The sequence below is a fragment of the Nonomuraea fastidiosa genome, from assembly GCF_042751225.1.
In the GTDB taxonomy this organism is placed as follows: domain Bacteria; phylum Actinomycetota; class Actinomycetes; order Streptosporangiales; family Streptosporangiaceae; genus Nonomuraea; species Nonomuraea fastidiosa.
Genome location: NZ_CP170570.1, coordinates 8,673,296 through 8,898,340, shown reverse-complemented (window position 1 = coordinate 8,898,340; position 225,045 = coordinate 8,673,296). Strand labels below are relative to the sequence as shown.

Below are 225,045 nucleotides of genomic sequence, written 5' to 3'. Positions count from 1 at the left end.
ACTGGATGGGCGTGGCCAAGGCCGGGCTCGAGTCCTGCAACCGCTACCTCGCCCGCGACCTCGGCAAGCACAACATCCGCGTCAACCTCGTGGCGGCCGGGCCGCTGCGCACGATGGCGGCCAAGTCGATCCCCGGCTTCAAGGAGTTCGAGGACAGCTGGCCGGAGAAGGCGCCGCTCGGCTGGGACCTCGCCGACACCACGCCCACCGCGCGGGCGTGCGTGGCGCTGCTGTCCGACTGGTTCCCGGCGACGACCGGCGAGATCGTGCACGTCGACGGCGGCGTCCACGCCATCGGCGGCTGACCGCCCCTGCCACCGTCCGAACCCCTGGCCCGCCCGTCGGGCCGGGGGTTCGCACGTTTCAGGGCCGGGGTTCGCACGTTTCAGGGCCGCGCGGGGCGACCCGAGCCGGGCGGCGGCAGGCGGTCCCAGGGACAGGCGGAGGCGGCGCAGGGCCCGCGCCAGAGCGGCGTGAGGACGCTGCGGGGCACTTGGTGGACGCGGCGGCCGGCTGCGCGAGCACGCTCCGGCCCGGCTGGGCGCGGCCCGCTGGAGCGGCCGTTCACGCGAAGCGACCGGGGCGGGCTGGGGCCCAGGGGTGACCGTGCGAGGGGACGTTCAGGCGAGGCGGTGGCGGCCGTTTCCGGCGCGGGCCGGCTCGAAGGGGATCGACTCCGTGGACTCGCCCTGGTGCCGCCGCTGCTGAACGATCCGCGTGGCCAGCACCGCAGACCCGAGCAGCGCGATGGTCAGCACCGTGCCGATCACGTCGGAGGCCGGCGGGCTGGGCCGCACCACCCGGCGGTCCTGCATCGGCACGGCCAGCTCGTGCGAGAACGGGTTGGGCCAGAGCAGATCGACCCGGGGCTCCTCGGCGTGCGCGGTCTTCTTCTGCGCCACCGGCCGCTGCGTGTCAGGACGCTGCTGGGTCCTGGACGGCTCCGGCCTGGAGGGAAGGGGCTGGGGGAGGGCGGTGGCGGTGGCGGAGATGAGGCCGTCCGGGGGCTCGGGGGTGGGGGAGGGGACCGATGAGATGTCGGGCCGCGGGGTGAGCCGGTCGACGCTGCCGCGGTCGGAGCAGGACGGCGCCGTCAGGCAGTCGTCATCGCCGCCCTCGGGCGGGCCGGCCGTCTCCGGCGTGTCCGGCCTGCGGGACGGCGGTCCGTCCTCATCCTCGTCCTCGTCGGTGGCCGCCTTCGGCCGCCCCGTGGGCAGCACCTCGCCCACGCGCCCGAGCACCTCGTCGGTGGTCTTGTCGAGCCCTTCCGTCACCTTGCGGGTCGTGCCGCCCGTCAGTGTGTCGACCGTGCCGGTGACCGCCTGGACGACGTCGCACAGCGTGTTGGTCACCCCCGAGAGCAGGCCACCGTCGCGCGTGCAGTCCTGGGCGGTGGCCGATGCGGCGGGAGCCCCCACCGGGACGGCCACCAGCGCCACCGCGAGAACTCCAGCCGAGATCGCGGTTCTGGTCCCCATCCGTCCCCTCCTGCGTCGCTTCCGGGAGAAATCTTGCTGGACATCAGGCGGAAGACGCAGGCTTTTGGCGGCCGAAGTTGCGTTTCGGTATCGACTAGTGATACGCGAGGGAGGCTTACGTTCCTCCCGGCGGTGACGGCGCGCCGTCCTAGTCGATCGACGACACGTCATCGAGTGCCTCTCGGATCTCTATCGGCAGCACGACGTCCTCGGCGGGCAGGATGCCTTTGAGCTGCGCATGCGTACGGGCGCCGACGATGGCCGAGGCGACGCCGGGCTGGTCGCGCACCCACGACAGGGCCACGGCCAGCGGCGACACGCCGAGGCCGTCGGCCGCGGTCATGACGGACTCGACGACCCGCCGGCAGCGCTCGTCCAGATAGGGGCGGACGAAGTCCGCGAAGTGGGGTGTCGCGGCCCGCGAGTCGGCGGGGATGCCGGTGCGGTATTTGCCGGTCAGCACCCCGCGGCCGAGCGGCGACCAGGCCAGCACGCCGACGCCGAGGTGGGCGGCGGCGGGCAGCAGCTCCCGCTCGGGCTCGCGGGCCAGCAGCGAGTACTCGGTCTGCGCGGCGGTGATCGGGATGCGGCCGGGCACCATCTTCTGGGTGACGGCCGCGGCGGCGAGCTGCCAGCCGGTGTAGTCGCAGACGCCGGCGTAGACGGCGCGGCCGGAGGAGACGATCGCGTCGAGCGCGGCCAGGGTCTCCTCCAGCGGCACCTCATCGTCATAGGTGTGCAACTGCCACAGATCGACGTAATCGAGCCCAAGGCGGTTGAGCGACTCGTCGACGGCGGCGATGAGATGGCGCCTGGAGGCGTCGCGCGGGCGGCGGCCCTGCGGCGTCACCACGGCCTTGGTGGAGATCACCAGCTCCGAGCGCGGCACCGTGTCGCGCAGCATCCGGCCGAGCAGCCGCTCGGAGTCGCCGCCGGTATAGACGTCGGCCGTGTCGACGAGGTTACCACCCGCGTCGAGGAACGTGCGGAGCTGGGCCGCGGCCTCGTCCGCGTCGGTGTCACGCCCCCAGGTCATCGTGCCGAGCCCCAACCGGGACACCGACAGGCCGCTGTGGCCGACATAGCGCTGCTCCATGATCCCGCCAGGTTACCGTTCAGGCCGATGAAACGTCGTGATCGACGCCTGCGACACTTGCTGGATGACCACGTTGCTTCTGGTCCGGCACGGGCTGACGGACCTCACGGGGCCGGTGCTGGCCTGCCGCACCCCAGGGGTGCATCTGAGCGAGGCGGGCAGGGCGCAGGCCGCCGCGCTCGCCGGGCGCGTCGCGGGCGTCAGGCTCGACGCCATTGTCTCCAGCCCGCTCGAGCGCTGCTTGGAAACGGCGGAAGCCGTCGCAGAAGGTCGCGGACTCGAGGTGACCGTCGATGAGCGGTTCATCGAGTGCGGCTACGGGGATTGGACGGGCCGGCCGCTCAAAGAGCTGGCCGAGGAGCCGTTGTGGCCGGTCGTGCAGGCGCATCCGAGCGCGGCGACGTTCCCCGGCGGGGAAGCGGTGGCGGACATGCAGCATCGCGCCGTCGCCGCGGTCCGGAACTGGAATGAACGTCTCGGGGAGAAGGCTATATACCTCGTGTGCAGTCACGGCGATGTGATCAAGTCCATCGTGGCCGACGCGCTGGGGCTCCACCTCGATAACTTTCAGCGGATAACAGCCGATCCGGCCGCCGTCACCGTCATTCGCTATGCCCCCTTGCGTCCCTTTGTCCACAGGATTAACGATATGGGGGAATTGAAGCTGTCCGAGGATTCGGAGGAGAAAGACGGGGGAGAAAACATCACCGGGAGCGATGCCGCCGTCGGCGGCGGGTCCGGAACCACGTAAGGTCAGGCTATGCCGGTCTTCGACTACGACCCACCGGAGAGGTTCGTCGCCGGTGCCCTGGGGCGGCCGGGCGCGCGGGTCTTCTTCCTGCAGGCCAGGGCCGAGGGCAGACTGACCACGGTGGCACTGGAGAAACTGCAGGTGGCGGCGCTGGCGGGCAGGCTCGACGAGCTGCTCGACGAGGTCCTGCGGCTCAGCGGCGGCACCGCCCAGGTGCCCGCGCTCGCGCCCGCCGACCTGGCCGACGACGGTCCTCTCGACACGCCGGTCGCGGAGGACTTCCGCGTCGGCACCATGGCGCTGACCTGGGATGCGGAGAAGTCACAGGTGGTGATCGAGGCGCAGGAGGTCATCGACGAAGACGATCTCGACAAGTCCGAGCCCTCGGTGCTGCGCGTGCGCATCAGCGCCGGGGCCGCGCGGGCCTTCACCCAGCGAGCGCTCCAGATCGTCGCGGCGGGCCGTCCCCCGTGCCCGCTGTGCGGCCAGCCCCTCGACGCCACGGGGCACGTATGCGTCCGACTCAACGGCTACCGCGGGGGTGAGGCGGCTTCATGACCGCTCCCGAGAGCGAACCGGCCGTCAAGTCCGCCCCGCCGCCCCCGGTGCATGACGAGGAAGCCCTCACGCTGCTGCGCGAAGGGACGCTGGAGGTCGCGGGCCGCCTCGTCGAGGCGACCAACATGACGCTCTACTGCTCGGTCAGGCTGGGCGACCGCCAGGCCGCCTGCGTCTACAAGCCCGTACGCGGCGAGCGCCCCCTGTGGGACTTCCCCGACGGCACCCTCGCCGCCCGCGAGGTCGCCGCCTTCGAGGTCTCCCAGGCCACCGGCTGGCGCATCGTGCCGCCCACGGTCTACCGCGACGGGCCCTTCGGCCCCGGCATGTGCCAGCTGTGGATCGACACCGAGCGCGAGATCGACCTCATGCGGCTGGTCAAGAGCCGCAACCCGGTCGTACGCCGGATGGCGGTCTTCGACGCGGTGGTCAACAACGCCGACCGCAAGGGCGGCCACCTGCTGCCGCTGCCCACCGGGCACGTCTACGGGGTCGACCACGGCGTGTGCTTCTCCGTCGAGGACAAGCTCCGCACGGTCCTGTGGCAGTGGCGGGGCAAGCCGCTCTCCCGCGAGGCGGTGGCGGTGCTGGCCAAGCTCGAACGCGACATCGAGTCAGGCCCGCTCGGCCGCCGGCTGCGCGAGCTGCTGTCGCTGGCCGAGGTCGAGGCCACCTGGCAGCGGGTGCGGCGGCTGCTCGACACCGGCGTGCACCCCTACCCGTCGGAGGGCTGGCCCGCAATACCCTGGCCCCCGATCTAGGGCGATCCTCGCCGGTTTATTACTCTTTGCCCATGTGCACGCTGATCGTGAGGACCGGCCGGGAGCTGACGCTCATGGGCGTCAGGGACGAGTTCGCCGACCGGCCCTGGGAGGGGCCCGGCGAGCACTGGCCCGACTATCCCGGAGTGATCGGCGGGCGCGACCTCAAGGCGGGCGGCACCTGGCTGGCCGTCAACCCGGCGGCCCGCCGTGCCGCCGCCCTGCTCAACGGGCACGGCAAGCCCGCCGATGAGACCACCAAGGTCTCGCGGGGCGACCTCGCGCTGCGCGCGGCGTACACGGGGGAGGGGCCCGGCGCCTGGCCTGAGCCGCTACGACCCCTTCCACCTCGTGCTCGCCGACCTCGGCCAGGTGCGGATGTGGAGCTGGAACGGCGAGCGGCTCACCACCTCACCGCTGCCCGCGGGCACCAGCATGGTCGTCAACTCCGGCCTCGACCCGGAAAGCGAGCGGGTGGCCGCGTACCTGCCGCGCTTCCGCGCCGCCGAGGACTGGAGCGAGTTCACCGCCGAGCCGCCGTCCGACGACCGCGGCGCGCTCATCATCAGGCACGAGCTGCCGGACGGCCGCGTCTTCGCCTCCCTGTCGGTGATGCGGGTCTCCATCGCGCCTGAGGGTGTGACGTACGACTTCACCGACCTGACCGCCGATCAGGACAGATAGGCTCAAAGGCATGAGATCGTGGTCTGCCCAGAACGTTCCAAAACTCCCAGGTAACAGCATTCCGCTGAGTCTCTACGACACGTCGGCCAGGCAGGTGCGGCAGACCGATCCAGGGCCGACGGCCAGGATGTACGTCTGCGGCATCACCCCGTACGACGCCACCCACCTCGGCCACGCCAACACCTACCTCGCCTTCGACCTCGTCGGCCGCATGTGGCGCGACGCCGGCCACGAGGTCCACTACACCCAGAACGCCACCGACGTGGACGATCCGCTGCTGGAGCGGGCCGAGCAGACCGGCGTCGACTGGCAGGAGCTGGCCGAGCGGGAGATCCAGCTGTTCCGCGGCGACATGGAGGCGCTGCGCATCCTGCCGCCCCGCGAGTACGTCGGCGTCACCGAGATCATCGACCGCGTGGCCGACCTGATCATCCGGCTGTCGGCCAAGGGCGTCACCTACACCCTCGACGGCGACGTCTACTTCAGCGTCGCCGACGCCCCCAAGTTCGGCCAGGTGTCCGGCTACGACGAGCAGCAGATGCTGACCCTGTTCGCCGAGCGCGGCGGCGACCCCGACCGCCCCGGCAAGCGCCACCCGCTCGACTGGCTGATGTGGCGGGCCGAGCGCCCCGGAGAGCCGGCCTGGGACTCGCCGCTCGGCCGCGGCAGGCCCGGCTGGCACATCGAATGCACCACGATCGCCCTCGACAACCTGGGAGCCGGATACGACGTCGCCGGCGGCGGATCGGACTTGATCTTCCCGCACCACGAGTGCGGCGCCTCCGAGGGGCACGCGGCCACCGGCGAGTGGCCGTTCGCCAAGTTCTACACCCACGCCGGCATGGTGGGTCTCGACGGCGAGAAGATGTCGAAGTCGAGGGGCAACCTCGTCTTCGTCTCCAAGCTGCGGCAGACCCACGACCCGATGGCGATCAGGCTCGTCCTGCTCGCCCACCACTACCGCACCGACTGGGAGTACACACCGGACCAGATCGAGGCGGCCGAGCGGCGGCTGGCCCGCTGGCGCTCCGCCGTCGCGCTGCCCGGCGGCCCCCCGGTCGGCGACCTGCTGGCCACGGTCCGCAAGCGGCTCGCCGCGGACCTCGACGCGCCCGGCGCGCTGGCCGCCATCGACGCCTGGGCCGACGACGCGCTCGCCCGCCCCGGCTCCGACCCCTCCGCCCCCGCCCTCGTCAAGGACCTCACCGACGCCCTGCTCGGCGTCGCACTCTGACGAACCCGCACCGCCCGGGCCACCCCGGCCCGGGCTTCCGCGATCTCCCACACCGGACATCGCCGCCCGATCCAGGTGCCGTCTTCAGGTCGGGCAGTGGACTGGGGATCCTTGATGAAGAGGGTCAGACCCGGACGCGTTGTGTGCCCGGTCTTCCCCTCGGACGGCCGGGCACGAGCGTGTCAGACCTGGACGCGTTCGAGCCGGGTGATCGCGGCCAGCTCCGCGGAGAACCACTCGATCGTGCGGCGCAGCCCCTCCTCGGCCGGCACCTGAGCCCGCCAGCCCAGCCGCTCCCGGGCGAGCGTGGTGTCGGGCCTGCGCACCTTCGGGTCGTCGGCGGGCCGGTCGATGAAGCGGATCTCCGACGACGACCCGGTCAGCTTCTTGATCAGGGTGGCCAGTTCCAGCATGGTCAGCTCGTCGGGGTTGCCGATGTTGACCGGCCCGGCGAAGTCACTGGCGGCCATGGCCAGGATGCCCGAGACCGTGTCGTCCACGTAGCAGATGGAGCGGGTCTGCGAGCCGTCGCCGGTGACCGTGATCGGCTCGCCGGTCAGCGCCTGCCGGATGAACGTCGGGATCGCCCGCCCGTCGAACGGCCGCATGCGGGGCCCGTAGGTGTTGAAGATCCGCACGATGCCGGTGTTCGTCCCGCGCGCGTGACGGTAGGCGGTGGTCAGCGACTCGGCGAAGCGCTTGGCCTCGTCGTACACGCTGCGCGGGCCCACCGGGTTGACGTTGCCCCAGTACGTCTCCTTCTGCGGATGCTCCAGCGGGTCGCCGTACACCTCGCTGGTGGAGGCCAGGATGAACCGGGAGCCCTTCTCCCTGGCCAGGCCGAGCGCGTGCAGCGTGCCGACGCTCCCCACCCGCAGGGTCTCGATGGGGTAGCGCAGGTAGTCGGCGGGCGAGGCGGCCGAGGCGAAGTGCAGGACGAGGTCGAGCCGGTCGGGCACGTGCACGTACCCGGTCAGGTCGCACTCGATGAGCCGGAACTCCGGCCGCTCCAGCAGGTGCTCGACGTTGCGCGGCCCGCCGGTCAGGAAGCTGTCCATGCAGATGACGTCGGCGCCTTCGTCCAGCAGCCGTTCGCACAGGTACGAGCCCAGGAACCCCGCGCCCCCCGTGACCAGAGCCCTCATGACGTTACCTCCATGGCCGCTTCGACGACTTCGGACACCTCGATTTCGAGCAGGCCGGGGTCCGGCCGCTCGCCGTGCGGGTCGCCGTGGTGCCCGGTCCACAGCGCGATGTGCCGCCAGCCCGGCGGCGGGCCCCACAGCATGGGGGAGACGGGGCCGAACAGCACCACCGACGGCACGCAGAACGCCGTCGCCAGATGGGCGACGCCGGTGTCGCCGCACACCACCAGCCGGGCCCGGCTGACCAGGTCGATCAGGTCGGCCAGGCGGGTGCGCCCGGCCAGCATGCGTTCGGGCGGCAGCCCCGCGAGCTCGGCGACGCGGGTGGCGATCGGCACCTCGGCCGCGTTGCCGGTGACGACGACGTCGTCCAGCGCGGCCGCCACCTCGGCGAACCGCTCGGGCGGCCAGCGCCGCGCCGGGTAGGCGGCGCCGGGATGCACGATCGCCGGCCCCGTACGGTCGGAGATGCCCAAAGTCAGGTCCGCCGGGTCGGCCGGGATGCCGTACCACTCCAGCAGCCCGCACCAGCGCCGCACCTCGTGCACGCCGTCCTGCCATTCGGGACCGGCACCGAAGCCGAGCAGCCGCCCCGGGCGGGTGCGCCGCAGCGCCTCGGTGCTCTGCGGGCCCTTGCCGTGCAGGTTGACCGCGACGTCCGGCCGCTCGAACGGCACCGGTCCCGGCCCCGCCACGTCCACCTGGTCGTCCACCGCGCCGATGAGCGGCAGCAGCGCGCCGAGCGCCCGCGGCGCCGCCAGCGTGATGCGGTGATCGGGGAACGCCTGGCGCAGCGCCCGCAGCGCGGGCACGGCCGTGAGCAGGTCGCCCAGGCCGAGCCCGCGCAGCGCCACCAGCTCTAGGGCCATGACGTCTCCGTGGACGGGCAGACGACGAGCTCTCTCACCTCGCATCCGGCCGGCTGCCGCAGCGCGAACACGATGGCCTGGGCGACGTCCGCCGGGTCGTTCAGCCCGGCCTCCGGCCCCGGCTTGTACTGCTCGGGACGGCCGTCGAAGAAGCTCGTCCGCATGCCGCCGGGGATGAGCAGGGTCACCCCCACCTCCCCGCGCAGCTCGATCGCCAGCGCCCGGGTGAAGCCGACGACGCCGAACTTCGACGCCGAGTAGGCGGAGGCGTCGCTGAGCGGCCGCAGGCCCAGCGTGGACGCGCAGGTGACCACCGTGCCCCTGGTGTGCTTCAGGTACGGCAGCGCCGCCCGCACCACCGAGGCGGTCCCCAGCAGGTTGACCTTGATGACCCGCTCCCAGTCGTCGGCGGGCACGTCCTCCAGCCGCCCGCAGGCGTCGATGCCCGCGGCGGTGACGACGCCGTCGAGGCCGCCCGCCCGCTCGGCCAGCTCGCGCACCGCGCGCTCGGCCTCGCCCCGGTCGGCCAGGTCCGCGATCACGTGCTCGAAGCGCTGGCCGGGCGCGCGTACGTCGATGACGAGCGCCTTCCAGCCCTCCTTCTCCACCGCCTCGGCGGTGGCCAGGCCGAGCCCGGACGCGCCCCCCGTAATGAGAATGTTCACTGGATCTCCCTGATCAGATTGGTTGTGGACCGCCCCGGCAGCGTGCTCAGCACGACGATCTCCGCGCCGAGCCTGCCGAGGACCTCGGATTCGGGCAGCGTCTCCCCCTCGTAGTCGCCGCCCTTCACCCACACGTCGGGCCTGAGCAGCTCGATGGCGGCCGCCGGGGTGTCCTCGTCGAACACCAGCACGGCGTCCACACAGCCCAGGGCCCGCAGCACCTCCACCCGGTCGCGCACGTCCACGATGGGCCTGGACGGGCCCTTGAGCCGGCGCACCGAATCGTCGGAGTTGACGCAGACGACGAGCGCGTCGCCGAGCGCCCGAGCCCGCCGCAGCAGGCTCACGTGGCCCGCGTGCAGCAGGTCGAAGCAGCCGCCGGTGGCGATCAGCCGTCCGCCCTGGGCGCGGACCAGCGCGGCCACCTCCAGCGCGGTGCGCGGCCGGTCGCCGAGCCGCTGCTCCTGCACCTTCACCGAGGCGGCGCCGCCGCGCTCGACGAAGCGAGACGCCTCGCCGACGCCCACCGTGATCGCCTCCTCGGCGTCCGCGCCGTCACGCATGGCCAGCGCCGCCGCCCCCGCCAGCCGGTCGCCGGCGCCGCACGCGTCCTGGCCGCCCGCCCGCACCGGCGGCGGCACCGTGACCAGCGGGCCGCCCGCCACGGCCAGCGCGGCGCCGCGCTCACCGGTGGTGACCGCCACCGCCTCGGCGCGCAGCGCCCGCACCAGCCGGCGGGCCGCCTGATCGGGCCCCTGATAGCCGGACGGGCACATCAGCCGCGCCTCGGCCTCACTCGGCGTCAGCAGCGCGCAGCCCGGCATCGGCTGCTCGCCGCGCGGATGCGGGTCCCACACCACCGGTACGGAGACCTCGCGCAGCAGCTCGCGGGCCATCCTGGCGACGCCCCTGCCGTAGTCGGACACCAGCACCGCGCCCGCCCGCAGGACCGCCTGCGCCGCCTCCTCGGTGGGGGAGAACCGGGCCGTGCCGTCGCCGGTGTCCAGCCTGACGAGCGTCTGGCCGCGCGACCTGATCCGGGTCTTGCGCACGGTGCCGCCGCGCAGCGGCAGCCGCAGCAGGTCGAGCTCCTCCGACAGCAGCCCGCACAGGCGGCGGCCGTCCTCGTCGTCGCCGACCGCCGTGACCAGCACCACGTCGGCGCCGTCGCGGGCGGCCAGCAGCGCCGCCAGCCCCGCGCCGCCCGGCCTGGCCCGCTCCGACGAGACGTCCACCACGGGGACCGGGGCGTCCGGGCAGAGCCGGTCGGCCACGCCCTCGACGTCCACGTCGAGCAGCGTGTCGCCGATGACGACCAGCGGCCCCGCCTTCACAGCGTCTCCTCCAGCGCCCCCTCAAGGGCGTCCTCGAGCGCGTCGCACAGCAGGTGGATCAGCGCCAGGTGCACCTCCTGCACGGTGGCCGTCTCACCCGGTACGGCGACCGCCTCATCGCACAGCTCGCCCAGCGCGTTCGGCCCCGGCCCCGTCAGCGCCCAGGCCGTCACCCCGCACTCGCGCGCCGCCGCCGCGGCGGCCAGCACGTTCGGGCTGCCGCCGCTGGTCGACAGGCACACCAGCACGTCGCCGGGGCGTCCGTGGGCGCGCACCTGGCGGGCGTAGACCTGCTCGGCGCCGAAGTCGTTCGCGATCGCCGTCACCGAGGAGCCGTCGGCGTGCAGCGGGATCGCCGCGTACGGCCGCCGATCGTCCCTGAACCTGCCGACCAGCTCGGCCGTCAGATGCTGGGCCTCCGCCGCCGACCCGCCGTTGCCGCAGGCCAGCAGCCGGCCGCCGGACGACAGCACGCCGGCCAGCCGCCCGCCCCACGACCGGACGGCGGCCGCCTGGTCATCGAGCTTCTCCAGGGCGTTCCAGAGCTTTTCCAGATGAGCATCCATGATCAACCCCCCAGGGCGGCCAGCCGGCCGACCTTGCCGTCGATGACCTGCGCGTACACGGCCTCGGTGAGCTCGGCGACGCGCGGCCAGCCGTAGCGCTCGCGGGCCCGCCTGGCGCCGGCCGCGCCGATCTCCGCGCGCCGCCGCGGGTCGCCCAGCACGTCCTTGAGCGCTCTGGCCAGGGCGCGCGGCCTGCGCGGCGGCACCAGCACGCCGCAGCCCGCCACCGTGTCGAGGTGGCCGCCGACCGCCGAGGCCACGACGGGCACCCCGCACGCCATCGCCTCGACCGGCACCATGCCGAACGGCTCGTACCAGGGCACGGTCACCACGACGTCGGCCGCCCGCATCAGCGCGGGCACGTGCCGCCTGGGCACGCTGCCGATGACGTGGACGCGGTGGCCCATGCCGTAGCCCTCGGCCAGCTTCCTGAGCCGGATCGCCTCCTCGTCCTCCCGCCCGCCGCCGGCGATCACCAGCTCCGCGCCGGGAAGCTGGCGCATCGCCCTGATCAGGGTGTCCACGCCCTTGCGCGGCACCATGCGGCCGATGCTCAGCACCATCGGCCCGTCCGTACGCGGTGCCACCGGCCCGTCCGGGCGGAACTCCGCCAGGTCCACCCCGCACGGGACGACCGAGATGCGCTGCCGGGGAACGCCCATCGCGAGCAGCTCGCCCACCTCGTCGCTGCAGGTGGCGAGCACCGCGTCGGCGCGCTTGCCGATCTCCCGCTCGGTGTCGATGCGGTGCGCGGGGCTGGTGTCGGCCTCGCCCTGCCAGCGCCGCTTGACCGTGCCGAGCGCGTGGAAGGTCTGCACCACCGGGATCCCGCCGGCCGCCTCCAGCGCCGCCTGCCCGCTCATCCAGAAGTGCGCGTGCGCCACGTCGGGCGGGTGTGCGGCCCAGCGCTCGGCCAGCCGTTCGGCGAACTCCGGCATGTACGGGGGCAGCTCGTCCTTGGGCACGGGGGCCGGGGGACCCGCGGTGACGTACTCGACCGTGACGCCCGGCGCCAGGCGCACGGACGCGGGCTGCGACTCGCAGGAGCGCCGCGTGTGAACGGCGACCGTGTGCCCGCGCTCGGCGAGCGCGACGGCCAGCGCGGCGACGTAGACGTTCTGGCCGCCGGAGTCGACCCCGCCGACCGCCGCCAGCGGGTCCGCGTGCTCCGAGATGAGATCGACCTTCACTGCGTCAGCTCCCTCACTGCCTTGACCACCTGCTCACTCGTCACCTGCGACAGGCACGGGTGCCCGGACACCGGGCAGACGCGCGCCCTGCTCCCCGGCAGGGCGCGTGCTGGTCGCCCAGCACCACCGTGGGCACGCCGTACGGGGCCCACCGCTCCAGCGGCACCACGGGGGCGAACAGGCTCACGACCGGCGTGCCGACGGCGGCGGCCAGGTGCGCGGGGCCCGTGTTGCCCGCCACCAGCACGCCGGCGCCCTCGATGACGGCGGCGAGCTCGGCGAACGTGGTGGCGCCGCCCAGGTCGGCCGCGACGCCGCCGGCCACGTAGGCGGTGAGATCGCGTTCGGTGCCGGTCACGACGACGCGGTGCCCGTCCTCGGCCAGCTCCCGCACCGTCTCCCGGTGCCGGTCCGCCGGCCAGGTGCGGGCGGGCGCCGAGGTGCCTGGGTGCACGACGACGTACGAGCCGGGGCCGAGCGCGCGCCCGAACGTCCGGCGGACGTCCGGCAGCGGCAGGCGGACCGCGAGCCCGCCCTCGTCGCCCGGCGGCAGCTCGAACCCGGCCGCCCGCGCGAGCGCGAGCATCCGCTCCGCCTCCGGCACGTCCACGCTCTCGTCCACCACGTGCCGCACGTCGAGCAGCGAGCCCGGATAGTCGTTGCTGATCGCGCTGATCCGCGCCACCCCGGCCAGCCTGAGCAGCAGCGCCAGCGGCAGCGCCGACTGGTGGAACGAGGTGAGCAGCACCGCCTCGTCGACCCCGCGCACCAGGCCGATCAGCTCCTCGGCCCCGGCCCTGGAGGCGGGCGGCGGCGTGTGGTCGATCCACGGGGCGTGCCAGGTCACCACCCGGTCCACGCCCGGCAGCAGCTCGGCCGCCGCCCTGCCGTTCGGTCCCGACAGGAAGACGACCTCGGCGGCCCGCGTGCGCACCGCGCGCACGGCGGGACCGGCGAGCAGCACGTCGCCGGCGTCGTCGAGCCGCGCCACCAGCACGCGCCCCCGGTCTGCAGCAGCCGTCATCGCCGCACGCTCCATTCCCCGCGCAACCGGTGCGCGCAGGCGACCGGCGGGATCAGCACGCTGGTGACGGCCATCCGCAGCACCTCGTCCGGCGTGCGCGGGCCCGGGGCGATGCGCCGCCAGGCGAACTGCGCCGTCAGCGCCGCCCAGACCGCGCCCGCCGCCAGCGCCGCCGTCCTCTGGCGGCCCGTCGCGAGCAGCGCGGCCGCCAGGCCCGCGGCCGTCGTGGCGGCGTGCAGCCGCAGCCGTCCTGGCGCGCCGCCGATGGCCGCCCGCCAGCCGGGACCGTGCAGGCGCCGCATGAGCGCGTCGTCGGCGTTGCCCCGCTGGTGGCGCACGCTCGCCCAGAAGCCGTCGTCGCGGACCGGATGCACGGTCACCCGCTCGCCCTTGACCAGCCGGTGCCCGGCCCGCGTCACCCGCAGCGCCAGGTCGGCGTCCTCCCGGTAGGCGCGCGGGAACCGCTCGTCGAAACCGCCGAGCGCCTGCAGCACCTCGCGCCGGTAGGCCATGTCGGCCGTCACCCAGAGCGCGCCCGCCAGCCCGGCGGTGTGCCGCTCGGCGTCGGTGGGCCTGCGCCCCTCCGGCCTGGGCACCCGGATCCTGCCCTGGCTGCCCGCCACCTCGGGCGGCAGGTCCACCAGGTCCTTCCAGACGGCCTGCGCCCACCCGGGGGCGGGGACCACGTCGTCGTCGAGGAAGACCACCCAGGGCGTGTCGGCGGCCCGCCAGCCGGCGTTGCGCGCCGCCGCGGGACCGCGCCCGCCCGAGCGCACCAACCGTACGTGCGGAGGCATGCGCAGCGCCGCCAGCGAGGCGGGATGGCCCCGGCGGTCGTCCACCACGATCACCGGCACGTCCGGGCCCACGGCGGCCAGCGTGTCGTGCAGCGTCGGCCGCCCGACGGTGGGGATCACCACGGTGATCATGAGGCGAACACCTCCCGCCGCCGCACCAGGTAAGGACCCAGCGCCAGCACGTCCACCGGCGCCGAGCCGAAGCACTCCAGCGCGTCACGCGGGTCGTCCACCATGGGACGCCCCGCCGTGTTGAGGCTCGTATTGACCACCACCGGCAGCCCCGTGCGCGCCTCGAACTCGCTCAGCACCCGCGCCATCAGCGGCTGACGCTCCGGCGAGACGGTCTGGATGCGGGCGGTGCCGTCCACGTGCACCACCGCGGGGATGCGCGGCGCCCAGTCCGGGTGCACGTCGTGCACGAACAGCATGTACGGCGACGGCACCGGCCCCCGCGCGAAGATCTCCCGCGCTCGCGACTCCAGCACCATCGGCGCGACCGGCCGGAACTGCTCGCGCCCCTTGACGTCGTTGAGCCGCTCGGTGTTACGCGGATTGCCGGGGTGGGCCAGCAGCGACCGGTGGCCCAGCGCCCGCGGCCCGTACTCGGCGCGGCCCTGGAACCAGGCCACGATCCGGTCGGCGGCCAGCTCCGCCGCCACCGCCGCCGCCAGGTCGGCGGGCCGCGTGTACGGCACGCGCGCCACGTCCAGCCACGCGCCCAGCTCCTCGTCGGTGAAACCGCGGCCGAGCGCCGGGCAGGTCATCGGCGCGGCCGGCTCGCCGTACACCTGCGCCAGGTGCAGCGCCCCGCCCAGCGCGGTGCCGGAGTCGCCGGCGGCCGGCTGCACCCACACCTCGTCGAACGGCCCCTCGTCCAGCAGCCGCGTGTTGGCCACGCAGTTCAGCGCCACCCCGCCGGCCAGTGCCAGCCGCCGCTCCCCGGTGCGCTCGTGCAGCCAGCGCGCCAGCTCCAGCAGCACCTCCTCCAGCCGGGCCTGCACGCTGGCGGCCAGGTCGGCGTGGTCGGAGGTCCACGGTGCGCCCTTCTTCAGCGCCTTGGCGTAGACGTTCCAGTCGACCGGCTCGACGCGGAACCCGCCGTCGCCGGTGGTGTAGATCACCTCGCGCAGCGCCTCCAGGTGGCGGGGACTGCCGTAGGAGGCCATCGCCATCACCTTGTACTCGTCGCTGGAGCGCAGGAAGCCGAGATGCTGGGTGACGTCCTCGTACATCAGGCCGAGCGAGTGCGGCAGCTCCTGGGCGGCGAGGATCTCCAGCTCGCCGCCCCGGTAGCGGCCCGCCAGGTGGGAGACGTTCTCGCCGCGCCCGTCGCACACCAGCACCGCGCAGTCGCGCCACGGCGAGGCCAGCCCGGCCGATGCCGCGTGCGCCACGTGGTGCGGCACGTAGGTGACCTGCCCGGGGTCGAGCCCCGGCAGCGCCGTGGCGAGGAAGGCGGGGGCGCGCACCGCGTACCGGGTGCGCAGGTCCTCCCAGTCGCCCTCAGGCCGCTGGAGCACCAGCGACGGGTCGTAGGAGTAGGCGACGGCGTCGATATCCTCCGGCGCGAGCCCCGCCTCGCTCAGGCACCAGGCGGCCGCCAGCTCGGGCAGCTCCCAGGCGGAGAAGGCCAAGGGCCGCTTGCCGTGTTTGCGCCGGTGAAGCGTTCCTCTTCGGCCGCGGCCACGATCCTGCCGTCGGCCACGAGCGCCGCGGCCGGGTCGTGGAAGATCGCGTTGATGCCGAGAAATCTCATGCTTCCTCCCCCTGGGGATGTCGAGAACCGCTACCGAGAGAAGCGGCTCTCAAACCTGACGCAACCGCGAGCGCCTTCGTGAGCTGCGAAAACGCCTGCGGCCACCTGGGGTTGCTCACGCTGCGTAGTTGTTTGTCCCGGCAGGCCACGGGTAGCTGCCGCTCACGCGCGACGGAGGTGGATGGTGTTCGAAAAGCGGCGTCCCGGGGCCGTGCTCTTCGACCGGGACGGAACCTTGATCAAGGACGTGCCCTACAACGGCGACCCCGCCCTCGTCGAGCCCATGCCGGGCGCGGTCGAGGCGCTGTGCCGGCTGCAGACGCGCCGACGTGCCGGTGGCCGTGGTCACCAACCAGTCGGGCGTGGCCAAGGGCCTGCTGTCGCCGGACGACATGGACCAGGTGAACGCCAGGGTGGAGGAACTGCTCGGCCCGTTCGACGCATGGGCGATCTGCGTGCACGGCGACGCCGACGGCTGCACCTGCCGCAAACCGGCGCCCGGCCTGGTCATCAGGGCCGCGGCCGTGCTCGACGTCAGCCCCCGCGACTGCGTCGTGGTGGGCGACATCGGCCGCGACATGGAGGCCGCGAGGGCGGCCGGCGCGCGGGGCATCCTCGTGCCCACGGAACAGACACGTCAGGAGGAGATCGACCAGGCCCCCGAGGTCGCCGGCGACCTGACCGACGTCGTCGAGCGCGTGCTGAACGGCGCCGACGACCCGGTGCCCGCCGTCTCGGCGCCCTGGGCCCGCGCGATGGGCTGGAGCCGCTGGTGAGGATCCTGCTCTGGCACGTGCACGGATCCTGGACCAGCGCGTTCATCAGGGGGCCGCACGACTATCTGCTGCCGCTCGTTCCCGGCCGCGGACCCGACGGCCGGGGGCGGGCGGCCACCTACGACTGGCCGGACAGCGCCCGCGAGGTGCCCTGGGACCGCCTGCGCGACGAGCCCGTGGACGTCATCGTCTACCAGCGCCCGCACGAGATCGACCTGGCCCGCGAATGGCTCGGGCCGCGCGCCTCCCGCCTGCCCGCCGTGTACGTCGAGCACAACACGCCCGCGGGCGACGTGCCCCGCACCCGCCACCCGCTGGCCGGGCAGAGCGGCATCACGCTCGTGCACGTCACCCACTTCAACGAGCTGTACTGGGACAACGGCCGCGCCCCCACCCGCGTCATCGAGCACGGCGTCCCCGACCCCGGCCACCTCTACAGCGGCGAACTCGCCAGGGCCGGCGTCGTCGTCAACGAGCCCGTGCGCCGCACCCGCGTCGCCGGCACCGACCTGCTGCCCCGCTTCGCCGAACGGGTGCCGCTCGACGTGTTCGGCATGAAGGTGGACGGCCTGCCGTACGGCACGTACGAGGACCTGCCTCAGCACGCCATGCACGCCGAGCTGGCCAGAAGGCGCGTCTACCTGCACCCGTACCGGTGGACCTCGCTCGGCCTGGCCCTCATCGAGGCCATGACGCTCGGCATGCCCGTCGTCGCGCTCGCCGCCACCGAGGCGATCGAGGCGGTGCCGCCCGAGGCCGGCGTGCTGTCGACCAAGGTGCACGTGCTGGCCGACGCGCTGGCGGAGTTCGCCGCCGACCCCGAGCGCGCGAGCCAGGCCGGCAAGGCCGCCAGGGCCGCCGCGCTGGCCCGCTACGGGCTGAGCCGCTTCCTCGCCGACTGGGACCTGCTGCTCGACCAGGTATGACGCCTCGCGCCATGGGTAGGCGCGGACAGCATGATGATGCTCGACTGGACACGCAGGGCCGCCTGCCTGGACCTCGACCCCGAGCTGTTCTTCCCGATCTCGATGGAGGGGCCGAGCCAGTCGCAGGCGGACAGGGCCAAGCAGGTGTGCGCAGGATGCCCTGTGCGCGAGCCGTGTTTGGAATACGCGCTGAGCACCAGGCAGGCGCACGGGGTGTGGGGCGGCACCGACCCCGGGCAGCGGCGCGAGCTCAGCCTGGCAGGGCCGCGCGGAAACGCTCCCGCTCGGCCTCTTCGAGGTGGTCGCTGAACAGCACGCCGTCGAGGTGGTCGGTCTCGTGCTGGAGCACCCGCGCCAGCGTGCCGAGCGCCCTGACGGTCACCGGTTTGCCGAACATGTCACGGCCACGCGCGGTGACCATGTAGGAACGTTCCAGTGGCCACCACACGCCGGGCGCCGACAGGCACGCCTCGTCGGCCGTCACCCGCCGCTCCGACAGCTCCAGCCGCGGATTGACCAGGTGGCCCGACTTGCCGTCGTAGTCGTAGACCACCACCCGCACCGGCTCGCCCAGCTGCGGAGCCGCCAGGCCGGCGCGCCCAGGGCCCGCCCGCAACGTCGCCGTGAGCGACTTCACCAGCCGGCGCAGCTCCCGATCGAAATCCCGGACCGGCTCCGCGACCGTGCGCAGCACCGGATCGCCGAACATGCGAATGGGCAGGACCGACACCCGTGACTCCCCGATAGGCGGCCATATCACGGACAACGTTTCCCCCGCCCGCGCCGGGCCAATCCAGCGGGCGCGGCCTTGTAGCACAGCGGTAACAGAAGAGACCCGTGGGCGAAACCACCCGAAAGCAGTATCGGAGGGTGATCTCACTTGCGTCACAAGCACCTGTGATGCCTGGCCGGGTGCTCGGGGTCCGGCCAGGCGTCCCCGACTACCTGGAGGTGCACGCATGAGCGCGCTTTCCCTGGAGGCCGGAACCTCCCCGGAGACGGCCCCCGACGCGCTGGCGGGCTTCACCGTCGGCGTGACCGCGACCAGGCGGCGCGAGGAGTTCGGCGCCCTCCTGGAACGCCGCGGCGCCCGCGTGGTCAGCGCCCCCGCCATCCGCCTCGTCCCCCTCGCCGAGGACGCCGACCTGCTCGCCGCCACCCGGCAGAGCCTGGAGGCGCCGCTCGACGACGTGGTCGTCACCACCGGCGTCGGCTTCCGCGGCTGGATGGCCGCCGCCGAGGGCTGGGGCCTGTCCACCGAGCTGAGCGAGCACCTGTCACGGGCCCGCCTGCTCACCCGCGGACCCAAGGCCAGGGGAGCGGTGCGCGCCGCCGGGCTCAACGACCACTGGACGCCCTCCACCGAGTCGTGCAAAGAGGTCAAGGAGTACCTCCTCGCCCAGGACCTGCGCGGCCGGCGCATCGCCGTCCAGCAGCACGGCGAGCCGCTGCGCGACTTCGTGGCCGACCTGCGCGCCGCCGGCGCCGAGGTGATCGAGATACCGGTCTACCGGTGGCTGCCGTACCGCGACATCTCGCCGCTGCGCCGCCTCATCAGCCAGACCGTCTCCGGCGCGATCGACGCGGTCGCCTTCACCAGCGCGCCCGCCGTGCACGCCATGCTGAACACCGCCCGCGCGGACGGCCTGGAAGAGGCGCTGCTCGCCGCGTTCGGCGGCTCCGTCGTGGCCGCCTGCGTCGGGCCGGTCACCGCCGACCCGCTGACCTCGCGCGGCGTGCCCACACTCCAGCCCGACCGCTCCAGGCTCGGCGCGCTCGCCCGCGCCCTGGCCAGGCACCTGCCGGAACACGGCGTCACCCGGGTCACCGCCGGTGGACACCGCCTGGAGATCCGCGGCCACGCCGTGGTCGTGGACGGCGAGCTGCGTCCGCTGCCGCCGGCGCCGATGGCCGTGCTCAAGCGCCTGGCCGACAAGCCGGGCCACGTGGTGTCGCGGGCCGACCTGCGTACGGTGCTGCCGGGCAGCGTCGCCCGCGACTCGGCCGAGCACGCAGTGGAGATGGCCATCACCCGGCTGCGCCGAGCCCTCGGCCCGAGCGGCATCGTCGAGACCGTCGTCAAACGCGGCTACCGGCTCGCCTGCCTGTACGAGGACGGCCTTTGAGCCTCCTCGCACCACCGACCGTCACATCAGCCCACACCGAGGAGTTTCCGCATGCCCGGGCCCGTTCCCGCAGGAGCCGGCCGATGACCCCCACCCTCGTCCTGGCCGCGCACGGCACCCGCAGCCAGGCCGGTCAGCGCACGCTCGCCGCGCTGGCCGAGACGGTCAGGGCCGCGCGGCCGGGAGGCCGGGTCGAGCTCAGCTACCTGGAGCTGGCCTCGCCGCTGCTCCGGGAGGTCCTGCCCGCCGTACGCGGCCCGGTGGTCGTCGTCCCGCTGCTGCTGGCCGGCGGCTACCACGCGCACATCGACCTGCCCCAGGTCGTGGCCGAGCACCGGCCCGACGCGATCGTGGCCGGCTGGCTGGGGCCGCACCGGCTGCTGACCTCGGCGCTGGCGCGCAAGCTGGCACGGGCGGGCCTGCGCGCCACGGACGCGGTGCTGCTCGGCGCGGCGGGATCGTCCGACCCGTCGGCGCTGGCCGACGTGCGCGCGGCGGCGCACCAGCTCGCCGTGCGGCTGGCCAGGCCGGTGACCGTCGCGTTCGCATCGGCGGGCGCGCCGTCGCTGGATGAGGCCATGGAACGGCTCGGCGCGACCCCGGCGTCCCGGGTGGCGATCGCCTCGTACGTGCTGGCCCCCGGCTTCTTCCACGACCGGCTGGTCGCGGCGGCCGCGGGCCGGACCGCGGTGGTCAGCGAGCCCCTGGGCGCCGACCCCGACGTGGCGGCCCTCATCTGGCGCCGCTTCGACGAGGCCCTGCGCCGCCCGGCCGCCCGGCCGCGCACCCTCCGCAGGGCATGACGCACCGCACAGGGGGAGGGGCCTGCCGCGATCAGGCGTGACGCCGGCGGCAGCGGGGGATCAGGCCGCGCCGGGCATCGGACGCCGCGGATCGGGCGGTGCCGGGAGCCGCCGCCGGGCTCGGCCGCCGATGGCCGGGTGCCAGGGATCAGGCGGGGTCGAGGCGCAGTTCGCGGACGATCTCGCGGGCGCTCGCGTCCCGTGACGGCGCGTCGTCGCAGCCGACGAACATCTCGATGAAGGCCCGGTGGAAGCAGCCCGCGACCATCAGGCGTGCGCTGGCCTCCGGGTCGGCGTCGGCCCTGACCCGGCCCAGCCGCTGTTCGTCCGCCAGATAGCCGGCCAGCGGTGCGATCTCGGTGCGCGGCCCGAGCCCCGCCTCCTTGATGGCCCGGCGGAAGCGTACGGTGACGTCGGGGGAGGTGAAGGCGGGCAGCGCCGCGCCCTGGACATCGATGTAGTAGTCGATGCCCGCACGCGCGACCGGGTGGAGGTTGTCCGACACGGACCCCTTCCCTGCGCGGTGCGTCAGGTTGTGCAGGATGCTCAGCCAGAGCGGGAGCCGGTCCTGGAGCAGCGCCAGGAAGTAATCCACCGAGCCGCCGGCACGGTCCTCCCTGAGCGAGACGGCCATCTCGAGGACGCGCCGCCTGGTGTCCTGACTCCTATGCTGCGGGTCTACGTGGGATGTCGCCATGGCATGCCTAACGTGCGCGGTCGGTGGATGTAGGCATCACGTGCGAAGCCGGACGGTCTCCGTCCGGCGTGAATCTGGAGTCCCGGCCTGTCGGGATCTGGTGAACCCCGATTATTACTCGAAACCGCGAAAAATTGGCGGATTTAATACGTCAGGGTTAGCTGTCCGTGTCGCGATCTCTACGTCGCAGGTAGCGCTCGAACTCGGCCGCGATCGCATCGCCGCTGGCCTCGGGCAGCTCCGCGGCGTCCTTGCGCTCCTCCAGCTCCTTGACGTATTCGGCGACCTCGCTGTCCTGCGCGGCCAGCTCGTCCACGCCGCGCTCCCACGCCCTGGCCTCCTCGTCGAGGTCGCCGAGCGGCATGGGGATGTCGAGGACGTCCTCGAGACGGCGCAGCAGCGCCAGCGTCGCCTTCGGGTTGGGCGGCTGCGCGACGTAGTGGGGCACCGACGCCCACAGCGAGATCGCATCGAGCCCGGCCCTGCCGAACGCGTGCTGCAGCACGCCCACGATGCCGGTCGGGCCCTCGTAGCGGCTCAGCTCCAGGCCGGTCGAGCGGGCCAGCCCCTCGCTGGTCGCGCCGCCGAGAATCGGCACGGGGCGGGTGTGCGGGGAGTCGTTGAGCAGGGCGCCGAGCATGACCGCCAGCTCGATGCCCAGCTCACGGCAGACGTAGATGATGTCGTCGCAGAACGAGCGCCAGCGCATGTTGGGCTCGATGCCGCGCAGCAGCACGACGTCGCGCTCGACGCCCGGCGGCCTGGCGCGCAGCAGCCGCGTCGTGGGCCACACGATGGACTGCGTGAGCCCGTCGCTCATCTCCACCACGGGCCTGGTCACCTGGAAGTCGTAGTAGTCGTCCGGGTCGAGCGCGACCAGCGGCTCGGCCTTCCAGGCGGACTCGAGATGGGCGATCACGCCGCTGGAAGCCTCACCCGCGTCGTTCCAGCCCTCGAACGCGGCAATGAGCACCGGGTCGACGAGCTCGGGGAGCCCTTCGAGCTCTATCACGTGTCGCCTCCACTCTCCTTCGTCCCGCTAAGCCTATGCCGTGAGGAGGCATCGCCGTCACCGATCTCCCCCCGAATGCCGCGCTGCCCCGTTCGCCCACGTGACGGCCGGGTGGCGGGCGTGTGCCGGGTCCGGCGGCGCCACGGGCCGGATCGGCACGCGCAACCCCAGGTCGAAGGCCCTTCCGCCGGGCGCGGGACGCTCGCGCGCGGCCCGCGTGCGGCCTCGCGCGCGGGCGTGCGGAGCGCGCGGGCGGGCGCCGCACGTTCGCGACCCGCGAACTCGACGGGCGCACCCCATCCCCATTCACCCGAAATCGGGAATAAAACCGAGCGCATCGCAAACACCCCGAAAACCCCGAGTTCAGGCCGCTTACGACGCGCGGAAACGGCGCACGACCGGCGCTCGAGGCGCACCCGATAAGCTGAACCTCATGAGCATCTCCCCGTCCTTTCGAGAAGTGTTGTCCCAGCGCGTCATCGTGGCTGACGGGGCTATGGGCACGATGCTCCAGGCGCAGGACCCCACGCTCGACGACTTCCATGGTCACGAGGGCTGCAACGAGGTGCTCAACGTCACCCGGCCCGACATCGTGCGCGGCGTCCACGACGCCTACTTCGCCGTCGGTGTCGACTGCGTCGAGACCAACACCTTCGGCGCCAACCTCGCCGCGCTCGGCGAATACGACATCGCCGACCGCGTCTACGAGCTCTCCGAGGCCGGCGCCCGCATCGCCCGCGAGGCCGCCGACCACTGGTCCACGCCCGACCAGCCGCGTTTCGTGCTCGGCTCCATGGGCCCAGGCACCAAGCTGCCGACGCTCGGCCACCTGCCGTACGCGAGCCTGCGCGACGCCTACCGCGACAACGCCGCCGGCCTGATCGCGGGCGGCGCCGACGCGCTGATCATCGAGACCTGCCAGGACCTGCTCCAGGTCAAGGCCGCCGTCGTCGGCGCCAAGCGGGCCATCGAGGCGGCGGGCCGCGACATCCCGATCATCGCCCAGGTCACCATCGAGACCAACGGCGCCATGCTGCTCGGCTCCGAGATCGGCGCGGCGCTCACCGCCATCGAGCCGCTCGGCGTCGACGTCGTGGGCCTCAACTGCGCGACCGGTCCCGCCGAGATGAGCGAGCACCTGCGCTACCTCGCCCGCCACTCGCGGCTCAAGCTGTCCTGCATGCCCAACGCCGGCCTGCCCGTGCTGACCGCCGACGGCGCCCACTACCCGCTGACGGCGCAGGAGCTGGCCGACGCCCACGACTCCTTCACCCGCGACTACGGCCTGTCCCTGGTCGGCGGCTGCTGCGGCACCACGCCCGAGCACCTGCGCCAGGTGGTCGAGAAGGTGCGCGGCAGGCAGCCCGTCGCCCGCCGCCCCCGCCCCGAGCCGGGCGCCTCCTCGCTCTACCAGACCGTCCCGTTCCGGCAGGACACCTCCTACCTCGCCATCGGCGAGCGCTGCAACACCAACGGCTCCAAGGCGTTCCGCGAGGCCATGCTGGAGGGCCGCTGGGACGACTGCGTCGAGATGGCGCGCGAGCAGGCGCGCGGCGGCGCCCACATGCTCGACCTGTGCGTCGACTACGTCGGCCGCGACGGCGTCGCCGACATGAAGGAGCTCGCCTTCCGCTTCGCCACCGCCTCCACACTGCCGATCATGCTCGACTCCACCGAGCCGGCGGTGCTGCAGGCCGGCCTGGAGATGCTGGGCGGGCGCGCCGCCGTCAACTCCGTCAACTACGAGGACGGCGACGGCCCCGACTCCCGCTTCCAGAAGATCATGCGCCTGGTGCGCGAGCACGGCGCCGCCGTGGTCGCCCTCACCATCGACGAGGAGGGCCAGGCCCGCACCGCCGAGCACAAGCTGCGCGTGGCCACCCGGCTGATCGAAGACCTCACCACCAACTGGGGCATGCGGGTCGAAGACGTCATCGTCGACTGCCTGACCTTCCCCATCGCCACCGGCCAGGAGGAGACCAGGCGCGACGGCCTGGAGACCATCGAGGCGATCCGCGAGCTCAAACGCCGCTACCCCGGCGTGCAGACCACGCTCGGCGTCTCCAACATCAGCTTCGGCCTCAACCCGGCCGCCCGCATGGTGCTCAACTCGGTGTTCCTCAACGAGTGCGTCAACGCGGGCCTCGACTCGGCCATCGTCCACGCCTCGAAGATCCTGCCGATGGCGCGCATCCCCGACGAGCAGCGCCAGGTCGCGCTCGACATGGTCTACGACCGCCGCCGCGAGGGCTACGACCCGCTGCAGCGGTTCATGGAGCTGTTCGAGGGCGTCGACGCCGCCGCCATGCGCGCGGGCAAGGCCGAGGAGCTGGCCGCGCTGCCGCTGTGGGAGCGGCTCAAGCGCCGCATCATCGACGGCGAGCGCAAGGGACTGGAGGCCGACCTCGACGACGCGCTCGGCCAGCGGCCCGCCCTGGAGATCATCAACGACGTGCTGCTCGACGGCATGAAGACGGTCGGCGACCTGTTCGGCTCCGGGCAGATGCAGCTGCCGTTCGTGCTCCAGTCGGCCGAGGTGATGAAGGCCGCCGTCGCCTACCTCGAGCCTCACATGGACCGCGTCGAGGGCGAGACCAAGGGCCGCATCGTGCTCGCCACCGTCAAGGGCGACGTGCACGACATCGGCAAGAACCTCGTCGACATCATCCTGTCCAACAACGGCTACCACGTGGTCAACCTCGGCATCAAACAGCCGGTCTCGGCCATCCTCGAGGCCGCCGACGAGCACAAGGCCGACGTCATCGGCATGTCCGGCCTGCTGGTCAAGTCGACGGTCATCATGAAGGAGAACCTGGAGGAGATGAACTCCAGGGGCCTCGCCCAGCGCTACCCCGTGCTGCTCGGCGGCGCCGCCCTGACCCGCGCCTACGTCGAGCAGGACCTCGCCGAGCTGTTCGAGGGCGAGGTGCGCTACGCCCGCGACGCGTTCGAGGGGCTGCGGCTGATGGACGCGTTCATGGCGGTCAAGCGCGGCGAGGAGGGCGCGACGCTGCCGCCGCTGCGCGAGCGGCGCGTCAAGACCGGCGCCACGCTCGTCCGCACGCCCGTCGAGGAGCTGCCGGCCCGCTCCGACGTCGCCACCGACAACCGGGTGCCGAAGGCGCCCTTCCACGGCGACCGCGTCGTTAAGGGCATCTCGCTGGCCGACTACGCCGCCTTCCTCGACGAGCGCGCCCTGTTCCTCGGCCAGTGGGGGCTCAAGCCCACCAGGGGCGGCGAAGGGCCCGGCTACGAGGAGCTGGTCGAGACCGAGGGCCGGCCGCGGCTGCGCATGTGGCTCGACCGCATCCAGACCGAGGGGCTGCTGGAGGCGGCCGTCGTCTACGGCTACTTCCCGTGCGTCTCCGAGGGCGACTCGCTGATCATCCTCGACGAGTCCGGCGGCGAGCGCACCCGCTTCACGTTCCCGCGCCAGCGCCGCGACCGCCACCTGTGCCTGTCCGACTTCTTCCGCCCCAAGGACAGCGGCGAGACCGACGTCGTCGGCTTCCAGGTCGTCACCATGGGCGCGAAGATCAGCCAGGCCACGGCCGAGCTGTTCGCCAAAGACGCCTACCGCGACTACCTCGAGCTGCACGGCCTGTCGGTGCAGCTCACCGAGGCGCTGGCCGAATACTGGCACGCCCGGGTGCGCGCCGAGCTCGGCATCGGCGGCGACGAGTCGCTCGACGACATGCTCAAGGTCAACATCCAGGGCTGCCGCTACTCGTTCGGCTACCCGGCCTGCCCGAACCTGGAGGACCAGAAGCAGCTGTTCGAGCTGCTCGGCCCCGAGCGCATCGGCGTGACGCTGTCGGAGGAGTTCCAGCTCCACCCCGAGCAGGCCACCTCGGCGCTCGTCGCCCACCACCCTGAGGCGAAATACTTCAACGTCTGACCGCCCGGTCCCGCCCCGCGCCGGCATCGGGCGGTTCGCCGTGCGCGCAGGGCGGCAGGTCAGCGACGTCACGGCACGAACCGCCAACCGATCGGGGAGCGATACATGGACGCCGTCTTCTTCGACATGGACGGCCTGCTGGTGGACAGCGAACGCGTCTGGCTGGAGGTCGAGACCGGGGTGATGGCCAGGCTCGGCGCCGCCTGGACGCCCGAGCACCAGGCCAACCTGGTGGGCGGCTCCATGGAGCGCACCGTCGACTACATGCTGGCCGTCTCGGGCGCCGACGTGCCGCCGGAGAGCATCCGCGCGTGGATGACCGACGGCATGGTGGCCAGGCTCCAGGACGGCGTCCCCGTCATGCCCGGCGCCTCCGAGCTGCTCGACGCGCTGCGCGACGAGGGCGTGCCGGTGGGACTGGTCACCTCGTCGGTCCGGCCGATCGCCGACGCCGTGCTCAAGAGCGTCGGCAGGGAACGCTTCGACCTCGTCGTGACCGCCGACGACGTCACCCGTACCAAGCCGGACCCCGAGCCCTACCTGACGGCGGCCCGGCGGCTCGGCGTCGAGCCGGCGCGCTGCGTCGTGCTGGAGGACTCGCCCAACGGCGTGGCCGCGGCCACGGCCGCCGGCTGCGCCGTGGTGGCCGTGCCGAGCCTGGTGCCCGTCGAGGAGGCCCCCGGGCGGCTCGTCGTGCCGTCCCTGACCCGCGTCGGGGTCGCGGACCTCAGGGCACTTCTGGGGTCATAGGGACGTTCCCCTAGGGGAGAAGTGGTTCTCGCGGAGGAGGCGGGAACGCCTCCGCGTGCCAGGATGGAAAGCACGAGCCACGGACTAGGGGACGTCTGACATGGAGACCTTCAACGCGATCGCCTGGCTGCCGCTGTGCGCAGGAGCGACCATCGCCGGGCTGGTGCTGGCCTTCCTGGCGTTCCGCCGCAGAGGCGCGGCCGCCGGCCTGCGCGTGACGGCGTGGGCGCTGCTGCCGATGGCCGCCTACCTCACCGACGCGTTGCAGTCCCTGTGGACGATCGGCACCACCGCGGTGCGCTTCGTGACCGGCCTGGTGTTCAACCCCTCGGTGTGGGCGGGCGTGGCGCTGGCCGGGCTGTCGGCGGTGCTGTTCGTGGTGTCGGGCGTGATGCGCGGCAGGAAGCTGGCAGGGGCCCGCAAGAAGCAGGGCGGCGAGTCTCCGCAGGCAGGAGCCGCCGCGACGGCCACGCGGCCCGCCCAGCAGGCCACCGCGGCCGCCAAGCCGCAGCCCGCCGTGAGCCCCAAGAAGACGAGCTCCGCCGACGACGACTTCTCCGACATCGAGGAGCTGCTGAAGCGGCGCGGAATCAGCTGAAGCCGGCGCGCCGCGCGGCTATGTCACGGTTCCGAGACTTAACCGGAACGCGCTCTAGACATTCGGTTCAAGATCGATACGAATGAGTTTCGCAACAATCACAGATTAGCCACATCGCGTCTGGAGGGACTAGTCAGCGCAGCTCAGGCCATAGATTCTGCCTCCTGAGGTCGCGTCATGCGGTCTGTAGTTCACTACGCAGAGACTGCGTCGTCTTGTCAGCAGGGGGCATTACGGAATGACCGCACCGCTTGACGTTCCCGGTTCCACAGCCGAGGCGAACCCGGAGGCTGTGCTCACCGGAGCGGGCAAGTCCATCCAGGGCCGTTCTCTCACCCGGATCGCCTGGATGCGGCTGCGCCGTGACAAGGTCGCGCTCGGCGGCGGCATCGTCGTCATCCTGCTGATCCTTGTCGCGATCTTCCAAGGGCCGATCATCAGCGCGTTCGGCCACCCGCCCCTGGAGTTCCACCAGGACCAGATCGACCCCAACACGCTCCTGCCCAAGGGCGCGTTCGGCGGCATGAGCAGCGAATACCTGCTCGGCGTCGAGCCGGTCAACGGCCGCGACATCTTCAGCCGCATCGTCGCAGGCGCCTGGATCTCGCTGCTCATCGGCTTCCTCGCCACCATGCTGTCGGTGATCATCGGCACCACGCTCGGCGTCATCGCCGGATACTTCGGCGGCTGGGTCGACCAGATCATCGGCCGTCTCATGGACGTCTTCCTCGCCTTCCCGCTGCTGGTCTTCGCCATCGCGCTGGCCGGCGTCATCCCCGACAAGGGATTCGGACTGGAGGGCAACGGGCTGCGCATCGCCATGCTGATCTTCATCATCGGCTTCTTCAGCTGGCCCAGCATCGGCCGCATCGTCCGCGGCCAGACGCTGTCACTGCGCGAGCGGGAGTTCGTCGACGCGGCCAAGAGCCTCGGCGCGCGCCACGGCTACATCCTCTTCCGCGAGGTGCTGCCGAACCTGATGGCGCCCATCCTGGTCTACGCGACCCTGCTCATCCCGACCAACATCCTCTTCGAGGCCGCGCTGTCGTTCCTGGGCGTCGGCATCAACCCGCCCACCCCGACGTGGGGTGGCATGCTCTCCGAGGCGGTCCGCTTCTACACACTGCCCCACTTCGTGCTCTTCCCGGGGCTGGCGATCTTCATTACGGTCTTGGCGTTCAACCTGTTCGGCGACGGGCTGCGGGACGCCTTCGACCCTCGGGCGCACTGAGTTCCGCCAACGCTTCATCCCCCGCATCTCACTCACCAAGGGGTTAGTCAATGAGAAGGAAACACGCACTGGCCGGAGCCGCGACAGCGGCCGCCCTGGTGCTCTCCGCCTGCGGCGGCGGAGGTGGCAACGCCTCCCAGCCCGCCCAGTCGGCCTCTGGCGGTGCCGCGCAACCCGCGTTCAACGCCGCTCTGACCCAGGTCTACAACCCGTCCACCAAGAAGGGCGGGACGCTCAAGGCGGCCCACTCATCCGACTGGGACAGCCTCGACCCGGGCGACACCTACTACGGCTACTCGTTCAACTTCGGCCGCTTCTACTGGCGGACGCTGACGACGTACAAGCCGGGCCCCGGCCCCGAGGGCAACACCGTCGTCCCCGACCTGGCCGAAGGGCTCGGCCAGCCCAGCGACGACGGCAAGACCTGGACGTACAAGCTCAGGAGCGGGCTGAAGTTCGAGGACGGCACGCCGATCACCGCCAAGGACGTGGCCTACGCGGTGGCGCGCTCCTTCGACAAGGAGACCTTCCCGCACGGCCCCTCCTACCTCAACGAGCTGCTCGACTGGCCGAAGGACTTCAAGGGCGTCTACAAGACCCCCGACGTCGACTACAGCTCCGCCGTCGAGGCGCCCGACGACACCACGGTCGTCTTCCACCTGAAGAAGCCGTTCGCGTCGATGGACTACATCGTCCAGATGCCGATGACGGCTCCGGTGCCGAAGGACAAGGACACGGGCGCCAAGTACAAGGAGCACGTGATCTCCTCGGGCCCGTACAAGTTCGAGACCAACGAGATCGGCAAGCGCTTCACCCTGGTCCGCAACGACCAGTGGGACCCGGCGACCGACCCGATCAGGCCCGCCCTGCCGGACCGCATCGAGGTGCAGCTCAACGTCAACGCCGACGACCTGGACAACCAGCTCATCGCCGGTGACATCCACCTCGACATCCCCGGCACCGGCCTGCAGCCCGCCGCGCTCGGCAAGGTGCTGCCGGACCCGCAGCTCAAGGCCCGTACGGACAACCCGACGATCCCCAGGCTCTGGTACGTCTCGGTCATCCCCGACACGGCGCCGCTCGACAACGTCGAGTGCCGCAAGGCCGTCATGTTCGCCGCCGACCGCGTCGCCAACCAGACCGCCTACGGCGGCCCGCTCGCCGGTGGCGACATCGCCACCAACGTGATGCCGCCGCCCATCGTCGGCCAGGAGAAGTTCGACCTGTACGCCAGCCCCGACAACAAGGGCGACGTCGAGAAGGCCAAGCAGGCCCTCGCCGCCTGCGGCCAGCCGAACGGCTTCTCCACCACCATGACGTACCGCTCGGACCGCCCGCGTGAGAAGGCGCTCGCCGAGGCCATGCAGCAGGCCCTGGCCCGGGTCGGCATCAAGCTCACCCTCAAGGGCTTCCCGGCCTCCAGCTACTTCTCCGACTACGCAGGCAACGTCGACTACGTCAAGAAGAACGGCATCGGCCTGGCCACCCACGGCTGGGGTGCCGACTGGCCCGACGGCTACGGCTTCATGCAGGCGATCGTCGACAGCCGCACCATTCGCAAGGCCGGCAACTATAACCTCAGCGTCAAGAACGAGGAGGTCGACAAGCTGATCGACCAGGCCTCCGCGGAGCTGGACGCGACCGCCCGCGGCAAGCTGTGGGTCGAGGTGGACAAGAAGGTCATGGAGGACGCGTCCATCCTGCCCGTGGTGTGGGCCAAGTCCCTGCTCCTGCGCGGTGAAGGCGTGACGAACATCGCCTACAACGAAGGCCAGAGCATGTACGACTACATCTTGCTCGGCGTCGAGTGACCAGGCGAGGTTCGGGGATCTAACGAAGGCAGGTGAAGGCAGGAGTGGCCCGCCCGCCAGCGCGGGCGGGCCACTCGGCCGGTAGCGGTGGTCACATACATCATCAGGCGTCTGATCGGCGCGATCGCCATGCTCATCCTGATCAGCATGGTCACGTTCGGCATCTTCTTCGTCGTGCCGCAGTGGGCCGGGGCGACACCCGAGGCCCTCGCGTCGCGGTACGTCGGGCGGGCGGCCACGCCGGAGACCGTCCACCTGGTGGCCGAGCGGCTCGGCTTCTACGACCCGGTGGTCGTGCAGTACGGCAGGTTCGTCAAGGGCCTGGTCGCCGGTGCCGAGTACGACTACGGTGCGGGCGTCGAGCAGTGCCCCGCGCCCTGCTTCGGCTACTCCTTCATCAGCGGCCAGCCGGTCTGGCCCGACCTGCTCGACCGCATGCCGGTCACCTTCTCGCTGGCCATCGGCGCGGCCCTGCTGTGGGTCGTGGGCGGCGTCAGCGTCGGCGTGCTGTCGGCGCTGCGCAGAGGCAGCTTCTTCGACCGGCTCTCCATGGGCACCGCCCTGGCGGGCGTCTCGCTGCCCATCTTCTTCACCGGCATGATCTCCCTGGTCGTCTTCAGCTACGGCCTCGGCTGGACGCCGCCGGGCGGCGCGTGGACGGACTTCACCGAGAACCCGGCGCAGTGGGCCTACAACCTGCTGCTTCCGTGGATCACGCTGGCGTTCCTGTTCGCCGCCACGTACGCGCGGCTGACCCGGGCGGGCATGCTGGAGACGATGGGCGAGGACTACATCCGCACCGCGAGAGCCAAGGGCCTGCGGGAGAACCAGGTGGTGGTCAAGCACGGCCTGCGCGCCGCGCTCACCCCGATCCTGACCCTCTTCGGCATCGACTTCGGCCTGCTCATCGGCGGCGCCGTCCTCACCGAGACCACCTATACTCTGCCCGGGCTCGGCCAGTTCGCCATCCTGGCGATCAGGAACCAGGACCTGCCGCAGGTCATGGGTGTCGTGCTCGTCGCCGCGGGTTTCGTGGTGGTCGCGAGCTTGGTCGTCGACCTGCTGTACGCCGTGGTCGACCCGAGGGTGAGGTTGGCATGAGCTTCCTTGACGTCAAGGATCTGAAGATCCACTTCCCGACCGACGACGGTCTCGTCCGCTCCGTCGACGGGCTGTCGTTCAGCGTCGAGCGGGGCAAGACCCTCGGCATCGTCGGCGAGTCCGGCTCCGGCAAGAGCGTGACCAGCCTCGGCATCCTCGGCCTGCACAAGGGCGGCAGGGCCCGCATCTCCGGCGAGATCTGGCTCGACGGCGAGGAGCTGATCGGCGCCTCCGCCGAGCACGTGCGCCGGCTGCGCGGCAAGAAGATGGCGATGATCTTCCAGGATCCGCTGTCGTCGATGCACCCCTTCTACACCGTCGGCGACCAGATCATCGAGGCGTACCGGATCCACAACGACGTCTCCAAGCAGGTCGCCCGCAAGCACGCCATCGACATGCTCGGCCGCGTCGGCATCCCCGAGCCGGCCAAGCGCGTCGACAGCTACCCGCACGAGTTCTCCGGCGGCATGCGCCAGCGCGCCATGATCGCCATGGCGCTGTCGTGCGACCCCGAGCTGCTCATCGCCGACGAGCCGACCACCGCGCTCGACGTGACCGTCCAGGCGCAGATCCTCGACCTGATGCGCGACCTGCAGCGCGAGTTCAACTCCGCGCTCATCGTCATCACCCACGACCTGGGCGTGGTCGCCGAGCTGTCGGACGACATCCTCGTCATGTACGCCGGCAAGTGCGTCGAGTACGGCAGCACCGAAGACATCTTCTACCGCCCCGAGCACCCCTACACCTGGGGCCTGCTGGGCTCCATGCCGCGTCTCGACCGCGAGCCCACCGAGCGGCTGCTGCCGATCAAGGGCTCGCCGCCGTCCCTGATCAACGTGCCGCCGGGCTGCGCCTTCCACCCGCGCTGCCCGTACGCCGAGCGCACCAAGGGCAAGGCCACGACCGAGGTCCGGCCCTCGCCGAGACCGAGGGCGGCCACCTGGTGCGCTGCCACATGAGCAGGGACGAGCGGCAGAGCCTGTGGGCCAACGAGATCAAGCCAGTGCTGGAGACCCAGTGAGCGACAACGAGCTGCTTCTTTCCGTGCAGAACATGGAGAAGCACTTCCCCGTGACCAAGGGCCTGTTCAAAAGGCAGGTCGGCGCCGTCAAGGCGGTCGACGGCATCAGCTTCGACGTGTACAAGGGCGAGACGCTCGGCCTGGTGGGGGAGTCCGGCTGCGGCAAGTCCACCACGGGACGCCTGGTCACCCGCCTGCTGGAACCCACCGGCGGCAAGGTGATCTTCGAGGGCCAGGACATCACGCACATGAGCCAGAGCAAGCTCCGGCCGCTCCGGCGCGACATGCAGATGATCTTCCAGGACCCGTACTCGTCGCTCAACCCCCGCCACACGGTCGGCGCCATCGTCGGCGCGCCGTTCCGCATCCAGGGCGTGCGCACCGAGAACGGCATCAAGAAGGCCGTCCAGGAGATCCTGGAGATGGTCGGGCTCAACCCCGAGCACTACAACCGCTACCCGCACGAGTTCTCCGGCGGCCAGCGTCAGCGCATCGGCATCGCCCGTACGCTCGCGCTCAAGCCCAAGCTGATCATCGCCGACGAGCCGGTCTCCGCGCTCGACGTGTCCATCCAGGCCCAGGTCGTCAACCTGCTCGAAGACCTCCAGCGCGAGCTGGACCTCACCTATGTCGTCATCGCCCACGACCTGTCGGTCGTGCGGCACATCAGCGACCGCGTCGCCGTCATGTACTTGGGCAAGATCGTCGAGGTGGCCGACCGCAAGCGGCTGTACAACTCGCCGATGCACCCGTACACCAACGCCCTGCTGTCGGCCGTGCCCGTGCCCGACCCCAAGGCGCGCAAGGAGCGCGAGCGCATCCGGCTCACCGGCGACGTGCCGAGCCCGCTCAACCCGCCGCCCGCCTGCCGCTTCCACACCCGCTGCTGGAAGGCGCAGGAGATCTGCAAGAAGGTCGAGCCGCCGCTGCAGGAGCTGGCCGGCGGCCATCAGGTGGCCTGCCACTTCCCGGAGAACGCCCCCGAGGAGTCCGCCGCCTCGGCGCCCGCCGCCGGCTGACGACGGCCTCCACACACGCGCCGGGCGCCGCTCAGCTCAGGAGCCGGCGCCCGGCGTGATCAGGCCCGTCTCGTACGCCAGCACCACGGCCTGCACCCGGTCGCGCAGCCCCAGCTTCGTCAGCACGTTGCCGACGTGCGTCTTGACCGTCGTCTCGCTCACCACGAGCTTGGCCGCGATCTCGGCGTTGGACATGCCCCTGGCGATGAGCCGCATCACCTCGAGCTCCCGCTCGGTCAGCCGGTCCAGCCGCGCCGGGGCGGCCTGCTCGTACGCGGGCGGCAGCTTCGTGGCGAACCTGTCGAGCAGCCGCCGCGTCACGCTCGGCGCCACGATGGCGTCGCCCGCCGCCACCACCCGGATCGCCTGCACCAGCTCGTCGGGCGGCACGTCCTTCAGCAGGAACCCCGACGCTCCCGCCCGCAGCGCCTCCACGATGTACTCGTCGAGGTCGAACGTGGTCAGCACCAGCACTTTCGGCACGTGCGCGGCCGGCGCCGCCTCCCGCACGATCCTGCGGGTCGCCTCGATGCCGTCGACTCCCGGCATCCGGATGTCCATCAGCACCACGTCGGGCAGCAGCGCGCGGCACTGCTCCTGCGCGTCCTTGCCGTCGCCCGCCTGCCCCACCACCGTGATGTCGGGCTCGGCCTCGAGGATCAGGCGGAAGCCTGTGCGCAGCAGCGGCTGGTCGTCCACCAGCAGCACTCTGATCGTCATTGGCCGTCCTTCAACGGGAACCTCGCCCGCACTTCGAAACCGCCCCCCGGCAGCGGACCGATGTTGAGGATTCCACCATAGAGCGTGACACGTTCGCGAATGCCCACCAAGCCGTGCCCCGGAGGCTCCGTCTGGTCCTCCTTGACGCCCACGCCGTCGTCCTCCACGCTCACGTCCAGCTCGCCCGGCAGGTAGCGGACCGTCACCACCGCCTTGGCCCCCGGGCCCGCGTGCCGCAGGCTGTTGGTGAGCCCCTCCTGGACCAGCCGGTACGCCGCCAGGTCCACCCCCGCGGGCAGCGGCACCTCCGTGCCCTCCACCTGCAGCCGCACCGGCAGCCCCGCCTCGCGCATCTGCTCGACCAGCGCAGGCAGGTCCTTCACGGCCGGTTGCGGCCCCAGCTCGGCCTGCCCGTCGGTGCGCAGCACGCCCACGATGTTGCGCATCTCCGTCATCGCCAGCCGCCCGGTGTGCTCCACCGCCGACAGCGCCTCGCGGGCCAGCTCGGGATCGGTCTCCAGCACCCGCCGCGCCGCCGCGGCCTGCACCGTCATCACGCTCACGTGGTGAGCCACCACGTCGTGCAGCTCGCGGGCGATCCGCGAGCGCTCCTCGGCCCGCGCCGCCCTGGTGTCGGCCGCGTGCGCGCGCTCCAGCCGCGCCGCCCGGTCCTTCAGCTCCTCCATGTACGCCCGGCGCAGCCGCAGGCTCCTGCCCGCGCCCCAGACCGCCACCAGCACCACGACGACGATCACGTACTCGTTCCAGCCCACCGGGCCGACCGGGCCCGCCGCCGCCCCCGTCAGGTACGCGGTCAGCGCCACCGCCAGCGCCACCAGCGAGATCGCCAGGCCACGATGCGAGGCCACCGAGTACAGCAGCACCATCCCCGACAGGCTCGCCGTGCCCGTGCCGTAGCCGAGCCCGCTCAGCAGCGCCTCGGGCGCCAGCCCCGCCCACAGGGCGCTCAGCGGCCAGCGCCGCCGCACCACGATGGGCGCGCACGACAGCACCACCAGCGCCACCCCGAACGCGTCGGGCGGTTGCATGCCGTGCACCGGCAGCCCCTCGGCCTGCAGCCGCTCGGGCCCGTACAGCACGAACAGCGAAACGGATGCCGCGGCCACCACCCCGGCCAGCACGGCGTCGTGGAGCCTGCTCCGATCCATCCGCACCGCTTCACTGTAAGACCAGGTGAGAGCCCGCAACCTCCTACCTCGGGAGGATTGCACCGTCATCCGGGCCGGTGCGGCGGGGCCGGCGCTCGGTCAGAGCTCGTCGGTCGCCGACCGCCGGGTGCTGCGCACGGTGTCGCCGGGCTGCCGGTCGGGCACCGGGGGAGGGGTGCCGCCGAACTCCGGGCACAGCGCCTGATGGTCGCACCAGTCGCACAGCCGGCTGCGGCGCGCCCGCCACTCGCCGGTCTCCAGCGCCCGCTCGATCGCCGCCCACAGCGCCGTCACCTTGCGCTCGGTGGCCAGCAGGTCGGCCTCGTCGGGCGCGTACCGCAGCACCTCGCCCTGACCGCCCAGATAGACCAGCTGCAGCAGCCGCGGCACCTGGCCGCGCAGCCGCCACAGCACCAGCGCGTAGAACTTCATCTGGAACAGCGCCTTGGCCTCGAACTCCGGGCCCGGCGCGCTGCCCGTCTTGTAGTCGACCACCCGGATCTCGCCGGTCGGCGCCACGTCGAGCCGGTCGACGTAGCCCCGCAGCATCAGCCCGCCGTCGAGCACCGCCTCCACGTACAGCTCCCGCTCGGCCGGCTCCAGCCGCGTCGGGTCCTCCAGCGTGAAGTAGCGCTCCAGCATGCCGCGCGCCTGCGCCAGCCACTCCGCCTGCTCCGCCTCGTCGGCGAACATCTCGGCGTATTGAGGCTCCTCATCCAGCAGCCGCCGCCACTGCGGCTCCAGCAGCTCCAGCGCCGCCTGAACCGAACGCCGCGGCGCGGGAAGGTCGTACAGACGCTCCAGCACCGCGTGGACCACCGTGCCGCGCACCGCCGCCTGCGACGGCTTCTCGGGGAGCTGATCGATCACCCGGAAGCGATAGAGCAGGGGGCAGGTCATGAAATCGCCCGCCCGGGACGGGGAGAGAGCTCCGATGATCACCGGCTCGGTCAAGGTCATGCACCGCACTCTAGGTCAAGACGCCGACAGAATAACCTTCGCGCAACGAGGATCACGTGATCCGGCGCGTAGCATCAAGGCAGCAACAGCACGTTTGGGACGAGGAGTGCGGTGAGCGAGCAGAGGCCGCGACAGGAGTTCTCCGGTCTACGCATGGGCAGACCCTTCGGCATTCCGGTGTACGTCTCCTGGACCTGGTTCCTGGTGGCGGGCTTCATCACCATGATGTTCGGCCCGCAGATGCGGCAGATGCTGCCGCAGCTCGACGAGTTCGCCGCCTACGGCGTCGCCTTCCTCTTCGCGGTCCTGCTGTACGTCTCGGTGCTGCTGCACGAGCTGGCGCACAGCGTGCTCGCCAAGGCGTACGGGCTGCCGGTGCGCCGCATCACGCTCTACCTCCTCGGCGGCGTCTCCGAGATCGAGAAGGAGCCGCCCACGCCCGGCAAGGAGTTCATGGTGGCCGCCGCGGGCCCCATGCTCTCGCTCGGGCTGGCCGGGCTCGGCCTGCTCGCCGACGTCTTCCTGATCAACGGCGGCGGCATTCTTGAGGTGCTCACCTGGCAGCTGTGGTTCGCCAACCTCATCGTCGGCGTCTTCAACCTGCTGCCCGGGCTGCCGCTCGACGGCGGCAGGATGCTGCGCGCCGGCGTGTGGAAGGTGGCGGGCAGCCCCGGCTCCGGCACCGTCGTGGCCGCCTGGGGCGGGCGGGTGCTGGCCGTGCTGCTCATCGCCTTCCCCCTGGTGACCGCGCTGACCAGCGAGCGCGAGTTCGACCCCGTCGACCTGCTGTGGCCGATGGTGCTCGCCTCGTTCATCTGGATGGGCGCCACCCAGTCGCTGCGCGTCGCCAAGATCAAGGAGAGGATTCCGCAGGTCAACGCCCGTACGCTGGCGCGCAGGGCGATCCCCGTCACCGCCGAGACGCCGCTGTCGGAGGCGCTGCGCCAGGCCGCCGAGGCGCGCGCCGGCGCGCTGGTCGTGGTCGATCACGAGGGCAAGCCGCTGGCGATCGTGAGCGAGGCCGCCGTCCAGGCCACCCCGGAGCACCGCCGCCCCTGGGTGAACGTCGCCTCGCTGGCCAAGACGCTCGAACCCACCATGATCTTGAACGCCGACCTGGCGGGCGAGGCCCTCATCGAGGCCATGCGCGACGCCCCGGGCAGCGAGTACCTGCTGGTCGAGCGCACCGGAGAGATCTACGGCGTGCTCGCCACGTCCGATGTGAACAGGGTTTTCATCGGCGTCTGATATGTCCCACTCGTTTAACCGGCTGCCCATGGATAGGGTCGTGCCCAGCAGTTTCGCACCGGCTCACCGCCGGTCCCCGTGCGATTACTGCGATGTGACGACTGGCCGATAGTGTTCTGTTTGGCCAAACTTGCACAGTTAAGAGGTTTGTTGCGGCCCACCGGTTCATCGAATCGAGACGACGGGGCCGCGACACGGCCTCTGCGTCTGGGTATGCGTATGGCTGGTGGCCAGCACGGCAGTGCGGGGTGCCGTAACATCGCCGGCTTCCGGGGAGGAGAGTTGAGTGACCGAGCGCAGCGAGGGCACCAATGAGCGCAGCACGGTCGTCTTGAGGGAGGACGCATGACCGACCATGGATTCGGAGTGGTGCGTCCGCTTCCTGGAAACGGGCTCGTCGCCTACATGGGCGGGCTGCTGCTGGTGTGCGACTCGGGAGAATCCGCCGCCGACGCGCTGATCGAAGCGCTTCGCGAGACCGCCGAGTCCGGCGGCGACGGCCGCGCGCTGGCGCGCCGCGCCGCGCAGGTCCTGGCGGCCGACATGGCGGGCGACCCCGCCACCTGCGCGGTCGCGGGACCGGTCGGCGACGGCGTCGCCGTCCTCGTCAGCGGATCCGCATCCGCCACCGTCACCACCCAGGCAGGCGAGACGCGCCTGGCCGGCAGCGACAGCCTGACCTGGGCCGACCGCCTCGTCAACGGCCCGGTCGAGCGCGTCGAGCTCAGCCTGCCCGGCGCGGGCGGTCCTCACCCCGCCGTCCGCTTCGACGGCGGTGTCGTCCACGGCGGCGGCATCATCGGCGACCTCACCGACCAGCCGCGGCAGGCCGCCCCGGCCAGGATGCTGACCAGCGAGATGCCCGCCACCGGCCTCCACATGGAGCCCGACCTCATTCAGCCGCCCGCCCAGCCGCCCGCCCAGCAGCCGGCCGAGCAGCCCCAGCCGCAGCCTGCCGAGCAGCGGCCCCCCTACCCGCTGGCCGACCAGCCGCCGGTCACGCCCGGCCCGCCGTCGGGCCCGCAGCCCGCGCCCGCCGAGCAGCCCCCGTTCCAGCCCGAGCCCGCCTACCAGCAGCAGGACTCCGGCTACCAGCAGGAGCAGCCGGCCTACCTCACGCCGCCCGAGCCGCCTTTCCAGCCGGCTGCAGGAGCAGCAGCCGCCCCAGCCCGAGCAGCAGCAGTTCCCCACCTTCGACGAACCGCAGCCCGCCTCGGGCAACGGCTCAGGCGACCACCCGGTGCCCCAGCCCATGGGCCCGCCCGACCACTTCGACCAGCCGGCGCCGCCCGTGCTGGGCACCCCCGACCCCTACGACCAGCCCGGCCAGCCTCCGCAGCAGCAGGAGCAGCCCGAGCACGGCGACCGGCCCATGGTCTACGGCGTCGACTGCAAGAACGACCACTTCAACGACCCGCGCTCGCCCTACTGCGCGGTCTGCGGCATCGCCCTCGTGCAGCGCACGCTCGTCCCCTATAAGGGCCCGCGCCCCTCGCTCGGCGTCCTCATCCTCGACGACGGCACCACGCTGCCCCTCGAGACCGACTACCTGCTCGGCCGCGACCCCGAGCGCGCGCCCGAGGTGGCCGGCGGCAGCGCCAGGCCCGCCAAGGTGACCAGCCCCGACGGCTCGGTCTCCCGGCGCCACCTGCGCGTCGCCCTCGACGGCTGGGACGTCAACCTGGTGGACCTGGGCTCCGTCAACGGCACCCAGATCCAGCCGCCCGGCGACCCCAACTTCTACGACATCCCGCCGAACGAGCCCGTTACCATCGCCCCCGGCACCACCGTGCGGGTGGGCGTCTCCCGGACGCTCCGCTTCGAGGCGCACCGGGGCTAGCTCTCGTCGCGAACGCCCGCGTCCAGCGCACTGAGCGCTGAACGCCCGCGTCCAGCGCACTGAGCGCCGGACGCGGGCGTCCGCGCTCTGCACGGGGTCTTAGGTTTGCGCAGGGCACGAGGTCACCCGGCGTCGCCCGGCGCATCGAACGTCGCCCTTCGGCCGCGGAGGGACGTGAGGCGGCTCTTCGAGCAGCAAGATCGAGCAGGCCCGCACCCGCGCGGCACACGGACGCCCACGCCCGCGGGGCCGCCGCGCTGATCTTGAATGGTCTCGGGGGTGGCCGGCGCGGACGCCCACGTCCGCGGGGCCGCCGCTGCAGACCCGGCACCCCGTGACGCGCCGCACCCTCGAATGTGTGCGGTGTGCAGGGTCCCGCTCTCCGGGAAGACCGCACGGACGCTCGCGCCCCGTGACACGAAATCCAGGGCTTTCGCCGGCGGCATCTGCGACGGACCGGACGCCGGTTAGCGGAGGCCGGAGCGTCGTGCTGCGGATGAGAGGAGCGGGCGGTGTGCCCGGCACCCGGCCATGAGGGCATCCCCCAGGCCCTGTGCACGTGCCTGGGCGGGCGATGGCGACGGGTCAGGAGTGGCCGGGGGCCAGGAACTCGGAGGCGGGGCGGAGGCGGGTGTGGAGCCTGCGGCGGGTCGCCGAGCAGTCCAGGCGGACCTCCAGCGGCCCGCGCACTCCGCCGGCGGCGCGTAGCCCCGGGCGCAGGCGCTTCTCGTCGAGGCCGTCCCTGCGGGCGATGAGCAGGCCCAGCTCGTAGCGGCTCAGAGCCTGGTCCCCGGCCGCGTGGTGCACGCCGGGCAGGCCCCGCTCGGCGATCTCCAGCAGCGCCGCCGCCAGGTCCGAGACGTGGACGGGACACCGTACGTCGTCCGTGAACAGCACGCCCGTGGCCGAGCCGGTCGCCAGCGAGCGTACGAAGGCCTCGTGCGCCGAGGCGCCGTGACCGACGATCAGGGACGTCCTGACGATCGCCGCCCCGGGCACCAGGGCCCGCACGGCCGTCTCGGCCGCCGCCTTGGCCGCCCCGTACGGGTTGACCGGGTCGGGCAGGCACGTCTCGTCGTAGGAGGGCGCGTCGCCCGAGAAGACGGCGTCACTGGAGACGTGCACCAAGCGGCCACCCGAGGCGGCGACGGCGGCCGCCACGTTCGCCGCGCCGTCCGCCGTGGTCGCCCAGTCGCCCGACCGGTACGCCACATTGATCGTCACATCGGGACGGAAGCCACCGATCACGGCCGGCACAGCCGCCCGCGACCGCACGTCCAGCCGAAACCACTCACACGTCCCGCATCCGCTTGCCGCTCCCGGCGCCGGGCTCGGCCCACCGGCCACGGTCGTCGGGCTCGGCCGCGTCCGCAGGTCAGGCCCGAGCCGCTCACCCGGCGCAGGTCCGCCTGCCGCTGCCGCTCCCGGCGCCGGGCTCGGCCCGCCGGTCACCGGGCGCCCGTCCGCCGTGACCGGCTCTGGGCCCGGGCCGTCGCTTCCCGGGCGTACGTCCTGCGCGGGCCCGTTCGTGCGGGGCGTGCCGGGGCCGGGTGGCGATGAGAAGCGGGTCGCGGCCACCGTGTGGCCCTGGGCGGCGCAGAGCCGTACCAGCTCGCCGCCGAGAAGACCGCTGCCACCCACGATGAGCACCCTCATGGACGGCCACGCTACAGCCGCTCAAGTGCCCAGCAGGCTCTCGGGGCGGCGCGCGTCCCTCCGGCGGAGCCGTGCCCTTGCGAGGGGCGGGCCGGGAGGGCCGGATCCCCGGGCGCGGACGGGGATCCGGCGGTCGCGGGGGGAGGGAAGAATCGGCCGCCGAATTCCGCGCTCCCGGCAATTCACATGTATCTGCGTGCCCGGTAGAAATCGAAGATCTTTCGTCGGCTGAATGCGATTGACGACTGCTTTTCCGGGGAACGGCCGTCCGCATCCGGTGATCCGGCCTGTCCCCAAGAGCGCCGCCGGGATCAGCGCGGAGACGGCCGGAAGGCCCGTACGCCGCGTAACAGCCGCACCGCCGCCTCCATCCCGCTGGCCGCCTCCAGAGCCCTCCCGGCGGCGGTGGCGTACCGGCTCAGCAGGTGCTCGTCCGCGTCGGAGAACTCCCGTCCCGCGACCCACACGAAGGCGTGATCGCACGCCGACGCCGGCACGGACGCGGCCAGGAAACCGGGCTCGCCCACCGACCGGTCCGCAGAGAGCCGGAGGGCCGCCGCCGAGACGGCCAGCTCCTTCAGCACCCCCGACTCGTGCAGCCACGGCCGCAGGCGCAGCGGATCGCCGGGCGGGCCGTGCACGTGGACGCAGCACGCCTCCTCCCGCAGCGGGTCCACGCGGACGAACCCGGCGTACGCGGCGCCCGCGACCGCGGCGGCGGCGCGCGCCAGCCGATCGATCAGGTCGGTGAGCTCCACGCCGGAGAACACGGTGATGAGCTCACGCACGGCGATATCGACACGGTTGTATGGCATCGCGGTGCTCCCTCGAGGCGGGGAGTGGGCGAGATCGCGCAGCCCGTTCGCGAAACTCGCCCGCGGGGTTCCCTGACTATCGCCCTCGATGCGGCACTTGGCCAGCCCTCAAGAGGAAATCGGGATTTTTGCCCGCTCTTAACGCCTTTCCTGCCGCAACTGCACCATACGTCCCCAAAACGGAAAGGCCCTCAGGCCGCCCCGGCCTCGCCGCTATCCCTCCGGCCGGCTCCGAACTCCTCTTCCGGCCCCTGGGAGGGCAGGCAAGACCCCTCAGGAGGAGCGCAGGACCGCCCAGTGCACGTCGTCGCCCCGCGTGCCGTCCGGGCGCGGCAGCAGCTCCCGGTGCAGCCCCTCCCGCTGGAACCCGGCACGTTCCAGCACCGCCTGCGAGGCGAGGTTGCCGGCGTCGGTCCCGGCCACGATCCGGTGCAGCGGCGTGGCGGCGAACGCCCAGTCCACCAGCAGCCGTACGGCCCGTGTCATGAACCCGCGCCCGCGGAAGCCCGGCAGCAGCGAGTAGCCGATCATCGCCTGTCCCAAAGGAGGCGCGACCTCCATGAGCTGCAGATGCCCCGCGAAGGCGTCGGAGGCGGCGTCCCTGATCGCCAGCTCGATGCGCTGCCCCGACACCCACCAGTAGCCGGTGTAGCGGCAGCGCCGCTCGTCGTCCTCCAGCGACCGGGGCGGGCTCACCGAGTACGCGGCCACGCTCGGCTCGGCCATCATCCGGTGGAAGTCGCCCGCGTCCTCGACGGTCAGCGGCGCGAGCCGCACCACGCCGTCGCTCAGCTCGCCGCCGGGGAAGAACGGCAGGTACGGCTCCGTGCGCGCGCCCGCCTCGCCCCGGAGCCTGGCGAACGTCACCAGGTCGGCCCAGCGGCCGTCGCGCAGCCGCACGGCGTCGCGCCGCCGCCCCTCCTCGACGAACCCGGCACGGCAGGCCGCCAGCAGCGCCGCGACGTTCTCCACCTCGGCCTGCAGCTCGACCCTGCGCACCCCGCGGTCGAACAGCCAGTCGGTCACCGCCCGCGCCGCCGTCGCCGCCACGCCCTCACCGCGCGCCCACGGCGCCACCAGGAAGCCCAGCTCGGCCGTCTCCCAGTGGTCGGGCGGGCTCACCCAGACGGCGCCCGCGTACCGGCCGTCGCGCGTGATCGCGAAGGCGGCGCCGCCGTCCTCCCAGCGCATCGCCGCCCGCTTGATCTCCTCGCGGGCCTCCTCCACCGAGTACGGCCACGGCAGCCCCGGCAGGAACCGCGCGGTGACCGCGTCGCCGCAGGCCTCGGCGATCGCGGGCGCGTCCGCCTCCACGGGAGGACGCAGGATCAGCGGGCCGGCGGAGATCACATCGCGAGGGAGCATCCCCCATAGATATCGTGCGTCCTGACGCCCCCGAAAGCCCTATAACCTTGCCGCCATGGGTTTCCGCAGGCATGGGCCTTTCCAGGTGGGGGATCAGGTGCAGCTCACCGACCCCAAGAACAAGCGCCACACGATCACGCTCAAAGAGGACGGCGTCTTCCACACGCACAAGGGCGCCATCCCGCACAGCGATCTGATCGGACAGCCGGAAGGCTCCGTGGTGCGTTCCTCCGGCGGCACCCAATACCTCGCCTTCCGCCACCTGCTGCAGGACTACACGCTCGCCATGCCGCGCGGCGCGGCCGTGATCTACCCCAAGGACGCCTCGATGATCGTCGGCATGGCCGACATCTTCCCCGGCGCCAGGGTCATCGAGGCCGGCGTCGGCTCGGGCGCGCTGACGTGCTTCCTGCTGCGCGCGGTCGGCCCCGAGGGCCGCGTCACCTCGTACGAGCGGCGCGAGGACTTCGCCGGCGTGGCGCGCAAGAACGTCGAGAAGTTCTTCGGCGGCCCCATGGAGGACAACTGGCGCCTGGTGGTGGGCGACCTGGCGGACTCCATCGACGAGGCCGACGTCGACCGCGTCATCCTCGACATGCTCGCCCCGTGGGAGTGCCTCGACGCCGCCGCCAAGGCGCTCACGCCGGGCGGCGTGATCTGCTGCTACGTCGCCACGACCACGCAGATGTCCAAAGTGGTCGAGGCCATTCGCGATCACGGGTGTTTCACCGAGCCGCATGCGTGGGAGACCCTGGTTCGCGACTGGCACGTCGAAGGACTCGCCGTACGACCCGATCACCGCATGATCGGACACACCGGGTTCCTCGTCACCGCCCGCCGCATGGCCGACGGCGTGACCCCGCCGCCGCGCCGCCGCCGACCGAAGGGGACGACCGAGGAACTATGACAATTTGGCCACGAGGGTGCGCCGGTGCGTGACACGGGAACAGATCGCCGTGTTCCTATGCTGGGAGTATTAAACGCCCTATTGGGGATTATTCACCGAATACTGATTGTCACTCTACGAACACTGCCCGGCCAGGTTACGGAGGGGCCCGAGATAGGTAAGGTCCTAAGTAGTCGCCCTCGACTGGGAAGGAGGTGACGGGGCGTGGCAGCTCGCGATGATGCTGAGGCTCGAGCCGCGCAGCGCGAACGGGAGGTCGCTGATCTTTCAACACAGGTCTCCTTCCTCCAAGAGGAGATCGCCGCGCTGAGGCGGAAGCTGGCCGAGTCACCCCGTCAGGCCAGGGTCCTCGAAGAGCGTCTCCATGAGGCACAGGCGAATCTCGCGGCCGTGACAGGCCAGAACGAGCGCCTGGTCGCCACACTCAAGGAGGCCCGGGACCAGATCGTCGCTCTCAAGGAGGAGGTCGACCGGCTGGCGCAGCCGCCATCCGGCTTCGGCACCTTCCTCGAGGCCAGAGAAGACGGCACGATCGAGGTGTTCACCGGGGGCCGCAAGCTCCGGGTGAACGTCAGCCCGTCCGTCGACATCAGCCAGCTGCGGCGTGGCCAGGAGGTCATGCTCAACGAGGCGCTCAACGTGGTCGAAGCACTCGGCTACGAAGAGGTCGGCGAGATCGTGATGCTCAAAGAACTGCTCGACGAGGGCAAGCGGGCCCTGGTCATCTCGCACGCCGACGAAGAGCGCGTCGTGCGGCTGGCCGACTCGCTCATCGGCCAGCCCATCAGGGCCGGCGACTCGCTCCTGCTGGAGCCTCGCTCGGGTTACGTCTACGAGCGCATACCCAAGTCCGAAGTCGAAGAGCTCGTGCTCGAAGAGGTCCCCGACATCTCCTACGAGGAGATCGGCGGCCTCGGCCGGCAGATCGAGCAGATCAGGGACGCCATCGAGCTGCCCTACCTGCACTCCGAGCTGTTCCGCGAGCACAAGCTCCGTCCCCCGAAGGGCGTGCTGCTGTACGGCCCGCCCGGATGCGGCAAGACGCTCATCGCCAAGGCCGTCGCCAACTCCCTGGCCAAGCAGGTCGCGGAGAAGACCGGCCAGTCCGGCAAGAGCTTCTTCCTCAACATCAAGGGCCCGGAGCTGCTCAACAAGTACGTCGGCGAGACCGAGCGGCACATCCGCCTGGTCTTCCAGCGGGCACGTGAGAAGGCCTCAGAGGGCACCCCGGTGATCGTGTTCTTCGACGAGATGGACTCGATCTTCCGCACCCGAGGCTCCGGCGTGTCGTCCGACGTCGAGAACACCATCGTTCCCCAGTTGCTGTCGGAGATCGACGGCGTCGAGGGCCTGGAGAACGTCATCGTCATCGGCGCGTCCAACCGCGAGGACATGATCGACCCGGCGATCCTGCGGCCCGGCCGCCTGGACGTCAAGATCAAGATCGAGCGGCCGGACGCCGAGGCCGCCAAGGACATCTTCTCGAAGTACCTCGTCCCCGACCTGCCGCTGCACCCCGACGACCTGGCCGAGCACGGCGGTTCCCGCGAGGCCACCATCCAGGGGATGATCCAGAGCGTCGTCGAGCGCATGTACGCCGAGAGCGAGGAGAACCGCTTCCTCGAGGTGACCTACGCCAACGGCGACAAGGAAGTCCTCTACTTCAAGGACTTCAACTCCGGCGCGATGATCCAGAACATCGTCGACCGGGGCAAGAAGATGGCCATCAAGCAGTACCTCGAGACCGGCCAGAAGGGCCTGCGCGTGCAGCACCTGCTCACGGCCTGCGTGGACGAATTCTCCGAGAACGAGGACCTGCCCAACACCACCAACCCCGACGACTGGGCCCGCATCTCCGGCAAGAAGGGCGAGCGGATCGTCTACATCCGCACGCTGGTCTCCGGCAAGCAGGGCACCGAAGCCGGCCGGTCCATCGACACCGTCGCCAACACCGGCCAGTACCTGTAGAAGTCTCCAGACGGCAGGGCCGCGCGGACACCACCGCGCGGCCCTGCCGCGTTCCCCTACGTCCCGTAAAGACGTGATGCGTCCCCCGCGCGGCGCGCCGAGGACGCCCGATCACATGCACGGCACCCCCTGCAGGCGCACACTGGCCGTGTGACCACGCTCAAACGCGTCGACGTGCACGTCGAAGGCATCGTCCAAGGAGTGGGCTTCCGCCCCTTCGTGTGCTCGCTGGCCGGCCGCCTCGGCCTGTCCGGCCGGGTCCGCAACGACGTGAACGGTGTGCACATCGAGATCGAGGGCGCCCGTACCGGCGTCGAGGAGTTCCTCACCGCGCTCGAACGCGACGCGCCCGCCCTGTCGGAGATCGAACGGGTCACCGTCGTCAGCGGCGAACCCGCAGGACACCGCGGCTTCACCATCGCCACCGCCGACCCCGGAGCCCTCCGGACCGCCGCCGCGCTCGCCGACCTCGCCCCCTGCGACGACTGCCTGCGCGAGCTGGCCGACCCGGCGAGCCGCCGCCACCGCTACCCCTTCACCGGCTGTGCGAACTGCGGCCCCCGGCTGGGCATCACCCGCGCCCGCCCCCGCAAACGGCCGCACACCACCATGGCCCCCTTCGCCATGTGCGCCGACTGCGCCCGCGAGCACGACGACCCCGACAGCCGCCGCTTCGGCGACCCCGCCACCTGCTGCCCCGCCTGCGGCCCCGCGCTCAAGCTGCGCGACGCCCGCGGCACCGAGCTGTGCGGCGACCCCGTCACCTGCGCCGCCGCGCTGCTGCGCACCGGCCGCGTCATCGCCGTCAAAGGCCCCGGCGGCTACCACCTCGCCTGCGCCGCCGCCTGCGAACCCGCCGTCGCCGCCCTGCGCGGCCGCAAGCACCGCGCCGAGCAGCCGTTCACCGTCATGGCCGCCGGCCTCGCCCAGGCCCGCCGCTGCTGCGAGATCGACGACACCGCCGCGGCCCTCCTCACCGGCCCCGCCAGGCCCGTCGTGCTGCTGCCCCGCCGCCCCGGAGCGCCCGTCGCGCCCTCCGTCGCGCCCGGCCACCGCATCCTCGGCATCGCGCTGCCCGCCACGCCGCTGCACCACCTCCTGCTCGCCGAGCTCGGCGAGCCCCTCGCGCTTACCGGCGGCGACGTCGCGGGAGAGCCCATCGCGTACGAGGACGCCGACGCCCTCACCCGCCTGTCCGGCATCGCCGACGCCTTCCTCACCCACGACCGCGCCATCTGCACCCGCGCCGACGACACCGTCCTGCGCCCCCTCGCCGGCGAGATCACCGTGCTGCGCCGCGGCCGCGGCCACGCCCCCGACCCCATCGCGCTGCGCCGCCCCGCACCCCGCGCCGTCCTCGCCTGCGGCGCCACCATCGACAGCACCTTCTGCCTGCTCGACGGCCGCCGTGCCCACCTGTCCCAGCGCCTCGGCCACCTCGACGACCACGACACCCTGCGCGCCTTCGCCAGTGCCGTCGGCCACTACTGCGACCTGCTCGGCATCCGGCCCGAGATCGTCGCCCACGACGCGCACCCCGGCCACCTCGCCACCCGCCACGCGCTCCAGCTCACCGCCGCGGGCCACGTCGCCGTCCAGCACCACCACGCCCACGTCGCCGCCTGCCTGGCCGACAACGGCGACCTCGGCCCCGTCATCGGCGTCGTGCTCGACGGGATCGGCCACGGCCCCGACGGCACCATCTGGGGCGGCGAGTTCCTGCGCGCCGACCTCACCGGCTACCAGCGCCTGGCCCACCTCGCCCAGGTCCCCATGCCCGGCGGGCCCGCCGCCGCCCGCCGCCCCCTGCGCATGGCCGCCGCCTACCTGGGCGACCACCCCTGCGACCCGGGCCTGCGCGACCGGCTCGCCGGAGCGCTCCAGCAGGCCGGCACCGGCCGCGAGACGCCGCTCACCTCCAGCGCGGGCCACCTGTTCGACGCGCTCGCCGCGCTGCTCGGCCTGCGCGACACCATCACCTACGAGGGGCAGGCCGCCGCCGAGCTCGAACAGCACGCCGATCCGGCCGAAACCGCCGCCTATCCCGCGGCGCTCACCACCGGTGAGGGACCGCTCGTCGTCGAGACCGCCGACCTCGTCCGCGCCGCCGCCGACGACCTCGCCGCCGGCACCGCCACCGCCGCCATCGCCGGCCGCTTCCACAACGGACTCGCCGCCGCCGTCACCCGCACCTGCGTCGCGCTCAGGCAGGCCACCGGGCTCACCGCCGTCGCACTCACCGGCGCGCTCTTCCAGAACGCGCTGCTCCTCGACCGCACCCTTCAGCGGCTGCGCGCGGCCGGGTTCCGCGTCCTGCGGCACGTCCGCGTGCCGCCGGGAGACGGCGGGCTCAGCCTCGGCCAGGCCGCCGTCGCCGCCGCCCGAGACCACCCGGCCGCCCCCGCCTAGCATGGCGATCATGGAATTCGCCAACCCCGCCCGCGCCCCGTACACCGCGCACGACCGCGCGCTCATCGGGGCCGGGCACGCCCGGCAGGCCCGCGCCCGCATCGCCCGCCACCCCCGCTACCGGCCCACACCCCTGCGCGCCATCCCCGGCCTCGCCGGCACCCTCGCCGCCGACATCAAGGACGAGAGCGGACGGATGGGGCTCGGCAGCTTCAAAGCGCTCGGCGGCGCGTACGCGGTGCACCTGCTCGCCGAGCGCGAACCCGGCGGCGCCCCGTTCGTCTGCGCCAGCGCCGGCAACCACGGCATCTCCGTCGCCTCCGGCGCCGCCGAAGCAGGCGTCCCCTGCGTCGCCCACCTCAGCGAGAGCGTGCCCGAGACGTTCGCTGACCGGCTGCGCGGCCTCGGCGCCGAGGTGCGCCGCAGCGGCCGTGACTACGACGACAGCATGGCCGCCGCCCGCCGGGACGCCGAGCGGCACGGCCTGCGGCTGGTGTCCGACAGCTCATGGCCGGCTACACCGAGATCCCCCTGGAGGTCATGCGCGGCTACAGCGTGCTCTTCGACGAGGCCGCCGACGCCGGCGGGCCGTACACGCACGTGTTCGTCCAGGCCGGCGTGGGCGGGCTGGCCGCCGCCGCGGCCGGATACGTACGCGACCGGTGGGGCGAGCAGCCCAAGATCGTCGTCGTCGAGCCCGAGAGCGCGGCCTGCCTGCTCGAAAGCGCCCGCGCGGGCGAACCCGTCCGGCTGCCCCCAAGCCGCACCGCGCTCGGGCGGCTCGACTGCCGCGAACCCTCGCTCATCGCCCACCACCTCCTGCGCACCCTCGCCGACCTCTACATCACCGTCACCGACGAGCAGGCCGAACAGGCCGCACGACTGCTCGCCGGCCACGGCGTCCACCTGTCCGGCTGCGGCGCCGCGGGAGCCGCCGGTCTGCTCCATCTCAGCTCTGCCGCCCGCGCCGCGCTCGCCCTCGACGGCACGTCACGCGTGTTGCTGGTGGGAACAGAGGGACGGATGGAACCAGAGTGATCAATGTGACGTCCAAGGGGCGTGCACGCACCCAATCGGTCACGACACGCACGGGGGAACGGCCGGTTGGCCGAACTCGACCTGCTGCGCTTCCTCGCCGCCCTGGCCGTCGTCGCCTTCCACTACCTCGTCGCCTACGCGAGCGTCTGGGGAGACCGCCCCGCCGAGCTGTTCCCCGCGCTCGCCCCCTTCGCGGGCTTAGGCATCCTCGGTGTCGAGCTGTTCTTCGTCATCAGCGGATTCGTCATCCTCATGAGCGTCTGGGGACGCGGGCTCGGCGCGTTCGCCCGCTCCCGGCTCGTGCGGCTCTACCCCGCGTACTGGCTCAGCCTCGCCGCCATCGCCGCCCTGTACGCCCTCACCGGCGCCAAGCCGCTGAACCCAAAACTTTCCCCAGGCGAGTACCTGGTGAACGCCACCATGTTCCAGCGCCTGTTCAAGATCACAGATGCCAGCGGCGTCTACTGGTCGCTCTGGGCCGAGCTGCGCTTCTACCTCCTCATCGCCATCCTCGTCATCGCCGGCGTCACCTACGGCCGCGTCCTGATCTTCGCCGGCCTCTGGCTGGCCGCCACCGTCGCCGCCAGGCTCCTCGAGAACCCCGTGCTCGACGAGATCGTCATGCCGAAGTACGCCCCCTACTTCATCGCCGGCATGGCCCTCTACCTCATCCACAAACACGGCAGCGCCTGGCTCCCGTGGCTCTACGTACTCGCCGGATACGGCCTGTCACTGCCCGCCGCGCTCGGCCGCGTGCACAGCAGGATCGACCTCGCCGGGTTCAAGAACATGCCCGTCACCGACACGAGCGTCATCGTCACCATCACCCTCATCTACCTCGCGATGGCCCTCGTCGCGCTCGGCCTCCTCCGGCTGCGGCCCTCCAAGATCCTCACCGCGCTCGGCGGCACGACATACCCGCTTTACCTCTTCCATAGCGTCATCGCGGTGGCCCTCATCCCCGTGCTCACCGGGGACCTGCCGCCCTGGGCCGTCGCCACGGTGACGACCCTGGCCGCCGTCGTGCTGTCGTATCTCGTCTACTCCTTTGCCGAACGCCCCATCCAGCGGCTACTCAAGCCCCGCAGAACCCCACAAACCCCAGCAGCTCCGGCCGTACAGGTGGAAAAGGCGTCGGTGCCATAACTCTGTGACCCTGGGGCACTGTGAAGGGCATAGGCTCGGGCATATAAACGGCGGATAGACAGACCCGGACGAACAGAGGGTGTTGCATGACGGTGCGTCGGGTGATGGGCATCGAGACCGAGTACGGCATCTCCGTACCCGGCCAGCCAGGCGCCAACGCGATGGTGACCTCCTCACAGGTCGTGAACGCCTACCTGGCCGCCTCGGCGGCCCGCGCGCGCAGGGCACGATGGGACTTCGAGGAGGAGAACCCGCTGCGCGACGCGCGCGGCTTCGACCTGGCCAGGGAGGTGGCCGACCCCACCCAGCTCACCGACGAGGACCTTGGGCTGGCCAACGTCATCCTCACCAACGGCGCCAGGCTCTACGTCGACCACGCCCACCCCGAGTACAGCTCGCCCGAATGCACCAACCCCAGGGCCGCCGTCATCTGGGACAAGGCGGGGGAGAGGGTGATGTACGACGCCGCCACCCGCGCGTCCGCCATCCCCTCCAACGCGCCCATCCAGCTCTACAAGAACAACACCGACGCCAAAGGCGCCTCCTACGGCTGCCACGAGAACTACCTCATGCGGCGCGCCACCCCGTTCGCCGACATCGTCCGCCACCTCACCCCCTTCTTCGTCTCCCGCCAGGTCGTCACCGGCGCCGGCAAAGTCGGCATCGGCCAGGACTCCCGCGGCGAAGGCTTCCAGATCAGCCAGCGCGCCGACTTCTTCGAAGTCGAAGTCGGCCTGGAGACCACGCTCAAGCGGCCCATCATCAACACCCGCGACGAACCCCACGCCGACCCCGAGAAATACCGGCGGCTCCACGTCATCATCGGCGACGCCAACATGTCCGAGATCAGCACCTACCTGAAACTCGGCACTACCGCCCTCGTCCTCGCCATGATCGAAGAGGGCTTCCTCACCCGCGACCTCGCCGTCGAAAACCCCGTCCAGGCACTCCGCGCCGTCTCACACGACCCCACCTGCCGCTACGAGATCCCCATGCGCGACGGCCGCAAGCTCACCGCCGTCCAGCTCCAGATGGAATACCTCGAGCAGGCACGCAAATACGTCGAAGAGCGCGGCACCGCCCAGGACGAGATGAACAAGGACGTCCTCGACCGCTGGGAGTCCGTGCTCACCCGCCTCGCCGAAGACCCCATGCAGCTCTCCCGCGAGCTCGACTGGGTCGCCAAACTCGAACTCCTCGAGGGCTACCGCAGCCGCGACGGCCTCCCCTGGTCGCACCCCAGGCTCCAGCTCGTCGACCTCCAGTACAGCGACATCCGCCCCGACCGCGGCCTCTACAACCGCCTCGTCGCCCGCGGACGCATGCAGCGCCTCGTCACCGAGGAAGAGGTCCAGCGCGCCGTCGAACACCCGCCCACCGACACCCGCGCCTACTTCCGCGGCCGCTGCCTCAGCCAATACAGCGAATCCGTGGCCGCCGCCTCCTGGGACTCCGTCATCTTCGACATCCCCGGCCGCGAATCGCTCCAGCGCGTACCCACCCTCGAACCGCTGCGCGGCACCAAGGCCCACGTCGGCGAGCTCTTCGACCGCTGCCGCACCGCCGCCGACCTCGTCTCGGCGCTCACCGGCGGCGAGTGACGCACCCCGGGCCGGCCGCCCCTCATGATCGCTGCGGCCTGTGCCGCTTCTTCGGGCTGCGGCGTCCGCCGCTTCACCGGGCTGCGGCCCGCCCCGCTCTGCCGGGCTGCGGCCCGCCCCGCTCTGCCGGGTTGCGGCCCGCCCCGCTCCACTGGGGGCTCACAGCCGTCCGCTCTTCCCGGAGCGGGGGCTCGTCGGCGTGCCGCGCTGGCCGTGCTCGCGGCAGGCCGGTTCCGGCGTGACCGTGCCCTGCTCTGGGCGTACCTCTCGCTCGGCCTCTGTGTTGCCCAGCCGCGCGTCGCGTTCCGCCCCTGCACCGCTCGGCCCGTACCTCGTGCCCGGCCTCTGGAGGCGCGTGTGCGCTTCCTGCCGTCCCTCGATCGCCCCGTGCAGGCGCGCCTGCGCCCGCCCAGACGGTCACAAGCGCACCAGCGGTACTGTGATGAGGAGCACATCAGTCCTGATCGGCGACATGTCGGACATCTCCCATAGCCTGCGGATATGGGGATCCGGGCCCGGACGACCGGGCCGGCCGATCATGAAAACAAGATCGCGGAGCGATCGGCGCGAAATGTCGGCCCGTTCGGGGAAGATATCCCTAGAGGCAGTCCCCCACTGGAGGTAGGACATGGCAACCAAGGACACCGGTGGTCAGAAGCAGGCCGGACGGCGCGAGACCGAGGTCGAGGAGACCGAGGCGGCCGTGTCGCCGGACGTCCAGGAGCGCCAGGAGAAGCTCACGGACGATGTCGACTCCATTCTGGACGAAATAGACGAAGTTCTCGAAGAGAACGCAGAGGAGTTCGTGCGCTCGTACGTGCAAAAGGGCGGACAGTAGGGCAAAACGGACAGGCAAAAGGGACAAGTCAGGTGGAAGCGCCGGACGGATTCAAGCGGTGCCCCGACTGCCGGGAGGTCAAAGAGCTCTCGGAGTTCGGGGCCAACAAGCGCATGCCCGACGGGCGGGCACGCTACTGCAAGGTCTGTTTCCGGCGGCGTTCCGCCGCGAGTTACCGCAAGCGCAGAGCCGAGCAGGGCAAGACCGTGCGCGAGCGGGTCGAGGTCCCCGAAGGGTGCAAGTACTGCCCTCGATGCTCGACCGTCAAGGCGAAGGAAGAGTTCGGCCGTAATCGCGCCGCGCGAGACGGCCTCACGAGTTACTGCAAGTCCTGTCACAAGCAGGTGACGCTGGAAAACCGGATCAAGAACCACGGGAGCGATCGCAACTACAAGCTGAAGCTCCGCTACGGGATCACCGAGGACGACTTCGAGCGCATGCTCGCCCGCCAGGGCGGGCTCTGCGCCATCTGCCGGGTCGTTCCCGGGACGTTCGTCGACCACTGTCACACGACCGGCCGGGTTCGGGGCGTGCTCTGCTTCAACTGCAACAACGGGCTGGGGCATTTCGCCGACAACCTGGTGTTGCTGGAGCTGGCCGCGCTCTACCTGGAAGGTGAGGTGCTGTGGCCGGAGTTCGTGGTCCTTTCTGAGGGGCGTGGCGATTCTCCGGTGGCGCGGACGCGGACGTATCACTTGTCGCGGCGTTATCGGGTGCGGCATGAGGACGTCGAGCGGATGATCTCGGATCAGCACGGGTTGTGCGTGGTGTGCTGGGATCGGCCGCCGGAGCGCGTGGATCATTGCCACCGGTACGGTGCGGTGCGGCATGTGCTGTGTCTGCCGTGCAATACCGGGATCGGGCAGTTCCGTGATGATCCGGAGGTGGTGCGCCGTGCGCTCTCCTATGTGGAGGCGGCGGCGGAGTATGGGTTCGATGAGGTGGTGGTCTCTGATGAAGAGCTGGAGGAGCTGATCAGAGCCGAGGAAGAGGCGCGGTCGGAGTTCTACTCGCGGGTGACGCGGGTGGGGTGAGGGCCGCGGTTCAGGGGCCGGGGGTGGGGCCCGGCTCCGTTTCCGTCTCGCGGGCGGGCATGGTGTAGTCGACGGCCACGCCGATGAGACGGATGGGGCGGGTGAGGTCGTGGCGGGCGAGTATGGCGCGGGCCGTGTCGGTGATGACGGCGGCGTCGGTGGTGGGGGCGGGGAGCGTGGAGTGGCGGGTACGGGTCAGGAACGGCGTTGAGCGGATCTTCACGGTGACGCGGATGATCTCGCGGCCGGCTTCGGTGGCGTCGCGGGCGACCTGCTGGGCGAGGGCGGTGACGTGGGCGGCGACGTCGGCCGCGTCGGTGAGGTCGCGGGTGAAGGTGGTCTCGCGGCTGTGGCCGCGGGCGATCCATGGGGTGGTGACGACTTCGGCTTCGCCTCTGCCGAGTGCGAGGTAGCGGTACCAGGGGCCGTTGGTGGGGCCGAAGTGGCGGGCCAGGTCGGCGGGGTCGGCGGCGGCGAGCTGGGCGACGGTGTGCAGGCCGTGTGCGGCGAGTTTCCTGGCGGTTTTGGCGCCGATGCCCCAGAGTGCGTCGGTGGGGCGGTCGTTCATGACCTCGGCCCAGTTGTCGCTGGTGAGGCGGTAGATCCCGGCGGGTTTGGCGAAGGCTGAGGCGAGTTTGGCCTGGTGCTTGTTGTCGCCGATGCCGATGGAGCAGTCGAGGCGGGTGCGTTCGCGTACGGCGTGCTGGAGGGCGGCGGCGAGTGCCTCGGGGTCGGCGGTGGCGGCGCCGATGAAGGCTTCGTCCCAGCCCCAGACCTCGACGCGGACGGGGTGCTCGCGCAGGACGTCCATGACGCGTTGTGAGGCGGCCTCGTAGGCGGGCGGGTCGGTGGGGAGGAAGACGGCGTCGGGGCAGCGTCTGAGCGCGGTGCGCAGGGGCATGCCGGAGTGGACGCCGTATGCGCGGGCCTCGTAGGTGGCGGTGGCGGCGACGGTGCGCGGCTGGGTGGGGTCGCCGGTGCCGCCGACGACGACGGGTTTGCCGCGGAGCTCGGGGTGGCGCAGGAGTTCGACCGCGGCGATGAACTGGTCGAGGTCGAGGTGCAGGATCCAGTCCCTGGGGCGGGCCCCAGGTGACGGGGTGGACGTGCTGCCCATGCCGCCAGTATGACGGCCGGGCGGGGGAGCGGGGCGGGCCGGGATGCGGTTACGGAAGGGGGGCTGGAGGGGCGGTTGCTTACGTCTCGGGCGTACAACATCTTTCGGGCGGGACGGGGAGCCTGGTTCGCCGTGAGCTGATCGTGGGAAGTGCAGACAGCAACCCAACATGAGTAGGGTCGCCCTAGGAACACTGAACGTTTGGAGGGAGTCGCGTGGCATCGCACAGGGATCTGCCCGTCGGCTTGGTGAATCAGCTTTTCCAGAACACCGGGAGTTCCTCGTTCACGGAGTTCGTCAGCTCGTACGCGCCGGAGCTGCTGCCACGTCGCGACGAGATGCTGGCCACCCCGATCGGCGACCAGGTTCCGCACGCGACCACGATCGTGGCCGCCACCTTCGCCGGTGGCGTGGTCATGGCGGGCGACCGGCGGGCCACGTCCGGCAACATCATCTCGCAGCGTGACGTGGAGAAGGTGTTTCGCGCCGACGACTACTCGTGCATGGGCATCGCGGGCACGGCCAGCACGGGTCTTGAGTTCGCCCGCCTCTACCGGGTGGAGCTGGAGCACTACGAGAAGCTCGAGGGCCGCACGATGTCGGTCCAGGGCAAGGCCAACAGGCTCGCCACGATGATCAGGGGCAACCTGGGCATGGCGATGCAGGGCCTGGTGGTGGTGCCGCTGTTCGCCGCCTACGACCCCGACAAGGACGAGGGCCGCATCTTCAGCTACGACGTGGCGGGCGGGCCTTATGAGCGTGACAGGTTCGACGCGATCGGCTCCGGTTCGATCTTCGCGCGCGGGTCGCTGAAGAAGCTCTACCGCGACGGCGCGACGGCCGACGACACGGTGATGACGCTGATCCAGGCGCTCTACGACGCCGCCGACGACGACTCGGCGACCGGTGGGCCCGACGTTGCGAGGAAGATCTGGCCGGTGGTGGCCGTGATCGACGCCGACGGTTTCCGCCGCCTGTCCGACGACGAGGTCAGCGGCTATGTCCAGCAGATGCTCGACGCCCGCCTGATCGCGCCCGACGGTCCCATCGCCCCGCTGCGCTAGCAAAGGATCATGACTGTGTCCATGCCATTCGGATATGCGTCCCCCGAGCAGATCATGCGGGACAAGGCCGACTACGCGCGCAAGGGCATCGCGCGGGGCCGTTCCGTGGTCGTGCTCCAATACGTCGACGGCATCCTGTTCGTCGCCCCCAACCCGTCCAGGGCGCTGCACAAGATCAGCGAGATCTACGACCGCATCGGGTTCGCGGCCGTGGGCCGCTACAACGAGTTCGAAGAGCTGCGGCTCGGCGGCATCCGGTACGCCGACATCAACGGCTACACCTACGACCGGTCCGACGTCACCGGGCGCGGCCTGGCCAACCTGTACGCCTCCAACCTGGGCCGCATCTTCACCGAGTCGATCAAGTCGCTCGAGGTCGAGGTGGTCGTCGCCGAGGTGGGCGACACCAAGGACGGCGACGCCATCTACCGGCTGACCTTCGACGGCTCGGTCTTCGACGAGCACGGCTTCGCGGCCATGGGCGGGCAGGCGGAGGCGGTCGCCTCGCGGCTGAAGGAGCGTTACCGCGAGGACATGACGCTGGCCGAGGCGCTGGAGGTGGCGCTGGCCGCGCTGACCGAGCCGGGCGGGGAGCGTCCGCCGGTGAACCAGCTCGAGGTGGCGGTGCTCGACCGTAACCGCGAGCACCGCAAGTTCCAGCGGCTGACCGGGGCGCGGCTCGAGCGGCTGCTCGCGCAGTCCGCCACGCCGCCCGCGGAGTCGTCCGACTCCGGCTCCGGTTCCGGCTCCGGCGGCGAGGGTGCTGCGTCGTCGGGTGACAAGCCCTCCACGCCGCCGCCCACGGGTCCTGAGGGTCCGGTGGACGACGGGTCGTCTCCGCTGTAAGCGATCAGGTGTTCCGCTCCGGTGGGGCCGCCGTTCTTCGGCGGCCCCACCGGCGTGTCCGGCCATGTGCGGGCCGTCCGGCCCCGTAGGGGTGTCGTTCAACCACGTGCGGGTCGTCCGGGGGGTGCGGGCGTCTAGGGGGCGGGTGCGGGTCGTCTAGGCCGTCGGGGTACCTGCGGGCCGTTCGAGTGTGCGGATCGTCCGGGCTTGTGCGGATGGTTCGGGCTTGTGCGGGCCGTTCGGCTGTGCGGGCTGTCCCGGCCGTCGGGTAGCTGTGGGCCGTTCGGGCGTGCGGGTCGCTCGGGCTTGTGCCGGCCGTGAGCGGCCCGCTACGGGCCTCTGGGAGGCGTCGTGTCCTCGTGGCGCTGATCACCCCGCCGTGGGGCGGGAGGGGGCTCAGGGGCGCGGACAGGTCCCGTTACGCGGACAGGCGCCGGCCGCCGGGGGATCAAGCCGGGGCAGTCCCGATCGGTGGGGGAGGGTTCTGCCTGGCGCGGGGCCGATCGGTGAGGGGTTCCACGTGGCGCGGACTGAGCAGCTGGCCGGGGTTGCGTGCGTTGGCCGAGTGGCTGGCCGGGGTTGCGTGGCCGGCGTTGCGTGGAGCGGCCAGGTAGTCGGCGGGGTTTGCGTGGGACGGCCAGGTAGGGCGGGGTTGCGTGGGACGGCCAGGTAGTCAGCGGGGTTGCGTGGAGCGGCCGGGTAATTGGCGGACGCGGCCGGGTAGTCGGCGGGGTTGCCTGGCGCGGCCGGGTAGTCAGGAGGGCTGCGTGGCGCGGGCCGAGCTATCGCCTCGGGGGTTTCGTGTGTGGGGGCTGAGCGATGGGCGGGGAGGGGACTGTTCGGAGAGGCCCGCGCCGCGAGGGACGGACCCCGTCACGGGTGAGCCGGGCGGTGGGGGAGCGGTTCCGTTCGGGGGCTCCGCGCCGGTAGGGGAGGGCGGAAGGGCTTGCTGCGCAGGGCGAAATGGAGGTTGGCAAGGGGCGGGGCCTGTCCGTGGGGAAGGGCGGGGAGTGTGACCTGTTTCACTCTGATACGTCCGAACTTGCCAGGCCGCCCCGGGATCTTAAAAGCCGTGAGAACTCCACTACGTGGCCTGGTGGCGTTAGGAGCCGCCACGGCCGTGATGCTGGCCTCGGGCGCGCCCGCTGAAGCGGCCCCGAAGATTCCGAAGTTCAAGGCGCCGAAGATTTTCGGCACCACCTTCCAGTCCGACCCGAAGCACGACTTCACCAAGGGCATCCACTCCCGCCGCAACGGCATCCTGCGCGGCCGGATCACCCACATCCGCGGCAACGTCGCCGAGTACGAACCCGTCAAGTGGAAGCCCGCCAAGCACACCGAGGGCTACTTCGTGGGCCCGCCCGAGGGCAACGTGATGGCCTACGCCTCGCCCATCGCCAAGGACGTGATCTACCTGTCGGCCTTCGGCTGCAAATCCTGGATGGGCGAGCTGACCACCACCCGCAACAGCAGCCTGGGCAGCAAGCGGTGCTCCAGGTCCACGCTGATCAAACGGCACCGCAGGACGCCGATCCCCTCGCTCATCACCGTCTACAAGGGCAAGATCGTCAAGGTTCAGGAGATCTTCACTCCCTGACCTGCGTCGTGGCGGAACCCGCGCCCCGTGGGGGCGGGCGCGGGGATACGAACCCAGGCGCTCCGCAGGCCCGGCAGGGGAAGGCATCGACGTCCGGCGGGAAATGCCTGCGGGCAGGGTCCGGCGAGGAACAGTCTCGGGGTCCGGTCGCAACGCCCGCAGCGCACCGGCGGGAACAGCCTCGAAGCGCCGTCAGGGAGGCGTTCAGCGACAGTTTTGACATCCGGTCGGGAGACCTCCAGGCCCGGCCTGGACAGGCTTGCGGGCCCGGTCGGGGAGTCGTTCGGGGCCCGAACCGGAAAACACATGGGAAAGATCTCTCCCGCTCGCCGATCCGTGGGCATAGTGTGAGGTGATGGATCGTCGCATCTTCGGGCTGGAGAACGAGTACGGCGTGACCTGCACGTTCAGGGGCCAGCGCAGGCTGTCCCCCGACGAGGTCGCGCGGTACCTGTTCCGGCGGGTCGTGTCCTGGGGCCGATCGAGCAACGTCTTTCTCCGCAACGGCGCACGTCTGTACCTCGACGTGGGCAGCCATCCTGAGTACGCAACACCCGAGTGTGACAACGTCATCGAGCTCGTCACCCACGACAAGGCCGGGGAGCGCATCCTCGAGGGCCTGCTCGTGGATGCCGAGAAGCGGTTGCGCGAAGAGGGCATCGCCGGTGACATCTACTTGTTCAAGAACAACACCGACTCGGCCGGCAACTCCTACGGCTGCCACGAGAACTATCTGGTGGGCAGGCATGGCGAGTTCGGCCGGCTGGCGGATGTGCTGATTCCGTTCCTGGTGACGCGGCAGATCGTGTGCGGCGCGGGCAAGGTGCTGCAGACGCCGCGCGGCGCGGTCTACTGCGTGTCCCAGCGGGCCGAGCACATATGGGAGGGCGTCTCCAGCGCCACGACCCGTTCGCGGCCGATCATCAACACGCGTGACGAGCCGCACGCGGACGCCGAGCGGTTCCGCCGCCTGCACGTCATCGTGGGCGACTCGAACATGAGCGAGACCACGATGCTGCTCAAGGTGGGCGCCACCGACCTGGTGCTGCGCATGATCGAGTCGGGTACGGTGATGCGCGACCTGTCGCTGGAGAACCCGATCAGGGCCATCCGCGAGGTCTCCCACGACATGACGGGCCGGCGCAGGGTGCGGCTGGCGAACGGGCGCGAGGCGTCGAGCCTGGAGATCCAGCAGGAGTACCTGTCGAAGGCGAAGGACTTCGTCGACCGGCGCGGCGGCGACGCCATCACCCATCGGGTGCTTGAGCTGTGGGAGCGCACGCTGACCGCGGTCGACACCGGCAACCTCGATCTGGTGGCGCGCGAGATCGACTGGGTGACGAAGTACCAGCTGATCGAGCGGTATCGCCGCAAGTACGACCTGCCGCTGTCGTCGCCGCGGGTGGCCCAGCTCGACCTGGCCTACCACGACGTCCACCGCAAGCGCGGCCTGTACTACCTGCTGCAGAAGCGCGGCTCGGTGGAGCGGGTGGCGTCCGACCTGAAGATCTTCGAGGCCAAGTCGGTGCCGCCGCAGACCACGCGGGCCCGGCTGCGGGGCGAGTTCATCCGCAAGGCGCAGGAGAAGCGGCGTGACTTCACCGTCGACTGGGTGCATCTCAAGCTGAACGATCAGGCGCAGCGGACCGTGCTGTGCAAGGACCCGTTCAGGAGCGTGGACGAGCGGGTCGACAAGCTGATCGCCGGCATGTGAGCGCAGGGCGCCGGCGCGGCCCGTGTCCCTGTGTGAGGGGCCGGGGCCGCGCCGGTCGTGCGCGGGCGCCGGGCCAGGGCGGGATGTGGGGTGCCGTTTACCACGGCCCTACTGCGAAGTCGGGTAGTGTGACGCGAATCTGACGTCTCTTCCGAGGGAAATTCATGCGCCGCGCTCTGGCCGTACTGGCCGCCGTGCCATTGATCTTGTTTGCCGCCGCCTGCGGCTCCGACGACGGTTCCGGCACGACCGCCTCCACTGGCGGATCGTCCGGGCTCAAGGTCGAGGGGAACGTCGGGGCCAAGCCCAACGTGACGTTCCCGTCCGGTTCGCCCGCGACCACCTCGTCGTACGAGGTGATCGAGCCAGGGAACGGCGAGGGCGTCAAGGCGGGCGACCGCGTGATCGTGAACCTGACCGTCTACAACTGGGACGGCAAGGACAACGCGGTCCAGGGGTCGTCGTACGACACGAAGGCGCCGGAGACGATCCCGGTGACCGAGCAGCTGCCGAAGGTGCTGCAGGAGGGCTTCACCAAGGTCAAGAGCGGCGGGCGGCTGCTGGCCGTGCTGGCCAACGACTCGGTGCAGGGCCAGCAGCAGGCCGCGCAGACCGAGCCGACGAAGGTGTTCGTGTTCGACGTGGTCGGTACGCGGCCCGCGCCGCTGAAGGCCGCCACCGGCGAGGAGACCAGCGAGTCGATCAAGGGTGTGAAGGTCGAGAACCCGGGCGGTGACAAGGCGCCGACGCTGACCACGAAGACCAAGGAGAAGGCTCCCAAGGACCTCGTGGTCAAGACGCTGATCAAGGGCACCGGCGAGGAGGTGACCGCGAACCAGACGCTCACCGTGCACTACACGGGCAAGATCTGGGGGACGGACAAGCAGTTCGACTCCAGCTGGGAGCGTGGCGAGCCGGCCGAGTTCCCGCTCGCTCAGGTGATCCAGGGCTGGCAGAAGGGTCTGGCCGGGGTTCCGGTCGGCAGCCGGGTCGTGATGAGCATTCCGCCGGAGATGGGCTACGGCAGCCAGGAGCAGCAGGGCATCCCGGCCAACAGCACGCTGGTGTTCGTCGTGGACGTCCTCGGCGCTTACTGAGTCGCTGAACGGGCCCATCAGGTCTGAGGGCCCGCCAGGCGGCCCCTGGGACGCCAGATCGGCGTTCCGCCGGTTCGCCCGCGGGCGGCCCGGTAACATCGCGAGGCCCGGTGGCATGGCGCCGCCGGGCCGTTTCGCGTGGGAGGGCCGATGCGCCGCCGTGCCGCCACCCATACACCGTGCACACCAGGAAGGCCGTGGACACCACGGACACCAGGGACGCTGTGGACGCCGTGGACGCCGCGAGGGCCGGTGCCGGCTCTCCGGGCCTTGCGGATCCGGTTCGTGAGCGCGCCTGTGCGGATGCTGGTGGCGGCCGTGCTGGCGCTGCCGGCGGCCGCCGGGTGCACGGGTGACGACGCCGAGCGTGAGCCGCAGGTGGGCGGGCCGTTCGGGGCGCGTCCGACGATCGTCTTCCCCGCCGCCAGGCCGGCCGCAGAGCTGCGGGTGGGCGAGCCGGTCGCCGGCAGGGGCGAGCCGCTGAAGACCGGCGATCTGGCGATCGTGCAGTACACCGCGCACGTCTGGGACGGCGCGGCCAACCGCCTTGCCGACTCCAGCTTCACCCGGGGCACCCCGGCCGCGTTCCCGGTGGGCGAGCTGCTGCCGGGGCTGGAGCGGGCGCTGCGGGGCCGCAGGGTGGGCAGCAGGGTGACCGTGGCGATCCCGCCTGAGGAGGGGTTCGGCGCGGCCCCGCCGCGCGGCCTGAAGGCGGGGGAGGAGCTGTTCTACGTCGTGGACGTCCTCGGCGCACATCACCGGGACGACGCGGTGGCGGCGGGTCCCGGCGAGCTGGCGGGCGTGCGGATCGGCGGCGGCCCCAGGCCCTCGCTGAGCGTGCCGCGCGGCGCGCCGCCGCGCGCGTTCGCCTCCACGGTGCTGCGCAGGGGAGAAGGCCCGCCGGTGCGGCCGGGGATGCTCGTGGTGACCCAGTACGCGGGCGCCGTCTGGAGCACCCGCAGGGTGTTCGACGCGACGTGGACGTCCGGCGGGCCGAAGGCGTTCAAGCTGGGCGACGGCGGCGTGATCAGCGGATGGGAGAAGGGGCTGGCGGGCGTGCCGGTGGGCAGCAGGGTCGCGATGGTGGTGCCGCCCGCGTACGGGTACGGCCCGGCCGGCCGCCCCGAGTACGGGATCAAAGGGTCCGACACGCTGGTCTTCGTCGTGGACGTCATCGGGGCCTACTAAGGCAGGATATTTCCCATGATCCGTTCACTTGTCGTGATGGTTGCGGCCTTAGCCGTTCTGCTGGGTTTGGCACCGGCCGCGAGCGCCACCGCGAACCCGCCGTTCTGCAAGGGCGTCAGACACTGCCACTTCGGCGGCGACCCCGGCGTGACCTGGGTGACCGCCTTCGCCTCGTCCCGCGCCAAGGCGAACAAGGCGGCCGCGCGCCTGCTGCGCAACGCCAAGGCCGTGCACCGCCGTTACGGCGCGCCCCGCTACATCGACATCCGCGTGCTGAAGAAGGGCGGATGCTGGAAGAAGTACGGTTCGGGCACCCGCGAGCCCAGCCGCGTCTGCGTGCTGAAGCGGGTGGAGCGGCGGCTTTAGACTCCGCGTGTGAGTAGCGAGCCCCTGAGCGGCGGCGACCTCGAGGCGCTGGCCCTGTTGCACGACCCCGTCCGCCGCAGCCTGTACGACGTCGTCGCCTCGCACGGCGGTGAGGTGGGCCGCGGCGAGGCGGCGGAGGCGGCGGGCGTGTCCAGGACGCTGGCCGGTCACCACCTCGACAAGCTGGTGGAGGCGGGCCTGCTGGAGAGCGGGTTCCGCCGGCCGGAGAAGAAGGGCCCGGGCAGCGGCCGTCCCGCCAAGGTCTATCGCAGGGCGAGCAGCGAGCGTTCTGTGAGCCTGCCGCCGCGCGACTACCTGACGCTCGCCTCCGTCCTGGCCGAGGCGGTCGACGGGCTGGGCGCGGAGGAGCGGGCGGAGGCGGCGGCGCGGGCGGCGGGCGCGCGGCTGGCCGGGAAGCGGCGGGGCGAGCCGGTGGAGCGGGTGCTGCGCGAGCGCGGCTACGAGCCGTACGAGGAGGGCGGGCGGCTGCGGCTGCGCAACTGCCCGTTCCACGTGCTGGCGCGGGAGCAGCCGCTGCTGGTGTGCTCGATGAATCTGGCGCTGTGCCAGGGCCTGCTGGAAGGGCTGGGCGACGATCCGGCCAGAGCGGAGCTGGATCCGCGCCCCGGCGAGTGCTGTGTCGCGTTCAAGCAGGTCAAGCGGTTCGAGCAACCCGATTCCCCGGTACGGCAGGACGGGGCCGGCGCTGAGTGACCGGCCCCGCGCTTCTAAAACAAATCCATATTGACATAGAAGTGCCCCCGATGGTGAGCTGAGCCCATGCATCTCGCCCAGCTCAACATCGCCCATCTGCGCGCACCCGTCGACAGCCCCGAGATCGCCGAGTTCGTCGCCCTGCTCGAACCGATCAACGCCATCGCCGACGAGGCCCCCGGCTTCGTGTGGCGGCTGAAGGAGAGCGAGACCGACCCCACGGCCACCGTCAAGCACGACTACGGCGACCTGCTGCTGGTCAACTTCTCGGTGTGGGAGTCGATGGAGTCGCTGTGGGACTACGTCTACCGCAGCCCTCATCTGGGCGTGCTGCGCCGGCGCAGGGAGTGGTTCCTGCGCATGGCGGAGCCGTACATGGTGATGTGGTGGGTGCCCGAGGGCACGATCCCGTCCCTGGCCGAGGCCATGGAACGGCTGGAACGCCTCAGGACCGAAGGGCCCGGCCCCGAGGCGTTCACGTTCAAGGACCCCTACCCGGAGCCCAGCAGCGAGGCCGCGTGCCTGCCCGCCGCCGCCGAGGCGAGGAAGTAGGCCAGGTCCTCCTCCAGCCCCCGGCCCATCGTCGACAGCCGCACCGGCGACTCGCGCAGCGCCTCGTGCAGGCCGTCCACGGGGACGGGCACCAGGCGGTGCCGTACGGCCAGCAGCTCCGCCTGATCCCTGACCCGCTCGCCGAACTCGCCGGGCAGCTCGGGCACCGGCACGTCGGCGGGCGTCAGCGCCACCCGGCCGTAGGCGGTCAGCGAGTGGTGGGAGACGCCGTAGTGGCGCTCGCGCTTGTCGCCCTCGCTGACCCGCAGTGCCGCCACGGGCCGCCCGAGCAGCACGCCCGCCGCGTTCACCGCCTCGCCGGCCGACACCCCGGAAAAGCCCCACCGGGTGCCCGTGCCCAGGTTGCCGGGCCCCTGCGCGACGATCGCCAGGTCGGCCTCCAGCACATACTTCGCCGCGAGCAGCCCGGTGTGCACGGTGACCGCCTCGACGTCGCCGCCGAACGCCTGACCCACCGTCACCACCCCGGCCAGCCAGCCGGTCTCGCGCAGCCGGGCCGCCGACATCGAGAACCACGACGGCAGCGCGCCGCCGTCCTGCATCACGTACGCCACCCGCACGCCCTGCCTGGCCTCGTACAGGCCGCACAGGATCGGCGCCAGGGCCGAGTGCAGGTCGGCCACGATCACCGGCATGCCGTCGATGGAGTCCGCCTCGCGCAGCCTGTCGTGATGCGGGGAGTCCTGCTCGTCGGCGCCCAGCACCGTGGCCTGCAGCGGCGTGTACCGGGCCTTCACCAGGTGCCCGGGGCCGGAGGGATCTTCCGGCAAACGGTTAGGGACGGCCACCACCATGGCGTAACCTCCCGTACCGAGACCCATCGCGAGCGCGGTCGTGTTGAGCAGCACCTCGTCGCCGGGTTGCGGGCGGCCCACCAACGGCGGGTACGCCAGCGCCTTGCACTCACCCTCGGGCACGGTGACGTCCAGCTCCACCGCTCCCGGCCACTCGCGTCGGATCCGTACGACCTCGCCCTTGCGCCATCTGATCACGGGGGCAGGGTAGCGTCGATGAAGGAGGAGTGAGGCAGATGTCGCGCCGGAAGACGGAACGGTTGCTCAACCTCGTGATCTGCCTGCTCGCCACCCGGCGCCCGCTGTCGGCCGAGCAGATCCGCCAGGCCGTCCCCGGCTACGACCGCGAGAGCGACGAGGCGTTCCAGCGCATGTTCGAGCGCGACAAGAACGAGCTGCGCGAGATCGGCATCCCCATCGACGTGGTGCGCGACCCGTGGGAGGACGAGCCGGGCTACCGCATCGAGCGGGAGGCGTACGAGCTGCCCGAGATCACGCTGGAACCCGACGAGGCGGCGGTGCTGGGCCTGGCGGCGCAGGTGTGGCAGCGCGCCAGCCTGGCCGAGGCGGCCTCGGGCGCGCTGCTGAAGCTGCGCGCGGGCGGCGTGGCCACCGATCAGCCGGTCGGCGGCTCGATGGGCGGCAGCGCGCTGGAGCTGCGCGTCGACACCCGCGACCCGGCCTTCCCCGCGCTGTGGAACGCGGTGCGCGACCGGCGGGTGGTCCGCTTCGACTACCGGGCGTCGGGCAGCGAGACCGTGCGCAGCCGCACCGTCGAGCCGTGGGGCGTGGTCAGCAGGCGCGGCCGCTGGTATCTCGCGGGCTTCGACCGCGACCGCAACGCGCCGCGCGCCTTCCGGCTCAGCCGGATCAGCGGCGCGGTGACCGCGGTCGGCAAGCCGGGCGCGGTCGAGGTGCCGCACGATGTCGATCTGCGGGCCATGGTGGGCTTCCCCGACGAGCCGAGCGAGGAGCGGACGGCCGTGGTGCGGGTCAGGCAGGGCGCGTGCGAGGGGCTGCGCCGCCTGGCCAGGTCCGTACGCGAGGGCCGCGACGGCTGGGACGAGGCGGAGCTGTCGTTCTCCGACGCCGAGCGGCTGGCGGGATGGATGGCCAGCCTGGGCGCCGACGTCGAGGTGGTGGAGCCGCCGGACGCCCGCGAGGCCGTCATCCGCCGCCTGAAGGGGGCGCTGGCGTGAGCACGGCGGGTCACGGGGGTCGTCGCGAGGTGAACGGGCGTCTAGGCGAGGGGGAACGGAAGTGAGCGGGTCCGCCGATCGGCTGCCGCGGCTGCTTGCGCTGGTGCCGTACCTGATGTCCCATCCGGGGGCCACGGTCGGCGAGGTCGCGGCGGTGTTCGGGCTGAGCGAGAAGCAGCTCATCGACGACCTGCAGCTCGTGTGGATGTGCGGGCTGCCCGGCCACACCCCCGGCGACCTCATCGACGTGTCGTGGGACGGCGGCGAGATCCTCATCGACAACGCCGACACCATCGCCAGGCCGCTGCGGCTCGGCATCGACGAGGCGAGCGCGCTGCTGGTGGCGCTGCGCACGCTGGCCGCCACCCCCGAGCTGGCGCTGCCCGAAGGCGGGGTGCCCGACGCGCTGCCGCGGGTGATGGCCAAGCTGGAGCGGGCCGCCGGAGAGGGCGCGGCCACCGTCAGCAGCCAGGTCGCCGTGGACGTCGACGCCGCCCCCGACGCGCTGCCGCGGGTGCGCGAGGGGCTCACCAAGGGCCGCCGCCTGTCGCTGCGCTACTACGTGCCGGGCCGCGACGAGGTGACGCCGCGCGAGGTCGACCCGATGCGGGTGCTGGTCGTGGACGGCCGCGCCTACCTGGAGGGCTGGTGCTACCGGGCCGAGGCGATGCGGCTGTTCCGGCTGGACCGGGTGCTCGGCGTGGAGGTGCTGGACGTGCCCGCCGACCCGCCGGCCGAGGCCGAGCCGCGCGACGTGACCGACGGGGTGTTCCGTCCGTCGCCCACCGACGAGCTGGTGGAGCTGGAGCTGAGCGCCGCCGGGCGGTGGGTGGCCGAGTACTACCCGTGCGAGCAGGTCACCGAGCTGGGCGAGGGGCGGCTGCGGGTGGCGCTGCGGGCCCGCGACGAGGACTGGATTCTCAAGCTGGCGCTGCGGCTCGGCGACACCGGCAAGGTCGTCTCGCCTCCTGAGATGGCCGAGGCCGTGCGCCGCGAGGCCGAACGCGCCCTGGCCCTGTACGCTCACCGGTCATGACCTTGCTGTTCGTGTCCGTGGGGATCGGCGTCGCCGGGCTGATCGTGCTGGTGGTGGCCGGTGCTCGCGTCGTGGTGGCGGCACGTACTCTGAGAAGGGAAGTGGCCGAGGCGCAGGCCCAGCTTGAGCCCCGGCGGGCCAGATTGACCGGCCAGGGGGGGTGAGACCACGCCCCCGGCAGCGTACGATCGTGGCTGAAAGAGGCAAGTGTCGCTAGAAAGGGCGTTCTCATGCCGAACCTCGGAGTGCCCGAACTCCTCATCATTCTGCTGGCGCTGGTGCTGCTGTTCGGTGCGAAGAAGCTGCCCGACATGGCCCGCGGCGTCGGCCGTTCCCTGCGCATCTTCAAGGCCGAGACCGCGAAGCTGCGCGATGACGACGACGACGTCCAGCACACCGTCCAGCAGGCGCCCGCGCAGCAGGCCCAGCCTCAGCCCCAGCCCGTCCAGCCGCAGCCGCTGCCGGCCTCCACCCCGCCGGCCCCCACGCCCGGGCTGTCGCTGGAGGAGCAGGCCCGCCAGCTGGAGGAGCAGGCCGCCAAGCTGCGCGCCAGTGCCGCCCAGACCGACAACAAGCACGCCTGATCTCCGCCCTTCCTCCTCTTCCTGATCTGGACTGCTAGATGGCGCTGCTCAAACGATCGAGCAATTCGAGGCGAGAACGCGACCCCGAAGGTCGCATGCCCCTCATGGAGCACCTGCGGGAGCTGCGCAACCGCCTGCTCATCGCGCTGGCCGCCGTGGTCGTGGGCATCATCATCGGCTTCTTCTTCTTCGATCCGGTGTGGGCGTACATCAAGGCGCCGTTCTGTGACACGCCGCAGGCGCAGCAGCTGCGCGTCGGCCAGTGCACGCTCACCTACGGCGGCATCTTCCAGTCGTTCTTCCTGACGCTGAAGGTGTCGGCGCTGGTCGGCCTGGTGGTGTCCTCACCCGTCTGGCTCTACCAGATCTGGGCGTTCGTCACGCCCGCCCTCTACCGCAACGAGAAGCGGTATTCGATCACGTTCATGTCGATCGCGGTCCCGCTGTTCCTCATCGGCGCCGCGCTCGCGTACATCATCATGGACACCAGCCTGGCGATCCTGCTGGGCTTCGCGCCGAGCGACACCGTCGCGACCATCCAGATCGATGAGTACCTCAACTACGTGCTCATCATGCTGGTGATCTTCGGTGTGTCGTTCGAGCTGCCACTGCTGCTGGTGTTCCTCAACATCATCGGCGTCCTGTCGCACGCCACGGTCAAGAAGCACCGGCGCACGGTCGTCTTCATCATGTTCGTCTTCGGCGCGGTCATCACGCCCGGCGGCGATCCGCTGACGATGATGGCGCTCGCCATGCCGATGATCGTGCTGTACTTCATCGCCGAGGGCGTCATCTTCCTGCGCGAGAGGCGCGCGCCGGCCGAGGGGGACTTCTCCCACCTGTCCGACGACGAGGCCTCGCCGCTGCCCGAGGAGAGCACGCCGGTCGAGCCCTCCGGGTTGACCGATGAGGAGCCGCCGGGCACCGACAAGCGCTGAGGCATTCCCGTGCCGCCCCGGAAACGATAGGTTCCGGGCGTGTCCCCCCATATCGCCCTGCTCGTCAACCCCGCCGCCCGCGGCGGGCGTACGCTGCGCCTGCTCGAGCCCGTGGCGCGCCGGCTGCGCGCCGGAGGGGCCGAGCTGTCGGTGATCGTCGGTGACGACGCCGCCGACGCGCTCGCCCGCGCCTGCACGGCCGTCTCCGAACGTCCCGACGCGCTCGTCGCCTTCGGCGGCGACGGGCTGGTCCACCTGGCGGTGCAGGCGGTCGCCGGCACCGACGTGCCGCTCGGCATCATCCCGGCGGGCACCGGCAACGACATCGCCGCCGCGCTCGGCGTGCCGCGCAAGGATCCGCTCGCGGCGGCCAGGGCCGTGCTGCGGATGAAGACCCGGCCGGTGGACGCCGCCCGCATCGCGGCGGGCGGTGCCGAGGAGCTGTTCGCCGGGGTGGCGTGCTGCGGGTTCGACTCCCGCGTCAACGAGCGGGCCAACACCCTCACCTGGCCGCCCGGCATGGCCCGCTACCTGGTGGCGACCGCGCGGGAGCTGCGCGCGTTCCGGCCGATCCCGTACCGCGTCACCTTCGACGACGGCGAGCCGGTCGAGCGGGAGGCGATGCTGGTCGCGGTGGCCAACACCACCTCCTACGGCGCGGGGATGCGGGTCTGCCCGGACGCGAGGCCCGACGACGGGCTGCTGGACGTCGTGATGGTGGGCGCGCTGTCCACGGGGGAGTTCGTGCGGGTCTTCCCGAGCGTCTACCGGGGCACCCACGTCACGCACCCGGCGGTGTCGGTGCGGCGGGTGCGCAGCGTCCGGGTGGAGGCACCCGAGGTGATCGCCTACGCCGACGGCGAACGCATCGGGCCGGCCCCGCTGCACTGCGAGGTGCTGCCGGGCGCGTTGCGCGTCATCGTATGAGATCTACTTTGTAAAGGCGCCGGGTCGGAAGGCCCGGCGCGGGCGGCTGCCTGGACGGACCGGAATGGCGGTTTCGGTAGGCTGGCGATTATGACAACGCCAGCGGAACGCTATGCGGCCTTCCGTCAGAAGTTCGGGGACGACGGGGCCGCGCTGAGATCGTTCCGAGGTCTCTACGACTTCCCGCTGGACGACTTCCAGATCGACGCCTGCCGCGCCCTGGAGGCCGGCGACGGCGTGCTGGTGGCGGCGCCCACGGGGTCGGGCAAGACGGTGGTCGGCGAGTTCGCCGTCCACCTCGCCTTGGAGCAGGGCCTGAAGTGCTTCTACACCACCCCCATCAAGGCGCTGTCCAACCAGAAGTACAACGACCTGGTCAAGCGCTACGGCACGGGCAAGGTCGGGCTGCTGACCGGCGACAACAGCATCAACGGCGAGGCGCCGATCGTCGTCATGACGACCGAGGTGCTGCGCAACATGCTCTACGCGGGCTCGGCGACGCTGTCCGGGCTCGGGTTCGTGGTGATGGACGAGGTCCACTACCTCGCCGACCGGTTCCGCGGCGCGGTCTGGGAAGAGGTGATCATCCACCTGCCGGAGTCGGTGCGGCTGGTGGCGCTGTCGGCGACGGTGAGCAACGCCGAGGAGTTCGGCGAGTGGCTGGGCGCGGTGCGCGGCGACACCACGGTGATCGTGGACGAGCACCGTCCCGTGCCGTTGTGGCAGCACATGATGGTCGGCAAGCGCATCTACGACATGTTCATCACCGACGATCTGACGCCGCGGATCAACCCGACGCTGATGCGGGTGACGCGGGATGCGGAGCGGCTGATGGCGGGTCGTGGCCGGCGCGGCTACGGCCGGGTGCCGCGCTCGCGCCCGCCGGACCGGGTGCAGGTCATCGAGAAGCTCGACGCCGAGGGGCTGCTGCCGGCGATCACGTTCATCTTCTCCCGCGCGGGCTGCGACGCGGCGGTGCAGCAGTGCCTGTACGCCGGCATCCGGCTGACGAGCGACCGCGAGCGGCACGAGATCCGGCAGATCGTCGACGAGCGCACGGCGCACCTGCCCGATGAGGATCTGGCGGTGCTGGGCTACCTGGAGTGGCGCGAGGGCCTGGAGCGGGGCCTTGCGGCGCATCACGCGGGCATGCTGCCGGCGTTCAAGGAGGTCGTGGAGGAGCTGTTCACCCGCGGCCTGGTCAAGGCGGTGTTCGCCACGGAGACGCTGGCGCTGGGCATCAACATGCCAGGCGCGCACCGTGGTGATCGAGAAGCTGGACAAGTGGAACGGCGAGACGCACGCCGACCTGACGCCGGGGGAGTACACCCAGCTCACCGGCCGGGCGGGGCGGCGCGGCATCGACGTCGAGGGCCACGCGGTGGTGCTGTGGCAGCCGGGCATGGATCCGCTGTCGGTGGCGGGCCTTGCGGGCACCCGTACGTATCCGCTGCGGTCGAGCTTCCAGCCGTCGTACAACATGGCGGTCAACCTGGTCGGGCAGTTCGGCCGCGAGCGGGCCAGGGCGCTGCTGGAGGAGTCGTTCGCGCAGTTCCAGGCGGACCGTGCGGTCGTGGGGCTGGCCAAGCAGCTGCGCAAGCACGAGGAGGCGCTGGAGGGCTACCAGGAGGCGATGACCTGCCACCTGGGTGACTTCGCCGAGTACGCGGCGCTGCGGCGGCGGCTGTCCGACCGCGAGGCGGAGCTGTCGCGGCAGCGCGGTGCGGCGCGGCGGGCGGCGGCGGCGCGGTCGCTGGAGGCGCTGCAGCCGGGCGACGTGATCCGGGTGCCGGGCGGCCGGCGCGCGGGCCTTGCGATCGTGCTGGACGTGAGCCGCAATCCGCGCGGTCACGGGCCGAGCCCGCTGGTGCTGACCATCGGCAAGCAGGTGAAGAAGCTGGATCCGTCCGACTTCCCGGTGCCGGTGGAGCCGCTGGAGAAGGTGCGCATCCCGAAGAACTTCAACTCCCGCTCGCCGAAGGAGCGGGCGAACCTGGTCTCGACGCTGATGGCGAAGATCGGCGACCGGGACCTCGGCAAGCCGCCGCGGGTGCGCGACCACACGGTGGAGGACCCCGAGGTCAACGACCTGCGGCGGCAGATCAGGCAGCATCCGTGCCACGGCTGCGACGAGCGCGAGGACCACGCCCGCTGGGCCGAGCGCTACTACAAGCTGCTGCGCGAGACCGAGGGGCTGCGGCGGCGGGTCGAGGGGCGTTCCCACGTGATCTCGCGGACGTTCGACCGGATCTGCTCGGTGCTGCAGCAGCTCGGCTACCTGCGCGGCGAGACGGTCACCGACGAGGGGCGGCGGCTCGGCCGCCTCTACACCGAGCTCGACCTGCTGACCGCCGAGTGCCTGCGCAACGGGCTGTGGGAGGATCTCGACCCGGCGGAGCTGGCGGCGTGCGTGTCGGCGCTGGTGTTCGAGTCGCGGGCGTCCGACGACACGCGGCGGCCGAAGATCCCGGCGGGTAAGGCGCAGGACGCGCTGTCGGCGATGATCAGGCTGTGGGGCGAGCTCGAGGGCATCGAGTCCGACCACGGGCTGTCCACGATCAGGGAGCCGGATCTGGGGTTCGCGTGGGCGGCGTACCGGTGGACGAAGGGGCACAGCCTCGACGCGGTGCTGATGGACGGCGTGGGCGGCAACGAGCTGGCGGCCGGTGACTTCGTGCGGTGGATCAAGCAGCTGATGGACCTGCTGGGCCAGCTGGGGAACGCGGCGCCGGAGGGCAGCAAGATCCGGCAGACGTCGGTGAAGGCGATGGACGCGATGCGGCGGGGTGTGGTGGCGTACTCGTCGCTGAACTGACCCCCGGCCGGGCGTCGTGGCCCGGCGTGGCCGGTGTGGTCGGCGCGCTGATGTCGGCTCGGCAACCCGCTGCGGGCCGGTGTGGCCCGTGTCGGTCGCGTGTGGCCGGCTCGGTACCCGCCGCGGGCCGGTGCGGTCGCGTCGTCACGTGAGGTCGGCCCTGCGGCGTGAGGCCGCTTGACGGCCGTTGGCGGACGGTCTGAGGGCGCTCCGGAAGCGTGGCTTCTGGGGCGCCTTTTGGCGTCATATGACGCTGGTTTTACGTTTTTACTGGTGGGCGGGCGCCTTTACTTCTTCGCCGGAAACGCCTTTCCGCTCGGCTTTTACCGGTCAAGCCTTCCTGAAATCAACGATTATCTGCTGATTTATCGCATTTCGGGTGCTAGCGTCCGATTTGTCAGTGTTCAGCCAACGGGGGAGGAATCATGGCGAACACGCAACTGTCCGCGGTCGGCTTCAAGCAAGGATGGGGATGCCGCAGGCGCCGCCGCTGGCGCCGGTGGGGCTGGGGCTGGTGCGCCCGTCGTAGGTGGTGGGGGTGCTAGACACCCCCGATGAGGGCCGGCGGCCAGGCCGCCGGCCCCCTTTGAGCGCCTCCGGCCGTGAACTCGCGCCGGCGATCACCATTCGCCGCACGTTCCGCGAGTTCTGGCCGGACACCCGCGGGTTGCGGCGCCATTTCGCGGCCGGGGTGGTTTTCGCCATCCTCGCCGCGCTCTGTGAGGTCGCCGCGATCCGCCTGTTCGGGCACATCACCGACGAGGTGCTGACGACCCGGAACCTTGACGCTTTCTGGTCTCCCGCGGCCATCTGGCTCGGGCTCGCCGTCGGTGCCGGCGCGCTGTCCTTCGCGGGGGCCTACCTCACCGCGCTGGGCGCGGAGCGGTTCCTGCTGGCCCTGCGCGACCGCGTGTACGCGCACGTACAGACGCTCGCCCCCGACTTCTCCGAGAAGCGGCGGCTGGGCGACCTGATGGCGCGCATGACGGACGACGTGGAGGCCATCGAGGAACTGGTCGGCTCAGGACTGGTCAAGGCCGTCACCACCGTGGCCGGCATCGTCTTCTTCGCCGGGGCGGCGTTCTTCATCCGCTGGGACCTGGCACTGCTGACGATGGCGTTGATCCCGCTGTTCGTGATCACCTCGAAGGTGTTCGCCTCGAAGTTCAGGACGGCGGCGGCGCGCGAGCGGGCCAGCAACGGGGCGATGAACAGCGTCCTGGAGGAAGGGCTGGCCAACCAGCCGCTCGTGCAGTCGTACAACCGGCAGGACGAGGAGTCCCGCAGGCTGCACAGCGAGGGGCGCACCTGGCTGCGGGCCAACATGTCGCAGGCCTGGCTGTCGGGTCTGTACAACCCGGCGGTGCAGGTCATCGAGACGATCTGCCTGATCGCCATCCTCGGGTTCGGCGCGTGGGAGATCGCGGCCGGGCGGCTGACGATCGGCGGGCTGCTGTCGTTCGCGGCGTACCTGGCCCTGCTCTACCCGGCCGTGCAGAGCCTGGGCGAGCTGGCCCTGACGGTGTCGGAGGCGGCGGCGGGATCGGATCGCGTGATCGAGATCCTGCACACCAAGCCCGCCGTACGCGACGCCCCGGACGCCGTCGCGATGGGCCGCTGCAGCGGCCGGATCGTCTTCGACCGGGTGAGCTTCACCTATCCGGGACGGAGCCGTCAGGTGCTGCGCGACCTGTCGTTCACCGCAGAGCCCGGCGAGGTCGTCGTGATCACCGGGCCCAGCGGGGCGGGCAAGTCCACGATCGCCAAGCTGCTGCTGCGCTTCTACGACCCGGACTCCGGGCGCATCCTGCTGGACGACACCGACGTCCAGGGCATCACACGGCAGTCGCTGCGCGACAACATCACCGTCCTGCACCAGGAGACGCTGCTGTTCTCCGGCACCGTACGCGACAACATCGCCTACGGGCGTCCCGGCGCCTCGTTCGACGAGGTGGTCAGGGCGGCCGAGGTGGCCGGGGCGCACGACTTCATCAAGCTGCTGCCCCAGGGGTACGACTCGCCGGTCGGTCAGCGCGGCCGGCTGCTGTCCGGCGGGCAGCGGCAGCGCATCGCGATCGCCAGGGCCATCCTGCGCGACACGCCGGTGCTGGTGCTCGACGAGCCCGTCACCGGACTGGACGTCGCCACCGCCGCCCACGTCATGCGGCCGCTGCGGCGGCTCATGGCCGGGCGTACCACGCTGCTCATCACGCACGACCTGCGGCAGGTGCCGGAGGGGGCGCGGGTGATCGAGATCGAGCCGGCTCCGCGGGAGGAGCGGATCCGGCTCAAGCGGGTCGGCGCGCGGTCCGGCTGGGGAACGTCCACGTGACCCCGGTCTCGCCGGCCCGGCACCCGTCCCGACGCTCCGGGGCGGGTGCCGGGCTTTCGGCGACCGTTCGCCCTCGGCCGCCGGTCGCCGCTGTGCCGGCGGGTCGTTGTCGTGGCGCTGACTGCTGCGACGCTCGGGAGGATTTCGGAGTTTCGCGTACGGCGCCGCGAAGGTCCCTGGCGGCTCCGGCGCGACGCCCCCGGAACAACAACCACCACCACCGCCGCGCATCCCCGGAAAGCCATCACTTTCATCCCCGGAACGCCATCGCGGCGGAATCTCTGAACGCCGCCATCACTGCGTGAGCCACGGACGCTGCCGCCGCCGCGGAACCCCCTGAACGCCGTACTGCCGTGGAATCGTCGCCCCATCCACCTGGTGTTGGGTTTTAGCGGGATATTGCGGGATCGGCGGCGGTCGGCTGCTGGGGTGTTTCAGGGGTTGCGGTGGGATTTTGGGGGTGTATGTCGGGGAATCTCCCGGGATAGAATCGGAGAGCATTCTCCGTTTGTCGCCGCGGGCCCGCTTTCCGCCTGCCGGCAGGCCGAAGGCAGGTGGAGATCATGGGCGACGATCACGGCGCCGCCAGGCCGCTGCGGGCCGACGCCCGGCGTAACAGGGAGCGGGTGCTGCAGATCGCCCAGCAGGCCCTGGCCAGCGACGGCCTGACCATCTCCTTCGATGAGATCGCCCGGCGTGCCGGGTTCGGGGTCGGCACCGTCTACCGGCACTTTCCCACCAAAGAGGCGCTGTTCGAGGCGGTGCTGCTCGGGCGGATCGAACGGTTCGTGGCCGACGCCCGCGCGCTGGCCACCGCCGAGGACGCCGGTCGGGCGTTCTTCGGCTGGTTCGCCGCAGTGGTCGAGCAGGCGTCGGGCAACCAGGCGCTGTGCGACATGCTGGACAGCGGCACGGCCATGCCGGTACGGCCCGGCTCCACGCTGGCCAGGGACTTCGCCGCGGCGCTCGGCCGATTGCTGGCGCGGGCCCAGCGGGTGGGGGCCGTGCGCGCCGACCTCACCGCCGAGGACGCCCTCGACCTGCTGCGCGGCTGCCTGGTCGCCGAGCGCGGAGCCCGGGCCAGGGGAGGGGCGGTGCGGATGGCGGACGTGGTCTGCGACGGGATGCGGGCCCGGTCGCTCTGACGCTCCTGACGGTCAGGGGCCTGGTGCGTGCGGCCTGACCGTCCCTGACAGTTGGGCGCGTGGTGCGTGCGGACCTCGCGACAAATAATGTCGATTACCAAATGGGAGAAACCTCATCTTGGTCGTCGTATGCCGCGCTGCGCCCGCTGATCGCTATTTGCGGAAATTCCAGTGTTTGTGGGGATTGATCACACTACGCTGCTACCGCTTGCCAAGTACGAGGGGAAAGCGGGCAACAACGTGTTCATCGCAGTCACAGTGCTGGCCGCCGCTGTTGTCGGCGCGGTGGTCTGGTGGCTCCGCCGGGGGACGGGGGAAGGTGCCGCCGACGACAGGTTCGAGGTGGACCGTTCGTGGGGGTTGCTGCCACCTGATGTGGAGGCGGCCTTCGTGGAGGGGCTGCGGGCGTACCACGATTCCGGCAGCGCGCTGCGGGTCCACGAGGAGCTGGAGGTGCTGGTCGCCTACGACCCGCCGCGGTCGATCTCCCTGCGCCTGCTCGCCGACGCCTTCGCCGCCCGCGGGGACGCCGCCCTGCACGACCCGCAGGGCACGGTCACGGAGCTGATGGCCGAGCTGGCGACGGCCGAGCGCCCCGGCGTCCTGCACCTGCGCGGCGAGTGGCCGCCGGCCGAGCCGGAAGGGGTGCGCGGCCCTAAGGTTGCGGATGGCCCGGAAATTGCGGACGGCATGGACGCCGAACGCTTCGCCACCGCCGTGGCCGAGACCGTGACGGAGCTGGTGAGGGGACCGGCGGGGGCAGCGGCCTCTGCGGCGGTCGCGGACGCGGCCGCCGAAGCGGTGGTAACGGACACGGCGGCCGAAGCCGCGGTAACGGGCACAGCGGCCGAACACGCTCATGCTGGACCTCGCCTACGTGCTCGACCGCTATCGGGAGGCGCGCGAGCTGCGTCCGGACGCGCCGGCCGGGGAGGTTTTGCGCGAGGCCGTCACGGGCCTGATCGCCGACGACGGCCCAGGCGTGACGTGGGCCCGCCCGCCGACCCCGGCCCAGCGCCGCCTGGTCCAGGACGGCCCACCCGAGCTCCACTGATCGCCCCGCACCCGGCCAGGGCCTGCGGGGGGCTGATTCGCACGCCCCGCGCCCCCGGCACAGCCGCGTCGCGCGTCCCGCGCGCAACCGCGTCGCGCGTCCCGTGTCGCGCGTCCCGCGTCCCGCGCGTAGCCACGGCCCCGCGGCCGGGCCTCGATCGAGCCTCCCTGACTGCCCCGGCGCAGCGCAGCTGCGGCCGACGGCCTCGCCAGTTGCTCCAACGGCCCCGGGGCGCGACTCGCTCATCGCCGCCCAGGGGCGAGTCGTGGGGCGGAATGGCAGCGTGGGGGCGGGCGGTCGGTGGCGGGGCTCGCCCATGCTGCATCGGCCGCCCGGCGCTCGGTTCAGCGGAGGTTGCTGGAGGGGTGGCTCGCGCGGACTCCGCCGGCCGTCAGGTACGCGACTCGCTCACTGGCGCGCAGGGGGCGAGTCGCGGGTGGGGCCGGGGGAGGCATCGTCGCGCAGGGGGCGGTAGGCCGGTGGTCTGGCTCGCGCGAAAAACGCCGACGGTGCTCGTGCTCATTGCCGACGGTGCTCGTGCTCATTTAGGCCAGGCGAGGGATGGCTCGGCAGAGGGGAGCCGGTGGGCGGGCACCGGGGGAGGTTCGATGCCTGAGGAGGTCAGCCGGTGTTCTCTGCGCGGCCGAGGCGCCAGTAGCCCATGAAGGCGACCGCGCGGCGGTCCATGCCGCGTTCGGCCACCAGGTGGCGGCGGAGGATCTTGATGACGCCGGCCTCGCCGGCCAGCCACGCGTACAAGGGACCATGCTCGGGCGCCTCCTGCGGGACCTCCCACAGCTCCTCGGCGTCGACGTCCACGTCCTCCAAGGAGCCGGGTGCGGCGGCCGGAGTGGGCAGCAGGCGGGCGGCGGCGGCCTGGACGGCGGGGATGAGCTCGGCGCCGCGCTCGCCGCCGTTGCGGGCGAGCCAGGTGACCTTGACGTTGGCGGGCGCCTCGATGGGCAGGGCGTCGGCGTCGAAGGGCACCTCCATGAGCACCTCGCCGGCCAGGTGGGCGGGGAGGCGTTCGAGGATGGCGCAGATGGCGGGGACGGCGGTCTCGTCACCGGCGATGAGTACGCAGCCGGTGCCGGCGGGCGGCCGGAACTCCAGGCCGCCGTGCGGGCCCTCGTGGTCGGCGTTGGGGCCGAGGAGCGCGGCGACGTCGCCGGGCTGCACCTGTTCGGCCCAGCGGGCGACGGGGCCGCCGTCGGGGTGCATGACGACGTCCACATCGACCTCGCCGGCCTCCCGGCGGACCGTCCTCGCGGTGTACGTGCGCATCACGTTGCGCTTGCCGGGGTCGAGCGTCCGCCAGCGCTGGTACCAGTCGGGCCCCTTCGGCAGGTACGCCATGCCGTGCTCGGGGGTCGGGAGGAAGAGCTTGACCCGCTGGTCGAAGCCGTTGTCGGCGAAGTGGCGCAGGTCGTCGCCGGCGAAGGTGACGCGCAGGAAGGACGGGCTGAGGCGGTCGAGCCGGTCTACTCGTACGTCGAACATGCGAAAGGGCTCGGTCATCCCCGGAATCCTCCAACGGCGATTTATTAGGTGAGCCTAACCTAAACGATCGCGGGGATTTAAGCGAGCCGGGGTTAGTGCATCGGCCCCACTCGGGACGATAGCGTCGTGAAGCATCGTGAACGGTGAAAACCGGGCCACCGTGCCCGCCCCCCAGATTGGAGTCCCGAACTTGTCTTCCGTGATCCTCTCCGCGGCGGGTGCCGCGCTGGTGCTCGACACCTCCGGCCCGGGGCTGCCCCGGGTACGGCACTTCGGCGCGGACCTCGGAGTCGGCGGACAGGACCTGGCAGCGGTGCTGCCGCCGTCGCCGGGCGCGCCCGCGCCGTCGCTGCTGCCCGCCCAGGCGGAGTCCTGGTACGGCAGGCCCGGCCTGTCCGGCGTGCGGGACGGCGAGCACTGGCCGGTGCGCTGGAGCGTGGAGAACGTGGAGGTGTCCGCCGAGCCGGGCGGCGGCGGCACGGTGACCGTGACGGCCGCCGACGAGCGTGCCGGGCTGCGGCTGGTGTGCGAGCTGGTCATGGAGGGCAGCGGCCTGGTACGGATGCGGCACGCGGTGATGAACACGGCCGCCTCGCCGTACCGGCTGGAAGGGCTGGTGTGCACGCTGCCGGTGCCCGCCCGCGCGGCCGAGCTGCTCGACTTCACCGGCCGGTGGGCGCTGGAGAAGGTGCCGCAGCGCAGGGAGTTCACCCGCGGGGTGTGGTCGCGGGAGAACCGCAGGGGACGCACCGGGCATGACGGCACCGGGCTGCTGATCGCCGGGACCGGTGGGTTCGGGTTCAGGAGCGGCGAGGTGTGGGCCGTGCACGCCGGCTGGAGCGGCGACCACGTGCACTACGCCGAGCGGCTGCCCGAGGGCGTGTCGCTGCTGGGGGCGGGCGAGCTGCTCGAGCCCGGCGAGGTCGTGCTGGCCCAGGACGCCACGTACCGTACGCCGTGGGTGTTCTTCACCTGGTCGGGCAGCGGCCTCGACGACGCCTCGCACCGGCTGCACGAGCACCTGCGCGCCCGCCCGCTCCCGGTGCGGCCGGTCACGCTGAACAACTGGGAGGCCACCTACTTCGACCATGGCCTCGACCGGCTGCTCGAACTCGCCGAGCGGGCCGCCGCGGCCGGCATCGAGCGGTTCGTGCTCGACGACGGCTGGTTCCGGCACCGCCGCCACGACCGGGCCGGGCTCGGTGACTGGTACGTGGACGAGGGCGTCTGGCCCGACGGCCTGCACCCGCTCGCCGATCGGGTGCGCGAGCTGGGCATGCAGTTCGGGCTGTGGTTCGAGCCCGAGATGGTCAACCCCGACTCCGACCTCGCCCGCGAGCACCCCGACTGGATCCTCGCCAGGCCGGAGCGCATGCCGCCGCCCCAGCGCAACCAGCAGGTGCTCGACCTGGCCAGGCCCGAGGCGTACGCGTACCTGCTGGAGCGGATCGACGCTCTGGTGCGCGAATACCGGCTCGACTACATCAAGTGGGACCACAACCGCGACATCGCCGAGCCCGTGCACGACGGCGCGCCCGGCGTGCACGCGCAGACGCTCGCCACCTATCGGCTGCTTGACGAGCTGCGCGAGCGCCACCCCGGCCTGGAGATCGAGTCGTGCTCGTCCGGCGGCGCGCGTATCGACTACGGCATCCTGGCGCGCACCGACCGGGTGTGGACCTCCGACTGCAACGACGCGCTCGACCGGCAGTCCATCCAGCGCTGGACCGGGCTGCTGGTGCCGCCGGAGCGGATGGGCGCCCACGTCGGCGCGAACCGCGACCACAGCACCGGGCGGATGCTGCCGCTGGCGTTCCGGGCCGCGACCGCGCTGTTCGGGCACATGGGCGTGGAGTGGGACATCACCTCCGCCACCGCCGAAGAACTGGAGGAGCTGGCCACCTGGATCGCGCTGCACAAGCGGCTGCGGCCGGTGCTGCACTCCGGCCGGGTCGTGCGGGCCGACCACCCCGACCCGACCGCGTTCCTGCACGGCGTGGTGCTGCCCGAGCGGGGCGTGTTCGCGTACGTGCAGCTCACCTCGCGGCTGGACGTCGGGCCGGCGCCGCTGCGGCTGCCCGGGCTCGACCCGGAGGCCACCTACGAGGTACGCCTGGCCGGGCCCGTCCCCGAGCGGACCGTGCTGCCCGAGTGGGCCGCCGAGCCCGTCCGGCTGCGCGGTTCCGTGCTGGGCGAGCTGGGGCTGCCCGCGCCCGCCATGCGTCCCGCCTCCGCGCTCGTCATCGAGGTCGAGCGGGTCTGAGCCGGTGCCCGCGGAGTGCGGGTCGGTGAACGGGGTTTAATCCGGCCGCAACGCGGACACCCGTGGCCAGGTAACACGGGTGCCGCAGACTGTCGGTCATGGATGATGCACCCAAAGTGACGCAGGCCCGCCCCGAGCCCGCCACGACGCCCCGGACCGGTGACGGAGACGTGCCCGGTCTGGTCGACGCGGCCGGGCTCGGGGCCGGGCCACGCGCCGTTCCGGCCGCCGGGCCCGGGGCGGCGACGCGTGCCGTCTCCGCCGGCGGGCACGGGCGGGCCTGGTGGCGGGAGCTCGTCGAGATCGCCGCGCTGTTCGTCGCGGTCGGGCTGGCGCACCTGCTCGCCACCCTGCTCGGCCACCACGAGCCGGGGCCGGTCGTGCTCATCGGGCTGGGCGTGGCGTTGATCGCGGGATCGGCGGTCCACCGGTGGCTCGCCCATCACCGCCCGGTGGCGTCCGTACGGCGGCGGGCGCGGCGCAGGGCACGGGAGACGCCCGAGGCCCTGATAGAGGAGAGCGGGCGCGTCATGACGCTGTGGCGGATCCGGATGCGGGTGGTGGAGCGGCCGGGGCGGCTGGCCACCGTGGCGGGCGCGTTCGGACGGCTCGGCTGCAACATCCTGGCCCTGCACATCGCGCCGACCGGCGGCGGTGCGATCACACCGGCCGGGTGCGACGCGCTGGACGAGTTCGTCATCGAGGCGCCGCGCGACCTCGCGCCCGCCGTGCTCGCCGAAGCCCTGCAGGAGGCGGGCGGGCAGGACGTGGTGATCGTGCCCGCCAGGGTCACCGACCTGACCGACCCGGGCGTGCACGCGCTGGTGCTGGCGCAGCGCGTCGGCGACGACCCGGCGCGGCTGCCGGAGGCGCTGGGCGAGCTGCTGCGCGCCCCCGACGTGGAGTGGCGGCGGCCGGGCGACACCGCCGACGACGACGCCGACCCGGCCACCACCATGGTGGTCGCGGTGAACCCGGACAGGGCGCTGCTCGTCCGGCGGCCCGAGCTGCCGTTCACGCCGACCGAGGCGGCCCGCGCCTCCGCGCTCGCCGCCGCGGCCGCCCACGCCCGCTACCACTCCGGATGACACCGGGGGCGGTCCAGTCCGCTCGCGCCCGCTACCACGCCGGCGACATCCGCTACACGCCCGGTGAAACTCGACGGTAGCCCCGCCGCCCAGCAGGTTCAGCTGGCCCGGCGCCAGGTATGGAACCGTGCCAGGCGTCAGCGGTAGCCCTTGGCGAGTACCTCGCGGGTCTGCCTGGTGATCTGGGCCTCCTGCTCGGTGGTGAGGGCGACGCGGGGCGGGCGGCAGGGCCCGCCCTTGCGTCCCGCCAGGTCCATCGACAGCTTGATCGACTGGACGAACTCCGTTTTGGAGTCCCACCGCAGTAGCGGGTGCAGGTCGCGGTAGATCGGCAGCGCCTTCTCGACGTCCCCGGCGACCGCGAGCCGGTAGAGCTCGACGGTGGCGCGGGGGATCATGTTGGGGTATCCGGCGATCCAGCCGACCGCGCCGGCGATGGCCAGTTCGAGCAGCACGTCGTCGGAGCCGATCAGCAAATCGAGGCCGGGCGCGCGCTCGGCCAGCTCGTACGCCCTGCGCACGTCCCCGCTGAACTCCTTGACGGCCACGATGAGCCCTTCGTGGTGCAGCTCGGCCAGCAGCTCAGGGGTGAGGTCGACCTTGGTGTCCAACGGGTTGTTGTAGGCGACGATCGGCAGCCCCACCTTGGCGACCTCGCGGTAGTGGGCGACGACGGCCCGCCGGTCGGCGCGGTAGGCGTTGGGCGGCAGCAGCAGCACGGAGGAGGCGCCGGCCTCGGCGGCCTGCTCGGCCCAGCGCCGCGACTCGGCGGCCCCGTACGCGGCCACGCCCGGCATCACGTGGAAACCGCCGGGGGCGGCCTCGACGGCGGTGCGGACGACGCGGGCCCGCTCGTCGGCGGTGAGCGTCTGGTACTCGCCGAGCGACCCGTTGGGGCAGACGCCGTCGCAGCCGCCGTCGGCGAGGAAACGGACGTGCTCGGCGTAGGCGTCGTAGTCGATGGTCAGGTCGTCGTGGAAGGGCAGCGCGGTGGCGACGTGCACGCCGTGCCAGACCGGAGCGTTCGCCTGGGCGGTCATGATGTCCTCTCTTTGGTCCAGATCTCCAGGCCGCTCGCGGTGATGGGCAGCGCGGCCGACAGGTTCTCGGCGCCGTCGGCGGTCACCAGCAGGTCGTCCTCGATGCGGACGCCGATGCCGCGCAGCTCGGGCGGGACGGTGGTGTCGTGGGCGTGGAAGTACAGGCCGGGCTCGACGGTGAGCACCATGCCGGGCGCCATGTCGGCGCCGTGGTAGGCCTCGGGCCTGGACTGGGCGCAGTCGTGCACGTCGAGCCCGAGGTGGTGGCCGATGCCGCAGACGAGGTAGCGGCGGTGGTGCTGGCCCTGATCCGACAGGGCCTCGTCCACGGAGACGGGCAGCAGGCCCCAGTCGTGCAGGCCGCGCGCGATGACCTCCATCGCGGCGTGGTGGAAGGCGGTGAACGGCTTGCCCGGCCCCACCTGAGCGAGCCCGGCCCGGTGGGCCTGCTCGACGAGGTCGTGCACCTGCCGCTGTGCGGGGGTGAAGGCGCCGGATGCGGGGATGGTGCGGGTGACGTCGGCGGTGTAGTGAGAGCGGGTCTCGACGCCCATGTCGAGCAGCAGCAGCTCGCCGGGCAGGACGGGGCCGTCGCAGCGCACCCAGTGCAGGGTGGGGGCGTGCGGGCCGCTGCCGACGATGGAGGCGTAGCCGGGGCCGTTGCCGTAGGTGCGGGCGTAGCGGTCGAAGGTGCCCTGCAGCCAGCGTTCGCCGCCGGCGCGGATGGCGGCGGGCACCTCGGCGGCGACGGCGGCGAAGCCTTCGACGGTGCGGTCCACGGCCTCGCGGAGCTGGGCGATCTCCCACTCGTCCTTGATCATGCGGAGTTCGGCGAGCACCTGCCGCAGCTCGTCGGCGTCGGCGGTGAGCGCGCCGTCGGGGGTGCCCGGGTAGTCGGGCAGCGGCAGCACCGTCACGCCGAGCGCGGCCGACCACTCGGCGAGCGAGGGGGACGGGCCGACCCACAGCTCGCCGTAGGCGGCGTCGGCGAAGAAGCCGGTCTCGCCGGGGCGGGCGGGCGGCGGCAGGTAGAGGGTGGCGTCGCCGTCGCGGACGACGGCGATCGCGTTCTCGGCGGCGCAGCCGGTCAGCCAGTAGAAGTCGCTGTCGACGCGGAAGCCGTAGGCGGTGTCGTTGGAGCGGGTGGGCGCGCGGCCCGCGGCCACCACGACGGTGCGGCCGGGCAGCGCGGCGGCCAGGCGGGCGCGGTGGGCGGCGGCCGCCTCCGCGGCCCCCGGCACCAGGTCGGGGGTGCGGGCGGGGGACTCCCAGCCCTGGGCGATGTACTCGGCGAACGCGGGGATCTCCGACAGCCGGGGCAGCCTGCGGTCACTCATCGGTGATTCCTCCTCCCATCTGGCGGACGAGCTCGGTGAGGCGGGCGAAGACGCGTTCGTCGCCGATGCCGTCGTGCTCGTACTCGTTGGTGACCCAAGCCTGGGTGTTGCCGACCCGGGCGGCGGTCTGCAGTTGCAGGCCGGAGTCGACGTACATGTCGTCGAAGTAGACGGCGGCGGCCACGGGCACCTCGTTGGCGGCCAGCCGGTCGGTGTCGTAGAGGGGCGGCCAGTCGTCGCGGGCGGCCAGCAGCTCGACGGCGCCGCGGAAGGGCCGCAGCGCGCGGATCTCCTCGAACATCCAGGGGTACATCATCTCGCCGGTGAACAGCAGCGGCCTGGCGTCCTCGGCGAAGGCCGGGTGGCGCTCGCGCTCGCGCTGCGCGGCCCAGGCGGTGGCGCCGGGGCCCGAGCCGTAGATGCTCTCCTGAAGCGCGGCGAACAGCGGGTTGTCGGCGTAGGAGGAGCGGGCGAGCACCTGGTGCAGGAACGTCTCGGGCAGCCCGTCGGACTCGTCCAGCAGCCAGTGCATGCGCTCGTAGCCGGGTTTCATGCCGAAGTCGATGCCGAGCGACTGCAGCCGCCGTACGGTGAGGACGTCGCCGTCGGGCAGCAGCACGTCGCCTGCGGCGAGCCGGTCGGCCAGGCGGGCGGTGGTCTCGACGTGGTGCGGGTAGCGGCGGTAGAACTCGGCGTTCTTGGCGGCCACCCGCGGATAGGTGCGGCGGTAGACCTCGGCGGCGTCGGGGTCGAGCGAGGGCAGGCCGCCGGTGACGTAGCAGGCGCTCAGGCCCTGCGGCGCGCGCGACAGGTAGGTGAGGGTGAGGAAGCCGCCGTAGCTCTGGCCGAGCGTGGACCAGCGGCGGCCGCCGAAGACGGCGGTGCGCAGGTGCTCGGCGTCGGCCACGATGGAGTCGGCGCGGAAGTGGGCGAGGTAGGCGGCGCCCTGCTCGGCGGTGAGCGTGCTCATCAGCCGGCCGTCGACGCGGGAGCTGCGGCCGGTGCCGCGCTGGTCGAGCAGGATGACCCGGTACGTCCGCAGCGCGTGCCCGAGCCAGCCGGACGTGCCGACGGGCCGGGGCGCCTTGCCGCCCGGGCCGCCCTGGAGGAAGAGCAGGCAGGGCAGCTCCTCGCGGTCGCGGGCCGGGTCCACCAGCTCGCGGGCGAAGACCTCGATCGTGCGGCCGCCGGGGTCGGACCAGTCGAGCGGGACGCGTTCGACGTGGTCGCGCACCCGCATGCCGGGGATGGTGTAGGTGGCGGTGATCAACTGTTCTCCCTCCTGCGGCGGTCCCACTCGGGGTTGATGCGGGGGATGGCCGCAAGCAGCGTGCGCGTGTACTCGTCCTGGGGATCGCCGAAGACCTGCTCGGTGGTGCCGAGCTCGACGATGCGGCCCTTGCTCATCACGGCGACGCGCTGGGCGATCTGGCGCACCACGGCCAGGTCGTGGGCGATGAACACGTAGCTGAAGCCGCTCTCGCGCTGCAGCCGCCGTAGCAGCTCGATGATCTGCGCCTGGACCGAGACGTCCAGCGCGGAGACGGCCTCGTCGCAGATCACCAGCTTGGGGTTGACGGCCAGGGCGCGGGCGATGCCGATGCGCTGGGCCTGGCCGCCGGAGAATTGGGCCGGGTAGCGCAGCGAGTGGTCGGGGTTGAGCCCGACGCGTTCCATGAGTTCCTTGGCGTACGCCCGCCGGCCGCCCTTGGGGGTGCGGCCCTGGTAGATGAGGGGCGCGTTGATGATGCGTTCGACGGTGTGGCGGGGGTTGAGCGAGGAGAACGGGTCCTGGAAGACGACCTGGACGTTGCCGCGGAAGCGGGTCAGCGCCTCGCCCTTGGCGTGGGTGACGTCCTCGCCGTCGAACTCCAGGGTGCCGGAGGTCGGGTCCATCAGCTTGGCGATCATGCGGGCGGTGGTGGACTTGCCACTGCCCGACTCGCCGACCACGGCGAGCGTCTCGCCGAGCCGTACGTCGAAGCTGACCCGGTCCACGGCGGTGAACTCGGCTTTGGAGCCGAGCGGGCCGCGGGTGACGAACCTCTTGGTGAGGTCCTTGGCGCGCAGCAGCGTCATGGGGCCACCTCGTCGTCGATGCGGGGGATGCTCTCCAGCAGCATGCGGGTGTAGGCGTGGCGGGGCTCGGCGAAGATCTGCTCGGCGGTGCCGTACTCGACCTGCTCGCCGCGGCGCATCACCAGCACGCGGGTCGCGATCGAGCTGATCACGGCCAGGTCGTGGGTGATGAACACCATGCCGGTGCCGCTCTGGCTGCGCAGGTCGGCCAGCAGGCGCAGGATCTGCGCCTGCACGGTGACGTCCAGGGCGGTCGTGGGCTCGTCGGCGATGAGCAGCTTGGGCCGGCACACCAGCGCCATCGCGATCATGATGCGTTGCCGCTGACCGCCGGAGAACTGATGCGGGTAGTGGTTGACGCGCCGCTCGGGGTCGGGCAGGCCGACCTGGGCGAGCGCCTCGATGGCGACCTTTCTGGCGGCCTTTCTCGACCGGTCCCGGTGCGCGCGGTACATCTCCTCGATCTGCAGCCCGACCGTGTAGTACGGGTTGAGCGACGACAGCGGGTCCTGGAAGATCATCGACATCTGGTCGCCGCGGAGCCTGCGCAGCTCGCGCTCGGGGCGGCCGAGCAGCTCGGTGCCGTCGAGCCTGATGCTGCCGCTGGTTATGGCGCCCTTGGGCAGCAGGCCCATGACGGCCAGGCTGGTCATCGACTTGCCGGAGCCCGACTCGCCGACGATGCCGACGGTCTCGTCCCTGCCGACGGTGAAGGAGACGTTCTTGACCACGTCCACGGGGCCGCGCGTGGTGGGGAACGTGACGGTGAGGTCTTCCACCTCCAGCAGCTCGCTCATGGCGACGTGATCCTCACTCTCGGGTCGAGCCGGGTGTAGACGAGGTCGACCACGACGTTGCCGACCACCACGAAGAACGCCGCCAGCAGGGTGACCGCCATGATGACGGGCTGGTCGTTCTTGGCGATGGAGTCGGCGGCCATCTTGCCGACGCCGTTCAGCCCGAAGACGGTCTCGGTGATGAGCGCGCCGCCCAGCAGGCCGGCGAAGTCCATGCCGAAGATCGTGGCGATCGGGGTGAGCGCCGGGCGCAGCGCGTGCCTGCGCATGGTGAGCAGCGGCGGCAGGCCCTTGCTCCTGGCGGTGCGCATGAAGTTCTCGGCCAGGGTGTCGATGACGTTGGCGCGGGTGAGCCGGGCGTACAGGCAGGCGTAGCCGGTGGCCAGCACGATCCACGGCATCAGGTACGACTGGAACCACGTCAGCGGGTCGTCGGAGAACGCCACCGCCTGCGGGAACGGCAGCACCTGGAGCTGGACGACGAGCACGTACTGCAGGGCGAGCGCCAGCACGTAGTTGGGGATGCTGGAGCCGCCGAGCGCCAGGCCCATCGCGGTGCGGTCGATCCAGGTGCCCTCCTTGACGGCGCTGAGCAGGCCGGCGGCGATGCCGACGAGCAGCCACAGCACGGCGGCGCCGATGGCGACGGTGGCGCTGACCGGCAGCCGCTCCACCACCATCTCCATGACGGACTGATTGGTCTGGAAGCTGTAGCCGAGGCAGGGCGCGGGACAGTGGACGAGGTTGGCGCCCTCGCCGTAGTCGCGCCCGGCGAAGATGCCGGCGAGGAAGCCGAAGAACTGGGTGAAGAACGGCCGGTCCAGGCCGAGCACGCCGCGGATCTGGTCGATGCGCTCCGGTGTGCAGGTCTTGCCGCAGATCATCACGGCCGGGTCGGGCTGCAGGGTGAAGAACAGCACGAACGTGAACAGGCACACCAGGAACAGGATGACCACGACGCCGGCCGGCCAGGCCACGTAACGGGCCATCATGCGGCCTCCCCCGCGTCGTAGGCGGCTCTGATCCGGTCGCCGAGCACGGTCAGCGACAGCACGGTGAGGAACAGGAAGCCGCCGGGGATGACGAAGTACATCGGATCGACGGCGTACCAGCCGACCGAACTGGAGATCATCTGGCCCCACGACGGGGTGGGCGGGGTGACGCCGACGCCGAGGAACGACAGCCCGGCCTCGGTGCCGACGTACCCGGGCACGGCCAGGGTGGTCATGACGATGAGGGAGCTGCGCAGGTTGGGCAGGATCTCCTTGAACACCAGCGCTCCGGTGGAGGCGCCGCAGGCCCGCGCGGCCTCCACGAACTCCCGGTTGACCAGCGTCAGCGTCTGCCCGCGCACCACCCGCGCCAGGTACGGCCAGCCGAACACGCTGATCACCACGACCAGCAGCACCGGCCGGTTGCCCTGGGGCAGCGCCGACAGGATGGCGATCATGAAGATCAGCGCGGGGAAGGCCATGAGGAAGTCCATGACCCGGCAGATCACCTGGTCCACCCAGCCCTGGTAGAACCCGGCCAGCATGCCGAGCACGACGCCGAGCAGCGTGGTCAGGGCGGTGGCCGAGGCGGCGATGATGAGGGAGACGCGGGCGCCGTAGGCGATGCGGGCGAGGATGTCGCGGCCGTTCTGGGGTTCGACGCCCAGCGGGTGCTCGGCGCTGATGCCGCCGAGCGTGCCGTACGGGACGCCGCCCAGGTCGGTGTCGACGGCGGCGGTGTCGAAGTCGTTGGGGCCGTGGCCGGTGATCGCGGTGATGAGCGGGGCGCAGATCGCCATCAGCACGATCAGCGCGAGGTAGGCGCCGCTGAGCACGGCGCCTCGATCGCGCAGCAGCACGCGCAGGACGCGCCGGCCCGAGGTGGCGGGCGCGCCGCCCGCCACCTGTTGCTCTGGATGCGCTGCGACCGTCATCTACTTCGTCGGGTCCGCAAGGCCGACGGAGACGAGGTCGACGCCGCCGGAGTAGGAGTTGTGCTGGTAGGCGCCGGCGATGTTGGCGCCGTTGACGAGGATGAGCTTCTCGTAGGCCAGCGGCACGACCGGGGCCAGCTCCATGATCTGCTTGTCCAGCTCGCCGTAGGCGGCGTTGGCCTCGTTGACGTCGGTCATCTCGGCGATCTCGTCGATCCTGGCGTTGATGGCCTTGTCGTTGATCTGGGCGATGTTGGAGTTGCCCTTGGCGGTGATGTTGCGGCCGTCGAACAGCGGCGGCAGGAACGTCGCGCCGGACGCCCAGTCGGGGCACCAGCCGGTGACGGCCATGTCGTTCTGCTTGGCGGGGGTGCCGATGACCTCGTAGAAGGTGGACGCGTCGATGTTGTTGATCTTGACGTCGATGCCGATCTTCTTCAGCGACTCCTGCACGGCGACCGAGACGGCGGCCATCTTCGGCTGCGCCCTGGTGTCGAGGGTGAGCGAGAAGCCGCCGGACAGGCCGGCCTCGGCCAGGAGCTGCTTGGCCTTCTCCACGTCGTACGGGTAGGGGTCGTAGTCGACGCGCCCGGCGACGGTGGGCGGCTGGATCGAGGTGCCCTTCTCGGCCAGCGTGGAGCCGCCCAGGGCGGCGACGATGGTGTCCTTATCGATGGCGTGGTTGATGGCCTGCCGGACGCGGACGTCCTTGAGGTACTTCTTGGTGGTGTTCAGCCCCATATAAGTGGTGCAGCCGTTGAGGCCGGACAGCGTGCGCGCCTTGATCTGCGGCGCCTGCACGCGGGCGACGGTGGCGGCCTGGATGCTGGGGCCGATCGCGTCGGCGTCGGTGCCCTGACCGGCGAGCATGCGCTCGTCGATGGTGGCCGGGTCGAGGCCGAAGGTCCACTCGAAGCCGTCCGGCCTGGCCGAGCGCACGGTGTCGGTCTCGGGTTTCCAGTGCGGGTTGCGCTCCAGCTTCAGCGACACGTTGCGCTGGTAGGAGGCCACCTTGTACGGCCCGCTCGCGATGGGCTTGCTGTCGAAGGCGCCGCCCGCGCCGGTGCCCTTGGGGAAGGGGGTGAAGTTGGGCAGCGCCAGCGCGCTGGGGAAGTCGGCGTACGGCTTCTTGAGGTGGATGACGACGGTCTTGTCGTCGGGGGTCTCGATGGTGTCGAGGTCGCCGGACAGGTAGGGGCCCTTGTAGTCCTTGGGGGCGTCCAGCAGCAGCCTGCCGTACGGGGAGCCGATGCCGGCCTCGGGGTCGAAGGCGCGGGAGAAGCCGAACTTGACGGCCTCGCTGGTGATGGGGGTGCCGTCTTCGAAGAAGATGTCGTCCTTGAGGGTGAAGGTCCAGGTCTTGGCGTCGTCGGACGGCGTGCCGGTGTCGGTGGCGAGGTCGGGGACGATCTTCGTGCCCTCCTCGCCGGGCCCGGCGCCGAACGTGGTCAGGCCCCGGTAGATGAGCCGGTAGAAGTTGTTGACACCGCCGTCGAAGCCGCGCGCCGGGTCCAGGTGGGAGAAGTCCGCGTTGGCCAGCACGTGCACGATGCCGCCCGTGGCGGGGGTGGCGGACGTGCCGGTAGCGCCGGTGCCGCCGGGGCCCTGGGCCGCTCCGCCGCCGCATGCCGACAGTGCCAGCACGACGGTCATCGTGGCGCTCGCGAGCGCCGCCGGTCGTCTCATGTCGCCTTCTTTCCGTTGGTCGTGTTCGGGGTCCTGACCCAGACCCGCATCGCCGCGGGGCCGCGGTTGCCCCACAGGAAGTAGGGGACGAAGGTCACGGGAACCTGCGTCTCGGGCTGAGCAGTGTCGGGGGCCGGCAGCTCGGGGTAGAGCTCGGGCGGGGGAGGGGGAGCGGTGCGCGCGGTGACGTTCAGCACGACCGCGCCGGGCGCGAGGTCGTCACGCCGCCCGATCTCGGCTTCGAGGGCCTCCGGTACGCCGACCAGCAGGTCGTCCACGGCCGCCTGCGGGCTGTCGTGCTGCTCGACGCAGTAGACGATCGGGCCGCGGGCCAGCGCGATGGCGCCTCTGGTGGCGTCCAGGTAAGGGTGTGAGCCGTGCGCCCTGACCGGCATCGGCAGGGTGAGCCGCACCTCGTCGCCCGGCGACCAGAAGCGCTCGACGGTGAGCCAGCCGCCGTCCGGCTCGCCGGTCCACGTCTCGCCGTTGACGGTGGCGGTGGCGCCGCGGGCCCAGCCGGGCACGCGCAGCGCCAGCGCGTACCGGCCGGTGGGGGCGCGGCGGACGGTGAGCCGCACGTCGCCGTCCCACGGGTAGCCGGTCGCCATGTCCAGGTCCAGCTCGGCCGTCTCGACGCGGGCGGTGGCGTACTGGGCGATGAGCACCGCGCCGTCGCGCTCGGCCGCCACGTAGTCGGCGAGCTGCGCCATCCAGCGCACGATGTTGGGCGGGCAGCACGGGCAGCCGAACCAGGCGCGGCGCAGCGGCTCGCCGTCCGCCTCCGCGCCGCTGCGCTGGGCGTGGTCGGGGCGGCGCTGCAGCGGGTTGTCGTAGAAGAACGCGCGGCCGTCGGCGGACAGGCCGACCGCGTAGGCGTTGTAGAGCACCCGCTCGAACACGTCGAGGTAGGAGGCGCCGCCGGTGGCCAGGAACATGCGCCAGGCCCACTGCATGAGGGCGATGGCGGCACAGGTCTCGGCGTAGGCGCGCTCGGACGGCAGCTCGTAGCGGTCGCCGATGGCCTCGTCGGAGTGGCGGCTGCCGAGCCCGCCGGTGATGTAGAGCTTGGTGGCGACCATGTCGTCCCACAGCCGCGTGAGCGCCTTCTCCAGCGTGCGGTCGCCGGTCTCCAGCAGCACGTCCGCGGCGCCGGCCGCCAGGTACGCCATCCGCACCGCGTGACCGGTCACAGACGGCAGCTCGCGGAAGGGCACGTGATCCTGGAAGTAGTCGCCGGGAAAGATGCTGTGCGTGAGCTGGCCGGAGCCGCGCCGGTCGATGAACGCGGCGGCCAGGTCGAGGTAGGCGCGCTCGCCGGTCTCCCGGTAGAGCTCGACCAGCGCCATCTCCACCTCGGGGTGCCCGTCGATACCGCCGCCGGCGAAGCGCTCGGTCACCAGGTCGGCGAAGCGGCGGGCGACGCGCAGCAGCCGGTCGTCGCCCATGCGCCGGCTGGCGGCCACGGCGGCCTGGATGAGGTGGCCCAGCGTGTACAGCTCATGACCCCAGGCCAGGTCCTCCCACGGCTTCTTGGCGGCGGCCGGGTCCTGGAAGAACGAGTTGAGGTAGCCGTCGCCGGCCTGCACGCGTTCCAGCAGGCAGACGACCTCCTCGTAGAAGTCGCGCACCCCTTCCTCCGCGGTGCCGTCGCCGAGGTCGTAGGCGAGCCCCTCCAGGGTCTTGTAGAGGTCGGTGTCCAGGAAGGGGTAGCGGCCCCGGTACGGCGGAGGGTCCTGCTCCAGAAGCCGGCTCAGGTTGGCCACGTTGCCCGCCGCGCGGAGCTGCTCGATGGTGTGCGGGATCGTGGCCGTGCTGTTGCGGACCCGGAAGTGGTGGAGCAGGCCGCCGGTGATGCGCACTCCGGGAAGCGGGCGTACCGCCCCGGAGGCGGCCCCGGGAGTGAGACGCACGGCACCGGCCGGCGGCGTGACCTGCTTAGACGTCATGAACCATCCCAGTAATGTGTGGCATTGCACTGAACCATAGAAGTCGGGACGGTTCCTTGCCAAGGGTTACGGGCCCACTGAAACGAACGTAATCACCCCGGAACCTCCGGTTCATGCGGACGGTCCGAGCAGCACCCGGACGGCGCTAGGGTTTTCGAGATGCACATCGATGACTGGCTGCAGGCGATCCCCGCCGGCTGGCTGTACGCCACCGTCGCCCTCGTCATCGGCCTGGAGAGCCTCGGCATCCCGCTGCCCGGCGAGATCGTGCTGGTGAGCTCCGCCATCCTGGCCTCCAAGGGCGTCGTGCACCCGGCCTGGGTGGCGGCCTGCGCGGGCACCGGCGCCATCGTCGGCGACACGGCCGGCTACGCCATCGGCCGCAGAGGCGGCGCCGCCCTGTTCGCCCGGCTCGGCCGCCGCTTCCCCCGCCACTTCGGGCCCCGCCACATCAGCAAGGCCGAGCACTACTTCACCCGCTTCGGCATGTGGGCGGTCTTCTTCGGACGGTTCGTGGCGCTGCTGCGCATCCTGGCCGGGCCGCTCGCGGGGGCGCTGCGCATGCCGTACTGGCGCTTCGCCGTCGCCAACGTGCTCGGCGGCATCGTGTGGGCGGCCGGCACCACCACGGTCGTCTACTACCTCGGGCTGGTCGCCGAGAAGTGGCTCAAAGGTTTCTCCTGGGCAGGGCTCGGCGCGGCCGTCGTCATCGGCGTGTGCACCACGCTCTACCTGCGCCGCCGCGCCGCCTCAGCGCTCGATGAGGGTGACCTCTAGCGAGTAGTGGGAGGCCCGGTAGACGTGCGAGCCGTGCTCGACCGCCCGGCCCTGGTCGTCGTAGGTGGTGCGGACCATCGTCAGCAGCGGCGCGCCCCTGCGCTCCTGCAGCAGCCTGGCCTCGGCCTGCCCGGCGGCCCGCGCGCCGATGCGCTGGTTGGCCACCCGCATGCGCACGCCCGCGCCGCGCAGCAGCTCGTACAGGCCGCGGCTCTCCAGATCGGCCGCGGTGAGCTGGGCCAGGCCCAGCGGCAGCCAGTTGTGCAGCACCGCCAGCGGCTCGCCGGCCGCGAAGCGCAGCCGCTCCAGATAGAGGATCTGCGAGCCCGGCTCCACGCCCAGGATGGCGGCGATCTCCTCATCCACCGGGCGCGGCTCCAGCGCCAGCACCTGCGTGGCCGGCTCCTGGCCCGCCCTGCGCAGGTCGTCGTAGAGGCTGGTCAGCTCGACCGAGCGCTTGACCTGGCCGTGCACCACCTGCGTGCCGACGCCGCGCTTGCGCACCAGCAGGCCCTTGTCCACCAGATATTGGATGGCCTGGCGAATGGTGGGCCGCGACAGGCCGAGCTTGTCGGCCAGCAGGATCTCGTTGTCCAGCCGCGAGCCCGGGGGCAGGTCGCCACGCCGGATCGCCTCGGCGATCTGCTCGGCCACCTGGAAATACAGCGGCACGGGGCTTGACCGGTCGAGGTCGATGGCCAGGTTGGCGGTCATGCTGATCAGCTTAACCCAGGTCAGAATGTCCTGACAAATGAGTCAAGCTGTCGTGGCGGCCCGGTCAGGACCGCAGCAGCGGCGCCAGCCCGGCCAGCGAGGTGATCCTCGGGAACCCCTCGGGGCCGCCGCCGGCGTTCAGCCGGTCGAGCCAGACCGAGCGCATGCCCGTCGCGGCCGGGGCCGTCACGTCCTTGACGACGTCGTCGCCCACCAGCAGCACCTCCTGCGGCGCCAGCCCCAGAGCCGCCGCGGCCCGCGCGTACGCCTCCGGCTTCGGCTTGAAGCAGCCGGCCAGCACCTCGCCGGTCAGCACCGGGCCGACCTTGCCCTCCAGCCCGATCGCGCGGACCTTCGCCTCCTGCACGCGCTGCCCGCCGTTGGTCAGCACGCCGAGCGTGAACCCGGCGAGCTCCGCCACCGCGTCCGCCGCGTCGGGGAAGGCCCGCCAGGAACGCCGGTAGCGGACGACGAACTCCTCGTAGGCGGCGTCGAGATCGCCGGGGGCGGGCACGTCCAGCTCGGCGCAGAGCGCGGAGAGCCGCAGCCGCCGCTGCTCGTCCATGGTGCAGCGGCCCGCGTGCCACATCGCCAGGTACGGCTCCTCCAGCGCCGCCCACAACGCCGGCACCTCCGCCAGCCGCGGATGCCCGGGATAACGCTCGGCCGCCCAGGAGGCGATGGCCGCATCGGCCGCGCCGCGATGGTCCAGCAGCGTCCCGTCCAGGTCGAACAGCACGCCCTTGATCGCCGGCCCGGTCATGCGGCGGCGCTCGCGACGATCCTGGCCGCCGTCTCGCGCGGCGGGTAGCCCAGCGTCAGCCCGCGCACCGACAGCGCCGCCTGCGCGAAGCGCTCCTCGGCCGGCTCGGTCAGCACGTACGACAGCGCCGGCGACAGCGCGCGATGCTCCTCCAGCGCCGCCGCCTCCCGGTCGGCCAGGTCCTCCGGCAGCGCCTCGCGGTAGTCGGCGATCAGCGCGTCGAGGTCGAAGAGCTGCCCGTAGCGCTCGGAGGTGCCCGCCACCACGCGCACCAGGTCGCCCTCGGCCCGCGCCTGGTAGACCAGGTTCGTGCCGCCGCTCTTGGCGAACCAGCGCATCGCCTCGTCCACCGGCAGCGCGAACGCGCCGTACGGCTTGCGCCCGTACAGCAGGGCCTCGGCGATCCACCGGTCGCACCACAGCTCGTCGCGGTAGGGCGCGGGCGCGCCGGGATCGACGGCCATGCCCTGGGCCAGCACCGGGTTCCAGGCCGACACCATCGGGCTGGAGAAGCGCGGCATGCGGGGGCCGCGCCAGTGGCTCAGCGCGTAGCCGTACCAGACGGTCACCACCTCCATCTGGCGCTTGGGCAGCGGCCGCTCGTAGGTGCCGTTCATGATCTGGCCGCCGTCGGGGTGGCGCCACGGGCCCGGCGGGACGTCCGTCTCCGTGGGGACCGGGGGAGTCCGGTAGTCGGGATGGAGTGTCCAGGCGTCCGCCAACAGTCCCTGCCTTTCGGATCGGCGTATGCATTCGGTGTCGGGCCACTAGAGTGGCCATCGTGCATCACCCGTCACCCTGTTGCAATAGACCTGGTGTAAACGCTGATTTTTGTCATCGGTGGTTGTGACAGACGTATGCAGTTGAGCGTTGTGGCGGCCCGTCTCTCCGCGTTGCGCGTCGGGGCCGGGCTGTCGATGAAGTCCGCGGCCGACGCCGCCGGGCTCAACACCTCCACCATCTTCCGCATCGAGCACGGGCTGGTCGCGCCCCGCGAGGCCACCGTGCGCACGCTGCTGGAGCTGTACGGCGAGGGCGAGCACGTCTCCCGCGTGCTGTCGCTGCTGCGCGAGGAGCGCGCGCCCGGCTGGTACGACGCCCCCGGCGTGCCGCTGCGGCTGTCGGCGTTCCTGGAGCTGGAGGACCGGGCGCAGATCATCTACACCTACTGCCCCCACCAGATCCCGGCTCTGCTGCAGACCCCCGCCTACGCGCTGTCGGCCGCGCTCGCCGGGCTGCTGCCCGGCGCCACCTACGAGCAGGCCGCCGCCTGGGCCGGGCTGATCGCGGCCCGGCAGCGGCTGCTCGACCGGCAGCACGGGCCGCGCCTGTGGGCGGTCATCGACCGTACGGCGCTGCTCGACCCGCCGCTCAGCCGGCCCGAGGACCGCCGCGCCCAGCTCGACGCGCTCACCGCGGCCACCAAGCAGCAGCACATCGCGCTGCAGGTGGCCCGGCCGGTCGCCGAGAGCGGCTACCTCTACCAGGGGCCGCCGTTCACGCTGCTGCGCTTCGCCGAGCCCGACAGGCCCGACGCGCTGGTGCTGCACCTGCTGCACGCGCCGGTCGTCATCGAGGACCGGCGCCGGGTCGAGGAGCACCAGCAGGCGTTCGCCCGGCTGTCGCTGTCGGCGCTGCCGGTCGACGCGACCGCCGACGTGCTCGACGAGATCAGGAACGCCCTGCCCGGCTGATTCCAGGATCGACCCCGTTTCCGGGCGCGCGCCGCTCGCCCGGCCGTGGCTGCCCCGGCCCGGCCGGAAGGCGCGGTGGGGGCCCGGGGCGTGCGGGGCGGTCGTGAGGAACGGTCGGGGCCCGGCCGAAGGCGCGGTGGGGGCCTGGGTCGGCCGGTGCGGCCGTGGGGATCGGCCGGGGAGCGGTCAGCGGTGCTGGCGGTAGGAGCCGGCGGCCTGGACATGGTCGATCATGATGCGTTCGGCCGCCGCGCCGTCGCCGGACTCCAGCGCAGCCAGGATGCCCTCGTGCGCGTCGAGCTGCGCCCGCACCTGCGTCTCGTCCAGCCACAGCGACGCCTCGGCGGGCACGGGGAAGCTGTTGCGCACCGACCTGGCGTGCCCGCCGAGGAAGGCGGGCCCGCCGATGTCCACGATGCGCAGGTGGAAGCGCCGGCTCTGCTCGCCGAGCCGGTCGTTCCTGCCCTCGGCGGCGTCGCGTTCCATCGCGGCGTGCAGCTCGCGCAGCTCGGCCAGCTCATCGGCGGTGATCCTGGCCGCCGCGAGCCGCGCGCCCAGCCCTTCGACGACCGCGCGCAGCCCGTAGTACTCGGCCAGCGCCTCGTCGCCCAGGTCCACCACGGTCGCGCCGTGGTGCGGCTCGTAGCTGATCAGCCGGTCCTTCTCCAGCCTGCGCAGCGCCTCGCGCACCGGCGTGACCGACACCCCGAGCCGCTTGGCCACCTCCGCGGCCCTGACCGCGGTCCCTCCGGGGATCCGCGCCGAACGGATCTCCTCCAGCAGCACGGCGTAGACGTAGTCGGCCTTGCTCATCGGCGGCCGCGGCTCGGTGGCTGACATGTCCCCAAGTGTCTCGCAAAATGGTCACATGGTTGACCTATGACTTATTTCTTATAAGTTACATGCCCATGACGAGCCTCGACGACCTGCGGGTCATCGACGCGGCGACCCTGTTCGCCGGTCCCTCCGCCGCCATGATGCTCGGCGACTTCGGCGCCGACGTGATCAAGATCGAGCACCCGAAGCGGGGCGACCCCTCGCGCGGGCACGGCGCCTCGGTCGACGGCGTGGGCCTGTGGTGGAAGACCCTGTCGCGCAACAAGCGCACCGCCGCCGTCGACCTGTCGCGCCCCGAGGGGCAGGAGATCCTGCGCCGCCTCGTGGAACGCTCCGACGTGCTGATCGAGAACTTCCGTCCCGGCACGCTCGAACGCTGGAACCTCTCGCCCGACGACCTCCTCGAGCTCAATCCCCGGCTCATCGTCGCCAGGATGACCGGGTTCGGGCAGTTCGGTCCGATGGCCAAGCGGCCCGGCTTCGGCACCCTCGCCGAGGCCATGAGCGGCTTCGCCGCCATGACGGGACAGCCCGACGGGCCGCCCACCCTGCCGCCGCTCGCCCTGGCCGACGGCATCGCCGGCCTGGCCATGTCGTACGCGATCATGGTCGCGCTGCACGCCCGCGAGCGCACCGGGCGCGGCCAGGTCATCGACATGGCCATCATCGAGCCGATCCTGGGGCTGCTCGGGCCGCAGATGACCGCGTACAAGGCGCTCGGGGTCGTGCCGAAGCGCACCGGCAACCGCTCCAGCAGCAACGCCCCGCGCAACACCTACCGCACCCGCGACGGCCGCTGGCTGGCCATCTCCACCAGCGCCCAGCCCATCGCCGAGCGCGTGATGACCCTCGTCGGGCGGCCCGACCTGGTCGAGCAGCCGTGGTTCGCCACCGGGCACGGCCGGGTGCAGCACGTGGACGAGCTGGACGAGGCCGTCGCCTCCTGGATCGCCGAGCGCGACGCCGACGAGGTCATCGCCGCCTTCGAGGAGGTGCAGGCCGCCGTCGCCCCCATCTACGACGTCAGGGACATCGCCGAGGACCCCCAGTACGCCGCGCTCGGCACGTTCGTCGAGGTGCCGGACGAGGAGCTGGGCTCGCTCACCATGCAGAACGTGCTGTTCCGCCTGTCGGACACCCCCGGCGAGATCCGCTGGCCGGGCCGCCCGCTCGGCCACGACACCGACGAGGTGCTCGGCGAGCTCGACTACCCCGAAGACCGCATCGCGCGGCTGCGCGAGGACGGGGTGATCGCGTGAGCGCGCCCGCCCACCCGCCGGTGACCTGGCTGTACGTGCCGGGCGACCGCCCCGAGCGGTTCGGCAAGGCCGTCGCCTCCGGCGCGGACGTCGTCATCATCGACCTGGAGGACGCGGTCGCCCCGGCCCGCAAGGACGAGGCCAGGGAGAACGCCGTCGCCTACCTGCGCGAAAGGCCCGACGGCGGCGTGCTGCACGTGCGGGTCAACGACCCCGCCACCGCGCGCGGCCGCGACGACCTGGCCGCCGTCGCCGGCCTGGCCGACGCCGTGCGGCTGCCGAAGGTCGAGTCCACCGGCGTGCTCGACGCGCTGACCGGCGCGCCCGCGTACGCGCTGCTCGAATCCGCGGCCGGGATCGTCAACGCCCGAGAGATCGCCGCGCACCCGAGCGTGGCCGGCGTGGCGCTCGGCGAGCAGGACCTCGCCAGCGAGCTCGGCATCACCGACGAGCAGGCCATGAACCACCTGCGGCTACAGGTCGTGCTCGCCGCCGCCGCTGCCGGGCTGCCCCCGGTGCCGATGTCGGTCTACCCGGACGTCAAGGACGAGGCGGGCCTGCTCGCCTCCTGCCGGGCCGGACGCGCGATCGGCATGTTCGGCAGGACCGCCATCCACCCGCGCCAGATCCCCGCGATCAGGCGGGCCTTCCGCCCCGGCGAGGAGGAGACGGCCAGGGCCGCCGAGATCGTCGCCGCGGCCGAGCGGGCCGAGCAGGCCGGGCTCGGCGCGGTCGCGCTGCCCGACGGCCGCTTCGTGGACGCTCCCATCGTCGCCAGGGCCCGCCGCACGCTCGCGCTCGCCCGCCATCTCGCCGAGCCTCCCGCGCAGGCCCCGCCGACCGGCACCTGAACCCCCAGGCGCCGCACCACCCCACCCCCAACGCCCCTGGAGGACTTCACGCCATGGGAATCGCCGTATGGGCGCTCATCGCCTACATCGTCATCATCGTCGTCTGGAACGGCGTGCTGAAACGCAACATCGGTGAGGCGATGCTCATCGGATTCGCCGGCGTGTGCCTCTTCGGCGGCGGGCGCTTCTTCGAGCTGGCCTGGGCGGGCATCGCCGACGCCATGGCCGAGGAGGTCGTCTTCGCCGCCCTGGCGTTCGTCTTCATGGGCTACCTGCTGACCCGGCTCGGGCTCATCCAGGAGCAGGTCACGGTGCTCAACTCGGTGTTCGGCCGGCTGCGCGGCGGCGCGGGATACGTCTCGACCGCGGCCGCCGCGCTGCTCGGCGGCCCCTCGGGATCCGGCTCCGGCATCTCGGCCTCCGTCGGCTCGGTCACCATCCCCTGGATGATCCGCTCGAACTGGCGGCCCGACCTCGCCGCCTCGCTGGTCGCCGGCAACGCCGGGCTCGGCATCTCGATCCCGCCGAGCTCGTCGATGTTCCTGCTGCTCGGCTCGGCCGCCGTCGCGCCGGTGCTGAGCGCCGACCAGCTCTTCGTGCCCGCCCTCGTGGGCGGCCTGTGGACGGTGGCGCACCGGTTCGTGGTGGTGTTCCTGTGGGTGCGCAGGAACCGCATCGCCGCCACCGACGCCTCCGACATCCTCCCGCTGCGGGAGGCGCTGCGCGCCGGATGGGCCTCGCTGCTGGTCTACGCTGGCATCCTCATCCCGGTGCTGATGACGCTGGACTTCGGCAAGGCGCTGATGGAGTCGCGGGTCGGTGAGGCGGCCGACGGCATCAGCATCGTCGTGTGGATCCCGGTGCTGACCGTGCTGGCCACGTTCGCGGTGGCCTGGCGGCGGCTGCCGCGCACCGCGAGCGCCTGGAGCGAGCTGCTCGGCGAGATGGCGCCCCGCTACGCCGTCATCGGCGCCACCCTGTTCTTCGCCTTCGCCGCCGCGGCCGCCCTGGGCGAGCTGGGCCTGGTCGAGCAGCTCACCACGATCATGGAGGGCGTGGACGCGCCCGCCGTCGTCATCGCCGCCATCGTCGGCCTGCTGCTCGTCGTCATCGCCGCGCCGCTGACCGGCACCGCCACGATCGCCGCCGTCGGCGGCGTCGCCTTCAGCGCGCTCACCGCCGCGGGAGTCGCGCCCGCCGCCGCGGCCACCGCCATCCTCATCTTCGCCTCGACCGAGGGCGCGTCCCCGCCGGGAGCCGCCCCCATCTACATCGCCAGCGGCATCGCCCAGGTGGACCCGGCCAGGACGTTCGGCCGGCTCATCCTGTGGTTCGTCATCCCGACCCTGGTCATCGGCGTGCTCATCGCCACCGGCGTGCTGCCGATCTGAGAGGAGCCCCCGTCATGCGACAGCTCACCATGATCCTGTTCAAGATCGGCCTCGTGCTGTTCCTCGCGCTCGGCGTCGTGCTCGTGCTGGCGCAGGCCGTCGGCCTCATCGCCGGCAGCCCCGGCCTGGTGTCGGGCGCGGTCGCGGCGCTCGGCCTGCCCATGACCGTCGCGGCCGGGGTGACCGGCCTGCTCGGGTTCGTGATGTCGTACGTCTTCCACTGGAAGACCGGCGAGGACTGAACCGCGCCCCGCATGGACGGCGACGGCCTGGGTAGTCGTGCCGCCGAACACGCGGGGGAAGCATGAAGACGCAGCTGCGGAGCAGGAAGCGCGGCATGGACCGGGCCGTCATGCTGGCGAGGACGGCCGCATCGCCCAAGCCCGGCATGGGCGCGCGGGTCAAGAAGCGGGTCACGAAGGCCGTGACCCGGCCCAAGACAGTCCTGCTCGGCTCGGCGCTGCTGGCGGCGTTCCTCGCCGGCCGGGCCTCGCGCCGGCAGCGCAGGCCGGGTCACCTCATTCCGATATCCGGGGGCGCCGCCCGGGGATGAGCTTCGCGGCCAGCAGCGACAGGTTCTCGGCCGACTGGCCGAGGAAGTAGTACAGGCGCGGCGGCAGCAGCGGCAGCAGCCGCGAATGCCGCTCGTTGAGCAGCGCGACCATCTGCTTCGGCGGCAGGTCGATGTAGCGCGGCACGTTCTCGTACCAGCGGGAGCTGTTGCGCGCCGCCCGCTGCGAGACGCGGATCGCCGCGCGGCGCTCGCGCTCGTAGCGGGCCAGCGCGCGGCTCAGCTCGGGCTCGGCGTGCAGCGCCTCCACCAGGTACGCGGCGTCGCCCAGCGCCAGCGCGGTGCCCGCGCCGATGGAGTAGTGCGTGGTGTGCGCGGCGTCGCCGAGCAGCACCACGTTGTCGCGGTACCACCTGCGGTTGGTCAGCGTACGGAAGTTCAGCCAGCGCGCGCTGCCGCCGCCCTCCGTGCTGGTGAGCAGCGGGTGGCCGTCGAGCACCTCGGCGAACAGTTTCTCCAGCTGGGCCAGCCCGTCGGCCTCGCTCGCCGTGTCCAGCCCCAGGCCCCGCCAGGTGTCGGGGGCGCACTCGACGATGAACGTGCTGTGGCCGGGGTCGTAGCCGTAGCCGTACCCCCAGATCCAGCCGTGCGGCGTCTCGGTGAAGGCGAAGGTGAACGCGTCGAGCGCCTTGGTGGTGCCGAGCCACATGTACATGTTGCGGCCGACCGACACCTCGGTGCCGTAATGCCCGGCGTCCCGCTCGCGCAGCACGCTGTTGATGCCGTCGGCGGCCACCACCAGGTCGGCGTCAGGGAATTCCGCCTCGGCGGTGATCTCGCGCTCGTACTCGATGCGCACGCCGAGCTCCGTGGCCCGCGCGGCGAGGATGTCGAGCATGCGCTGCCGCCCGACGCCGAACCCCTCGTCGCCGTGCTCGACGACGACGGTCGCGCGGTCCTGCACGTGCACGACCCAGCTGTCCCACCGCACGGACGACTCGCCGATGGCGCGCGCGGACTCGGGATCGACCTCGTGCAGGTAGTCGAACAGCTCCTCCCAGTACGTCACCCCCCACCCGTAGGTGGCGCCGGCCGGGTAACGCTCGTAGACGGTGATCTCGTGGGAGGGGTCCACCCGCTTCATCAGGATGGAGAAATACAGGCTGGCGGGTCCGCCGCCGACGCAGGCGACCTTCACAACGAGCTCCTCACCGTACTAAACGTCACCATTCAGGTGCAGAGAGTAGCAAGAGGTGGGCGGTGTGGCCGGACGCCGCGCCGCCCACCAGGACGAACGCGTACCTTTTCTGGACCTTCCGCTTTTTTAGGTCAGGCGGTGACCGTGGCGCGCACGAGGCGGCACACGTCCGACGGGCGCAGCGCGTCGCCGCGCTGCCAGAGCGCCGGATCGACGCAGTCCGCCTGCCGCACGTGCTCGGCCACCTCCAGGCCATGCCGCTTGAGCAGGGCCGTCAGGTCGTCGGGGGCGAAGAACGACAGCCACGGCTCGCCGCGCTCGGCGGCCGCCCCGGCCGCGTGGCCGGCGTACGAGGCGCCGCGCGCGTCGCGCAGCTCGGGCGGCAGGGCGTACTCCATGACCAGCTCGCTGCCCGCGGGCAGGCGGCCGAGCGCGGCGAGGGTGGCGGCGACGGCCTCCTCGGTGAGGTACATGGTGACGCCGAGCCAGCTCACGAACGCGGGCTCGCCGTCGCTGAGCCCGGCCTCGCGCAGCGCCTGCGGCAGGTCGCCGGATTCGAAGTCGAGCGGCGCGAACGTCAGGCCGGACGGCTGATCGAGGCCCGCCGCGGCGATCAGCTCGCGCTTCCACCGCTGGGTGTCCGGGTGGTCCACCTCGATCACCCTGACGTCCGGCCGCGCCCGCCAGGCGTAGGTGTCGAGCCCCGCGCCCAGCAGCACGTGGTGGCGCACGCCCGCCTCGGCCGCCTCCGCCGCACGCCGCTCGATGTAGGCGCTGCGGGTGGTCACCTGGGCGCGGGTGCCCGCCAGGATGGGGTGCTCGCCGAAGCGGCGGTGGTAGCCGATCGGCTCGTCGGCCAGGGCGCCGAGCAGCCGGGCGGCCAGGGTGTCGCGGAAAAGGAACGGCTCGGCGTCCACGATGAGGTGGGCGGCGCGGGCGGCGGCGGCCATGAGCGCGGTCTGGCTTGGTTGCGCGTCTCGCATGTACGGTGCGTTCCTTTCAGGAAATGTTCGGGAACGCTGATGTTAAGCGCGCAAATCACCACTCCAAAACCATCATAGCAGCCTAAAATAAATTGTTTATTGTGTGCTTATTGCGGGCGAATAACGAATCCTTTCTGGTATTTGTCCGCCGCTGCGGTGATGCTCGGGGAGCGCGGGTCCGGGCGCGCGTGACGCGAGGGCCGCGTGACGCGAGGGCCGCGTGACGCGGGGCGCGAGGGCCGAGGGTACGCGTGCCGCGAGGGGTGCGGGCGCAAGGGGCGTGGGATGCGGAGTGGCTGTCGGGGTGATCGAAACCGGTGGGCCGTTCAAGGAGGGGCGCGGGGAGGTGCCGCGCCCGCGTTCCAGTGAGATGGGGTGCGGGGGCGCCCGCCGCGCCGGTCAGGCGCCGGAGCGGCGGGCGGCCCCTTGCCGGGGGTCAGGTGGTGCGGGTCAGGTCGAGGCGGACCCTGGCCAGCCAGGAGCCCCAGCCGTCCTCCGGGCGGCTGTCGCCGATCCGCAGGTAGAAGGTGTGGCCGTCGCCCAGCAGCTCGCCCAGGTCGAGCGTGCGAGGCGAGCGGTTGGACAGGTCGCGCACGTTCTCGCTCTCCCGGAGCACCGTCCGCCAGTTCTCGCCGTCGGTGGAGACGTCCACCAGGAACTGGTTGCCGATGTCCAGCGTGAGCGTGCCGCCGCGCACGTCGGACGGCGGCGCGAAGCGGTAGACGGCGTGGCTGTCGCCGTCGGTGAAGCGGGCCCGCCCGTCGAAGACCTCGCCGTCGAGCTGCGAGCCGTCCTCGTCGAGCAGCCACGGCTCCTCCGCCGCGGTGCCGGGCGTGAACTCCACGGTGTCGCCGATCACGATGACCGTCACCTGCTTCTCCGCGACGCCGAGGCCGGTGCCGGCGGTGGAGAAGCGTACGCGATGCGCGCCGGGCGCGGCCGAGGCCGGCACGTTCACCCGGAACGTCACCGTCTGTGACGCCCCCGAGGCGAGCGGCCCGAACGCCGCCGACGCGGGCTCGGCCGTCCAGCCTTCGGGCACGCCCGCGACGACCTGACCCTTGGCGGAGCCGCGGGAGTGGTTGGCCACGGTCACCGGCACGCTCACCTGCTCGCCGGGCCCGGCCACCGCCGGGGGAGCGGTCAGCGCGATCGGCGAGGTCGCGGGCGGCGCGGGCGCGAGCAGCTCGATCTCCGCCAGCGACCCGCCGCCGGTGAACCTGATCCGGTACTGCGCGTACGCGCCAGGCTTGGGAATCTTGAACGGCCGGGTCTGCAGCCGCCAGGCGAACCTCTCGCCCGACCGCTCGTCCAGCACCTTCCACCGGGTGCCGTCGTTCGACCCTTCGAGCACCCAGCCGGCCGGGTCGCCGGCCTCCTCGGCGCCGGAGGTCAGCGTGTAGAAGGCGGCCCGCCGCCGCTCGCCGAACGCGTACGTCACCGTCTCCGGCAGCGCCGCCCGGGTCGCGGAGTCGTCGTCGAACAGCGCGGCGACCTCGCCCGGCGCGTCGGCGGGCCGCGTCAGGTCGCCCAGCGGCTCGGGCACCCGGTCGCCACGGCTGATCGACGGCGGCGCGGCGTCCTTGCCGGTGCCCCAGCGCGACGGCCGCGGCCCCATCTCGAACTCCAGCTCGGCGCCCTTGGCGAGCAGGTCGTGCGGCAGGTACGTCTTGCCGTACGGCTTGCCGTCGACCTTCAGCCCCTGCACGTAGACGTTGCGCGCGCTGTTGTTGCGCGCCTTGATCACCAGCTTCCTGCCGTTCTCCAGGCGCAGCGTCGCCTTCTCGAACAGCGGCGAGCCGATCGCGTAGTACGGGCTGCCCATCTGCAGCGGGTAGAAGCCGAGCGCCGAGAACACCTGCCAGGCCGACATCTCGCCGTTGTCCTCGTCACCGGCGTAGCCCTGGCCGATCTCGCTGCCCAGGTACAGCCGCGAGAGCGCCTCGCGGACCTTGGCCTGCGTCTTCCACGGCTGGCCCGCGTAGGTGTACATGTACGGAATGTGGTGCGACGGCTGGTTGCTGTGCCCGTACTGGCCCATCCGCACGTCGCGGGCCTCGCGCATCTCGTGGATGACCCCGCTGTACGAGCCGGGGAACAGCGCCGTCTCCTGATCGGCGAAGAACGCGTCCAGCTTGGCCGCCAGCTCGTCCCTGCCGCCGTAGAGGGCGGCCAGGCCGGCGCTGTCCTGCGGCACGTGGAAGGCCATGTTCCAGCCGTTGGTCTCGGTGTAGTCGAAGCCCCAGACGCGCGGGTCGTACTCCTGCGGCGGGCGGCGGAAGGAGCCGTCGGCGTTGCGGCCCTGGAAGAAGCGGGTCGCCGGGTCGAACATGTGCACGTAGCCGAGCGCCCGGTTCCTGAAGTACTCGGCCTCCTCCAGGTAGCGGGCGCGCTCGGCGCCCTTGGCGCGGGCGGCCAGCGCCTCGGCCATGTTGGCGATGCCGAAGTCGTTGATGTAGCCGTCCAGCGCCCACGACAGGGCCTCGCCGGTCGACTGGATCGACGTGTAGCCGAGGAACGTCGAGGTGGACAGCCCCTTGCGGCCCACGTGGCGGGCCGGCGGCGTGACGGTGGCGTTCTTCACCGCCGCCTCGTACGCCTTCTTCGCGTCGAAGCCGGACACGCCCTTGAGGTAGGCGTCGGCGAAGGCGACGTCGGAGCTGGTGCCGACCATCGCGTCCGCGTAGCCGGGCGCGGACCAGCGGGCGATCCAGCCGCCGTCCCGGTACTGCTGCACGAACCCGTCCACCATCTCGCCCGCCGCCTTCGGCGTGAGCAGCGCGTACGCCGGCCAGGTGGTGCGGTAGGTGTCCCAGAAGCCGTTGTTGACGTACACCTTCCCGTCGGCCACCCGCGGCTCGGCCGGGATGTCGGTGGAGGTGGAGGACTGCACGGCGTGCCGGTAGACGGGCCGCTCGGCGGTGCCGGTGTTCTCGTGCGCGGAGTTCGGATACAGGAACAGCCGGTACAGGTTCGAGTAGAGCGTGACGAGCTGGTCCTCGCTCGCGCCCTCCACCTCGATGACGCCGAGCTTGGCGTCCCACGCCTTGCGGGCGCGCTCGCTGACCTTCTCCAGCGTGTCGGACGCGGAGATCTCCAGCTCCAGGTTCTTCCGCGCCTGCTCCACGCTGATCAGCGAGGACGCGATGCGCATGCTGACCTGGCGGCTCTTGCCCGCGTCGAAGGCGAGGTAGCCGAGCACGTTGTCGCGGCCCTGGCCGGTCAGCTTGCCGCCGCCGGTGACCGGGCGGTCGAAGACGGCGTAGAAGTACATGCGGGTCGCGCCGTTCGACGACTCGGTGCGCACGTCGGAGTGGCCGGTGACGACGCCGTTCTCGACGTCGAGGGTGAGGCCGCCGCGGTCGTCGACGTTGTCGAAGATCAGCTTGGCGGCGTCGCCGGGGAAGGTGAAGCGGGCCAGCGCGGCGTGGTCCGCGGGCGCGATCTCGGTCTTCAGCCCGTTCTCGAACGTGACCGCGTACAGGTGCGGGCTCGCCACCTCGCGCTCGTGGCGGAAGGGGAGCGCGCGGGCCGTGCGCGACGGGTCGGGCACCCCTTCGGCGGCCGACGGCATGAACTGGAACGTCTGCCGGTCGCCGATCCACGGGCTCGGCTCGTGACTGGCCGTGAACGCCTCGATCTCCGGCAGGTTGGCGGCGTTGTTGCCACGGTGGTACTCGTACAGCCAGCGGGTCGAGCCGGCGTCGGTCATCGGCGTCCAGAAGGTGAAGCCGTGCGGCACCGCCGTGGCCGGGAAGGTGTTGCCGCGCGAGAACCCGCCGGTGGAGTGGGTGCCGCGGGTGGTGACCACGTACTGCGACGGCGAGGTGCGGCGCTCGCCGCGCCCCTCGTACGGGCGGCGCTTGCGCTCGGAGACGATCCTGATGTCGTCCACCCAGCCGCGGAACCCGGCCTCACCCGCGGGCGTGTCGAAGGCCACCAGGATGCGCGTGATGCGCTTGCCCTTGGCCACCTCGCCGATCCTGGACCGCTTGTAGTTCCACTGGTCGGCGTAGAGGGTCTTCGACTCGCCCTGCGCGCGCGGGTCGAGCCGGACGCCGTGCTGGTCGGTCGCCTTCAGGTCGCTGAGGTAGGTGCCGTCTGCGAAGGCCAGGTCGATCGAGACGTACGTGCTGGGGTAGCGCAGGTCGGCGCCGGTGAACTCGGGGAAGACCACGTAGGACAGTTCGGTCGTGGCCGTGACCGGGATGTCCACGTCGAACACCTTGTTGGTGGCGTGCCCGCCGTTCTTGCGCGTGGTGCCGCCGGAGTAGCGCAGCGCGTGCAGGCCGGTGAAGCCGGCGCGCGGCTTGGCGGTGTGGCCGCGGGTGGGGCCGGTGCCGATCCGGCTGCGCATGTCGCTGGGCGGTGGCGCGCCCGTGCTGCCGTCGGACAGCTCCCACTCGGCGAGCTGCAGCGTCGAGCCGCCGCCGATGCGGGTGACGTTCAGCCGGTAGTGGGCGTAGGCGGTGGTGTTGGGGAAGCGGTACTCCTTGCGCTGGTGGCGGGCGGTGAACGTCTCGCCGGTGCGGGTGTCGAGCGTCGTCCAGGTCGTGCCGTCCTGCGAGCCCTGCAGCTCCCAGTCGCGCGGGTCGCGTTCGGGGGAGTCGTCGGCGGAGGTCAGCGCGTAGCGGGTGACCGCGACGGGCTCCGACAGCGCGTACGCGGCCCAGCCGGTGCCGGAGAAGACCAGCCACTTGGTGCCGGCGTCACTGTCGGCCAGGTTCTCGCGGACCTCGCCGCCTGAGGCGTTCTCGCCGCTGGAGGTCACCTGGGAGATCTTCTCGACGATGCTGCCTTCGATGATGCCGGGCATGGCGCCGGTGACGCCTCGGGACTTCTCGGAGGTGTCGGTCCAGGCCGGTGCGGGGTCGCCGGGTTCGAAGGAGCTGGCGAAGGCCGCGCCCTCGTCCTTGGCCAGGGCCTGGCCGTCCTGGGCGGCCCTGCGCTGCGCCTGCTCGGGCGGCGGCGGCTCGGACGGCGCGGGGGCGGGCGGCGGGCTGTAGGAGGGGCCGGGTGCGGGGGTGCCGGACGGTCCCGGGTTGGGAACGGGCTCGGGGCCCGCTGCTCCCGACGAGAGCGCGTACGCGGCCGGGGTGGCGATGAGGAGGGCGACGACGGGCGATAAGACCGCCGTGATGAGAGGGCGCTTCACGGGGGGTCACCTTTCTTGCGCGGGATCGCTTGACAACGTTGTCAGCCCCGATCACTAAGGAAAGTTTCAAGCGGTGAACGCGTTGTCAAGACATCGTTGTCAATCGTGCGGCGCGAGGCCGGTGAAACAGCGCCCGGAAAGCGCTCGTGGATGCGATTCCGTGCGGGCTCCAGGCCGTCTCGCTTCGGCTTGGTACGTTCGGGCCTGCGGACGCGGCGCTCCATGGCGAGCGATGCCGCGTGGCGGCATGTGCACGGGCGCTTCGCGCCGATCGCGTTCCTTCTCACCGTGGCCCTGGCGGCCGGCGCGGCCGTGTCCTTCGTCTCAGGCGACGGCATGTACGGCGCCGTGATCGCCGTCGCGGTCGTCACCGTCGCGACCCTGCTGATCGGGTCGGCGTGGGCGCATCGCGGCCTCGACGGGGACGACGCGCCTCAGAACCCCCTCGCTGCGGTAGATGAGGGAGAGCGGCTCGGACGCGTCCGGCGCGGCGAGGCGGGTGGCGGTGCGGCCGACGAAGCGGGCCAGCGACCGTGCCAGGTGCGGCTGGTCGAAGTAGCCGAGCCGGTGCACGACCTCGACCGCCGGCACCCCCTCCTGGATGAGCACCGCCGCCGCCCTGGCGCGGTCGATCTGCCGGACCGCGTTCCTCGTCAGCCCGGTGGCCGCGAGGAAGCGCCGCTGCACCGTACGTTCCGACACCATGGACACCGGGCCTCCGCCCGAGGCCACCAGCGGATCGCGCACCAGCACCTCCGCGCGCACCAGCCGCTCCACGAACGACTCGGCGTCGTCGAAGCCCGGCACCTGCCACGACGACCCCTTCAGGTGGAACGAGCGCCGCGTGGCTCCGGGGATCACCAGGTTGCCGTCCACCAGCTCCGCCAGCGGCAGGTGCGGCATCGACACGCCCAGCGCGAAGCTGATCCCGATGAACGTGGCCTCCTCGGGCACCGGCGCCCGGCTCGCCCGCGTCTCCGGCCCCTGCACGGCCACGTTCATCCGGCCCTGCTGCTCCCAGAAGACCAGCTCAAGGCGGGCGGAGGCGACCGACAGCATCTGCGAGACGCCGCTGCTGCGGCTGCGCCAGACCCGCTCGATGTACGGCGAGTCGGAGCGCCGGCTCTCCATCTCCAGGCCCATGGCGGGGTCGCTTCCTTCCGTGGCCGCGCCCGAGGGTCGTGCCGGGCGTCGCAGTTCCAACCGTAGACGGCTCACGCCCGCAGCGCTGCGGGGAAGCCGGTCCAGCGCAGATCCGGGGGCAGGTGGCTCATGTCGTTGAAGAACAGCAGCGACGGCGGCGCCTCGGGACGGTAGAGGATCGCGGTGAGCGCGCAGTTGCCCTGGTTGAGCCCCATCCACCGGGCGTCGGGCGCACCCAGCGCGTGCCGGACGAACCAGGCGATGAGGTAGTTGGGCGTCACGATCAGCTCGTGGGTCTCGGCAGCGGCCGGGCCGGCGTGCCGGGCGATCGCCTCGGCGGCCAGCGGCGGGCCCGAGGCCAGCTCCGTTTCGGTGAAGCCGTCGAGGAACGCGGCGTGCCGGGGCGGCAGCTCCTCGCGCGGGGGCGCGGCGGGCACGTAGTCGCCGTACACCTCGCCGGATCGTACGGCGGCGCCGGGCAGATGGGCGGCCACGATCTCGGCGGTGGCCGCGGCCCGGGGGAGCGGGCTGTGGTGCACCGCCGTGATGGGGTGCTCCGCCAGCCGCCGTCCCAGCAGCTCGGCCTGCTCGCGCCCGATCGGGCTCAGCTCGCCCTCGTCGATCGCCTCGCCGTGCCGTGCCAGATACAGATAGCGATTCGCCACCTTTGCCCCTTGATGGGTGAGATGATAGGTGAGAGGGAAGTTTGTCATAAGTCGCGGATTTTGCGCGGTGAATCGTCCTGAAACGGCCATGCCGGGGTGTCCTCGCCGTCACGAGGCGCATGGGCGGATGGTGGACCGCCGCCGAGGGCATGTACGGTGCGTTGTCAAGGATTCACGCACAGGAGTCGTCCTCATGCCTCGTCAGGCGCTACCCCTGGCCTGCCACGCCGCGGCCATCGCCGCCGTACTCTTCGCCGTCACCACCGCGCCCACCCAGGGATCCGGGCGCACCGCCGCCGACGACCCGGCGCTGCCCGGACCCGCAGGGCTCGAGGAGCTGCCCGAGCTGGCCGACCTGACCGTACGCCGGCTGCTGCTCGCCGACGCGGTCGCCGCCGCCGAATTCGGCACCGCCACGCTCGTCGCCGACCCGGCCGGGCAGCGCGAGCTGCTCGACGCCGTGGCCGAGCACTCCGTCGAGATCGGCCTGCCCGTCCCGACCGGCGTGGGGTTCTTCCGCGCCCAGATCGCGGCGGCCGAGCATGTGCGGCGCGGCCTGCACGAACGCTGGCGGGCCCGCCCCGCCCTGCTCCCGCACCCGCGCTCCGACCTGGCCGCCGACGTGCGCCCGCGGCTCGACCTGCTGACCCCGCGCCTGCTCCGCCTGCTCAAGGAGACCGAGCCGGTACGCGGGGTGCCACGGCGCTGCACGCCCGCCCTCGCCGAGGCCCGCCGCGCCGCCGAGACCCGCGCCGGGCTCGACCGCCTGCACCGCGACGCCCTGACCCTGGCCCTCGCGCCCGTCTGCGCCGCAGAATGACCGGCTGCTGAACCGCCCCGTGAACCGGATCGGCCTCCCGCCCGACTGAGCAGGGTGACAGGAGGACGAGATGACCGATGAGCTGCTGGTCGTACGCGCCCAGCTAGGTGAGCGGGACGCGCTGGCCGAGCTCGTGTCCCGCTGGCGCACGCCGGTGTGGACGTACGTGCGGCGCATGCTGGACGCCGAGCGGGCCGACGACGTGAGCCAGGAGGTATGGCTGGCCGTGGTGCGCGGCCTGCCGCGCCTGCGCGAGCCGGACAGGTTCGCGCCCTGGCTGTTCACCATCGCCCGCAGGTCCGTCATGGACCGGCTGCGCGGCCGGTACGCCGAGCCGCCCGCACCCGCCGGAGACGAGACCGCCGCCGACCCGGCGGGCGCGGCGCTCGACCGCGCCGAGCTGATCGCCGCGCTGGCGCTGCTGCCTCCGCCCGAGCGGGAGATCCTCGTCCTCCACTACCTGCAGGACCTGCCGGTCGAGGACTGCGCGCAGATCTGCGGAATCCCGGCGGGCACGGTCAAGTCCCGGCTGAGCAGGGCGCGGCGGCTGATGCGCGCCCGCCTGGAGGAGAAGGGGTACCGGCCATGACGAACGAGGAGCCGCGCCTGCCGGCGCGTGAACTGCTGGAACGGCTCGAACCCGCGCTGTCGCCCGCCCGGCGCATCCGCGCGATGGCCGCGCTGATCGCCGGGGTGGCGGGCGCGCTGTTCGTCGTGGGGCTGTGGGCGACCGAGCCCGGGCCGCTGCCGGGACGCACGCATCTGGCGTTCGGCCTGCTCGCCGCGTTCTGCCTGGGCTGGGCCTGCTACGGCGGGTGGCTGCTGCGGCGGCGGGTGGCGCTGTTCGCGACCGACCGGGTGGTGGCCGGGTGGCTCGCGCTGGTCGCCTCCGCCTCGACGACCACGCTCCTCATCGTGCTGGCCGTCCAGCGCGGCGAAGGGCTCGGGGTGGCGCTGGGGGCCGGTGCGCCGGTCGTCGTGGTGGCGCTGGCGCTGACCGTCAGGGCGCACGTCCAGCGCGCTGCGCTGCTACGCCGCCGGCGCGACCTGACCGGCGGCACCTGACCCGCCGCCACGCCGCCATGCCGCCGCGCCACCGGGGCGCCGCCGCCCGCCGTGCCACTGCGCCGCTGCCTCTCGCCCCGCCCTGCCGCCGCCCGCAGCGCTACCGCGCTACCGGGTTGCCGCGCTCGAAGCGCTGCTGCTCGCCTTCGCCCGCCGCTCGGGCGGCGGGCGCGCGCTGGGAGGTGGAGCGGTGAGCGTTGCCTCGGGAAAGCGAGAGCGGCGTGCTGACCCGGACGGTGCGGGTGCGCCGTCCCTGGAAGTCCAGGGTCTGCACTGGTGTCCGGGGATGGTCAAGGAGGGAGGTTTATCGATAAAGTCGCTCCGACCGGCACCCTAACCGCGAGGAAAGCGTTCGATGAGCCCTGTCACCGTGCCCGCCATCATCAACGTCGACGTCCCAGGTCCCGTGATCAGCCGCCACCTGTACGGCCACTTCGCCGAGCACCTGGGCCGCTGCATCTACGGCGGCTTCTACGTGGGCGAGGACAGCGACCTGCCCAACGAGGGCGGCATCAGGCTCGACGTCGTCGAGGCGCTGCGCGCCCTGAACATCCCCAACCTGCGCTGGCCCGGCGGCTGCTTCGCCGACGAGTACCACTGGATGGACGGCATCGGCCCCAAGGAGAGCCGTCCCGTCATGGTCAACACCCACTGGGGCAACGTCGAGGAGAACAACCACTTCGGCACCCACGAGTTCATGGCGCTGTGCGAGCTGCTCGGCGCGGAGCCGTACATCAGCGGCAACGTCGGCTCCGGCACCGTCCGGGAGATGAGCGACTGGGTCGAGTACCTGACCCGCGAGGGCGACTCGCCGATGGTGCGGCTGCGCAAGGCCAACGGGCGCGAGAAGCCGTGGCGGGTGCGCTTCTGGGGACTGGGCAACGAGGCGTGGGGCTGCGGCGGCAACATGAGCGCCCAGCAGTACGCCGCCGAGGCCCGCCGTTTCGGCACCTACTGCCGCGACCACGGCGACAACAAGCTCTACCGCATCGCGGCCGGGGCCAACGGCGCCGACTACGCCTGGACCGAGACGCTGATGAAGCAGCTCGGCGAGCTGGGCTGCGCCTACCGGCCGGCGCCGTTCATGCAGGCGCTGTCGTTCCACTACTACACGATCCCCGGCACCTGGCAGGACAAGGGCTCGGCCACCGAGTTCGGCGTGGACGACCACTACCGCACGATGGTGCAGGCCGCCCGCGTGGACGAGCTGATCACCGGTCACTCCAACGTGATGGACTGCTACGACCCGGGCAAGAACGTGGGCCTGGTGCTGGACGAGTGGGGCACCTGGTGGAACGTCGAGCCCGGCACCAACCCCGGCTTCCTCTACCAGCAGAACACGCTGCGCGACGCGCTCGTGGCGAGCCTGCACTTCGACGTCTTCCACAAGCACGCCGACCGCCTGGTCATGGCCAACATCGCGCAGACCGTGAACGTGCTGCAGGCGATGATCCTCACCGACCCCGACTCGGGCGCGCTGGTGCGCACGCCGACGTACCACGTGTTCGAGATGAACAAGGGCCACCAGGACGCCGCCTCGCTGCGGGTGGACCTGCCCGGCGGCCTGCCCGCCCGGCAGGTGGACGGGACGGAGCTGCGCACGGTGTCGCTGTCGGCCAGCAGGAAGGACGGCAGGCTGCTGGTGTCGCTGTCGAACGTGGACGCGGGCGAGGCCGCCGACGTCGAGCTGGACCTGCGCGGCGGCGCGATCGCCGAGCCGCGCGCCCGCATCCTCACCGCCGGTGAGCTGCGCGCGCACAACACCCCGGACGCGCCCGAAGCGGTGGCGCCGCGCCCGCACGAGCAGGTCACGGCGACCGCGTCCGGGCTGCGCGTGCACCTGCCGGCACACTCCTTCGTCACCGTGGAGGCGCGCCTGGCCTGAGCGCGCCTGGCCTGAGCGTTCGTCGCCGTCGAGGCGAGCCCATCCTGAGCCTTCGCCGCCGTGCAGGCGCGCCCGGCCTGAGCCGCGGCGCTACTCTCGGCGGCATGGTGACGATGGACGACGTCGCCCGGCTGGCCGGGGTGTCGAAGATGACGGTCTCCAACGTGGTGAACAACCGCGGCGGAGTCAGCGAGCCGGTGCGCCGCCGCGTGCGCGAGGCCATCGAGCGCTCGGGCTACCGGGTCAACGTCTCGGCCCGCACGCTCAGGTCGGGGCGCACCGGCGTGATCGGGCTGGCCGTGCCCGAGATCGACCGGCCCTACTTCGGGCGGCTCGCCTCCCACGTCATCGAGGCGGCCGGGCGGCGCGGCTTCCACGTCGCGATCGAGCAGACCGGGGCGGCGGCGTCCGGCGAGATCGACGCGATCGCCCACGCGCGGACGTTGCAGTTCGACGGGCTGATCCTCAGCGCGGTCGGGCTGGACGGCCGCGAGCGGGTGCCGCCCGAGGGCGACCATCCGATCGTCATGCTCGGCGAGCAGGACTTCGCCGGGCGCTTCGACCATGTCGCCATGCCGAACGAGGAGGCCACCGCGGCGGCCACCGCCCACCTGCTCGACCGGGGCTGCCGCGCCGTCGCGATCGTCACCGGCCGCCTCGACTGGGGGCTGAACATGGTGACCGCCCGCCACCACGGTTACCTGTCGGCGCTGGCCGCCCGCGGCCTCGACGCCGACCCCGGGCTGCGCGTGGAGCTGGACACGCTCACCATGGAGGCGGGCCGGGAGGCGGCGCACCGGCTGGCCTCCTCGGGGCGGCCGTTCGACGGCGTGGTGGCGGTGACCGACACCGTCGCCATCGGCGTGCTGCGCGGCCTGGCCGACGCGGGGCTGCGGGTGCCGGACGACGTGCGGCTCGCCGGGTTCGACGACATCGCAGAGGCGGCGTACCTGGTGCCGTCGCTCACCACCGTGGCGCCCGACCACGCCTGGATGGCCGCGAAGGCGGTCGAGCTGGTGACGGCCCGCATCGCCGACCCCGGGCGGCCGACGGGGCGGTTCGTGGCGCCGTACGAGCTGGTGAGCCGCGAGTCCACCGTGTAGTCATTTGCCCGTTTTCTTAATTGATGTCAGGTGTGCCCCTCTTGGCTGTTACATTCGTGGGTCATTGATCACGGAGGGGCCCCCATCGTTAGGAGAACTGTGCTGAGAAAGACCTCCCTGCTCGCCACCGCGCTCGTGATGATGGGCACCACGCTGACGGCCCCCATCGCGACCGCGTCGGTGACAGGCAAGGACGTCACGGACGCGGTCGGCAAACGCGGCGTCACCTGGCGGCCGTGCAAGGAGGAGCCCAGCGTCGAGTGCGCCACGCTGAAAGTGCCCGTCGACTGGTCCAAGCCCAACGGGCCCACCATCGACCTGGCTCTGGCACGGCGCAAGGCCAAGGACCCCTCCGCGCGGATCGGGTCGCTGCTCACCAACCCCGGCGGTCCTGGCAACTCCGGCGTCGACGGCATCCTGCGCCCCAGCGGGTTCAGCGAGGAGATCCAAAAGCGCTTCGACATCGTCGGCTACGACCCGCGCGGCGTCGCCCGCAGCGGCTCGGTCACCTGCACCGCCTCGGTCTACAACCAGATGCCGGACCCGGTGATGAAGAGCCAGGCCGACTTCGACAAGTGGCTGGCCTTCGACAAGAAGCTGCGCGCCGACTGCCGCAAGCGCACCGGCCCCCTCTACGACCACCTCGACTCGGTCAACGTCGCCCGCGACATGGACGCCATCCGCGCCGCGCTGGGCGAAGCGAAGCTGACCTCGTACGGCGTCTCCTACGGCACGCTCGCCCAGCAGATGTACGCCGAGCTGTTCCCGAACCGCATCCGCGCCATGGTGCTGGACAGCAACATGGATCACAGCCTGAACGTCAAGGCGTTCCAGGTGAGCGAGGCGGCCACCGTCCAGGACAGCTTCGACGAGTTCGTGGCCTGGTGCGAGCGCTCCGCAGACTGCGTCCTGAACGGCCGCGACATCCGCGCGCTGTGGAAGAAGCTCCTCGCCAAGGCCGAGCGAGGACAGCTCGTCTGGCCGGGCGGCGACGACAAAGTGAGCGCCCACAACCTGCTCTGGCTCGCCGTGATCATGAACGAGGCGCCGAACTGGCATCTGGAGGCCCAGGTGCTGCTCGCGCTGGACGGCGGTCCCGTGCCGGACGACATGCCGGGCCCGCCCGGCAACGGCCCGGTGAACGGCAGGTGGGCCGAGCTGCCCACCGCGATCCTGTGCCAGGACTTCGACCTGGGCCTGCGCGACTACAAGGAGTACGCCGCCATCATGCGGGCCGCCAACGCGGTGGCGCCCGACGTCCGCTACAACCCGATGCCGATGGGCGACATGCCGATCTGCCAGGGCCACCCGGTGACCAATGCGCAGCACCGGCTGCGCTACAAGGGCAAGGCGCCGCTGCTGGTGGCCACGTCCAAGCACGACCCCGACACGCCGTACCAGTGGTCGGCGAACGTGGCCAGGCAGCTCGGCCCGAAGGCGACGCTGCTCACGTACGAGGGGTGGGGCCACGGCATCTACGGCATGACCGAGTGCACCACCAAGGTCATGGACGCCTACCTCATCTCGCTGACCGTGCCCAAGCGGGGCATCCGCGGCCCGGCCGAGGAGCCGCAGCCGAAGAGCTGAGGACGGGCGTTTCCCGGGGAACGGGGTCGCGCGCGAGTGCGCCGCGCGGCCCCGTTCCGCCGTGTCGCGGCCGTTTGCAGCCGTTTGCAGAAGTCGTTGACCCTGCGGAGCCCGGCGATCACACTGAGGGCGCCGCCGATGTGCATGCGTTGTCCGGCGGCGCAGGAATGTTAACGCTAACAGAAGCGTCGTGCCCCTCAGAAGGAGACGCATGTCCGCGACCCTGCCCCGCAGGACCGCCGTGGTGCTCGCCACGGCCTGCCTCCTGCTCACCTGCCTGGCCGCCGTCGCCCCCAAGCGGGCCACCGCGCTCGAACCGTTCACCGGCTACCTCATGGCCCACTTCACCGGCGAGTCCGCCAACGGCGAGCAGATCTACCTCGCCCACAGCGACGACGGCCTGCACTGGACCGACCTCAACAACGGGCAAGTCGTCTTACGCTCCACCGTCGGCACCCGCGGCGTGCGCGACCCCTCGCTCGTCCGCTCCCCGAACGGCGACCGCTACTGGATCGTCGCCACCGACCTGCGCATCGCCGGCGGCACCTCCTGGGACGACGCCGCCAACCGCGGCAGCACCTCGCTCGTCGTGTGGGAGTCGCGCGACCTCGTGAACTGGTCGTCCCCCTGGCTCATCAACGTGGCCGGCGCCATCCCCGGCGCGGGCAACGCCTGGGCGCCCGAAGCCATCTACAACCCGGCGACCGGCGACTACGTGCTCTACTGGGCCACCAACTCGCCCGTCAACGGCGTCAAGAAACACCGCATCTGGTACGTCCGCACCAGCGACTTCCGCTCCTTCACCACGCCTCAGCTCTACATCGAGCGCGGCGGCACCCAGGGCATCATCGACACCCAGATCATCGAGGTGCCCAGCGGCGCCGGCGGATACCGCTACTACCGGGCCTCCGCCGACGGCCACATCACGATCGAGGCGTCCGACTCGATCCTCGGCACATGGACGACCCTCGGCGACCTCTCCCACATGGGCATCACCAACGGCACCGGCGGCGGCACCGTCGTCGAAGGCCCCATGTGGGCCCGCTTCAACGACCGCGACGAATGGGCGCTGTGGCTCGACCAGTTCGCCACCGGCCGCGGCTACATGCCCATCACCTCCACCGACCTCGGCAGCACCCGCAACTTCCGCACCCGCAGCGACTACTCCATGGGCGGCAACCGCAAGCGGCACGGTTCGATACTCAGCATCACCGCCGCCGAGGAGAGCCGGGTGCTCGGCCGCTGGGGCGACAATGTGCCCATCAGCCGCATCCAGTCCTACAACTTCCAGGATCGCTACATCCGGCACGCCGACTTCGACGTACGCATCGACGCGAACGTCAGCCCCGCCCAGGACGCCCAGTTCCGCCTGGTGCCCGGACTGGCCGGCGGGTCCGGCACCGTGTCGTTCGCCTCGGTCAACTACCCCGGCTACTACCTGCGCCACTACGGTTTCGACCTGACGCTGGCCGCCGACGACGGCAGCGGCACCTTCGCCGCCGACGCCACGTTCCGGCCGGTCGCCGGGCTCGCCGACTCCTCGTGGACCTCGTACCAGTCGGTCAACTACCCCGACCGCTACCTGCGCCACTACGACTACCTGCTACGGCTCGACCCGATCAACGACGCGCAGGCCCGCGCCGACGCCACCTGGCGGCAGGTCACCGGCTGACGAGCGGTGAGACCGGCCCTCACGGGTAGGGGGCTTGCACGGCCGGAAGCGACGCCGCACGGCGCCTCTCATCGGCGGGCGGCGGCCCTGCCCGCCGACCCGGGCCGGGCGAAGACCCCGGTTACGGTCGGGACAGGGGCTCGGTGCCGGCCACTGGGCGGAGAAGTGCCGGCCACTGGGCGGAGAAGGTCGTGACGGGGACCTGGTGTCAGCCGTGTGGCGGAGAGATGACGGTCGTTGGGGGAGCGCGTGATGACGGCCGCGAGGCAGGCGGGGGACCCCCGCCTCCGGAGCCTGATCAGGGCGGCGAGGCGGGCGGGGGACCCGCATGCCCTGGACCTGGCCGAGGCCGCCGGACGGGACTGCCGCGCCGCCGACCTGGTGGTGGCGGCGGAGGAGGTCGGTGTGCGCGACCTGCGCCTGCTTGCGGCCATCGCCGCAACGCCGCGCGAGCTGTTCGTGCCGCCGCGCTCAGTGGCGCGCGCCTACGCGGACGAGCCCATCCCGCTCGCCCACGGCCAGCCCACCAGCCAGCCGTCCCTGGTCGCCCAGATGATCGACGCGCTGCGGCTGTCGGGCGGCGAGACCGTCCTGGAGATCGGCACCGGCTACGGCTACCAGACCGCGCTGCTGGCCCGGCTCGCCTGGCGCGTCTACTCCGTCGAACGCCTGCCCGACCTCGCCGCGCACGCCCGCGCCAACCTCGCCGCCGCGGGCATCACCGGCGTCGAAGTGCTGGTCGGTGACGGCACCGCCGGGCTGCCCGAGCACGCGCCGTACGAGGGCATCATCGTCTCCGCCGCCGCCCCCGAGGTGCCCGCCCCGCTGGCCGAGCAGCTCACCGAGGGCGGCCGCCTCATCATGCCCGTCATGGGGCAGATCGCCGACATCGTCACGCTCTTCACCAAGCGACGCGGACGGCTGGCGCAGATCCGCGAGGTGACACCCGCATCCTTCGTCCCCCTCATCCCCGGCCCGTAAGGGGAGGAAGCAGCCGTCGCCGTTCCCTTGGATGGCCGGGGGCCGCTCCCGTCGGCGTGGGCGTGCCGCTCCGCAACGGCGCGGGAGAGCCACCTCGCGACGGCACGGGCGTGGCGCCCCCTTCGGGGGTGGGGGGCATGGCGCCCCGTGACGGCGCTGTCGAGCGACCTCCTGACGGCACGGGGGTGGAGCCACCTGACGGCACGGGCGTGGCATGCCTCGACGGTGGGAGCGTGGCGCCCCTCGACCGTTACAGGCGAACCGCCCCCCGGACAGTGCGGGCCTGGCGTGCCCTGACGGCGCGGGGGATGGGAGGGCGGCGCACTGGGTGGGCGCGCGCTCATCCGGACCCGGCTACGGCGTGACGGCGCATGGCGACGGCGGACGGCGCGGCGGCGTGCGGGCGATCTGCGATGCGGCTGACGGTTGACGGTCAGCGCCTCCTGGTACGCCTCGCCCTCAAAGCCTGGGCCGCTGCGGGGGCGCGGAGGGGCCGCCGCGCCCCCCGCTGGTCCGGCCCCTCGGGGCGGGTTTGGGGGTGGTGGGGTGGGAAGGGGAGCCAGGTGAGCGTCACGCTTGCGCTGGCGGGTGACACGATGCTCGGCCGGGGCGTCGCCGACCTGCTGGCGAAGTCCACCGACCCCGGGGACTACGTGTCGGACGCGGTCCGCGCGTACCTCTCCGAGGCCGATCTCACGCTGCTCAACCTCGAATGCTGCCTGTCCGATCGCGGCAGCCCGTGGCCGGCGCCGGGCAAGATCTTCCACTTCCGCGGCCCGCCGCGAGCCGCCGACCTGCTCGCCGAGCTGGGCGTGGGCTGCGTGACGCTGGCCAACAACCACGCGCTCGACTTCGGGTACGACGCGCTCCTGGACACCCTCGCCCACCTGCGACGGGTGGAGATCCGCGCCGCCGGAGCCGGGCCCGACCTGGAGAAGGCGCGCGAGCCCGTGCTGCTCGACGTGGGCGGACTGCGCCTGGCCGTGATCTCCGTGACCGACCATCCCGACGACTTCGCGGCCACATCCCAACGGCCCGGCGTGGCTTACGCGGACCTGCCCGCCGGGGTGCCCTCCTGGCTGACCGGCACGGTGTCCGGGGCGCGGGCGGAGGCGGACGTCGTGCTGGTCAGCCCGCACTGGGGGCCGAACATGACGACCGAGCCGCTGCCGTACATCCGGTCCGCCGCGAGCATCCTGGCCAGCGCCGGCGCCACGCTGATCGCCGGGCACTCCGCGCACGTCCCGCACGGGGTGGCGCCGCCCGTCCTGTACGACATGGGCGACTTCCTCGACGACTACGCCGTGGACCCCGACCTGCGCAACGACCTGTCGCTGCTGTTCCTGGTCACCATCGACGAGCTCGGGCCGCTCCAGCTGCGCGCGGTGCCGCTCAAGCTCGACTACTGCCGTACGACCCTGGCCAGGGGCGACGAGCGGGCCTGGCTGGCGAGCCGCTTCACGGCGGTCTGCGCCGCGCTGGGCACGAAGGTCGTGTGGGAGGACGGCAGCCTCCTGGTCGACCTCCGCTGACCCCGCACTGCCCAACGGACGCCCGTCAAGCCTCGCGCTCCGGTGGCCGCGGCGAGCGTTCGTCCTCGGCAGGGCGGGTCTCACCGGGCCACAGGGCGGCCATGAAACTTTCAGCGCCGTCCTGCAACTGGCGCACAGCATCTGACCTGCGATGACGCCCCCATCCGCAAGCGATGTGCTTTGCGGGCTTGCGGCCCTGTGCTTCACTGCTCCTGCGGACGGGAAAGCGCTTACCGTAAGTCGGTAAGCGCTTGCCAAGCCGCTCCCCAGGCGGCGCCGAACACCGGGCGCGCCGCTCGATGCCCCATGCCGTATCGCGAGAGGGAGTTCACCGTGCGTAAAAACAGGAGGCTGGCCACCGCTCTGGCCGCGGCGCTCGTCGCGGGCAGCGGGATGGTGACCGTGCTCGCCACCGCCGCATCGGCGGCACCGTCCAACGGGAACTACACGCTGGTCAACGCCGGCAGCGGCCTGTGCGCCGCGGTGCCGGGGCAGAGCACAGGCGACGGCGTGCAGCTCGTGCAGGCGTCCTGCTCGGGCGGGGCCGGGCAGGTGTTCGCGGTCACCGCGTCCGGCGGCGGCTACCAGATCAAGGCCGCGCACAGCGGCAAGTGCCTCGGCGTCAAGGACGCCTCCACCAGCGCGGGCAAGGCCGTGCAGCAGGAGACGTGCACGGGCGCCGCCTCCCAGACCTGGCAGCTCACCGAGTCCGGCTCGAACTACCGGGTCGTCAACTCCAACGGCGGCAAGTGCCTGAACGTCAAGGACAACTCCACCTCGTCAGGTGCCGCGCTGCAACAGAACTCCTGCGACTCGGCCGCCACCAAGCAGTGGACGCTCAAGGCGGCAGGCGGCGGCAACCCCGACCCCAACCCCACCCCTACCGTGACGCCGACCAGCGGCGACGGTGACGGCAGCGGCCCGTGGCCGTCCGACACCGGCAGCGTGCGCCTGACCGAGACCCAGCGGCTCGGCTCGTTCTTCGACGGCGGGATGAAGCGCTACTACGGCATCGGCGACGGCGGCCAGAGCGAGAGCCAGGACCCGATGTTCGTCGTGCCGAACGGCGGCACCATCCAGAACGTCATCATCGACGCCCCCGCGGGCGACGGCATCCACTGCGAGGGCTCCTGCACGATCCGCAACGTCTGGTGGAACGACGTCGGCGAGGACGCCGCCACGTTCAAGAGCTCCAGCTCCTCGGCCACGTACCTGGTGGACGGCGGCGGCGCGAAGTCCGGCAGCGACAAGGTGTTCCAGCACAACGGCGCCGGCACGCTGACCATCAAGAACTTCCAGGTGCACAACTCCGGCAAGCTCTACCGGGCCTGCGGCAACTGCTCGACCTCCTACCAGCGGCACGTGGTGATGGACGGCATCACCGCCCGCTCCACCAAGGTGCTGGCCGGCATCAACTCCAACTGGGGCGACACCGCCCGCTTCAGCCGGATCACCGTATACGGCAGCGCCACCATCTGCGAGCGCTACAAGGGCGTCCCCAAGGGCCAGGAACCCACCAAGATCGGCTCCGGCCCCGATGGCACCCACTGCCTCTACCGCGAATCCGACATCACCTACCGGTGAAAAGCGTGCGAGGCGGGCGGGCGGGTGAGGGCGCCCGTCCGGCCCGGGGTGCCGAGGCCGCCGCACGTACTGTGAGAGCCATCGCCGGGGAGGGCGGCACGGCCGTCCCCGTCATCGCCGACGTCACCTCCGACCAGGCCTGCGCGGACGCGGTCGCCGAGACAGTGGTCGCGTTCGGCACGCTCGACGCGGCCGTCAACTGCGTCGCGTCCGGCGACCGCAGCGGCGTGTTCGACACCACGCCCGAGCACTACGACCGGCTCATGACCGTCAACCTCACTACGACAGCGAGCCGGTCACCTCCGGGCCCCCGGGGGAGTGAGCGGGCGGGTGGCCTCGTGTACCCGCCAGTGCGGGCGCGGCGCCGGAGCCCCGGCCGAGGGCGCGCCGAGCGCACGCGAGATGCTGCGCGCGGTCGTCGTCATCGCCGGGATCAGCGCGTGCGGTGAGGCGGAGCCGCTCGGCACGGTGACGCCGACCGCAGCCACCACCTTGTCGCGCGGCCCCCTGATCGGCACGGCCACGGCCATCACCCCGTAGGTGAGCTGGCTCTCCACGACGGCCACCCCCGACCTGCGCACCTCGGCGAGGAAGCGCCGCAGCTCGTCGGGGTCGGTCAGCGTTTTCGCGGTGTAGCTGCGCAGCTCGGAGGCCAGCAGCTCCTCCTGGAACTCCTGCGGCGCGTACGCCAGCAGCACCAGCCCGGTGCCGGTGGCGTGCAGCGGCCAGCGCCCGCCCTGACGGCTCGGCACGGGGACGGTGTCGCGGGCGCGCAGCGACTCGACGTAGATCACGTCATGCCCGTCGGGCACGCCGAGGTGGATGTTGGCGCGCAGCGCGTGCTGAAGGTCGTGCAGGTACGGCAGCGCGATCTCGCGCAGCCGACCGCCCTGGGGCGCCAGCGTGCCCAGCTCCAGGATGCGCAGGCCGATGCTGTACTTGCCGTCGCTGTGCCGGATGAGCGCGCCCCAGCAGCGCAGCTCGTTGAGCAGCCGGTGGGTGGTGCTGAGCGTGAGACCGGACCGGCGGCTGATCTCGCTGAGCGACAGCGCCAGGTTCTCGGCGTCGAACACGCCGAGTATGGACAGCACTCGCTGCGCCGATGTCAGGCGATGGGACTCCGCGGACCGGTCTGCCAGGACAGTCACCTGCTCACCTGCCTGTCCGTTGATCGGGTTACGTGAGTGTTAACACAGGCTACCCAAGCCGACAACTCACCGATAGTGCACAGAAATCTCTCTGAATTGTCGTCCCGTACGCGGGAACCGCCTTTCCGCCCGGCCTTTTCGCGTGCTCGCAAATGCCTCGTCCACCGGCCCAGAAGGCAGGCCCGGCGGGCCTTGACGAGCCCCTTCAAGCGGCCCTTCCGCCTCATGAAAGCCGCGGTCCCGGCGTTCTAGATTGCGCCGAACAGGAGGTGCGAGCGGGATGTCCGGCCGAATTCCCGGACCGCCCGGCCCAGCCGTCCGGGCGGCGGAAAGCCGCGGCCCGGCGCGGCCGTGACGCGGGCGATCGGGCCGACCCCTCGCAACGCGCTCGGCGCCGTCCCGCGACGGGCCGACCGGTCAGCGGCGGAGGCCGAGGGCTTCCGCGGCGGTCGCCAGGGCGGCGAGGTGGTCGTCGACCGTGGCCAGCCCGGCCCGCATGGTGTCGATGGCGATGTGGGTGGCCCCGGACTCGCGCCACCGATCCGCCAGCCGCGCCACCTCGTCGGGATCGCCCCGCCAGGGGAGCCGCCCTTCCATGCCGAGCGCGGCCGGGTCGCGTCCCGCCTGCGCGGCGGCCTCCTCGACCACCGCCTTCGCCTCGTCGAGGCGCGGCCCCGGCGACATCTGCGGGAACCAGCCGTCGGCCAGCCGCCCCGCACGGCGGTAGGCGGCCGGCGACTGCGCGCCGATCCAGACGGGGATCGGCCGCTGCACCGGCAGCGGCGCCAGCCCGGCTCCGGTGACGCGGTCGAACTCGCCCTCGAACGTGATCGACTGCTCGGTCCACAGCCGCCGCATGAGCGTGATCTGCTCTTCCGCCCGGCGTCCCCGGGTGGAGAAGTCCTGGCCGAGCGCCTCGTACTCGACCCGGTTCCAGCCCAGCCCGACGCCCAGGCGGAACCGCCCCTCGGCGAGCAGATCGACCTCCGCCGCCTGCTTGGCGACCAGCGCCGTCTGCCGCTGCGGCAGGATGATGATGCTGGTGACCAGCTCGAGCTTGGTGATCGCGGCGAGGTAGCCGAACATCACCAGCGGCTCGTGGAAGGTGGTGCGCACGTCGTACGGGCCGTCCCAGCCCGTGTGCACCGCGGGGTCCGCGCCGAGCACGTGATCGAAGGCCATCACGTGGGCGTAGCCGAGCTCCTCCACGCCCTGGCCGTAGGCGCGCAGCGCGCCCACGTCGCCGCCGAGCTCGATCTGCGGGAAGACGACACCGATGCGCATGCGTACTGCCTCCAAGGAAATCCGAGGGAAACGGCTCGATCGACCAGCACCATCTTCATCAAAAAGCGCACCACTCACATGCGCGACGCTCCGGGCGGCCCCGGCCGGTGATCCGACCTGTTCCGGACCGGCGGTAACCTACGCAGCAAGCCGCGAGGAGATGGTCACCGATGAACAGGGCCGAAGGCGACAAGCACCTTCACGTCACGCCGCCCAAGACGTGGGCGGCCGGTCTGCCCGGGGTCACCCACGCGCTGCAGTACTCCCTGGGCCAGACCACCGTCCGGCGCACGGCGCTGACGCTGCTCAACGTCAACCAGACGGCCGGCATCGACTGCCCCGGCTGTGCCTGGCCGGAGCCGGGCCGCAGGCACCGCAACGAATACTGCGAGAACGGCGCCAAACACGTCACCGACGAGGCCACCTCACGCCGGGTGACCCGCGACTTCTTCCGCGAGCACCCGATCTCCGAGCTGGCCGGCCGCAGCGACCAGTGGCTCAACCAGCAGGGCCAGGCTCACCGAGCCCATGGTCAAGCGCCCCGGCAGCGACCACTACGAGCCGATCGGCTGGGACGAGGCGCTCGGCCTGCTCGCCGGCGAGCTGCGCACGCTCGACGACCCCGACCAGGCGCTCTTCTACACCTCTGGGCGGCTCGGCAACGAGGCCGCGTTCCTGCTGCAGCTCTTCGCCCGCGCGTACGGCACCAACAACCTGCCCGACTGCTCCAACATGTGCCACGAGTCCAGCGGCCACGCGCTCATCGAGACGCTGGGCGTCGGCAAGGGCAGCGTGAGCCTGTCGGACATCCACGAGTCCGACCTGGTCTTCGTCGTCGGCCAGAACCCCGGCACCAACCACCCCCGCATGCTCTCCGCCCTCGAGGAGACCAAGCGCTCCGGCGGGCGCGTCGTCGCGGTCAACCCGCTGCCCGAGGCCGGGCTGATGCGCTTCAAGAACCCGCAGAAGCCGCGCGGCATCATCGGGCGCGGCACCCGCATCGCCGACGAGTTCCTGCAGATCCGGCCGGGCGGCGACCTCGCGCTGTTCCAGGCGCTCAACCTGCTGCTGCTCCAGGCCGAGGACGAGCGCCCGGGTACGGTGCTCGACCACGCCTTCATCGAGGCGCACACGACCGGGTTCGACGAGTTCGCCGCGCACGCGCGTACCCTCGGCTGGCCCGACCTGCTCGCCGCCACCGGCCTCGACCGCGCGCAGATCGAGCGCGTGCACGAGATGGTGCTGAGCAGCAAGAAGATCATCGTGTGCTGGGCGATGGGCCTGACCCAGCACAAGCACGGCGTGGCCACCATCCGCGAGATCGTCAACTTCCTGCTGCTGCGCGGCAACATCGGCCGGCCAGGCGCGGGCGTGTGCCCGGTGCGCGGCCACAGCAACGTGCAGGGCGACCGCACGATGGGCATCTGGGAACGCCCGCCGCAGTCGTTCCTCGACGCGCTGGAGAAGGAGTTCGGCTTCACGCCGCCGCACAAGCCCGGCTTCGACACGGTCGGCGCCATCCAGGCCATGCTGGACGGCCGCGCCCGGGTGTTCCTCGGCGTGGGCGGGAACTTCGTCCGCGCCACCCCCGACAGCGCCGTCACCGAGCGGGCCATGCGCGCCTGCCGCCTGACCGCCCACATCTCCACCAAGCTCAACCGCTCCCACACCGTCTGCGGCGAGACCGCGCTCATCCTGCCCACGCTCGGCCGCAGCGACCGCGACGTGCAGGCGAGCGGCGAGCAGTTCGTCACGGTCGAAGACTCCATGAGCCAGGTCCACGCCTCGCGCGGCCGGCTCGACCCCGCCTCGCCCCACCTGCTCAGCGAGGTCGCCATCATCAGCCGGCTGGCCCGCCGCGTGCTCGGCGACAATCCGGACATCCCGTGGGAGACGTTCGAGGCCGACTACGGCACCGTGCGCGACCGCATCGCCCGCGTCGTGCCCGGCTTCGAGGACTTCAACGCGCGCGTCGCCGAGCCCGGCGGCTTCCGCCTGCCCAACCCGGTCAACGAGCGGGTCTTCCGCACTGAGAGCGGTAAGGCCGTCTTCACCGCCAACGCCTTCACCAAGCTGGAGGCCCCGCCCGGCCACCTCATCCTGCAGACGCTGCGCTCCCACGACCAGTGGAACACCGTTCCTTACTCCGACGACGACCGCTACCGCGGCATCCGCCACAGCCGCCGTGTCGTGCTCGTCAACCCCGACGACCTGGCCGAGCTGGGCTTCGCCGACCGTGACGTGGTCGATCTCGTCGGCGTCTGGCACGACGGCGTCGAGCGCCGCGCGCCCGGCTTCACCGTGGTCGCCTATCCGGCCGCGCGCGGCTCGGCCGCCGCCTACTACCCGGAGACGAACGTCCTGGTGCCGCTCGACAGCGTGGCCGACGGCAGCAACACCCCGACCTCGAAGTCGGTCATCGTCCGGCTGGAGCGCCCGGCGTCGTAGGCCGGGCCGGTCGGAGGTGCGGCGGTCTCAGCCGAGTTCACGTGTGATCAGCGCGAACGAGGCGGCGCCCATGAGCACGTACGCGAGCGTCAGCAGCACCGCCCCCGCCACGACCAGCACGCGGCGGCCCAGCGGCGGCCTCCCTGACATGTCGTCATCGTGCATAACCGGACGCTAGCATCCGATCACGGTGGGTCACCCCAGAAGTCGGGGAAAGCCGTCGCGCGGCGGAGACAGGCCGCCCCGAGGGCGCGATGCGTCACACCGCGCCGGACCCACCTCGGGGCGGAGCTTTGCGGGGCCGGGCTCAGCGCAGGGGGTCGAACTCGCGCAGCGCGGCGGGCTGCTTGCCCGTGGTGATCTGCTCGGCCAGCAGCCGCCCGGTGGCCGGGCCGTGGGTCATGCCCCACATGCCGTGCCCGCCCGCGACGTACACGCCGGGCAGCCGGGTCGCGCCGACCAGCGGGCGCCCGTCCGGCGTGACCGGCCGCGGACCCACCCAGACGTCCGTGCGCTCCTCCCACCGGACACCGTCGAGCAGCGGCCGCGCCGAGGCGATGATCGCCTCAAGCCGGGCCGGCACCAGCGGCGCGTCGGGGGAGCGGAACTCCATCGTCCCGGCCACCCGCAGCTTGCCCTGGTACGGCGTGCACGCCACCCGGACCTCCGGCAGGTAGATCGGCCCGGGAACGGGACGATCGACCGGCACCGTGAAGGAGTAGCCGCGGCCCGCGCGGACCGGCGTGCGCACGCCCCACTTCGCGGCCAGGCGAGGCAGCCACGCGCCGGTCGCCACGACCACCGCGTCCGCCGTCAGCGTCGTGCCCTTGGCCGAGCTCACGGTGACCTGCCTGCCGTCGCTGCGCACGTCGGTGACCTCGAAGGCGTACACGGTGGCGCCCCGCTTCATCACCGAGTCGCCGAGCGCGTGCACGAACGCGCCGGGATCGACGTACCGCTCGCCGTCGAGCCGCACGCCGGCGGTCAGCGCATCGGACGCGAGCGGCACGTGCTCGACCAGCCGTTCCCTGCCGAGCGGGACGTGCGCGACCTGCTGCCCGGCGGCGGAGATGCGGCGCAGCTCGTTGAGCAGCGCCCGCGCCTGCTTCGGCGTGCGGAACGCCGCCGTGATCGGGGCGTGCACGAGCGGCGCACGTACGCCGTTGTACGTGAGCACGTCGAACGCCTCGATGCTCTCCTCGTTGAGCGGCAGGTTGGCGCGCACGGCCCGGGTCCACGACGGCCACCGGCAGTTGGCGGCGAACTTCAGCAGGAACGACCACAGCCCAGGGTCGAGGGTGACCGGAACGTGCAGCGGAGCGGAGGGGTTCAGCAGCGAGCGCAGCCCGTACCGCAGCACGGAGGGCTCGTTGAGCGGGATGGCCAGCCCGGGGGAGATCCACCCGGCGTTGCCCCAGGACGCACCGGCCGCCACGCCCTTGCGGTCGACCACCTCGACCTCGACCCCGCGTTCCTGCAGGAACCACGCCGTCGACAGGCCGACGATGCCCGCGCCCACCACGATCACCTTGCGCGGCCAGCCGCTGGTGCCGTCGACCATGGCGCCGTCTCCTTCCAGCTTTCGGAAGACTCGCTTCTTACGGTGACAGGATGACCGTCCGCGGGCGGGTGAGCGCTGTGCGATCAGGACAATTCAGCCGCGCCGATTGTGCGCTTCCCACAACCGGGTCATTCGCCGAGCGCGGCGAGCTGGATGATCATGGCGAGGCGCTGGCGGGCGTCGTCCAGGTCGAGCGGGGTGATCTCGCCGATCTTGCGCAGCCGGTTCCTGACCGTGTTGGGATGCACGCCGAGCCGCTCCGCCGCCGCGACCGGGTCGCCCTGCGCCTCCAGCCAGGCCCGTAGCGTCGCCACATAGCGGGTGCCGTGCCGGGCGTCGTGCCGCCGCAACTCGCCGACCGGGCCGCGCGCCGGGGTCCGTCCGGTACGCGCGGCGGCCCGCAGCCGCTGCAGCAGGATGTCACCCCACGACTCGTCGTACACCGGCGGTGCGCCGCCCGCGCTCTCGTGCAGCGCCAGGCACTCGTCCGCCTCCTGCCGCCCGGCCGGCAGCTCCGCCGCCCCGGCCGGCGCGCCGATCCCGGCCACCAGCTCCACCTCCGCGGGCAGCGCCGCCTGCAGCGCCGCCACCCACGCCAGCGCCCCCTGCGCCTCCTCGCCCGGCAGGATCGTGTACAGCGTGTTGCCGAGCAGCGTGCTGCGGCCCGGCCGCGACCAGCCGAACCCCGTGGTGGCCCGGTCGAACGCCAGCAGCAAAGCGGCCGCCCGGTCTCTCGCGGCGCCCGCGCGTACCGCGATCACCCGCATCGGCCCCGGCGCAAGCCCGAGCTGGCTCAGCGCGGTCACCGCGTCGGCGCTGCCCTCCAGCAGCCGGATCACCAGATCCGACTCCACCTGCCGCTCCAGGTCCGCGCTCGCACGCGAGCGCAGCAGGTGCAGCGCCACCGTACGGGCTCCGTCGGACAGCGCGGTCAGCCGCCGGCCCGTCAGCGGCCGGTCGCACGTCGCCCACACCGTGCCCAGCACCTCGCGCCCGGCCCGCGCCGCCACCGCCATCCGCCCCGTCAGCCCGTGCTCGGGGTCCGGCTCCACGAAGATCGGCTCGTCGGACGCGGCCAGCCGGCTCAGCACCCCGCGCGCCTCGAACAGCTCACGCAACCGCTCGGGCACCTGCCGGGCCAGGATCGTCTCGAGCCGCGCCGGGTCGCCCGCCTGCTGCGAGCGCGAATACGCCAGCACCCGCGACAGCCGGTCCTCGATCGTCACCGCCGCCCCGACCACGTCCGCCAGGCTGTCGGCCAGCGCGAACAGGTCCGTCGGGCCCCGCCCCGACTCGGTCTCCCTGCCCTCCAGCACCAGCCCGAACACGATCCCCGCGAGCTGGCTCCACGACACCGCCGGATCCACCAGCAGCACCGCCACCCCGGCGTCCTGCGGCACCTCGCGCGCCGCCTCATCGCCCGCGCGCACCAGCACCGCCGTGGCACGGGCCTCCCGCGCCCACGCGATCGCCTCGGCGACCGAGGCCGCGCCCACCGCCAGCAGCACGTCGCCCACCACCCGGCGCTCGTCCGTGGGGTCCGGCATCGCCACGCTGCGCAGCTGCACCGTGCGGGCGTCCGTCCTGCCGGCCAGGCGCACGCCGTACCCGCCCAGCACGTTGACCAGGCGGTCCAGTCTGACCACGGGCGTTCGACCTCCTGCTCGTCGCGTGTGCGAGGGTGGCGGGACGGCTTGCTGCCGCCGTCCCGCCACGCGAATCTGCCCGCTTTAGGCTGCTTCGTACCGACGCTGGCAGGTGATGCAGAACTTGGCCAGCGGCCGGATCTTCAACCGCTCGTACGGGATGCCCGCCTCACAGCCCGAGCACCGGCCGTACGTGCCGTCCTTGACCCGCTCCAGCGCCTGCGAGAGTTCGGCGATCGCGCGGTCGGCGGCGGCCAGGTTCACCATCAGCTCCTGGTACTGGGCGTCGGCGCCCGTGCCGCCCTCCGCCTCGGCCTGCAGGCCGAGCAGCTGCCGGCTGCGCCGTTCGAGCTGCTGCTGCAGCTCCTCGCGCAGTTCCTGAAGCTGCACGCTGCTGAGGTGAGAGTCGGTCATGACGATTCCCCTTTCTAGAGGACTGGTTGGGGGGACTGGCTTGTGGGAGCACCGGGAGGAGCACGGCGGGTCGTGCCGCGGTGCGTTCATCGGCCGTACCGGGTGATCTCCGGCAGAAGGTCCGGCCGCCGGCCGATGAGGGACAGGCCGCGGATGGTCGCGTGCTCGGGCTCCGGCGCCGCGTGGACCGGCATGCGCAGGGCCGGCTGCAGGCGCTGCAGCAGCCGCTGCTGCCGGGCACCGCCTCCCGTGACGGTCAAGGACGGCACGGCCCGGCGTACGTCGTCGGGCAGCCGCCGCACCAGCGCCGCGGTCATCTCCACGACCCCGTCCAGCGCGTACGGCAGCAGCCCCGCACTCGTCGTGGCGCCGAGCTGCAGCGCGGCCGCGTCGCACACGGAGCCGCCGCACACCGCCACGGCCTCCACGATCCCCGCGCCCACGTCGAGCAGCAGGAACGGCTGCGGCCCTGAAACGTCCAGCCCGGCCCCGACGGCGGCGGCCACCGGCTCATCCACCAGCCACACCGCCACCCCACCCGCGACGCCGCTCACGTCCTCGGAGTCCACGGCCGAGTCACCGGGAGAGGTACCGGCAGGGGAGGCCGCCGGGTGACGGGCGGGATCGCCGGCTGCCGGGCCACCGATCCCGCCCGCTCTCCCGCCGACGGTGGCGGGAATCGGCGTGGTGGCGGGGCGGCCCGTGACGGCCTCGATGACGGCGGCGTGCACGGCGCGGCGGTCGCTCTGGGTCGCCGCCAGCGGGACGCCGACCAGCACCCGTTCCACGGGTTCGTCGTCGGGAGGTCTTGCGTCCTGGAGCGCCTCGCGTACCAGCCGGAGGCATGCGGCCGGGTCGGCGACCATGCCGTGGCGAAGCGGGCGTACCCGGGCCTCGGGGTCCTGGGACGAGGCGGCGAGCACCTCCGACGGACGGCCGGCGATGGCGGCTCCGCGCGAGGTGCGGGTCCACGCCGTACCGAGGTCCAACGCCACGAAGCCGCCCCCGTATTTCGCGGACTCCTGCGCCGGGCTCATGCCCCGCCTCCTGCGCGACGTCGATCCCACCGGACTCCGCTGGTCCGTTGTTGCAATGACCTGATCACGGCCATGACTGACTGGCTCCTTGCTGTAGCGAAACGACGGGGAACGGCACGATCGCCGCCCCACGAACTCGACCGCCCGCCCCTCCTCCCCACCGCGAACCCGCGCAGGGGCGGCCCCGGCATCCCGCGCCGGCCGCACCACGGCCCTCGACGTCCAGCGCGCGAGCGTCCGGCCCAAGGGCAGGGCGTCGGCCCGCCGGCCCGGTCATCGCGCTCCCGGCCCGACGCCGGCCGGCAGGCCGGACGCCGGCTCGCGGAGCCGCTCACCGGCCGGACACGGGCGAGACGTCCGGGCCACGGCCGGACTGGCATGCTCTGCGCGCAGGGCGTTCCTGCACGCGCCGGATCACCGGCCGGTCACGCGGCCAGACGTCGGGAGCGTGCCGATCGGAGCTTCTGGCGATCGGCCGCAACCAGTGCGCGCAGGGGTGAGCGCCGGACCTCCGGGCCGGTGAGGCGCCGGTTGCCCGGGAGCACCTGCGGGACGGTCAGCCGAAGCGCCACATCCCCTAGTGCCGGTCAGTCCCGCGCTCCAGCACAGCCGGAGCACGCCGAACGCCCAGCTTCGCCGAGACGTGCCGGCGCCGGTCTCGCCGAGTCACGAACGGCGAGGGCACGGCGTGTCACGCCTGCTCCGGTCCGGGCATGCGCGTTCCGGGCCTGTCCAGAGCGTGGCTGGGCCGGGCCGAGGATGTCGCGGGTCGCGAAGGGAGGAGGGGTCAGGAAAGCGGCGGGCTGCGGGAGCCCGCGGTGCGGTGGCCGACCTGCTGCGGGTCGCGGATCGCCGGGCCGTCGGAGCCGGGCGAGGGCAGGAGCGCCAGGTGGGCGGCCTCGCCGTTGCGCGTGCCGCGCAACGGCGGCCACAGCGACAGCGTGTGGTGCTCACGGGCGTTGCCCGCCTGCGGCGGCAGGCTGGACAGCTTGTCCTTGTACGCGCCCGCGAGCCACACCTGCCCGGCGGACGTGCCGGACAGGCCCGCCGGCCCGCCGCCGTACCAGGCGACGGAGAACGCGCCGGCCACCAGCAGGGACAGCAGGACCAGGCCCATCACGCCGTCGCGCGGCGAGATGAACCTCCGTGAGGTGATCCCTGGTCCCGTCATACGGCCGACCATAGCCCAGGAAGTGGGAAAAGGCATGCCCCGCCTTCCCAGGCCCCGCCTTCCCAGGCCGCGCCCGAGCCTGCGCGCCCGAGCCTGCGCGCCCGAGCCTCCGAACTTGAGCCTGAGCCCGGATCCGAGGCCGAGCCCGACGTCGAAGGCCGAGCCGGCAACCAGGGCTCGGGCTCGCGGTCAGAGGTAGTGGCCGATGTTCTCTTCGCGCCGTTCCTGCGGCGTGCGCGGTGTCGCCTTGGCGACCGCGTTCGGGCGGGTCTCCGGGCCGGCCTCGCGCCCGGGTCGAGGACGGTGATGGTGAGGTCGTCGTCCCGGACCGCGACGTGCGCGCGCTGCCCCTCGCGGAGCGTCCCGTTGAGCAGCAGCCGGGAGAACGTGTTGTCCAGCGTGCGCTGGATCATCCGGCGCAGCGGCCGGGCGCCGAAGGCCGGCTGGTAGCCCTCGCGGGCCAGCCAGTCGATCGCGGCGGGCTCCATCTCCAGCTCCACGCCCTGCGCGTGCAGCCGCCGCCTGGTCTCCTCCAGCAGCAGCGAGGTGATCTCGCGGAGCTGCTCGGCGTCCAGGCCGCGGAACATGATGATCTCGTCGATCCGGTTCAGGAACTCGGGCCTGAACCGCTGCTGCAGCAGCCGCATGAGCTGGCCCCGCAGCTCACGGGAGGCCTCGCCGGGATGGGACATGATGAGGTCCGCGCCGATGTTCGACGTCATGATCAGCACGCTGTTCCTGAAGTCGACCGTGCGGCCCTGCGAATCGGTCAGCCGCCCGTCGTCCATCACCTGCAGCAGCAGGTTGTACACGTCGGTGTGCGCCTTCTCGATCTCGTCGAGCAGGATCACCGAGTACGGCCTGCGCCGCACCTGCTCGGTGAGCTGTCCCGCCTCCTCGTAGCCGACGTAGCCGGGGGGCGCGCCGACGAGACGGGAGACCGTGTGCCGCTCCTGGAACTCGCTCATGTCGAGCCGGATCATCCGGTCCTGCTCGCCGAAGAGCGCCTCGGCCAGGGCACGGGCCAGCTCGGTCTTGCCGACGCCGGTCGGCCCGAGGAACAGGAACGATCCGATGGGCCGGTTGGGGTCGCTCATCCCGGCGCGGGAGCGGCGCACGGCCTCGGCCACCGCCCGTACCGCCTCGTCCTGGCCGATGACCCGCCGGTGCAGGTGCTCTTCGAGGCCGAGCAGCCGTTCGCGCTCCTCCTGGGTGAGCTGGGCGACGGGGATGCCGGTGGCGCGGGAGACGACCTCGGCGATGTCCTCAGGGGTGACCTCGGCGAAGCCGCAGCGGTTGCTCCTGGCCTGCTCGATGCGGGCCTTGAGCTCAAGGATCTCGTCGCGCAGCTCGCGGGCGCGGTCGTAGTCCTCGCGTTCGACCGCCTGGTCCTTCTCGCGCTGCCGGTGCTCCAGGTCCTCCTCCAGCTCGCGGGTGCCCGCCGGGGTGGTCCCGGTCTGCAGCGCCACCCTGGCGCCCGCCTGGTCCATGAGGTCGATGGCCTTGTCGGGCAGGAACCGGTCGGGGATGTAGCGGTCGGACAGCTCCACCGCGGCCACCAGCGCGTCGTCGGTGAACTTGACCTGGTGGTGCGCCTCGTACCGGTCGCGCAGGCCGCGCATGATCTCGATGGTGTCCTCGACGGTCGGCTCGGGCACCAGGATGGGCTGGAAGCGGCGTTCGAGCGCGGCGTCCTTCTCGATGTACTTGCGGTACTCGTCGAGCGTGGTCGCGCCGATGACGTGCAGCTCACCGCGGGCGAGCGCGGGCTTGAGCATGTTGGAGGCGTCGATCGCGCCCTCCGCGCCGCCGGCGCCGACGATCGTGTGCAGCTCGTCGATGAAGATGATCAGCTCCTCGCTGTGGGCGCGGATCTCCTCCATCAGCTTGCTCAGCCGCTCCTCGAACTCGCCGCGGTACTTGGTGCCCGCGACCAGGCCGGCCACGTCGAGCTGCACCACCCGCTTGCCGCGCAGCGTGTCGGGCACCTCGCCGCTGACGATGCGCTGCGCGAGGCCCTCCACGATGGCGGTCTTGCCGACGCCGGGCTCGCCGAGCAGCGCCGGGTTGTTCTTGGTACGCCGCGACAGCACCTCGACCGCCTGCGTGATCTCGTCGTCCCTGCCGATCACGGGGTCGATGCCGCCCTCGTCGGCGGCGGCCGTCAGGTCGATGCCGAACTGGTCGAGCGTCGGCGTGGTGCTCGGCTGCGGCGGCTGGTGCTGCATCGGCTCGGCGGCGCTCCTGCCCTCCTGGATGAACGACTCGGGGGTGAGCCGGGCATGGCGCAGCAGCCGTCCCGCCGCCGACAGCGGGTTGGCCGACAGCGCGAGCACCAGGTGCTGCGCCCCGATGTACGACGCCGCGGTGGCCCTGGCGGCCTGCCGCGCGTCCAGCAGGGCGCGCTTGGCGGCGGGCGCCAGGCGCACCGGGCCCTCGCGCGGCTCACGCTTGTCGGCGTTCTGCTCCACCTCTCTGGCCAGCGCCTCCGGATCGGCCCCGGCGTTCTCCAGCATCGCCCGGGTCGCCGCCACCTGGGTGGCGGCCCACAGCAGGTGCTCGGTGTCGAGATAGGCGGCGCCCCAGGATGCCGCCTTCTGGGCGGCGGTGCGCAGCAACTCGATGGCGTCCTCGCTGAGCAGCCGTTCGAGATCGACCCGCCGGTTGTACGGCGGCGGCCCGAACCCGAAGAACCTGGCCAGCAATTCGTCCATGGGGCCATAGCCGTAGTGCCAGTAATCACCAGAGGTCATGGGTCCCCCCTTCACATGACGTCGCTTCCGGGCCGCCTACCCCTGGCCGTACGCCGTAAGCACGGCGTTTCCTCTCGTGGGTGGGACGGGGGCGATCTCGCTCTGGAGGTGGCGGCGGGGCCCGCGCCGGCCTGGTCCTGGGCGCCTGCCGGACGCGCCGGCGCCGTTCCGGAGGTCAGCGCGGGGGAGTGCTCGCCTCGCCTCACCGGCCACGCCGGACGTGTCGGCGACGGCGTTCCCGGCTGTCACGGCGATCAGCGCGCACTACGGTAGGCGGGGCAACGCGCCGGCCGATCTTGCCTATCGGTGCGGCCCTATCGCCGTCCAGGGGTCGTCACAAACGAATCATGTCTGTTACTTGTTAATTCACCTTTGATCAGTTTCGATCGGTACTATGGCCGTCGGCAAGGAGGAGTATGACCAACGTGGCCACGGGCGCATCACCTGCCGAAGACCAGGCCGAGCAGCAGAACGGCCGAGCCGCCGGCGCGCGCCGGCTCCGACGCGGCGGGCAGGCTGCCGGACGAGCGCCGCAACCGGCTGGTGGAGCTGTTGCGGCGGCGCGGCATCATGCGCGTGCACGACCTGGCCACCGAGCTGGCGGTGTCGGCGATCACCATCAGACGTGACATCACGCTCCTCGCCGAGGAGGGCGTCATCCGCCGGGTACGCGGCGGCGCCGCGCTCACCGAGCCGCCCGCGCCCGAGCCGCAGCCCGCCCGCGAGCCGTCGGAGGCCCCCGCGCAGCAGGGCGGCCCGCTCACGGTGGGCATGGTCGTCCCCTCGCTCGACTACTACTACCCCGACGTGATCCGCGGCGTCCGCGAGGCGGCGGCCGCCGCCGGGGTGCGGGTGGTGCTGCGCGGGGCCACGTACCAGGTGGCCGACGAGCGGCGCCAGCTCGCCTCGCTCATCGAGTCCGTCGGCGTGGACGGACTGCTGGTCGCGCCCACCACCGAGAGCGACGAGGGCGAGGAGCTGGTCCGCTGGCTGCACTCGGCCGGTGTGCCGGTGGTGCTGATCGAGCGGGCCGCGGCCGTCGGCCCCTACCGGGAGGCGATGGAGTCCGTGGTCAGCGACCACGCGCTCGGCGCGGCGATGGCCGTACGCCACCTGGCCGTGCTCGGTCACCGCCGGGTCGGCCTGATCACCACGATCAGCAGCCCCACGGCCCCGCACGTCCGCGCCGGGTGGCGGCTGGCCTGCGAGGAGCTGGGGCTGGAGATGGAGGGCACGCCCCAGGCCCGTACGGTGGACCGCCGCGACCCCGGCTGGGCACAGGCGCTCGACGACGTGCTCGACGCCTGCCTGGCCTCTCGCACCAGGGCGCTGCTCGTGCACTCGGACCCCGAGGCCATCTCGCTGGTCGAGCGGTGCCAGGACCGCGGCATCCGGGTGCCGGAGGACCTGGCGGTGGTCACGTACGACGACGAGGTGGCCGAGCTGTGCGACCCGCCGCTCACCGCGATCCGGCCGCCGAAGACCGACATCGGGCGCGCCGCGTTCACGCTGCTCCTCGAACGCCTGCGCAACCCCGACAGGCCCGCGCACCGCGTCGTGGTCGGGCCGCAGCTCATCGTCCGCCAGTCGTCGTCCTGACCCGCCTACCTCGGGGGCAGGCGGGTCAAGGGGAGCGGGTCAGGACGGCAGGGGAGCGGGGTCGAAGGCGTCGCTCGTGCCGTCCGGCCAGGTCACCAGGCAGCGCGGGCCGTCCCACGCCACGGCGGGCGGCTCGCCGGGCTCGGACGCGCCGAGGTGGATCGCCGCCGCGTACCAGACGCCCGTACGGGCGGGGCCGCGCGTCGCCCGCCACGGCACCAGCGTCCAGTGGGCGAGCGGCGAGGCGTCGTCCGCCGAGGTGACCCCGCCGGCGTCCAGCCCGGCCGCGTCCCACACCCCGGAGCAGGTCTTGCCGTTGCTCACCTGGGAAGCCCTGCTGTCCTCGTGCGGGCTGTCCTCGTGCGGGCTGTCCTCGTGCGGGCCGTCCGCCGGCAGCGGCCAGCCGCCGACCCGCAACCGCGCCGTCCCCTGAGAAGCCGCCCCATCACCGGAGGGATCGGGCTGTACGCGGACCAGCCGCACCTCCCACGCCCCGCGCAGCACCGACAGCACCTCCAGCCACGGCCCCGGCCGCACCTCGCCGGAGCGCCCGGAGCCGTGATCGGGGGCGTCCTCGTCGGGCTTCACCCAGTGCGCCCGCCACCGCGACCCGCCGACGACGGTCCCGGTGGCGAGCCGTTCCAGGCGGAGCGTGTCGAAGCCGGTCCTGTGGCTCGGCTCGCCGTCCTCCGACAGCAGCGTGACCGACTGGTCCAGGGGCCGGGCGGCGTGCGGGCCGGCGAGCAGGGGAGAGGTGGCGGTCGAGTAGCCCAGGCGGGCGTACAGCGGCGAGTCCGTCAGATGCGAGCCGGGATGCGAGTGGTCGGTGCCGTGGTTGACGACGCGTACGACGCCGTCGGCCCGCGTCCCGCTGACCAGCCAGCCCGGGGCGGGCAGGACGCGGCCGTAGTCGCCGCGCTCGACCGGCAGCGGCTCCTCCACCGCCGTCCACACCGGGTGGTCGGCGGGCAGGGTCAGGCCGAAGAGCCCCTTGGACGCCCAGTACGGCGACCCGGGCCCCGAGTACGACTGCGCGATCGGCCGCCACGGCCCGTGCCAGCCCAGCGTCAGCAGCCCGTCATCGCCGGGGGCGCCGTGGGAGACGAAGTGGCGGGCGATTCCGGACGCGGCCCGCCGCAGCAGCCCGGGCGAGGGCGTGTCGAGACCGTACCTGGCGCCGGTCCAGAACGGCACGGCCGCGGCGAACCGGTAGGTGAGGCTGCGCCCCTGGATGAGCGGCGAGCCGTCGGCGCCGACGAGGTGCACCGCGTCCTGCAGGTAGCGTTCGAGCCGCCGCAGGTAGACGGGGCGGCGGGACTCCGCCTCGGGGCTGCCCGCGGCCATCTCGGCCCAGAGCAGCGGGTAGAACTGCAGCGCCCACCCGGCGTAGTGGTCGTAGGAGCGCTCGTCGCCGTCGGCGTACCAGCCGTCCTGGCGGGCGAAGCCGTCGGTCAGCGCCAGCCCCGCCTCGATGTCCTCCGCCGAGTACGGCCCGCCGACCGACTTGAGGAACTGCTCGACGACGATCTGGAACCACACCCAGTTGATCGGCGGATACCACGAGCCGATGGCGGGCTTGAGGTAGTCGACGACCTGCTCCTGCACGACGGGATCGAGCCGGTCCCACAGCCAGGGCCTGGTCAGGTGCAGGACGAGCGCGAGCGAGGCGGCCTCGACCTTGGCCTGGTCGTGCTCGTCGAGCCGGACCCAGCGCTCGGGGGAGTGCGGGTCGGTCCCGGCGGCGATGCCGTCGGCGTACCACTCCATGAGGTTGAGCGGGTCTTCGCCGTTCTCGCCCGTGACGCGGAAGCCGGCGGCGAGGAACGTGCGGGCGAAGCCTTCGAGCGCGTCCACGTCGGGGCCGTAGCCGCCGGGCCGGCCGGGAAGGAGACCCTGGCGCGCCCCGGCGAGGTGTGGCGGCGGGCCGCCAGCAGCATGCGGTCGGCCAGATCTGCCCAGTGTGCGCGCGTCCACCCGGTGAACGGTGACAGCCGCGGGTCGTCCAGGGGCGGCATTCACGAGTCCCTTCGTGCCGGAACGATGTTTACGTAACCATCGATTCACGCGATGGTTACAGCGCCCCGGTTGCCCGTCAAGCGGTCACGAGCCCATCCGGCCGCTTTGTTGAGCAGTTGTGATCTAAGCCGAACGTTGATGATCGGATCGATTGGATTGCCTCTTGACTGTTTCGACATGCTCGCGCTTAACTCCATGGCAACGCCGACCGATCACAGATGAACGAAGCTGATCGTTTGCCGATCGGATCCATCCAGGCGCCCTTCTCTCGCCGTGCCGTCATGCGCGCGTGCCGAGACACCCCTGACGTCATCGCGTAACAAGGAGCATCAGGTTGAACAGCAGATTCCGCGTCGCCGGCCGGCCGAACGGGCACATGGGCGCGTCCCGATGACGCGACCCCAGGCCCTGCTGGTCATGAACCCGGACACCTACCGGCTGCAGTTCGGGCAGCGGCAGCTGCACCGGCTGCGCGAGATGGCCGAGCTGGGCGACCCGATCTGCGTCGACGACCTGGACACCCCCTCCGCACGGCGCCGCCTGCGGGAGAGCGAGGTGCTGCTGACCTCCTGGGGCTGCCCGCCGCTGACCACGGAACGGCTGGCCGACGCCCCTCGCCTGCGCGCCATCTTCCACTGCGCCGGCACCGTGCGCCCGTTCGTCACCGACGAGGTGTGGCGCCGCGGCATCGTGGTGACCAGCGCCGCCGACGCCAACGCCATCCCGGTCGCCGAGTTCACGCTCGCCGCGGTCATCTTCGCCGGCAAGAAGGCGCCGTTCCTCGCCCAGGACGCGCGCAAGCACCGCGACGACTGGTCCTACGCCTCACAGCGCGGCGAGCTGAGCAACCGCGGCCGCACGGTCGGCGTGGTCGGCTTCTCGCGGGTGGGCCGCCGGGTCGTCGAACGGCTGCGCAGCCTGGAGGTGGACGTGCTGGTCTCGGACCCGTACGCGGCGCAGGAAGAGGTGAGCGCCGCGGGCGGCCGCCTGGTCGAGCTGCCCGAGCTGCTGCGCCGCTGCCACGTGCTCACCCTGCACGTGCCCTCGCTGCCCGCCACCCGGCACCTCATCGGCGCCGCCGAGCTGGCCATGCTGCGCGACGGCGCGACCGTCATCAACACCGCGCGCGGCGCCGTGCTCGACACCGCCGCGCTGGAGCGCGAGTGCGCCTCCGGGCGGCTCGACGCCATCCTCGACGTCACCGACCCCGAGCCGCTGCCCGCCGAGTCGGTGCTGTACGAGCTGCCCAACGTCATGATCACCCCCCACATCGCCGGCTCGCTGGGCAGCGAGACCCGGCGCATGAGCGACAGCGCTCTCGACGAACTCGAACGCCACCTGGCCGGCCTGCCGCTGCGCACGGCCGTCACGCCGGACGAGTTCGCCGTCAGCGCCTGACCAACCCCCCTGCGACGGAGAGGAGACCGGATCAATGATCACGTCAGGCAAGGGCGGTGCGCGGCGGCAGGCGGTCAAGGGCCTGGCCCTGGCGGGCGCGCTCTCGCTCACCCTCGCGGCCTGCGGCTCGGGCGACCCCAGCCGGCCGACCCCAACGGCAAGATCACGCTGAGCGTCACGGTGTGGAACCTGGCCAAGACGCCCGAGTTCAAGGCGCTGTTCGACGCCTTCCAGCAGGCCAACCCGAACATCACCATCAAGCCGGTCGACATCCTCGCCGATGACTATCCGGAGAAGGTCACCACCATGCTGGCGGGCGGTGACAAGACCGACGTGATCACGATGAAGAACGTCACCGACTACTCCCGCTACTCCAGCCGCAACCAGCTCCTCGACCTCACCGACATGGTGAAGTCGACCGACACGAGCAAGCTCGCCGGCCTGGACGCCTTCGACGTCGGCGGCAAGTACTACGCGCTGCCGTACCGGCAGGACTTCTGGCTGCTCTACTACAACAAGACGCTGCTCGACAAGGCGGGCGTCAAGCTGCCCGAGCCGATGACCTGGGACGACTACGTCAAGATCGCCAAGCAGCTCACGTCGGGCGAGGGCGGCGACAAGGTCTACGGCGCCTACCACCACACCTGGCGCTCGGTCGTGCAGGCCGTCTCCGCCGCGCAGACCGGCGGCGATCAGCTCGGCGGCGACTACACGTTCTTTACCGACCAGTACAACGTGGCCAAGGGCCTCCAGGACGCCGGCGCCGTGCTCGACTTCGGCACCGCCAAGTCGCAGCAGGCCGACTACCGCACCCAGTTCGAGAGCGGCAAGACCGCGATGATGCCCATGGGCACCTGGTACATCTCCGGCATCCTCGAGGCCAAGGAGAAGGGCGCCACCGACGTCGAGTGGGGCCTTGCGCCCATGCCGCAGCGGCCCGGCGCCACCGGCGTCACCACGTTCGGCTCGCCGACCGCGTTCGCCGTCAACAAGCGCTCCGAACACGCCGACGCCGCCAAGAAGTTCGTCGAGTTCGCCGCGAGCAAGGCCGGCGCCGAGGCGATCACGAAGGTCGGCGTGGTGCCGGCGCTGCAGACGCCCGAGATCACCGAGGCGTACTTCGGGCTCAAGGGCATGCCGGAGGACGAGCTGTCGAAGAAGGCGTTCGAGCCCGACAAGGTCGTGCTGGAGATGCCGGTCAGCGAGCACACCTCCGACATCGACACGATCCTCAACGAGGAACACGAGCTGATCATGGTCGGCGACAAGTCGATCGCCGACGGCATCCGCTCCATGAACGAGCGCGTCAAGAGCGAAGTACTCAACTAGGGCGGTCGCGGGCCCGGGCCGCCGTCCGGGCCCTCCGGCGCCTCACGGAGAGTTCCGAAGGACACCATGACACAGGCAATGACGCGACCGCTGCCGCCGGCCGCACCGCCCCGCCGCCGACGCTCCTGGCGCAACATCCTCGTCGGCTGGAGCTTCATCCTCCCGAACTTCATCGGCTTCGCCCTGTTCACGCTCGTGCCGATGCTGGCCGCGTTCGCGCTGGCGTTCCTCGACTGGGACTCCTACAGCACCCCCGAATGGGTCGGGCTGGAGAACTTCGAGCGGCTGTGGCGCGACCAGAACTTCCACGTCGCGCTGCGCAACACGCTCTTCTACGCGGCCGGGCACATCCCGCTGACGCTGGCCGTCGCGCTCGGCCTGGCCATCGTCCTCGACAGGAAGATCCGCGGCGTGCAGTTCTTCCGCACCGCCGCGTTCTTCCCGTACATCACCTCGCTGGTCGCCGTCGCGGTCGTGTGGAACATGCTGTTCAACCCGACCGCGGGCCCGATCAACCAGTTCCTGGAGGCGATCGGCATCTCCGATCCGCCGCGCTGGGTGGCCAGTACCGACTGGGCGATGCCCGCCGTCATCATCACCAGCGTGTGGCGGGACATGGGCTACTACATGGTGCTCTACCTGGCCGGCCTGCAGACCATCCCGCGCGAGTACTACGAGGCCGCCAGGGTGGACGGCGCCGGCGCCTGGCAGCGCTTCTGGAACGTCACGCTGCCCTGCCTGCGGCCCACCACGTTCTTCGTCCTGGTCATGCTGACGATCCAGAGCTTCAAGGTGCTGGACCTGATCGTGGTGATGACCGACGGCGGCCCCGGGCGCAGCACGCTCGTGCTGGCCCAGCTCGTCTACCGCGAAGGCATCCGCGAGGGCCAGTTCGGCTACTCATCGGCCATCGCGCTGGTGCTGTTCCTCATCGTGCTGACGGTGACCGTCCTTCAGTTCCGACTCAACGAGCGCAGGAGCACGTCATGACCGCGCTGCCAGGAGCCGCCACCGAGGCGGGCGCCGGCGGCGGGCGCAGCCGCGCGCGGCGGCTGCTCCGCACCGTCCCCGCCTACATCGGCCTGATCGTGATCGCGGCGCTGGTGCTGGTGCCGTTCGCGTGGATGGTGTCGTCCTCCCTCAAACGCGACAACCAGGTCTTCTCGGTGCCGATCCAGTGGATCCCCGACGAGCTGCGCTGGCAGAACTTCGTGGAGATCTGGGAACGCATCCCGCTGCTCACCTACCTCGGCAACTCGGCGTTCCTGTCCGTCACGATCACCGCGCTGCAGGTGCTGACCGGCAGCTTCGCCGCCTACGGCTTCTCCAAGGTGCGCTTTCCCGGCAGGGACGGGTTGTTCCTCGCCTACATCGCGACCATCGCGGTGCCGTGGCAGGCGTACATGGTGCCGCAGTACATCATGATGCAGCGGGCCGAGCTGACCGACACGTTCTTGTCGATCATTCTGCTCCAGGCGTTCAGCGCGTTCGGCGTCTTCCTCATGCGGCAGTACTACATGTCGATCCCCGACGACCTGTGCGAGGCGGCGCGCATCGACGGGCTCAGCGAGTACGGCATCTACCGCCGCATCATGCTGCCGCTGTCGAAACCGGCGCTGGCCAGCCTGGCGCTGCTGACGTTCGTCAACACCTGGAACGACTACATGGGGCCGTTCATCTACCTGACCAGCAACGAGCTGTGGACGGTGCAGCTCGGCCTGCGCTCGTTCGTCGGCCAGTACGAGGCCGAGTACGCGATGATCATGACCGGCTCGGTGCTGTCGGTGCTGCCGATCCTGGTGATCTTCCTGTTCGGCCAGCGGTACTTCATCCGCGGCATCGCGACGAGCGGGCTCAAGGGATGAGCGCGCCGCGGAACGTCTCCGAGGGCGGCGGGGTCGCACGGCGGCTGCTGCGCCCCGCCCGCCAGGAGACCTACGAGAAGGTGTTCTCCACCGTCTACGTCGGCCTCATGACGAACGTGCTGCTGGCGATCTCCTGCGCGCCGCTGCTGTTCGCGCTGGCCGTCGTGCGCGACCCGCTGGCTTCGTGGCCGTTCTTCGGCGTGCTGTCGCTGCTGTGCGCGCCGGCGCTGACGGGCGCGTTCGGCTGCTTCGAGGCGCTGGACGAGGGCGGCACCGGCGTGCTGCGCGCGTTCTGGGGCGCCTACCGGCGGGCCTGGCGGCGCGCCCTGGCCGTGTGGGCGGCGGCGGGGACGGCGGTCGCGGTGCTCGCGGTGGACGCGGCGGCCGTGGCGGGCACCGGCTGGGGCCCGGCCCTGGTGCCGTTCTTCTGCACCGCCGCCGCGCTGGTGATCTCGGTGGCGTTCGCGCTGCTGACGCTGGCCGGCGAGCCCGGCACGCGGCTGCGCTCCCTGGTGCTGCCCTGCCTGTTCCTGGTCGCCCGCCGCTGGTACCTGGCGGCGGCGACCCTCGTCGTGCTCGGCCTCGCCGTCGCGGTCGTCCTGGTCAAGCCGGTGGCCGGCCTGCTCCTGCTGGCCTCCCCGCTGCTGTACGCGGCCTGGGCGACCATGCGGTACGTCGTCGCGCCGGCCCGCTGAGGAGGCGTGGCGTACGGCCGCTCCTTCGGGCCGCCGTGGTATCACGAGAATCATGAAGAATCTTGCGGGCGCGGGCATCTGGAGCACGCAACTGAGGCACGGTGACCCGGGAGAGGCCGCCGAAGCGGCCGCCGAGCTGGAGGAACTCGGGTTCACCGCCTTGTGGATACCCGACGTCGGAGGGCCGGTGTTCGAGGCGGTCGAGCGGCTGCTGTCGGCCACCCGGCAGGCGACGATCGCCACCGGCATCCTGAACCTGTGGATGCACACCGCCGAGGAGACCGCCGCCTCGCATGCGTCGCTGTCGGCCGCGCACGGCGACCGGTTCCTGCTCGGCATCGGGGTCAGCCACGCCCCGCTCATCGACTCGACCGAGCCCGGCCGCTACCGCCGCCCGCTCGCCGCCATGTCGGCCTTCCTCGACGGGCTCGACACCGCCGAGCGGCCCGTACGGCCCGGCGACCGGGTGCTCGCCGCGCTCGGTCCCAAGATGCTGGAGCTGGCCAAGGAGCGTTCGCGCGGCGCCCACCCGTACCTCGTCACCGTCGACCACACCCGCCAGGCCCGCGAGGCGCTGGGCGCGGGCCCGCTGCTGCTGCCCGAGCAGACCGCGATCCTGTGCTCCAGCCGCGACGAGGCGCGCGCCATCGGCACCGACTGGCTGCGCGGCTACCTGTCCCTGCCCAACTACGCCAACAACCTGCTGCGGCTCGGCTTCTCCCAGGAGGACCTGGAGACCGTCAGCGACCGGCTGTTCGACGCGCTCATCGCCTGGGGCGACGAGGAGGCCGTCAAGCGCCGGGTGGACGAGCACCGCGCGGCAGGCGCCGACCACGTGACCGTCCAGGTGCTCACCGACGACCCCAAGGGCTTCCCGCGCGATGAGTGGCGCAGGCTCGGCCCGGCGCTGAACGGCTAGAGCGGACTCTGCGGGCCGCCCGCCTCCCGGAGCGGTGCCCGACGCGCTCGGCGCGCTGCGGTCCGCACCCGCCTACCACTGGTCACCGCGGGACGACAGCCTCTCATAATGGGGAAAACCGTCGCACCGCCGTCGTCAGCAGAGACCTGGAGGCGAGCCGCCTTGTACCTCATGCGCATCGGAGCCCCCGGCGCCGAGAAGCCCGTCGTCCGCGTCGACGACACCCGCTACGTCGACGTCTCCGACGTCACCCCCGACTTCGACGAGCGCTTCTTCGCGGCGGGCGGCCCCGCATCCATCGCCTCCGTGGTCGATGAGCGCATCGCCCGCGGCGACGTACGCGAGTTCGCCGGCGAACGCGTCGGCGCGCCCATCGCCCGGCCGCACCAGATCCTGTGCATCGGGCTCAACTACAGCGACCACGCCGCCGAGACCGGACAGGCGGTGCCGAAGGAGCCGATCCTGTTCACCAAGTCGCCGAACACGCTCGTCGGCCCGTACGACGACGTGCGCATCCCGCGCGGCGCCACCAAGACCGACTGGGAGGTGGAGCTGGGCATCGTCATCGGCCGCCGCACCTCCTACCTCGACTCGGTCGAGGAGGCCAGGGACGCGATCGCCGGCTACTGCGTGGTCAACGACGTCAGCGAGCGCTCCTTCCAGATGGAGCGCGGCGGGCAGTGGAGCAAGGGCAAGTCGGCCGAGACGTTCAACCCGGCAGGGCCCTGGCTGGTCACCCCCGACGAGATCCCCGACGTGCGCGACCTCGGCATGTGGCTGAACGTCAACGGCGTGCGCCGCCAGACCGGCAACACCAAGACCATGATCTTCGACCCGTACGTGATCGTGCACCACCTGAGCCAGTTCATGGTCCTGGAGCCCGGCGACCTCATCGACACCGGCACCCCGCCCGGCGTCGGCATGGGCCACGACCCGCAGATCTGGCTCCAGCCCGGCGACGTCATGGAGCTGGGCATCGACGGCCTGGGCAGCCAGCGGCAGACCGTCGTCGGACCCCGCTAGATGCGCGCCCTGGTGCTCACCGGGCCGGGCAAGGCCGAGGTCCAGGACGTCGAGCCGCCGCACGCCGCGCCCGGCGAGGTCGTGGTGGACGTCGAGCGGGCCGGCGTGTGCGGCACCGACGTCGAGCTGTTCACCGGCCGGATGAGCTACCTGAGCACCGGGCGCGCCTGGTACCCGCTGCGGCCGGGCCACGAGTGGTGCGGCCGGGTCAGCGCCGTCGGCGACGGCGTGGACCCCGCCTGGCTCGGCCGCCGCGTCACCGGCGACACCATGCTCGGCTGCGGCCGGTGCGCGCGCTGCCTGGCCGGGCGGCACCACGTGTGCGCCGACCTCGCCGAGATCGGCATCAGCAGGGGCCGCCCCGGCGCGCTCGCCGAGCGGCTCCCCGTACCGGCCGCCGCGCTGCACGCCCTGCCCGACGACCTGGACCCCGCGCTCGGCGCGCTGGTCGAGCCGGGCGGCAACGCGCTGCGCGCCGTACGCGCCGCCGCGCTCGGCTCGGGGGAGCGGCTGCTCGTCCTCGGCACCGGCACCATCGGCCTGCTCGCCGCGCTGTTCGCGCGCGCCCAGAGCGTCGAGGTCCACCTGCTCGGCCGCGACCCCGCCCAGCTCGGCCTGGCCACCGATCTCGGCTTCTCCGGCGTCTGGACCCGCGCCGAGCTGCCCGGCCTGCCCTGGCACGCGGTCATCGACGCCTCCACCGCGCCCGAGCTGCCCGGGCTCGCCCTCGACCTGGTCGAGCCGGGCGGCCGCGCCGTCTACATCGGCCTCGCACCGGACCCGTCCACGGTCGACACCCGTGACCTGGTGCTGAAGGACGTGACGGCAGTCGGTATTCTCGGCGGTTCAGCCGGACTCGACGGGGCCGCCGCGGCCTACGCCAACGGCTCGGTGGACGCCCGGCCGCTGGTCGCCGCCACGATCGGGCTCGCCGAGACCGCCGAGGCGCTGGCCGGGCGCCGCCCCGAAGGCCCAGGACCCAAGATCCACATCGACCCGCGACGCTAAGGAAGCACCCATCGTGATCGACCAGCCGGACCCCGCACTCCTCGCCGCGGTCGAGGCCGCCGTGCCGGGGATCGCCCGGACGAGGGCGAGCGACCGGCTCGGCCTGGCCCACGACGCCTCCCACTACCTGCTCACCCCGCAGGCCGTCCTGGTGCCGCGGGACACCGCCCAGGTCGCCGCGCTGCTCAAGGCCGGGCTGCCGATCACGTTCCGCTCCGGCGGCACCAGCCTCAGCGGGCAGGGCGTCAGCGACAAGCTGCTGGTCGACACCCGCCGTCACTTCCGCGGCATCGAGGTGCTCGACGACGGCGCCCGCGTACGCGTCCAGCCCGGCGCCGTGCTCCGGCAGGTCAACGCCAGACTCGCCCCCTACGGCCGCAAGCTCGGCCCCGACCCCGCCAGCGAGTCGGCCTGCACCATCGGCGGCGTCGTCGCCAACAACTCCAGCGGCATGACCTGCGGCACGCACGCCAACACGTACCGGACGCTCGCATCCATGACGCTCGTGCTGCCCAGCGGCACCGTCATCGACACCGGCGCGCCCGACGCCGACGAGCGGCTGCGCGCGCTCGAACCCGCGCTCTTCGAGGGCCTGGCCCGCCTGCGCGACCGCGTGCGCGGCAACCCCGAGTCCGTGCGCCGCATCCAGGCCCAGTTCTCGCTGAAGAACACCATGGGCTACGGCCTCAACAGCTTCCTCGACCACGACACGCCCGCCCAGATCCTCGCCCACCTGGTCATCGGCAGCGAGGGCACGCTCGGGTTCGTCGCCGAGGCCGTCTTCCGCACCGTGCCCGCGCACCGCCTGGCCGCCACCGGCCTGCTCGTCTTCCCCGCGCTGCGCGAGGCCATGGCCGCCATGCCCGCGCTGGTCGCCGCCGAGCCCGCCGCCGTCGAGCTGCTCGACGCCGAGTCCCTGCGCGTCGCCCAGACCGACCCCAAGGCCGACGACGTGCTGCGCACGCTCGCCGTCCAGGACCACGCCGCGCTGCTCATCGAGTGGCAGGAGTCCGACGCCGACCTGCTCGCCGAGCGCGAGCGCGCCGCCGAGCGGGCGTTCGCCGAGCTGCGCCTCGCCGTGCCCGCCAGGCTCAGCCGCGACCCCGGCGGCCGGGCCGGGCTCTGGCACATCCGCAAGGGCCTGTACGCCGCCGTCGCCGGAGCCCGCCCCAGCGGCACCACCGCCCTGCTCGAAGACGTCGCCGTCCCCGTGGCCGCACTGGCCGACCTGTGCGACGACCTCACCGCCCTGTTCGCCGCCCACCGCTACGAACGCAGCGTCATCTTCGGCCACGCCAAGGACGGCAACCTGCACTTCATGATCAACGAGCGGTTCGGCACCGAGCTCGACCGCTACGCCGCCTTCACCGAGGACATGGTGGCGGCCGTGCTCGATCGTGGCGGCACGCTCAAGGCCGAGCACGGCACCGGCCGCGTCATGGCCCCGTTCGTCCGCCGCCAGTACGGCGACGAGCTGTACGAGGTGATGCGCGAGGTCAAGCGCCTGTGCGACCCGGCCGGCACGCTCAACCCCGGCGTCGTGCTCACCGATGACGACGAGGCCCACCTGCGCGACCTCAAACGGGTCGTCAGCGTCGAGCCCGAGGTGGACCGCTGCGTCGAGTGCGGCTACTGCGAGCCCGTCTGCCCCAGCCGCGACCTGACCACCACGCCCCGGCAGCGCATCGTGCTGCGCCGCGAGCTGGCCGCCGCCCGCGCCGCCGGCGACCACGCGCTCGCCCGCGAGCTGGAGTCCGAGTACGGCTACGACGCCGTCGACACCTGCGCCGTGGACGGCATGTGCGCCACCGCCTGCCCCGTCCTCATCAACACCGGCGACCTCACCAAGCGGCTGCGCGCCGAGCGGCACGGCCGCCTGGTGAACAAGGGCTGGGCGTCGGCCGCCCGCCACTGGGACGGCGTCACCCGGGCCATGAACCTCGCACTCGACACCGCCGCCGTCGCCCCCGCCCCGCTGTCCGAGGCCGCCGCCCGTGCCGCGCGGCGGGTGGCCGGAGCGGACGCGGTGCCGCAGTGGTCGCGCGACCTGCCCAAGGGCGGCGCCCGCCGCCGTCCCCGCCCGTCGCGCCGGCCCGCCGCGATCTACCTGCCGTCCTGCCTGAACACGATGTTCGCGCCCGCCGCCGGTGGGCCCGGCGTGATGACCGCGTTCCAGCGGCTCGCCGCCCGCGCCGGAGTCGAGCTGCTCGTCCCGGAGGGGATCGCGAGCCTGTGCTGCGGCACGCCGTGGTCGTCCAAGGGGTACGGCGACGGCCACGCCACGATGGCGGAGCAGGTCCGCACGGCCCTCGGCCGCCTGGGCTTGGCCGGGGACACCGTGCCGGACGGAGGTTCGGCCGGTGACGCGGCGCAGGACGGTGGCCCGGCCGGTGACACGGCTCCGGGCGCTCCGGCTCTGGGCGCCGCGGGCGGGGAGCGCATCCCGGTCGTCAGCGACGCCGCCTCCTGTACGGAGGGCTTCCGCCACCTGCTCCCCGGCGTCGAGGTGCTCGACGCGGTCGCCTACACCGCCGAGCACCTCCTGCCCCGCCTGACCGTCAAGCGCCGCCTGCCGAACCTGGCCCTGCACCCCACCTGCTCGTCCACCCGCCTCGGCCTCGACGCCGCCATCACGCGGCTCGCCGAGGCGATCGCCGAGAAGGTGGTCGTGCCGGAGGGCTGGCAGTGCTGCGCCTTCGCCGGCGACCGCGGCCTGCTCCACCCCGAGCTGACCGCCTCGGCCACCCGCGCGGAGGCCGTCGCCGTCCAGGCCTCAGGCTGCACCGCGCACGCCTCGGTCAACCGCACGTGCGAGCTCGGCATGACCCGCGCCACTGGCAGGACGTACCATCACCTGCTCGAATACCTCGACCGCGCCACCGCCTGACGTGCGGCCGCCTGACGGGCCACCGCCTGATGCGCCACCCGCCCCCCTGACGTGCGGCCGCTTGTGCGGTGGAGCGTCAGGTGACGAACCGGAACAGCGGGCTGGACGGATCGATCTGCTCGATGCGGTGCGGCGCGGCCTCCATGCGCTTCAGCAGCGCCGGCAGGTCGTCGGGGCTGGACAGCTCGATGCCCACCAGCGCGGGGCCGGTCTCGCGGTTGTTGCGCTTGACGTACTCGAACAGCGTGATGTCGTCGTTGGGGCCGAGCACCTCGTCGAGGAAGCGGCGCAGCGCCCCCGGCTCCTGCGGGAACTCGACCAGGAAGTAGTGCTTGCGCTCCTCGTGGACGAGGGCGCGCTCGACGACCTCGGCGTACCGGCTGACGTCGTTGTTGCCGCCGGACAGCACGCAGATCACCGTGGCGCCCGCCGGGATGCCGGTCAGCGCGGGCGTGCGCAGCACGGCGGTGGCCAGCGCGCCCGCGGGCTCGGCGATGATGCCGTCGGTCTGGTACAGCGCCAGCATCTCGCTGCACACCTGACCCTCGGGGACCGACACGAGGTCCACGCCGGAGCTCACGATGATCGGGTACGTGACGTCGCCTACCCGGCGCACGGCGGCGCCGTCGACGAACGTGTCGATCGCGTCCAGCGTGACCGGACCTCCGGCCGCGACGGCGGCGGCCACGCAGGCGGCCCCGGCCGGCTCGACGCCGATCACCCGGGTGCCGGGATGCCGCTCGCGCAGCCAGGCCAGCGAACCGGCCAGCAGCCCGCCACCGCCCACCGGGACCACGACGACGTCCGGCGTCCTGCCGAGCTGCTCGACCGCCTCGCGCAGCACCGTGCCCTGCCCCGCGATCGTGCGTACGTCGTCGAACGCCGGAACCAGCGTCGCCCCCGTCGCCGCGGCGTCGGCCTTCGCCGCCGCGGACGCCTCGTCGTACGTCTCGCCGCCCAGCACGATCTCGATCATGTCGCCGCCGAGCGCGGCGATGCGGTCCCGCTTCTGCCTGGGCGTCAGGCGCGGCAGGTAGACCCGGCCGCGCACGCCCAGCGCCGAGCAGGCGTACGCGACCCCCTGGGCGTGGTTGCCCGCGCTGGCCGCGACCACCCCGGCCGCCCGCGCCGCCTCGCCGAGCTGCGCGATCAGGTTGAACGCCCCGCGCACCTTGTACGAGCGCACGGTCTGCAGATCCTCGCGCTTGAGCCAGATCTCGGCCCCGGTCATCTGGGACAGGCGCGGGTTCCGCTCGAGCGGCGTCGTCGCCACGATCCCCGCCAGCCGCCCGGCTGCCGCATCCACATCGGCGGCACGGACGGCAGCCGCGGGGGACCACGTCACAGTAGCGGCCTGTGCTACGGCGATGGTGGCGTTGGCTGCGGACGCCGCCGCGGCGGATGCGTCCTCACGTGAATCACTCACGTCACATTTCCCCTTGATTGCGTATATGTCGATGCCGGAACCCCCGCCGGCCAGGCAACGCGCGTGGATCCCAGGGCAGCGCGGTGAAAGCCTGCTCTCAGGTTCTTAGTGCATCGAACCCGCCCGGCCAAATCGCCGGATCCCGGTAGGCCGGTTATCGGAGGGAATCGGGGGCGACACGGTCCGTCAAGCGGCCTGAAGCGACCCCGCAAGTCGCCTGAAATCAGCCGACGTCCCCCGTAAGCCGCTTGAAATCGCCTCAATGCACAGTAATGCCATCTCACGAACGCCCCCAGCCGAAAAGGATCGCCGCCATGACGCTCGCCCGGACCCTCGCACTGGCCACAGCCGCTCTCGCCACCGCCGCCACCGCGGCCGCGTTCGCTCCCGCCACCGCCGCCACCACGGCCGGGACCGCCACGGAGATCACCGCCTCGGCCGGCACCTCGGCCAAGTCCTGGGGCGCCTACTACGCTCCCCGGCGCGCCGCCAAGGCGCTGGGCACGCTGACCATCACCGGCGAGGACCACGCCACCCTGCCCACGGCCGACTTCGTCCGGATCTCCGGCAAGGTGTACGACAACACCCGCCGCTCCTCCTGCGGCTGGGCCCTCTTCCGCATCACGTACCGCGACGGCGACCAGCTTCCGTTCCGCGAGCGCTGGGTGCGCGACTGCACCTACGGCAGCCCCACCCGCTTCTCGTTCCGCCAGAGCGACGTGTACCAGATCGAGCTCAAGGTCTGCTCCGAGCCCCGCGCCTCCCGCCCTTCGGCGAACTGCCGGTACGGCGGCACCTGGAAGACCCTCTACCTGTCGAAGTGAGCCCCTTATACGGGCCCGGCCCCGGCGCACCGGGACAACGGACCGTCCGCCATGGAGGGGAGACGAACGCCTCCGGCCGGTGCCGTCGAGACGAGGTGCCGATAAGGGTCATCGTTCACGGCCGGTTGTGAGCCGGGCGCGGCGATGACCGGGCGGCGCGGCCACCGCGACAACGACGTCGGGGTGGCCGCGCCGCCCATGTACCGTTCCACGGCGATGGCCGGGGTCCCGGCGGGGGAGCCTTAGCACTGGTACGTGCTGGTGCGCGAGGCCGGTTCACTCTCATGCCATATGGCGGTGCACCGGCGGAAACGCCGAAATCTCGCCACATGATGGGGCAATGACTCACCCTTCACCACCGGACCCGTGGGGTCCGCAAGCGCCTGGGCAGCCGGAGCCGGGACGGCGCGAGCACGGCCGCCCTCCGTACGGGCGCCCGGCCACGCCCACCCAGCGCCACCCGGGCACGGACCACGCAGGCTACGGTGACCACGAGTTAGGGACCACCGATCACGGCGTCCAGGGACCGGCACCCGCCGGCAACGGCCCCCACGCGAGCCAGGGCAGCCCGCCACCCGGCTTCGGAGCACGGCGGGGCCGCCACAGCCAGCCCGGCCCACCGGACGACGGCTACCCCTACAGTCCGCAGGACTCGTACACCCCCGGGTCCGGGCCTCACGCGTCTTACGACCCTCCGGAGCCGTACGGTCGTCTGCCCGCATACGGCCCCTCGTACGGCGACCAGACCGCCCACCGCGAACAGGACGCCTACGGCGACAGGAGCGCCTGCGCAGAGCAGGCCGCCTACGCCGATCGGAACGTCTACGGCGACCGGGACGTCTACGGCGAGCAGGACCCGTACAACGGTCTCCACGCCTCCTATGGCGGCCGCCAGGACGACCATGGTCCCCTGAGCCCTCCGTACCTGCACGGAGGCGGCAACGGCCACTACGACCCGTACACCCACCAGCGCCACCAGGCAGGGTACGACCACCTGACACCCGCCACGCTCGACCCGCCTCGAAAGCGCGGCAAGACCATGGTCATCGCGCTCTCGGCCGCCCTCGGCGTGCTGCTCCTCGGCGGCGGCACGGTCGGCGCGGTCTCGTACGTCAAGTCCTCGAACGGCACACCCGCGGCCCTGCCGAGCGGCGGCGGCACCTCGCCACCGACGACCGCGCCGTGGCCGTCGGACGAGCCGGCCGAGGCCGACGCGGGCGGCGGCCTTCCGCCCTCGGCCGGCGCTTCACCGAAGGGCGAGCCGTCGGCGGCAGGGGAACCGTCCGGAAGGCCGTCAGCGGAAGAGGTGCCGTCGGGCGAGCCGACCGGCCCCGCCACGAGGCCGTCACCGTCCTCCTCGGCCGCCCAGCCCGGCTCGCCCATCGCCCACACCGAGTTCGACGACTGGAAGTTCACCGTCTCGGGCGTCACGTTCGACGCGAACAAGGTCGGCGGCTGGACGTACGACACGTGCGAGCCGGTGGACGCCCAGGGCCTGCTGGAGAAGAACGACTGCCGGCGCGCCGTCCAGCTCGCCTACTCCGCCTACCGGGGCCACCTCAAGGCGGTGCAGGTGATGCTGGAGTTCCCGTCGGTCAAGGCGGCCACGACGGCGGCCACTCAGATGGCCGAGTCCAAGACCGACACCGTCAACATCCGCAGGGACATGGCCCTGCCGACCTTCGAGTACGGCAAGGTCAGAACGAACCCGGCCAAGAAGTACGTGGTGGTCACCATCGTCACCGCCGACAAGACCGCCAAGGCGAAGGCCGACGATTTCCACCTCTACATGCAGGCGGACTCGGTCAGCTACTTCCTGCTGCGCGACGTGACGATCACGAGCTGACGGGGGCGACGACCGGCCTGTCTCGGGGGAGAGTGAAAACGGGAGAAAAGCGGGGGCGCAGGGCGGGCGCGGCTGAGGTGGCGGCCCTGCGCCGGCGCGGTACGCCCGCACCTCATGTCCTGAAAATCGGCGAATAAATGAGTAGAAGACGGTTTGTCAGTGGTCGCCTCGGGCACGGGTGAGTAATGAACTGGAGGTGACCAGGATGGAACTGGGAATTGCCCTGTCGATTCCCATGGAGAAGGCGTCCGTAACCCTGACCCGAAATGTGGTCGATGTCGCGCTGCGGCGCTGCGGCGTCTCGCCGGACGCTCGTCAGGATATCGGGCTGGCGCTGACGGAGGCCTGCACGAACGCCGTCCGCCATTCGGACACGAAGCGTGAATACCAGGTGGACGCGGCTCTGCGCCACAATCGGTGCGTCGTCGAAGTGACCGATCACGGTGCGGGTTTCGTCATGCCCGACGCGCTGCCCAGTGTGCCGCTGGACGCGGAGGGCGGGCGCGGCCTGATGTTGATGTACGCGCTGACCGATCTCGTGGAGATTCACCGGCATCGCGGAGACGGGATGACCGTGCATTTCGAGAAGAATCTGGACGGCGCGCTTACCGGATGACGCGAAAAGCTGAGGGGAAAGCACAGGGAAAGCGGCGGGCGGGAGGGTCGCACGTTTCGGGCCGGGGCGTACGTGGGCATGACGCTACTCACCGTACGCGGCCGATCCGGACTCGCCGTATGCGTCGATCCAGCTCACCGTACGCGCGCCGGTGTGGACTCACCGTACGGGCCGATCCGCCAGTAACCCCCGTCACCCGGGAGCGTCGCCGCATGAAACAGCACGCCGAACTGAAGGACTTCTGGGAGCAGCGCCTGCACGCCGACTGGACGGAGAGCGGGGTCGGCTACCAGCGGCTGGGGCTGGCGTTCAACACGTGGATGTACCGGGTGCGCGGCGAGGTGTTCCGCCGCGAGGTGGGGGCGCTCGGCCTCGACCTGTCGTCGTCCCGCGTGCTCGACGTGGGCTCGGGCACCGGCTTCTACCTGCGGCAGTGGCGCGCGCTCGGCGCGAAGTCGGTCACCGGATCCGACCTGACCGCCGCCGCCGCCGAACGCCTGCGCGACCGCTTCCCCGGCACCGAGATCCTCCGGCTCGACATCGCCGATCCCGGCGAAACGCTCGAACCCGGCTCGTTCGACGCGGTCTCGGCCATGGACATGCTGTTCCACATCACCGACGACGAGCGGTACCGCTCCGCGCTGCGTTCCATCGCCCGCGCCCTGCGGCCCGGCGGTACGTTCGTGCTGTCGGAGAATTTCCTGCACCGGCCGGAGCAGCGCGGCGACCATCAGGTCAACCACACGCTCACCTGGATCACCGGCGCGCTCGGCGACGCCGGGTTCGACGTCGTACGCCGCGTGCCGATGCTCGTCCTCATGAACGCTCAGGTGGACGCCAACCCCGTGTGGCGCAAGCTCTGGGGCGGCCTGCTGCGGGCCGTCACCCTCACGGAGACCACCGGCGAGATCGCGGGCGGGCTGCTCGCGCTGGCGGAGCGGCGGCTGGTCCGCGTCCTGCGCGAGAGCCCCACGACCGAGCTGATGATCTGCCGCCGCCGCTGAGGATCCGAAGGCTGTGTGCCGATGCGTCAGCGGCCGTTCACGGCGCACCAGTCCGCCCACGTGATGGCGCCGCCGCCGAGCTGCTCGGCGTGGAAGGACGTCCAGGAGTTCTGGCTCGGCCCCGGCTCGGACGGTGCGCTGCGGTAGAGGGGGTGCCGCGCCTCGACCTCGGCGCGCAGCCACGGCTCGACCTGCTCGTACGAGTCCAGCGACCAGCTCCGCGCGTGAGAGGTGAGCCCGCCGCGCACCTCGCTCTCCGCCAGGCAGCGCCACCGTGAGGAGGGCATGGGCGGCAGGTCGCGCCAGTTCACGTATCGGGGTGAACACCTACCGTTCCTCTCGGAGAAGCACTCACGCTGGCCAGGCCCGTACGATGCTCACAGTCGGCGCGAGTCAGATGAGAGCGCCACGCCGCACCTGAATGTCCCGCACCTGGAAAGAACGGGGAAAAGAGCGTCAATATCCGGCGGTTTCCCAACCTGCCGCCCCACCGCTCGAACCGCCCGGCGGCGGGAGGCTTGCGACGCGTCTGTACCTACTAGTATGTAAGGGCCCGTCAGTCTTCCAGGAAGGCAGCCCTCACGTGTACGCCAAGCAGTACGAGATCACCCTGCCCGCCGACTACGACATGGAGATCATCCGCAAGCGGGTCGCCGGCGCCGGTCACGTCTTCGACGACCGCGCCGGGCTGGGCATGAAGGCGTACGTCATCCGCGAGCGCGGCGTCGAAGGCTCGCCGGTCAACCAGTACGCCCCCTTCTACCTGTGGAACGACGCCGGAGCGATGGCCCACTTCCTCGTCGGAGGCGGCGGGTTCCAGAACATCGTCCGCGACTTCGGCCGCCCCGTCGTCCACCATTGGACGGGCGTCGCCTGCCACGCCGGTCCCGCACGCGGCGCGACCCCGCTGGCCGCGACGCGCCGGCTCACCCCCGTACCCGACGATCGGGACGGCACGGGAACGAGTCTCGCGGCGCTGATCGAGGAGGAGGCCGAGCACCTGCGCGAGCTGTCCCGCCACGACGGCGTGCACACCACCGTGCTCGCCGTCGATCCCCACCACTGGCGGCTCGTACGCTTCACGCTGTGGGCGGACGATCCCGCGCAGGACGCGGACGGCACCGAACGGTACGAGGTGCTGCACCTGTCCGCCCCCGGCCTGAGCGACCTGCCGGAAGGGCGGTCTTGGTAGGGCCAGGGCGACCCCGGAGGGAACGGGCGCGACACCAGGAAGGGCGCGCCGCCGCCGCAGGGGAGGGAACGGGGCGGCTGCCGCCATCACGCACGTCCCTGCCGGGGATCACCGGTCCATGACGCATCAGCGCCATGCGGCCGGGGCCACGTTCGCGACCATAACAGCAGATCAGCGGTTACAGCCCTGGCATCCAGCCATTTGTGACATGTCTGTGTCAAAGAGTCGGACGTCACGTGTCATGCCGGACGTCGACGCGCGCCGGTGCCCGCAGCGCAAACCCGGCGCGGCCGGAAAGAGCCCGGCCGCGGGCCGAGCACGACGCCCGGCCCTCGACTGGGAGAAGGAGGCCGGCGCGGCCGGGCAGGAGACCCGGCGCGGCCGGAAAGCGACGGGACGATCGGCCGCAGAAGCGGCCGGATGAGCGGTCAGCGGCCGATCGGATGCCAGACCGTCTTCGTCTCCACGAAGGGCCGGATGCGCTCCAACCCCGGATCCGGCTCCTCCCAGTCGTCCTCGGGCCGAGGCCGTAGCACGCGCTTGAGCGTGGTCGCCGCCAGCTCCTCAAGCTCGGCCGCCAGCTCGCCGGCCCCGCCAGGTCGAGTGCGTTCACATCGGCGTGCCCGGCCAGCGGCGGGCCCAGTTCAGCGGTCCTGCCGGTGAGCACGTTGGCGACCCCGCCCGGCAGGTCGGAGGTGGCGAGCGCCTCGGCGAGCGTGATCGCCGGCAGCGGCGCCCGCTCGTCGGCGATCACCACGGCCGTGTTCCCCGCCGTGATCACGGGGGCGAGCACGGACACGAGGCCGAGCAGCGAGGACCCGGCGGGCGCGAACACGCCGACCACGCCGGTCGGCTCCGGCTCCGACAGGTTGAAGAACGGCCCCGCCACCGGGTTCGCGCCGCCCAGCACCTGGGCGATCTTGTCGGCCCAGCCGGCGTAGTAGACCCACCGGTCCACGGCCGCCGACACCAGCGCCTGCGCCCGGTCGGCGCTCACGCCCTCGGCCGCGGCCACCTCGGCGGCGAACTGGTCGCGCCGCCCCTCCATCATCTCCGCGACCCGGTAGAGGATCTGCCCGCGGTTGTAGGCGGTGCGGCCCGACCAGCCGGGGAACGCCTTGCGCGCCGCCACCACGGCGTCGCGCACGTCCTTGCGCGAGGCCAGCGCGGCGTTGGCGAGGTGGGACCCGTCCGCCGACGTCACGGGGTAGGACCTCCCTGATTCCGAGCGCGGGAACGCGCCGCCGACATAGAGCTTGTACGTCCTGAGCACCGCGATGCGCGGCGGGATGTCAGCCAAGGTACGCCTCCAGTCCGAGCAGCCCGCCCTCGCGGCCGTAACCGGACTCCTTGTAACCGCCGAAGGGACTGGCGGGATCGAACACGTTGAAGGTGTTGGACCACACGACGCCGGCGCGCAGCCGGCTCGCGGTCCACAGCATCAGGGAGCCCTTCTCCGTCCAGACACCGGCCGACAGACCGTACGGCGTGTTGTTCGCCTTGGCGACGGCCTCCTCCGGCGTGCGGAACGTGAGCACCGACAGCACCGGGCCGAAGATCTCCTCCCTGGCGATCCGGTGCGCCTGCGTGACCCCGGTGAACACGGTCGGGCGGAACCAGTAGCCCCGCTCGGGCAGCGGGCACGCGGGCGACCACGAGGTGGCGCCCTCCGCCTCGCCGGCGGCGGCCAGCTCGCGGATCCTGGCGAGCTGCGCCGCCGAGTTGATCGCCCCGATGTCGGTGTTCTTGTCCAGCGGGTCGCCGAGCCGCAGCAGCTCGATGCGGGCACGCAGCCGCGCCAGCAGCTCCTCGGCGATGGACTCCTGCACCAGCAGCCGGGAGCCCGCGCAGCACACGTGCCCCTGGTTGAAGAAGATGCCGGACACGATGCCCTCGACGGCCTGGTCGATGGCCGCGTCGTCGTAGACGATGTTGGCGCCCTTACCGCCCAGCTCCAGCGTGAGCCGCTTGCGGGTGCCCGCCACGGCGCGGGCGATCTGCCGCCCCACCTCGGTCGAGCCGGTGAAGGCCACCTTGTCGCCGCCCGGATGGGCGACCACGGCCGCGCCGGTGTCGCCGGCGCCGGTCACGATGTTCACCACGCCGGGCGGCAGCCCCGCCTCCTGGCAGATCTCGGCGAAGACCAGCGCGGTCAGCGGCGTCGTCTCGGCCGGTTTGAGCACCACCGTGTTGCCGGTCGCCAGCGCGGGCGCGACCTTCCACGCCAGCATGAGCAGCGGGAAGTTCCACGGGATGACCTGCGCGGCCACGCCCAGCGGACGGGTGCCGAACCCGGCGTGCCGGAGCTTGTCGGCCCAGCCCGCGTAATAGAAGAAGTGCTGCGCGACGAGCGGCAGGTCGATGTCGCGCGTCTCCTTGATCGGCTTGCCGTTGTCGAGCGACTCCAGCACGGCCAGCTCGCGGGAGCGCTCCTGGATGATCCGCGCGATCCTGAACAGGTACTTCCCCCGCTCGGCCGGCGGCATCGGCGACCACACCCGCTCGAACGCGCGCCGCGCGGCGGCGAAGGCCCGGTCCACGTCGGCCTCGCCGGCCGCGGCCACCTCCGACAGCGGCTCCTCGTCGGCCGGATTGACGGTGACGATGCGCTCGTCGCTCTTGGCCGGCACGAAGTCGCCGTCGATGAACAGGTCGTACGACGGCCGGATGGACACGATGGAACGTGACTCCGGCGCGGGCGCGTACTCGAAGATCTCCACGCCTCTCCCTAGTCGATGGTGTAGTAGTCGGGCCCGGAGTAATGTCCGGTGTCGAGCTTGGTCCGCTGCATGAGCAGGTCGTTCAGCAGCGATGACGCGCCCAGCCTGAACCACGCGGGGTCCAGCCAGTCGGCGCCGGCGATCTCCTTGACCAGCACGAGATAGCGGATGGCGTCCTTGGTGGTGCGGATCCCGCCTGGCCTTCACGCCGGCCTGCCGCCCGGTGGCGGCCCGGTAGTCGCGTACGGCCTCCAGCATCACCAGCGTGACCGGCAGCGTCGCGGCGGGAGAGACCTTGCCCGTCGAGGTCTTGATGAAGTCGGCGCCCGCGTGCAGCGCGAGCCAGGACGCGCGGCGCACGTTGTCGTAGGTGGCCAGCTCGCCGGTCTCCAAGATGACCTTCAGGTGCGCGTCGCCGCACTGCTCCTTGACCGCGACGATCTCGTCGAACACCTTGCGGTAGTCGCCGGCGAGGAACGCGCCCCGGTCGATCACCATGTCGATCTCGGTCGCGCCCGCCGCGACCGCCGCCGCCGTGTCGGACAGCTTGACCTCCAGCGACGTACGTCCCGAGGGAAAGCCGGTGGCCACCGAGGCCAGCCCGACCCCGGTCCCGGCCAGCGCCTCCGCCGCCGTGGCGACCATGTCGGGGTAGACGCACAGAGCGGCCACCGACGGCGCGGTGGGGTCGGCCGGGTCGGGGCGCACGGCCTTGGCGGCCAGCGCGCGCACCTTGCCGGGCGTGTCCGCCCCTTCGAGGGTGGTCAGGTCGACCATGCGGATGGCCAGGTCGATGGCCTCCCGCTTGGCCGTCGTCTTGATCGACCTGGTGGCCAGGCCGGCGGCCCGCCGCTGCACGCCGACCTCGTCGACGCCGGGCAGTCCGTGCAGGTAGGCACGCAAGGAGCCGGGGATGGTGTCAGGCACGAGCGCCACGCCTCTCGATGAGCATGTTGAGTACGAGGGCGACCAGCAGGATGAGGCCGGTCACCACCATCTGGAAGAAGGAGCCGAGGCCGAGCAGGTTGCACAGGTTGCGCAGCACCGACAGCAGCAGCACCGCCACGAACGTGCCGAACACCCCGCCCCGGCCGCCGAACAGGTTGGTGCCGCCGAGCACGACGGCCGCGATCGCGTCCAGCTCGAGCCCGTTGAACGCGGTGGGCTGCCCCACGGTCAGCCGGGAGGTCAGCAGCACCCCGGCCAGCGCGGCCAGCGCGCCCGACACGGCGAACACCGTCGTGATCACCCCGCGCACCGGCAGGCCGGACAGCCGGGCGGCCTCCTTGTTGCTGCCGACGGCGTAGACGTATTCGCCGAACGTGGTGCCGCGCAGCACCAGCGCGGCCAGCACGGTGATCGCCACGAAGATGACCCCGACGATCGGCACGTAGCCGATGAACCCGCCGCCGAGGAGCTGGAACGCCTCAGAGCCGCCCGCCTCGGCGGGCTTGCCGTCGGTCAGCAGGTACGTCAGGCCGCGGATCGCGGTCAGCCCGGCCAGCGTGGTCATGAACGACGGCAGCGACAGGTACGCCGACATGCCGCCCATGAACGCGCCGAACACCGCGCCGGCCGCCACGCTGATGAGGATCGCCGGCAGCACCGGCACCCCCGACCCCAGCAGCAGCGCGATCGTCATGCCGCCGAACGCGGCCACGCTGCCCACCGACAGATCGATGCCGGCGGTCAGCACGACCATCGTCATGCCGATGGCCACGATCCCGGTCAGCGAGGACTGCTGGAGCAGGTTCGCGATGTTGCGGCCGGTCAGGAACTGCGGCGCCAGCAGCGACGCGACCACGCACAGCCCGAGGAAGACCAGCAGCAGGTTGGACTTGACGATCAGGTCGGCGCCGCGGCGCCGGCGGGCCTCGCCCTGGGGGACGGCTGAGGCGAGGGTCGATCCCGGCGAACCCGTGGATCCGAGCGATGCTGTCATGGTGCGGCTCCTGTGATGACGGTGTGCGCGATGACGTTCTCGGGGCTGACCCGGGGGTCGAAGTGCGCGACGTTGCGGCCCTCGTACAGGACCTGGATCCGGTCGGCGTTGGCGGTCAGCTCGTTGAGCTCGCTGCTGGCGAGCAGCACGGCCACGCCCTGGTCGGCCAGGTGGCGCACCTGGCGGTAGAGGTCGGCCTTGGCGCCGACGTCCAGGCCGCGCGTGGGCTCGTCCAGCAGCAGGACCTTGATCCCGCCCCGGGTGATCCACTTGGCCAGCACGACCTTCTGCTGGTTGCCGCCGGAGAGCTGGCCGACGAGCTGGTTCGGTCCCGATGCCTTGACGCCGAGGTCGGCGAGCGCAGGACTGGTCAGGCGCCGGCCGAGTTTCCCCGGCAGCAGCCACGGCGGGCGGCCGAGCGCGCTGATCGCCGCGTTGCGGCTGACCGACAGGCCCAGCATCAGGCCCTGCTCCTTGCGGCTCTCCGGTACGAGCGCGAGACCCGCGCGTACGGCGGCGGCCGGGCTCGCGACCTTGAGCGGCCGGCCGCCGAGCCTGGCCGTCACGTGGGCCTTGAGGTCGCCGAACAGGGCGCGCAGCAGCGTCGTACGTCCCGCGCCGCCGAGCCCGGCCAGCCCGACGACCTCGCCCGGCCGCACGTCGAGGCCGCGCACGTCCAGCAGCCCCGGCACGTGCACCCGCTCGATGCTGAGCAGCGGCTCGCCCGCCGGCGCGGGCCTGTCGGTCGCGCCCACCAGCTCGCCCGCCTCGCCGATCATGGCGGCCACCAGCTCGTCCGGTCCGGTGGACGAAAGATCGTAGACGCCGACCGCGCGGCCGTCGCGCAGCACCGTGGCCCGGTCGCCGATCTCCATGACCTCGTCCATGCGGTGCGAGATGAAGATCACCGAACGGCCCTCGGCGGTGAGCGACCTGATGACGTCGAAGACCGCCTGCAGCTCGGCCTCGCCGAGTGTGGCCGACGGCTCGTCCATGACGATCACCCGGGCGTCGGCCGTGAGCGCCTTGGCGATGGCGGTGAGCTGCTGCGCCGCGATCGGCAGGTCGCCGACCTTGGCGGTCACCGGGAAGGTCGCGCCCACCCGGTCCAGCGCCTCGCGGGCCAGCTTGGCGCGCTGCGCCCTGCGGACGAACGGGCCCAGCCTGGGCGCCCTGCCGAGCAGCAGGTTCTGCGCCACGGTCAGGTCGGGCAGCAGGTCAAGCTCCTGGTAGATGACCGCGATGCCGGCCGCGAGCCCGGCGTGCGGTGTGGCCGGCGCGTACGGCTCGCCGTCCAGCAGGATCGTGCCCTCGTCCGGCTGGTACGAGCCCGCCAGGATCTTCATCAGCGTGCTCTTGCCCGCGCCGTTCTCGCCGAGCAGGCAGTGCACCTCGCCGGGCCGCACACCGAGTTCGACCCCGTCGAGCGCGACGGTGCCGGGGAAGCGCTTGACGATCCCCGACATGTGCAGGCGTTCGGGAGTCTGGCTCATGCCGCCTCCAGCAGGTGTCTGGCGTTGTGGTCGTCGGTGATCAGCACGTCGCACAGGCCGCTGGTCACCACCGCCCGGCACACCGCGCGCTTGGCCGTGCCGCTGACCAGCGCGACCGACGTGGTGGGCGAGCGCAGCAGGTCGAGCGAGAGCCCGAGGGTGCGGCCGTCGAGATCGGGGTCGACGATCCGTCCCTCCGCGTCGATGAAACGGCCGAGCACGTCGCCGACCGCGCCCGCGGCGGCCAGCCTGGCGAGGTCGCTCGCGTCGATCTGCCCGGAGTCGACCAGCACCGAGTCGCTGCCCATCGCACCGGGGCTGAACAGGAACAGATCCGCCTTGGTCGCCAGGGCCAGCACGTCGGCGACGGCGCGGTCGCTCTCCAGCACCTGGCGGGTGCTCCGCTGCTCCAGGATCGCCGGGGCGGCGAGCAGCGTCGCGGTGCCGCCGCCGTGGTGGGCGATCATGCTGGCCATGCTGTGGGCGCTGGTGGGCTGGCGGGAACGGCTCAGCGCGCCGTTGATCTGCACCACGTGCACACCCGTCGCCCAGCCGGGGACGAGCTTGCCGGCCAGCCGGTCGAGCGTGCGCCCCCACGACACCCCGATCAGCCGGGGCGCCGGGCGCATCTCCATGAGGTGGTCGGCGCCCGCCGCGGCCACCCGGTCGCGGGCCTGCTCGGCGTCGTCGCCGCCGACCGACACCACGACGGCGTCGCGCAGCCCGAACCGCTCCTTGACCTCCTGCTCCAGCGTGCGCACCCGCGAGCGCGGATGCAGCACCTCGATGCGCACGATGCCGACCTCGCGCGCCTCGGCCAGCATCCTGCCCACCTTCCAGCGGGTCAGGTGCAGCGCGTTCGCGATCTGCTCCTGCGTCTCGCCCGCCTCGTAGTAGCGGACGGCCACCTGGTAGAGCTGGTCGTCATCGGTCATCGCGGCCTCCGCTCAGCCGGTGGGAGATGCCGGTCGTCGCGGCCGTGGCCGCCAGGTAGTCGGCGTAGCCCGTCTCGTACGCCTGGGCGTGCGCTGCGACCGGCTCGACCGTGCGCACCTTCGGCGCGTACTCGGCCGCCGCCTCCGCGAGGGATGCGTGCCGCCCCGAGCCGGCCGCGGCCAGCACCGAGCAGGCCCGCAGCGTCAGGTTGTCGCCCGTGACCAGGTGGACGGGGCGGCCGAGCACGTCGGCGGTGGTCTGCAGCCACAGCTCGTTGTGCTGGATGCCGCCCGACAGGAAGATCTCCGACACCGGGACGCCGCCCTCGGTGAAGGAGTCGATGACCTGCCGGGTGCCGTAGGCGACGCCCTCGACGGCCGCCCGGTAGACCTGCTCGGGCGTGCTGGCCAGCGTCAGGCCCAGCACCGCGCCGCGCAGATGCGGGTCGCGCAGCGGGGTGCGGTTGCCCATGAAGTAGTCGAGCACGATCAGGCCGTGCTCGACCGGCGGCACCTGCGCCGCCGCCGCGATCAGGCCGCCGATCTCCGCGCGCGGCCGGCCGATGAGCCGCTCGCCCGCCCACGACAGCACCGAGCCCGCGCTCACCTGACCGCCCTCCACGAGCCACCGCCCCGTGCGCAGCGCGTCCGGGTACGGCCCCCACACCGTGGGCGGGAACACCGGCTCGGCGATCTCCGTGACGAACGCGTTGGACGTGCCGCACACGATCGACACGTGACCCTCGTGCGCGCCGCCGATGGCCAGCAGCGACAGGTGCGCGTCGATGCCGCCGCAGACCACCGTGGGGGCGCCGGTGACGCCCAGCTCATCGCGGGCTCCGGCGGTCATCGGGGCGATCGGGTCGCCGACGGGCACGATCTCGTCCGGCAGCTTGTCCGCCAGGTCGGGGACGCCGAGCCGCTCGTACAGGTCGTGGGGGAAGCCCGCGCCGCGCGGGTCGTAGTTGCTCTTGCAGACGGCGTTCATGCGCGACCCGGCCCAGCGGCCGGTGAGCCGCCACACCATGTAGTCGACCGCCTCGACGATGCGCGCCGCCGCCCGGTACGTCTCCGGCTCGTGCCGGGCCAGCCACATGGCCTTGGGCACCAGCCACTCCACGGCGTCGCTGCCGCCCGCGTACCGCAGGACCGGGTGGCCGGTGCGCGCGGTCAGCTCCGACTCCTCGCCGGCGCGGCAGTCCATCCACAGCAGCGCCGGGCGCAGCGGCCGGCCGTGCGCGTCGAGCACCGCCACCGTCGAGGCCGTGGTCGCCACCGCGACCGCCTCGACCGCCGGGCCGCCCGCCGCGGCGAGCGCCTGCCGCGCGGCCGACACGCTCGCCCGCCACCAGTCGTCCGGATCCTGCTCGGCCCAGCCGGGCCGGGGGAAGCGGGTCGGATACGCCGCGGCGCCCGACCCCAGCAGCGCCCCCTGCTCGCCGTAGACCGCCGCGCGGGCGCCTTCGGTCCCCAGATCGAGGGCGAGGAAGGCAGCCATGCTCTACTCCTCGTTCGGCAGGAAGAGAACCTTCGAGCTGAAGATCGACCGCTCGCCGAGCGCGGCCATGGTCTCCGGCAGCGCGTCCAGACCCAGCTCGTGCGTGATCATGAACTTCCACTTCAGCTCGCCCGAGGACAGCGCGCGCGCCGTCGTCCGCCACTCGTCGCCGGGGAACGGCGCCGAGAAGGAGTTCCACGCGCCGTGCAGGGTCACCTCGCGGCGCAGGAACGCGCTGAACGTCGCCTCCGGCAGCACCACCGGGTCGTGCGGGATGCCGATGAACACCGCCTCGCCGTGCCGCCCCGCCAGCGCCACCGCCTGGTCGATCGTCGCCGGCACGCCCGCCGACTCGATGACGATGTCGTAGCCTTCGCCGGCCACGTCGGCCGCCTCCTGCGCGCTGGTCGCCGTGTGCGTGGCCCCGGCCTCGGTCGCCATCGCGGCCTTCTGCTCGTTCAGCTCGATCACCAGCACCTCGGAGGCGCCCGCGATCCGCGCCCACTGCACCGCGAACAACCCGATCGGGCCCGCGCCGACCACCGCCACCCGGCGGCCGCCGCGCATGTTCGTCCGCCACAGGGCGTGCAGCGCGATGGCGGCCGGGTCCATCATGGCCGCCGCCCTCGGGTCCAGGTCCGCGGGCAGCACCATGAGGTTGCCGGCGGGGACCGTCACGTACTGGGCGTACGCGCCGTCGCGGCGGCTGCCGAAGTAGCCGTACCGCTTGCACAGGCTGAAGTGGCCCTGGCTGCACGGGGCGCAGGTGCGGCACGGGATCAGCGGCGGAACGGTGACCAGGTCGCCCTCGCGCACGGTGCCCTCGGCGGCCAGGTCCGCGCCGAGCCGTACGACGTGGCCGGAGAACTCGTGCCCGCAGATGATCGGGAAGTGGTAGGCGATCCCCGGTTGCAGCATGCGGGCGATGTCCGACCCGCACACCCCGCAGGCCGCCACGCGTACGAGCGCCTCGTCCGGACCCGGCTCGGGCACGGGCACCCGCTCGACCCTGATGTCCCCGGGCGCGTGGAGCACCGCCGCCTGCATGGTTTCCGCCATCGTTGTGCCTTTCCTACTTCGTGGTTGCCTGGGCTACTTCGTGGTCGCCTGGGCGAACTCGGTCTCGCCGATGTACTCGGCCGCGTTGTCCTTGTCGATCAGCGCGGTGCCGGCGTCGATGTTCGCCTCGACCTGCTCGCCCTTCTTGACCTTGAGCACGGTCTCGACGGCCTTGGCCCCGAGGGAGATGGGGTCGTTGAGCGCGGTGGCCACGTACTGGCCGTTCGGGATCTGCTTGACCGCCTCCATGAGGCCGTCCACGCCCGCGACCAGGACCTTGTCCTTGCCGTTCTCCTTGAGGACCTGGAGCGCGCCGAGCGCCATGTCGTCGTTGTGCGCGTACACGGCGGCGACGTCGGGGTGCACCTGGAGCAGGTCCTGCATCGCGGTGACCGCCTTGGAGCGCACGTAGTCCGAGTACGGCCCCTCGATGATCTTGATGTTCGGGTTGCTCTTCACGGCGTCGTGGAACCCGGCGCTGCGGTCGCGCGCCACCGCGCCGCCCGCGTCGCCGCGGATCTCGATGACCTTGCCGCCCTTGTCGCCGAGTGCCTCGCTGAGCCGCTTGCCGACGAGCTCGCCCATCGCCTTGTTGTCCCGCCCGACCTGGGCGACCGCGCCCTCGGGCACCGGGCGGTCCACGGTCACGACCGGCACGCCGGCCGCCTTGGCCGCGGCGATGCCCGGCTGCACGCCCTGGGGATCGACCGGGTTGACGAGCAGGACGTCCACCTGGCGGGTGATGAGGTCCTGGATGTCGTTGTTCTGCTTGGTGACGTCGCCGCCCGCGTCGGCGAAGTACAGCGAGGCGCCCGCCTGCTTGGCGGCGGCCTCCGCGCCCTCGCGGAGCTGGACGTAGAACGGCGACTGCTGGGTCGCCTGGCTGAAGCCGATGGCGACGGGGCCGTCGGAGCTCCCGCCGGCCGCGTCCGTGGAACCGCCCGGCGTGGTGGACACCGAACAGGCGGTCAGAGCGCTGATCAGGAGGAGTGAGGGGATGGTGAGCAGCCGAAATCTACTCATTGGGGCCTCCGTATGTGACGTAGGTAACGCACCGTAAGTCGGGAATTAACCCCGTTGCAACACTTGAGCCGAAATTTGCTCATATGAGCAGACTTGGGGTCTCTGCTCCGCTCGTCCGTTGTCCGTCACAGGAGTTTTCGCAGGTCACAGCGGTTACGGCGGCTCTGCCGCAAGAGAGGTCCCCGTGAACGCTCCGACTCCGGAGGCGCCGCCCGCGCACCGGCCCGGCGCTGCCATTGCGCGGCCCCGCGCCACCAGTGCGCGGCCCTGCGCCGCCATTGCGCGGGCCGGCGCGGGCGTTTTCGTCGCCTATCGCCCCGTCGTCACCGTCACCGTCCGCCTGCCCGCGATCCAGCGGGCGCTGCACGCCTCCACCGCGCAGCTGTCGTGGGTGCAGGACGCGTTCGGTGTCCGCGCGCACGGTGCAGCGCACGTCGGCCGCCTCCAGCGCCGCGCGCACGCTGGCCGCCGGTGGCCGCGCTGATTCTCACCGCAGGGGTCTTCGCCGACGTGCACGGGCGCAAGAAGACCTGCCAGGTGGCCCTCGCCCTGTGCGCCGCGGGCGCGCTGGTCGCGCTGTGCGCCAGGTCCATCCCCCTCGTCCGGGCCGGCGAGGCGGGCGGGCTCGGCGCGGTCGCCGGGCTCGACCTCGGGGCGCCGCAGCCGGGCCCGCCCTGGCCGCCGTGTCGGGCGCGTTCCTCGACGGCATGCGGCTCTGCCTCGGCGTCTCGGCGGTCCTGCTGGTGATCGCCGTCGCCGCCGCCGTCCTGCTGCGCCGTCCCCGCCGCAGCCCGGAGCCGTCCGCCGCGCCAGCGGCGGAACGCCTACCGGCCGGCTGACCCCGACCCCGCGCAGGGGGTCAGGCGCCCGCGGGCGGCTGCTCGGGTGACCCCGCGTACGGCACGTCGGGCGGCAGATGCGCCCGCAGCCGATCGTCGAAACCGTCGTCCACGTCCCGGTACGACCGGTACGCCGGCGGGTAGTGCCACCCCCAGGGCTGCTCCCGGTGGTGCCCCCACCACCAGCGGCGCGGCTGCCGCAGCCGCTCCATCATGGCCAGCACCGTGTCCCCCACCTCGGCGGGATCGGGCAGCACGTCACCGCCGAAGTACCGCTGCCGTCTCAGCAGCGTCGGGCAGCGCACGTCTCCCTGCACGAAGCTGCCGAACCGCCACCCGCTCTCCTCGTCCCAGGCGAGCCCCAGGAGGCACTCGTCGACGAGCTCGCGGTCCTCGATGAGAATCGACGCCGAACGTGGCAGGAACTCCGCAATCCAGTGGTCGCTCGGCTGAATGGCCCTGCGGACGAGGGCGAGGTAGACATCGTGCAGGTAGCCGACGTGCAGCTCCTGCCACTCCACATGCCAGATGCCCCGGGGTGTCACCACATCGGTGCCCGTGGGGCGGCGACCCCACGAGGTAAGCCGGCCATGCTGCATACCGCCCTTGACCCGCACGTGAGAACCAGGGCCATGCAAGGCTCCCCTCTGCCTGGCGGAACCAGGGATGCCGAGCTGCCGACGTGCGGGCCTTTGAAGCACTTCCCCGTCGTCGGCCAATTCGTTTGTCATTGCACCCCTCCCGCTTACTATGGTGAGGTACGGTAAGTCTGCATGCAATCTTGCACGCAGTCTTACTTCTGTGGCTCAATGGCTGGAGTGATCAAGGCGCAATCCGGGAATTAGCCACTTTTAGGACATACATGGCCAATCGCACTACTCCGCCCACCGTGCAGCGTCGCATCCTGGCGCGGGAGCTGCGACATTTGCGTGAGCGCAAGTCCCTGACCGGCGACGACATCAAAGACCTCCTCGGCTGGTCGCCGTCGAAGGTGTCGAGAATCGAGAACGCCCGGATCAGCGTCTCGCAGAAGGACATCGAGCAGCTGCTCGATGTGTACGACGCGACCGACAGCCAGCGCGAACGCCTCCTCGCGCTGGCCGGCAAGACCCAGACCCCGCAGTCGTGGCGCGCCTATCCGGCGCCGACCCAGGAGTACCTGTCCTTCCTCGACGTCGAGAGGGTCGCCGACTCGATCCGGCAGTGGGAGGTGGGGGTGGTGCCGGGCGTCTTTCAGACAGAGGCGTACGCCAGGCATCTGATCAAGAGCTGGCGCGATATCGACCCGACGCTGACGCCCCTCCAGATCGAGGACCGCGTCGCCATCAGATTGGCCCGCCAGAAACGCTTCTTGCCCCCTGAATCCGCACAAATCTGGATAATTATGGACGAATCTATCCTTTTGCGGACCGTTGGCGGGCCGGAGGTGATGGCCGAGCAGCTGCGGCAGCTTGTTGACTTCTCGCTACTGCCCAATGTGAAGCTTCAGGTTGCGCCGCTCAGTCGCCCTCGGGGGGTGTTCGAGGAATCCTTCACGCTGCTCAACTTGGATCGCAACAACCCGTTGGAGCAGTGCCTGGTCTATATTGACCACAATCTCACCAGCCAGTTTCTGCTGGACGAGCAGCGCTCGGTCTACTTCGAGAAGATGTTCGACCACTTCCGTGAGCTGGCACTGGATCCCGAGGAGAGCCGTCAGGCCATCCATAAAGAATTGGAGAAGTTGCAGGTGTGACGCCTGAGGCGGTGAGGCGGCAGGCTATATTCCCCGCATGCAAGATCAGTGGACGCGCTCCAGCTTCTGCGGGCACAACGGCAACTGCGTTGAGGTTCGCCGGCTGGATGACGATATGGTCGCCATTCGCGACAGCAAGAACCCTGGCCAGCAGCCTCTCGTGGTGACGGCCAGCGCGTACCGCCAGTTCATCGAGAGGGTGAAGCGCGGAGACGCTTGAAGCGTCCACCGGCAGTACTGACGACCTTGGCCGCTTGCGCAGCCGGTCCCCGGGCGAGGGGCCGGCTGCTTGACGTTGTGCCCCAGCCCGGCGGCCGGGCCCAGCCGCCCGGCTCCGGGAGCCGGGTCCGGGAACTGTGCCCGGCGGGTGGGCCTACGTGAGGGCCAAACCGCCGTCTACGGCGATGATCTGGCCGGTGATCCAGGCGGCGTTCGGGGCGGCGAGGTGCACGATCCAGGCGGCCACCTCTTCGGGCGTGCCGCGGCGGCCGAGGGGGATGCGGGCGGCCTCGTCCTTCTTGATCTGCTCGACGACTTCGGCGGGCAGTCCGGCGGCGCTCAGCGCCTCGCTCTCCGTGGGGCCGGGGGCGACGGCGTTCACGCGGATGCCGTCGGCGGCCAGCTCCAGGGCCCAGCTCCGGGTGAGCTGCTCGATCGCGGCCTTCGAGGCGGCGTAGTGGGCGGCGCCCGGCAGGGGGCGGTGGCCGTACGTGCTGGAGACGTTGACGATCGTGCCCCGGGTGTCGCGCAGGTGCGGCAGGGCGGCGTGGGCGAGCAGGCTGGGCGCGGTGACGTTCAGCGCGAGCAGGGCGGTGACGCGGTCGGCGTCGGTGTCGGCCAGCGGCATGATCGCCGTGCCTCCGGCGTTGTTGACCAGTATGTCGAGGCGGCCCCAGCGGCCGATCGCCGCGTCCACCACGGCCTGCGGCGCGCCGGCGGCGGTGATGTCGGCGGGCAGGACGGCGATGCCGGGGTGCCGGGCGGCGGTCTCCTCCAGGGGGCCGGGGCGGCGGCCGGCGGCGAGCACGTGCGCGCCCGCCTCAGCCAGGGCGATCGCGGTGGCCCGGCCGATGCCTGAGCCGGCGCCGGTGACGATCGCCACCCGGGCGTCGAGTTGAGTGGTCATGTGCTCGTTCCTTCGTTCGTTGTCAGTGGGTCTTATGGCCGTCATGCCGCCTGCTGCATGAGCACGCTGGGACTTTGCCGCCGCGAGGGGTTAGCGCCGGGCGCGGAGGGGAGGGTGGCGTGGACCGTTCCGAGGAGGCGCGTCATGAGGGTCGTGGTGGTCGGTGGGACCGGCCTGATCGGATCGAAGCTGGTGAACAGGCTGTCGCGGGACGGCCACGAGGCGCTGGCGGCCTCGCCGCGCACCGGGGTGAACACGCTCACCGGCGAAGGGCTGGCCGAGGCGCTGGAAGGGGCGGAGGTGGTGGTCGACGTGTCGAACGCGCCGTCGTTCGAACCGGCCGCCGTGCTCGGCTTCTTCGAAACCTCCACGGGCAACCTGCTCGCCGCCGAGTCGGAGGCGGAGGTCGGGCACCACGTCGCGCTGTCCATCGTCGGTACCGAACGCTCACCGGACAACGGCTATTTCCGGGCCAAGGTCGCCCAGGAGCGGCTGATCGAGAAGTCGGGCGTCCCGTTCTCGCTGGTGCACGCGACGCAGTTCTTCGAGTTCGTGAAGGGGATCGCCGACGAGGCCGACGATGGGGGAGTGGTGCGGATCGCGCCGGTGCTGTTCCAGCCGATCGCCGGGGACGACGTGGCGGCGGTGCTGTGCGAGGTCGCGGAGGGGCCGCCGCTCAACGGCCGGATGGAGATCGCCGGGCCGGAGCGGGTCAGGATGGACGAGTTCTTCCGCGAGGCGCTGGCCGCCCTGGGCGACCCGCGCGAGGTGGTCGCCGATCCGGACGCTCGCTACTTCGGCAGTGAGCTTGCCGAGCACTCGCTCGTTCCGCTGGGTGAGGCACGGCTCGGCGGGATCCGGTACGGGGATTGGGTCGCCGCCGCTGCCGCCACCTGACGGCCCCCGGATCGTTCACACAGGCCACGAGGAGGCCGCCCGTCTGCGTGCAGAAGCCGCGCGACGGTCCTGTCGTGCAACAGGACCGTCGCGCGGCTTCATGGGCGGGCCCGGCGCGCAGGTCGAGCCCTGGGAGGGTTTCCGCGCCGGGCGTTCAGCGGACCGGCGGGGGAGGGGGTCCGTGTCAGGCGGACTTGCGGCCGAGGGCGCGGAGCTGGTCGGGCGTCAGCGAAGAGACGTTCTGGTCGATCGGCGTTTCGGTGTACTGGTGGATCGTCCAGGTCTTCCAGTCGGCCGGCGGGGTGACCGCGCCCTTGGCCCGGCTGTAGTGGGCGACCCACAGCGGGTACTGCGACAGGCCGTGGCCATAGGTGTTGGCGAAGTTCCAGCCGCTGTAGAAGATCGGCTTGACGCCGGTCTGCTTCTCCACGTACGACAGCCACGCCTTGGCCCAGGCGTTGACCTCTTCGACGGACTTGCCGTCAGTGGTCTCCAGGTCCAGGACCAGAAGGTCGCCAGGCTTGGCGGGCTGGGAGTTCACCGTGGCCAGGAAGTGGTTGGCGTCTGCGATGGGGTCGTTGGCGGGGTGGCCGTAGTGGTACGCGCCGCGCACGATGCCCTTGCTGCCGAGCTCACGCCAGTGCCTGGCGAAGGAGGAGTCGACGAAGTCGGTGCCCTCCGTGGCCTTGATGATGCCGAACTGCGCGGAGCTGGACCTCCAGTCGTACTGCGGCTCGTAGTGGGAGATGTCGAGACCGTAGGTCAGGGAGCGAGCCTGGTGCTGGGAGGTGTGCTGCGTGGCCTCGTGCGGGGCACCGTGGTCGGCGGTGGAGGCGTGGGCGGTGCCGGTGACGGCGGTGACGGCGGCGAGCACGGCTCCGCCGAGCGCCAGTCCGAGGCGCTTGCGGTTGTCGGCAAGCTTGGGCATGCGGGGTTGACTCCTTGCTTCCATGCCGCCTACCGGGTTAGCTGACGGGTTCGGGACTGGAAGTGCCCTACGGACGCCGCCAGGGGCGGGCGTCCGATTCACCCCGGAAAGGTGGGTCCCCGGTTCCGCGAGAACGCGGATTCGGCGGCCGCACGCCATCGGGAAGGCGTACGGTCCGGTCAAAGATGCGAGGTAACGCGTGGGCGTCCCTCGACCCGCAAAAGTACATAGTTAGCAAAAGTATCCGCAAGCATCCTAAAGGGATTATCTTCGCATTGCGCGAGTTACCCGCCCGTAAGCCCCATGTCGCCGGGGTTTCTGAACAGGTAAAGTTTTTCGCTCTGCTCAGTCCAGGCCCAGCGTCCTGGCCGTCCTGCCGGCCGTCTCCCGCGCCGGCCCGGGCTGGTCGGACAGCATGGTCCCGTACGTCGGAACAAGCTCGCGCAAAGCGGGCCGCCAGCCCGGCAGCCGGTCGGGGAAGGCGCGTTCGAGCACGTCCAGCATGATCGCCACGGACGCGGACGCGCCCGGGGATGCGCCGAGCAGGGCGGCCAGCCCGCCGTACGCCGACGTCACCACCTCGGTGCCGAACCCGGCGATCGACCCGCGCCCGTGCACCGGCTTGACCACCTGCACCCGCTGGCCCGCGGTGATCGGCTCCCAGTCGCCCGCCCGCGCCTGCGGGACGAACCCGCGCAGCGCTCGCAGCCGGTCGCGGCCGGTCTGTGCGAGCTGCCCCACGAGGTAGCGCAGCATGTCGCGCTCGGCGTGGGCGGCGCCGAGCAGCGTGGGCAGGTTGCCGGGGGTGATGGAGCCCGGCAGGTCGGTGAGGCGGCCGCGCTTGAGGAAGCGGGGCGAGAACTAGTCGCGTTCGCCCGCCAGGTCGCGCACCCGCAGCCGCCACGACCTGCGGTCACGGGAGAGCGAGCGCACCTCGTGCCCGGTCCGCACCTCGACACCGTCGCGTTCGAGTGCCGCGAACAGCCGCCTGGTCAGCACGCCGTAGTCGACGTCGGTGCCGCCGCGCGAGCGGCACAGCGCCACCTCCTCGCCCGCGGGGCGGCCGGCGAACATCAGCGGCAGCAGCTCCGCCATGGCGTCGCGGTCGCGTACGAGCTCCAGGCCCTCGAAGAGCGGGTGCCCGCGCAGCGCCGCGTGACGCAGCCGCAGGTGCTCGGCCCCGGCCGCGCCCCGGGCGAACGAGAAGTGCGGCACCGGCCGGATGAAGCCCGCCGGATCGCCGAGCGTGCCCTCTTCCACCAGCGTCGCCCAGAGCTGGCGGGAGAGCTGGAACTGCTCGCTGATCCTGATGGCGCCGGTCACGTCGATCGAGCCGTCGCCGGTGAGCGGCGTGTAGTTGAACTCGCACAACCCCCCGTGCCCCGTGCCGGCGTCGTTCCACGCCGACGAGCTCTCCAGGCCGAGGCCGTCGAGCCGTTCCAGCGCCAGCACCGACCAGTCCGGCTGAACGCGGCGCAGCAGCACGCCGAGGGTGGCGCTCATGACGCCGCCGCCGACCAGCACCACGTCGTAGCCCTCGGTGACCACCGCGCGCCGCGCTCCCCACAACTCGTATGACAGGTTTGCTACTTGTATAACGGCCCCCGCGCGCGGCCCGGGATCCGGCGTAGCGTGGATCAAGCAAGTGCCCGCCAGGTTGAGGAGGCGATCACGGTGCACCCGGTCTGTTGACGGCCCCATCCCGGGGCGTCACGGAGCCGAAAGGTGACCGTATGAGCAAGACCGACAAGACCCGGCCCTGGTGGGTGAAGCTGGCCGACGCGCCGATGGTGTACTGCCGGCCCGTTCACGACCACCGCGACGGCGCCTGCACGCTGCCCGAGCGGATCGACCGCGAGAGCGCCTCGCTCTCCCGGCGCCTGAGCGGCTGCTACTGGCGGGCGACCGATGCGTTCCTGTTCGGTGAGGGCCGGCTCAACGGGGGCCGCGAATGGGCCCTCTACCGTCGCGAGACGCGCCGTCGCGAGCGCCGCCAGGCCCGCCACGAGCTGCGTCGGCGCCGCGACGACGGCTGACCGTCCAGGGGTCCGGCCGGAAGGCCGGGCCCCTTTTCGCGTACAGCAAACGGATAGATTGTCGATTCGGATGAGTCATCCGCTTTTCTGGTACGGTCGAAGCAGAGGCCGGAAAGGGCGCACGCCCGCCTCCGCCCTCGCGATGTCTCCTGACCGTTGAAAGGAAGCGAACGACCATGCGCATCTTCATCACCGGCGCCAGCGGCTACTTCGGCGGCGCGCTCACCGAGCACCTCATCGCCGCCGGTCACACCGTCGAAGCCCTCGCCCGTTCAGACCGCGCCCGCGACCGCGTCTCCGAGCTGGGCGCCACCCCCGTCGCGGGCAGCCTGTCGGACACCGGCGTCCTCCACGAGGCCGCCGCCCGCAGCGACGCCGTCGTGCACGCCGCCGTCGACTACGGCGACCGGGACATGCAGAACGTCGAGCAGCCGGCGCTCGACGCGCTCCTGTCCGGGCTTCCCGACGGCCGCCCCTTCGTCTACACCAGCACCGGCCTGGTCTACCCCGACACCAAGGGCAGGCCGGTCACCGAGGACGAGGAGGTCAGCGAGCAGACCGCCAGGCAGCCGCACAAATACCTCGGCGAGCGCCGCGTGCTCGCCGCCACGAACCTCGCCACCACCGTCGTCAGGGCCGGCATGATCTACGGGCGTGGCGGCACCACCCTGCTCCAGCTCATGATCGGCCAGGCTCGGCAGCAGGGCGTCGTCACGTACGTCGGCGACGGCGCCAACACCTGGTCCACCGTCCACGTGGACGACCTCGCCGCCCTCTACGCCGCCGTCGTCACCAGGGAGGAGGGTGGCGGCATCGTCAACGCCGCCACCCGCACCGGCACGGCCATCCGCGACATGGCCGAGGCGGTCGCCACCCTCACGGGGGCGCGCGCCGTCTCGCTGCCCCTCGACGAGGCCATGAAGTCCTTCGGCCCCATGGCGCTCGCGCTCACCAGCTCCACGCCCCTCGACCCCTCGCGGGCCGAGCGGTTGTACGGCTGGAAGCCGTCCGGCCCTTCCGTGATCGACGAGATCCTCCAGGGCAGCTACGCCGCAGCGTAAAACGTGCGGCCCGATCAACGGGCGGCCGTCGCGTCGCTACGGCGGGCCTCCACCCGGCCGTCCGCGACAGCCTTCCGACGCGCCGGACCCTTCGCCCACATGTAGGTGCCGGGACGACGGCGCTCCATCTTCAGCGCCGTGACCGTGAACCGGCAGATCTGCTCCTTCACCCACGCCGCGGTACGCCCGCTCAGGATCCGCTCCTTCGGCGAGTCGTCACCGTGGACGAACTGAACGAGCCCGTCCCGCCGGCCCAGGCTGACGCACTGCAGCAGGTAGCGGAACCGGAACGGCTCGGCGGGCCGCCCCGCGGCCCTGGCGTTGATCACATCGGCGGCGTGCGCGGCGATCGGCATGCCCGCGGCGCACGACATCCGGTGCGTTCCGCTCGGCAGCTGCACGGCGGCCGCGTCGCCCACGGCGTACACGTCGGGGTGCGACACCGAACGCAGCGTCTCGTCCACCACCACCCGGCCGCGGTCGTCCACGGCCAGCCCGGCCTCGGCGGCCAGCTCGGGCACACGGAACGACCCCGCCCACACCACGACATCCGCCGCCAGCACGCCCTGGTCCGTACGCACCCCGTCAGGCCCGACGCTCTCCACACGCGTGCCCTCGTGCATGCGCGCACCGAGCCTGGTCAGCGTACGGGCCAGGTGGCGGCGGCCCTTCTCCGACAGCCCCGCGCCCGCCACGCCGCCGGTGACCAGCGCCACCCGCCACGCCGGGTACGACTCGGCAAGCTCGGCGGCCATCTCAACACCCGTCAGCCCGCCGCCGACCACCACCAGCTCACCACTGCCGCCGTCCAGCCTGGCCCGCAGGTCGCCCGCCTGCTCGGCGGTGTAGGCGTGCTCGGCCACCCCGGGGACGCCGGTGTCGGTGCGGCTGCCCAGCGCGTACACGAGCGTGTCGTACGCGAACTCCCGCCCGTCCTCGGTGTGCACCCGCTTGCCGTCCAGGTCGATGGCGTTGACCCGGCCCCGCACGGTCGTGATGCCGGTGTCCTTCGTCAGCTCCTTCAGCGGCACCGTCACCTCGGGACGGCCCGCGGCCAGCTCGTGCAGCCGGATCCGCTGCGTGAGGTGCGAGTCCGCGCTGATGAGGGTGATCCGGTGCTTCCTGTCGAGCCGCAGCGCCGTCGTCAGGCCCGCATAGCCCGCGCCGATGATGACGATGTTCTGTTTGGCGTCCATGTCGTGCCTCCTTGTGGGAAGTTCTGCGACAGAGACGAGACAGCCCCCGGAAATGTGATGGTGATCCGCATCACACTATGGCGGGCCTGGCCGGGATCGCGTACGACGCCGGCCTCGTCGCGCCACGTCGAGTTTGGGGATCGCGTATGACGTCGGCTTCGTCACACCGTGGCGAGCTTGGCGGGATTGCGTACGACGTCGACCTCCGTGACGCGGCCGTCCTCGGCCACGGAGAACGCCGCCACCGTGTCCGCGGTGCCGTCCGCAGCCCGCACCACCACCCCGAGACCGCCGTTGACCTCGGCGAACTCCACCGTCATGCCCTCCAGCCAGCGGCTCACCAGGCCGTGCACCAGCCTGGCCACCCGGTCCGCGCCCGCCACCGGCTGCAGCGCGGAGGAGACCGCGCCGCCGCCGTCCGAGCGCCACACCACGTCCGGATCGAGCGCCGCGACCAGGCCCGACAGGTCGCCGTTCAGCGCCGCCGCGGCGAACGCCTCCACCGCCTTGCGATGCGTCGAGCGGTCCGTCGTACGCCGGGGACCGTGCTCGCGCACCCTTGCGCGCGCCCGCGACGCCAGCCGCCGCACCGCCTCGTCGCTGCGGCCCAGCACCTCCGCGATCTCCCCGAACGGCACCCCGAACACGTCGTGCAGCACGAACGCCACCCGCTCCGCCGCCGTCAGCCGCTCGAGCACCGCCAGCATCGCCATGCTGACCGAGTCGTCCATGGCGACCCTGTCCTCGGGGCCGAGCTCCTTCACGACCGGTTCCGGCAGCCACGGCCCGACGTACGCCTCCCGCCGGACCCGCGCGGAGGTGAGAAGGTCGTAGCAGATGCGGCTCACGGTCGTGGTGAGATAGGCGCGCACGTCCCTGACCTGCGCGACGTCGGCGTGCCGCCACCGCAGCCACGCCTCCTGCACCGCGTCGTCGGCGTCCGTCTTCGTCCCCGTGATCCGGTACGCCACGCCCCACAGGTGATCGCGGTGCTCCTCGAACTCCGCCGGCCGCCCGCCCGCACCCGCCCCGCTCCCCATGCGCCCCATTATCCGACCGCCCCTCGCCACCCCACCCGCCGCCCACCCGGCCCCGCGGCCGGGGCCGCCGCGTCCGTCGGGAGGCCGGCCGCTGAGCGTGCCCGCGGGGCACGAGGGCCGCCGCCGGGTGGTGGCCGAGGGGCTGCCCGCCGCCGGGGTGAGCCGGGCGCGGGGATCTGTCGGTCCGGCCTGCCAGAGTTGCCTCGCCGCGCGTGCCACCCGCCCGCGCCCCCACAGCCGTTTCGCCGTGCCCCTCGACACGCCCGTCGAGTCGTCACGCCCGTCGAGTCGTCACGCCCGTCGAAAGGAGCGCTTTCGTGCCCGAGCCCACCGACGTCGGCTCACCCGCCGACGGCGACGCCCGTTCTGCCCTGGACGCCGCGCCGGTCCGGATGCCCGCTCGGCTCCGGACGTCCACCCGGCCCCTGACGACCGCTCAGCCCCGATGACCGACCGGAGCTGGATGATCGTCCGGGCTCCGGGCACGAGGCGCGTGTGAGCGGCGGTCGGGAACGCCTGGTGGTGCGCAGAGCGGGAAAGATCTCGGCGATGGTGGCGCCGCTGCGGGCGAGGGACTTCCGGCGCTACTACGCCGGCCAGACCGCCTCCGCGTTCGGGGACTCGCTGACGCCGCTCGCGATCGCGTTCGCCGTGCTCCACCTCACCGGATCCCCGATGGACCTCGGCATCGTCGTCCTGGCCACCCGGCTGCCGATCGTCGCGCTCACGTTGCTGGGCGGTGCGGTGGGCGACCGGTTTCCGCGCCGGACGGTCATGCTGACCGCCGACCTGGTGAGGTTCGCCGCGCACGGGGTGACGGCGGTCCTGCTGCTCACCGGGCACGCGCAGTTATGGCTGCTGGTGGTCCTGCAGGTGCTCGCCGGGGTCGGCACCGCCTTCTTCAACCCGGCCGCCGCGGGCCTGATCACATCCCTGGCGGCCGAGGACGACCTGCAGGCCGCCAACTCGCTGATCTCCATCTCGCGCAGCAGGGTGCACAACGTCGTCCAGACCACGGTCGTCCAGCGGCACCTGCCCGCGGACCTGGTCGCCCGCGCATACTCGGTCACCACGGTCGGCGCGCTGGTCGCCGCACCCCTCGGCACGGGACTGGCCGGCCCGGCCGCCGAGCTGCTCGGCACCGCCCCGGTCCTGCTGGGCTGCGCCGCGGTCGCTGTCCTGCTGACCGTCGCGACCTTGCCGGTGCCCGCCGTGTGGCGGGTCCGCGACGCCTGACCGCAGGTGAAAAGGCGGTGAGACGGCTAGCGGAGGCTGCTATGGTGTGATGCGCTTTCGTATCGGATGTGCCCTAGCCGGGCACGTTCCGCGACACGACTCGACGAGGAGACCAGACATGGCAGGTGACGACGACATCTCCGGGTGATACCGGAGACCCCGGCCCCCGGGCGGGCGCGTGTTGAGCGCCGCCGCGCGTGGCCGTGAGTTCGTCGTTCCCTCAGTCCCAGTCTTCATGACGGGCGGCTTCGCGCGCGCCCGCGTTCCGTACGAGGTCTCCCCATGTCCGACGCGTCCATCGTCTGCTCCCACCTGTCCTTCTTCTGGCCCGACGACACCCCGGTCTTCACCGACCTGTCCTTCAGCGTGGGCGGCGGCCGTACCGGGCTGGTCGCGCCCAACGGCGCGGGCAAGAGCACGCTGCTCAAGCTGATCGCCGGCGAGCTGCGCCCGCGCGGCGGCTCCGTCACGGTGGAGGGCGAGCTCGGCTACCTGCCGCAGACCCTGCCGCTCACCGGCGACCTGACCGTGGCCGAGGTGCTCGGCATCGCGCCCGTGATCGCCGCGCTCGACGCCATCGAAGCGGGCGACACGGCCGAGGAGCACTTCACCACCATCGGCAACGACTGGGACATCGAGGAGCGCACCCGCGCCCAGCTCGACCGGCTCGGCCTCGGCGGTCTCGCGTTCGACCGCCGCCTGGAGACGCTGAGCGGCGGGCAGATCGTCTCACTCGGCCTGGCCGCGCAGCTGCTCAAGCGGCCGGATGTGCTGCTGCTCGACGAGCCGACCAACAACCTCGACCGCGCCGCCCGCCGCCGCCTCTACGACGTGCTCGGCGACTGGAACGGCTGCCTGCTGCTGGTCAGCCACGACCGCGAGCTGCTCGACCGCATGGACCGCATCGCCGAGCTCGAGCGGGGCGAGATCCGCTTCTACGGCGGCGGCTTCACCGCGTACGAGGAGGCGGTGCGCACCGAGCAGGAGGCCGCCGAGCGCAGCGTGCGCAACGCCGAGCAGGAGCTCAAGCGCGAGAAGCGGGAGATGCAGCAGGCCCGCGAGCGCGCCGAGCGGCGGGCGGGCAACGCCGCGCGCAACCTGAAGAACGCCGGTCTGGCCCGCATCGTCGCGGGCGGGCTGAAGCGCAGCGCGCAGGAGTCGGCCGGGCGGGCGGGCCAGATGCACGCCTCCCGCGTCGGCGACGCGAAGGCCCGGCTCGAGGAGGCCGAGCGGGCGCTGCGCGACGACCAGAAGATCGTCATCGAGCTGCCGGACACCCGCGTGCCGGCCGGGCGCACGGTGTTCGAGGGCCACGGGCTGCTGGCGCGGGGCCTGTTCGCGGAGCCGGGCATCGATCTGTCCGTACGCGGCCCGGAACGCATCGCGCTGACCGGCCCGAACGGCGCGGGAAAGTCCACCCTGCTCCGCATGATCAACGGCGACCTCGCGCCGGACTCCGGCACGACCCGGCGGGCCGAAGGGCGGGTCGCGTACCTGTCGCAGCGGCTCGACCTGCTCGACCCCGCCCGTACGGTGGCCGAGAACCTGGCCGCGTTCGCCCCCGGCATGGCCGCGGCGGACCGGATGAACCTGCTGGCCCGCTTCCTGTTCCGGGGCCAGAGCGCGCACCGGCAGGTCGGCGTGCTGTCGGGCGGCGAGCTGCTGCGCGCCACGCTGGCCTGCGTGCTGTGCGCGGAACCGGCTCCCCAGCTACTGCTGCTCGACGAGCCCACCAACAACCTCGACCTGGTCAGCGTGGGGCAGCTGGAGAGTGCGCTCGGTGCGTACGAGGGGGCGTTCATCGTGGTCAGTCACGACGAGCGGTTCCTCACGGAGATCAAGGTGGAGCGGTGGCTTGAGCTGTCGGACGGCCGGCTTCTGGAGACCGCCGCCCCCGCCTGATGGCCCGCCCGGTCTCCGGGAACGGCCGGCCTCGCCTGACGGCCGCCGCACGCCCCTGATGCCCCGCACGCGTGCGGGCCGGGCGTCAGGGGCGTGGGGCACGGCGGTCGCGGCGGGCCTCCAGCTCCTCCTCGCTCACCGGGATGAGCATCGGCTGCCCTCTCACCCCGAACATCGTCACCACGAACGTGGTCTCTTCGTCGGAGAGGTTGTTGGCGTCCTGGTAGTGGATGACGTCGCCGCCCGGCTCCCAGAACGCCTCCCCGGCCTTGATGACGCGTTCCGGCTCGCCTTCCAGCTCGAAGAGCATCTCGCCCTTGATCAGGTATCCGAAGGCGGGCCCGGTGTGCCGGTGCGGCGGGTTGCCCTCGCTGCCGGGCGGCAGGGTGACCAGGATCGTCATCACCTCCGCGTCGTCCGGCACCGGTGGCGCCGGCACCGACGCGACGAGGTCGATCGCCGGCGGCGGGGTGGTGGCGTTCGGGTTGTCGAGGTGGTGAACGTGCTCGGCTTGCATGATGTCCCCGTTCCTGACCGGCCGGAAGGCTCGTCCGGAGCGGGGCTCGGTCCCCTGTCTCGCGCGCGGCCCTGCTCGTGTCCGGTCGGCGGGGTTACGCTGCCCGCCCCGCCGCGCGGCTACCGGGCGGCGGCTTCAAGGCTTGGTGACGATCGGCACACGCGGGCGTTGCCCGCTGCCGATCGTCGTGGCGGGGCGGGCACGTACGGAACGGCGCGCCCGCCCGCGCGGGCTCACGGGATCTTGTACTCCTGCGCCTGGCCGCAGTAGCTGGTCCCGAACGGGGTGTTGCTGAAGCGGCAGACCTGCACCACGACCCGGTCGATGGTGCGCACCCCCGCCGAGTCGGAGAGCGAGAAGGCGAACTTCACCGTCTCGTCGTCCGCCTTGTACGTCTCGGTGTCGACCAGCTCGCTCCCGTAGTAGCCGCTGAAGGTGGCCGTGGAGTGCATGTCGTCGGGGTTGCACACGCTCGGCTTCACCTCGTCGAGGAGCGCGCCTTCGATGTCGATCCGCGGCCGGATGACGGGGCCGTCGTAGCGCTGGATGGTGCCTTCGGTGGACCCGCGCAGGCAGGCGTCGCCCGAGTCCGCGGCGAACGGCACCGCCTCGGCGGCCAGGGCGGGTGGGGCGGCCAGAAGGCCGGCGGCGAGCACTGCACTGATCGATAATCCGGCGAGCAGACGCACGAGATCACCTTTCCGTTTCTGCGGAATTACCGAGATTCCTGACCGTGGTGGTGAGCTTCGGTCATGACGGCCTGTGCCCGTGATTACAGCCCGCAGCGTGAATTTCGGTCAAGGTCCGTTCCGCGCTCGGTCACCGTCCCGCTTCCCACGCCTCCCGTACCAGGCCCATCGTCACCGACGTCCACCATTTCCCGCCGACCTCGATGGAACTTTCATAGACGCGCTCCTCTCGGAATCCGAGGCGTTCGTACAGCCGCCTGGCCCCCGTGTTGTGCGCGTAGACGCCGAGGGTCACCCGGGAGACGTCCGGGTCGGCGAAGGCGGTGTCGAGCGCCGCGGCCACCATGGCCGCGCCGTAGCCCTTGCCCCGCGCGTAGGGCGCCACCAGAACAAGTCCGAGGCGTACGGCGCTGTCGTCATCGACGGGCCGCAGCGAGAAATGGCCGATGACGGCGCCGGCGGGATCGGTGGCGACCAGGAGGCGGCGGTCGGAGTCGGCGGCCCGCAGAGCGAGGAGCTGCTCCCCGGCGAAGGGCCAGGTGAAGCCGGATTTGCCGGACCACAGAATGAGCGCGTCCAGGCTGTCGATCCAGGTGGCGATCGTGGCGGCGTCGGCGGGCTGGAGGTCGCGGAGGTGGAGCATCGTTCACTATTAGCGCAGCGGCGACGCAGCGGGCAAACCCGTTGTGGCCGGTCCGTGATCAGGACCCGCATGATCGCCGCATGAAGGAGACGATCATCGCGCTGGCGGCCTGCGGGGCCGTGCTGGCGCCCGCCGTTCCGGCGCACGCCGCGCCCGCCGAGGACCCCTTACGCGCGCTGAAGAGCAAACTGGTCGCCGGCCACGGCGTACGCTTCACCGAGACCACCGTCCTGTCGGGCGACGGCAAGATCACCCTGCAGAAGCGCAAGGGCGCGTTCCAGTTCGACAAGAAGGGCATCGCCGCCTCCGACATCACCGCCACGTCGAAGTCGCGGCCGCGCGAGCGGGTCATCGGCGTGGGCACGTACACCTACACCTCGGGCGGCATCTACGCGGGCAAGCTGGCCTCGGGGGCCACCTGGTACAAGTCGCGCGGACTGCCCGGCGGCGGGGCCGGCTTCCACGGCCAGGTCATCAACCCCGCCGAGCCGAAGACTCTGGCCGCCCTGGTCAAGAAGGGCCGGCTGTCCGGCCGTACGCTCACCGGGAAGATCACGTTCAAGGACCTGGCGAAGGTGTCGCGCTGGTTCGACGCCTCGATCCCGCTGCGCATGCACAACGACACGAAGGTCTCCTACACGCTCACGCTGTCGGCGTCGGGGGTGGTGAGCCGGGTGAAGAGCTCGTACGCGGCCACGGGCGTGTTCGGCACCAACGCCCACGAGGGCAAGACGATCACGATCGACAGCCGGTTCACCGGGTGGGGCGCCAAGACGCGGATCAAGGCCCCTGATCCCGGCAAGGTGACGACCGAAGCGGCGGACTGAGGCCCGGCCTACGGTCCGATCAGGGCGGCGGCGCGGGCTTCGAACAGCTCGCGCTCGCGCGCGTTGCGGGTCAGCCCGGCCGCCCGCGCGAACTCGGCCGCCGCCTCCTCGTCCCGGCCCAGCCTGGCCAGCAGGTCACCGCGTACGGCCGGGAGCTGGGCGTACCCGCGCAGCGCCCGCTCGGCCACGAGCGCGTCGGCGATCTCCAGCCCGCGTTCGGGGCCGTACGCCATGCCGACCGCGACCGCCCGGTTCAGCTCCACCACCGGCGACGGCGCGACGTGGGCGAGCAGCCGGTAGAGGGCGGCCATCCTGGCCCAGTCGGTGGCCTCGGGAGTGAGCGCCCTGGCGTGGCAGGCGGCGATGGCGGCCTGCAGCGCGTACGGGCCCAGCCTGCCCAGCGCCTCGGCCCGGCCGAGCGCGGCCAGGCCGCGGCGCACCAGGAGGCGGTCCCAGCGGCTGCGGTCCTGATCGAGGAGGAGGATCGGGCTGCCGTCGGGAGCGGTCCTGGCCGGGATGCGCGAGGCCTGGATCTCCATCAGCGCGACCAGCCCGTGCACCTCGGGCTCGCCGGGCATCAGCCCGGCCAGGACGCGGCCGAGCCGCATCGCCTCCTGGCACAGGGACGGCCGGACCCAGTCGTCGCCCGCGGTCGCCGCGTACCCCTCGTTGATCAGGTAAATGATCTCCAGCACCGAGGCGAGCCGGGCGGGCAGCTCCTGGGGTGGGGGCAGCTCGATCGGCACCTTCTTGGCGGCGAGCGCGCGCTTGGCCCGGGAGATGCGCTGCCCCACGGTCGGCTCCGGCACCAGGAACGCCCGCGCGATCTCCTCGGTGGTCAGGCCGCCCAGGACGCGCAGGGCCAGGGCGATCCTGCCCTCGGCAGGCAGCACCGGGTGGCAGACGGTGAAGACGAGCCGGAGCAGGTCGTCGCCGATGTGATCGTCGAGCGCCGCGTCGAGGTCGTGCTCGGCGAGGTGCGCGCGCAGCTCCAGGTCGCGGCCGACCTCGCGCAGCTTGCGCTCGTACGTGTCGCGCCTGCGGAACCGGTCGATCGCGCGATGCTTGGCGGTCGTCATCAGCCACGCGCCCGGATTATCCGGTACGCCGTTGCGCGGCCACTCTTCCAGCGCCGCCACCAGCGCGTCCTGTGCGAGCTCCTCGGCGAGACCGACGTCGCCGACCATGCGGGCGAGGCCGGCGATCACCCGGACGGACTCGATCCGCCACACGGCCTCCACCGCACGGTGGGAATCGGCTGACGTCACGCCTCCTGGATACCGCATCAGGACGCGCGGCGCGCGCCCGGCTCAGGGGGCGGGTCCTGACCTCGTACAACGCGTAGCTGATCAGCTCCTTGGCCTCGGCGAACGGCCCGTCGGTGACGGCCAGCCGGCCGCCGGACACCTCGACCCTGGCGCCCTCGGAGCTGGGTGCGAGCCCGCTCTGGTCGAGCAGCGCCCCTGACTCGGTGGCCTGCCGGCCGAGCTCCATGATGGCCTCCATCAGCTCGGCGGGTGGCGGTCCTTCTGGCTGGGCGTTGACGCGCAACGTGACCAGGTAACGCATGGCGGTCTCCTTCTGTACGAGATGGGCGGACTCAGGCGGCGGTACGAGCCGTGTGCGATGGCGTGGAGTCAGGCGGCGGTACGGGCGAAATGCAGCGACACCAGCGACAGCCAGCACCAGATCGCCACAATCCCGGCGACGAATCCGAGCGTGCTCCAGGCCGCGCCGCTCCCGCTCACGATCCCCGCGAACGCCGCCAGGAACGTCGTCCCGGTGATCCGGGAGTAGGTGGCCCAGCCGCGGCGACCCTCGCGGGCGAACCGGGAGGCGACAACGTAGCAGGCCGCGGTCATGCACAGGAACCCGGCGCCGCCGACGGCGAGGTGGGCGAGCCCGGACGCGGTGACCGTACCGGGGCCTTCGGGGGTGCCGGCCGGGAAGCCCATCGCCGGGTCGGCGGGGAAGATCGCCGCGCCGATCATGCTCGCCCCGTACGCGGCCACCAGCATCGGCGCCAAGCGCGAGCCCCGCCCTGGAGCCGTCGCCGCGCGCAGCCCGGCCGCGCCGCCGATCGTGAGGAGGGCCGTGACGAGGAAGTTCGCGGTCTGGATCCAGCCGAGGTCACCGTTGGCGAGCAGGCTCCAGGAGCGCCTGGTCAGGTCGAAGCCGTCCCGGGTCAGCGCCTGCGCCAGGCCCGCCGTCACGTACAGGGGCCCGGCCGCGATGCCCAGCGCCAGCAGCGGGCGGGGGGAGCCGGAGGTGGTGGAGAGGGATGCGGTCGTCATGGTCGTCGTCCTCGCGTTCGCGGGCCGCCCCGTGCGGCCCTGTCACGTACGCGGCGAACGGAACGCCCCGATTTCGACGACCGCCCCGGAAAATCTTGAAAAAGAGGACGGCGGCCTCGGGAGGCGGAGGGCCCGAGGCCGCCGGGGGAGAGGCGGGGAGCCGCCGAGGGCTTCCCGCCTGGAGGAGCGTCAGGGGGGCGCGGGGCCCCGCTGAGGGCTCCCGTGAGGGGGCGCAGGGCGCCACCGAGGGCTCCCCGCGAGGGGGCGCAGGGGTCGCGGAGGGCTCCCCGCTCTGGGATCGTCAGGGCGTCGCGGGGGCGCCGCCGAAGGTGACGATGAGGCGGCCGTCCGAGGCGAACGACCAGCTCAGCGGGCCGCTGTAGGAGGAGCAGCGAGAGCCGTTCGAGCCCATCCAGAACTGGTTGGAGCCGTCGGCGTTGCCCACGATCTTGTCGTTCGACCCGCTGCCGCTGCGGCACGAGACGTTGTTGCGGAAGACCGACGTGCCGGCGTCGAAGGTGAAGTTGCGCTGGGCGTTGTCGATGCCGACGTTGTCGGAGATCGTCATCGTGCCCGGGTTGCGGTTGTAGGTGAAGCCGTGCTTGCCGTTGCGGTAGGCGATGCTGCGCCGGATCACGTGGTCGACCCCGATGTCCTCGCCGCCGAGCTTGTAGCCGTTGCGGTCGCCGTTGCCGGCCTGGCTGCCGTCGCTGAGCGTGCCGTTGTTGTACGACAGCGAGTCCTCGATGGTCACCGGCCCGATGGGGCCGGTGTCGTCCTTGGTGTAGAGGTCCCAGCCGTCGTCGATGTTGTTGCGGGCGACCGAGTAGCGGAAGACGTTCCCGGAGCCGACGGTGAGCTTGGCGGCGAAGCCGTCGGCGTCCTCGCCGTCGGAGTCGGCGTTGTCGTGCGACAGCGCGCTCAGGATGAGGTTGTTGGACGGCCACTGGTCGCGCGGCGTGTCGGAGGCGATCCTGGACAGCTGCAGGCCGGTGTCCCTGTTGTAGCGGGTCACCGTGCGCTCCAGGATGTTGTTGCTGCCGCCGACGAAGATGCCGTTGTCGCCGGCCCGCTCCACCACGATGCCGTAGATGTGCCAGTACGACCCGTTGACCGCGAGTCCTCGGTTGGCCGAGTTCTCGCTCTGGGCGGAGAAGTTCAGGATCGGCGTCTCGCCCGGGTAGGCGGAGATCTTCTTGCGGGCGCTGGAGGTGCCGTTGTTGCCCGGCGCGATGGTGATCGTCTGCGAGTGGTTGTACGTGCCGCCGCGCAGGTAGATGGTGCCGCCGGGGGCGATGCGGGTGATCGCCGAGGTGAGCGTCGTCGGGTCGGACTGGGTGCCGCTCGCGCCGTCCCTGCCGTTGGGCGCGACGTACAGGACGTCGCTGGTAGGCGGGTCGGTCGGGTCCGGGTCGGGATCGGGGTCGCCGCTGCCTGCCGTTTTGAGCGTCCACTGCTTGGTGGCGGCCGAGTCGCAGGAGTTCTGTTGCAGCGCGGCACCTGACGAGGTGGAGTTGTCCTTGACGTTGAGGCACTTGCCGCTGTTGACGTTGACGACCCGGTAGTTCGAGCCGGACTCGGTGAGCTGCCAGGTCTGGGAGGCGGCGCCCGTGCACGTTTCCTGCTGCACGGCCTTGCCCGCGCTGGTGGAGGCGTCCTTGACGCCGAGGCACTTGCCGCTGTGCGCGGCCTTGATCTGGTAGCCGCCGCCGGACGCGGTGATCGTGAGCACCTGACCTGCGGCGTCGGAGCAGGTGTTCTGTACGAGCTGCACGCCGTCGCCTGTGCTCTGCCCCGGCACGGTGGCGCACAGCCCGCTGGCGCCGTTGACCAGCGTGTAGTCGCCGTTCGCGGGGGCCGCCGCGGCCGGGGCGTCCACCGCGGACACCAGGCCGCCGGTCGCGATGAGGCCGCTGGTCAGGACGATGGTGAGCCTTCTGGCGAATGGTTCGTTCTTGCGCACGTCCCAGCTCCATTCGTACGAGGGGGGTGTCGTGTCCGGGCGTGCCGCCCGCCGCGGGAAGGCGGCGGTGGACGGTGGCCGTTATGCGTGGGGGCGGGCGGCACGCGCGGGTCGCTGGTGTCTGGTTCTGCGGGGTACGGGATGACAACCGGTTGCAGTAACAGTGACGTTACGCGGATGAAACGTCAATACGTCCAGGTAAAACTGCAAACGCTGCGGGACGTTCGCGCTGGTCATGCTAGAGATCACTGCAACAACCGATTGCAATATTCATGCGCTGCGGCCCCGGATCGCACGGTTCCCGCACCCGCGTGCGCCGGCTCAGGAGAAGGCGTCGAGCCCGGTGAGTTCGGCGGAGAGCGTCCAGAGCCGGGACGCGGAGGCGGGGTCGATCGCCCAGGGCTTCACGCCGCCGATGAGCATGTCGTCGGTGGTCGCCATCTCGGCGATGTCGCAGTCCTGGCAGTACGCGCCGCCGTACGCGCCGAGCCGAGGTGCGGTGGCCGCCCAAACGGCCGTCGCCGCCCCTTGGGCGGGCGTCTTGAAGCCGTCCGCCTGGCGGCCGTCCCGGTCGATCCAGCCCAGGGCGATCTGCTCGTCGCGCGGGATACGCCGCTGCAGCGGGGTGAGGATGCTGCCGGGGTGCACCGCGAAGGCGCGCACTCCGTCGCTCGCGCCGAGGGCGTCGAGATGTACGGCGAACAGGGCGTTGGCCGTCTTGGACTGCCCGTACGCGAGCCAGTGATCGTAACCGTCGCGGAAGTGCGGGTCGTCCCAGCGGATGTCCGACAGGAAATGCCCCGCCGAGGCGACGGACACCACGCGTGCCCCCGTGGGCGAGAGGGCCGGGCGCAGGTGGTTGACCAGGGCGTAGTGCCCGAGGTGGTTGATGGCGAAGTGCGCCTCCCACCCTGGGCCTATGTGCTTGTCGGGGTAGGCCATGACGCCCGCGTTGGCGATGACGATGTCGATGAGCCTGCCGGTCTGCAGGAACCGGTCGCTGAACGCTGCGACGCCGGCGAGGTCCGCCAGGTCGAGCCGCCGGACCTCCGTACGCGGGATGCCGCGCAGCGCCTCCTCCGCCACGGCGGGGCGGCGGGCGGGCACGACCACGTGCGCGCCCGCCCGTACCAGGGCCCGGGTGGCTTCGAGGCCGAGGCCCGAGTAGCCGCCGGTGATGAGAACGGTCTTGCCGGAAAGATCGATGCCGGCCAGGACGTCGTCCGCGGTGCTGTGCGCGCCGAAGCCCGAGCCGATCTTGTGCTGGGTGATCGCCATGCGCCGGAGGCTAGAATCTAGAGTGCGATCTAGGTCAAGCTACGGGCGGTGCGGCGGAGTGGGCGTGAAGGGCGGACTGTCCATCGGAGATGTCGCGAAGGCGACCGGTCTGGGCGTGCACGCGCTGCGGTTCTTCGAGCGCGAGCAGCTCTTTCTCCGTCCGATCCCGCGCACGGCCGGTGGGCGGCGCGTCTACGAGCAGGCAGATGTCGAGTGGCTGCTGCTGTGCAACCGGCTGCGGGAGTCCGGCATGCCCATCGCCACGCTGAAGAGGTTCGCGGAGCTCGTGCGGTCAGGGCCCGGCAATGAGGAGGAGCGGCTCGCGCTGCTGGAAGAGCACGAGCAGGCCGTACGGGAGAAGATCGCCGCGCTGACGGCGAGCTTGGAGATCATTCACGACAAGGTCGTGATCTACCGCAAGCACGTCGAAGAGGGGACCGCGGCCGGGGTTTGGGCGCCGACGCCCTCGGCGTAGCCGCGATCGCAGCCGGGCGAGGAGGCTGCCGGCGGGGCGCGGGCGCACGCGTTCGGCGGGCTGCCGGCGGTGTGCGCATCGGTGCATGCCCGCGCACCGCCTGGTCCCGGCCAGGCGCGGCGTGCCGTCTGCGGGACACATGGCCGTACTGCTTGGCGAATCTCCGGCCGTCCCCATACGGTCGTCGCGTGCCCATGCGTACTGAGGTCTCAAGGGCGAGACCGTGAAACCCGCCCGATCCGCGACGACCACCCCCACCGTCACGAAGAAGATCTGCGCCATCATGGCCACGGCCGCGCTCCTCACGGCGGGCTGCTCCGGCGAGCAGGAACCGCGGGCGACCCCGAGCCCTGGCGCGACATCTCCCACCGGCTCCGCGCCGCCGTCCGGCACGTCACCCGAGGCGGGCACGCTCAGCCCGACGGCCTCCACGACGTCGAGCGGTTCCCCCAGCGCCACCGCGTCGGAGCCCCCCAACCCGGCCCGCGCCGAGGGGGAGATCAGACGCGCCTGGGAGACGTTCTTCGACGAGCGCGGCTCGACCGCGGCCAAGGTGAAGATCGTGGAGAACGGCGAGATGAACGAGCTGATGGTGCAGGCGTTCGCCACGGACGAGCGGTTCGGCCACATGTCGAGCCGGGTCAGGAACGTGCGCTTCGACTCGCCGACGCAGGCCCAGGTGTCGTACGTGCTGCGCCGCGGCGAGCGGACCCTGCTGTCGAGCAGACGGGGCAAGGCGGTGCAGCAGGGCGGCCGGTGGAAGATCGCGTTCCGCACGGTGTGCTCGTGGGCGAAGTACGGCGAGGACGTCCCGAAAGCGCCCACCTGCTGAGCCGCACACGAGAGACGGCCGGACACAAGAAGAGGGCCGGACACAAGAAGAGGGCCGGACGCAAGGAGAGGGCCGGACGCAAGGAGAGGGCCGGACGCAAGGAGAGGGCCGGACGCAAGGAGAGGGCCGGACGCTGTGTGCGTTCGGCCCTCTCGTGTTCTGTCATGTGATCGGTCACCTCGGTGACCTCCGCTCAGCGGCGGCGGCGCCGGCGGCGGGCGCTAGAGCCGGCGTTCCCACCGTTACTGCCCCCACCGGGAAGATCCTTCGGCGGGCGGGCGGCCCCGAAACCCATCAAACCGAGGTAGTGCAGCATCGCCATGACAACCCCCGTTACTTAGCGAAGTGCGGTACTTCGTACTCGCATATTGATGCCAACATTTACGGCAACCCGGCGGTTCGCCGGATCCTTCCCGCGAAACGCCCCCTGGGGGCTTCATCGCCCAACTTTTACCGTCTGGCCTGTGCTTTTATCGGTGCCGGCGCTGTCTGTGGCGGTCGCGCGTACATTGGTGGCTCCGGCATGTCGAAGACGCCGCGGCCGCCCCGACTACCTGGTGAGCGGCGCCGATGGCGGTGCCGCCGTCCGTGCGAAGGAGACGACGTGAAGTTCCTGTTGATCATGCACGTGAACCCGCAGGTCTGGGACGGGCTGACCGAGGAGCAGCGCAACGCGGTGATGAACGGCCACGGCGCGTTCATGGAGACGATCAAGAAGTCCGGCGAGCTGATCGAGACCGCCGCGCTGGGCGATCCGTCGGAGAGCGCCGTGGTCCGCGTCCGCGGTGGCGTCCCGGCCGTGACCGACGGGCCGTACCTGGAGGCCAAGGAGTACTTCGGCGGCTACTACCTGGTCGAGGTCGAAAACCGCGAGCGTGCTCTGGAGCTGGCCGCGCTCATTCCCGACGCGGCGGTCGACGGCCTCGGCATCGAGGTGCGCCCGGTCGTCTTCTCGGCGACGGGCGAGGACTGAGCGGGCGGTGCGTTTCGTCCTGACCCTGCATCGCGAGCCGGAGGAGGGCCTCGGGGACGGGAGATTCCTGGCCGTGACGGGTGAGGCGGGCGAGCTGATCGGCGGGCACGCGCTCGCCGATCCGTCCATCGGTGTCGTCGTACGGGTTCTGGACGGCGTGCCGCGCGTGAGCTGCGGGACGTACGTCCAGGCCCGCCCGCCCGCCGCCGCACAGTACGTGATCGAGTGCGCGGATCGCGAACGCGCCGTGGAGCTGGCCGTACTGCTCCTCGGCGGCCGTGGCGGCGGCGTCGACGTACGGCCGGTGATGACGCCGGACGGCATGGAGATGTGACGACCACCCCCCAGGTCCGACGTGAGGACCTGGGCCGATCGCCGGGGCGGCGCGGTCGCGCGCCGGTGGCCGATGCGCGTGCGACCGCGCCCACCCGCCGATCAGGACCTGGTGAGCCAGGTGACCTGGGAGCCGTTGCTGAAGACCTCCCGGTGCGTCACCGTGAACAGGGTGGGCTGGAAGCCGCCGTTGAACATCGGGATGCCCCCGCCCGCAACCACGGGGTAGCTCTTGACGATGAGCTCGTCGATCTCCGGCAGCAGCGACGAGGCGAGCTTGCCGCCGCCTCCCAGGTAGATGTCGAGGCCGGTGTCCTCGGCCTTCAGCCTGCGTACCAGCTCGATGGGGTCGCCCCGCTCCACCTGGACGGCCGGGTCGTCGATGGTGATCGTGCGGGAGACGACGTACTGGCGCAGGTGCGCGTACGGGCTGGTGGTGGGCACGTTAGTGCGGAAGAATCCTGAGCGGCGACGGGCGCTGATCGACGCGGCCGTCGAGGTGCTCGCCAGAGAGGGAGCGCGCGGGCTGACCTTTCGTGCCGTCGATGCGGGAGCGGGCGTGCCCGTCGGCACCGCGTCCAACTACTTCTCCTCCCGCGACGACCTGTTCACCCAGGTGGGCGGGCGGATCTATGAGCGGCTGCTGCCCGATGAGGCCACCATTGCGCGCAGTCGCGAATCGCTCAACTGGCTCATCGTCGAACGTCTGACTCTGCCCGAGATCTTCACGGAGCAGGAGATCCACGACCTGGTGGACGTTGCGGTCAGGCGGATGCTGAGCGACGACTGACATCTGCTCATCGCCGGCGCGTCGCCCGGCCACCGCTTTGCCCGTTGGCGGGCCGGCCGTTGTCGCCGGCCCTGTGCACGGCCTACGTGGACGCCTTGGCGTACGTTGCGGCGCCGCCGGCGAAGTCGTACATGATGACCTGTTCGTCGCCTACCACCCAGGCGTCGTGTCCCGGTGGGCAGACGAAGATGTCGCCAGGCCCGATCTCGGCTTCCGTGCCGTCGTCGGCGTGCAGCCGCATCCTGCCCTGCACCACAAACGCGTTGTGGTGCACCTGGCAGGAGTCGGTGCCCGCGATCGGCTTGACGGACTCCGACCAGTGCCAGCCCGGTTCGAACGTGGCGATGCCGAAGGTGCATCCGGACAGGTTGCAGACTTCCAGATGCCCCATGGGGAAGTCGCGGCGTTCGTCCGGCTTGTCGATGTTCTTGACCTCGATCATGACGGTCCCCCCTTCCGTCAACCTCCAGTCTTTCACCGGACGAAACCCCTCACAAGCCGATGAACTGGGCAAATGGCCCGTCATCGGCGGGGCGCCGCTCCCCGCGTGGTGCCGCCCCCAATCGCCCCTCGTGCGGAGCCGCCGCGCAAGCGACGCTGCCGCCCCCGGCGGGGCCGCCCCCTCACGCGAACGCGCCACCCGGGCCGAAGGCCAGGCGGGCGAAGTTCGTCCCGATCCGGCGGTGCCCCTCCTCGCTCGGATGCAGGTCGTCGGGCAGCGGCAGCTCGGCGTGGTCGCGCTCGCCGTAGAGGGAGCGGCCGTCGAGGTAGTGCAGGTGCGGGTCGTCGGCGGCCCGTTCGGCGACGATGCGGGACAGCTCGCCGCGGATGACGTCGAGGGTGAGGCGGCCGGACGCGCGGTCCGCCGGGTCGCCGGTGGGCCGGAAGCGTACGGTGCCGTCCTCGAGCGCGGCCGTCAGCGGCCCCGGCGTGTGCTCCTGGATCGGGCAGAGGATGGCCGATACGACCAGCAGTGGCGTCTCCGGGTGCCCCTCCCTGATCGTGTCGAGGAAGCCGTGCACGGCGGGAGCGAAGGCACGCAGCCGCATGGCGTCGGAGTTGACCAGGTTGATGCCGATCTTGACGCTGATGAGGTCCGCCGGGGTGTCCCGCATCGTACGGGCGGTGAACGGATCGAGCAGCGCGCCTCCGCCGAAGCCCAGGTTGACCAGCTCGACCCCGCCGAGAGCGGCGGCCAGGGCGGGCCAGATGGCGGTGGGGTGGGTGGCGTTGGAGCCGTGGCTGATCGAGCTGCCATGGTGCAGCCACACCCGCCGCCCGCCGGAGGGCGCCGGCGAGACCGGCGCGTCGGTACGCAGGGCGCCGAGCTCGGTGGTCTCGTTGTGCGGCAGCCAGATCTCGACGTCCTTGTCACCGGCGGGCAGGCCGGTGAAGCGGGCGGTGCCAGGCCCTTCGCGCAGCTCGACGACCCCGCTTGTCAGGTCGGTGATGCGCACCCGCCCGCCCGGCACCGTGGCCTGGGCGGCGAGCCGCCCGCCGATCACCAGGTCGTACCCGCCGTCCGGCGGCTGCGGCAGCCCGCGGTAGGCGCGCTTGGTGGGCAGCGTGTCCAGCTCGATGACGGTGGCGGCGGTGCGGAAGGTGAGCCGCACGCCGGACGGCTGGCTCTCGGCCATGGCGAGCTGCTCGTCGGGGATCTGCCTGCGCGCCCGCGCGGGCAGCCGGTGGGGGAGCAGCCCGTACGGCGTGCGCTCCACGTCGAGCGCGCCCCGCAGCAGATCCGCGGTCACGGGTGTGGTGATCAGTTCGCTGTTCATCGCCTCGGCCTGGGAGAAGAAGGGAGAAGTTATACCTATTATGCAGCAACTTAAAAGTATTAAGTTCGGCCACGGTGTCGCCGGTCGGCGCCGCGCGGCCGCCTTGTCCGGCGGGTGATCACGTGACCGGTTGACAGGAACCCCCCGCCCCATGAAACTCTCCCGAAACATGAGGCGCGTTCGGTAAACGTTTACAGGAGTGGTCGATGCCCCTGCCCCGATGGATCACCGCCGGCGCGCTCGCCGTCGTCACCGCGCTCAGCCTGAGCGTTCCCGGCCAGACCGATGTGCGGGCCGGCGGGACGATCACGACCGGCGCCGCGCCCTCACCGGCCCTGGGCGAGGACATCGCCTACAACGTCTACCTGCCCGCCGGCTACGACCGGGACAAGGCCCGCCACCCCGTGCTCTACCTGCTGCACGGCCGGGGCGACAGCATGCAGGCGTGGACCCGGGTCAAGACGACCCTCGACGACATGATCAGGACCAAGCGCATCCCGCCCGTCATCGCCGTCATGCCGGACGCCCCCTGGAGCGAGCGCGGAAGCTGGTACGTCGACTCCCGGTACACCGGCGCCGACCTGCCGGGCCGCCCGGTGGAGACGGCGCTGACCAGGGACCTCGTCAAGCACGTGGACGCGACGTACCGGACGGCGCCCATCAGGCAGGCCCGCCTGGTCGGCGGCTACTCGATGGGCGGCGCGGGCGCGCTGCGCTACGCGCTCGCCCATCAGGACCTGTTCGGCGCCGCCGCCGTGCTCAGCCCCGCCGTCTACACGCCGCTGCCGCCGTCCGACTCCTCGGCCCGCGACTACGGCGCGTTCGGCAAGGGCGGCGAGAAGTTCGACGACGAGGTCTACAAGGAGCTCAACTACCCGGCCCTGCTGCCGGATCTCGACCCCGACCTGCCGGTACGGCTGTTCGTGGCGGTCGGCGACGACGAGTACGCCAACCCCGACCCCGCCGACGCCCGCCACGACCTCGACTTCGAGTCCGCCGCGCTCTACAACGCCGCCCGCCGCTCGCCCGCGATCTCCGCGCAGCTCCGGGTGCTGGACGGCGGCCACGACTGGGACGTCTGGACGCCCGCGTTCGAGCAGGCCATGGCCGACCTCGGCCCCGCACTGAGCGTCACCCCGCCGACGGGCCTGCCCGCCCCGCTGCACGGCGGCTCCGGCGTCGACTGGGCGGGCGGCGTCGCCGCCTCCGCCGACGGCACCCTGACCATCGGGTACGCCACCACGGAGAACGGCAACCTGGACGCCGTCGTGAGCAGGATCGGCGGCTGGACGCGCCGCATCTCCACCCCCGCCGACGAGCGCCTGTACGGGGTCGCCGCGCTGCCGGACGGCGGCGTGCTCGCGGCCGGATACACCAAGGGCGACCTGGACGGGAAGCACGCGGGCAACACCGGCGACGACGCGTTCGTGGTCAGGATCGGCGCGGACGGCGAGGTCCGCTGGATCACCCAGTTCGGCGCGCCGGACGCCGCCGACCGCGTCTACGGGCTGGCCGCCGCCCCTGACGGAGGCGCGTACGTCGCCGGCTACACCAAGGGCGCGCTGGACGGCGAGAACGCCGGAGACAAGGACGCCATCGCCGCCCGTATCACGCCCGGCGGCGAGGTGGCGTGGATCCGCCAGTACGGCGGCCCCGGCGAGGACAAGGCCACCGGCGTCGCCGCCGCGCCCGCCGGCCTCTACCTGACCGGCAGCACCTCGGCCGCCATGCCCGGCACGACCGCGCGCGGCGGCATGGACGGCTGGCTGGCCGCCTACACCGCCGACGGCGCCAGGACCTGGGCCGCCACCGAGGGCGGCGCGGGAGACGACCGGCTCAACGCGGTCACCGTCACCACCACCGGCCTGGTCGTCGCCACGGGTGCCGCTTCCGGAGACGCGCTCACCGTCGCCTACACCGACCGGGGAAAGCGCCGCTGGCAGCACTCGCTCGCCACCGCCCAGGCGGACGAGGGCGCCGCGCTGGCCGCGCTGCCCGGCGGCGAGGTCGAGGTGGTCGGCTACACCCGGGGCAAGGTCGGGGTGCCGGCGGGCGGCGCCGACGTGGTGGCGCTCCGCCTGGACGCCAAGGGCGGTCAGCGCGCCGCCGCCCAGCTCGGCACCGCCAGGGACGACGCCGTGGACCCGTTCTCCGAGCCCAACGTCTACGCCGCCGCGGCGGGGGAGGGGAAGGTGGCGATCGCGGGCCTGACGTACGGCACGCCGGAGGGCGGCCGCGCGCTCGGCAACGGCGACGTCTTCCTCGCCACCGTCCAGCACTGAAGCCATGAAACAGGAAGGGATCGTCCGCCGGCGAAGCGGACGATCCCTCCTACAGCGGATCCCTCTCTACGACGGTCAGGCGCCTCTGTCGAGGAAGGTCAGACGCGCCTCCAGAGGGCGGGCACGTTCGGCGGCTCCCAGCCGGTGAGCGAGGTGTGCGCCTGGATGCACTCGTACGTCGCGCCGCCGTACGTCACCCGGTCGCCGACGCCGTACGCATGGTTCGGGCTCCAGGTGCCGCCGGGCTGCGGGTCGGGGTTCGGGTCCGTCGGCGTGGGGCTGGGCTCGGGCTCCGGCTCGGGGCCGGGGCCGGGCGTGCCGCCGCCGCCGAAGTCGATGTCGGAGCAGGTGTAGAAGGCCTCGTTGCTGCCGACCACGCGCTGCCAGATCGAGTAGAGGATGTGCCGGCCGGTGCGCTGCGGCAGGGTGATGGTCCAGTTCGTGAACGTGGTCGGGTTCTGGTTGGTGAACGTCTTGATGTGCACCAGGTCCGACCACTTGAGGGGCATGGTGGGGTTCCAGCCCTCGCGGGTGATGTAGAACTCGAAGTTGCTGTTCGCGTGCGGGGCGGTCGCGTGGTAGGTGAGCGTGAAGTCGCCGGGCCGCACGGGGGTGGCGGGCCAGTCGGCCCGCTGGAGGTCGAGGCCGCGGTACTTGTCGCGGCCCGCGCTGCAGAGCTTGCCGTCGGGGATGAGCTCGCGGTGCCTGCCGCCCGCTTCGAGGAGCGAGACCTCGTTCCAGTCGTAGAACGCCTGGGTGCCGCCGGCGGCGACGGCCGCCTTGCAGGCTTCGGACTTCGGCGACTCCGGGCCTTCGTTCTTGCAGACGTAGACGCGGCTCGGCGGGTTGGACATGGTGCCGTGGGCGTGGGCGGCGGATGCGGGCAGCAGCACCAGCACTCCGGTGGCCGCGGTGACGGTGGCGACGAACGTTCTCTTGCGCACCTGCGCTCCTGGGGGGTGAGGACAGGATTAAAAAGGAAACCTTACTAAGAATTAACGATTTCTGACTGACGCGCAAGCGGTTCCGGTCAATGGACCGGTCCGATCCCCGAACGCAGGAGCGGCCCGCGCCATGATGGCGCGGGCCGCTCGCATCTCTCCCACCGAAGGGGGTGCGGCGAGAGCTATCGGTGAACGCGGATCAGGCCGCGTCCGACCCGGCGTACGGCGAAAGTCCGGTGAACCCGGCTCAAGCCGCGTCCGAGCCCAGGAAGCCCTCCTTCTTCAGCCACTCGGCGCTGACCTTGTCCGGCTCCATGCCCTCGACGTCCACCTGGGCGTTGAGCTGCTGCATGGTGGCGTCGTCCAGCTTGGCGATGACCGGCTGCAGCACCTTCTCCAGCGCCGGGTACTTCTCGAACGTCTCCTGCCGCACCGTCACGGCGGCGTTGTAGATCGGGAAGAACTTCTTGTCGTCCTCCAGCACCGTCAGGCCGAGCGCGGCGATCCGGCCGTCGGTGGTGAACACCTCACCGAAGTTGCAGGTCTGCCCCTTGTCGGTCTCGGTGTAGACCACGCCGGTGTCGAGCAGCTTCACCTGGTTCTTCGGGATCTCCATGCCGTACGCCTTGGACAGGCCGGGCAGGCCGTCGTCACGCGTGGAGAACTCCGTCTCGATGCAGAGCGTGACCTCCTGCGGCTTGGTCTTGAGCAGCTCGGCCACGTCGGAGACGGTCTTGACGCCCAGCTCCTGCGCCTTCTCGGAGCGGATGGCCAGGGCGTAGGTGTTGTTGAGCGGGGTCGGCCCGATCCACTTGATCTTGTTCTTGCTCAGGTCCGCCTCGGCGGTGGCCTTGAACTGCTCGGCCGAGTCCTGGATCGGCTTGGTGTTCTTGAGGAACTCGATCCAGCCCGTACCCGAGTAGTCCCAGTACAGGTCGATCTCGCCGGACTCCAGCGCCTTACGGTTCGGCACGGTGCCGCCGAGGTTCGTCTTGTCCACGATCTCCGCGCCGTGCGCCTTCAGCAGGTGCACCGCGATCTTGCCGAGCATGATGTTCTCGGTGAAGTCCTTGGAGCCGACGACGAACTTGGCGCCCGCCAGCTCGTTGCCGGCGCTTCCCGTTTCGACGGCGTCGGCGCCGCCGCACGCGCTCGCCGACAGGGTCAGCGCCGCGGCGGCGAGAAAGGTGAGGGTCGTCCTGAGGGGACGGAAACGCATGTCGGATACACCTCGTGTGGGGGTTGCTTACGAGTACTGCTTGACGAAACGGGGGGATTTCCAGGGGAAGATCACATGCCGCGCGGCTTGAGCACGTGCTCGGCCAGACCGCCGAGCCAGTCGATGAGGAACGCGATGCACGCGGTGAGCACGCCGCCGACGATGGTGACGGGCATGCGGTTCAGCTTGAGTCCGTTGATGATCAGCTCGCCGAAGCCGCCGGCGGCGACGAACGCGCCGAGCGTGGCCACGCCGACGGTCAGCACGAGCGCGGTACGCAGACCGGCCAGGATCGCCGGCACCGCGAGCTTGAGCTCCACCCGCCACAGCACCTGGCCGCGGGTCATGCCCATGCCCCGCGCGGCCTCGATGAGCGCGGGGTCCACCTGCTGGACGCCGACCATGGTGTTGCGCAGCACCGGCAGCACGGCGTAGGCGACCAGGCCGACCAGCGCGGTCTTGAAGCCGACGCCCATGAGGAACGTGGCGAGCACCAGCAGGCCGATGGCGGGGACGGCCTGGCCCAGGTTGCCCACCGTGAGGATGATCGGGGCGATGAGCTTGTTGCGGGCCCTCGAGGCGACGATGCCGAGCGGGATCGCGATGATCACGACGAGGAACGTCGCGGCGGCCGTCATCTTCAGGTGCTCGACGGCCTTGGTGAGGATGACCGAGGTGTTGAGGCTGCGCTGCTCGATGGAGTCGAGCTCGAGCGTGCCGACCCACGCGTACAGGGCGACGAGCACGACGGCCACGGCGAACGGGGTGAACAGCAGCTGGCGCAGGTGGGGGAAGCGCCGTTCGAGCGGGCGGACCGGCGCCGCCGTGGCGGCGGGCAGCGTCTGGGCGGTCATCGGCCACCTCCGCTCCCCGCGCGCTGTTGTTCCGGTGCGCCGACCGCCGCGCAGAGCGTGGCGTACGTCACCACCCCCGACGGCGTGCTGCACCGGTCGGTGCCGTGGGCCAGCATGAAGTCGAGCGCCTCGCGCAGCGTGGTGCCGGCCGCCACCTGGGGGAGCGCGGGGTCGGGTTCGGGGCTCTCCACCGGCACGTCCTCGACCCGCAGCAGGGCCAGCCGCTTGAGCGTGCCGTCCTGGCCGATGAAGCTGGCCACGTAGTCGTCGGCGGGGCTGGCGAGGATGTTGGCCGGGGTGTCGTACTGGGCGATGTGGGAGCGCTCGCGCAGGATCGCGATGCGGTCGCCCAGCTTGATGGCCTCCTCGAAGTCGTGGGTGACGAAGATGATCGTCTTGCGGAGCTGCTTCTGCAGGCGGACGAACTCGTTCTGCAGGTGCTCGCGGGTGATCGGGTCGGTGGCGCCGAACGGCTCGTCCATGAGCATCACGGGCGGGTCGGCGGCCAGGGCGCGGGCGACGCCGACGCGCTGCTGCTGGCCTCCGGAGAGCTGGCGCGGGTAGCGGTCGCGGAACGCGGACGGCTCCAGGCTGACCAGCGCGAGCAGCTCCTCGACCCGCTCGGCGATCTTGGCCGCGGGCCAGCCGAGCAGCTTGGGCACCAGGCCGATGTTCTGCGCCACGGTCAGGTGGGGGAACAGGCCGACCTGCTGGATGGCGTACCCGACGTGGCGGCGCAGCTCGTCCGGGTTGAGGCTGAGCACGTCCTGGCCGCCGATGCGGATCTCGCCGGACGTCGGCTCGACCAGCCGGTTGATCATCTTCATCGTCGTCGTCTTGCCGCACCCCGACGGCCCCACGAACACCACGAGCTCGCCTGCGGGGATGTCGAGGGTGACGTTGTCGACCGCTGGGGCCTCCTGCCCCGGGTACTGCTTGGTCAGCGAGCGCAGCTCGATGCGCACGCCTTCGGAGTCACGGTCGAACACGAAGCCCCCTCGGGGTGGTCAGTAGGCGGACGGCGAAGAAGAACAGGTCGAACAGCACGGCGACGACCACGACGCCGAGGGTGCCGGCGAGCGTGGCGTTGAGTGAGTTCACCGAGCCGAGCCTGGACAGACCCTCGAAGATCTGGTTGCCGAGGCCGGGGCCGTCGACGAAGGCGGCGATGGCGGCGATGCCGATGAGCATCTGCGCCGAGATCCGCACGCCGGCGAGGATCAGCGGCCAGGCCAGCGGGAGCTGCACCTGGAACAGCACCCGCGTACGGGTCAGGCCCATCCCGCGTCCCGCCTCCACGGTGGCCGCGTCCAGGCCGTTGAGCCCGGTCACGGTGTTGCGGATGATCGGCAGGAACGCGTACACGACGAGCGAGACCAGCGTCGAACCCCAGCCCAGCCCGGTGATCGGGATGAGCAGGGTGAGCAGCGCCAGCGAGGGGATCGTGAGCACCGCCGCCGAGACCGCTATCGAGCTGCCGCGCACTCTCGGCCGGTCGTAGGAGAGGAGTCCGATGCCGACGCCGATCACGGTGGCGATGAGGATCGCGATCCCCACGACCAAAGCATGTTCCGCGGCGGCCAGCGAGAGAGTGTCCCATCGAGAGACCACGTACTCGCCGAAACTCATGAAGTGACCACCTTCGCTTACGCTTGCATGGATTCGCAAACGTATGCGATCTGTTGCGGTGAGCGCAAAATGTGATGCAGTGAGCGCAACACTAGTGCAATGCTTTCGTTACGAACGGACAAGGATGACGGAGAAGCCGCCACTGTCCTCGGCCGGGCTACGCCGGGACCTGGAGATCCTCGAAGTGCTGGCAGGTCATGGGGATGATCGGGACGCCGACGGCTTCGGCGTGAGCTGGATCGCCGAGCGGTTGGGCCGCGAGAAGAGCCAGGTCTCGCGGGCCCTGCGGTCGCTGGAGCTCGAAGGCATGGTCGAGCGGGATCCCCTGACCAGGCGCTATCGCCTGGGGTGGCGGTTGTTCGCGCTGGCCGCCCGCACCCAGCATGCGCGGCTGGTCCGCCTGGCCGCGCCCTACGTGCGGCGCCTGGCCGCCGCGTTCGACGAGGACGCCTACCTGTGCGTGCTGCGCGGCAGCATGGTCCTGACCCTGCTGTCGGTGCCCTCGTCGCGGGCCTACCACCGGGTCTGGGAGGGGGTGTCGGTGCCGGTCATCATGGCCGGGGCGGGGCGTTCGCTGCTGGCTGACTGGGACGACGACCGCGTTCGCGAACTGCTGAAGGCCACCCTGCCGTCGGGGCTGGACAGCGCGGTGAGCAGCGAGGAGCAGTGGCTGGCCGACATCGCGCACGCTCGCTCGGCCGGGTACGCGATCTCCGACACCGAGCTGGACGACAGCGAGATCGCGGTGTCGGCGCCCGTACGCGACCACCGGGGGCTGATCACGGCGGCGCTGAGCGTGTCGGTCACCCGGGCCGCCGGCCGGTCCCGGCTGCACGAGATCGGTGAGATCGTCGCGCAGACGGCGGCGGAGTTCTCGATCGCGCTGGGACACTCGACGTCGAGCCCCCGGCCCGCGGCGGAGCAGCCCCGCCCCCGCAGACCGGGCCGCCCCGCCGCCGCCCGGCCGGACTCCCGCGTCGAGCCCTAGCGGGGCGGCTCAGGCGGCTGCGGCGGGTGCGAGCGGCGGACGCGGCAGCGGACGTGAGGCACGCGCTCGCCCTGGACGACCACATGCGGGTCCATGGGGAGATGCTGCGCGTCCAGCGATCCGATGGGGGCCTCGGGGTGCCGGCCCTCCGGGCGGGGCCGGTGCGCGGCCCCGGCGGTGCGCCGGGGCCGGCCACCGGCCTTTCCGCCAGCGCGTCGAACACGCGGCGCCGGAATCGACACGCCTCAGAAGATTTGTCTCCGGCCCGTCTCACAGGCCCTTGGCGGCGTAGTCGTAGCGGTCGTTGTAGCGGACGTACGCCTTCTTGCCCTCGAAGAGCTGGAACGGGTCCGGCTGCCACTTCTTCTTGTCCTTGAGGAAGTAGTTGTTGCGCTCGCAGTTGCCGCGCGCCCAGAACGACGAGATCTTGTCCCGCCAGTAGCGGGTGAACTCGAACTTCTTGCATCGCGCCGGTGACGAACGCCACTTCGCCATGGCGCCGCGCCAGTTGCTGTGCTCGTACACGCAGTACCAGCCGCTCGGGCAGGACGCCGCCGTGGCCGACAGCAGCAGCCGCACCGAGCCGCCCTCCCAGGCGATCTCGTTGTTGCTGATCTTCGTGCCGTGCGGGATCGCCGCCAGGTACGCGTTGATCCGCGCGGCGTTGGCCGCCGCCTGGGCCGGGGCGGCGTTGAGCCCGCCCGCCACGACGGCGCCCGCGGCGATCACCGCGCCGGCCCGTACCAGCGTGCGCCGTGCCCGGCCGGTGCCGCGTCCGAGAACGCTCATATCGTCTCCCCCTTTTCGAAGTGGATCACGGTGTCGATCCGTCGGGGGAGACGCTAGGAGGCGCCGTGTTGAGCCTGTGTTGAGCCCGTGTTGAGCTGATGGCGGGACCTGCGGCGTTCTCCCTGCGAAGGCGGCCGATGCGGTCTATGTTGATCACTGAAACGTGAAAAATGTTACTGATGGGGAGTCGTGATGGGGGAGGAGCGCCGAAGGGCGGACCGCGCCGCGCCGGCCGAGCGGATGGACACCTCCGTGCCGCACCCCGCCAGGGTCTGGAACTACTGGCTCGGCGGCAAGGACAACTACGCCCCCGACCGCCAGGTCGGCGACGAGATCGTGGAGGTGATGCCGGACCTGCCGGTCAACGCGCGCGCGGAACGCGAGTTCATCGGCCGCGTCGTGCGCCACCTGGCCGGTGAGTGCGGCGTCGACCAGTTCCTCGACGTCGGCACCGGCATCCCCACCGCCGACAACACGCACGAGGTGGCCCAGCGGGTGAACCCCAAGGCCAGGATCGTGTACGTCGACAACGACCCGATCGTGCTGGCCCACGCGCGGGCGCTGCTGGTGGGCACCGAGGAGGGCGCGACCGACTACCTCGACGCCGACCTGCGCGAACCCGAGCCGATCCTGCGCGACGCGGCCCGCACGCTTGACTTCTCCCGCCCGGTCGCGCTGCTGCTGATGGGCGTGCTGGAGTTCGTGCCGGACGCCGAGCCGGCCCACCGCTCGGTCCGCACGCTCGTGGACGCGCTCCCGTCCGGCAGCTACCTCGCGATCGCGCACAGCGTGCACAGCCCGTCGATGGACAAGGCCGCCGCCGCGTGGAACGCCAGCGGCGCCACCCCGTTGACGCTGCGCACGGAGGAGGAGCTGCGCGCCTTCTTCGACGGGTTCGAGCTGCTGGAGCCCGGCGTCGTCTCGCTGCCGAAGTGGCGTCCCGATCCGCAGACCAGCTTCCAAGACCGCGAGGTGTTCCAGTACGGCGGTCTCGGCCGCAAGCCCTGACCCGGCTCGCCGTGTCAGACCCGCTTAGTGAGACGCTGAGCGTCAGACCCCGCTTGGTGGGACGCTGAGCGGTCAGACGCTGCGCAGCACCGACACCACGATGCCCAGCACCGTGGCCTCGTCGCCGTCGATCACCTCGTACGCCGGGTTGCGCGGCTCGAGGTAGACGTGCCCGCCCCGGCGGCGGAACACCTTGACGGTGGCCTCGCCGTCGATCATCGCGGCGACGATCTGCCCCGAGTGCGCCTCGGGCTGCTGCCGCACGATGACGATGTCGCCGTCGCAGATCGCCGCCTCGATCATCGAGTCGCCGCGCACCCGCAGCGCGAACACCGTGCCCCGCCCCGTCAGGTCGCGCGGCAGCGTCAGCGCCTCGTCCATCACCTCATCGGCCGGGATGGGAACGCCCGCCGCGATGTCGCCCACCACGGGCACGCTCACCAGGTCGGCGCTCGGCTCGGCGGACTCGGGGCGCAGGAACGACCGCACGTCGATCGGCCGCGTCATCGTCGAGCTCCGGCGCAGCAGCCCCTGGTCCTCCAGCGCCTTGAGGTGCTTCGACACCGACGAGGCCGAGCGCAGCCCCACCGCCTTGGCGATCTCGCGCGTGCTCGGCGGGTAGCCGTATCTGACCACGTGGTCCCTGATCGTGGCCAGGATGTGCTGCTGCCGCCGGGGCAGCGATTGGAGGTCGAGGTATTCGAACGCGTCGGGGCCGCCGTAGGTGCTCACCGGCGACATGCTAGAGCCTGCCGCACCGCGGCGTGGTCATCGCGGCGTCAGGCTCCGGAAAGGGCCTGTCGCCTACGGCCCTGCCTTCGTACTCTCAGGGCGTGGAAGGAGGCGGGCATGACGGAGGCAGCGGGCGGCGAGGCGGCGTGGGAGTCGGCGTGGAAGGTGCTCGCGCCGGTGACGGACCTGGTCACGCCCATGGCGGTACGCGTGGCGGCCACCCTGCGCCTGACCGACCTCATCGGCGGCGACCGCGTACCGGTGCAGGAGCTGGCCCGGCGCAGCGGCACGAACGCCGACGCGCTGGACCGGATGCTGCGCCACCTGACCCATCAGGGCGTCTACACCGAGCCCGAGCCGGGCGTGTTCGCGGTGAACGAGCCCGCGGCGCTTCTGGCCTCCGGCCATCCCTCGGGGATGCGGGCCCGCCTCGACCTCGACGGCTTCGGCGGGCGCATGGACCTCGCCTGCACCGGGCTGCTGCACACCGTACGGACCGGGGAGCCCGCCTGGGAGACGGTCTTCGGGCTGTCCATCTGGTCGCACCTGGCCTCCGACGAGCACCTGGGCGCGACGTTCGACGCCATGATGGCCGACGGCTCCGACTACCTGGCCGACGCCGCCGCCGGCTTCGACTGGTCCGGCGTACGGCACGTCGCCGACGTCGGCGGCGGCACCGGCGTCCTGCTCGCCGAGCTGCTGCGGGCACACCCCGGCCTGCGCGGCACCCTCGTGGACCTGCCGGACACGGCCGGGCGCGGCCGCCGGTTCCTGGCCGATCGCGGACTGGACGATCGCTGCTCCTTCGCCGGGCAGAGCTTCTTCGACCCGCTGCCCGCCGGAGCCGACGTCTACGTGCTCCGCCGCGTGATCCACGACTGGGACGACGGCTCCGCCGTACGCATCCTGCGCCGCTGCGCCGAGGCGGCCGGCCCGCGCGGCCGGATCGTCGTGATCGAGTTTCACGGCGGTACGGACGCCGCGCCGGCGATGCGCGCCGAGATGGACCTGCGCATGCTGGTCATCAATGGAGGTCGCGAGCGCACCCTGGAGCAGTACCGGGCCCTCGCGGACGCCGCGTCGCTGGAGGTGACCGGCACGCACATGACCCCGCTCGGCCACCTCGTACTCACCTGTACCCCGGCCGCCGCTTGAACCGCCACCGGGGTACGCGCCGTAGGCCGGACCCTCACCTGCCCACCGACCGGGACCCGCTGAAACCGCGCCACGTCGGGCAGGACCCCGCTCGCCGCCACGTCGGGCGGGACCCAGCTGGCCGCTGGGTCGGGCGGGACCCAGCTGGCCGCTAGGTCGGGCAGGACCCCGCTCGCCGGTCGCCGCCGCGTACGCCGTGACCGGCGGGCGGGCGCCAGTCGGAGCGCCGGGGCCGGATCGCCCCGCGCAGGTACAGGGCGTTGGCGGCCCGCCGCGCGAGGATGTCGAGGTGCGCGTCGAGCAGCGGCACCCGGGTGTCGGCCAGCTCGGTGCGTATCACCTGTACGAGGTGGTCGAGCAGCGGCAGCTCGGCCGGGTCGGCGGGCCGCTCGGGCGCGATCTCGCCACGGTGCAGTCCTGGCCGCCGGGGATCCTCCGGCTCCCCGCAGACGCGGCACTCCTCCTCGGCGTCGGGGTCGCCGGGGTCCTTCCAGGCGACGTAACGATGAGGCTGGACATGTGTCTCGTACATGACAATCACCTCGTACCCAGCCTAAAAGCCCCCTCTCCGCCCGGCCAGCACCGCAGCAGCCCCGGACGCCGGGATCGGGTCAGTCGCCCCCGTCGCCTCCATCGCCGCCGAAGCCGCCGCCTCCGCCTCCGCCCCCGTAGCTCGCGCCACCGCCGCCGTAGTCACTGCTCCTGCGACCGGAGTCAGCCGGGGTCAGGACGACAGCGAGCAGGAAAGCGAGGATGACGAAGACCACTCCCGCGAAATCGGAGTCCGGGTGTCCGATTCCGTAAAGGAAGTCGAAGAACATCAGCGGCACGATCAGCATCCACAGGTCCTTGCGCACGGCGACTTCCTCGGCCTGACGGGGGTTCCTCCTCGCCCTGGGCGGGGACGCAGGAGGGCCGGGACAGCCTGCGGGGAGGAGCCGCAGGCGGACGCGAAGTCTCCGATGAGCAGTTTTCCCACATGAGGGAGCGGCAACCGCCGGCAGCGCCAGGGTGAGGGGGCGGCGGGGCGAGCCGCGAGGGCGGGTCCCCGGAGCGGGTCAGGGCTTGGGGAGGCGGATCGACATGGCGTGGCGGAAGACGTCGCGCGGATCCCAGCGCGCCTTCACCCGCTGCAACCGGGCGTAGTTCCCGCCGTAGTAGAGGGTCGTCCACGGGACGCCGGAGGTGTTCCACTTCGGGTCGGCGTGGTCGATGTCGGGGTAGTTGATGTACGCGCCGCCGCAGTTCCCGCCCGGCACCGGCACGCCTCCGGTGGTCGCGTACAGGTCCCGGTGCAGCTCCCGCACCCACTGGAGCTGGGCGGCGCCGTCCTGGCCGTCCTGCCAGGAGGACAGGCAGATGACCTTGAGAATGGAGTCGCGCTCGGCGGTGGCGGTGGCGGCGGACGGCACGGTGTTGACCTGCCCGCCGTACGAGATGGCCCACAGCGTCCGCGGCATGGAGGCGGGCCTGCTGAGGTGGTCGTAGGCGACGTCGATCTGCCGGTCGGTGAAGCGCTTGCGCAGGTAGCTGGACTTGACCTTGAAGTGGCTGGACTGCTCGGCCTCGCTGAGCGCGAACGAGCGCACCGCGTGGTACCACGGCTGCCGCTCGATCGGCAGGACCGTCATGTCCGGCTTGACCCCTTCGGCCACGGCGGCGAAGAACGCCCGCATCTTCTTCTCGGCGTCGGGGACGGTGGCGTCCATCTGGCAGGCCAGCGTGATGCCGCCGGGGTCGGCCGCGTCGCTCTTGCCGTTGAGCATGAGCACGCCGAACAGCGAGGCGTACGGGGAGCCGGGATCGCTGTTGCGCTCGTGCCACTCGCCATGGTTGCGGACCAGCCTGCGGAACGACTCCTTCGTCATGCCCTTCCACGGCCAGTACGCGACGCCGGTGAGCAGCGCGGCGGGCGGCTTGGGCAGCAGCGTGGCGGGGTCGTTGCCCTTGACCTTCGGATCGCGCAGCCAGTAGCGGGTGACGATGCCGAAGTTGCCGCCCCCGGCTCCGGTGTGCGCCCACCACAGGTCGTGATGGGGGTCGCGCGGGTCGCGGGTGGCGACGACCGCGCGGGCCCGGCCCGACCGGTCCACCACCACGACCTCCACGGCGTGCAGGTAATCGACGGTGAGCCCGTACTTGCGGGACAGGGCGCCGTACCCGCCGCCCACGATGTGACCGCCGGCCGCCACGGTGCCGCACTGGCCGCCGGGCAGCGTCACGCCCCAGCCGAGGTGGAGCGTCCGGTACGCGTCCATCAGCGTCGCCCCTGGCTCGACGGCGAACGCGCCGCGCCGCTCGTCGAAGTACACCTTGTTCATCTCGCACATGTCGATGACGACCTGCGCGCCGTCGCCGACGAAGTTCTCGTAGCAGTGGCCGCCGCTGCGCACCGTCACCCGCTTGCCCGCGCGTACCGCGTCCCCGACGGCCTTGACCACCTGCTCGGTGGAGGTGACCACGTGGAAGTACTCGGGTTGGGGGCGGAAGCGCTGGTTCATGCCGCGCACGACGAGGTCCGCGTATCGCGGGTCCGGCTTCCCGACGCGGACGAGGCCGGGGTCCTTCCCCGTGGCGGTCGTGGCGGCGGCGGGCAGCGCCGGAAGCAGGCCCGCGGTGGCGGCCCCGCCGAGCACGGTCGTGCCGCCGAGCAGTCGCCGGCGCGTGACGTCACTCATATCTGCGACTCCTAGTGGTGAGGTGATCTCTCAGTGCCTCACCGACGCTAGGAGCGGCCCGCCGGCCGGGGAATGCACCTAAGTACACCCCCGGGCGTGCCTGATTGCACTCTTCCGCGGGTGCCTTGATGCAGGCGGCCGGGTGTAAGCGGTGTCTTGATGCGGGTGGCCGGTTGATACGCGGCGTCCTGGCGCAGGTGGCCGGTTGATACGCGGCGCCTTGACGCAGGTGGTCGGTCCCGGGCGGCGGGGGAGGAACGCGGGTGATCAGTCTTGGGCGGCGGGGGAGCGGCGGCGGCGTCCGCTGCGGCGCGGCGCGGGTTCGGCACCGGCGAGCAGCGCCAGCCGCCGCGCCTCGCCCTGCTCCTCCACCTGGAGCACGACCTGGCGCAGCCCGTCGGCCAGCGCCCGGCAGGTCTCGCCGTCGAGCCGGGAGGTGACGAACACCTCCTCGGCGTTGAAGGCGGGCAGCGACCGCCGCATGAACTCCTCGCCCGCGGCGGTCAGCCGGCAGAGCACGAGCCTGCCGTCGGTGGGATGGCGCAGCCGCCGGGCCAGCCCGCGCGACTCCAGCGTGCGCAGGACGCCGGTCAGCGTGCCCTTGGAGATGCCGGCCTCCTGGGCGACGTGGCGGCTCTCCGGCTCGCCCCACAGCCAGATCACCCACAGCACCACGAACGCGGTCCAGGTGAGATCGCCGCTGCCGCGCAGGACGGCGTTCTCCAGGTGCTGGCGTACGGCGGCCGCGGCGCGGTAGATGTTCGCCACCACGGCCATGCGCTCGCGGTCGATCGGCATGTCGCCGAGCCTGGCCTCGACCAGCTTCTCCGCCTCGGTGATCGACCGTTGCCCGGGCACGCGGCCCTCCCTATCGCCTGCGAGCGGAAATCCGGCTTCCGAAGTATAGGTCCAGCTTCAAGCCTTGCCCGTTCTGCCCGATTTCGCGGATCGCCGAACCGTTACGGCACTTCCAACGTCTTCAAGTAGAACGGGGGCTTATCGGAGTGAAAGGTGGACCGGACGAACATGATCATGCCGGAGACCGTGCTGGCGGGCCGCTACCGCTTGCTGTCGCGGCTGGGCAGCGGGGGACACGGCGAGGTCTGGCGGGCCCGGGACATCCTGCTCGATCGCGTCGTGGCGGTGAAGACCGTGCGGTCGGGGCTCGACGGCGACGCGGTGGCCCGCTTCCACGCCGAGGCCAGGGCGATGGCCACCGTCGAGCATCCCGGAGTGGTGGGGGTGTTCGACTACGGGATCGCCGACGTGGACGGGCGGCGCACGCCGTACCTGGTGATGAAATACCTCGACGGCGAGCCGCTGCACCTGCTGCTCGAGCGCAGGGGGCGCATCTCGGCGGGTGCGACGCTCGACCTCGTCGCCCAGACCGCCGAGGCGCTGCAGGCCGCGCACGACAACGGCGTGGTGCACCGGGACGTCAAACCGGCCAACCTCATCGTCAAGGCCGACGGCAGCGTCGTGCTGACCGACTTCGGCATCGCCCGCGCCGCCGAGGGGCACAAGCTGACCGCCTCCGGCATCGTGCTGGGCACCGCCACCTACTGCGCGCCCGAGCAGGCCGAAGGCGCAGAGCCGAGCGCCGCCATGGACGTGTACGCGCTGGGCGTGGTCGCGTACGAGTGCCTGGCGGGACGGCCGCCGTTCCGCGGCGAGAACGCGGTCGCGATCGCGCTCCAGCACGTCCATGACCCGCCGCCGCCGCTGCCCGGCGACGTGCCCGCGGCGGTCGCGGAGGTCGTGATGCGCGCCCTGGCCAAGGACCCGGCGGCCCGCTGGCCCAGCGCCGCCGCCATGGCCGCGGCGGCCCGCGCCCTGTCCGCCCAGGTGAGCGGCGACTCGCCGCTGACCGACGGCTTCCCCGTCCCCGGCCAGCGCACGGAGACCGCGTCAGCGGCGAGCCCGCGCGACGGCGCCCCTGAGACGGCCGCACGCCCGGCGGAGCCGCAGGGCGGCGCCCCGGACCGGGCGGCCGGGACACGCGGCGGTGCGGGCGCGGCCAGGGGCCCGGCGGGACCGCGCGGCGGAGGCGCGGAGCCGGCGGGGAGAGCGGCCGACGGGACGACCCGCGCCCGGGCCAGGAGCCGTGAGCGGGCAGGAAGCCGGAAGCGGGCGGCGGCCACCGCGGGCGCGCTGGCCGGCGCCGCGATCGCGGCCGCCGCCGCGTGGGCGCTGCTGCCGGACGACGCGCGTACGCCGGCGCAGGCCGGAGCCGAGGTGACGGCGGAGGCGTCCCGCCCGGCCGACCCCACGCCCGACTTCGTGACGAACACGAAGGAGCCCGAGCCGAGCGAGACCCCGAAGACCTCGCGGACCACCACGTCCCCGTCCCCTGAGCCCGCCGACCCCACGCCCACCCCGGCGGAGGGCGCGATCGTGGGCGGCATCCGGTACGCGGGCGCGTCCGCGCCCAAGGAGTACCAGCCCGGCCTGGTCGAGGTCTTCAACGACAAGGGCAAGCGCGTGACCGGCCGGCGCGCCGACCGCGACGGCTATCGCTTCTCGCTGCTCCCCGGCGGATACCGCCTCCAGACGCTGCTCGGCGGCACCAAGTGCTGGACGCTCGCCAAGGTCAAGGCGGACGAGACCACCAAGGCCGACCTGACCTGCCGCATGCCGAAGCCGGAGGAGCCGCCGTTCCTGGGCGCCGCCGTGCGCGACGCGGCCGGTGACGCCAGGCCGGGCGGTCCAGGTGCGGGCACGCCGCCCGCGTACGCGGACCTGACGGCGGCGGTGGCCAAGGGCGGCGAGGACAGCGTGCGGCTGGAGTGGCTCACCGGCGGTGCCGTCCCGGCCGAGCCTCCGGCGGAGGGCGCCGGGGAGAGCCGCTGGACCGCCACGTTCACCCAGTCGGGGGAGAGCGCGACGGTGACGCTCACGGGTGCCAAGGGCGCGTGGACCGTCGTGGCGTTCGGCAAGGAGGTGACCGCCAAGCCGGCGTTCGCGGGGACGGGCGTCGCGGTCACGCTCGACCGGGCGACGCTGGAGTCCGCGCCGATCGATCTCACCAAGCCGTACGAGGTGAGCGCCGCCGCCACCGTGACCGTGGGCGCGCACACCTGGACGGACACCGCCCCCTGATCGACACCGGCCCCTGATCGACACCGCCCCCTGACGGACGAGAGCGAGGCGGGCTACAGCGCGCGGCCGAGCAGCGCGACGAAGGCCGCGATGCGCTCCTCGTCGCGCCGGTAGTGCGTCCACTTGCCGATCCGGGTGGAGCGCACCAGCCCGGCGCGTTCGAGCGAGGCCATGTAGGACGACACGGTCGACTGCGCGAGCCCGGTCTTGGCCTGGATGTGGCTGACGCACACGCCGGCCTCGTGCGGGTCGGCGATGCCCTCGGCCACGGGGAAGTGCCGTTCGGGCTCGCGCAACCAGGACAGCACCTGCAGGCGCACGGGATTGGCGAGCGCCTTGAACACGTCGATCAGGTCGAGCTGCGGTTCTGTGCGGGCGGTCATGGGCGGTCCAGAAGAACGACAATTCGCAAAGTCTCGTCAGGATACCGGCACCGAGCAGGAGGGCGGAGCACGGCCGTGACCTCGGCACGCTGACGCCATAAGTCAGCATGTCTATACATAGGAATGATATTGAGGTACAACCGGGGCGAGCCTGTTGGTGCTGGAGGTGCCCTGTGAGACGTACCCCGATCGTGCTGGCCCTGCTAGGAGCGCTCGCCATCAGCGGCTGTTCCTCTTCCTCTTCCCCTTCTTCCGGAGGCGAGAGCGCCCCGCCCGCCTCCGCCGCGCAGGCGGGCGACGCCACCTACGCCGTGATCACCCACGCCGCCGCCGGAGACTCGTTCTGGGACGTGGTCAAGAACGGTGCGGAGGCCGCGGGCAAGGAGTACGGCGTGACCGTCACCTACCAGGGCGACGACGACCCGGCCAGGCAGTCACAGCTCATCGACCAGGCCGTGTCCGAGCAGGTGGACGGCATCGTCGTCTCCATGGCCAACCCCGACGCGCTCAAGGAGGCCATCGGCAAGGCCGTCGCGGCCGAGATCCCGGTGGTGACCATCAACTCGGGCGCCGACTTCTCCAAGGAGTTCGGCGCGATCACCCACGTCGGCCAGTCGGAGGACGTCGCCGGGCGCGGCGCCGGCGAGCAGCTCAAGGCGGCCGGCGTCACCAAGCTGCTGTGCGTGATCCACGAGGCCGGCAACGTCGGGCTCGACCAGCGCTGCAAGGGCGCGGAGGAGACGCTCGGCGGCACGGTCGAGCGGCTGCAGGTGAACGTGAGCAACCTGGCCGACGTCACCTCGAAGGTCGCCGCCAAGCTGCAGACCGACAAGCAGGTCAACGGCGTGCTCGCGCTCAACCCCGCCGTCGCGGTGGCCGCCAGGGACGCCATCAAGGACGCGGGCTCGCAGGCGAAGCTGGCCACGTTCGACCTGTCGGCCGACGTGGTGAGCGCGATCAACGACGGCGACATCCTCTTCGCCGTGGACCAGCAGCAGTACCTGCAGGGTTACCTGCCGATCACGTTCCTCCACCTGTACAAGTCCAACCTCAACACGGTCGGCGGCGGGCTGCCGGTCAACACCGGGCCCGGGTTCGTCACCAAGGAGAACGCCGCGCAGGTGGCCGAGCTGGCGGAGGCGGGCACGCGATGACGGCGGTGGCGGACGAGCGGGTGGCGAAGGCCGGGCTGGCCCGCCGCCTGCTCATCAGGCCGGAGCTCGGCGCGGTGGTCGGCCTGGTGCTGGTGTTCGCGTTCTTCGCCGCGCAGTCGGCGGTGTTCCGCTCGCCCGACGGCATCGCCAACTGGCTCGACCCGGCCGCGACGCTCGGCATCATGGCGGTCGCGGTGGCGCTGCTGATGATCGGCGGCGAGTTCGACCTGTCGGCGGGCGTGCTGACGGGGACGAGCGGGCTCGTGCTGGTGACGCTGGCCACCAGGTTCGGCTTCAACGTCTGGACGGCCATGCTGGCCGGGCTGGTCGTGGCGCTGGCGATCGGGTTCGCCAACGGCATCGTGGTCACCAGGACCAAGCTGCCCAGCTTCATCGTGACGCTGGGCACGTTCCTCATGCTCCAAGGCGTCAATCTGGGCGTCACCAAGGCGATCACCGGAACCGTGCAGGTCAGCGGGCTGCGCAGGGCCGAGGGGTTCGAGCTCGCCAACGCGATCTTCGCCGGCACCATCGACATCGGCGGCACCTCGTTCCGGGTGGCGATCCTGTGGTGGATCGCGGTGACGGCGGTGGCGACCTGGGTGCTCATGCGCACGCGGGCGGGCAACTGGATCTTCGCCGTCGGCGGCAACGAGCAGGCGGCGCGGGCGGTGGGCGTGCCGGCCGCCCGTACGAAGATCGCGCTGTTCATGACGACGGCGTTCGCCGCCTGGCTGGTCGGCTCGATCCTGGCGCTGCGCTACACGTCGGTGCAGGCCAACATCGGCATCGGCCAGGAGTTCATCTACATCATCGCGGCCGTCATCGGCGGCTGCCTGCTCACCGGCGGCTACGGCTCGGCGATCGGTGCCGCCATCGGCGCGCTGATCTTCGGGATGGCCGACAAGGGCATCGTGTTCCTGGGCTGGGACGCCGACTGGTTCACCTTCTTCCTGGGCGCGATGCTGCTGCTCGCGACGCTGGCCAACCGCCTGGTCCGGCGCTATGCCGAGGAGGTGCGGCATTGACACCGATCCTGCAGACGCGCGGCATCGGCAAGACGTTCGGCTCGGTGCTCGCGCTGCGCGAGGTGTCCATGAGCGTGTCGGCCGGGCAGGTCGTCTGCGTGCTCGGCGACAACGGCGCGGGGAAGTCCACGCTCATCAAGATCCTGTCGGGGGTGCACCAGCACGACTCTGGCCAGTACCTGGTGGACGGCCAGGAGGTGCGGCTGACCGGCCCGCGCGACGCGCTCGATCGCGGCATCGCCACCGTCTACCAGGACCTGGCGATGATCCCGCTCATGTCGGTCTGGCGGAACTTCTTCCTCGGCTCCGAGCCGCGCAAGGGCCTGGCGTTCGACGTGGCCAAGGCCCGCAAAGTGGCGCGCGAGGAGCTGCGCGCGATGGGCATCGACATCCGCGACGTGGACCAGCCGGTCGGCACGCTGTCGGGCGGCGAGCGTCAGTCGGTCGCCATCGCCAGGGCCGTGTACTTCGGTGCGCGCGTGCTCATCCTCGACGAGCCGACATCGGCGCTCGGCGTGAAGCAGGCGGGGGTGGTGCTGCGCTACATCGCCCGCGCCCGCGATCGGGGGCTCGGCGTGATCTTCATCACGCACAACCCGCACCACGCCTATCCGGTGGGCGACCGCTTCCTGCTGCTGAACCGGGGCACCTGCATCGGCGATTACGCCAAAGCGGACATAACCCCTCAAGAGCTGACATCGCTCATGGCGGGCGGTGCGGAGCTGGCGGAGCTCGAGCACGAGCTGCGGCGCGAATGAGGATGATCCGCGTCACTTTCGCGGGTGTGAATGGTGGCGTGCGTCACTCCGGGCGTTGACATTCGCTGTGGTGCACGTCACTCGACACCGGCGTGCGCAAATGTGGTCTGCGTCACGCCACACCATCGCTGACCTGGAACTTTACGCAAACGCCGGAATTTACAGGGATTGTCAGGAGTGATTTGGCCAACATTTGGGATGATCTCGCGGTCGATCATGGCTTATGGCAGGCAGAGTTCATCGAACATGCCGAACACGACAGAAAGGTGTGATCGTCATGACCACGACCGCGACGGGTCGAGTCGTTCTGGAGCAGGCCGCTCAGGAGTTCGTTGAGGCCACCGCGAACCCGCCCTTCCTCTACCAGGTCCCGGTCGAGCAGGGCCGTGCGACGGTGGAGCAGGTCCAGTCCGGCGAGGGCGTCGAGAAGCCCGAGATCGACGAAGAGTGGATCAAGGTCGAGGGCGGCCCGACCGGGTCGGTGCCGGTGCGGATCGTCAAGCCGAAGGGCGCCACCGGCACGCTTCCGGTGATCATCTACATCCACGGCGCCGGATGGGTCTTCGGCTCGGCCAACACCCACGACCGCCTCGTCCGCGAGCTGGCGGTCCGTTCGAACGCCGCGGTCGTCTTCGTCGAGTACGACCGGGCGCCGGAGAAGAAGTACCCGACGCAGATCGAGCAGAACTACGCCGCCGCCCAGTGGGTCGTGAAGCACGGCGCCGAGAAGGGCCTCGACGCCTCCCGCGTGGTGGTCGCCGGTGACTCGGTCGGTGGCAACATGTCGATCGTGCTCGCCCTCATGGCCAAGGAGCGCGGTGACGTCGAGCTCAACGGCCTGCTGGCGTTCTACCCCGTGACGGACGCGAGCTTCGACAACGGCTCCTACGAGCAGTTCGCCACCGGCTACTTCCTGCACCGCGAGGGCATGAAGTGGTTCTGGGACCAGTACACGACCGACCCCGAGGAGCGGGCGAACCCGCACGCCTCCCCGCTGCGGGCCAGCGCCGAGCAGCTGCGCACCCTGCCGCCCACGCTCGTCATCACCGGCGAGGCCGACGTGCTCCGCGACGAGGGCGAGGCGTTCGCCGCCAAGCTCCGCGAGGCCGGTGGCGACGTGACCGCCGTGCGCTTCGGCGGGATCGTGCACGACTTCGTGATGCTGGACACGCTGCGCAACACCAACGCCGCCAAGGGCGCCCTGGAGCTCGCCACCAGCAAGCTCCGCGAGTGGCTGAAGACCGCGCGGTAAGGACGCGGGCCATGATGCTCTGGCCGGTGCCTCTCCCGGATGGTGCTGACACCCGGGCGAGTGACCGGCGGGCGGACCGCCCTGCCGGGGCGGTCCGCTCAATCTCAGAGCGGGGCGGACCTCAGGGGAGCTGGTCGCACAGCTCCCCACGTGTTAACTCCACGTAACAGTGAAGTTAACTCCGTCCTCTAGGGAGTTTACATGACCGCCGCAGGTGCGCGGACGCTGCCCATCGGGGCGGCGTTCGACCATATGCCGTTCACCCGCCGGCACGTGCTCATCGGGCTCGCGCTGTTCATCGCGTTCGTCATCGAGTCGTGGGAGCAGCTCGCTCTCGTCTACGTCTCCGGCGACCTCGGTGTGCGGCTCGGTATCGGCGAGGCGGGCATCGGCGTGGTGCTGTCGGCGGTCGCGTTCGGGATGATCCCCGGCGTTCTGGTGTGGGGGCCGGTGGCCGACAGGATCGGCCGCCGGCCCACCGCGTTCTGGTCGCTGCTGGGGTACGGGGTGCTCGCGCTGGTCTCGGCCTTCGCCACCAGCGCGGAGATGCTGGTGGCGGTGCGGGTGGCCTCGGGGCTGGCGCTGGCCGGCATCTACACGATCACGTTCCCGTACTTCCTGGAACTGCTGCCGACCCGGCACCGGGGCCGGGCGGCGGTCTACCTGTCGATCGGCTGGCCCATCGGCATGCTGACCGCCATCGGCGCGGCCGTGCTCCTCGGCGACCTCGGCTGGCGCGTGGTGGTGATCGCCAGCGCGGTGGCCGGGCTGTGGGCGTTCGCGGTGCGCGGATGGGTGCCGGAGTCGCCGTACTGGCTGGCCGCGCGCGGCAGGCATGAGCAGGCACGGGCGGTGCTGCGCGAGCTGCGCAGCCCCGACGCCGAGGCCACCTTCACCGTGGCCGGCGAGCGCGCGGGCCTGCCGCTCGATCTGTTCGGCAGCGGCCTCGCCCGGATCACCGTGGTCATGCTGGCGCTCAACTTCGTTTTCAGCTGGGGCTACTGGGGGCTGCAAGCATGGCTGCCGACGCTGCTGCAGGAGCGCGGGCTGACGCTGTCGGCCTCGCTCGGGTTCGCGGCGCTGAGCGCGCTCATGATGATCCCCGGCTACGTCAGCGCCTCCCTGCTGACCGGCCGCTACGGCCGTAAGAAGGTCTTCCTCGCGTACGTGGCCGCCGCCGCCCTGGGCGGCCTGTGGTTCGCCACCGCCTCCTCCACGACCGGCCTGTACCTCGGCAACTTCGTGCTGTCGTTCTTCAGCCTCGGCGCCTGGGGCGTGTGGAACACCTGGAACGGCGAGTTCTATCCGACCAGGCTGCGCGGCACCGGCTACTCGTGGGCCACGGCGGCGCAGCTCGTGGCCACCACCGTGGCGCCGGCGGCGGTGGGTGCGTTGCTCGCGGCCGCCACGGGCTTCACGGCTACCATGCTGATCATCAACGCGTTCATGGTGGCCACGGCGCTGCTCGCGCTGCCGCTGCCCGAGACGGAAGGACGCGAGCTGGAGTGATCCTCGGCGTCGCGCTTGAGGAGGCGGCGGGCGGGCAGGGCCCCGCTCCCGTGCTGGTCGCGGCGGGCGAGGGCGGGCCGATGTGGCCGGTGTCGCGGGCGGCGGCGCGTACGGCGGCCCGCGTGTGCGTGGCGCTCGACCTCACCGACGCCCCGACGGCGCCGGTCGCCGCCATCCGGGTGGGCGGGCCCTGCCCCGAGGCGCTGCGCCCCGTGGCCGACCCCGGCGTGGCGACCATCGTGCGCGGCGGCCACAGCCTGACGGGACGGCGGCTCGCGCCGCTGGACACCGAGGCCGTCCGGCGCTTCGCGGCCGGATGCGGGCTGCTCGACTTCGCGGTGACCGCGACCGGGTCGCCCGTCCTGCCCGAGCACGAGCTGGAGGTCGCCGCGATCATCATGGCCGAGGTGCCGCAGGCGCGCATCACGCTGTCGTACGAGTTCGGCCACCCCGGGCTGCGCGAGCGGGAGGCCCAGGCCATCCGCAACACCGCCCTGTCGGCGGAGGCGGACCGCATCGCCGGCGACGTGGCGAGAGAACTGCCCGGCGTGCCCGCCTACTTCGCGCGATCGGACGGCGGGCTGGTGTCGGCGAGCTACTTCCGCCGCTTCCCGCTGGCCTGCGACCTGGGCGCGACGGCGAGCCGCGAGCGGGGCCGCGCCGAGCTGGGGCCCGACGTGCCCGACGGAGTGGCGGCGGCGTACGGCGCCGCACGCGGCCAGCCGGTCGCGCTGGTGGAGCGGATCGTGCAGGCGCGCGGCAGGGCCGAGCTGGAGCGCGTGCTGCAGGACGCCAGGGACGAGGCGCTGACCCGGGTGGTCAGCGCCGGAGCCGCGCCCGGGTCGGCCAGGATCGCCGAGACGACGGTGAACCCGCTGTCGTACCTGCCCGACGGGCTGTACCGGGTGCGGGTGACCGCGGGCGGGCAGCTGTGGCCCGCCTGATCGATCGCGACGGGCTGAGCCGGTTCTCGGCCGGGTCGCGGGTGCTCGCGACGGGGGCGGCGGAGTCGTCGTTCAACCTGTCGCTGGACTGGGCGCGCTCGGCCATCGGCGACGGGGTGGAGCTGGTCGCGGCGGACGAGCTGCCCGCCGAAACGAGATGCGTGGCCATCACGCTGGTCGGTTCGACGACCGCGCTGGGCGAGCAGATCCCGGCGGGCGACGAGCCCGAGCGGGCGGTGCGGGCGCTGGAGCGGCGGCTGGGCGAGCCGGTCGGCGCGGTGGTGGCGCTGAACCTGGCCGCCGAGAACGCGCTGTTCCCGCTGATCACGGCCGCCGGGCTGGGCGTGCCGCTGGTGGACGGCGACGGAACCGGGCGGGTGTTCCCGCTGGTGGAGCAGACCACGTACACGCTGGGCGGGGTGAACGTGGCGCCGCTCGCGCTGGCCGGCGGCTCCGGCGAGCTGGTGGTGCTGGAGACGGCCGCCGACCGGGTGGAGGAGCTGCTGCGCCCCGTGGTGCTGTCGGTCGGCGGCTGGGGAGTCGCCGCCTGCTACCCGATGACGGCCCGCGACCTGGTCAAGGTCGTGGTGCCGGGGACGGTGAGCCTGCTCATGCGGGCGGGCGAGCCCGGCGTGCCGCGCTCGGCGGCGGCCCCGTACGGCGCGCGCACGCTCTGCCGGGGCCGCATCCTGGCCGTGGAGGGCGGCACCGGGCACGGCCCCACCGTGGGACTGCCGTCGCAGCCGTCGTCCATCGTGATCCGCGAGTCCGAGGGGCTGCGCCGCCTGGTACGCCTGGAGGCGCACAACGAGGTGGTGCTGGCGCTCGCCGACGGCGCCGTGGTGGCGACCGTTCCTGACCAGATCTGCATGATCTCCACCACCGGCGGCATGGTGGTGGACGTGGACAACGCCGAGCCCGGCCTGGAGGTGGAGATCATGGTGGTGCGGGCGGCGCCGGTGTGGCACTCCGAGCGGGGCCTGGCCCTGGGCGGGCCGCGCGCGTTCGGGATGCCGCTGTGAGCGGCGTGCGCGCGGCCGGCTGGGAGGCCCCCGTCACGGTGGCCGAGCTGGTCAACGCGGGACCGCTGGCCGGAGCCCGCATGTACGGCGCGGGCGAGCACTCCGTACGCGGCGTGCGCATCGTCGACGAGCTGTCGGTCTTCGCGACCGTCGCGCCGCACACGGCGGTCGTGCTGACCGGGCCCGCGGCCGGCGGCGGATGGGCGATCGAGATGGCCATGCGCCGCGCCTGGGAGCAGGCCGCGGCCTGCGTCATCGCGCCGTCGGGCGGGCTCAGCGAGGGCTCGGGCAAGGTGCTCGCCGAGCGGCTCGGCGTCACGCTGGTCTTCGTGGACGAGGACCCGCTGCTGGTCGCGCTGCGGGTGGCGTCGGCGGCCTCACGTCCCGACGCGGCGCGTACGCAGCTCGTGGCCCGCTGCGCGACCCGGCTGGCGGAGGCGGGCCCGTCCGCGCGTCGGGTGCTCGGCGTGCTGAACGCCGAGCTGCCCGGCACCGCCGTGGCCTTCCTCGACCGGTACGGTCTGCCGCTCGCGGGCCGCCGCGACGCCGGCGAACCCGCGTCGGGGCGCGGCCGGTGGTCGGCCGAGGTGGAGGTGCCCGGCCTGGCCGGCGAGGCGCTGGGCCGGCTGGTGGCGTCGGGCTCGTCCCGCTCGCCCGGGTGGCCCGCGGTCGTGCGTACGGTGCTGGACCTCGCGGTGGCGCCGCTGACGGCGTGGGCGGCCGGGGAGCGGCTGCACGCCTCGCGCGAGTTCGCGCTGCAGGCGTCGCTCGCCGAGCGCCTGCTCAAAGCCGCCAAGCAGCCCGCCACCGACGCGGACGGCGAGCAGGAGGAACGCGCGGCGGCCGTCGCGCTCGGCTGGCAGGTGCAGGGTCCGCTGACCGCCTACCACGTACGCCCGAACGAGGACGGCGCCCCGGCGCAGACCGACCCCGCCTCGGCCGCCGTGCTCATCACGGCCTCGCTCGGTCAGGTGCCGGTGCTCATGCGGGGCGGCGGCTGGGCGGGCTGGTCGGCGCTGCCCCCGCAGGACGTCGCCGAGCGGCTGCGGCGCTGCCTGCCCGCCATGCCGTGGCCGGCCGCCGCGGGCGTCGGCACCCAGGTCAACGGGCTGGCCGCGGCGGAGGAGTCGCTGCTGGGCGCGCAGGCGGCGGCATTCGTCGCCGGTCCCGGCACGGTGGCGCGGGCCGACCGCATGGGCCCCGCCGAACTGCTGGGCGCGCTGCCGGTCGCCGGGCTTCAGGCCCCGGCGGCGGTCGTGCTGCGCCCGCTGCTGGCCGTCGACAAGGACGGCACGCTGCTGGAGACGCTGGCCGCGCTGCTCGACGAAGGAGGCGCGCTGCGCGCCGCGGAACGGCTCGGCGTCCACCGCAACACGATCACCACCCGGCTGGAGCGGATCAAGGCGGCCGGGTTCGACCTCGACGACCCGACCACGCGGCTCGCTCTGCAACTCGCGTGCCACGTCGTCCGGAGATCATCGGGTACGTCGCACGCGACGCCGGCATGACATGCTCGTAGCAGCGGCAGGAAAGGAGACCCTCGTTGCCCGAACCCCAGCCCGACGGCAGATTGCTCGCGGTCAGCGACCTGCACGTCGCCTACCCGGAGAACCGCGCCATCGTGGAAGAGCTGAAGCCTTACTCACCGGGCGACTGGCTGCTGGTCGCCGGCGACGTCGGCGAGCGGCTCGACGACATCCGCTGGGCGCTCGGCCTGCTGGCCGGCCGGTTCGAGCGGGTGGTGTGGGTGCCGGGCAACCACGAGCTGTGGACCCCGCCCGGCGACCCGCCCGAGCTGCGCGGCGTCGCGCGCTACAACGAGCTGGTGCGCATGTGCCGCGAGCTGGGCGTGCTCACCCCGGAGGACGGCTATCCGTTATGGCTGGGCGCGGGCGGCCCCGTGCGGATCGTCCCGCTGTTCCTCCTGTACGACTACACCTTCCTCCCCGCGGGCCACACCACCAAGGACAGCGCGCTCGCCTACGCCCACAGCACCGGCGTCGTCTGCACCGACGAATACCTCCTCCACCCCGACCCTTACCCCACCCGCGAGGCCTGGTGCCGGGCCCGCGTGGCGATCACCGAGCGCCGGCTGGCCGCGCTGGAGGACGACGTGCCGCTGGTGTTCGTCAACCACTACCCCCTGGTACGCCAGCCGACCGACATCCTGCGCTACCCCGAGTTCGCCCAGTGGTGCGGCACCACGGCCACGAAGGACTGGCACGTACGCCACCCCACCGCCGCGATGATCTACGGCCACCTGCACATCCCGCGCGTCACCCGCCACGACGGGGTGCGCTTCGAAGAGGTGTCGCTCGGCTACCCGCGCGAGTGGAAGCCCCGTCCGGGCAACCGGCGGCTGCTGCGCGACGTGCTGCCGGACCGGCCGTCCTCGTGAACGCCTGAGCCCTGGAACGCCTGAGCTGCTGCCGAACGCCGCGGCCCGCCGCCCCGGTGCCAGGGGAAAGCATCGGGACGGCGGGCTGGTCTTGCGGGCTGGTCTGGCGGGCTTGTCCGTCGCCGGCGGGTCCGGCGGGCGGTCCTTGCGGGTGTGTCCGGCGGGCGGGTCTCGGGGCGGGGCCGTCGCCGGCGGGGTGCGGCGGGTGGGCCTCAGCGGGTGACCATGCCTTCGGCGAGGTCCTCGGCCACCGCGTCGGGCGCCCGCAGCTCGGGCGGGCCGTAGCCGCCGCCACCGCCCGTCTCGCAGCGCAGCACGTCGCCGGCCTTGACGGGCAGCGCGTTCACCTTCAGCAGGCGCCGCTCGCCGGGCGTGCCGGGGTTGAGCGTCACGCGCGGCGGCGCGCCGTCGCGCCCGCCTGCCAGGCCCCACGCGGGCGTGACCGACCGCTCGAACCACAGCGACAGCGCGGCGTCGCCGCGGAACTCGTACTCGCGCACCACGCCGTTGCCGCCCCGCCAGCGGCCCGCGCCGCCGGTGCCGGGGCGGATCTCGTACCGGGTGACGCGGACCGGGAACAGCGTCTCCAGCACCTCGATCGGCATGTCCCGCAGCGAGCCGTTGACGTTGTTGATCAGGCAGCTCTCGCCGTCGCCGCCCTCCCAGGCGCCCCAGCCGCCGACCGTGGCCTCCTGCGAGACGTACAGCTTGCCGGTGCGCGGGTCG

Annotated in this window: 200 protein-coding genes, 12 pseudogenes and 1 riboswitch (2 of these 213 only partly in view); of the genes and pseudogenes, 117 read left to right on the top strand and 95 right to left on the bottom strand. The window is 71.9% G+C overall.

Annotation, left to right across the window (positions count from 1 at the left end):
• Positions 1-305 carry the 3' end of an enoyl-ACP reductase FabI gene (gene fabI / locus ACFMQL_RS41055; RefSeq protein WP_364065503.1) on the top strand. It extends 460 nt beyond the left edge of the window, so only the last 305 of its 765 coding nucleotides appear in the window; the start codon falls outside the window, past its left edge; its stop codon occupies positions 303-305.
• 315 nt (positions 306-620) lie between these two features.
• On the opposite strand, the gene ACFMQL_RS41050 is transcribed toward fabI, so the two are convergent.
• Together ACFMQL_RS41050 and ACFMQL_RS41045 are read right to left on the bottom strand one after the other, a co-directional pair.
• The gene (locus ACFMQL_RS41050; RefSeq protein WP_378790080.1) at positions 621-1,478 is read right to left on the bottom strand and encodes a hypothetical protein; all 858 of its coding nucleotides are present in this window, start codon (positions 1,476-1,478) and stop codon (positions 621-623) included.
• Between the two features lie 148 nt (positions 1,479-1,626).
• Positions 1,627-2,574 carry an aldo/keto reductase gene (locus ACFMQL_RS41045; RefSeq protein ID WP_364065497.1) on the bottom strand — a complete coding sequence of 316 codons (948 nt, stop codon included), beginning with the start codon at positions 2,572-2,574 and terminating at the stop codon, positions 1,627-1,629.
• 64 nt (positions 2,575-2,638) lie between these two features.
• Between ACFMQL_RS41045 and ACFMQL_RS41040 the strand changes: the two genes are divergently transcribed.
• The 6 genes and pseudogenes from ACFMQL_RS41040 to mshC all read left to right on the top strand — a co-directional run bounded on the left by ACFMQL_RS41040 (position 2,639) and on the right by mshC (position 6,562).
• A complete protein-coding gene (locus ACFMQL_RS41040) occupies positions 2,639-3,325 on the top strand; it encodes an MSMEG_4193 family putative phosphomutase (RefSeq protein ID WP_378790079.1) in 687 nt (228 codons plus the stop codon).
• A 9-nt stretch (positions 3,326-3,334) separates the two neighbouring features.
• Complete coding sequence (locus ACFMQL_RS41035) at positions 3,335-3,883, top strand: DUF3090 domain-containing protein (protein ID WP_364065491.1); 549 nt, start codon at positions 3,335-3,337, stop codon at positions 3,881-3,883.
• Positions 3,880-4,644, top strand: a complete 765-nt coding sequence (locus ACFMQL_RS41030) for an SCO1664 family protein (RefSeq protein ID WP_378790078.1) — start codon at positions 3,880-3,882, stop codon at positions 4,642-4,644. The genes ACFMQL_RS41035 and ACFMQL_RS41030 overlap by 4 nt, the downstream gene beginning before the upstream one ends.
• A gap of 32 nt (positions 4,645-4,676) precedes the next feature.
• Positions 4,677-4,871 (top strand): annotated as a pseudogene (locus ACFMQL_RS41025) (NRDE family protein); the annotation flags it as partial.
• A gap of 124 nt (positions 4,872-4,995) precedes the next feature.
• The gene (locus ACFMQL_RS41020) at positions 4,996-5,328 is read left to right on the top strand and encodes a hypothetical protein (RefSeq protein WP_378790292.1); all 333 of its coding nucleotides are present in this window, start codon (positions 4,996-4,998) and stop codon (positions 5,326-5,328) included.
• A 10-nt stretch (positions 5,329-5,338) separates the two neighbouring features.
• Complete coding sequence (gene mshC / locus ACFMQL_RS41015; RefSeq protein ID WP_364065482.1) at positions 5,339-6,562, top strand: cysteine--1-D-myo-inosityl 2-amino-2-deoxy-alpha-D-glucopyranoside ligase; 1,224 nt, start codon at positions 5,339-5,341, stop codon at positions 6,560-6,562.
• Positions 6,563-6,744: 182 nt separating this feature from the next.
• Here mshC and ACFMQL_RS41010 read toward each other — a convergent pair whose 3' ends face one another.
• The 9 genes and pseudogenes from ACFMQL_RS41010 to ACFMQL_RS40970 all read right to left on the bottom strand — a co-directional run bounded on the left by ACFMQL_RS41010 (position 6,745) and on the right by ACFMQL_RS40970 (position 15,911).
• Complete coding sequence (locus ACFMQL_RS41010) at positions 6,745-7,707, bottom strand: UDP-glucuronic acid decarboxylase family protein (RefSeq protein ID WP_364065479.1); 963 nt, start codon at positions 7,705-7,707, stop codon at positions 6,745-6,747.
• On the bottom strand, positions 7,704-8,576 hold the full coding sequence (locus ACFMQL_RS41005) for a glycosyltransferase family 9 protein (protein WP_364065476.1): 873 nt from the start codon (positions 8,574-8,576) through the stop codon (positions 7,704-7,706). The genes ACFMQL_RS41010 and ACFMQL_RS41005 overlap by 4 nt, the downstream gene beginning before the upstream one ends.
• Complete coding sequence (locus ACFMQL_RS41000) at positions 8,567-9,241, bottom strand: SDR family oxidoreductase (protein ID WP_364065474.1); 675 nt, start codon at positions 9,239-9,241, stop codon at positions 8,567-8,569. The genes ACFMQL_RS41005 and ACFMQL_RS41000 overlap by 10 nt, the downstream gene beginning before the upstream one ends.
• Entirely contained in the window at positions 9,238-10,575 is a 1,338-nt protein-coding gene (locus tag ACFMQL_RS40995) for a PfkB family carbohydrate kinase (RefSeq protein WP_364065471.1), read from the bottom strand. The genes ACFMQL_RS41000 and ACFMQL_RS40995 overlap by 4 nt, the downstream gene beginning before the upstream one ends.
• A complete protein-coding gene (locus ACFMQL_RS40990) occupies positions 10,572-11,141 on the bottom strand; it encodes an SIS domain-containing protein (RefSeq protein ID WP_378790077.1) in 570 nt (189 codons plus the stop codon). Before ACFMQL_RS40990 ends, ACFMQL_RS40995 begins: the two co-directional genes overlap by 4 nt.
• A gap of 2 nt (positions 11,142-11,143) precedes the next feature.
• The gene (locus ACFMQL_RS40985) at positions 11,144-12,331 is read right to left on the bottom strand and encodes a glycosyltransferase (protein ID WP_364065466.1); all 1,188 of its coding nucleotides are present in this window, start codon (positions 12,329-12,331) and stop codon (positions 11,144-11,146) included.
• A pseudogene (locus ACFMQL_RS40980) lies at positions 12,328-13,355 on the bottom strand (glycosyltransferase family 9 protein). Before ACFMQL_RS40980 ends, ACFMQL_RS40985 begins: the two are co-directional and overlap by 4 nt.
• Positions 13,352-14,284 carry a glycosyltransferase family 2 protein gene (locus ACFMQL_RS40975; RefSeq protein ID WP_378790076.1) on the bottom strand — a complete coding sequence of 311 codons (933 nt, stop codon included), beginning with the start codon at positions 14,282-14,284 and terminating at the stop codon, positions 13,352-13,354. Before ACFMQL_RS40975 ends, ACFMQL_RS40980 begins: the two are co-directional and overlap by 4 nt.
• Positions 14,281-15,911: pseudogene (locus tag ACFMQL_RS40970) on the bottom strand (carbamoyltransferase). Before ACFMQL_RS40970 ends, ACFMQL_RS40975 begins: the two are co-directional and overlap by 4 nt.
• 329 nt (positions 15,912-16,240) lie before the next feature.
• Here ACFMQL_RS40970 and ACFMQL_RS40965 point away from each other — a divergent pair.
• From ACFMQL_RS40965 to ACFMQL_RS40955, 3 genes are read left to right on the top strand one after another with little or no spacing between them, the layout of a single operon-like run.
• Positions 16,241-16,687 (top strand): HAD-IIIA family hydrolase, encoded by a 447-nt coding sequence (locus ACFMQL_RS40965; RefSeq protein WP_378790075.1) that lies wholly within the window; start codon positions 16,241-16,243, stop codon positions 16,685-16,687.
• A complete protein-coding gene (locus ACFMQL_RS40960) occupies positions 16,684-17,613 on the top strand; it encodes a glycosyltransferase (protein ID WP_364065452.1) in 930 nt (309 codons plus the stop codon). Before ACFMQL_RS40965 ends, ACFMQL_RS40960 begins: the two co-directional genes overlap by 4 nt.
• 30 nt (positions 17,614-17,643) lie before the next feature.
• Positions 17,644-17,922 (top strand): WhiB family transcriptional regulator, encoded by a 279-nt coding sequence (locus tag ACFMQL_RS40955; protein ID WP_364065449.1) that lies wholly within the window; start codon positions 17,644-17,646, stop codon positions 17,920-17,922.
• Here ACFMQL_RS40955 and ACFMQL_RS40950 read toward each other — a convergent pair.
• Entirely contained in the window at positions 17,864-18,343 is a 480-nt protein-coding gene (locus tag ACFMQL_RS40950) for a peptide deformylase (RefSeq protein ID WP_364065446.1), read from the bottom strand. The genes ACFMQL_RS40955 and ACFMQL_RS40950 overlap by 59 nt on opposite strands.
• Before the next feature lie 229 nt (positions 18,344-18,572).
• Between ACFMQL_RS40950 and ACFMQL_RS40945 the strand changes: the two genes are divergently transcribed.
• Positions 18,573-19,739 carry a uroporphyrinogen-III synthase gene (locus tag ACFMQL_RS40945; protein WP_364065444.1) on the top strand — a complete coding sequence of 389 codons (1,167 nt, stop codon included), beginning with the start codon at positions 18,573-18,575 and terminating at the stop codon, positions 19,737-19,739.
• An 83-nt stretch (positions 19,740-19,822) separates the two neighbouring features.
• Entirely contained in the window at positions 19,823-20,542 is a 720-nt protein-coding gene (locus ACFMQL_RS40940) for a sirohydrochlorin chelatase (protein WP_378790074.1), read from the top strand.
• Between the two features lie 148 nt (positions 20,543-20,690).
• On the opposite strand, the gene ACFMQL_RS40935 is transcribed toward ACFMQL_RS40940, so the two are convergent.
• Together ACFMQL_RS40935 and ACFMQL_RS40930 are read right to left on the bottom strand one after the other, a co-directional pair.
• The gene (locus tag ACFMQL_RS40935; protein WP_364065439.1) at positions 20,691-21,176 is read right to left on the bottom strand and encodes a TetR/AcrR family transcriptional regulator C-terminal domain-containing protein; all 486 of its coding nucleotides are present in this window, start codon (positions 21,174-21,176) and stop codon (positions 20,691-20,693) included.
• Between the two features lie 220 nt (positions 21,177-21,396).
• Positions 21,397-22,251: a PAC2 family protein gene (locus ACFMQL_RS40930; RefSeq protein WP_378790073.1), complete on the bottom strand. Its 855-nt coding sequence runs from the start codon at positions 22,249-22,251 to the stop codon at positions 21,397-21,399.
• Positions 22,252-22,684: 433 nt separating this feature from the next.
• Here ACFMQL_RS40930 and metH point away from each other — a divergent pair, with 433 nt between their 5' ends.
• The 8 genes and pseudogenes from metH to ACFMQL_RS40890 all read left to right on the top strand — a co-directional run bounded on the left by metH (position 22,685) and on the right by ACFMQL_RS40890 (position 33,680).
• Complete coding sequence (gene metH, locus ACFMQL_RS40925) at positions 22,685-26,149, top strand: methionine synthase (protein ID WP_364065433.1); 3,465 nt, start codon at positions 22,685-22,687, stop codon at positions 26,147-26,149.
• A 105-nt stretch (positions 26,150-26,254) separates the two neighbouring features.
• Positions 26,255-26,899, top strand: coding sequence for an HAD family hydrolase (locus ACFMQL_RS40920; RefSeq protein WP_378790072.1), 645 nt, complete (start codon positions 26,255-26,257; stop codon positions 26,897-26,899).
• Positions 26,900-26,999: 100 nt separating this feature from the next.
• Positions 27,000-27,497, top strand: a complete 498-nt coding sequence (locus ACFMQL_RS40915; RefSeq protein ID WP_378790071.1) for a cellulose synthase — start codon at positions 27,000-27,002, stop codon at positions 27,495-27,497.
• Positions 27,498-27,735: 238 nt separating this feature from the next.
• Positions 27,736-28,728 (top strand): ABC transporter permease, encoded by a 993-nt coding sequence (locus ACFMQL_RS40910; RefSeq protein WP_364065427.1) that lies wholly within the window; start codon positions 27,736-27,738, stop codon positions 28,726-28,728.
• 50 nt (positions 28,729-28,778) lie between these two features.
• Positions 28,779-30,539 carry an ABC transporter substrate-binding protein gene (locus ACFMQL_RS40905; RefSeq protein ID WP_364065425.1) on the top strand — a complete coding sequence of 587 codons (1,761 nt, stop codon included), beginning with the start codon at positions 28,779-28,781 and terminating at the stop codon, positions 30,537-30,539.
• An 87-nt stretch (positions 30,540-30,626) separates the two neighbouring features.
• Entirely contained in the window at positions 30,627-31,640 is a 1,014-nt protein-coding gene (locus ACFMQL_RS40900) for an ABC transporter permease (protein WP_364065422.1), read from the top strand.
• Positions 31,637-32,661, top strand: a pseudogene (locus tag ACFMQL_RS40895) (ABC transporter ATP-binding protein). The gene ACFMQL_RS40900 and the pseudogene ACFMQL_RS40895 overlap by 4 nt, the downstream one beginning before the upstream one ends.
• A 32-nt stretch (positions 32,662-32,693) precedes the next feature.
• Positions 32,694-33,680: an ABC transporter ATP-binding protein gene (locus ACFMQL_RS40890; protein WP_378790272.1), complete on the top strand. Its 987-nt coding sequence runs from the start codon at positions 32,694-32,696 to the stop codon at positions 33,678-33,680.
• A gap of 36 nt (positions 33,681-33,716) precedes the next feature.
• Here ACFMQL_RS40890 and ACFMQL_RS40885 read toward each other — a convergent pair whose 3' ends face one another.
• The 3 genes from ACFMQL_RS40885 to ACFMQL_RS40875 form a co-directional block, all read right to left on the bottom strand.
• Positions 33,717-34,400 carry a response regulator transcription factor gene (locus ACFMQL_RS40885; protein WP_364065417.1) on the bottom strand — a complete coding sequence of 228 codons (684 nt, stop codon included), beginning with the start codon at positions 34,398-34,400 and terminating at the stop codon, positions 33,717-33,719.
• Positions 34,397-35,569: a sensor histidine kinase gene (locus ACFMQL_RS40880; RefSeq protein ID WP_378790271.1), complete on the bottom strand. Its 1,173-nt coding sequence runs from the start codon at positions 35,567-35,569 to the stop codon at positions 34,397-34,399. The genes ACFMQL_RS40885 and ACFMQL_RS40880 overlap by 4 nt, the downstream gene beginning before the upstream one ends.
• Positions 35,570-35,668: 99 nt before the next feature.
• The gene (locus ACFMQL_RS40875; RefSeq protein WP_364065414.1) at positions 35,669-36,529 is read right to left on the bottom strand and encodes a RecB family exonuclease; all 861 of its coding nucleotides are present in this window, start codon (positions 36,527-36,529) and stop codon (positions 35,669-35,671) included.
• Positions 36,530-36,682: 153 nt separating this feature from the next.
• Here ACFMQL_RS40875 and ACFMQL_RS40870 point away from each other — a divergent pair, with 153 nt between their 5' ends.
• Entirely contained in the window at positions 36,683-37,777 is a 1,095-nt protein-coding gene (locus ACFMQL_RS40870; protein WP_364065411.1) for a site-2 protease family protein, read from the top strand.
• A 165-nt stretch (positions 37,778-37,942) separates the two neighbouring features.
• Here the strand turns inward: ACFMQL_RS40870 and ACFMQL_RS40865 are convergent, their stop codons facing one another.
• The gene (locus tag ACFMQL_RS40865; RefSeq protein WP_378790070.1) at positions 37,943-39,031 is read right to left on the bottom strand and encodes a hypothetical protein; all 1,089 of its coding nucleotides are present in this window, start codon (positions 39,029-39,031) and stop codon (positions 37,943-37,945) included.
• On the opposite strand from ACFMQL_RS40865, the gene ACFMQL_RS40860 reads away from it, so the two are divergent.
• Positions 39,018-39,617 (top strand): FHA domain-containing protein, encoded by a 600-nt coding sequence (locus tag ACFMQL_RS40860; protein ID WP_378790069.1) that lies wholly within the window; start codon positions 39,018-39,020, stop codon positions 39,615-39,617. The two genes, ACFMQL_RS40865 and ACFMQL_RS40860, sit on opposite strands and share 14 nt — an antisense overlap.
• A 585-nt stretch (positions 39,618-40,202) precedes the next feature.
• Here ACFMQL_RS40860 and ACFMQL_RS40855 read toward each other — a convergent pair.
• From ACFMQL_RS40855 to ACFMQL_RS40845, 3 genes are all read right to left on the bottom strand, one after another.
• Complete coding sequence (locus ACFMQL_RS40855; RefSeq protein ID WP_378790068.1) at positions 40,203-40,865, bottom strand: sugar nucleotide-binding protein; 663 nt, start codon at positions 40,863-40,865, stop codon at positions 40,203-40,205.
• A gap of 719 nt (positions 40,866-41,584) precedes the next feature.
• On the bottom strand, positions 41,585-42,088 hold the full coding sequence (locus ACFMQL_RS40850) for a hypothetical protein (RefSeq protein WP_364065403.1): 504 nt from the start codon (positions 42,086-42,088) through the stop codon (positions 41,585-41,587).
• Between the two features lie 273 nt (positions 42,089-42,361).
• A complete protein-coding gene (locus ACFMQL_RS40845) occupies positions 42,362-43,453 on the bottom strand; it encodes a GNAT family N-acetyltransferase (protein WP_378790067.1) in 1,092 nt (363 codons plus the stop codon).
• Positions 43,454-43,508: 55 nt separating this feature from the next.
• On the opposite strand from ACFMQL_RS40845, the gene ACFMQL_RS40840 reads away from it, so the two are divergent.
• The 9 genes and pseudogenes from ACFMQL_RS40840 (at position 43,509) to ACFMQL_RS40800 (ending at position 54,394) form a co-directional block, all read left to right on the top strand.
• Positions 43,509-44,360 carry a tRNA (adenine-N1)-methyltransferase gene (locus ACFMQL_RS40840; RefSeq protein ID WP_364065398.1) on the top strand — a complete coding sequence of 284 codons (852 nt, stop codon included), beginning with the start codon at positions 43,509-43,511 and terminating at the stop codon, positions 44,358-44,360.
• Between the two features lie 204 nt (positions 44,361-44,564).
• Positions 44,565-46,328: a proteasome ATPase gene (gene arc / locus ACFMQL_RS40835; protein WP_364065395.1), complete on the top strand. Its 1,764-nt coding sequence runs from the start codon at positions 44,565-44,567 to the stop codon at positions 46,326-46,328.
• Positions 46,329-46,478: 150 nt separating this feature from the next.
• The gene (gene hypF, locus ACFMQL_RS40830; RefSeq protein ID WP_364065392.1) at positions 46,479-48,737 is read left to right on the top strand and encodes a carbamoyltransferase HypF; all 2,259 of its coding nucleotides are present in this window, start codon (positions 46,479-46,481) and stop codon (positions 48,735-48,737) included.
• Between the two features lies 1 nt (position 48,738).
• Positions 48,739-49,212: pseudogene (locus tag ACFMQL_RS40825) on the top strand (pyridoxal-phosphate dependent enzyme); the annotation flags it as partial.
• 32 nt (positions 49,213-49,244) lie between these two features.
• Positions 49,245-49,775 carry a pyridoxal-phosphate dependent enzyme gene (locus tag ACFMQL_RS40820; RefSeq protein ID WP_378790066.1) on the top strand — a complete coding sequence of 177 codons (531 nt, stop codon included), beginning with the start codon at positions 49,245-49,247 and terminating at the stop codon, positions 49,773-49,775.
• 66 nt (positions 49,776-49,841) lie between these two features.
• Complete coding sequence (locus tag ACFMQL_RS40815; protein WP_364065386.1) at positions 49,842-50,921, top strand: acyltransferase; 1,080 nt, start codon at positions 49,842-49,844, stop codon at positions 50,919-50,921.
• 86 nt (positions 50,922-51,007) lie between these two features.
• A complete protein-coding gene (gene dop, locus ACFMQL_RS40810) occupies positions 51,008-52,522 on the top strand; it encodes a depupylase/deamidase Dop (protein WP_364065384.1) in 1,515 nt (504 codons plus the stop codon).
• A 628-nt stretch (positions 52,523-53,150) separates the two neighbouring features.
• Entirely contained in the window at positions 53,151-53,360 is a 210-nt protein-coding gene (locus ACFMQL_RS40805) for a ubiquitin-like protein Pup (protein WP_364065382.1), read from the top strand.
• Between the two features lie 32 nt (positions 53,361-53,392).
• Positions 53,393-54,394 carry an endonuclease VII domain-containing protein gene (locus ACFMQL_RS40800; RefSeq protein ID WP_378790065.1) on the top strand — a complete coding sequence of 334 codons (1,002 nt, stop codon included), beginning with the start codon at positions 53,393-53,395 and terminating at the stop codon, positions 54,392-54,394.
• Between the two features lie 10 nt (positions 54,395-54,404).
• Here ACFMQL_RS40800 and ACFMQL_RS40795 read toward each other — a convergent pair whose 3' ends face one another.
• Positions 54,405-55,511 carry a DNA polymerase IV gene (locus ACFMQL_RS40795; RefSeq protein ID WP_378790064.1) on the bottom strand — a complete coding sequence of 369 codons (1,107 nt, stop codon included), beginning with the start codon at positions 55,509-55,511 and terminating at the stop codon, positions 54,405-54,407.
• 215 nt (positions 55,512-55,726) lie between these two features.
• Between ACFMQL_RS40795 and prcB the strand changes: the two genes are divergently transcribed.
• The 9 genes from prcB (at position 55,727) to ACFMQL_RS40750 (ending at position 64,649) form a co-directional block, all read left to right on the top strand.
• Entirely contained in the window at positions 55,727-56,575 is an 849-nt protein-coding gene (gene prcB / locus ACFMQL_RS40790; protein WP_364065374.1) for a proteasome subunit beta, read from the top strand.
• Between the two features lie 21 nt (positions 56,576-56,596).
• On the top strand, positions 56,597-57,421 hold the full coding sequence (prcA, locus tag ACFMQL_RS40785) for a proteasome subunit alpha (RefSeq protein WP_364065941.1): 825 nt from the start codon (positions 56,597-56,599) through the stop codon (positions 57,419-57,421).
• A gap of 1,072 nt (positions 57,422-58,493) precedes the next feature.
• A complete protein-coding gene (locus tag ACFMQL_RS40780; RefSeq protein ID WP_364065372.1) occupies positions 58,494-59,018 on the top strand; it encodes a hypothetical protein in 525 nt (174 codons plus the stop codon).
• Positions 59,019-59,373: 355 nt separating this feature from the next.
• A complete protein-coding gene (gene pafA / locus ACFMQL_RS40775; RefSeq protein ID WP_364065370.1) occupies positions 59,374-60,732 on the top strand; it encodes a Pup--protein ligase in 1,359 nt (452 codons plus the stop codon).
• 164 nt (positions 60,733-60,896) lie between these two features.
• Positions 60,897-61,829, top strand: coding sequence for an FKBP-type peptidyl-prolyl cis-trans isomerase (locus ACFMQL_RS40770; protein ID WP_378790063.1), 933 nt, complete (start codon positions 60,897-60,899; stop codon positions 61,827-61,829).
• 285 nt (positions 61,830-62,114) lie between these two features.
• Positions 62,115-63,017 (top strand): FKBP-type peptidyl-prolyl cis-trans isomerase, encoded by a 903-nt coding sequence (locus tag ACFMQL_RS40765; RefSeq protein WP_364065365.1) that lies wholly within the window; start codon positions 62,115-62,117, stop codon positions 63,015-63,017.
• Positions 63,018-63,032: 15 nt separating this feature from the next.
• Positions 63,033-63,383 carry a hypothetical protein gene (locus tag ACFMQL_RS40760; protein WP_364065363.1) on the top strand — a complete coding sequence of 117 codons (351 nt, stop codon included), beginning with the start codon at positions 63,033-63,035 and terminating at the stop codon, positions 63,381-63,383.
• A gap of 24 nt (positions 63,384-63,407) precedes the next feature.
• Positions 63,408-64,097: a helix-turn-helix transcriptional regulator gene (locus ACFMQL_RS40755; protein WP_378790270.1), complete on the top strand. Its 690-nt coding sequence runs from the start codon at positions 63,408-63,410 to the stop codon at positions 64,095-64,097.
• 66 nt (positions 64,098-64,163) lie between these two features.
• Positions 64,164-64,649, top strand: coding sequence for a DUF3291 domain-containing protein (locus ACFMQL_RS40750; RefSeq protein ID WP_364065359.1), 486 nt, complete (start codon positions 64,164-64,166; stop codon positions 64,647-64,649).
• Here the strand turns inward: ACFMQL_RS40750 and ACFMQL_RS40745 are convergent.
• Entirely contained in the window at positions 64,589-65,662 is a 1,074-nt protein-coding gene (locus ACFMQL_RS40745; protein WP_364065357.1) for a DUF3866 family protein, read from the bottom strand. The genes ACFMQL_RS40750 and ACFMQL_RS40745 overlap by 61 nt on opposite strands.
• A 38-nt stretch (positions 65,663-65,700) precedes the next feature.
• Between ACFMQL_RS40745 and ACFMQL_RS40740 the strand changes: the two genes are divergently transcribed.
• The 10 genes and pseudogenes from ACFMQL_RS40740 to ACFMQL_RS40695 all read left to right on the top strand — a co-directional run bounded on the left by ACFMQL_RS40740 (position 65,701) and on the right by ACFMQL_RS40695 (position 77,494).
• Positions 65,701-66,663, top strand: a complete 963-nt coding sequence (locus ACFMQL_RS40740; protein ID WP_364065355.1) for a WYL domain-containing protein — start codon at positions 65,701-65,703, stop codon at positions 66,661-66,663.
• A gap of 61 nt (positions 66,664-66,724) precedes the next feature.
• Complete coding sequence (locus tag ACFMQL_RS40735; RefSeq protein WP_364065353.1) at positions 66,725-67,699, top strand: WYL domain-containing protein; 975 nt, start codon at positions 66,725-66,727, stop codon at positions 67,697-67,699.
• Positions 67,696-67,863 (top strand): hypothetical protein, encoded by a 168-nt coding sequence (locus ACFMQL_RS40730; RefSeq protein WP_364065350.1) that lies wholly within the window; start codon positions 67,696-67,698, stop codon positions 67,861-67,863. Before ACFMQL_RS40735 ends, ACFMQL_RS40730 begins: the two co-directional genes overlap by 4 nt.
• Before the next feature lie 66 nt (positions 67,864-67,929).
• Entirely contained in the window at positions 67,930-68,283 is a 354-nt protein-coding gene (gene tatA, locus ACFMQL_RS40725; protein ID WP_364065348.1) for a Sec-independent protein translocase subunit TatA, read from the top strand.
• Between the two features lie 104 nt (positions 68,284-68,387).
• Positions 68,388-69,221 (top strand): twin-arginine translocase subunit TatC, encoded by an 834-nt coding sequence (tatC, locus tag ACFMQL_RS40720; RefSeq protein ID WP_378790062.1) that lies wholly within the window; start codon positions 68,388-68,390, stop codon positions 69,219-69,221.
• Between the two features lie 39 nt (positions 69,222-69,260).
• Positions 69,261-70,148 carry a YegS/Rv2252/BmrU family lipid kinase gene (locus ACFMQL_RS40715; protein WP_364065343.1) on the top strand — a complete coding sequence of 296 codons (888 nt, stop codon included), beginning with the start codon at positions 69,261-69,263 and terminating at the stop codon, positions 70,146-70,148.
• Positions 70,149-70,238: 90 nt separating this feature from the next.
• Positions 70,239-72,963, top strand: a pseudogene (locus ACFMQL_RS40710) (DEAD/DEAH box helicase).
• A 538-nt stretch (positions 72,964-73,501) separates the two neighbouring features.
• On the top strand, positions 73,502-75,295 hold the full coding sequence (locus ACFMQL_RS40705) for an ABC transporter ATP-binding protein (RefSeq protein WP_364065338.1): 1,794 nt from the start codon (positions 73,502-73,504) through the stop codon (positions 75,293-75,295).
• Positions 75,296-75,858: 563 nt separating this feature from the next.
• Positions 75,859-76,440: a TetR/AcrR family transcriptional regulator gene (locus ACFMQL_RS40700; protein WP_378790061.1), complete on the top strand. Its 582-nt coding sequence runs from the start codon at positions 75,859-75,861 to the stop codon at positions 76,438-76,440.
• Positions 76,441-77,299: 859 nt separating this feature from the next.
• Positions 77,300-77,494, top strand: coding sequence for a hypothetical protein (locus tag ACFMQL_RS40695; protein ID WP_378790060.1), 195 nt, complete (start codon positions 77,300-77,302; stop codon positions 77,492-77,494).
• 621 nt (positions 77,495-78,115) lie between these two features.
• Here the strand turns inward: ACFMQL_RS40695 and ACFMQL_RS40690 are convergent.
• Complete coding sequence (locus tag ACFMQL_RS40690) at positions 78,116-79,012, bottom strand: siderophore-interacting protein (protein ID WP_364065331.1); 897 nt, start codon at positions 79,010-79,012, stop codon at positions 78,116-78,118.
• Positions 79,013-79,184: 172 nt separating this feature from the next.
• Here ACFMQL_RS40690 and ACFMQL_RS40685 point away from each other — a divergent pair, with 172 nt between their 5' ends.
• Complete coding sequence (locus tag ACFMQL_RS40685) at positions 79,185-81,257, top strand: alpha-galactosidase (protein ID WP_378790059.1); 2,073 nt, start codon at positions 79,185-79,187, stop codon at positions 81,255-81,257.
• Positions 81,258-81,355: 98 nt separating this feature from the next.
• Positions 81,356-82,345, top strand: coding sequence for an ACT domain-containing protein (locus ACFMQL_RS40680; protein ID WP_364065327.1), 990 nt, complete (start codon positions 81,356-81,358; stop codon positions 82,343-82,345).
• Between the two features lie 137 nt (positions 82,346-82,482).
• On the opposite strand, the gene ACFMQL_RS40675 is transcribed toward ACFMQL_RS40680, so the two are convergent.
• Genes ACFMQL_RS40675 through ACFMQL_RS40635 form a run of 9 tightly spaced genes read right to left on the bottom strand, consistent with a single transcriptional unit; the run spans position 82,483 to position 93,157 of the window.
• Positions 82,483-83,385, bottom strand: a complete 903-nt coding sequence (locus ACFMQL_RS40675) for a dihydrodipicolinate synthase family protein (RefSeq protein ID WP_364065324.1) — start codon at positions 83,383-83,385, stop codon at positions 82,483-82,485.
• A complete protein-coding gene (locus tag ACFMQL_RS40670; RefSeq protein WP_364065322.1) occupies positions 83,382-84,722 on the bottom strand; it encodes an aminopeptidase P family protein in 1,341 nt (446 codons plus the stop codon). Before ACFMQL_RS40670 ends, ACFMQL_RS40675 begins: the two co-directional genes overlap by 4 nt.
• Positions 84,715-85,992, bottom strand: a complete 1,278-nt coding sequence (locus ACFMQL_RS40665) for an alpha/beta fold hydrolase (protein WP_364065320.1) — start codon at positions 85,990-85,992, stop codon at positions 84,715-84,717. Before ACFMQL_RS40665 ends, ACFMQL_RS40670 begins: the two co-directional genes overlap by 8 nt.
• Complete coding sequence (locus ACFMQL_RS40660; protein WP_364065317.1) at positions 85,989-86,801, bottom strand: ATP-binding cassette domain-containing protein; 813 nt, start codon at positions 86,799-86,801, stop codon at positions 85,989-85,991. The genes ACFMQL_RS40665 and ACFMQL_RS40660 overlap by 4 nt, the downstream gene beginning before the upstream one ends.
• Complete coding sequence (locus ACFMQL_RS40655; RefSeq protein ID WP_364065314.1) at positions 86,798-87,598, bottom strand: ABC transporter ATP-binding protein; 801 nt, start codon at positions 87,596-87,598, stop codon at positions 86,798-86,800. The genes ACFMQL_RS40660 and ACFMQL_RS40655 overlap by 4 nt, the downstream gene beginning before the upstream one ends.
• Entirely contained in the window at positions 87,595-88,590 is a 996-nt protein-coding gene (locus ACFMQL_RS40650) for an ABC transporter permease (RefSeq protein WP_378790058.1), read from the bottom strand. The genes ACFMQL_RS40655 and ACFMQL_RS40650 overlap by 4 nt, the downstream gene beginning before the upstream one ends.
• A complete protein-coding gene (locus tag ACFMQL_RS40645) occupies positions 88,587-89,525 on the bottom strand; it encodes an ABC transporter permease (protein WP_364065308.1) in 939 nt (312 codons plus the stop codon). The genes ACFMQL_RS40650 and ACFMQL_RS40645 overlap by 4 nt, the downstream gene beginning before the upstream one ends.
• The gene (locus ACFMQL_RS40640; RefSeq protein ID WP_364065306.1) at positions 89,526-91,211 is read right to left on the bottom strand and encodes an ABC transporter substrate-binding protein; all 1,686 of its coding nucleotides are present in this window, start codon (positions 91,209-91,211) and stop codon (positions 89,526-89,528) included.
• Positions 91,208-93,157 carry a glycoside hydrolase family 127 protein gene (locus ACFMQL_RS40635; protein ID WP_378790057.1) on the bottom strand — a complete coding sequence of 650 codons (1,950 nt, stop codon included), beginning with the start codon at positions 93,155-93,157 and terminating at the stop codon, positions 91,208-91,210. Before ACFMQL_RS40635 ends, ACFMQL_RS40640 begins: the two co-directional genes overlap by 4 nt.
• A 159-nt stretch (positions 93,158-93,316) precedes the next feature.
• Between ACFMQL_RS40635 and ACFMQL_RS40630 the strand changes: the two genes are divergently transcribed.
• Positions 93,317-93,934 carry a DedA family protein gene (locus ACFMQL_RS40630; RefSeq protein ID WP_364065301.1) on the top strand — a complete coding sequence of 206 codons (618 nt, stop codon included), beginning with the start codon at positions 93,317-93,319 and terminating at the stop codon, positions 93,932-93,934.
• Here ACFMQL_RS40630 and ACFMQL_RS40625 read toward each other — a convergent pair.
• From ACFMQL_RS40625 to ACFMQL_RS40615, 3 genes are all read right to left on the bottom strand, one after another.
• Positions 93,908-94,648, bottom strand: coding sequence for a GntR family transcriptional regulator (locus ACFMQL_RS40625; RefSeq protein WP_364065298.1), 741 nt, complete (start codon positions 94,646-94,648; stop codon positions 93,908-93,910). The genes ACFMQL_RS40630 and ACFMQL_RS40625 overlap by 27 nt on opposite strands.
• 64 nt (positions 94,649-94,712) lie before the next feature.
• The gene (locus tag ACFMQL_RS40620; protein WP_364065295.1) at positions 94,713-95,411 is read right to left on the bottom strand and encodes an HAD family hydrolase; all 699 of its coding nucleotides are present in this window, start codon (positions 95,409-95,411) and stop codon (positions 94,713-94,715) included.
• Positions 95,408-96,133, bottom strand: a complete 726-nt coding sequence (locus ACFMQL_RS40615) for a hypothetical protein (protein ID WP_364065292.1) — start codon at positions 96,131-96,133, stop codon at positions 95,408-95,410. The genes ACFMQL_RS40620 and ACFMQL_RS40615 overlap by 4 nt, the downstream gene beginning before the upstream one ends.
• Positions 96,134-96,268: 135 nt before the next feature.
• Between ACFMQL_RS40615 and ACFMQL_RS40610 the strand changes: the two genes are divergently transcribed.
• Positions 96,269-97,105, top strand: a complete 837-nt coding sequence (locus ACFMQL_RS40610; protein ID WP_364065289.1) for a Scr1 family TA system antitoxin-like transcriptional regulator — start codon at positions 96,269-96,271, stop codon at positions 97,103-97,105.
• A gap of 186 nt (positions 97,106-97,291) precedes the next feature.
• Here the strand turns inward: ACFMQL_RS40610 and ACFMQL_RS40605 are convergent, their stop codons facing one another.
• Positions 97,292-97,945, bottom strand: a complete 654-nt coding sequence (locus ACFMQL_RS40605; RefSeq protein WP_364065286.1) for a GntR family transcriptional regulator — start codon at positions 97,943-97,945, stop codon at positions 97,292-97,294.
• A 68-nt stretch (positions 97,946-98,013) separates the two neighbouring features.
• Here ACFMQL_RS40605 and ACFMQL_RS40600 point away from each other — a divergent pair, with 68 nt between their 5' ends.
• The 5 genes from ACFMQL_RS40600 (at position 98,014) to ACFMQL_RS40580 (ending at position 101,996) form a co-directional block, all read left to right on the top strand.
• A complete protein-coding gene (locus ACFMQL_RS40600) occupies positions 98,014-99,201 on the top strand; it encodes a CoA transferase (protein WP_364065938.1) in 1,188 nt (395 codons plus the stop codon).
• Entirely contained in the window at positions 99,198-100,052 is an 855-nt protein-coding gene (locus tag ACFMQL_RS40595; protein WP_378790056.1) for an HpcH/HpaI aldolase/citrate lyase family protein, read from the top strand. Before ACFMQL_RS40600 ends, ACFMQL_RS40595 begins: the two co-directional genes overlap by 4 nt.
• 53 nt (positions 100,053-100,105) lie before the next feature.
• Positions 100,106-101,443, top strand: a complete 1,338-nt coding sequence (locus tag ACFMQL_RS40590) for a TRAP transporter large permease subunit (protein WP_364065280.1) — start codon at positions 100,106-100,108, stop codon at positions 101,441-101,443.
• 14 nt (positions 101,444-101,457) lie between these two features.
• Positions 101,458-101,685: a hypothetical protein gene (locus ACFMQL_RS40585; RefSeq protein ID WP_364065277.1), complete on the top strand. Its 228-nt coding sequence runs from the start codon at positions 101,458-101,460 to the stop codon at positions 101,683-101,685.
• A 62-nt stretch (positions 101,686-101,747) separates the two neighbouring features.
• Positions 101,748-101,996, top strand: a complete 249-nt coding sequence (locus ACFMQL_RS40580; protein ID WP_364065274.1) for a hypothetical protein — start codon at positions 101,748-101,750, stop codon at positions 101,994-101,996.
• Here the strand turns inward: ACFMQL_RS40580 and ACFMQL_RS40575 are convergent.
• The 3 genes from ACFMQL_RS40575 to ACFMQL_RS40565 all read right to left on the bottom strand — a co-directional run bounded on the left by ACFMQL_RS40575 (position 101,962) and on the right by ACFMQL_RS40565 (position 109,290).
• The gene (locus tag ACFMQL_RS40575; protein ID WP_364065271.1) at positions 101,962-103,152 is read right to left on the bottom strand and encodes an FAD-dependent monooxygenase; all 1,191 of its coding nucleotides are present in this window, start codon (positions 103,150-103,152) and stop codon (positions 101,962-101,964) included. The genes ACFMQL_RS40580 and ACFMQL_RS40575 overlap by 35 nt on opposite strands.
• Positions 103,153-103,283: 131 nt before the next feature.
• Positions 103,284-104,135, bottom strand: coding sequence for a class I SAM-dependent methyltransferase (locus tag ACFMQL_RS40570; protein ID WP_378790055.1), 852 nt, complete (start codon positions 104,133-104,135; stop codon positions 103,284-103,286).
• 436 nt (positions 104,136-104,571) lie between these two features.
• Entirely contained in the window at positions 104,572-109,290 is a 4,719-nt protein-coding gene (locus tag ACFMQL_RS40565) for a GH92 family glycosyl hydrolase (protein ID WP_378790054.1), read from the bottom strand.
• Between the two features lie 150 nt (positions 109,291-109,440).
• Here ACFMQL_RS40565 and ACFMQL_RS40560 point away from each other — a divergent pair.
• Positions 109,441-109,617: pseudogene (locus ACFMQL_RS40560) on the top strand (hypothetical protein); the annotation flags it as partial.
• Here the strand turns inward: ACFMQL_RS40560 and ACFMQL_RS40555 are convergent.
• Together ACFMQL_RS40555 and ACFMQL_RS40550 are read right to left on the bottom strand one after the other, a co-directional pair.
• Positions 109,615-109,995 (bottom strand): helix-turn-helix domain-containing protein, encoded by a 381-nt coding sequence (locus ACFMQL_RS40555; protein ID WP_378790269.1) that lies wholly within the window; start codon positions 109,993-109,995, stop codon positions 109,615-109,617. The pseudogene ACFMQL_RS40560 and the gene ACFMQL_RS40555 sit on opposite strands and share 3 nt — an antisense overlap.
• A gap of 509 nt (positions 109,996-110,504) precedes the next feature.
• Positions 110,505-111,098: a histidine phosphatase family protein gene (locus ACFMQL_RS40550; RefSeq protein WP_378790053.1), complete on the bottom strand. Its 594-nt coding sequence runs from the start codon at positions 111,096-111,098 to the stop codon at positions 110,505-110,507.
• A 193-nt stretch (positions 111,099-111,291) separates the two neighbouring features.
• On the opposite strand from ACFMQL_RS40550, the gene ACFMQL_RS40545 reads away from it, so the two are divergent.
• From ACFMQL_RS40545 to ACFMQL_RS40535, 3 genes are all read left to right on the top strand, one after another.
• Positions 111,292-111,918: a hypothetical protein gene (locus ACFMQL_RS40545; RefSeq protein WP_378790052.1), complete on the top strand. Its 627-nt coding sequence runs from the start codon at positions 111,292-111,294 to the stop codon at positions 111,916-111,918.
• Between the two features lie 70 nt (positions 111,919-111,988).
• Positions 111,989-112,507 (top strand): RNA polymerase sigma factor, encoded by a 519-nt coding sequence (locus ACFMQL_RS40540; RefSeq protein WP_378790051.1) that lies wholly within the window; start codon positions 111,989-111,991, stop codon positions 112,505-112,507.
• Positions 112,504-112,983, top strand: coding sequence for a hypothetical protein (locus ACFMQL_RS40535; protein ID WP_364065251.1), 480 nt, complete (start codon positions 112,504-112,506; stop codon positions 112,981-112,983). Before ACFMQL_RS40540 ends, ACFMQL_RS40535 begins: the two co-directional genes overlap by 4 nt.
• A gap of 100 nt (positions 112,984-113,083) precedes the next feature.
• Here the strand turns inward: ACFMQL_RS40535 and ACFMQL_RS40530 are convergent, their stop codons facing one another.
• A complete protein-coding gene (locus tag ACFMQL_RS40530) occupies positions 113,084-113,257 on the bottom strand; it encodes a hypothetical protein (protein ID WP_378790050.1) in 174 nt (57 codons plus the stop codon).
• Between the two features lie 81 nt (positions 113,258-113,338).
• Here ACFMQL_RS40530 and ACFMQL_RS40525 point away from each other — a divergent pair, with 81 nt between their 5' ends.
• The 8 genes and pseudogenes from ACFMQL_RS40525 to ACFMQL_RS40490 all read left to right on the top strand — a co-directional run.
• A complete protein-coding gene (locus ACFMQL_RS40525; protein ID WP_378790049.1) occupies positions 113,339-114,868 on the top strand; it encodes an alpha-N-arabinofuranosidase in 1,530 nt (509 codons plus the stop codon).
• A 104-nt stretch (positions 114,869-114,972) separates the two neighbouring features.
• On the top strand, positions 114,973-115,971 hold the full coding sequence (locus tag ACFMQL_RS40520) for a LacI family DNA-binding transcriptional regulator (RefSeq protein ID WP_364065245.1): 999 nt from the start codon (positions 114,973-114,975) through the stop codon (positions 115,969-115,971).
• Positions 115,972-116,070: 99 nt separating this feature from the next.
• Positions 116,071-117,558: an alpha/beta fold hydrolase gene (locus ACFMQL_RS40515; protein ID WP_378790048.1), complete on the top strand. Its 1,488-nt coding sequence runs from the start codon at positions 116,071-116,073 to the stop codon at positions 117,556-117,558.
• Between the two features lie 211 nt (positions 117,559-117,769).
• A complete protein-coding gene (locus ACFMQL_RS40510; protein WP_364065239.1) occupies positions 117,770-119,230 on the top strand; it encodes a glycoside hydrolase family 43 protein in 1,461 nt (486 codons plus the stop codon).
• A 252-nt stretch (positions 119,231-119,482) separates the two neighbouring features.
• Entirely contained in the window at positions 119,483-120,211 is a 729-nt protein-coding gene (locus ACFMQL_RS40505) for a protein-L-isoaspartate(D-aspartate) O-methyltransferase (RefSeq protein ID WP_364065237.1), read from the top strand.
• Between the two features lie 563 nt (positions 120,212-120,774).
• Complete coding sequence (locus tag ACFMQL_RS40500; RefSeq protein ID WP_378790046.1) at positions 120,775-121,743, top strand: CapA family protein; 969 nt, start codon at positions 120,775-120,777, stop codon at positions 121,741-121,743.
• 333 nt (positions 121,744-122,076) lie between these two features.
• Entirely contained in the window at positions 122,077-123,327 is a 1,251-nt protein-coding gene (locus ACFMQL_RS40495; RefSeq protein ID WP_378790043.1) for a pectate lyase, read from the top strand.
• Positions 123,324-123,605: pseudogene (locus tag ACFMQL_RS40490) on the top strand (SDR family oxidoreductase); the annotation flags it as partial. The gene ACFMQL_RS40495 and the pseudogene ACFMQL_RS40490, both read left to right, overlap by 4 nt.
• Before the next feature lie 18 nt (positions 123,606-123,623).
• Here the strand turns inward: ACFMQL_RS40490 and ACFMQL_RS40485 are convergent.
• Positions 123,624-124,475, bottom strand: coding sequence for an IclR family transcriptional regulator (locus ACFMQL_RS40485; protein ID WP_378790041.1), 852 nt, complete (start codon positions 124,473-124,475; stop codon positions 123,624-123,626).
• Positions 124,476-124,892: 417 nt separating this feature from the next.
• On the bottom strand, positions 124,893-125,759 hold the full coding sequence (locus ACFMQL_RS40480; protein ID WP_364065225.1) for an LLM class F420-dependent oxidoreductase: 867 nt from the start codon (positions 125,757-125,759) through the stop codon (positions 124,893-124,895).
• Between the two features lie 170 nt (positions 125,760-125,929).
• On the opposite strand from ACFMQL_RS40480, the pseudogene ACFMQL_RS40475 reads away from it, so the two are divergent.
• Positions 125,930-128,207, top strand: a pseudogene (locus ACFMQL_RS40475) (FdhF/YdeP family oxidoreductase).
• A 27-nt stretch (positions 128,208-128,234) separates the two neighbouring features.
• Here the strand turns inward: ACFMQL_RS40475 and ACFMQL_RS40470 are convergent.
• The 8 genes from ACFMQL_RS40470 to ACFMQL_RS40435 form a co-directional block, all read right to left on the bottom strand.
• The gene (locus ACFMQL_RS40470; RefSeq protein WP_364065220.1) at positions 128,235-128,372 is read right to left on the bottom strand and encodes a hypothetical protein; all 138 of its coding nucleotides are present in this window, start codon (positions 128,370-128,372) and stop codon (positions 128,235-128,237) included.
• 142 nt (positions 128,373-128,514) lie between these two features.
• Positions 128,515-129,768 (bottom strand): FAD-dependent oxidoreductase, encoded by a 1,254-nt coding sequence (locus tag ACFMQL_RS40465; RefSeq protein ID WP_364065217.1) that lies wholly within the window; start codon positions 129,766-129,768, stop codon positions 128,515-128,517.
• Between the two features lie 128 nt (positions 129,769-129,896).
• Positions 129,897-131,414, bottom strand: coding sequence for a helix-turn-helix domain-containing protein (locus ACFMQL_RS40460; protein ID WP_364065214.1), 1,518 nt, complete (start codon positions 131,412-131,414; stop codon positions 129,897-129,899).
• A gap of 84 nt (positions 131,415-131,498) precedes the next feature.
• On the bottom strand, positions 131,499-131,828 hold the full coding sequence (locus ACFMQL_RS40455) for a TraR/DksA C4-type zinc finger protein (RefSeq protein WP_364065211.1): 330 nt from the start codon (positions 131,826-131,828) through the stop codon (positions 131,499-131,501).
• 86 nt (positions 131,829-131,914) lie between these two features.
• Positions 131,915-132,865 (bottom strand): rod shape-determining protein, encoded by a 951-nt coding sequence (locus ACFMQL_RS40450; protein ID WP_378790036.1) that lies wholly within the window; start codon positions 132,863-132,865, stop codon positions 131,915-131,917.
• 787 nt (positions 132,866-133,652) lie between these two features.
• The gene (locus tag ACFMQL_RS40445; RefSeq protein ID WP_364065206.1) at positions 133,653-134,036 is read right to left on the bottom strand and encodes a hypothetical protein; all 384 of its coding nucleotides are present in this window, start codon (positions 134,034-134,036) and stop codon (positions 133,653-133,655) included.
• The gene (locus ACFMQL_RS40440; protein WP_378790034.1) at positions 134,033-136,789 is read right to left on the bottom strand and encodes an ATP-dependent Clp protease ATP-binding subunit; all 2,757 of its coding nucleotides are present in this window, start codon (positions 136,787-136,789) and stop codon (positions 134,033-134,035) included. Before ACFMQL_RS40440 ends, ACFMQL_RS40445 begins: the two co-directional genes overlap by 4 nt.
• Before the next feature lie 440 nt (positions 136,790-137,229).
• Positions 137,230-137,361, bottom strand: coding sequence for a hypothetical protein (locus tag ACFMQL_RS40435; protein WP_378790032.1), 132 nt, complete (start codon positions 137,359-137,361; stop codon positions 137,230-137,232).
• Here ACFMQL_RS40435 and ACFMQL_RS40430 point away from each other — a divergent pair.
• Positions 137,360-138,388: a substrate-binding domain-containing protein gene (locus tag ACFMQL_RS40430; protein ID WP_378790030.1), complete on the top strand. Its 1,029-nt coding sequence runs from the start codon at positions 137,360-137,362 to the stop codon at positions 138,386-138,388. The genes ACFMQL_RS40435 and ACFMQL_RS40430 overlap by 2 nt on opposite strands.
• Positions 138,389-138,427: 39 nt before the next feature.
• Here ACFMQL_RS40430 and ACFMQL_RS40425 read toward each other — a convergent pair whose 3' ends face one another.
• Positions 138,428-140,242: a DUF2264 domain-containing protein gene (locus ACFMQL_RS40425; RefSeq protein ID WP_378790028.1), complete on the bottom strand. Its 1,815-nt coding sequence runs from the start codon at positions 140,240-140,242 to the stop codon at positions 138,428-138,430.
• A gap of 552 nt (positions 140,243-140,794) precedes the next feature.
• Here ACFMQL_RS40425 and ACFMQL_RS40420 point away from each other — a divergent pair.
• From ACFMQL_RS40420 to ACFMQL_RS40375, 10 genes are all read left to right on the top strand, one after another.
• The gene (locus ACFMQL_RS40420; RefSeq protein WP_364065196.1) at positions 140,795-141,802 is read left to right on the top strand and encodes a hydroxyacid dehydrogenase; all 1,008 of its coding nucleotides are present in this window, start codon (positions 140,795-140,797) and stop codon (positions 141,800-141,802) included.
• 34 nt (positions 141,803-141,836) lie between these two features.
• Positions 141,837-141,974 (top strand): hypothetical protein, encoded by a 138-nt coding sequence (locus ACFMQL_RS40415; RefSeq protein WP_378790026.1) that lies wholly within the window; start codon positions 141,837-141,839, stop codon positions 141,972-141,974.
• Between the two features lie 8 nt (positions 141,975-141,982).
• A complete protein-coding gene (locus ACFMQL_RS40410) occupies positions 141,983-143,131 on the top strand; it encodes an ABC transporter substrate-binding protein (protein WP_378790025.1) in 1,149 nt (382 codons plus the stop codon).
• Between the two features lie 78 nt (positions 143,132-143,209).
• The gene (locus tag ACFMQL_RS40405) at positions 143,210-144,121 is read left to right on the top strand and encodes a sugar ABC transporter permease (RefSeq protein ID WP_364065191.1); all 912 of its coding nucleotides are present in this window, start codon (positions 143,210-143,212) and stop codon (positions 144,119-144,121) included.
• Positions 144,118-144,996, top strand: coding sequence for a carbohydrate ABC transporter permease (locus tag ACFMQL_RS40400; protein ID WP_378790022.1), 879 nt, complete (start codon positions 144,118-144,120; stop codon positions 144,994-144,996). The genes ACFMQL_RS40405 and ACFMQL_RS40400 overlap by 4 nt, the downstream gene beginning before the upstream one ends.
• Entirely contained in the window at positions 144,993-145,691 is a 699-nt protein-coding gene (locus tag ACFMQL_RS40395; RefSeq protein WP_364065187.1) for a hypothetical protein, read from the top strand. Before ACFMQL_RS40400 ends, ACFMQL_RS40395 begins: the two co-directional genes overlap by 4 nt.
• Positions 145,692-145,743: 52 nt before the next feature.
• Complete coding sequence (locus ACFMQL_RS40390) at positions 145,744-146,610, top strand: LLM class F420-dependent oxidoreductase (RefSeq protein ID WP_364065184.1); 867 nt, start codon at positions 145,744-145,746, stop codon at positions 146,608-146,610.
• Positions 146,611-146,781: 171 nt separating this feature from the next.
• Positions 146,782-147,633: a fumarylacetoacetate hydrolase family protein gene (locus tag ACFMQL_RS40385; RefSeq protein ID WP_378790020.1), complete on the top strand. Its 852-nt coding sequence runs from the start codon at positions 146,782-146,784 to the stop codon at positions 147,631-147,633.
• A complete protein-coding gene (locus ACFMQL_RS40380; RefSeq protein WP_378790018.1) occupies positions 147,634-148,641 on the top strand; it encodes a zinc-binding dehydrogenase in 1,008 nt (335 codons plus the stop codon).
• Positions 148,642-148,654: 13 nt separating this feature from the next.
• On the top strand, positions 148,655-151,528 hold the full coding sequence (locus ACFMQL_RS40375) for an FAD-binding and (Fe-S)-binding domain-containing protein (protein WP_364065176.1): 2,874 nt from the start codon (positions 148,655-148,657) through the stop codon (positions 151,526-151,528).
• 76 nt (positions 151,529-151,604) lie between these two features.
• Here the strand turns inward: ACFMQL_RS40375 and ilvA are convergent, their stop codons facing one another.
• Positions 151,605-152,954, bottom strand: coding sequence for a threonine ammonia-lyase IlvA (ilvA, locus tag ACFMQL_RS40370; RefSeq protein ID WP_378790016.1), 1,350 nt, complete (start codon positions 152,952-152,954; stop codon positions 151,605-151,607).
• Positions 152,955-153,268: 314 nt separating this feature from the next.
• Here ilvA and ACFMQL_RS40365 point away from each other — a divergent pair, with 314 nt between their 5' ends.
• From ACFMQL_RS40365 to ACFMQL_RS40350, 4 genes are all read left to right on the top strand, one after another.
• Entirely contained in the window at positions 153,269-153,778 is a 510-nt protein-coding gene (locus tag ACFMQL_RS40365; protein WP_378790014.1) for a hypothetical protein, read from the top strand.
• 340 nt (positions 153,779-154,118) lie between these two features.
• Entirely contained in the window at positions 154,119-155,624 is a 1,506-nt protein-coding gene (locus ACFMQL_RS40360) for a hypothetical protein (protein WP_378790013.1), read from the top strand.
• A gap of 205 nt (positions 155,625-155,829) precedes the next feature.
• Positions 155,830-156,240, top strand: coding sequence for an ATP-binding protein (locus ACFMQL_RS40355; protein WP_364065164.1), 411 nt, complete (start codon positions 155,830-155,832; stop codon positions 156,238-156,240).
• 212 nt (positions 156,241-156,452) lie between these two features.
• Positions 156,453-157,244 (top strand): class I SAM-dependent methyltransferase, encoded by a 792-nt coding sequence (locus ACFMQL_RS40350; protein ID WP_364065161.1) that lies wholly within the window; start codon positions 156,453-156,455, stop codon positions 157,242-157,244.
• Between the two features lie 26 nt (positions 157,245-157,270).
• Here the strand turns inward: ACFMQL_RS40350 and ACFMQL_RS40345 are convergent, their stop codons facing one another.
• Positions 157,271-157,555, bottom strand: a complete 285-nt coding sequence (locus tag ACFMQL_RS40345; RefSeq protein WP_378790011.1) for a hypothetical protein — start codon at positions 157,553-157,555, stop codon at positions 157,271-157,273.
• A gap of 272 nt (positions 157,556-157,827) precedes the next feature.
• Here ACFMQL_RS40345 and ACFMQL_RS40340 point away from each other — a divergent pair, with 272 nt between their 5' ends.
• Complete coding sequence (locus ACFMQL_RS40340; protein WP_378790009.1) at positions 157,828-158,436, top strand: DUF4865 family protein; 609 nt, start codon at positions 157,828-157,830, stop codon at positions 158,434-158,436.
• Positions 158,437-158,864: 428 nt separating this feature from the next.
• Here ACFMQL_RS40340 and ACFMQL_RS40335 read toward each other — a convergent pair.
• The 9 genes and pseudogenes from ACFMQL_RS40335 to ACFMQL_RS40295 form a co-directional block, all read right to left on the bottom strand.
• Positions 158,865-159,736: pseudogene (locus tag ACFMQL_RS40335) on the bottom strand (aldehyde dehydrogenase family protein).
• Positions 159,729-161,150 (bottom strand): aldehyde dehydrogenase family protein, encoded by a 1,422-nt coding sequence (locus ACFMQL_RS40330; RefSeq protein WP_364065932.1) that lies wholly within the window; start codon positions 161,148-161,150, stop codon positions 159,729-159,731. The pseudogene ACFMQL_RS40335 and the gene ACFMQL_RS40330 overlap by 8 nt, the downstream one beginning before the upstream one ends.
• Positions 161,151-161,164: 14 nt before the next feature.
• Positions 161,165-162,092: pseudogene (gene deoC, locus ACFMQL_RS40325) on the bottom strand (deoxyribose-phosphate aldolase).
• Positions 162,076-163,098 carry an ABC transporter permease gene (locus tag ACFMQL_RS40320; protein WP_364065146.1) on the bottom strand — a complete coding sequence of 341 codons (1,023 nt, stop codon included), beginning with the start codon at positions 163,096-163,098 and terminating at the stop codon, positions 162,076-162,078. The pseudogene deoC and the gene ACFMQL_RS40320 overlap by 17 nt, the downstream one beginning before the upstream one ends.
• Positions 163,095-164,591 carry a sugar ABC transporter ATP-binding protein gene (locus ACFMQL_RS40315; protein ID WP_364065143.1) on the bottom strand — a complete coding sequence of 499 codons (1,497 nt, stop codon included), beginning with the start codon at positions 164,589-164,591 and terminating at the stop codon, positions 163,095-163,097. The genes ACFMQL_RS40320 and ACFMQL_RS40315 overlap by 4 nt, the downstream gene beginning before the upstream one ends.
• On the bottom strand, positions 164,588-165,526 hold the full coding sequence (locus ACFMQL_RS40310; protein WP_364065140.1) for a sugar-binding transcriptional regulator: 939 nt from the start codon (positions 165,524-165,526) through the stop codon (positions 164,588-164,590). Before ACFMQL_RS40310 ends, ACFMQL_RS40315 begins: the two co-directional genes overlap by 4 nt.
• Positions 165,516-167,024 (bottom strand): FGGY-family carbohydrate kinase, encoded by a 1,509-nt coding sequence (locus ACFMQL_RS40305; protein WP_364065137.1) that lies wholly within the window; start codon positions 167,022-167,024, stop codon positions 165,516-165,518. The genes ACFMQL_RS40310 and ACFMQL_RS40305 overlap by 11 nt, the downstream gene beginning before the upstream one ends.
• Positions 167,025-167,027: 3 nt before the next feature.
• Complete coding sequence (locus ACFMQL_RS40300; protein WP_364065134.1) at positions 167,028-168,083, bottom strand: galactitol-1-phosphate 5-dehydrogenase; 1,056 nt, start codon at positions 168,081-168,083, stop codon at positions 167,028-167,030.
• Between the two features lie 33 nt (positions 168,084-168,116).
• Entirely contained in the window at positions 168,117-169,106 is a 990-nt protein-coding gene (locus ACFMQL_RS40295) for a substrate-binding domain-containing protein (RefSeq protein WP_364065131.1), read from the bottom strand.
• 184 nt (positions 169,107-169,290) lie between these two features.
• Here ACFMQL_RS40295 and ACFMQL_RS40290 point away from each other — a divergent pair, with 184 nt between their 5' ends.
• Positions 169,291-169,590 (top strand): hypothetical protein, encoded by a 300-nt coding sequence (locus ACFMQL_RS40290; protein ID WP_378790005.1) that lies wholly within the window; start codon positions 169,291-169,293, stop codon positions 169,588-169,590.
• A 199-nt stretch (positions 169,591-169,789) separates the two neighbouring features.
• Positions 169,790-169,945, top strand: a complete 156-nt coding sequence (locus ACFMQL_RS40285) for a hypothetical protein (RefSeq protein ID WP_378790003.1) — start codon at positions 169,790-169,792, stop codon at positions 169,943-169,945.
• 20 nt (positions 169,946-169,965) lie between these two features.
• Here ACFMQL_RS40285 and ACFMQL_RS40280 read toward each other — a convergent pair whose 3' ends face one another.
• On the bottom strand, positions 169,966-170,493 hold the full coding sequence (locus ACFMQL_RS40280) for a DUF6292 family protein (RefSeq protein WP_364065122.1): 528 nt from the start codon (positions 170,491-170,493) through the stop codon (positions 169,966-169,968).
• Positions 170,494-170,807: 314 nt separating this feature from the next.
• Between ACFMQL_RS40280 and ACFMQL_RS40275 the strand changes: the two genes are divergently transcribed.
• Both ACFMQL_RS40275 and ACFMQL_RS40270 read left to right on the top strand, forming a co-directional pair.
• The gene (locus ACFMQL_RS40275; protein WP_378790001.1) at positions 170,808-171,680 is read left to right on the top strand and encodes a helix-turn-helix domain-containing protein; all 873 of its coding nucleotides are present in this window, start codon (positions 170,808-170,810) and stop codon (positions 171,678-171,680) included.
• Positions 171,681-171,717: 37 nt separating this feature from the next.
• The gene (locus ACFMQL_RS40270) at positions 171,718-171,900 is read left to right on the top strand and encodes a DUF397 domain-containing protein (RefSeq protein ID WP_364065118.1); all 183 of its coding nucleotides are present in this window, start codon (positions 171,718-171,720) and stop codon (positions 171,898-171,900) included.
• 153 nt (positions 171,901-172,053) lie between these two features.
• On the opposite strand, the gene ACFMQL_RS40265 is transcribed toward ACFMQL_RS40270, so the two are convergent.
• Entirely contained in the window at positions 172,054-172,806 is a 753-nt protein-coding gene (locus tag ACFMQL_RS40265; protein WP_378789999.1) for an SDR family NAD(P)-dependent oxidoreductase, read from the bottom strand.
• A gap of 144 nt (positions 172,807-172,950) precedes the next feature.
• On the opposite strand from ACFMQL_RS40265, the gene ACFMQL_RS40260 reads away from it, so the two are divergent.
• Positions 172,951-173,703, top strand: coding sequence for an SDR family oxidoreductase (locus tag ACFMQL_RS40260; RefSeq protein ID WP_378789997.1), 753 nt, complete (start codon positions 172,951-172,953; stop codon positions 173,701-173,703).
• Between the two features lie 184 nt (positions 173,704-173,887).
• Here the strand turns inward: ACFMQL_RS40260 and ACFMQL_RS40255 are convergent, their stop codons facing one another.
• From ACFMQL_RS40255 to ACFMQL_RS40245, 3 genes and pseudogenes are all read right to left on the bottom strand, one after another.
• Positions 173,888-174,631 (bottom strand): glycoside hydrolase family 25 protein, encoded by a 744-nt coding sequence (locus ACFMQL_RS40255; protein WP_378789996.1) that lies wholly within the window; start codon positions 174,629-174,631, stop codon positions 173,888-173,890.
• Positions 174,632-174,642: 11 nt separating this feature from the next.
• Positions 174,643-174,788, bottom strand: a riboswitch (cyclic di-AMP (ydaO/yuaA leader).
• 188 nt (positions 174,789-174,976) lie between these two features.
• A pseudogene (locus tag ACFMQL_RS40250) lies at positions 174,977-175,480 on the bottom strand (malate:quinone oxidoreductase); the annotation flags it as partial.
• Positions 175,481-175,492: 12 nt separating this feature from the next.
• Positions 175,493-176,179: an FAD-dependent oxidoreductase gene (locus ACFMQL_RS40245; RefSeq protein ID WP_378789994.1), complete on the bottom strand. Its 687-nt coding sequence runs from the start codon at positions 176,177-176,179 to the stop codon at positions 175,493-175,495.
• Positions 176,180-176,364: 185 nt separating this feature from the next.
• Between ACFMQL_RS40245 and ACFMQL_RS40240 the strand changes: the two genes are divergently transcribed.
• Positions 176,365-176,667, top strand: a complete 303-nt coding sequence (locus tag ACFMQL_RS40240; RefSeq protein ID WP_364065105.1) for a hypothetical protein — start codon at positions 176,365-176,367, stop codon at positions 176,665-176,667.
• A 176-nt stretch (positions 176,668-176,843) separates the two neighbouring features.
• Positions 176,844-177,728 (top strand): NAD-dependent epimerase/dehydratase family protein, encoded by an 885-nt coding sequence (locus ACFMQL_RS40235; RefSeq protein ID WP_364065103.1) that lies wholly within the window; start codon positions 176,844-176,846, stop codon positions 177,726-177,728.
• 14 nt (positions 177,729-177,742) lie between these two features.
• On the opposite strand, the gene ACFMQL_RS40230 is transcribed toward ACFMQL_RS40235, so the two are convergent.
• Entirely contained in the window at positions 177,743-178,924 is a 1,182-nt protein-coding gene (locus ACFMQL_RS40230) for an FAD-dependent oxidoreductase (protein ID WP_364065100.1), read from the bottom strand.
• 161 nt (positions 178,925-179,085) lie between these two features.
• The gene (sigJ, locus tag ACFMQL_RS40225) at positions 179,086-179,964 is read right to left on the bottom strand and encodes an RNA polymerase sigma factor SigJ (RefSeq protein WP_364065098.1); all 879 of its coding nucleotides are present in this window, start codon (positions 179,962-179,964) and stop codon (positions 179,086-179,088) included.
• Positions 179,965-180,459: 495 nt separating this feature from the next.
• Here sigJ and ACFMQL_RS40220 point away from each other — a divergent pair, with 495 nt between their 5' ends.
• Both ACFMQL_RS40220 and ACFMQL_RS40215 read left to right on the top strand, forming a co-directional pair.
• On the top strand, positions 180,460-181,200 hold the full coding sequence (locus tag ACFMQL_RS40220; protein ID WP_378789991.1) for an MFS transporter: 741 nt from the start codon (positions 180,460-180,462) through the stop codon (positions 181,198-181,200).
• Between the two features lie 282 nt (positions 181,201-181,482).
• Positions 181,483-183,102, top strand: a complete 1,620-nt coding sequence (locus tag ACFMQL_RS40215) for an ABC-F family ATP-binding cassette domain-containing protein (RefSeq protein WP_364065093.1) — start codon at positions 181,483-181,485, stop codon at positions 183,100-183,102.
• 85 nt (positions 183,103-183,187) lie between these two features.
• Here the strand turns inward: ACFMQL_RS40215 and ACFMQL_RS40210 are convergent, their stop codons facing one another.
• From ACFMQL_RS40210 to ACFMQL_RS40200, 3 genes are all read right to left on the bottom strand, one after another.
• Positions 183,188-183,619 carry a cupin domain-containing protein gene (locus ACFMQL_RS40210; protein ID WP_378789989.1) on the bottom strand — a complete coding sequence of 144 codons (432 nt, stop codon included), beginning with the start codon at positions 183,617-183,619 and terminating at the stop codon, positions 183,188-183,190.
• A gap of 233 nt (positions 183,620-183,852) precedes the next feature.
• Entirely contained in the window at positions 183,853-184,308 is a 456-nt protein-coding gene (locus ACFMQL_RS40205; protein WP_364065089.1) for a hypothetical protein, read from the bottom strand.
• Positions 184,309-184,438: 130 nt separating this feature from the next.
• Positions 184,439-184,951 (bottom strand): GNAT family protein, encoded by a 513-nt coding sequence (locus tag ACFMQL_RS40200; protein WP_364065086.1) that lies wholly within the window; start codon positions 184,949-184,951, stop codon positions 184,439-184,441.
• Between the two features lie 80 nt (positions 184,952-185,031).
• Here ACFMQL_RS40200 and ACFMQL_RS40195 point away from each other — a divergent pair, with 80 nt between their 5' ends.
• Positions 185,032-185,778 (top strand): hypothetical protein, encoded by a 747-nt coding sequence (locus ACFMQL_RS40195; RefSeq protein WP_364065084.1) that lies wholly within the window; start codon positions 185,032-185,034, stop codon positions 185,776-185,778.
• A gap of 8 nt (positions 185,779-185,786) precedes the next feature.
• On the opposite strand, the gene ACFMQL_RS40190 is transcribed toward ACFMQL_RS40195, so the two are convergent.
• The 4 genes from ACFMQL_RS40190 to ACFMQL_RS40175 form a co-directional block, all read right to left on the bottom strand.
• Positions 185,787-187,046 carry an RNA polymerase sigma factor gene (locus tag ACFMQL_RS40190; protein WP_364065082.1) on the bottom strand — a complete coding sequence of 420 codons (1,260 nt, stop codon included), beginning with the start codon at positions 187,044-187,046 and terminating at the stop codon, positions 185,787-185,789.
• Between the two features lie 369 nt (positions 187,047-187,415).
• The gene (locus ACFMQL_RS40185) at positions 187,416-188,072 is read right to left on the bottom strand and encodes a DUF998 domain-containing protein (RefSeq protein ID WP_364065077.1); all 657 of its coding nucleotides are present in this window, start codon (positions 188,070-188,072) and stop codon (positions 187,416-187,418) included.
• A 301-nt stretch (positions 188,073-188,373) separates the two neighbouring features.
• Positions 188,374-190,035: an RICIN domain-containing protein gene (locus tag ACFMQL_RS40180; RefSeq protein WP_364065074.1), complete on the bottom strand. Its 1,662-nt coding sequence runs from the start codon at positions 190,033-190,035 to the stop codon at positions 188,374-188,376.
• Between the two features lie 321 nt (positions 190,036-190,356).
• Positions 190,357-191,313: an SDR family NAD(P)-dependent oxidoreductase gene (locus tag ACFMQL_RS40175; protein WP_378789986.1), complete on the bottom strand. Its 957-nt coding sequence runs from the start codon at positions 191,311-191,313 to the stop codon at positions 190,357-190,359.
• Positions 191,314-191,377: 64 nt separating this feature from the next.
• Between ACFMQL_RS40175 and ACFMQL_RS40170 the strand changes: the two genes are divergently transcribed.
• The 4 genes from ACFMQL_RS40170 to ACFMQL_RS40155 all read left to right on the top strand — a co-directional run bounded on the left by ACFMQL_RS40170 (position 191,378) and on the right by ACFMQL_RS40155 (position 193,927).
• A complete protein-coding gene (locus ACFMQL_RS40170; protein WP_378789984.1) occupies positions 191,378-191,788 on the top strand; it encodes a MerR family transcriptional regulator in 411 nt (136 codons plus the stop codon).
• A gap of 223 nt (positions 191,789-192,011) precedes the next feature.
• On the top strand, positions 192,012-192,620 hold the full coding sequence (locus tag ACFMQL_RS40165) for a hypothetical protein (RefSeq protein ID WP_364065067.1): 609 nt from the start codon (positions 192,012-192,014) through the stop codon (positions 192,618-192,620).
• Between the two features lie 604 nt (positions 192,621-193,224).
• The gene (locus ACFMQL_RS40160) at positions 193,225-193,593 is read left to right on the top strand and encodes a YciI family protein (RefSeq protein ID WP_364065065.1); all 369 of its coding nucleotides are present in this window, start codon (positions 193,225-193,227) and stop codon (positions 193,591-193,593) included.
• A 7-nt stretch (positions 193,594-193,600) separates the two neighbouring features.
• The gene (locus tag ACFMQL_RS40155; RefSeq protein WP_364065063.1) at positions 193,601-193,927 is read left to right on the top strand and encodes a hypothetical protein; all 327 of its coding nucleotides are present in this window, start codon (positions 193,601-193,603) and stop codon (positions 193,925-193,927) included.
• A 101-nt stretch (positions 193,928-194,028) separates the two neighbouring features.
• Here ACFMQL_RS40155 and ACFMQL_RS40150 read toward each other — a convergent pair whose 3' ends face one another.
• Positions 194,029-194,370 carry a dihydrofolate reductase family protein gene (locus ACFMQL_RS40150; protein WP_378789981.1) on the bottom strand — a complete coding sequence of 114 codons (342 nt, stop codon included), beginning with the start codon at positions 194,368-194,370 and terminating at the stop codon, positions 194,029-194,031.
• 4 nt (positions 194,371-194,374) lie between these two features.
• Here ACFMQL_RS40150 and ACFMQL_RS40145 point away from each other — a divergent pair, with 4 nt between their 5' ends.
• Complete coding sequence (locus tag ACFMQL_RS40145) at positions 194,375-194,716, top strand: TetR family transcriptional regulator (RefSeq protein WP_364065062.1); 342 nt, start codon at positions 194,375-194,377, stop codon at positions 194,714-194,716.
• A gap of 82 nt (positions 194,717-194,798) precedes the next feature.
• Here ACFMQL_RS40145 and ACFMQL_RS40140 read toward each other — a convergent pair whose 3' ends face one another.
• A complete protein-coding gene (locus ACFMQL_RS40140; protein ID WP_364065060.1) occupies positions 194,799-195,158 on the bottom strand; it encodes a cupin domain-containing protein in 360 nt (119 codons plus the stop codon).
• Positions 195,159-195,339: 181 nt separating this feature from the next.
• Positions 195,340-196,494 carry a GDSL-type esterase/lipase family protein gene (locus tag ACFMQL_RS40135; protein WP_378789979.1) on the bottom strand — a complete coding sequence of 385 codons (1,155 nt, stop codon included), beginning with the start codon at positions 196,492-196,494 and terminating at the stop codon, positions 195,340-195,342.
• 206 nt (positions 196,495-196,700) lie between these two features.
• Between ACFMQL_RS40135 and ACFMQL_RS40130 the strand changes: the two genes are divergently transcribed.
• The gene (locus ACFMQL_RS40130; protein WP_364065055.1) at positions 196,701-198,776 is read left to right on the top strand and encodes an alpha/beta hydrolase-fold protein; all 2,076 of its coding nucleotides are present in this window, start codon (positions 196,701-196,703) and stop codon (positions 198,774-198,776) included.
• A 98-nt stretch (positions 198,777-198,874) separates the two neighbouring features.
• Here the strand turns inward: ACFMQL_RS40130 and ACFMQL_RS40125 are convergent, their stop codons facing one another.
• From ACFMQL_RS40125 to ACFMQL_RS40105, 5 genes are all read right to left on the bottom strand, one after another.
• Positions 198,875-199,720, bottom strand: coding sequence for a lytic polysaccharide monooxygenase (locus ACFMQL_RS40125; RefSeq protein WP_364065052.1), 846 nt, complete (start codon positions 199,718-199,720; stop codon positions 198,875-198,877).
• A gap of 247 nt (positions 199,721-199,967) precedes the next feature.
• Positions 199,968-200,939 carry a glycine betaine ABC transporter substrate-binding protein gene (locus tag ACFMQL_RS40120; protein WP_364065049.1) on the bottom strand — a complete coding sequence of 324 codons (972 nt, stop codon included), beginning with the start codon at positions 200,937-200,939 and terminating at the stop codon, positions 199,968-199,970.
• 71 nt (positions 200,940-201,010) lie between these two features.
• Positions 201,011-201,793 (bottom strand): ABC transporter permease, encoded by a 783-nt coding sequence (locus ACFMQL_RS40115; RefSeq protein ID WP_364065046.1) that lies wholly within the window; start codon positions 201,791-201,793, stop codon positions 201,011-201,013.
• Complete coding sequence (locus ACFMQL_RS40110; RefSeq protein ID WP_364065043.1) at positions 201,790-202,782, bottom strand: ATP-binding cassette domain-containing protein; 993 nt, start codon at positions 202,780-202,782, stop codon at positions 201,790-201,792. The genes ACFMQL_RS40115 and ACFMQL_RS40110 overlap by 4 nt, the downstream gene beginning before the upstream one ends.
• Complete coding sequence (locus tag ACFMQL_RS40105; protein ID WP_364065040.1) at positions 202,769-203,422, bottom strand: ABC transporter permease; 654 nt, start codon at positions 203,420-203,422, stop codon at positions 202,769-202,771. The genes ACFMQL_RS40110 and ACFMQL_RS40105 overlap by 14 nt, the downstream gene beginning before the upstream one ends.
• Before the next feature lie 124 nt (positions 203,423-203,546).
• Between ACFMQL_RS40105 and ACFMQL_RS40100 the strand changes: the two genes are divergently transcribed.
• Positions 203,547-204,410 (top strand): IclR family transcriptional regulator, encoded by an 864-nt coding sequence (locus ACFMQL_RS40100; protein WP_364065037.1) that lies wholly within the window; start codon positions 203,547-203,549, stop codon positions 204,408-204,410.
• A gap of 270 nt (positions 204,411-204,680) precedes the next feature.
• On the opposite strand, the gene ACFMQL_RS40095 is transcribed toward ACFMQL_RS40100, so the two are convergent.
• Positions 204,681-205,199 carry a peptidase inhibitor family I36 protein gene (locus ACFMQL_RS40095; RefSeq protein ID WP_364065034.1) on the bottom strand — a complete coding sequence of 173 codons (519 nt, stop codon included), beginning with the start codon at positions 205,197-205,199 and terminating at the stop codon, positions 204,681-204,683.
• Between the two features lie 192 nt (positions 205,200-205,391).
• Between ACFMQL_RS40095 and ACFMQL_RS40090 the strand changes: the two genes are divergently transcribed.
• Entirely contained in the window at positions 205,392-206,207 is an 816-nt protein-coding gene (locus ACFMQL_RS40090) for an SAM-dependent methyltransferase (RefSeq protein WP_364065031.1), read from the top strand.
• 72 nt (positions 206,208-206,279) lie between these two features.
• Here ACFMQL_RS40090 and lexA read toward each other — a convergent pair whose 3' ends face one another.
• Complete coding sequence (gene lexA / locus ACFMQL_RS40085; RefSeq protein WP_364065029.1) at positions 206,280-206,948, bottom strand: transcriptional repressor LexA; 669 nt, start codon at positions 206,946-206,948, stop codon at positions 206,280-206,282.
• Positions 206,949-207,056: 108 nt separating this feature from the next.
• Between lexA and ACFMQL_RS40080 the strand changes: the two genes are divergently transcribed.
• On the top strand, positions 207,057-208,094 hold the full coding sequence (locus ACFMQL_RS40080; RefSeq protein ID WP_378789973.1) for a methyltransferase: 1,038 nt from the start codon (positions 207,057-207,059) through the stop codon (positions 208,092-208,094).
• A 151-nt stretch (positions 208,095-208,245) separates the two neighbouring features.
• Here ACFMQL_RS40080 and ACFMQL_RS40075 read toward each other — a convergent pair whose 3' ends face one another.
• The 4 genes from ACFMQL_RS40075 to ACFMQL_RS40060 form a co-directional block, all read right to left on the bottom strand.
• Positions 208,246-208,626: a hypothetical protein gene (locus tag ACFMQL_RS40075; protein ID WP_364065023.1), complete on the bottom strand. Its 381-nt coding sequence runs from the start codon at positions 208,624-208,626 to the stop codon at positions 208,246-208,248.
• Between the two features lie 79 nt (positions 208,627-208,705).
• Positions 208,706-208,951 (bottom strand): hypothetical protein, encoded by a 246-nt coding sequence (locus ACFMQL_RS40070; protein WP_364065019.1) that lies wholly within the window; start codon positions 208,949-208,951, stop codon positions 208,706-208,708.
• 201 nt (positions 208,952-209,152) lie between these two features.
• Complete coding sequence (locus tag ACFMQL_RS40065) at positions 209,153-210,772, bottom strand: FAD-binding oxidoreductase (RefSeq protein ID WP_378789971.1); 1,620 nt, start codon at positions 210,770-210,772, stop codon at positions 209,153-209,155.
• Between the two features lie 267 nt (positions 210,773-211,039).
• Entirely contained in the window at positions 211,040-211,630 is a 591-nt protein-coding gene (locus ACFMQL_RS40060) for a MarR family transcriptional regulator (protein WP_364065014.1), read from the bottom strand.
• A 153-nt stretch (positions 211,631-211,783) separates the two neighbouring features.
• On the opposite strand from ACFMQL_RS40060, the gene ACFMQL_RS40055 reads away from it, so the two are divergent.
• Positions 211,784-213,871 (top strand): protein kinase, encoded by a 2,088-nt coding sequence (locus tag ACFMQL_RS40055; RefSeq protein WP_378789969.1) that lies wholly within the window; start codon positions 211,784-211,786, stop codon positions 213,869-213,871.
• Between the two features lie 53 nt (positions 213,872-213,924).
• Here the strand turns inward: ACFMQL_RS40055 and ACFMQL_RS40050 are convergent, their stop codons facing one another.
• On the bottom strand, positions 213,925-214,254 hold the full coding sequence (locus ACFMQL_RS40050) for a metalloregulator ArsR/SmtB family transcription factor (protein WP_364065008.1): 330 nt from the start codon (positions 214,252-214,254) through the stop codon (positions 213,925-213,927).
• A gap of 173 nt (positions 214,255-214,427) precedes the next feature.
• Here ACFMQL_RS40050 and ACFMQL_RS40045 point away from each other — a divergent pair, with 173 nt between their 5' ends.
• From ACFMQL_RS40045 to ACFMQL_RS40005, 9 genes are all read left to right on the top strand, one after another.
• A complete protein-coding gene (locus ACFMQL_RS40045; protein ID WP_364065005.1) occupies positions 214,428-215,408 on the top strand; it encodes a sugar ABC transporter substrate-binding protein in 981 nt (326 codons plus the stop codon).
• Entirely contained in the window at positions 215,405-216,436 is a 1,032-nt protein-coding gene (locus tag ACFMQL_RS40040; protein ID WP_364065002.1) for an ABC transporter permease, read from the top strand. Before ACFMQL_RS40045 ends, ACFMQL_RS40040 begins: the two co-directional genes overlap by 4 nt.
• On the top strand, positions 216,433-217,194 hold the full coding sequence (locus ACFMQL_RS40035; protein WP_364065000.1) for an ATP-binding cassette domain-containing protein: 762 nt from the start codon (positions 216,433-216,435) through the stop codon (positions 217,192-217,194). Before ACFMQL_RS40040 ends, ACFMQL_RS40035 begins: the two co-directional genes overlap by 4 nt.
• Positions 217,195-217,471: 277 nt before the next feature.
• Positions 217,472-218,446: an alpha/beta hydrolase gene (locus ACFMQL_RS40030; RefSeq protein ID WP_364064997.1), complete on the top strand. Its 975-nt coding sequence runs from the start codon at positions 217,472-217,474 to the stop codon at positions 218,444-218,446.
• A gap of 201 nt (positions 218,447-218,647) precedes the next feature.
• Positions 218,648-219,955, top strand: coding sequence for an MFS transporter (locus tag ACFMQL_RS40025; RefSeq protein WP_378789966.1), 1,308 nt, complete (start codon positions 218,648-218,650; stop codon positions 219,953-219,955).
• Positions 219,952-220,899 (top strand): hypothetical protein, encoded by a 948-nt coding sequence (locus tag ACFMQL_RS40020; RefSeq protein ID WP_378789964.1) that lies wholly within the window; start codon positions 219,952-219,954, stop codon positions 220,897-220,899. The genes ACFMQL_RS40025 and ACFMQL_RS40020 overlap by 4 nt, the downstream gene beginning before the upstream one ends.
• Positions 220,887-221,921, top strand: a complete 1,035-nt coding sequence (locus tag ACFMQL_RS40015; RefSeq protein ID WP_364064988.1) for a DUF917 domain-containing protein — start codon at positions 220,887-220,889, stop codon at positions 221,919-221,921. The genes ACFMQL_RS40020 and ACFMQL_RS40015 overlap by 13 nt, the downstream gene beginning before the upstream one ends.
• Entirely contained in the window at positions 221,918-223,429 is a 1,512-nt protein-coding gene (locus ACFMQL_RS40010) for a helix-turn-helix domain-containing protein (protein WP_364064985.1), read from the top strand. Before ACFMQL_RS40015 ends, ACFMQL_RS40010 begins: the two co-directional genes overlap by 4 nt.
• 35 nt (positions 223,430-223,464) lie before the next feature.
• Entirely contained in the window at positions 223,465-224,319 is an 855-nt protein-coding gene (locus ACFMQL_RS40005) for a metallophosphoesterase (RefSeq protein WP_364064982.1), read from the top strand.
• Positions 224,320-224,531: 212 nt separating this feature from the next.
• Here the strand turns inward: ACFMQL_RS40005 and ACFMQL_RS40000 are convergent, their stop codons facing one another.
• Positions 224,532-225,045, bottom strand: the 3' end of a protein-coding gene (locus tag ACFMQL_RS40000) for a hydantoinase B/oxoprolinase family protein (protein ID WP_364064979.1). 1,115 nt of this gene lie beyond the right edge of the window; only the last 514 of its 1,629 coding nucleotides appear in the window; its start codon lies beyond the right edge, outside the window; it ends in the stop codon at positions 224,532-224,534.

Excerpts from the sequence above, each read along its gene's own strand:
- ACFMQL_RS41050 (WP_378790080.1), bottom strand. The coding sequence starts at position 1,478 with ATGGGGACCAGAACCGCGATCTCGGCTGGAGTTCTCGCGGTGGCGCTG.
- ACFMQL_RS41045 (WP_364065497.1), bottom strand. The coding sequence starts at position 2,574 with ATGGAGCAGCGCTATGTCGGCCACAGCGGCCTGTCGGTGTCCCGGTTG.
- ACFMQL_RS41040 (WP_378790079.1), top strand. The coding sequence starts at position 2,639 with ATGACCACGTTGCTTCTGGTCCGGCACGGGCTGACGGACCTCACGGGG.
- ACFMQL_RS41035 (WP_364065491.1), top strand. The coding sequence starts at position 3,335 with ATGCCGGTCTTCGACTACGACCCACCGGAGAGGTTCGTCGCCGGTGCC.
- ACFMQL_RS41030 (WP_378790078.1), top strand. The coding sequence starts at position 3,880 with ATGACCGCTCCCGAGAGCGAACCGGCCGTCAAGTCCGCCCCGCCGCCC.
- mshC (WP_364065482.1), top strand. The coding sequence starts at position 5,339 with ATGAGATCGTGGTCTGCCCAGAACGTTCCAAAACTCCCAGGTAACAGC.
- ACFMQL_RS41010 (WP_364065479.1), bottom strand. The coding sequence starts at position 7,707 with ATGAGGGCTCTGGTCACGGGGGGCGCGGGGTTCCTGGGCTCGTACCTG.
- ACFMQL_RS41005 (WP_364065476.1), bottom strand. The coding sequence starts at position 8,576 with ATGGCCCTAGAGCTGGTGGCGCTGCGCGGGCTCGGCCTGGGCGACCTG.
- ACFMQL_RS40990 (WP_378790077.1), bottom strand. The coding sequence starts at position 11,141 with ATGGATGCTCATCTGGAAAAGCTCTGGAACGCCCTGGAGAAGCTCGAT.
- ACFMQL_RS40975 (WP_378790076.1), bottom strand. The coding sequence starts at position 14,284 with ATGATCACCGTGGTGATCCCCACCGTCGGGCGGCCGACGCTGCACGAC.
- ACFMQL_RS40955 (WP_364065449.1), top strand. The coding sequence starts at position 17,644 with ATGATGATGCTCGACTGGACACGCAGGGCCGCCTGCCTGGACCTCGAC.
- ACFMQL_RS40945 (WP_364065444.1), top strand. The coding sequence starts at position 18,573 with ATGAGCGCGCTTTCCCTGGAGGCCGGAACCTCCCCGGAGACGGCCCCC.
- ACFMQL_RS40940 (WP_378790074.1), top strand. The coding sequence starts at position 19,823 with ATGACCCCCACCCTCGTCCTGGCCGCGCACGGCACCCGCAGCCAGGCC.
- ACFMQL_RS40935 (WP_364065439.1), bottom strand. The coding sequence starts at position 21,176 with ATGGCCGTCTCGCTCAGGGAGGACCGTGCCGGCGGCTCGGTGGATTAC.
- metH (WP_364065433.1), top strand. The coding sequence starts at position 22,685 with ATGAGCATCTCCCCGTCCTTTCGAGAAGTGTTGTCCCAGCGCGTCATC.
- ACFMQL_RS40920 (WP_378790072.1), top strand. The coding sequence starts at position 26,255 with ATGGACGCCGTCTTCTTCGACATGGACGGCCTGCTGGTGGACAGCGAA.
- ACFMQL_RS40915 (WP_378790071.1), top strand. The coding sequence starts at position 27,000 with ATGGAGACCTTCAACGCGATCGCCTGGCTGCCGCTGTGCGCAGGAGCG.
- ACFMQL_RS40910 (WP_364065427.1), top strand. The coding sequence starts at position 27,736 with ATGACCGCACCGCTTGACGTTCCCGGTTCCACAGCCGAGGCGAACCCG.
- ACFMQL_RS40905 (WP_364065425.1), top strand. The coding sequence starts at position 28,779 with ATGAGAAGGAAACACGCACTGGCCGGAGCCGCGACAGCGGCCGCCCTG.
- ACFMQL_RS40890 (WP_378790272.1), top strand. The coding sequence starts at position 32,694 with ATGGAGAAGCACTTCCCCGTGACCAAGGGCCTGTTCAAAAGGCAGGTC.
- ACFMQL_RS40885 (WP_364065417.1), bottom strand. The coding sequence starts at position 34,400 with ATGACGATCAGAGTGCTGCTGGTGGACGACCAGCCGCTGCTGCGCACA.
- ACFMQL_RS40880 (WP_378790271.1), bottom strand. The coding sequence starts at position 35,569 with ATGGATCGGAGCAGGCTCCACGACGCCGTGCTGGCCGGGGTGGTGGCC.
- ACFMQL_RS40875 (WP_364065414.1), bottom strand. The coding sequence starts at position 36,529 with ATGACCTTGACCGAGCCGGTGATCATCGGAGCTCTCTCCCCGTCCCGG.
- ACFMQL_RS40870 (WP_364065411.1), top strand. The coding sequence starts at position 36,683 with ATGGGCAGACCCTTCGGCATTCCGGTGTACGTCTCCTGGACCTGGTTC.
- ACFMQL_RS40865 (WP_378790070.1), bottom strand. The coding sequence starts at position 39,031 with ATGGGCTGGGGCACCGGGTGGTCGCCTGAGCCGTTGCCCGAGGCGGGC.
- ACFMQL_RS40850 (WP_364065403.1), bottom strand. The coding sequence starts at position 42,088 with ATGCCATACAACCGTGTCGATATCGCCGTGCGTGAGCTCATCACCGTG.
- ACFMQL_RS40845 (WP_378790067.1), bottom strand. The coding sequence starts at position 43,453 with ATGCTCCCTCGCGATGTGATCTCCGCCGGCCCGCTGATCCTGCGTCCT.
- ACFMQL_RS40840 (WP_364065398.1), top strand. The coding sequence starts at position 43,509 with ATGGGTTTCCGCAGGCATGGGCCTTTCCAGGTGGGGGATCAGGTGCAG.
- ACFMQL_RS40820 (WP_378790066.1), top strand. The coding sequence starts at position 49,245 with ATGGCCGGCTACACCGAGATCCCCCTGGAGGTCATGCGCGGCTACAGC.
- dop (WP_364065384.1), top strand. The coding sequence starts at position 51,008 with ATGACGGTGCGTCGGGTGATGGGCATCGAGACCGAGTACGGCATCTCC.
- ACFMQL_RS40805 (WP_364065382.1), top strand. The coding sequence starts at position 53,151 with ATGGCAACCAAGGACACCGGTGGTCAGAAGCAGGCCGGACGGCGCGAG.
- ACFMQL_RS40795 (WP_378790064.1), bottom strand. The coding sequence starts at position 55,511 with ATGGGCAGCACGTCCACCCCGTCACCTGGGGCCCGCCCCAGGGACTGG.
- prcA (WP_364065941.1), top strand. The coding sequence starts at position 56,597 with ATGCCATTCGGATATGCGTCCCCCGAGCAGATCATGCGGGACAAGGCC.
- pafA (WP_364065370.1), top strand. The coding sequence starts at position 59,374 with ATGGATCGTCGCATCTTCGGGCTGGAGAACGAGTACGGCGTGACCTGC.
- ACFMQL_RS40770 (WP_378790063.1), top strand. The coding sequence starts at position 60,897 with ATGCGCCGCGCTCTGGCCGTACTGGCCGCCGTGCCATTGATCTTGTTT.
- ACFMQL_RS40760 (WP_364065363.1), top strand. The coding sequence starts at position 63,033 with ATGATCCGTTCACTTGTCGTGATGGTTGCGGCCTTAGCCGTTCTGCTG.
- ACFMQL_RS40750 (WP_364065359.1), top strand. The coding sequence starts at position 64,164 with ATGCATCTCGCCCAGCTCAACATCGCCCATCTGCGCGCACCCGTCGAC.
- ACFMQL_RS40740 (WP_364065355.1), top strand. The coding sequence starts at position 65,701 with ATGTCGCGCCGGAAGACGGAACGGTTGCTCAACCTCGTGATCTGCCTG.
- ACFMQL_RS40730 (WP_364065350.1), top strand. The coding sequence starts at position 67,696 with ATGACCTTGCTGTTCGTGTCCGTGGGGATCGGCGTCGCCGGGCTGATC.
- tatA (WP_364065348.1), top strand. The coding sequence starts at position 67,930 with ATGCCGAACCTCGGAGTGCCCGAACTCCTCATCATTCTGCTGGCGCTG.
- tatC (WP_378790062.1), top strand. The coding sequence starts at position 68,388 with ATGGAGCACCTGCGGGAGCTGCGCAACCGCCTGCTCATCGCGCTGGCC.
- ACFMQL_RS40700 (WP_378790061.1), top strand. The coding sequence starts at position 75,859 with ATGGGCGACGATCACGGCGCCGCCAGGCCGCTGCGGGCCGACGCCCGG.
- ACFMQL_RS40695 (WP_378790060.1), top strand. The coding sequence starts at position 77,300 with ATGCTGGACCTCGCCTACGTGCTCGACCGCTATCGGGAGGCGCGCGAG.
- ACFMQL_RS40690 (WP_364065331.1), bottom strand. The coding sequence starts at position 79,012 with ATGACCGAGCCCTTTCGCATGTTCGACGTACGAGTAGACCGGCTCGAC.
- ACFMQL_RS40680 (WP_364065327.1), top strand. The coding sequence starts at position 81,356 with ATGGATGATGCACCCAAAGTGACGCAGGCCCGCCCCGAGCCCGCCACG.
- ACFMQL_RS40675 (WP_364065324.1), bottom strand. The coding sequence starts at position 83,385 with ATGACCGCCCAGGCGAACGCTCCGGTCTGGCACGGCGTGCACGTCGCC.
- ACFMQL_RS40670 (WP_364065322.1), bottom strand. The coding sequence starts at position 84,722 with ATGAGTGACCGCAGGCTGCCCCGGCTGTCGGAGATCCCCGCGTTCGCC.
- ACFMQL_RS40660 (WP_364065317.1), bottom strand. The coding sequence starts at position 86,801 with ATGACGCTGCTGCGCGCCAAGGACCTCACCAAGAGGTTCGTCACCCGC.
- ACFMQL_RS40655 (WP_364065314.1), bottom strand. The coding sequence starts at position 87,598 with ATGAGCGAGCTGCTGGAGGTGGAAGACCTCACCGTCACGTTCCCCACC.
- ACFMQL_RS40650 (WP_378790058.1), bottom strand. The coding sequence starts at position 88,590 with ATGATGGCCCGTTACGTGGCCTGGCCGGCCGGCGTCGTGGTCATCCTG.
- ACFMQL_RS40645 (WP_364065308.1), bottom strand. The coding sequence starts at position 89,525 with ATGACGGTCGCAGCGCATCCAGAGCAACAGGTGGCGGGCGGCGCGCCC.
- ACFMQL_RS40640 (WP_364065306.1), bottom strand. The coding sequence starts at position 91,211 with ATGAGACGACCGGCGGCGCTCGCGAGCGCCACGATGACCGTCGTGCTG.
- ACFMQL_RS40635 (WP_378790057.1), bottom strand. The coding sequence starts at position 93,157 with ATGACGTCTAAGCAGGTCACGCCGCCGGCCGGTGCCGTGCGTCTCACT.
- ACFMQL_RS40630 (WP_364065301.1), top strand. The coding sequence starts at position 93,317 with ATGCACATCGATGACTGGCTGCAGGCGATCCCCGCCGGCTGGCTGTAC.
- ACFMQL_RS40625 (WP_364065298.1), bottom strand. The coding sequence starts at position 94,648 with ATGACCGCCAACCTGGCCATCGACCTCGACCGGTCAAGCCCCGTGCCG.
- ACFMQL_RS40620 (WP_364065295.1), bottom strand. The coding sequence starts at position 95,411 with ATGACCGGGCCGGCGATCAAGGGCGTGCTGTTCGACCTGGACGGGACG.
- ACFMQL_RS40610 (WP_364065289.1), top strand. The coding sequence starts at position 96,269 with ATGCAGTTGAGCGTTGTGGCGGCCCGTCTCTCCGCGTTGCGCGTCGGG.
- ACFMQL_RS40605 (WP_364065286.1), bottom strand. The coding sequence starts at position 97,945 with ATGTCAGCCACCGAGCCGCGGCCGCCGATGAGCAAGGCCGACTACGTC.
- ACFMQL_RS40600 (WP_364065938.1), top strand. The coding sequence starts at position 98,014 with ATGACGAGCCTCGACGACCTGCGGGTCATCGACGCGGCGACCCTGTTC.
- ACFMQL_RS40590 (WP_364065280.1), top strand. The coding sequence starts at position 100,106 with ATGGGAATCGCCGTATGGGCGCTCATCGCCTACATCGTCATCATCGTC.
- ACFMQL_RS40585 (WP_364065277.1), top strand. The coding sequence starts at position 101,458 with ATGCGACAGCTCACCATGATCCTGTTCAAGATCGGCCTCGTGCTGTTC.
- ACFMQL_RS40580 (WP_364065274.1), top strand. The coding sequence starts at position 101,748 with ATGAAGACGCAGCTGCGGAGCAGGAAGCGCGGCATGGACCGGGCCGTC.
- ACFMQL_RS40570 (WP_378790055.1), bottom strand. The coding sequence starts at position 104,135 with ATGCGAGACGCGCAACCAAGCCAGACCGCGCTCATGGCCGCCGCCGCC.
- ACFMQL_RS40555 (WP_378790269.1), bottom strand. The coding sequence starts at position 109,995 with ATGGTGTCGGAACGTACGGTGCAGCGGCGCTTCCTCGCGGCCACCGGG.
- ACFMQL_RS40545 (WP_378790052.1), top strand. The coding sequence starts at position 111,292 with ATGCCTCGTCAGGCGCTACCCCTGGCCTGCCACGCCGCGGCCATCGCC.
- ACFMQL_RS40540 (WP_378790051.1), top strand. The coding sequence starts at position 111,989 with ATGACCGATGAGCTGCTGGTCGTACGCGCCCAGCTAGGTGAGCGGGAC.
- ACFMQL_RS40535 (WP_364065251.1), top strand. The coding sequence starts at position 112,504 with ATGACGAACGAGGAGCCGCGCCTGCCGGCGCGTGAACTGCTGGAACGG.
- ACFMQL_RS40525 (WP_378790049.1), top strand. The coding sequence starts at position 113,339 with ATGAGCCCTGTCACCGTGCCCGCCATCATCAACGTCGACGTCCCAGGT.
- ACFMQL_RS40520 (WP_364065245.1), top strand. The coding sequence starts at position 114,973 with ATGGTGACGATGGACGACGTCGCCCGGCTGGCCGGGGTGTCGAAGATG.
- ACFMQL_RS40510 (WP_364065239.1), top strand. The coding sequence starts at position 117,770 with ATGTCCGCGACCCTGCCCCGCAGGACCGCCGTGGTGCTCGCCACGGCC.
- ACFMQL_RS40505 (WP_364065237.1), top strand. The coding sequence starts at position 119,483 with ATGACGGCCGCGAGGCAGGCGGGGGACCCCCGCCTCCGGAGCCTGATC.
- ACFMQL_RS40480 (WP_364065225.1), bottom strand. The coding sequence starts at position 125,759 with ATGCGCATCGGTGTCGTCTTCCCGCAGATCGAGCTCGGCGGCGACGTG.
- ACFMQL_RS40470 (WP_364065220.1), bottom strand. The coding sequence starts at position 128,372 with ATGCACGATGACGACATGTCAGGGAGGCCGCCGCTGGGCCGCCGCGTG.
- ACFMQL_RS40465 (WP_364065217.1), bottom strand. The coding sequence starts at position 129,768 with ATGGTCGACGGCACCAGCGGCTGGCCGCGCAAGGTGATCGTGGTGGGC.
- ACFMQL_RS40455 (WP_364065211.1), bottom strand. The coding sequence starts at position 131,828 with ATGACCGACTCTCACCTCAGCAGCGTGCAGCTTCAGGAACTGCGCGAG.
- ACFMQL_RS40450 (WP_378790036.1), bottom strand. The coding sequence starts at position 132,865 with ATGAGCCCGGCGCAGGAGTCCGCGAAATACGGGGGCGGCTTCGTGGCG.
- ACFMQL_RS40445 (WP_364065206.1), bottom strand. The coding sequence starts at position 134,036 with ATGACGGGACCAGGGATCACCTCACGGAGGTTCATCTCGCCGCGCGAC.
- ACFMQL_RS40440 (WP_378790034.1), bottom strand. The coding sequence starts at position 136,789 with ATGACCTCTGGTGATTACTGGCACTACGGCTATGGCCCCATGGACGAA.
- ACFMQL_RS40430 (WP_378790030.1), top strand. The coding sequence starts at position 137,360 with ATGCGCGTGCACGACCTGGCCACCGAGCTGGCGGTGTCGGCGATCACC.
- ACFMQL_RS40435 (WP_378790032.1), bottom strand. The coding sequence starts at position 137,361 with ATGATGCCGCGCCGCCGCAACAGCTCCACCAGCCGGTTGCGGCGCTCG.
- ACFMQL_RS40420 (WP_364065196.1), top strand. The coding sequence starts at position 140,795 with ATGACGCGACCCCAGGCCCTGCTGGTCATGAACCCGGACACCTACCGG.
- ACFMQL_RS40415 (WP_378790026.1), top strand. The coding sequence starts at position 141,837 with ATGATCACGTCAGGCAAGGGCGGTGCGCGGCGGCAGGCGGTCAAGGGC.
- ACFMQL_RS40405 (WP_364065191.1), top strand. The coding sequence starts at position 143,210 with ATGACGCGACCGCTGCCGCCGGCCGCACCGCCCCGCCGCCGACGCTCC.
- ACFMQL_RS40400 (WP_378790022.1), top strand. The coding sequence starts at position 144,118 with ATGACCGCGCTGCCAGGAGCCGCCACCGAGGCGGGCGCCGGCGGCGGG.
- ACFMQL_RS40395 (WP_364065187.1), top strand. The coding sequence starts at position 144,993 with ATGAGCGCGCCGCGGAACGTCTCCGAGGGCGGCGGGGTCGCACGGCGG.
- ACFMQL_RS40390 (WP_364065184.1), top strand. The coding sequence starts at position 145,744 with ATGAAGAATCTTGCGGGCGCGGGCATCTGGAGCACGCAACTGAGGCAC.
- ACFMQL_RS40385 (WP_378790020.1), top strand. The coding sequence starts at position 146,782 with ATGCGCATCGGAGCCCCCGGCGCCGAGAAGCCCGTCGTCCGCGTCGAC.
- ACFMQL_RS40380 (WP_378790018.1), top strand. The coding sequence starts at position 147,634 with ATGCGCGCCCTGGTGCTCACCGGGCCGGGCAAGGCCGAGGTCCAGGAC.
- ACFMQL_RS40365 (WP_378790014.1), top strand. The coding sequence starts at position 153,269 with ATGACGCTCGCCCGGACCCTCGCACTGGCCACAGCCGCTCTCGCCACC.
- ACFMQL_RS40360 (WP_378790013.1), top strand. The coding sequence starts at position 154,119 with ATGACTCACCCTTCACCACCGGACCCGTGGGGTCCGCAAGCGCCTGGG.
- ACFMQL_RS40355 (WP_364065164.1), top strand. The coding sequence starts at position 155,830 with ATGGAACTGGGAATTGCCCTGTCGATTCCCATGGAGAAGGCGTCCGTA.
- ACFMQL_RS40350 (WP_364065161.1), top strand. The coding sequence starts at position 156,453 with ATGAAACAGCACGCCGAACTGAAGGACTTCTGGGAGCAGCGCCTGCAC.
- ACFMQL_RS40320 (WP_364065146.1), bottom strand. The coding sequence starts at position 163,098 with ATGACAGCATCGCTCGGATCCACGGGTTCGCCGGGATCGACCCTCGCC.
- ACFMQL_RS40315 (WP_364065143.1), bottom strand. The coding sequence starts at position 164,591 with ATGAGCCAGACTCCCGAACGCCTGCACATGTCGGGGATCGTCAAGCGC.
- ACFMQL_RS40310 (WP_364065140.1), bottom strand. The coding sequence starts at position 165,526 with ATGACCGATGACGACCAGCTCTACCAGGTGGCCGTCCGCTACTACGAG.
- ACFMQL_RS40305 (WP_364065137.1), bottom strand. The coding sequence starts at position 167,024 with ATGGCTGCCTTCCTCGCCCTCGATCTGGGGACCGAAGGCGCCCGCGCG.
- ACFMQL_RS40300 (WP_364065134.1), bottom strand. The coding sequence starts at position 168,083 with ATGGCGGAAACCATGCAGGCGGCGGTGCTCCACGCGCCCGGGGACATC.
- ACFMQL_RS40295 (WP_364065131.1), bottom strand. The coding sequence starts at position 169,106 with ATGAGTAGATTTCGGCTGCTCACCATCCCCTCACTCCTCCTGATCAGC.
- ACFMQL_RS40275 (WP_378790001.1), top strand. The coding sequence starts at position 170,808 with ATGGCCAATCGCACTACTCCGCCCACCGTGCAGCGTCGCATCCTGGCG.
- ACFMQL_RS40270 (WP_364065118.1), top strand. The coding sequence starts at position 171,718 with ATGCAAGATCAGTGGACGCGCTCCAGCTTCTGCGGGCACAACGGCAAC.
- ACFMQL_RS40265 (WP_378789999.1), bottom strand. The coding sequence starts at position 172,806 with ATGACCACTCAACTCGACGCCCGGGTGGCGATCGTCACCGGCGCCGGC.
- ACFMQL_RS40260 (WP_378789997.1), top strand. The coding sequence starts at position 172,951 with ATGAGGGTCGTGGTGGTCGGTGGGACCGGCCTGATCGGATCGAAGCTG.
- ACFMQL_RS40255 (WP_378789996.1), bottom strand. The coding sequence starts at position 174,631 with ATGCCCAAGCTTGCCGACAACCGCAAGCGCCTCGGACTGGCGCTCGGC.
- ACFMQL_RS40240 (WP_364065105.1), top strand. The coding sequence starts at position 176,365 with ATGAGCAAGACCGACAAGACCCGGCCCTGGTGGGTGAAGCTGGCCGAC.
- ACFMQL_RS40235 (WP_364065103.1), top strand. The coding sequence starts at position 176,844 with ATGCGCATCTTCATCACCGGCGCCAGCGGCTACTTCGGCGGCGCGCTC.
- ACFMQL_RS40230 (WP_364065100.1), bottom strand. The coding sequence starts at position 178,924 with ATGGACGCCAAACAGAACATCGTCATCATCGGCGCGGGCTATGCGGGC.
- sigJ (WP_364065098.1), bottom strand. The coding sequence starts at position 179,964 with ATGGGGAGCGGGGCGGGTGCGGGCGGGCGGCCGGCGGAGTTCGAGGAG.
- ACFMQL_RS40215 (WP_364065093.1), top strand. The coding sequence starts at position 181,483 with ATGTCCGACGCGTCCATCGTCTGCTCCCACCTGTCCTTCTTCTGGCCC.
- ACFMQL_RS40210 (WP_378789989.1), bottom strand. The coding sequence starts at position 183,619 with ATGCAAGCCGAGCACGTTCACCACCTCGACAACCCGAACGCCACCACC.
- ACFMQL_RS40200 (WP_364065086.1), bottom strand. The coding sequence starts at position 184,951 with ATGCTCCACCTCCGCGACCTCCAGCCCGCCGACGCCGCCACGATCGCC.
- ACFMQL_RS40195 (WP_364065084.1), top strand. The coding sequence starts at position 185,032 with ATGAAGGAGACGATCATCGCGCTGGCGGCCTGCGGGGCCGTGCTGGCG.
- ACFMQL_RS40185 (WP_364065077.1), bottom strand. The coding sequence starts at position 188,072 with ATGACGACCGCATCCCTCTCCACCACCTCCGGCTCCCCCCGCCCGCTG.
- ACFMQL_RS40175 (WP_378789986.1), bottom strand. The coding sequence starts at position 191,313 with ATGGCGATCACCCAGCACAAGATCGGCTCGGGCTTCGGCGCGCACAGC.
- ACFMQL_RS40140 (WP_364065060.1), bottom strand. The coding sequence starts at position 195,158 with ATGATCGAGGTCAAGAACATCGACAAGCCGGACGAACGCCGCGACTTC.
- ACFMQL_RS40135 (WP_378789979.1), bottom strand. The coding sequence starts at position 196,494 with ATGAACAGCGAACTGATCACCACACCCGTGACCGCGGATCTGCTGCGG.
- ACFMQL_RS40130 (WP_364065055.1), top strand. The coding sequence starts at position 196,701 with ATGCCCCTGCCCCGATGGATCACCGCCGGCGCGCTCGCCGTCGTCACC.
- ACFMQL_RS40120 (WP_364065049.1), bottom strand. The coding sequence starts at position 200,939 with ATGCGTTTCCGTCCCCTCAGGACGACCCTCACCTTTCTCGCCGCCGCG.
- ACFMQL_RS40115 (WP_364065046.1), bottom strand. The coding sequence starts at position 201,793 with ATGACCGCCCAGACGCTGCCCGCCGCCACGGCGGCGCCGGTCCGCCCG.
- ACFMQL_RS40105 (WP_364065040.1), bottom strand. The coding sequence starts at position 203,422 with ATGAGTTTCGGCGAGTACGTGGTCTCTCGATGGGACACTCTCTCGCTG.
- ACFMQL_RS40100 (WP_364065037.1), top strand. The coding sequence starts at position 203,547 with ATGACGGAGAAGCCGCCACTGTCCTCGGCCGGGCTACGCCGGGACCTG.
- ACFMQL_RS40095 (WP_364065034.1), bottom strand. The coding sequence starts at position 205,199 with ATGAGCGTTCTCGGACGCGGCACCGGCCGGGCACGGCGCACGCTGGTA.
- ACFMQL_RS40090 (WP_364065031.1), top strand. The coding sequence starts at position 205,392 with ATGGGGGAGGAGCGCCGAAGGGCGGACCGCGCCGCGCCGGCCGAGCGG.
- lexA (WP_364065029.1), bottom strand. The coding sequence starts at position 206,948 with ATGTCGCCGGTGAGCACCTACGGCGGCCCCGACGCGTTCGAATACCTC.
- ACFMQL_RS40080 (WP_378789973.1), top strand. The coding sequence starts at position 207,057 with ATGACGGAGGCAGCGGGCGGCGAGGCGGCGTGGGAGTCGGCGTGGAAG.
- ACFMQL_RS40075 (WP_364065023.1), bottom strand. The coding sequence starts at position 208,626 with ATGTACGAGACACATGTCCAGCCTCATCGTTACGTCGCCTGGAAGGAC.
- ACFMQL_RS40065 (WP_378789971.1), bottom strand. The coding sequence starts at position 210,772 with ATGAGTGACGTCACGCGCCGGCGACTGCTCGGCGGCACGACCGTGCTC.
- ACFMQL_RS40050 (WP_364065008.1), bottom strand. The coding sequence starts at position 214,254 with ATGACCGCCCGCACAGAACCGCAGCTCGACCTGATCGACGTGTTCAAG.
- ACFMQL_RS40040 (WP_364065002.1), top strand. The coding sequence starts at position 215,405 with ATGACGGCGGTGGCGGACGAGCGGGTGGCGAAGGCCGGGCTGGCCCGC.
- ACFMQL_RS40030 (WP_364064997.1), top strand. The coding sequence starts at position 217,472 with ATGACCACGACCGCGACGGGTCGAGTCGTTCTGGAGCAGGCCGCTCAG.
- ACFMQL_RS40025 (WP_378789966.1), top strand. The coding sequence starts at position 218,648 with ATGACCGCCGCAGGTGCGCGGACGCTGCCCATCGGGGCGGCGTTCGAC.